Origin of the sequence: Streptomyces sp. NPDC048278, from assembly GCF_040652195.1 — a bacterium.
In the GTDB taxonomy this organism is placed as follows: Bacteria; Actinomycetota; Actinomycetes; order Streptomycetales; family Streptomycetaceae; genus Streptomyces.
The window spans coordinates 1-184,578 of record NZ_JBEZLP010000023.1 but is presented as its reverse complement, the minus strand read 5'-3'; the positions used below and the strand labels follow the sequence as shown (position 1 = coordinate 184,578).

The window sequence follows — 184,578 nt, the reverse complement described above, 5'->3', positions numbered from 1 at the left end:
GCTACGAGCGCAAGCCGGAACACTTCCTCGCCTTCACCGCCATCGCCGCGACCCTCATATGTCACCGCCGACTCACCAAATGAAATGGCGTCTTAGCGTCGATGACATCCTCGCAGCCGAGCAGGCGCGCAAGCGCCTCGATCATCTGCCAGTCATAGATCGCGTTCTCCACCACCAGCACGGCTGGCCGCTCCAGGTCACGGATGTCCGCCGTGAGCGTCTCGCTGGCCACCCTGACCACGCCCACCACCCCCTCGTGCGGCGCCCAGGCCTGCGCCATGCTCGCCTTCTGCGCGAGCAGCAGGTAGCTCTGTGCCAGGACCGGGAGGTGACGCTCCAGGAACGCATGGACGGCGTCCACATCACGCGGGGAGATCGCCCACTCGTGCCGCGCCTCCCTGAAGAACGCGATCAGCTTCAATATGAGCTCTGCGTTCTCGTCGCCCTCACGGCCCTTCAGCAGGTCGACGGGAATCTCAACGCGCATCGTCGATCCGATTCGCCTGCGCGTCCGCGAGGGCGCGCGCCTCCTCGAAGTCCTCCGCGAAAACCCCTCGCGGCCAGTAGTCGAGGTTGCCGAGGGCGTCCACCTCGATCTTCCGCAGGGTGGCGGCCCCCTCGGCCTGCTCAACGAAGTAGATCTTCACGTCCTCAGGCGCCAGCTTCCGCTCCGCGACCCGCCGGCGCAGCCTGAGGAGGAAGTTCTCGCTGTGCGTCTCCACCAAGAAGCGCACCTGCGACTCCCGCACGGCGTCGGCGTAGAGATCGGCGATCGCGGCGTGTGCCGAAGGGTGGAGATGGAGTTCGGGCTCCTCCACGATCTCGATCACCGGCCCGGCGGGCGGTTCCACGCGGTCCGCGGCCCGCTGGATCACTATCGGCAGGAACTGGACCACCCCGGTGCCGACGTCGTCGATGTGGACGACGAGATCGGGGTCGCGCAGGGAACGCAGCTTGGGGATGTACATCCCGGAGCCGACGTCGGTGACTTCGAGGCGCCATCCGGGCAGGAGGCTTTCCAACAGGGTGTTCACCTCACGGCCGATCAGACCGCGTCCGTACACCTCGTCCGCGGCGAGCATGCCGAGCGCCCTCTCGCCCCGATAGCCGACGCTGCCCAGGGTTCTGGCCGGAGACCGGAAGAAGCGCTCCGGGCTCTTCCTGAACGGACCCAGATACCGGATCTCGTCGAGGCCTTCTCGAATGAGCCCAGTGACGCCACTGACACCGCCGACGGAATCCGGCCAGTCGGCCGGATCGGGCAGCAGCCCGCGAAATCCGACTTTGGCCTCTTGGCCGTCGACAAGATACGCGCGCTTCTCCGGGGAGTAGGCGTCAATGCCGGGGATCCAGGAGAGGTTCGCGACCTCCGTCCCGCAGGAGATCTGCGCCGAGGAGACCAACTGCATTCCCTGGTTGGCGATGTTCTGGACCTCGGCAGTGGCGCTGACGGTCTCGCCGTCCTCGCGCCCGATCGACGCTCCCAGGCGAATGTGCCCATGGGGTGACGAGCCATGGACCAGATCGGCGAACGAAGGAGTGAAGCCCTGGATCAGGTCCAGCTCCAGAGGGTAAGGGGAGTCGCCGCGGATACCGAGGGAAAGGAGCGGGAGCGCTCGCACGACCGCACTCTTGCCAGAATTGTTCCGGCCCAGCACCACGGTGATCTTTCCAAGCTCCACCTCCTGTCTCTCCCTGAAGCAGCGATAGTTCTCCAGCGAGAACCGTTCCAAGGACACCTGGGCTCCCGTTCGGTCAAACATGTCTAGCGAGGCCGTGCCGACCTCAGCGAGCACCACTCCAGCGGCGCGCCAGCTTAGCCGCGGCAATAATCTCAGACGGTGGAACCTCGGCACCCGGGTTTTGCTCTTTGTGCTGCGGAAGAGCGCCCGACATCTGCCTCGGAGTTCCCGCTATCTGGCGAGGCCGTCAGCGTCCACACAACAGTCCTCCCCCTGGGCGGCAGAGGTGCTCCGCGCGGCTGTGGGCCTGAGCGCAAGGAAGGGCAGCTGGCCGATCAGCTTTCCCCAGGCCGCGGCCTGGCCCGACCTTTGGGCCTCCTGGAAAGGGTACAGTCGACATCGCCTGCGGCCAGCAACAGCTCCGCCCCCTTGAAACGGCTGGTGTCGGATCGCTTGCCGCATCCGTCAACTCGCGGTCCGCTTGGGCTCAGTATTGCCACCCCCTGGTACACCTCCTGACTGTGTCGCCCGCGGCTCAGACAGACGCGACGCGGACTACTGGGTTCGCGAGTTCACTGGCACCAGTGGCAGGAGCTGTACCCGACGCTCAGCAGGACGGGTCTGTTCGTGGTCCGCGCGGCCTCGAAGGCTTCGGCCGACCAGGGCCACCAGTCGACGGGGTTGTCGGCGTGCTGGAGGAGGTACGGGGACGTCTCATGGGCCAGTCGGTTCACCCTCCCACTCTCCCACGGGGTCGGGAGCCGCGTAGAAGCGCAGGTTGACCCGGCGTGCCCCGTCGGGAGCGGTTTCGCCGGGGTGGCCGTACCGGTCGAGGAGTTCCTGGTAGTCGCGGACGAAGGCGTGCAGGTCGTCCTTGGTCATCCAGGTGCCGGCGCGCCGGACCTGGGCCCAGCCGCCCGGCCCCCGGTACTCCCGGTGGGCGCGGTGGAAGAGGCGGGTGTCCAGCTCGATCTTCAGCAGGGCGAGTTGCTCGGCCGCCGCGTACTCCTCCGGGGCCATCGTCGCCGGGTCGGGTGTGGTGTGCCTGAACGGCAGGCTCCGCCACCAGCGTTCCCGGCCGCCGGACTTCTCCGGGATCTCCTCGATCAGCCTCTGCTCGGCGAGTTTGCGCAGGTGGTAGCTGGTGGTGCCGGAGCTCTCGCCGAGTTCGCGGGCGAGCACGGTGGAGTTCGCCTCGCCGTGCCGGCCGAGGTAGTCGAGGATCCGGCGACGCAGGGGGTTGCCGAGGGACTTGTAGAGGGCGGTGCGCTCCAGGCTGGTCAGCTCGGCGGGTGCGGCGGGCTCGGGTGCTCCGGCCCTGCGGGGCGTGCCGTCGGTCATGCGGCCACCGTAACCCCGGCGCCGAGAACCCCGAACCCTGAGACATCCCTGAGTCTCCCCGACCCTCCCCCCATGTCTGCCGAATTTTCTTTGCAGAACTTTCTCTGCGGTCTACCGTGAAGCGATGGCACGGCAAGGGCGGAGGAGCCGCACGGATTCACAGGTTCCACAGCCGCGGATCCGGAACAAGGCGAGGGGGATCAGATGTTGGACCGGTTGGTGGTGGCGCGGACCCGGCAGACCCGGAGGACGAAGCGGATGAGGCAGCTGAAGCGGTGGGCACTGATCCTTCTCGGATCGTCCTCCGTGCTGCTCGTGCCGTGGATGGTGGTGCTGGCGCTGACGCTGCCCACCAAGACCGAGGTGCACAACTGGTCGCTGGCCTGGATCGGGCTGGACGTCCTGATGGCGGCGGGCTGCGCGGCGACGGCGGTGCTGGGGTTGCGGGGCGATGTCCGGGCCCGGCTCACGGCGTCGGCGACGGCCTCGGTGGCCGTGCTGGACGCATGGTTCGACATAACGACGTCGCCGCTGGGCACGGCTTTGGTGGAGGCGCTGGCGAGCGCGGTGGCGGAGGCGGGGCTGGCGGCTGCCTGCGTGTACCTGGCCCTGTCCAAGGGGTGGGGCCGGATTCCCGCCCATGCGGGACCGGCCGCTCCGGCCGCCCGGTAGCCGCGACCACCACCGAACCCTCACCCACCCCCTGATCGTCACCCTCTCGCCATCGCGCCCCTTCGCAAGGACACTTGTAGACAAAGGAGTTGCCGCGGAGGGGGACGGAACATGCGGGACGCCCATCGGGCTGAAGCCGACCGGCTGCTGGTGCGGGCCGTGGAGGAGGAGGTCCGCCGTTCGGGCGGCCGTATCGACGGGCAGGTGCTGCTGTCCCGCGCCCGCGGCGGGCTGGCGGAGATGGAGCGGACGGCCGCCGAGGAGTACACGGCCTACACCCACGCCCTCGACGAGACGGAGGCGGACCGGCCGAGCTTCGGCCGTCGCTACGCGAAGGAGGGCTCCGGAACTCCCCTGCTGGTCGCGGCCGTAGCGGCGGTCGCCGCCACCGTCGCCGACCTCTCCCTGGGCACCGGGGCGGCCACGGCACTCGGCGCGGGCGTGGCCGTCGGGGTGGTCGGGGCCGCCGCCACGGTCGTCAAGGTCGCCGGCTCCCATCTGCCCGCCGCTCATCACCACGCCGGCGCGACGGGTCAGCCCGGCGGTCCCGAGCAGCTGCGGCTGCAGTGGCTGACCGCACTGGAGGTGCGGGGGATCCGGCCGTTCCTCGACCAGCAGCGGGTGCTCAGCGCCTCCACGGGACCGAAGAAGCAGGGTCCGGGGCTGCGCGGCGCGGACAAGAGCGCGGCGGCCCGCAGGCGCACGGTGCTGGAGCAGTCGTTCGGCCAGCTCCCCGACGTGGACCGCCCGTTCGCCGGCCGGCAGCAGGAGCTGGCGCGGATCCGGCAGTGGGCGCAGGCGGCCCGGGCGGCCACCGAGACCCGGCCGACCGTGGTGGTCCTGCACGGGGAGCCCGGCTCCGGCCGCACCGCCCTCGCGGTCCGGGCCACCCACGAGCTGAGGGACCTCTTCCGGGGTGCGGTCGTCGTGGACCTGCGCGGCGCCAGCCGGGAGGAGCCGCCGCTGTCCACCCGGGACGCCCTGCTGCATCTGCTCAACCGGCTGGGCGCGCCGCGCGAGCAGCTGCTGTTCCGTGAGCGTTCCTCCGCCGACCAGCAGGTCAAGCGGCTGAGCGAGCTGTACCACCAGCACCTCAGGGGCCTCCCGGTGACGATCGTGCTGGACGACGCGTCGGATCCGGAGCAGGTGCGCACGCTGGTGCCGGAGCGTTCCGACAGCCTGGTCCTGGTCACCGCCCTGGACCAGCTCGACCTGCCCGCCGACCTGCCGGCCTGGGTGCACCGGCTGCCGGTGACCGCGCTGGACGCGGCCGGCGCGGAGGAGCTGCTGGGCGCGGCGGCCGAGGACGTGTCGGGGCCGTACGACGCGCAGTCCGCGGACCGGATCCGGGAGTTGTGCGGCGGGCTGCCGCTGGCGCTGCGGGTGGCGGGTTCGTCGCTGGGTTCGCGCTCACCGCTCCAACTGGCGACGGACCTGGGCGCGTACGGTCCGGTCGGGCCGGTGGAGCGGGTGCTGTGGCTGCGGTACACCGACCAGCCGGAGACCGGGCGGCGGCTGCTGAGAAGGCTGGCGCTGGCGGGCCGGGCCTCGATGGGTGCGGCAGCCGCAGCCGCGCTGCTGGGCGCCGACGAGGCGGAGGCGACCCGGCACCTGGTCGCACTCACCCGGGCCGGTCTGATCGACCACGTCCGCGGCAGCCGCTACCGCCTGCACGACCTGGTCCGCTCGTTCGCCCAGGCCCGCCTCGTGGACGAGGAGACGCCCGCCGACCGCACGGCGGCGCAGGAGCGGCTGATCGTGAACTACGCGGAGCTGGCCGACTCGGTGCTGCGGCTGGTCGACGGCAACATGTCGACCCGCTCGGACCGGTTCAGCCCGCACGGCTTCACCTCGCTCGACGAGGCGCTGCGCTGGCTGGACGACGAGTCGAGCTTCATCACGGCGGCGCTGCGGCACGCGGAGGGCGTCGACCAGGCGGCGGTGCAGAACCTGCTGGGCGCACTGTGCGACTACTGCCTGCTGCGCGGGGACCTCTACCGGCTCGGTGAGATCAGCGAGCTGGCCCAGGCCGTCGACCAGGGTCTCCTGGTCCGCTCGGTGCAGTGGCGCACCGGTATCGCGGCCCGCCAGCTGGGAGAGCTGGACAAGGCCCGCACCACCCTGACCTCTGTCGTCGACCTGTACCTGGAGGCGCATCACGACGCCGGTGCGGCCCGCGCGCTGTGTTCGCTCGGGATCACCCTGCACCACCAGGGCAACCTGACCGAGGCGGCGGCCAAGCTGCAGGAGGCCCTGGACCTGCAGGCGGCCCCTGAGCTGGCGACCGACCGGGCGTGGACGATGCACGCGCTGGCGGCGGTGCAGCGCGACCGGGCGCGGCTGCCCGAGGCCCTCGACCTGCTCACCCGCTCGCTGGTCCTGCACCGGGAAGGCGGTTCGGTGCACGGCGAGGCCTGGGCGCACTTCCAGCTCGGCCAGCTGGCGTTGCGCATGGGCGAGGTACCGCGGGCGGAGCGGGAGCTCGGAGCGGCGCTGGACCGTTACCGCCGTACCCGGGACGCCCGGGGCGAGGCCTGGGCGCTGACCCAGCTGGCGCGGGCCCGGCTGGTGGCCGGCGACGCGTCCCCGGCGGCCGACGGACTGCGGGCGGCGGCGGCCCGGCACCGGGAGAACGAGGACGCGCGGGGTGAGGCATGGACGCTGTACTACCTGGGCCTGGCCCTGGAGGAGAACGGCACCCTGGACCGCGCGGTCCGTGAGCTGGAGCGGTCGCGAACGATGTTCTCCCGGATGCGGGACGTCTACGGCCTGGCCTGCGCCCGCCACCACTCGGCCCGGGTCACCCGCGACCAGCGGGCCGCCCAGACCGGCTCGCTGCGCAACTCGGGCTTCGCCCGTCAGCTCCTCGTGGACGCCCGCGCCGACTTCCAGCGCATCGGCGTGGTCCACGGTGAGGCGTGGACCTGCCTGGAGCTGGTCGTCGTCGACGCAGGCAACACCCGCACCCAGCAGGCCCTCGCCCTGTGCGAGGAGGCGGTCGCCCTGTTCACGTCGTACGGCGACCGGCGCGGCGAGGACTGGGCCCGCTTCCTGCGCTGCACCCTGCTGCCGTACGCGGCTCCCGGCGGGGTGGAGGTGGGCACCGCCGTCGCCCAGGAGGAGCTGGCCCAGCTCGCCCGGGACGGGCACCCGCTGCGGGACGGGAAGCTGGCCGAGTACGTCACGGCGTACGGGCTGCTCCTGGAACGCGGAGTGCAGCTGGAGTCGGGCTGGCAGGCCTGGCGTCTGGGCATGGTGCCCGGCCGGCACGCCCGCGAGGTGATGGGCGTGCCGGTGCCGGCCGGGACGTGACGCCGGTCGGGCGCCGGTCAGCTCTTGGGGTCGGCCGCCGGCGCCTTGGAGTCCGCACCGGCCCCGGCGGGCTGGGCGGGCTCCTTGAAGTCGACCTTCTGCATGTGCTTGTTCATGGACTTCATCAGGCCCCAGACCGCGAGGGCCATCACCGCGAAAACGATGAAGCCGAGGACTCCGGGGGTGACCTTGTTCTCGTCGACCTCCTTGGCGAGGGGGACGAGGTGCGTCAGTGCCAGGCTTGCGCTCATGTCAGGCATTGTCGCGGATGCCCGCAAAGAGGTCGTCCTCGGGGAGGGAGGTATCGACGAGAGTCTTCGCCAGCTCGTACTCCTCGGTCGGCCAGACCTCCCGCTGGAGGTCCATCGGGACCTTGAACCAGCCGCCGTCCGGGTCGATCTGCGTGGCGTGCGCGATCAGCGCCTTGTCACGGATCTCGAAGAAGTCCGCGCACGGGATGTGCGTGGTCAGGGTGCGCTCGGTGCGCTCGATCTCGCTCCACCGCTTCAGCCAGTCCCCGTACGGCGACTCCAGGCCGCGCTCCAGCATGGCGTTGTGCAGCGCCTCGGTGCGCGGGCGGTTGAAGCCCTGGTTGTAGTAGAGCTTCTGCGGCTGGAAGACCGGCCCGAACTCGGCCTCGGGGTACTTCTCGGCGTCCGCCGCGCCGTCGAAGGCCACCATCGAGATCTTGTGGGTCATGATGTGGTCGGGGTGCGGGTAGCCGCCGTTCTCGTCGTAGGTGGTGATCGCCTGCGGACGGAACCCGCGGATCTTGCGGACCAGCTCGCCGGCCGCCTTGTCGACGTCCTCCAGGGCGAAGCAGCCCTCGGGCAGCGGCGGCAGCGGGTCGCCCTCGGGCAGGCCGGAGTCGACGAAGCCGAGCCACTCCTGCTTGACGCCGAGGATCTCGCGGGCCTCGTCCATCTCCTTCTTGCGTACCTCGTGGATGTGCTCCTCGATGTACTTGTCGCCCTGCAGCTTGGGATTGAGGATGGAGCCGCGCTCCCCGCCCGTGCAGGTCACGACCAGCACGTCCACCCCCTCGGACACGTACTTCGCCATGGTGGCCGCGCCCTTGCTCGACTCGTCGTCGGGGTGGGCGTGGACGGCCATCAGTCGCAGCTGGTCAGTCAAGACTCAATCCTTGGTAACTCGGCGCCCCGGTAGCTCGGGGGCGATCGGCGGCTTCTATAGTGACCGAATCGGGGGGCGAATAATTCCGGGGTCCGGAGGACGATCATGAGTACCGCGAGCACGCGGCTGCCCGAGGGCCGGTACGGCACTTCCTCGGACGAGCGCGCCGACCGCAAGCTCAGGGTCGCCGGTGCGGTGCTGGGTGCCCTGCTGCTCGTCCTGGTCGGCTACTGGGCCTACCACTATGTCGTACAGAACAAGATCAGCGCGCAGGTCGTGACCTTCGCCGCCTCCGCCGACGCCGTCGAGGTGCACCTGGAGGTCCACAAGGACTCCGGCACCTCCGGCTACTGCACGCTGCGCTCCCAGGCGGCCGACGGCTCCGAGGTGGGCCGGGCGGACTTCCGCTTCACCGGGTCCGCGACCGAGATCGACCGGGTGGTCACGCTCCGCACCACGGCCCGGGGCACCACGGCGGAGCTGCTCGGCTGCCACGCCGACTGACATCAGTCCGAATACGTAGGCGCTGACCTGCGTTGACGTGATTCTGATGCCTTATGTCCTCCCCCTTCCGCCGTTGAATTGTTAGGCTCGTGGTTTCGCCCTTCCATGAAGGAACATGCTTCCGGGTAGGGCGATGCTTTGTATTCCCAGTACCGACGAGGAGCACCTGTGACCCAGACCAGCGAGAACGTCACCTGGCTGACCCAGGAGGCGTACAACCAGCTCAGGGCCGAGCTGGAGTACCTGTCTGGTCCTGCGCGCACGGACATCGCCGCCAAGATCGCGGCCGCGCGCGAGGAGGGCGACCTGCGCGAGAACGGCGGGTACCACGCGGCCAAGGAGGAGCAGGGCAAGCAGGAGCTCCGTGTGCGCCAGCTGACCCAGCTTCTGGAGAACGCCAAGGTCGGCGAGGCCCCGGCGTCCGCGGACGGCGCCGTCGCGCCGGGCATGGTGGTGACCATCGCCTTCGACGGCGACGAGGACGACACCATGACGTTCCTCCTGGCCTCCCGCGAATACGCCAGCGCCGACGTCGAGACCTACTCGCCGCAGTCCCCCCTGGGCACCGGCGTGATCGGCCACAAGGTGGGCGAGGACGCGGAGTACGAACTGCCGAACGGCAAGAAGGCCTCGGTGAAGATCCTGAAGGCCGAGCCCTACTCGGGCTGACCCGGACAGACCCCCGCCCCCGGTGTCCGCGTGACGCCGGGGGCGTCGGAGTTCCTGGCCGTCGTCAGCCGGCTGCCCGGCGGTACTTGCGGACCGCGAGCGTCCGGAAGGCCAGGATGATCGCGACCGACCAGATCAGCGAGGCCCAGACCGGGTGCTGCATGGGCCAGGCGTCGGACGCGTTGAAGCCCGGCGGAAGGTTGCCGAACAGCTCGCGGCAGGCCTGCACCGTGGCGCTGAACGGGTTCCACTCCGCGATGTGCCGCAGGAACGCCGGCAGGTGGTTCGCGTCGACGAACGCGTTCGAGATGAACGTCAGCGGGAACAGCCAGATCAGCCCGCCCGAGGTCGCCGCCTCCGGAGTGCGCACGCTCAGGCCGATCAGCGCACCGATCCACGAGAACGCGTACCCCAGCAGCAGGAGCAGACCGAAGCCGGCGAGCACCTTGCCGATGTTCTCGTGCGTACGCCAGCCGACGATCAGCGCGACGACCGCCAGGACGACGAGGGTGAGCGCCGTCTGCACCAGGTCGGCGAGGGTGCGCCCGGTCAGGACCGCACCACGTGCCATGGGAAGCGACCGGAACCGGTCGATGAGGCCCTTGTGCATGTCGTCCGCGATACCCGCACCGGCCCCCGCCGTGGCGAACGTGACCGTCTGCGCGAAGATGCCGGCCATCAGGAACTCACGGTAGGCCTGGGTCGAGGTGGACGAGCCGACCGTGATCGAGCCGCCGAACACGTAGGTGAACAGCACCACGAACATGATGGGCTGGATCAGCCCAAAAATGAGCATCTCGGGAATCCGGCCCATGCGAATCAAGTTCCTGCGGGCTACGACCATGGAGTCGTTCACGGCGCTCACTTCACGGCCTCCTTGCGGGTGTTCTTCTTGTTCGCCTGCTTGCCGTCCTGCTCGCCGGTGCCCTCGGGCTTCTCCTCGGCCACGTGTCCGGTCAGGGAGAGGAAGACGTCGTCGAGGGTGGGGCGGCGCAGGCCGATGTCGTCGATCTCGATGCCCCGGGAGTCCAGCTCGCGAATGACCTCGGCGAGCAGCTTGGCGCCGCCGGTGACGGGCACGGTGAGCTTGCGGGTGTGGTCCTCGACGGTGGTGTCGCCCTTGCCGAACCCCGTCAGCACCTCCGCGGCGGTCGCTATGTGGTCGCGCTCGTGCACCACGACCTCGACGCGCTCGCCGCCGGTGCGGGCCTTGAGCTCGTCGGAGGTGCCCTGGGCGATGACCTTGCCGTGGTCGACGACCGCGATGTCGTGGGCGAGGTGGTCGGCCTCCTCCAGGTACTGGGTGGTGAGCAGCAGGGTCGTGCCGCCGGAGACCAGCTGCTTGATGACCTCCCACAGCTGCTGGCGGTTGCGCGGGTCGAGGCCGGTGGTCGGCTCGTCCATGAACATCACCGGCGGGGAGACGACGAGGGCCGCGGCGAGGTCGAGGCGGCGGCGCATGCCGCCGGAGTAGGTCTTGGTGGGGCGGTCGGCGGCGTCGGTGAGGTGGAACTGCTCCAGCAGCTCGACCGCGCGGGCCTTGGCCTGCTTGGCCCGCATCTGGTACAGCTGGCCGACCATCTGCAGGTTCTCGCGGCCGGTGAGGTATTCGTCGACCGCGGCGAACTGTCCGGACAGGCCGATGGAGCGGCGTACCGCGTCCGGCTGTGCGAGCACGTCCACACCCGCGACGACGGCCTTGCCGCTGTCGGGACGGAGCAGGGTCGTCAGACAGCGGACGGCCGTGGTCTTGCCCGCGCCGTTCGGCCCGAGCAGTCCGAGGACCGTGCCTTCGGGGACATCGAGGTCGACGCCGTCCAATGCCCTTACGTCGCCGAAGGTCTTGACCAGACCTTCGGCATAGATGGCGCCTGGCATATGAGTCTCCACGTCATCGGGGAATCGGGGATTCTGGTCGGGGGATTCTGTGAGAAGGCTAGGTATGTCGCCCTCGGTCCGCCTATGGTTTTCCGCCGGCGCGACAGCGAGCGCGGGCAGCGTCCGACCACGCGACACACCATAACGCGATGTATCGCGTTCGTCGACGGATTTCCCCGAACGAGTGAATGAACAGGTACTGACCTGGACGTCTTCCGCTGGGAAAGCCGGGAAGAGCTCAGTCGATGACCGTGTAACCGGCCTCACGCAGGGACCGGCCGACCTCCGTGCAGTGGGCCGGGCCCTTGGTCTCCAGGTGGAGTTCGACCTCCGCCTCCGCGAGCCCGAGGCGGGGATCGGTGCGGACGTGGCTCACGTCGAGGACGTTCGCATCGACCCCCGACAGCACCCCGAGCAGGGTGGCGAGCGCACCCGGCCGGTCGGTCAGCCGCAGCCGTACGGCCAGGTAGCGGCCCTGCGCGGCCATGCCGTGCCGCAGCACCCGCTGCAACAGCACCGGGTCGACGTTGCCGCCGGACAGCACGGCGACGACCGGTCCGGCGAAGGCCCCGGGCTCGGCGAGCAGCGCCGCGACCGGGCTCGCGCCGGCCGGTTCCACGACCATCTTGGCCCGCTCCAGGCAGAGCAGCAGCGCGGCCGACAGCTGGTCCTCGCTGACCGTGCGGACCTCGTCGACCAGCTCCTCGACGAGGGCGAACGGCACGTCACCGGGCCGTCCCACCCTGATGCCGTCGGCCATCGTCGCCGGGTTCGCCACCGTGACCGGGTGCCCGGCCGCGAGCGAGGGCGGATACGCCGCCGCGCCCGCCGCCTGGACGCCGATGATCCGCACGTCCGGCCTGACCGCCTTCACCGCGACCGCGATCCCGGCCGCGAGCCCGCCGCCGCCGATCCCGACGACGATCGTGCCGACCTCCGGGCACTGGTCCAGGATCTCCAGTCCCACCGTGCCCTGACCGGCGATGATGTCCGGGTGGTCGAAGGGGTGGATGAACACCGCGCCGGTCTCGGCCGCGTACTCCTGGGCGGCGGCCAGCGTCTCGTCGACCACCTGGCCGTGCAGCCGCACCTCCGCGCCGTACTCCCGGGTGGCGCTGATCTTGGGCAGCGGGGCGCCGTCGGGCATGAACACCGTCGAGTGCACGCCGAGCAGCGACGAGGCCAGCGCCACGCCCTGCGCGTGGTTCCCGGCGCTCGCGGCGACGACACCGGCGGCGCGCTCCTCGGGCAGCAGCCCGGCGATCCGCACGTAGGCGCCGCGCAGCTTGAACGAACCGGTCCGCTGGAGGTTCTCGCACTTGAGGTGCACCGGAGAGCCGACCAGCTGGGACAGGTGCCTGCTGCCCTCCATCGCGGTCGCCCGCGCCACACCCGTGAGCATCTTCTGGGCGCCCCGTACATCGTCGAGAGTGACGGGGCGCAAGGAGTCAGCCGTGCTGTAGCTCATGACTCAAGTCTCGCAGTTCACAGGCCGCAGGCGCGGGTGTGACCAAGCTCCGAGACCGGTTTGCGCAGCGCCGGTACGGCTCGCCCCCTGTCCGCGTACTCTGTCCCCCACATCAGCACTCCTTATTCATGAAGCGAGCCCCCGGCCATGCCCACAACGCCTGAAATGTCGATGGACATGACGACCGTCGGTGACCCCGGTCTTCTCGACACGCTGCAGCACGAGGTGGCGGTGTTCGCCCGCCGTGCCGAACAGACCCGGCTCGGTGGTGTCGGGCAGGTGCGCAACTCCATGGACCGCGCCGCGTATCTGCTGCTCAACCGCCTCGACAAGGAAGGCCCCATGGGGGTCAAGGCGCTCGCCGCGAGCATGGGCATCGACTCGTCCACGGTCACCCGGCAGGTGGCCCCGCTGGTCGACACCGGGCTCGTCAAGCGCACCTCGCACCCCGAGGACGGCCGGGCCGTGGTGCTCCAGCTGTCGCCGCGTGGGCTGTCGCGGCTGGAGGAAGTGCGTTCGTCGCGGCGGCAGTTGATGGCGGAGCTGACGCAGGACTGGGAGCCGGCGGAGCGCGAGGCGTTCTGCGCGCTGCTCACCCGCTTCAACAGCGCGCTGTCCGCGCGCATGGCGATGCCGCCGGGCGCGGACACCCCGCCGGCCTCCTGACCACCCGCCCGGCCCGGTCGCGCCGGGACTTCCCCGGGCATGCGCCGTGCCCGCCACGCGTGCGTGCCGCGTGCATCCGTCACGCGCGCGTGCCGCGCGGCTCTTGACCGTGGGCCCGACCCTGGCCTCATATGAGACCGGGCCCCGGCGTACCCGTGTCCGGGCCCCCACAACCGGGGAGGGACGGTGCGCGATCGGCAGGCGCTGCAGGACGCCCGCCGGGCCCGGGAGTTCGAGGCGTTCGTCGCGGGCGCGGCGGGTCGGCTGCTGCATGCCGCCACCCTGATGACCGCCGAGGCACCGGACGCCAACCCCCGCGCGCGGCGCCTGCTGACCCGCGCGCTCGCGCACACGTACGCGTGCTGGGACCGGCTGCGCGGCGAGGACCCGTACGACCGGGCCCGTCAGTACCTCGCCCTGGGCTTCGCGAACTCCGCCTGGCACCAGTACGGCGGCCCGCTCAGCCGCACCCGCCCGGACCCCGGCAGCGTTCTCGCCGGGCTCACTCCCCGGGAGCGCCTGATCCTGGTGCTGCGGCTGTACGAGGGGGTCGCCGAGGAACAGACGGCGGCGCTGCTCGGCCTGCCCACGGAGCGCGTGCACACCCTCTGCGACCGGGCGATCGCCACCCTGCTGCATCCGCCGCGGAAGGCGGCGCCCGCGGTGCTGGAGGCGAAGGTGGCGCCGTCGTGAACCGTGTCGAACGGGAGGCCGCGGCCCGGCGCGTCATGGAACGGACACCGCCCCCGGTGCCGCCCGACCTCTACGGCGAGGTGGTGCGCCGGGGCGGCCGGATGCTGCGGCGCAGGCGCCGGGCCCGCCGCCTGCTGTGGCTGCTGCTGTGCGCGGCTGCCGTGGTGTTCGCGGTCTGGGCGGCGACGGTGCATCCGTGGGTGGAGCCGCCGTCCACGACGACTCCGCCCATCGTCGGCTGGTGAAACGATCAGCCGAGTGCCTGCTGGAGGTCTTCCAGCAGGTCGTCGACGTTCTCGATGCCCACGGACAGGCGCACCAGGTCGGCGGGCACCTCCAGGGCGGAGCCGGCCGCCGAGGCGTGCGTCATCCGCCCCGGGTGCTCGATCAGGGACTCGACGCCGCCCAGGGACTCGCCGAGCGTGAACACCTTGGCGCGGTTGCAGACCTCGACGGCCGCCTCCTCGCCGCCCGTGACCTGGAAGGACACCATGCCGCCGAACGCCTTCATCTGCTTGGCGGCGGTCTCGTGCCCCGGGTGCTCGGGCAGGCCCGGGTACAGGACCCGCGTCACGCGCGCGTGCCGGCTCAGCATGTCGGCGATCTTCGTGGCGTTCTCGCTGTGCCGGTCCATGCGCACCGCGAGCGTCTTGGTACCGCGCAGCACCAGCCACGAGTCGAACGGTCCGGCGACCGCGCCCATCGCGTTCTGGTGGTAGGCCAGCTCCTCGCCGAGCGTCTGGTCCGACACGATCAGCGCGCCGCCGACCACGTCCGAGTGACCGCCCATGTACTTCGTCAGCGAGTGCACGACGACGTCAGCGCCGAGCGCGAGCGGCTGCTGGAGGTAGGGGGTGGCGAAGGTGTTGTCGACGACCAGCCGGGCGCCCGCGTCGTGGGCGACCTGGGCGACGGCGGCGATGTCGGTGATGCCGAGCAGCGGGTTGGAGGGGGTCTCCACCCAGACCGCCTTGGTCTTCGGGGTGATCGCGGCCCGCACGGCGGACGGGTCGCTGGTGTCGGCGACGGACCACTCCACGCCCCAGCGGGAGACGACCTTCGCGAACAGCCGGAACGTGCCGCCGTAGGCGTCGTTCGGGATGACCACGTGGTCGCCGGGGCTGAGCAGCGTGCGCAGCAGGGCGTCCTCGGCCGCAAGGCCCGACGCGAACGCGAGGCCGCGCCGCCCGCCTTCCAGGGCCGCGAGGTTCTCCTCCAGGGCGGTCCTGGTCGGGTTGGCGCTACGGCTGTACTCGTAGCCGCCGCGCAGTCCGCCGACGCCGTCCTGCTTGTAGGTCGAGACCTGGTAGATCGGCGGTACGACCGCACCGGTGAGGGGGTCCGCCGTGTTGCCCGCGTGGATGGCGAGCGTCTCGAAGTGCTGACTGATGTGGTGCCTGTCGCTCATGGTGGACGAGCCTAGTGCTCCGACGGCCCCGACGCGTTGTCCACAGGCCGGACCCTCGGTTGTCCACAGGTCAGGGCACCGGTTGGCCAATTGTCGGCGTCGTCTGGTTCGCTTGACGCATGGCGATTCTCTGGGCCCTGATGGCGCTGCTCCTGCTCAGCTTCGTGCTGCTCCCCGTCCTGCGGCGGCGGCGCGGCATGATCGAGCAGGTCCACCCGAGCCACCCGGACGCCGCCGACCCGGCGGACTACGGCTTCGTGCGCGAGGAGGACCTGGACATCCGCATGCCGGGGCCCGACCAGGACCTGCTGGACGTCCTCGACGTCGTGCAGCGCACCCAGGACTACCGGGCGGCCTCGCAGCTGCTCGCGGGCACGGAGATCGCGGGCGAGCTGCGCTGGCAGCGCGTGCAGGCCTTCGCCGGTGCGGCGGCGCTGGAGCTCAAGGAGCGGCCGGGCGGGGTCAGCGAGACGCCGGGCGGGCAGTGGCTGCGGGTCTGGCGGGCCGAGCAGCCCAAGGACGCGGGCGGCGCGGCCGTCCACGCCGAGTTCCTGGTCCAGCAGGCGTGGCGGACGTCGACGCCCGGCACCGACGACTTCCGGATCATCATGGAGGAGGCCAGGGACGCCTGCGGGCAGGCGGCGCTGCTCTCCCCCGGCGACCCGGTGCCGTACATCGTCGAGCTGTCGGTGGCGCGCGGGCTGAACTACCCGCAGCCGGAGTTCGAGCAGCTGTGGCTGAAGATCCTGGACCGCGCGCCCACGCACATGGGGGCGCACCTCGCGGCGCTGCACTACTGGTGCGAGAAGTGGCACGGTTCGCGCGAGCTGGCGTACTCCTTCGCCGAGGCCGCCGCCGCCCGCGCCCCGCAGGGCTCGCTGCTGGCCGCGATGCCACTGTTCGCGGTCTTCGAGCACCTGCCCGAGGTGAACCTGGTGGCGAGCTTCTACCAGAGCGAGGTCGTCACCAAGGCCGTGCACGGCGCCCTGCACGCGGTGCACTCGGCCCGCCAGGACGACCCGATGCTCGCGCACGTCCGTCATCTGCTGGTCTTCTTCCTGGTCCGCTCGGAGCGCTGGGCGGAGGCCATGGGCGAGTTGATACACGTCGACGGGCATGTCGGGGCCCTGCCCTGGACGCTGTCCGCGAACCCGGCAGCCGAGTTCGCCCTCTTCCGCGCACTGGCGGTGGCGGGCTACGAGGCGAACGGCGGCAGCCCGGCGACACTGCACATCTGAGGGGGGCCGACCGAAGAGGGGCGCCCGCCAAAGAGGGGGTCGGCCGAAGAGGGGGGCCGCGTCGGGTTCCGGCCGAGTCCCGTTCGTCTTCCATTGGTGGTAGTCAGTCGACCCCGTTCCCCGGGGTCCTGTGGGGGGATCTGCCCGATGGGTGCAACTCTGCGGGCGCTGCGCGCCCTTGTTCTGCTGTGCGGTTTCTACCTGCTGGGCCTCGTGCTGCTGGCGGTGGTGGCCGTCGTCGACGTGGCGGCGGTGACATGGGCGCCGGACGCCGTCGCCGGGAAGATCGTGATCGTCTCCCTGCTGCCGGCGGTCCCGGTCGTCAGGGGCATGTTCATGCTGCGCACCCCCAAGGGCGAGGACCCGCCCGGCCTCCCGGTCACGGACGCCGACGAGCCCCGGCTGTGGGCACTGGTGCGGGAGCTCGCGGCGGCCACGGGCACCCGCGCACCGGACGCCGTCGTGCTCACCGGTGACGTCAACGCGGCGGTCGCCGAGGAGCCCCGGCTGCTCGGCCTGCGCCCCGGACCGCGCCGCCTCTACCTGGGCGTACCGCTGCTGACCGGGCTGACCGAGGCCCGGCTGACGGCCGTACTCGCCCATGAGTACGGCCACTTCACCGGCGGTGACACCCGGCTGTCGGCGCTCGCCGTGCGCGGCCGGGTGCAGATCGCGCGGACCGTCGGGCACTTCCACGCGCGGGCCGACGGCAAGGAGGCCGCCGAGCGCGCCCGGCAGGAGAAGGCCGCCGCCAGGCGCACCGCGAAGGGCAGACCGGCCAAGAAGATCGACACCGCCGGTGCCGGCCTCACCTACCGGCTGATGGCGGCGCTCTACACGGCGTACGCGAAGCTCTACATGCGGGCCACGCTGTCGACGGCCCGCGCGCAGGAGTACGCCGCCGACCTGGCCGCCGCGCGGATCGCCGGCCGGGACGCGACGGCGTCGGCGCTCCGTGAGATCCCGGTGCTGTCCGCCGCCCACGACTTCTACCTCGACGCGTACGCGACGCTCGGCCTGCCGGCCCGGCAGCTCCCGCCGCGCGGGCAGTTCTTCGGCGGCTTCGGCCGGATGCTGACCGCGCGCGAGACGGAACTGGCAAGGCTGCGGCAGGAGTTGCCGACGGAGCCCGGATCGCCGTACGACTCGCATCCGCCGATCGCCGACCGGGTGCGGCGGATCGAGGAGCTGCCCGCCGACGGCCGCGGCGAGCAGGACGGCGGCCCGGCCCTCGCCCTGCTCGCCGGCCCGGCCCGGACCCTGGCCGCGCTGGAGGACGCGGTGCTGACCGGCGAGGTGGGGCGGTTCGAGCGGGCCGGGGAGTGGGAGCAGCTGCTGAGCTCGTCGATGGCCGCGGGGCTGGCCGCGCTGGACACCCCGCTGCACCGGGCGCTCGCCTCCCACACCGAGGACCGGCCGACGCTGCCCGCGCTGCTCCGGCTGATCGACGACGGCGAGCTGTGGCAGCTGGCGCGGCGGCTGCCGCCGTCCGGGCAGCCGGCGACAGCGGGGGAACCGGCGTTCCGGGAATCCGCACGGCCGGTGCTGCGCGACTCGCTCCGGAGCATGGTGCTGGCCGAGTTCAGCGCGCGGTCGCTGCTGCACTGGGAGTTCTCCTGGTCGCGCCCGGCGGCGGTGCGGCTGCCCGGTTCCGCGTCCGACCTCGACGGCGAGGCGGGCACGGAGGCCGCGCTGCACGCAGCGGTGGCCGCCGCGCTGGCCGACCGCCCCGACACCGGCCCGCTACGGGCACTGCTGCCACCGACCCCACAGCCGGCCTGACCCGACCGCGGGCACGGGCACGGGCACGCACGCGCGCTGGCGGAATCCTGACGGCATCCACCACGTTGTCCTGGTCACCACCACAAACCACCGCACCGCTCCTCCCCGCTCACCCCCGCTCCTCCCCACCGCACCCCGCCCCGCTTCGCCCCGCTCTGCCAGGGAGACCCCATGTTCTTCGGCCGCACGCCCCAACTGCCCACCCCCGAACAGGCGCTCAAGGGCCGGCCCGCGCCGGTGTTCGAGGTCCCCGACCGCCACACCGTCCTCGGCAACCCCCTCCTCGGCCCCTACCCCGAAGGCCTGGAGGTCGCCGACTTCGGCCTCGGCTGCTTCTGGGGCGCCGAACGGAAGTTCTGGCAGCTCCCGGCGGGCGTGTGGACGACCCTCGTGGGCTACCAGGGCGGCCACACCGAGAACCCCCTCTACGAAGAGGTCTGCTCGGGCCTCACCGGCCACACCGAAGTCGTACGCGTGGTCTACGACCCGAAGCTGATCTCGTACGACCGCCTCCTGAAGACCTTCTGGGAGTCCCACAACCCCACACAGGGCTTCCGCCAGGGCAACGACGTCGGCACCCAGTACCGCTCGGCGATCTACCCCCACACCCCCGAGCAGACGGCAACCGCCGAGGCCAGCCGCGAGACCTACCAGAAAGTCCTCACCGGCTCCGGCTACCGCACCATCACCACCGAGATCCTCCCGGCCGACGGCCGCCCCTTCTATCCGGCCGAGGCATATCACCAGCAGTACCTCGACAAGAACCCGGCGGGCTACTGCGGGCTGGGCGGGACGGGCGTCTCCTGCCCGGTCGGGGTCGCGAAGGTCACCGAGGCGTGACAGCCCCGGAGTCGGGAGGCCCGGCCGTGGCGCTGGCCCTCCCGGCGCTGCTCGACGACATCCAGCGCCGTCCGGGCGCCTCCCGCCTGGACGGCGGTCAGGCTGAGTGACCTGCCCGGACGAACGGAGGCTCCTGCTGCCCGACTGGTGCCGCGCAGCAGGACCCGTCATTCCTCTGTGCGAAGGTGGCCTGCGGGGAACCGGACAAGGTGGGTGGGCGTCCTGAAGGCCATGATCAACGGTGTACGGATGGCGGCACACGGGTGGAGACGCGGGGTGGCGGCTTCGTCGGTCGTGGTGGCAGCAGCCGTGGTGCTGGCCGGGTGCGGGAGCAGTACGCCGGAACCGGTCGGGGATCCTGATCCGGGCGGACGGTTGCTCGCGGCGATCAAGCCGGTACTTGCCGTCGCTCCGGCGGGGGCGCATATCTCTTCGAAGGACGCGGTCAAGCCGAGGTGGGACTCCTGCGATGGGATCGAGTCCACTTACGGCTGGGACGAGCCGACGGTGGACCTGGACTTCACCGGCGGGGGCACGGACGCGCAGGTCGTGTCGCATCTGAAGTCAGCCCTGCGGAAGTTGGGCTGGACCTTCGATACCGCGAACTCCGCGCCTACCGGGCCTTGGTACTGGCACAAGACCGTGGCCGGGCACGTCCGGGGCACCGTGCAACTGCTGGGCGGTTCTGCCTTCACCCCCTCCGACTGGGACCTCCAGGCCACCACTCCCCCGGCCGCCCACCCGGTCACCGGCTGTTGAACCGCTTGCCGACGAGTGCTGCGCCGTACTGAGGTGTGCCGTCGGGCGTGTCGATGAGGTGGGACATGCCGCCGGTCAGGCGGGTGTTTCGGCTGTCGCGGTCAGTACCGCGCGGCCGAGGGTGTGGCTGGACATGGTGAAGCCGAGGACGGCCGGGGTCGCGTCGGCGGGGACGCCGATGGCGTCGACGTCGAGGGCATGCACCACGACGAAGTAGCGGTGCGGGCCGTGTCCGGCGGGAGGGGCGGCACCGATGAAACGGGCCGCGCGGGCGTCGTTGGGCAGTTGGAAGGCGCCCCCGGGCAGGCCGGATCCGGTGTCGTCGCCGGCGCCCTCGGGCAGCTCGGTGGCGGTGGCGGGGATGTCGGCGACCGCCCAGTGCCAGAACCCGGAGCCCGTCGGGGCGTCGGGGTCGTAGACGGTGACGGCATAGCTCTTGGTGCCCTCCGGGGCGCCGTCCCAGGACAGTTGCGGAGAGACGTCCTTGCCGCCGGGGACACCGAAGGCACCGGAGAACTGCTCGGGCGGCCAGGGGGCGCCGTCTTGGACGGTGGTGCTGGTCACGGTGAAGGATGCCGCCTCGGGGAGGCGGGCGAAGGGGTCGTTGGCGCGCATCGGGCCATTCCTTTCGGGGCGTACGGGGCATGGGGACAGGCAAGGCGGCGGACCCGCAGCGTCGCCCGGGGGCACCGCCGCCGTCCCCCGTCACTGAATCGACAGTATCAGAGATAATCGATTATCTGGGTCATCGTCTATGATGGAGGCATGACTCAGACGGCCCCCACCTCGGCCCCGGCGGGGAAGCAGATGCTCTCCGAGCAGGTCTACACGCACCTGCGGGACGCGATCATGCGTGGCGAACACGCCTCCGGCGACGCCCTCAAACCGCAGGACCTTGCCAAGCAGCAGGGCGTAAGCCTGGCCGTCGTGCGCGAGGCGCTCGTGCGGCTGGTCGGCGAGGGCCTCGCCGACCGACTGCCCAACCGCGGGTTCGCCGTGCCGGCCTTCTCCGACCGCCGGTGGCAGGAGATCGCGGAGGCCCGCCGGACCATCGAACCGATCATGCTGCGCATGTCCATCGAGCGCGGCGACGTCGACTGGGAAGCCCGGGTGCGAGCCGCCCACCACCGCCTGGTCCGCACCCCGGCGTATCTGCCGGACGAGGGCGAGCACTACACCGGCGCATGGGCCGAAGCCCACCGGCTCTTCCACCGCACCCTGCTGGAGGGGTGCGGCAACCGCGTTCTGCTGGAGACGTTCGACCGCATGTGGACCGCGAGCGAGTTGGCCCGCCGCTGGTCGGCGCACCGCAACCCCGACCGCGACGGCGCTGACGAACACCGCCGGCTGGAGGAGACGGCGCTGGCCCGCGACGCCGACACCGCGACCGGCGTACTGGTCCGACACCTCACCCAGACCGCCGCCGACCTCACCGGCTGAGCCCCCTCGGACCCGTCAGGGCCGTCTGAAGCAGCGGGCGGAGGTGTCTGCCTCCGCCCGCCGGGTGATCAGGGAGCGTCGATGAGGCCGTACTTCGGGACGGTCACCGTGCGGGCGCCCGGCGTGCCGCCGAGGACGACCTTGCGGTACGTGACGTTGTTGGCCGTGCTCTGCTCCTTGAGCCGGTGGTCGGGGTTGGCGATGACCTGGATGTAGTAGGTGCCGTTCGGCAGGTCCGTGACGTCGAAGGACTGACCGGGCCGGTACTGGCTGTAGGTGTCGCCGTTGCCGACGTCGAGCACCTCGCGCACCGAGACGGCGGTTTCCTCACCGCAGGCGGTGGCGAGGTCGGTGTTGTACGGGTGCCGGTTGGCGTTCTTCACCGTGTAGTCGATGGCATCGGTGTTGGCCAGGCAGAACGCCTCCTTGCCACTGCGGACGATCTCCCTCTTGTCCGCGCCGAGCAGCCGGTAGCTGGCGAAGTCGCTGAAGTGCCAGTGCTGGTGGCCCTCCCGCGGGTCCCACTCCATGGTGCCGGTGGGCGTGTACCCGACCTGCTTGCCCTTGGCGTCGTAGAAGTACTGGTACGCGTCCATCTTCTCCGCGCCGGGCTTGCGGAACCCGTCCACGACCAGCGGCGAGGGGCCACCGTTCCAGACGGTGGCGCTGAAGGCGAGGTAGTCCTTGCCGGCGACGGCACCCACTCCGCCCTCGCCCCCGTCGGTGATCGCGATGCCGTACGCGGGGAGGGCCCGCAGGTCGGGCTTGGGCATGTCGGCGGCGACGGCCGCCCTGCCGGCCGGGCGGCCGGCGGCCGGCCGCAGGCTCTTCGACGCGCTCTTCCGCCCGCGCTCGGCGCCGGCCAGACCCTGGCCCCCGCCGGAGTCCTGCTGGCGGACCGTCACCTTGATGGTCTGCGTCTTGTCCGGTATTCCGAACAGGTCGCGGTACTTCTTCGCCACCGACACCTTCGCGGTGTAGACGCCGGCCGGAAGGTCGATCGCGTCGTCCCCACGGAAGCCCTGGGACGTGGCAGCGGCCCAGCCCTTCTCCACACCCCACACCCCGCCGAGCGCGAACGGGTTGTCGGAGCAACCGTCGGGGTACGTCGAGGTGGCCGGGGCGTCCGGCCGGATCCGGCCCGCCCGGTTGTTCGGGCAGAACGACTGCGTGGTGTCGACCTTCTTCACGCCCGACTCGTCGCTGATGCTGACCTTGAGGAAGCCCGGCAGGCCCGAGAAGTCCTTCACCAGGCCCTTCGGCAGGGTCCTGGTCACCGTCCGGCCGCCGGAGCGGATCACCTGCGACGCGACGACAGGGTCGTTGTAGGACTTGCGCGTCACCCGGAGCTCGAACGGTCCCCGGTCGACCGTGAGGTAGGTGCCGAGGTCCAGGTAGAGCCCCGGCTCGCCTTCCCATCGGTCGACCGTCACCGCGTGGGTGGCGGCGATCAGTTCGAGCTTCGGTGTGCCCGCCGGTGTCGCCGCTCCCGCGCCGGGCGCGGCGAGGGTTCCGGCGGCGGCGACGGTGAGGGCGGCAGCGGCGATGACCGCCGAACGCCGTAAGGCATGGGGGTGGTGTCTGGTCATGGGTGCTCTCTCTGCGTCTGGTCGGGACGAGTCGTGCACGTCTTGCAGGCACGGAAGGAGGTGCTTGTGTGCCATCTGTGAAAAGGGTGAGAAGCCGACGCTGGTTGCCTCGCACCCGAAAGTCGCCTTGGCCGCGGGCTCGTTGCCGCCGGTGGACGAAGATCCGCCCAGCGGAGGAAGCCGAAAACCGGTGGCCCCCTGGTCGGGCCGACCTCACGCTGTACGTCATGGATGAACCGCTACGCGGGATTCGTGCGGCCTACGACGGGTCCACGATCACCGTCTACCAGGCGTACGCCCCGGAGATCGGCCTGCCCGCAGTCCGCGAGGGCCGTTTCCCCGCCGTGTGGAAGCGGGACAGGATGACATGGATCAAGCCGTCGTTCCGGTGGATGATGTACCGCTGCGGCTGGGGTGCCAAGGAGGGGCAGGAGACCGTCCTGGCCGTCGAGATCAGCCGGGACGGTTTCGAGTGGGCGCTGCGCAACGCGTGCCTGTCGAGCTACGCCCGCGGGGTGCATCCCGACCGAGCCGCCTGGCAGCGCCGGCTGAAGCGTTCACCCGCCCGTGTGCAGTGGGACCCCGAGCGGGACCTGCACCTGCGGCCCCTGCCGTACCGGTCCCTGCAACTGGGGCTCTCCGGAGAAGCCGTACGACGGTACGCGGACGAGTGGACGGTCGCCATCCGCGACGTGACCCCGCTCGCCCACGAGATCCATGCCCTCGTCCGCAGTGGTGACCTGGACTCCGCGACCCGGCTGCTGCCGTCGGAACGCCCATATCCCGCTGGAGGCGCGTCACTTGCCCACCTCATGGGGTGACGGGCACTTCCCGGACGAGGCTGGTGCCGCCGCCGGCAATGGTGGCGCCCGCCGGCTGCGATCTCAGGCTGACTCGCTGTGGGCGACCGGCTCGGTGGCGGCGTCGAGCGCATCGAGCACCGCGTCGCCGTTCGCCCTCGCCCATTCGGTCAGCGTGTGGATGGGGTCGATCAGCGTGGCCCCGAGCGGGGTGAGTTCGTACTCGACGCGGGGCGGCACCTCGGCGTAGGCGTGGCGGCGGATGAGTCCGTGCGCCTCAAGCCGGCGGAGCGTCTGGGTGAGCATCTTGCGGGAGATGCCGCCGATCAGCTCGATCAACTGGCCATGGCGCACGGGGCCCTTGCTGAGGCCGTAGAGCACGACCACCGTCCACTTGTCGGCGATCAGCTCGACCGCCAGACGTGCCGGACAGTCGGCGAGAAAGGGATCGCCGGGACCGAAACCGCTCATGGCACCCACGGTACCCGCGCCACAGGCACCTGCCGGTTCCTGTCGGAAACCTAGCCTGGGTTCTCGCCCCCTCCCTTCCAGAGCCAGGAGAGTCATGCGCGTCATCACCCAGCACTCACTCGGCGGTCCCGAGGTGCTCACCGTCGCGGACGCACCCGAACCCCGGCCGCTTCCGACCGAGGTCCTCGTCCGTGTCAGGGCGATCGGGCTGAACCCGCTGGAGGCGCGGCTGCGCGCCGGCGAGTTCCCGCTGATCGGCCTACCGCCGTTCGTCCTCGGCTGGGACATCAGCGGTGTCGTCGAGGAGACGTCGCAGTCGTGGCGGTTCAGGCCCGGCGACGAGGTGTTCGGGATGCCGCGGTTCCCGCAGGCGGCGAACGCGTACGCCGAGGTCGTGTCGGCGCCGGCGCTGCACCTGGTGCGGAAGCCGGCGTCGCTCTCGCACGTCGAGGCGGCGGCGCTGCCGGTCGTCGGGCTGACGGCGTGGCAGGGCCTCGTCGACCTCGCCGGCGTGGCCGAGGGCGACCGCGTCCTGGTCCACGGCGGCGGTGGCGGGGTCGGCCACGTCGCGATCCAGATCGCGAAGGCGCTCGGTGCGCACGTGATCGCGACCGCCAGTGCGAGCAAGCGGAAGTTCGTCGAGGGGCTCGGCGCCGACGAGGTGATCGACTACACGGCGGTCGACTTCACCGAGGCGGTCCGCGACGTCGACGTCGTACTCGACACGATCGGCGGCGACACCGTCGAGCGGTCGCTCGGAGTGCTCCGCCCGGGCGGTCACCTGGTGACGGCGGTCGCCGAGGAGGATACGGCGCTCATCGCCGGGTACGAGGCGGCCGGCATGCGCTTCAGCGGCATCGGGGTCGACCCCGATCCGGTCGCCCTGCGCGGTCTCGTCGCACTCGTCGAGCAGGGCAGGCTCCGGGTCCACGTGCAGGAGACGTTCCCGTTCGAGCGCGTCGCCGACGCGCACCGGCTGCTCGACGGCGGTCACCTCCAGGGCAAGCTCGTCCTCACCGTCTGATCCCGTCGTGGGGCCTCGCCGTCGGCGATGCGACGAGGCCGGTGACGGGATCGTGCGGAGGCGAACCGGCTGGGAACTCCGGCGGGTGAGAGCTACGCCTGTCCCGGCGAACCGGCTCGCCTGCCGTTCGAGGGGATGTGCGAGGGGATGTGCGAGGGGATGTGCGAGGGGATGTGGGGGACGGCGGAGGCAGGGTCGATGCCCGCGAAGGCCAGGCCGATGACGAAACCGGCCACCTCCTCCAGCTGGCGGACACGATCCAGCGTCCCGAGCGTCGCCGGCACTCCGCCGACGTCCCGGACCAGTCGGCCGACGACGTGCAATGCCGCCGCGTCGTCCCCGCACAGCGCCACCGTCACAGGGGTTCGCCCATCGTCGGACGGGCTCGTCCAGTGGTCCGCGGGAAAGAGATGGAAGGCCTTCACGACCCGGGCCCCCGGGGCGAGTCCCGCGATCCACCGGGCCGCCGACTCGCCGTGCTCGACGAGCAGAGCACCGACGCCGTGGGTGACGGCGTTCGTGGGATCGATCAACGGGGTCCCTGCGAACACCCCGTCGGACGCGCCCGCCGATTGCAGCATGCTCTCGACGCCGTCCCAGGCCACGGCGAGCAGCACCGCGTCCCGCCCGGTGGCCGCCTCACGCGGCGGGACGGCGTACGCCCCCCGCCCCAGCCGCCCGGCGAGCATCGCCGCCTTCCGCGGTGACCGTCCGCCGATCGCCACCTCGTGTCCCGTGCGTGCCCAGGCCTCGCCCAGGGCCGCCGCCAGTGTCCCTGTTCCCAGGATTCCGATGCGCATCCGTCTGCACCTCTCCGCCGTGATCGGTCGGTGGCCACGGTAGGGAAGGCGTCACACACCGTTCGGTGCGTGCCGGACGCGCGACGATGGACGGCGAGATGACCGATCACGACACCCACCGCCACGAGTTGGTCGCGGACTGCCGTCTGCGAGCGGCCACCGATCTGCTCACCCATACCTGGGATCCCGTCGTCCTGGCGGCGCTGCGCGCGGGACCGCGCCGACGCCGTGAGCTGCGGGCCGCGATCGGCGGCATCAGCGACAAGGTCCTGGGCGACTCCCTGCAACGGCTCCTTGCGGGCGCGCTGGTCGAGCGCCACGCACATGCCGAGGCGCCGCCACGTGTCGACTACGCCCTGACCGCCTTGGGACGGAGCCTGGTCGAGGGCCCGCTGCTGGCGCTCGGACGCTGGGCTGTCGAGCACGGCGCGGAACTCCTCGAAGCCCAGGAGGACGGAGTCGGGAGAGGGGCTGTGCGCGAGGTCTGACACGGATCGTCGAGCCGCGTTCGCAGTCGTGGACCCCGACGGTGGTGCGGCTCCCCCGGTCGAGGGCCACGACCAGGCGGACGCCGACGGCGCCGGAGCGGTCGGCGAGGGCCTTCATGGCGGCGAGGACAGGCCGGCCGGCCCGGTTCGTCACGTGGCGTCGCGGAGGGAAGAAGCGGAGGGAAGAATGGGAGGCCCGCGCCGTGTGAGGTGGTGGCGATGCCTGCTTGGCACCTGCGCGAATATCACGAAGACGATCTCGACCAGGCGATCGACATCTGGGATCAGAGCCGCCGGGCCGACGAGGACCAGGTGTTCGCGGTCTCCGAGGTCATGTCGGCGGCCAAGGCCGGACAGCCGGCGGTCGTGGCCGTCGTCGGCGACGAGCTGGTGGGCATGGCGGTGGCGCAGGCGTACGGCAAGCGGGGGTGGATCCTCCTGGTGGCGCTCGCCTCCCGCTGGCGCGAGCGCGGGATCGGGAGCGCCCTGCTCTTCGATCTCGAACGGCGCCTGCGGGCGCTGGGCGTACGCCACATCAGCGCGCTGCTGCCCGCCGACGCGGCGGGGACGAAGGCCCTGGAGAACTCCGGCTACCGCTTCCGCGACGGGCTCACCTACTACGAGAAACTCGAACCCGTCGAGACCGCCAACGCCGAGGTCCTCGCGGCGCTGGGCGGGCGCATGCTGCCCGAGGGCCTCTGGAACGCCATGGCCGGCATGGAGGAGGAGAAGCAGGTCGTCGAACGCCGTGTCGTGCTTCCGCTGACCGAACCGGCGCTGGCGGACCGCTATGGGGTGGCCCCGCCCAAGGCGATCATTCTCTTCGGTCCGCCGGGCACCGGGAAGACGAGCTTCGCCAAAGCGGTGGCCTCGCGGCTGGGCTGGCCGTTCGTGGAACTCTTTCCGTCCCGGCTCGCCGCCGACACCAGCGAGGGGCTGGCCGTGGCGCTGCGCGAGGCCTTCGCGGACCTGGCGGAGCTGGACTCGGTCCTGCTCTTCATCGACGAGGTCGAGGAGATCGCCGGCGCGCGCTCCGGGAAGGCCGTCGATCCCGGGCACGGCGTGACCAACGAGCTGCTCAAGCTCATCCCCATCTTCCGCGAGCACGACGCGCGGCTGCTGACCTGCGCCACCAACTCGGTCCGCTCGCTCGACGCGGCGTTCCTGCGGCCGGGCCGGTTCGACTACGTCATCCCCATCGGCCCGCCGGACGCGACCGCCCGCGCGGCGATCTGGCAGCGTTACCTCAGAGCCTCCGCCGAGTCCGTGGACATCGCCCGGCTCGTCCGCGCGAGCGAGCTGTTCACCCCGGCCGACATCGAGTTCGCCGCCCGCAAGGGCGCACAGGCGGCATTCGAGCGCGAGGTCACCCGTCGGCAGGGCCGGCCGGCCACCACCGAGGACTACATGAGCGCCATCGCCGACACCCGGCCGACGCTCACCGCACAGGCCATCCAGGAGTTCGCGGAGGACATCGACAAGTACCGGCGGCTCTGACCCCGCGGCTCTGACCCGGCGGCTGCGGGCGCGGACGCCGTAATTCGCTTGCCCCGGTCACGGAGCGCCGCTGGACTGTGGCCAGCGTCCGGACGCCGTGAATCGTGGTGCCGGCATACCGGGGAGGCAGCGTCGCCTATGGAGATCCGTCCCACGACCGACAAGGATCTCGACGTCTTCGTCGACACCGTCCACGCCGCGTTCGCGCTCTTCCCTGAACCCCCGGTCGAGGGCGGCGGGCTCTGGTGGTCGGCGCTGGAGACGGAGCGCTGTCTGCTCGCCCTGACGGCGGAGGGGCGGCCGGTCGGCACCGCCGCCGCGTACACCTTCGAGCTGACCCTGCCCGGTGCGGCCGTCGTCCCCGCCGCCGGGGTGACCGCGGTCGGCGTCCTGCCCTCGCACCGGCGTCAGGGCGTGCTCAGCGCGATGATGCGGCACCAGCTCGCCGACCTGCGGGCCCGCGGCGAGTTCCTCTCCGTGCTGCTGGCCTCGCAGGCCCCGATCTACGGCAGGTTCGGCTACGGACCGGCGACCTACACGTCACGGCTGACGGTGCCGCGCCACCGGGCCGACCTCACGGTTCCCCGCGCGCACACGGCGACCGACGCACCGGCGACCGGCTCCGGCAACGGCAACGGCAACGGCAACGGCAACGGCAACGGCAACGGCTCGAGCAACGGCGCAGGCGGCGGCTCGGTCGAGGTGCTGCGTCGTGCCGAATGCGGCGAGATCCTGGAAGAGGTCTACGACCGGTACCGCCGCGCCCAGCCCGGCGCGCTCTCCCGGCCGCACCGCTGGTGGGCCCTGCGCGCGGGGCAGCCCCCCATCTCGCCGGCGTCGCGTTACATCGCCGTCCACCGGGACCGCGACGGGGTCCCGGACGGGTACGCCAGCTACGCGGTCGACTCCGGCACCCTGACGGTCGACGAGACCATCGGCACCGACGACGCCGTCCGCACGGCCCTGGCCCGGTTCGTACTCGGGCACGACCTGGTCTCCCAGGTCGTGTTCAAGCACGTCCCGCCCGGGAACCCGCTGCGCTGGCAGTTGACGGACTTCCGCGCCGGTGAGGTGAGCGGCGACTCCGACTGGCTCTGGGTACGGCTGCTGGACGTCCCGCGGGCCCTGACCGAGCGCGGCTGGTTCACGGACGGCGAGCTCGTCCTCGACGTCGACGACCCGTTCCTCGGCGAACACGACCGCTACCTGCTGACCGTCCGGGACGGCAGGGCCGACTGCGTCCCCACGGACCGGCGGCCCGACCTGTCCCTGGACGTGCGCGACCTGGGCTCCGTCTACCTCGGCGGCACCGCCCCGAGCACGCTCGTACGTGCCGGACACGTCCGGGTCCACCACCCGGGCGCGACCGCACTCGCCGACGCCCTCTTCCGCACCGACCGACCGCCGCACTGCCTGCACTGGTTCTGACCCGGCCCCGGCCAGGCCCCGGTGGGAGAGTCGCGGACGGAGACGTCGGGGAGGACCATCGGAGTGACGGAGGCAAGGTGGTGTGGCTATGGGGACGCCGTCGATGCATTTCAACGAGAGTCCCGAGGATCCGTTCGCCCTCGGCCGTGGGGCCTCGGCCGTGCTCGACGAACAGGGCACCGTGGTCGGCTGGAGTGTACGCGCGGAGGAGTTGCTGGGCTATCCGGCCGGGAAGGTGCTCGGACGGGGGTGGCGGGACCTCCTGGTCGACGCCCGTGACCTGGCCGTCGTACGGTCCGTGGTCGTGGAGGCCGTGAAGGAGGGAGGCTGGTTCGGGGTCCTGCCCGTCCTGCACCGGGACGGGCACCGTGCCGAGATGGCGTTCCGGGCCCGGGCGATCACCCGGGAGGGCGGCGGTCAGGAGTGGCTGCTGGTCGGGGCCCCCGCCGCGGAGGTCATCGCCTGGCAGCGGGACCGGGCGCTGCTGGACGGCCTGTACCGGCGGTCCCCGATCGGTCTGGTCACGTACGACCCGGACCGGAGGGTCATCCGGGTCAACCGTGCGGTCGAGAAGGCGAGCGGCGTCCCGGCCGAGGCGCCGGTGGGCCACCGCCCCCGCGAGTTCATGGTCGACGAGGACGCGGGTCCCACGGACGAACGGGTCCGGCACGTCCTGGAGACCGGCGAGCCGCTGATCTTCACCGAGCAGTCCGCCCGGGCCCGCCACGAGCCGGGCCGGGAGCGGATCGTGTCCGTCTCCGCGTTCCGGATGGAAGACCCCTCGGGCCGGGTGCTCGGCGTGGCGGAGACGATCGAGGACGTGACCGAACGGCACCGGGCACAGCGCAGGCTCGCCCTGCTGAACAAGGCGAGCGCCCGGATCGGAACCTCGCTCGACGTGACACAGACCGCTCGGGAACTGGCCGGGGTGGTCGTCCACGGCATGGCCGACCACTGCTCGGTGGACCTCCTGGAACCCGTGACACTCGGTGACGAACCCGTTCCCGGTGCGCCGGGTCCGCTGCTCCGGGCCGCCCTCGCGCCGCCGGAACGCCGCGTCCCGTACCAGGAGGGCGAGGTGGTCCCGCTGCTTCCGGAGTCCCCGCAGGCACGGTGCCTGGCCGAGCGCCGCCCGATCCTCGAGGGGCTGCTGTCCCTGCGCCCCGAGTGGTACGCCATGGACCGGCGGCGGATCGAGATCGCCTCGGGTCTCGGCGTCCATTCGCTGATCGCGGTGCCCCTGGTCGCACGGGGCCTCGTGCTGGGCGTGGTGAGCCTGTGGCGGTCGCGCAACACCGAGCCGTTCGAGGACGACGACGCCGCCGTGGCCGAGGAGCTCTCCTCGCGCGCGGCCGTCTGCATCGACAACGCGCGCCGCTTCACCCAGCAGCAGAGCGCCGCCCTGACCCTGCGACGCAGTCTGCTGCCGAGCGTGACGTCCGACCTGCCGGCCGTGGAGGTGGCCTGCCGGTACCTCCCCGCGAGCGGCGAGCCGGGCATCGGCGGCGACTGGTTCGACGTGATCCCGTTGTCCGGTGCCCGGGTCGCCCTCGTGGTGGGGGACGTGGTCGGCCACGGGATCCACGCCGCGGCGTCGATGGGCCGGCTGCGTGCCTCCGCGCGCACCCTGGCCAGCCTCGACCTGGAGCCGGACGAGGTGGTGGCACGGCTGGACGACCTGGTCAGCCTGCTCGCCACCGAGCAGGAGGCGAACGCCGACGGCAACCCGTCGGCGATCGAGCAGGTGCTCGGGGCCACCTGCCTGTACGCGGTCTACGACCCGGTCTCCCGGCACTGCTCCCTGGCTCGCGCCGGCCACCCGGCGCCGGTGGTGTCCACCCCGGACGGCGCGGTGACCGTCCTCGATCTGCCCGCCGGTCCGCCACTGGGCCTGGGCGGGCTGCCGTTCGAGACGTACGAGCTCGATCTCCCCGAGGGCACGCTGCTCACGCTCTACACCAACGGCCTTCTGGAGGCGCGCAACGGCGACGTGGACGCCGCGCTCCTGAAACTGCACGCGTGTCTCGCCCACACCACCGAGCCCCTGGAGCAGATCTGCCACTCCGTCGTCGAAGCGCTGCTGCCCAAGGGCCATCTCCCCAGCGACGACGTCGCGTTGCTCATCGCCCGTACCCGGGTGCTGCGGTCGCAGGACGTCGCCTCCTGGCAGTTGCCCCTGGAGGCGACCTCCGCCGCCCGGGCCAGGGAGCTGACCACGGCGACACTGACCGCATGGGGGCTGCCCGAACTGGCCTTCACCACCGAGCTGGTCGCCAGCGAGCTGGTCACCAACGCCTACCGGTACGCGGCCGGCCCCGTCGTCCTGCGCCTCGTCCGTACGCACTCCCTGATCTGCGAGGTGTCCGACACCAGCCACACCGCTCCGCATCTCCGGCGGGCCCGCAGCACGGACGAGGGCGGACGGGGGCTCTTCCTGGTCGCGCAGCTCACCGAGCGGTGGGGCACGCGTTACGCCCACGACGGCAAGACCGTCTGGACGGAGCAGCCGCTGCCACCCGCCTGAACGGCAGCCGCCACCCCCCGTTCGGTTCGGCCGGTGGGCGCACCGCACTTCGGCCCGGCCGGCGGGTCCTGCCGAACCGTCAGCCCTCGCGGCCACAGCCTTCAGCTCCCTGAGGTCCTCGGCACAGGCGGCCGAGGAGAGGGCGGGCCGGCCACCGGGCCCGCGGAGAGTGACGCCGTGGGTGCCGCCATGGGTGCCGTCGGGAGTTCCTCCGGAAGTGCCTTCGGGAGTGCCGGCGAGGGCCTCGCCGTCCGCTGTGCGGGGATCACCGGCGGACGGCTGCCTTAGGCCGGATGCCGTCGCCGGGGTGCGGGCCGGTGCGGGCCGCCACAGGATCCTGCTCATGCTGACATCTGCTGAGATACGGCCCTGTTCCCCTCCGGCGCGGCGCGGCGGTGCGCGTCATGCCATACCCGCGGCTCTTGCCTGCGGTGTGCTGCTGGCCGGCACCGCGGCGTGCGGCGGAGCCGACGGTCACCGGAGCCACGTCGGTGCCCCGGGTGTCAACAACCCGGCCGGGCCCGGCTCCCCCGGCCCGGAGAAGGGCCCGCGCCTTCCGGGCGTCGGAAGCCGCATGGGCAGCCACGTACCGGCCGACGCCCAGCAGGCCGTGGTCGTCTACGGCGACGGCACGGACGCAGCCGAGAGCACCGTCGTGCTCTACGAGAAGCAGGGCACCACCTGGAAGCGCGCCGGCAGCTGGCCCGCGCACAACGGCAGGCTGGGCTGGACGACCGACCACCGCATGGACGACGAGCGCAGTCCCGTCGGCGTGTTCTCCCTGACGGACGCGGGAGGGTCGCTCAAGGATCCGGGCAGCCGCCTGCACTACTGGTACGACGACAACGCCTTCGCCTCGATGATCGAGGACGGTGACGACCACGTCCACGACTTCGACTACGTCATCGCCATCGACTACAACCGGCTCACGGGTGTCCCGCCGTTCGACTGGAGCCGTCCCGACGGGGTGGAGAAGGGCGGCGGCATATGGCTGCACCTGGACCACGGTGACGGCACGTCCGCGTGTGTCACCGTTCCCGAGTCCGGCATGAAGACCCTGCTGCACACCCTCGATCCCCGACGCCACCCGGTGGTGGTGATGGGGGACCGGAAGCGGCTGAGCGCCTGACGGCCGGCTACGGGGAGACGACAACGGAGCGACAACGACCGTGCGTCGGGTGGGCGGCGACGCCGCCGCCCGACGGCACGCGCCCCCTACCATCCGGAGCAGGGGCCCGCAGGCGACCTCCGGACAGGGGGAGCCATGCAACCGACCGCTTCACGGCCGGTGTTCCGGCGCTTGCTCGGCACAGCCGTGGCCGCCGTCGCCCTGGCCGCGACCTCCGGGTGCACGGTTCCCGTCGACGCCGTCGCCGGTGTCTCCGTGACCGCCGACGGGCAGCTGCTCGGCGTCATGATGATCTGCGGGCACCACATCGACGGCGCGACCCTCTACGTGGACAGCGCCGACACCGACAAGGCGGTGACGGTCGGTTCGTGGAGGTCCGACCGCCCCCGCAAGGCCGGTCTCGTCCGCTGGCCCCTCGAATCCCCGGCCGCGGGCTGGACCACGACCAGGGCTCCCGCCCCGCTCGCCGCCGGGACCGCCTACGCCCTCTACGGCTGGACCGAGGACAACTCCTGGTCGGCGGCGAACGTCTCCTTCACCCGTGCCGACCTGGACCGGCTGGCGCCGGGAGAAGTTCTGTACGACGACGTCTCGGACGACGGCGACGGGTCCGCGGTCACCGTCCCCCTGGCACAGTTCAAGGCAAAGGTCTGCGGGGACATGTGACGCACCGGCGCTACGCTGCCGTGCATGCAGGGGACGCGTCTCGACACCGGCCGGATCCGGGCGGCCCGCCGGGTGATCGACCCGGTCTTCCTGGACACTCCGCTGTACCGCTGCGAGGCGCTGGAGCCCGGCCTCGGATGCGCGGTGAGCATCAAGCTCGAAACGGCGAACCCGGTCCGCAGCTTCAAGGCCCGCGGCACCGAGCTGGTCGCGAGCCTGCTCGCCGGGCAGGGGGCACCGGCCGTGGTGTGTGCGAGCGCGGGCAACCTCGGGCAGGCCCTCGCCTGGTCCGGCCGCGGCCGGGGACTCGACGTGACCGTGGTGGCCTCGCGGTTCGCGACCGCGGCCAAGCTCGACCGCATCCGCGCACTGGGCGCCAGGCTCGAACTGGTGGACGGCGACCACGAGACGGCCCGTGAGCGGGCGGCGGCCGTCGCGCGCCGCGACGGCATCCGGCTGGTCGAGGACAGCCTGGACATCGAGACCTGCGAGGGCGCGGCGACCATCGGCCTGGAACTGGTCGGCACCGCGCCGTCGTTCGACACCGTCCTGGTCGCTCTCGGCGGCGGGGCGCTGGCCACCGGCGTGGGGCATGTGGTGAAGGCCGCGGCGCCCGAGGTCGAGGTAATCTGCGTCCAGCCGCTGGGCGCACCGGCGATGACGCACTCGTGGCACCGGCGGCGCGTCGTCAGCACCGACTCGGCGAACACCATCGCCGACGGCGTCGCCGGCCGGCACCCCGTCCCGGCCGTCCTGGACGACCTTCTCCTGGTCGCCGACGACGCCGTCCTGGTCCGGGAGGAGTCGATCGTCGCCGGAATGCGGCTGCTCCTCCACCACGCCGGCCTCGTCGTGGAACCGTCGGCCGCGCTCGGCATCGCGGCGATCCTCGAGGACCGCGACCGCTTCGCCGGCCGGCACGTGGTCACCGTGGTGTGCGGCAGCAACGTCGACGTGGACGCCTACCACCGCTGGGTGGGCGCCGCCCCCGTCCACGGGTCCTGACGGCCGCTCCGGACCCGTCAGCCCTCGGTGCGGACCGGGAGCTTCCAGCCCGGACGCGGGAAGTGGCAGGTGTACCCCTCCGGGTAGCGCTCCAGGTAGTCCTGGTGCTCGGGCTCCGCCTCCCAGAAGGGGCCGACCGGCTCCACCTCGGTGACGACCTTGCCCGGCCACAGACCGGAGGCGTCCACGTCCGCGATCGTGTCCTCGGCGATCCGCTTCTGCTCGTCGTCGACGTAGTAGATCGCCGAGCGGTAGCTGAGGCCGATGTCGTTGCCCTGGCGGTTCCTGGTGCTCGGGTCGTGGATCTGGAAGAAGAACTCCAGGAGAGCGCGGTAGTCGGTCTTCTCCGGGTCGAAGAGGATCTCTATGGCCTCCGCGTGCGTGCCGTGGTTGCGGTAGGTCGCGTTCGCCACGTCACCCCCGGTGTAGCCGACCCGGGTCGCCGTCACTCCCGGCTGCTTGCGGATCAGGTCCTGCATCCCCCAGAAACAGCCGCCCGCCAGCACGGCCCTCTGCGTCTGCACGGTCATCGCGACCCCTCCAATACTCGTCGGCCCGCTCGTTCGGGCTCCTCCGCTCGCACACCGGCGGCCTCCGATGTCCACCCCCCTCAACGCACGAGGGTTCCCGACGATTCCGCGCCCCCGTGAGGGGCGCGGGGAACTGCGCGACCAGCCACGGCGGCGCCGCAGAGGGCAGACGACAGACGACGGACGACGGATCGCGGCCCCGATATTCAGTTGCCGGGGAGCGCGCCTGCGGGCTCAATGGCGTGCATGGCCGACATCCAGGGCTCGTACGACGAGCTGTTCACCGCCGTGCCCTCCACCCTCGCCGGATTCGTCGCCGACGGCGACGTCGGCGGTGCCGTGGCCGTCTTCGTGGACGGGAAGCCGGTGGTGGACGTGTGGGCCGGGTCCGCCGACGCCGGCCGGACCCGGGCGTGGGAGCGGGACACGATCGTCAACGTGTACTCCGTGACCAAGACGATGACCGCGCTGTGCGCGCTCGTCCTGATCGACCGGGGGAGGCTGGACCCGGACGCGCCGGTCGCCCGCTACTGGCCCGAGTTCGCCGCGGCCGGCAAGCGGCACGTGCTGGTACGGCACCTGCTGTCGCACACCGCCGGGCTGCCCGACTGGGAGGGCCCGGTCGAGGAGCTGTACGACTGGCCGGCCGCCACGGCGCGGCTCGCCGGGCAGGCCCCGCAGTGGGAGCCGGGGACCGCGGCCGGCTACCACTCGCTCACCCAGGGTTTCCTGGTGGGCGAGGTGCTGCGCCGGATCACCGGGCGGACCGTGGGCGAGTTCTTCGCCGCGGAGGTGGCCGGGCCGCTGGGCGCGGACTTCCACCTCGGCCTCGGCCCCGAACACGACGGGCGGGTCGCCCTGACCGTGCCGCCGCCGGGCCGGGACGAGGACTACACGGCGGGTGCGGCGAACCGCGACGCGGCCCCCGCCGCGCCCACCACCGCCACCGCCCTGCGCGTCCGGGACGGCAACGGCCTCGCCTGGCGCCGCGCGCAGATCCCCGCGGCCAGCGGCTACGGCAACGCCCGTTCGGTCGCCCTCGTCCAGTCCCTGCTCGCCTGCGGCGGAACCGTCGGCGGCGTCCGGGTGCTGTCCCCCGAGGGGTGCGAGCGGGCCCGGGAGCTCCAGTTCGAGGGCGAGGACCGCGTCCTCGGCATGCCGGCCCGGTACGGCCTCGGCTACGGCCTCTTCGGCGACGCCCTCGGCTGGGGCGGCTGGGGCGGCGCGCTGGTCTGGATCGACCCCGCCGAGCGGCTGGCGCTGGCGTACGTGACGAACCAGATGCGCGATCCCGCCACCGACAACCGGGGCATCGAGCTGGTCATGGCCGCACAGGACGGCCTCACGGGCCTGCGGGCGACATGAGCGGCGGCCTGTCCCACGGGGGCGGTCGTGCGGTCGTACGCGTCCGGTGAGTCCGTGCCGCTGGGTCAGCCGCCGCTGCCGTAGGGGCGGGTGAGGATCTCCAGGCGGTGGCCGTTGGGGTCGTCGAAGTAGGTGCCACGGCCGCCGTCGTTGGTGTTGACCTCGCCGGGACGGCTGTGGGACGGGTCGGCCCAGTAGGAGAGGCCGGCCGCCCGGACCCGGGTGAAGATCTCGTCGAAGTCCTCCTCGGAGACCAGGAACGCGTAGTGCTGCGACGGGATGTTCCCGGGTGTCTCCATGAAGTCGAGGGTGACGCCGTTGGGTACCGCGACCGGGACGAACGGGCCGTAGTCCGGGCTGACTTCGAGGCCGAGGATGTCGGCGAGGAACCTCGCCGAGGCGTGCTTGTCGTGTGCGGCGACGATGGTGTGGTTCAGGTTCACGGTCATCGTGGGACCTCCTCCCGTCCAACGTACTCCCGACACCAGTTAAGGTAAGGCTCACCTTAGTCATTGATCGGGAGAGTCAGTCGTGCGTACGTTGAGGTCGAGGGCCGTCCTGGCCGTGTCCGCCGTCTCCGTGGTGGGCGGCCTGCTGGCCGGCTGCTCGTCGTCCGGCGGTGACAACGATGCCGGTACCGCCGCCCACGGCGACGGAACGGTGAACGAGGTCGCCGGCGCCTCCGAAGGGCCCTCCGCCGCGCCCAGCGCGCTCGCCGACGGAATGGGCTCCGACACCGACGCCGACGGCGTCTTCCCGCGCACGGTCACCCACTTCGAGGGCAGCACCACCGTCAAGGCACAGCCGAAGCGGATCGCGGTGCTCAGCACCGGGCAGCTGGACGACCTCCTGACCCTCGGCATCGTGCCGACCGCCGGCACCCGCGCCGAGAACGCCGGGCTGGTCCCCGACTACCTCGCCGACGCCTTCCCGCAGTACAAGAAGAAGCTCGCCGCGATGACCGACGCGGGCACCCGCACCGCGCCCAACCTGGAGTCCCTGGCCGCCGCCAGGCCCGACCTGATCCTGGTCAACGACTCGCTCGGCGACCTCTACCCCCAGCTGTCGAAGATCGCGCCCACCGTGGTCACCGCCGGCCAGGGCATCAACTGGAAGCGGGACCTGCTGCTCGTCGGGGACGCGGTCGGCGAGGGGCAGAAGGCGCAGGACCTCCTCGACGACATCGTCGGCAACGCGAAGGAGAGCGGCTCCGCCCTCGACGGCTCGGCCACCGTCTCCATGGTCCGCTTCACACCGGACCGCACCCGGATGTTCGGCGTCTCCTCCTTCACCGGCTCGATAGCCGTCGACATGGGCCTGTCCCGCCCGAAGTCCCAGCAGTTCAACGCGATCTCGCAGGACATCAGCGCGGAGAAGGTCGACATCGCCGACGGCGACTGGATCTTCTACTCGGTGCAGGGCGACGCGCAGAAGACGGACGCGGCGACCGTGCTCGCCGGACCGCTGTGGAAGTCCCTGAAGGCGGTGCGCGCCGGGCACGCCGTGCAGGTGGACGACGACCCCTGGTACCTCAACGCCGGTCCCACGGCCGCGCGTCTGGTCGTACGGCAGCTCGCCGAGCACCTCCGGTAAGTGCGCCGCGCCCTGCTCTGGCCGACGGCCGCCCTCGCGGTGGCCGTCGTCGCCGTGCTCAGCCTCGCCGTCGGCACCCGCGGGGTACCGCCGGCCGCCGTCCTCGACGCCCTGCTGCACGGCGGGGCCTCCCCCGACGCGCTCGTCGTCCGCTCCCTGCGCCTGCCCCGCACCGAGGTCGGCCTCACCGCGGGCGCCGCGCTCGGCCTGGCCGGCGCCACGCTCCAGGCCGTCACCCGCAACCCGCTCGCCGACCCCGGCATCCTCGGCCTGAGCCAGGGGGCGGCGGCCGGGGTCGTGCTCGCCATCGTCCTCGGCGGCTCCGGGTACGGCTTCGGGGCCTACGTCTGGTACGCCTTCACCGGCGCCGTCGTCGCCGCGTGCCTGGTGTACGGGGTCGCGGCGCGCGGGCGGGGCGGGGCGTCCCCGGTGAAGCTGGCGCTGGCCGGTACCGCCCTGTCCGCGATGACCGCGGGCGCCACGACCGTCGTCCTCACCTCCAGCTCCGCCACCCTCGACCAGTTCCGGTTCTGGCAGGTGGGGGCGCTCAGCGGGCGGGACGCGGGGACGGTCGTACGGATGCTGCCGTTCCTGGCGGTGGGCGCCGTGCTGGTGCTGTGCTGCGCCCGGGGTCTTGACGCGCTCGCGCTCGGCGACGAGACGGCGCGGGCGCTGGGGCACCGGGTCCATCTGGTCCGGGGGTGCGCGGCGCTGGGCGCGACCCTGCTGACCGCTGCCGCGGTGGCGGCGGCCGGGCCGATCGCGTTCGTCGGGCTGGTGGTGCCGCATCTGGCACGACGGCTGGTCAGGGGTGGCGGGTACGGGCGGGTACTGCCGCTGTCCGCGCTGCTGGGAGCGGGGCTGCTGGTGGCCGCGGATGTCGTGGGCCGGGTGGTGCGGGCTCCTGCGGAGGTGCCGGCGGGTGTGATGACGGCGTTGGTGGGGGTGCCGGTGCTGGTGGCATTGGTACGGCGGAAAGGAGCCGCGACGTGAACCGCACCCGGGGCTGGGGCCGGGGGGTGGGGACGCTTACCGGCGCTTGCAGGGTGCCGCCGCGCCCACCCGTGCCGCCCCAGCGGCACGACTGCCCGCAGCTGAGTGGCTACTGCCGCGGCAGGGCAGCTGCGGCAGTACAGCGCCCCGTGAGGGGCGCGGGGAACTGCGCGAGCGGCCCCCACCGGCCCGCAGGTGCATGGGTGCTGCGGCCCCACCCCCGTTTCTCCCTCGTCCTCCACAAACGTTCGATCCTCGTCGCCCTCGCGCTGCTCGCCCTGCTCGCCGCCGCCATGGTCACCTCGGCCTGCGTCGGCCAGACCTACATCTCTCCCCCGGACGTCTGGCGGACCCTGCGCGGCGCGCACACCCCCTACGGACTCGTCGTCAACGAGCTGCGGGTCCCCCGGATCGTGCTCGGTGCTCTCGTCGGCGCGTCCCTCGGTGTCGCCGGGGCCCTCGTGCAGACCGTCACCCGGAACCCGCTGGCCAGCCCCGACGTCATCGGCGTCGGGCACGGCGCCGCCGCCGCGACCGTGCTCGCGCTGGCCACCGGAGCCGTCGCGGCGCCCGGTGCGATGCCCGTCGTCGCCGTCGCCGGCGGGCTGACCGCCGCCGCTCTCGTCTACGTGCTCGCCTGGCGTCACGGCATGCAGCCCAGCCGCTTCGTGCTCACCGGCGTCGGAATCGGCGTCGCCCTGTCCGCCGTCGTCCAGCTCTATCTCACCGACAGCGAGCTGGACGCGGCCGAGCAGGTCAAGCTGTGGCTGACCGGCAGCCTGAACGGGCGGGGCTGGGAGCAGGCCGGGCCGCTCGCCGTGGTCCTGGCCCTCGCCGTGCCGGGGCTGGTGTGGGCCGGCCGGGCGGCCCGGCCGCTCGGGCTCGACCCCGACACCGCCGCCGCCCTCGGCCTCCGCGTCGACCGGGCCCGGCTCGGCCTCACCGCGCTCGGCGTCGTGCTCGCCGCCGCCGCGACCGGTGCCGCCGGGCCGATCGGGTTCGTCGCGCTGACCGCGCCCCAGCTGGCCCGGCGGCTCACCCGCACCCCGCAGCTGCCGCTGGTCTGCTCGGCGCTGACGGGCGCGGTCGTCCTGGTGGCCGCCGACCTGGTGGCCCGCACCCTGGTCCCTCCGCTGGAGATCCCGGTGGGTGCGCTGACCTCCCTGGTCGGCGGTCCCTATCTGCTCTACCTGCTGGGACGCAGGCGGGAGCGGTGACTCAGATCGTCGCCGTGTCGATCACGAAGCGGTAGCGGACGTCGCTGTTGACGACCCGCTCGTACGCCTCGTTGATCTGGTCGGCGCTGATGAGTTCGATCTCGGCACCCAGGTTGTGCTCGGCGCAGAAGTCGAGCATCTCCTGGGTCTCCGGGATACCGCCGATGCCGGAGCTGCTCAGGCTGCGCCGGTTGCCGAAGACGGAGGAGAGCAGGATGTGCACCGGCTCCTCGGGGATGCCGACGTTCACCATCGCGCCGTCGGTCTTCAGCAGCGACAGGTAGGCGTCGAAGTCGAGCGGCGCCGACACGGTGTTGAGGATGATGTCGAAGGTGCCCTTGAGGTTCTCGAAGGTCTTCGGGTCGCTGGTCGCGTAGTAGTGCGTGGCGCCCAGCTTCAGGCCGTCGTCCTTCTTGCGCAGGGACTGGGACAGGACGGTGACCTCCGCGCCCAGGGCGGCGGCGATCTTCACGCCCATGTGGCCCAGGCCGCCGAGGCCGACGACCGCGACCTTCTTGCCGGGACCGGCGTTCCAGTGCTTGAGCGGGGAGTACGTGGTGATGCCGGCGCACAGGAGGGGGGCCGCCACGTCGAGGGGGAGGCCGTCGGGGATGCGGACGACGTAGTTCTCGTCGACGACGACCTTCTGCGCGTAGCCGCCGTAGGTGGGCTGCCCGTCCTTGCCGACGGCGTTGTACGTCCAGGTCGGGCCGCCGCCGGTGCAGTACTGCTGGAGACCGGCCTTGCAGTTGTCGCACTCGCGGCAGGAGTCGACCATGCAGCCGACGCCCACCCGGTCCCCCACCGCGTACTTCGTGACACCCGGGCCGACCTCGGAGACGACGCCCGCGATCTCGTGACCGGGCACCATCGGGAAGATCGCCGTACCCCAGCCCTCGCGGGCCTGGTGGATGTCGGAGTGGCAGATACCGGCGAACTCGATGTCGATGAGGACGTCGAACTCGCCGACCGCGCGCCGCTCGATCGTGGTCCGCTCCAGCGGGGCCTTCGCGGCGGGCGCGGCGTAAGCAGCAACAGTGGTCATGAGGGGGGTTCTCCTAATGGTGTCTTCGCGCCCGGTCGTCTTCTGCCTCCCGGGCACGGCTCCAGCCTCCTCCACGCTACGTCCGCCACCCAGCCCCCGCCTCTGCGTACGTCTGCCGTGCCTACCACTGGCGGGGTCAGGTTCCGGTGCGTACGACCATGAATACTGGAGGTATGGAAGACCTCCCCCTGCCCTCCTCCGAACCGGCGTCCCTGGACCGGCGTGCCGAGCTCAGCGAGTTCCTGCGCACCCGGCGGGCCCGGCTGCACCCCTCCGACGTGGGGCTGCCGGACTTCGGGCGGCACCGCAGGGTGCCGGGGCTGCGGCGCGAGGAGCTTGCGCAGCTGGCCGGGGTGTCCGTCGCGTACTACACGCGCCTGGAACAGGGCAACGGACGGAACGTGTCGGCGGAGGTGCTGGACTCGATCGCCCGCGCGCTGCGGCTCACCGACGCCGAGCACGCGCATCTCATGCACCTCGCCAAGGGCAAGCAGCACAAGAAGAAGGCGTCGGCACGGCCGCAGCAGGTGCGGGCCTCGCTGGGGCAGCTGCTGGAGTCGCTGGACGGCGTGCCCGCGTACATCGTGGGGCGGCGCTCGGAGATCCTCGCGTGGAACCGGATGACGGCGGCCGTCTTCGGTGACTGGGCGGAGCTGCCGGTGACGGAGCGCAACTGGGCCCGGCTGACGTTCCTGCGGCCCGACTACCGCGAGCTCTTCGTCGACTGGGAGCAGAAGGCCATCGACATCGTGTGCCAGCTGCGGATGGACGCGGGCTGCTACCCGGACGACCCCCGGCTCTCCGCGCTGGTGGGCGAGCTGTCGGTGAAGAGCGAGGAGTTCCGCCGACTGTGGGCGACCCACGACGTCAAGGAGAAGTCGTACGGGGTGAAGCGGATGCGCCATCCGCTGGTGGGTGAGCTGTCCCTGAACTACGAGTCGTTCCGGATGGCGGGTGACCAGGACCAGGCCCTGGTCACCTACCACGCGGAACCGGGTTCGCCGTCGGCCGAGGCGCTGCGCCTGCTGGCCAGCTGGGGCACGGACGCCACCCGGGTCGCCCCGAGGGGCTGAGGGGCTGAGGCCCTGAGAGGCCGCGGTCCGCATGGAGAACGGCCCGTCGGAAGCCGCGCTTCCGACGGGCCGCTCGCTGGGGTGCTACTCAGCGGCCACGGCTCACTTGCCGTGGTACGCGTCGTAGATCGAGACCGTCGACCTGTTGCCCTTCTTGTCGACGATCGTGGCCCGGAACGAGATCGCCTTGCCCTTGGCCGGGTTCTTGACGGTGATCTTGCCGTGGCCGACCGTCACCTTCCGCCAGTTCCGGCCGTGGTCGTAGGACACGTAGACCGTGAGGGACTTCAGGTTGCGGCCGGCTGCCGCACCCTCGACGGTGACCGGGAAGGTGGCCTTCCGGCCCGCCGTGACGCGGCTGTCCAGGCCGGTGCCGGCGCCGAAGTGGGCGGTGGAGGCCGGCAGCAGGGCCAGCGGGGCGCTGCTGCCCGGCTTCTTCGAGCGGAAGGTCCAGCTCGCGTCGATCCGGGTGGAGGCGGCGGCGACCCTGGCCGAGCGGACCACCGAGGTGGTCAGCTTGTACGCGGCGTCGCCGGACGGCACCGTGAACACGCCGTCGCCGAAGAGCGGGTCCTTGTTGGAGCCGACCTTGGTGCCGTTGCGGTAGAGGGTGGTGTTCACCGACAGGAAGTCGGAGGACCCGGCGTGCCGGGCGCCGTCCGCGAAGAGCGGGACGATGCCGTAGATCTGGTTGCCGTCCCGGTACAGGCCGTACCCGCTCCCGCTGCTCAGCTCCGGTCCGAAGACGGCCGTGTTGAAGGTGTTCCGGTAGCTCTTGCCGGCCTTGTACGTCTTCGGGTCGCCGAGTGTGTAGAAGGCGTCGGCGACCGGCATGCCCTGGGCGTCGTGGCCGGAGTACTGCGTGGCGTCGAAGGCCCACTGGGCGCCGTCCACGGTGGAGACGTGGAAGGTGCGGGTGCCGGGCAGCTTCTGCTCGACCGCGTCGCCCATGACGAAGTCCTCACCGACGACACCCCACGGAGCGACCGTGCCGGTCTTGCCCGGGGCCGAGGCTCCGACGGCGTTCCTGACCGTGGCGAGCTCACCGGCCCTGAAGTGCCGGACCTTGCCGCCCTGCACCTTCTTGACCTGGGCGCTGGTGGCGACGTCGTACTCCTCGGCGCTCCCCTTGGTGAACTGGCCGCTCCAGGTCTGGGTCAGACCGCTCGCGACCTCGCCGCCCAGCGGTGCCACCCGGACCTTGTCGAAGCTGTCCAGGGCGACCCCGAACCCGATGCCCGCCGGGTCGTACATGTAGTCGACCGTCGCCATGTGCGGCTTGGCCCCGGCGTCCGGCACCGTGATGTCGGCGGCCTTGGTGGTGCGGGCGTCGATGGTGAGCGTGAGGTCCTTGGTGACGTCGAGCTTCGGGTTGACGAGCCAGTCGACACCGCCGTCGAAGGTGGTGAGGTTCTTGGCGATCCACGCGTCGAGCAGGTAGGTGCCCTTCGGCACCCGGAACGTGGCGGTCCCGGTGTCCGAGGCCGGCACGACGAAGTCGCGGCCGTCGCCGAGGCCCTTGTAGTTCACGAGGTCGGTGCTGTAGACACCGGTCGGGTTGCCGTCGCGCCCGATGTGCTTGACGGTGACGCTGTACGACTGCACCTCACGCTGGACCGCCGCCGCCGTGCGGATGCTCTGGCCGCCGCCGGTCGCCGTGACGTACGCCGAGTAGGCGCCGTCGAGGGTGCCGCCCAGCTTGGTGTCGACGGTCAGGCCGACGGAGGCCGTGCCGCCCGCCGGGACGGTCACCTGGGCCGCGTCGAGCTTGAAGAAGCCGGCCGGGGCCGCCGCGCCCTTGGGGTCGGTGGCGGACGACGTCAGCGTGAGCGTCACGTCGGAGGTGCCGGTGTTGCGGTAGGTCAGCTGCTTGGTGACCGGGGTGTCGTCGGTGTGCGGCCACTGCTGCACACCGAAGTTCACCGACACCGGGTCGGCGAGCACGGTCTGCCCGATGGCCTTGTCGACGGCGATCCGGCCCGAACCCTGCTCGAACGGCGTGTAGTTGCCGCCCTTCGCGGAACCGGTCAGGGCCGCCTTCAGCTCCTGGAAGCCCCAGTCGGGGTGCTCCTGCTTGAGGATGGCGGCGGCGCCCGCGACGTGCGGGGTGGCCATCGACGTACCGGAGATGGTCAGGTAGCCGGGCGGGTTCTCGCCGACCTCCTGGTCGATGACGCTGCCCTTCGCCGCCGCCGCGGTGATGTCGACGCCGGGCGCGGTGACGTCCGGCTTGATGGAGCCGTCGGCGGCGGGTCCGGTGGAGGAGAAGTCGGCGAGCTTGTCGTTGCCGTCGACGGCGCCGACGGTGAGCGCGTCGGCGGCGCTGCCCGGCGAACCGATCGACTCGGGGCCCTCGTTGCCCGCGGCGATCGCGAACAGGATGCCCTTCTGCTCGGAGAGCTTGTTGACCTCGGCTTCGAGCGGGTCGATCTCCGGGGTGTCGAAGCCGCCGAGGCTGAGGTTGACGATGTCGGCGCCCTCGGCCGCCGCCCACTCCATGCCGGCGAGGATGCCGGAGTCGTCACCGGAGCCGGTGTCGTCCAGGACCTTGCCGTTGAGGATCTTCGCGCCGGGCGCGACGCCCGTGTACTTGCCGTGCGACTTGGCGCCGGTGCCCGCCGCGATGGACGCGACGTGCGTGCCGTGGCCGAAGTGGTCGGTGGCGTCGGCGGCCGTGCTGAAGTTCTTGGACTCGATCACCTGGTCCTTGAGGTCCGGGTGGGTCGTGTCGACACCGGTGTCCAGGACGGCGATCTTGACGCCCTTGCCGTTGTAGCCGGCCGCCCATGCGGTGGGCGCGCCGATCTGCGGCACGGACTTGTCCAGGCTGGCCTTGCGGACGCCGTCCAGCCAGACGTGCGCGATGCCGGACGCGGCCTGGTCGCCGTTGGTGACCGCGTCCCACAGCTCGGGCGTTTCCCTGACCGGGGTCTGCACGGCGTCCGCGTTCAGCGTCCTGAGGCTGTGCCGCAGAGTGCCGGCGTCCCGGACCTCGGCCTTGGCGGTCGCGGCGGCGCCCTGGTAGCCGACGATGACCTTCAGGCCGTTCTTCTGCGCCTTGCGGGTCGCGGCCTTGTTCAACTCGGTGACGTCGAAGAGCCGTCGGTCCAGCTTGCCGGAGGCCACCAGCCGGACGGCGTCACCGGGGACGACGAGGGTGTGCCCGTCGACCTTGCTGATCCGGAAGGGTATGTGCCGGCGTCCCTCGGCCCGCTCCAGGCCGACGACGCGCCCCTTGGCGTCGAGGGCGACCCGGTCGCCGGTGATCAGGGTGACGTGGTGCTTGGCGGTGAGCGAAGAGGCGGTCGCGGCGGTCGCGGCGACGCGCTGCTCCGGCTTGGCGGCTGCCGGGCTGGTCATGCCCGCGGCCAGCGCGACGGCCGCTGCCGTGGCCACCGAGGCCACGGCAGCTCTTTTCACTTGTCTGCGCAAGACTCCCCCAGGAGACGGTGTGCCGGGCGAATTCCCCGTTCACCCGGCCGGGGGCAGTCCCGTACACACATACGTCAACCCCCCGGAATACGGAGTATGCCGGGGGGTGATCAGCGGGCTCAATAGATGAGAGGCCGGTAAGAAGAGTGCGGGAGAACTGTTACGCGCCGGGGTGAACACCGTTACACAACCGCGCGGTCGCGGTCGGCGCGCCGGTGTTACGCGCCGGCGTTCTCCTTGACGGTGATCTTGCCCTTGCGGATGGTCGCGAGGCGCGGGGCCTTCTTCGCGATCGCGGAGTCGTGGGTGACCATGATGAAGGTCAGCCCGTGCTCCTTCCACATGCGCTCCAGTACGTCCATGATCTCGTCGCGCATGCCCTCGTCGAGGTTGCCGGTGGGCTCGTCGGCGAGCAGCACCTTGGGCTGCTTGACCAGGGCCCGGGCGATGGCGACGCGCTGCTGCTGGCCGCCGGACATCTCGCCGGGCAGGTGGGCGAGGCGCTCGCCGAGACCGACGGACGTCAGCGCCTCGGCGGCACGTTCGCGCCGTTCCTTGGTCTTGACGCCGAGCGGGACGAGGGCGGTCTCGACGTTCTCCTGCGCGGTGAGCGTCGGGATCAGGTTGAACGACTGGAAGACGAAGCCGATGTTCTCGCTGCGGACCCGGGTGAGCTTGGCCTCGGAGAGCCTGGCCAGGTCGGTGCCGTCGAGCACGACCTCGCCGGAGGTCGGCCGGTCCAGTCCGCCCAGCATCTGCAGGAGGGTGGACTTGCCGCCGCCGGTGGGGCCCTGGATGACCAGGCGGTCGCCGTCGGCGATGGTGAGGTCGATGCCGTCGAGGGCGCGGACGGTGTCCTTGCCGCGCGAGTAGAGCTTGGTGACGTTTCTGAGTTCGTACATGGTGGCTCCTGGGAGGGTTCGGGGTGGGGCGGTGCGTTGTCGGCCGCGGGCGGGTGGGGGCTGGTCGCGCAGTTCCCCGCGCCCCTGAAGGGCGTCCTGGCTGCGGGCAGGCGTGCCGCAGGGCGGCACGGGTGGGCGCGGCGGCACCCCGCGAGCGCGGGCGAGCGATACCCCCACCCCGCCCCCGGCCGACGTCGGCTACTCGACGCGCCGAAGTGCATCCGCAGGACGGAGCCGCGACGCGCGCCAGCCGCCGAACGCGCCCGCGATCAGGCCGCCGGCCACCGCGAGGCCCACCGCCATGGTGATCGTGGTGACGCTCACCGGGGCCGTCAGGGCGACCTCCAGGGTCTTCGCGGTCTGCCGGCCGGGACCGCCGAAGCCGCCGCCCCCACCGCCGCCGAAGCCGCCCCCACCACCGGTGCCACCGCCGCCACCGCCCAGCGAGGCCTGGAGCGTGGGGCTGATCTCGGTGACGACGTACGCGCCGGCCAGACCGAGCGCGATCCCGAGTGCGCCGCCGACCAGGCCGTTGACCATGGCCTCGCCGACGACCTGCCCGGTGACCCGGCCGGACTTCCAGCCCAGCGCCTTCAGCGTGCCGAACTCACGGACCCGGCGGGAGACCGCCGACGAGGTGAGCAGGCCGGCGACCAGGAACGCGGCCACGAGCACCGCGATGGAGAGCCACTTGCCGACGTTGGTGGCGAGCGAGGACGCCGTGGACAGCGAGCCGGAGACCGTGTCCGCGAGGTCGGCGGAGGTGGTGACCGTCGTACCCGAGACGTTGCTCTGGATGGTCTTCTTGACCGCGGAGATCTGCTTGGAGTCGGTCGCCTTGACGTAGATCGTGGTGACCTTGTTCTTCTCGTCGGCGAGCGTCTGCGCCTGCTTCAGCGGCATGTACAGGTTGGCCGCCGCGTCACCGCTGTCGGCCGTCGCGATCCCGATGATCGTGTACTTGACCTTGTTGATGGTGACGGTCGAACCGACCTTGTACTTCTTCTCCTTGGCGAACGCCGAGTCGGCGACCAGCACCTTGGCGTCCGTCTCGGTCGTCTTGAAGGTACGGCCGCTGGTGATCTTCGACGAGGTCAGCGGGCCGATGCCGGTCTGGCTGACGTCGGTGCCGTAGACCGTGTACGAGTTGACGTCGAAGTTGGCGCCACCGCCGCGGACTTCACCCTGCGGCTGGCCGTTGCCACCGCCGCCGCGTTCGCCCTGCCCGCCGCCGGAGTTCCCGTTCTGCTGGAACTGGCCCCGGGTGAACTGGCCGCTGATCTTGACCACGTTGAGGTTCAGCCCGCCGACCGCGGTCGCGACGCCCTTCTGGTCGCCGACCTTGGTGACGGTGGAGGAGGCGAGGGTGGTGAAGCCCTGCACCATGACCCGGTCACTGCTCTGCGTGCTCGACGAACCGTTGTTCTGCGCGTCGAAGTTGAAGCGGGGCCGCTGGGACGCGCTCGTGGACGCCGACGCGGCCTTGGTGACCGTCATGTCCGTACCCAGGCCGTACAGCGACTGGAGGACCTTGTCCTGTGCCTTCCCCATGCCGTTGGACACGGAGTTGACCACGATGACCAGTGCGATACCCAGCGCAAGGCCGGAGGCGACGACGAGAGCCGCCTTTCTGCGGCGGCGCAGTTCGCGCCTCAGGTAGGTGAAGAACATGACCGCAAGGTAGGGACGCACCGTGATGGCTCGATAAGGCCCAAATAAGAGATGCATGAGAAGGCTGTACGGAGCCCAGGAACAGCCCCGCACCGGGCTGTCAGCGCCGGGGGCGGACACCCTCCGCGCGGGCGCGCGGAAACCCCGGCCGGGCGGGGGAATCACCGGCCGGGGTCGCTGGGGCCGTTTCCTCAGCGTTCGCCCAGGATGACGTCCGCGGCGCGTTCGGCGAGCATCGTCACGGGGGCGTGGGTGTGCGCCCGTACCAGGCTCGGCATCGCGGCGGCGTCCACCACCCGCAGGCCGTGCACGCCCCGGACGGCGAACGACGGGTCGACGACGGCGTGTTCGTCCGTGCCCATCCGGCAGGTGCTCACCAGGTGGTGGATGCTGCCGCCGGTGGCGCGGATGTACGCGGTGATGTCGTCGAGGTCCTCGGAGAGCGCGCCGTCCGTGAGCGGCTTGCCCAGCCACTGCGCCAGGTCGGGCTGGCGCAGGATCCGCTGGGCCGCGCGCACGCCCGCGACCAGGGTGCCCAGGTCCTCCCCCGCCGCGTCGGTCAGGTAGCCGGGGTCGATCAGCGGGGCGTCGTACGGGTCGGCGCTGCGCAGGGTGACGCTGCCCCGGCTGTGCGGGCGCATGAGGATGACGCCCAGGGCCATGCCGTGCGCGGCCGGCCGCTGGTGCTCGCCGAGCGGCACCACCAGGTGGACGATCTCGATGTCGGGGGCGTCCACCTCCTCGCGGGTGCGCAGGAAGAGCAGCGCCTCGGAGATGATCGAGTCCAGGGAGCCGTGGCGGTCGGTCAGGTACTGGGCGATCTGCTCGGGCGAGGTGCCGGAGCCGGGCGACCAGAAGCCCTGGGCCTCGAAGGCCAGCGGGACCAGCAGATGGTCCGTCAGGTCGCGGCCCACCCCCGGCAGGTCCCGCACCGACGGGATGCCGTGCGGGGCCAGTTCGGCGGCCGGGCCCACGCCGGACCGCAGCAGCAGGTGGGGGCTGCCGACGGCGCCGGCCGACAGGACGACCTCCCGGTCGGCGCGCAGGGTCTCGGTGCCGGACTCCCCCTCGACCTCGATGCCGACGGCCCGGGTGCCCTCGAACAGCACCCGGTGCACCAGCGTGTCCGCGAGCACGGTCAGGTTGGGCCGCTCCCGGGCGGGTTCGAGGTAGGCGTCGGCGGAGCTGTGCCGCAGGCCGTCGCGGTGGGTCGCGCGGGCCAGGGCGTAGCCCTCCTGGACCTCGGCGGCCGGGGTGTGCCCGAGGCGGGCGCAGGCGTCGACGAACGCCGGGGTCACGGGCAGCGGGTAGCGCAGTCCGGCGAGGCTGATCCGCTGCTCGGCACGGTCGAAGTAGGGCCGCAGGTCGTCGTGGCCGAAGCCGTCGAGGCCCGCCTGTGCCCAGCCGTCGTAGTCCGCGCGGTGGCCGCGGGTCCACAGCTGGGCGTTGATCACCGAGGAGCCACCGACCGCCTTCCCGCGCGGGATCGGTATCGCGCGGTCGCCGAGGCCGGGCTGGGGCACCGTGCTGAAGTTCCAGTCCAGGTCGCCGCCGAACAGCCGCGGGAAGAGGATCGGCACCTGCACCTCGGGGCGGCTGCCGGCGGTCCCGGTGCCGGCCTCGACGAGGAGCACCCGGGCGGTGCCGTCCGCGCTGAGCCGGTCGGCGAGCACGCAGCCGGCCGAGCCGGCCCCGACGACGACGTAGTCCCACCCGCTCACCGGGCGACCGCCTCTCGGCCCTGGGCGGTGCCGGCCGGGGGCGTGGTCAGGCCCCAGGTGGTGCTTTTCCGGCGGAGGGTATCGGGCATGACAGCTCCTTGTGTGTGCGGTGACTGGATGGCTGCGGGGCGACCGGGCGGACGGTGCGTCAGCGGGCCGCCGGGGCGGAGGTGGAGTCCGAGGCGGAGTCGGCGTCGGAGGCGGCGGTGACCTGCTCGGTCGCCGGGGCCGCGGCCGGGCGGGCGCGCAGCACGTGCCGGAGGAGGGCGAGGCCGGCCAGGAGCATGACGAGGCCGCAGACGCCGTTCCAGCCGAAGGCGGAGTACGCCCGCACGCCCAGCCAGGAACCGGCGCTGCCGCCGAGGAACGCGCAGGTCATGTAGGCGGTGTTGAGGCGGGCGCGGGCCTCGGGGCGGAGCGCGAAGATGCGCGCCTGGTTGGCGACCTGGCCGGACTGCATGGCCACGTCGAGCAGGAGCATCCCGGCGCCGAGCCCGACCAGGCCGACGGCACCGCCGAGGTGACCGGTCAGCAGCAGGGCGCCGGCGGCGATGGCGCCCACCATGCACACCAGGTTGACGGCGTCGGGGCCCTGGCGGTCGGTGCGGCGCCCGGCGACCGGGGTGGCGAACATGCTGGCCGCGCCCACCAGGGCGAGCACGCCGACGGCCGGGGTGCCCAGGTGGTAGGCGGGACCGGTGATGTACAGCGCGAGGGCGGTCCACGCGGCGCTGAACGCGGCGAAGACCAGCACCTGGTTGAGGGCGGAGCGGCGCAGTTGCGGCTCGGTGCGCAGCAGGTGCAGGGAGGCCGCGAGCAGGGCCGGGTAGCGCTGGTCGGTGCTCGGGGTGGTGGCGGGGAGCGCGGCGGCCAGGGCCAGGGTGAGGACGAGCACCAGGCCGGCGGCGACCAGGTAGGGGGCGCGCCAGCCGAGCCACTCGCCGAGGGTGCCGGAGAAGGTGCGGGCCAGCAGGATGCCGCCGATCAGGCCCGACAGCAGGGTGCCGGTGACCGCGCCGCGACGCTCCGGTGCGGTCAGGCCGGCCGCCATGGGGATGAGGATCTGCGGGACCACGGTGGTCAGGCCGACCAGCGCGCTGGCGACGGCGAGCACGGGCAGTGAGGTGGCGGTGCCCGCGAGCACCAGTCCGGCGCAGGTCACCAGCAGCAGGGTGGTGACCAGGCCGCGGTGGCGCAGCCGGTCGCCCAGCGGGACCAGCAGGAAGATGCCGGCCGCGTAGCCGAGCTGGGCGCAGGTGACCACGACGGCCGCGGACTCCGGGGAGACGTGCAGGTCGGAGGCGATCAGCGGGCTGATCGCCTGCGGGAAGTAGATGTTGGCCACCGCGACGCCACAGGCGACCGAGAGCAGCAGGATCAGGCGCCGGCTCAGCGTCGGCGACGAGGGGGAGGGAGGCCCAGCGGACACGACACACCTCTGGCGAAGAAGAAGGGGGAAGGAGAAAGGAGAAAAGGAGAAAGGGGGAGAAGAGCGGGGAGCGAAGGAGAACCGCTTTAACCGGTTCCTCGACGGTACCAGTAAAACCGGTTCCGAAGTAGGGTGGTTCTCATGCCCGACACACCCGCGCCCACCGCCCCCCGCTTCCGCAGCGGCGCGGGCCGGATCTCTCTGGACTTCATGCGCACACTCCGGCTGCGCGGCATGGACGGCGCCACCGAGGAACTGGACACCCCCGAAGCGCTGACCGCCTGGGTCGCCCAGCTGGGCCCCTACCCCGACGGCACGGCGATCCCGGCCCCGGCGGCGGACGTGCTCCGGGAGGCGCGGGCGGTACGCGAGGCCGTGCACGCGCTGCTGACCTCGGCCCGCTCCCCGGCCGGCCCGGCCGGCTGCCCGCCCGAGGAGCGGGAGCTGCTGAACCGGGCCGCCGCCGCGGCACCCCCGGTCCCGGTGCTCGCCGCGGACGGCACGGTGGCCTGGAGCGCCCCGGACCCGGTGGGCGCGGTCCTCGCCGACATCGCGCGCGACGCGCTCGCGCTGGCGACCTCCCCCGCCCTCGACCGGGTGCGGGCCTGCTCCGGACCGCACTGCGCCGCCTGGTTCCTCGACACGTCCCGTCCGGGGAACCGCCGCTGGTGCTCGATGGAGACCTGCGGCAACCAGGCCAAGAAGCAGACCTGGCGCAGCAGGCACACGGCGGCGCCCACGGCCTGACGAGCCGTCGCCCGCCTCAGCCGCGGGCGGCGGGGCGTACGAAGCCCCGGTCGACGTAGACCAGGGCCTCCCGCTCGTGGGAGGTGACACAGTCCAGGACCCGGCCGACCAGCATGCTGTGGTCGCCGCCGTCCACCACCTCGTGCATCCGGCAGGCCAGCCGGACCACCGCCCGGGGGATCCCGGGCAGCCCGCGTTCCAGGAGTTCGGTGTCGCCCGCGGCGAACCGGTCCACGCCCGAGGTCGCGAACCGCCGGGCGATCTCGGACTGGTCGTGCGCCAGGACGTTGACCATGAAGTGGCCGGCGACCGCGAACGCGGCGTGCGTACTGGCCTTCTTGTCCAGGCTCACCGTCACCAGGGGCGGGTCGAGGGAGAGGGAGACGAAGGAGCTCGCGGTGAAGCCCCAGCGGCGTCCGCTGTCGTCGACCGTGGTGGTGACGACCACCGGGCCGGGGACCCGGGCCATGGCATGAGTGAAGTCGATCTCTCCGGCGGTTTCTCCGGCGGTTTCTTCGGCGGTTTCTCCGGCGGCTACGGACATGGATGCGACGCCTCCTCGGGCGTGGTCGGGAACAGTGCGTTGGCAGGGGGCGGTCGGTCGGTCAGCCGGCGAGTTCCGCCGCCGCGAAGTGCCGCAGCCAGGCGCGGAACTCCGGGCCGATGTCCTCGCGGCGGCAGGCCAGCCGGACGGTGGCGCGCAGGTACTCGCCGCGGTCGCCGGTGTCGTAGCGGCGGCCGGTGAAGACCACCGCGTGCACCGGTCCGCCGATCCGCGGGTCGCGCGCCATGGTGCGCAGGGCGTCGGTGAGCTGGATCTCGCCGCCGCGCCCGGGGCCGGTCTTGGCCAGCACCTCGAAGACGGCCGGGTCGAGCACGTAACGGCCGATGACCGCGAGGGTGCTGGGCGCCCGGCCGGGCTCCGGCTTCTCGACCAGGTCGGTCACCCGTACGACGCCGTCCCGGTCGCCGGGCTCGACGGCGGCGCAGCCGTAGCGGTGGATGTGTTCGGCGCCGACGTCCAGCAGGGCGATGACACTGCCGCCCAGTTCGTCGCGGAGCCCGGTCATGAACGGCAGCAGGGGGTCGGCGGGGTCGATCAGGTCGTCGCCGAGGAGCACCGCGAACGGCTCGTCGCCGACGTGCGGGGCCGCGCAGAGCACGGCGTGCCCGAGGCCCCTGGGGTCGCCCTGGCGCACGTAGTGGACGGTGGCGAGGTCGGTCGCGGCGCGCACCAGGTCCAGCCGGGCCGTGTCGCCCTTGCCGGACAGCACCGCCTCCAGCTCGGCGTTGCGGTCGAAGTGGTCCTCCAGGGCCCGCTTGCCACGTCCGGTGACCATGAGGACGTCGTCGAGACCGGCGGCGACGGCCTCCTCCACGACGTACTGGATGGCGGGCTTGTCGACGAGCGGCAGCATCTCCTTCGGGGTGGCCTTGGTGGCGGGCAGGAAGCGGGTGCCGAGCCCGGCGGCGGGGACAACGGCCTTGCGGACGCGTGGCGTCGGTCGGGTCATGGTGGATACGTCCTCTCCATGAAGGGGCCCGAAAGGGCGTCAGAGAGCGTCAAGGGGCATCAGGGTCGGTCAGGCGACGCTGGTCGCGCGGGGGGCCGGGTCGCCGGTGTCCGGGAGGAGCGCGCCGTGCCCGGTGCCGCCGAGGGCGGTGAGGAAGGAGCGGGCCCAGTGGTGGACGTCCCGCTCGCGCAGGTGCCGGCGCATCTCCTGCATACGGCGCCGGCCGTCCGCCGGGTCCAGGGTGAGGGCGGTGGCCATGACGTCCTGGAGTTCGTGCCGGTGGTGCGGGTTGACCAGCAGGGCCCGGGTGAGCTCCTGCGCGGCGCCCGCGAACTCGCTGAGCACCAGCGCGCCGCCCAGGTCGGGGCGGGCGGCGACGAACTCCTTCGCGACCAGGTTCATGCCGTCGCGCAGCGGGGTCACCAGCATGACGTCGGCGGCCCGGTAGAGGGCGGCGAGTTCGGTGCGGTCGACGGTGGTGTGCAGGTAGTGCACCGGGACCCGGCCGACCTGCCCGAAGGCGCCGTTGACGTGTCCGACCCGGGCCTCGATGCGGGCACGCTGGCGCCGGTAGTGCTCGACGCGCTCCCGGCTCGGGGTGGCGATCTGGACGAGGACGGTGTCCCCGGCGGTGGCCCGGCCGTCGGCGAGGAGCCCTTCGAAGGCGCGCAGCCGCTGGTCGATGCCCTTGGTGTAGTCGAGGCGGTCGACGCCGAGCATGATCCTGCGGTGCTCGCCCAGCTGCCGGCGGATCTGCCCGGCCCGCTCCCGTACGGTCTCGCCCGCGGCCAGCTCCTCCAGGCCGGCCGCGTCGACCGAGATCGGGAAGGCGCCGACACGGACCTCGCGGTCGCCCACGAGGACGGTGCCGAGGACGGACGAGCGCGGTGCGTGGCCGACGCTCTCCGCCCGCCGCAGCCGCCGCACCAGGTGCAGGAAGTTCTGTGCGCCGCCCGGGAGTTGGAAGCCGATCAGGTCGGCGCCGAGCAGGCCGTCGACGATCTGGCCGCGCCAGGGCAGCTGGAGGAAGAGTTCGGGCGGCGGGAAGGGGATGTGCAGGAAGAAGCCGATGCGCACGTCGGGCCGCAGGGCACGCAGCAGTTCGGGGACGAGCATCAGCTGGTAGTCCTGGATCCAGACGGTCGCCCCGGGGGCGGCGAGGGCCGCCGCGTGCCGGGCGAAGCGCTGGTTGACCCGCTGGTAGCTCTGCCACCAGCCGCGGTCGAAGTCGGGCGGCACCACCACGTCGTGGAAGAGCGGCCACAGCGTGGTGTTCGAGAAGCCCTCGTAGTACTCCCGGTACTCGGTCTCGTCCAGCGGAACCGCGTGCAGCCGGACGTCCTCACCGGGCAGGTCCGCCGGTGCCCCGCCGGCGGCGGTCCCGGCCCACCCCGCCCAGACGCCCCGCCGGGCACGCAGGATGGGCTCCAGGGCACTGACGAGCCCGCCCGGACTGCGCCGCCAGCGCGGCCCGTCCGGGCCGTTGGCGTCCAGGTGGACCGGCAGTCGGTTGGCGACGACGACGAAGTCCGCGTCGGAGGCAACGGAGGCGAGGATCTGGCTGGTCCTGGGCATGTCCACGTCCTTGCTTTCCCTTCTGGGGGCGGGGTGCCCGCGCCCCGAAGGGGCGCGGGGAACTGCGCGACCAGCCACGACGGACCCGCGGCCGACGTACCGGCCTTCCAGCGGAGCGCTCAGGCGGCTCGGAAGTCGACGATCGTCTTGAGGTCGGTGGTGCTCCGGTAGTTCTTGAAGATCTCCACGAGCCCGTCGTAGTCCCGGAAGCTGTGCACGGTGGAGAGCAGGCGCCTGCCGTCGACGATGCCGGACAGCAGCATCTGCATGGCCGCCTGGATCACGTTCGCGGAGTGGTGCATCGGGAACGCGGTGACGTCGAAGGGCGAGGCGCTGATGTTGATGCCCTTGGCGAGCATCAGCCAGGTGTCGAACTTCTGCATCTCCTGGGAGGCGCCGTACAGCACGTACCGGCCCTTGGGCTTCAGCCGGCGCATCGCCACCCGGCGGGGATCCTTCTCCTCGTCCTCGACGCGCACGGTGGGCAGCGCGTCGAAGACGTAGTCGAAGGTGTTCTCGGCGACCTCCGCGATGAGTTCCTCGGGCAGGTAGGCGCGCTCGGAGAAGTGTTCCGCGGCGTGCTGGTTGCGCATCGGGTTGGCGTCGACGGACACCACCTGGTTCGGGGCGAACAGGCGCCTGATGACGCTGCCGGCGATGATGCCGATCGGGCCGGTGCCCATGATCAGGACCCGGTCGCCGATCTTCGGCGGGTTGCCGAGCAGGGAGCGGAGCGCCCCGGTGGTCGGCTCGATGAAGGAGGCCTGGAGGTCGTCGAGGGCGTCGGGGATCTTCACGGCGGCGGCCCGCAGGTCGTCGTTGAAGTTGCGGTCGGCCCAGAACACGTCCTCCTTGACCTCGCCCGAGAAGACCGGGCGCAGCGACCGGTACTCGGCGAAGCCGCCGAAGTCGGTCTGCCCCCAGTAGACGATCCGGTCGCCGATCGCGATGTCGGAGCGGGTGAACTCCGGCCCCTTCTCGACGACTTCGCCGAGGTATTCGTGGCCCAGGATCACCGGGTACTCGGAGGGGAAGAGGTGCCCTTCGAAGAAGGAGATGTCGGTCGAGCAGATCGAGACGCAGCGGGTGCGCAGCAGCAGGCCGTCGGCGGGCGCCGCCGGGCGCGGCACGTCGGCGAGCACGGTCTGGCGCGGGGCGAGGAGCTGAAAGGCCTTCATGGTCTGCATGGTTGTCCTTCCGGGGCAGGTCGCGGTCGGGGAGGTGGGGCCGGTTCCGGGGCGGTTCCGGGGCGGTTCAGCGGCGCATGGCGAGGCCGCCGCCGAGCAGGTACTGACCCGCCATCTCGACGTTGGTGGGCGAGAGGGTGATGTGCTTCGCGGCCGAGTGCGCGTCGCGGAAGTAGCGTTCGAGCAGGCTGCTCGCGTACAGCGAGGAGGTGCCCGCCACGGTGAACAGCGAGGTGATCGCCGCGCAGCTCAGCTCGGCGACGGTCGCCGCGGTCAGCCGGACCGTGGCGCTCAGCGCGTCGCCGCCGGTCTCGCCGTACCGCTCGGCGTGCCAGCCCGCGTCCGTGAGCAGCAGCCGGGCGGCCCGTACCTTCGCCTCGGCGCGGGCGTACCGGTCCTGGACGGTGTGGCCGGCGGCCAGCGTGCTCGTGCCGGCGGCCGGCCGCTTGGTGAGGGCGAGCCGCTGGAACTCGCGCAGCGCACCGCGGGCCGCGCCCAGCACCGTCGACGACGAGCCGAACAGCCCGAAGTCGTAGTAGCTGATGCCGTAGCCGCGGGAGGGGCGGGCGGGCGGTGCGGCGAACATGTCCCGCTGGTCGACGGTGTACTGCTCGGCGACGAACACGTCGTCGACCTCGTAGTCCTCGCTGCCGGTGCCGCGCAGGCCGAGGGTGTGCCAGTTGTCCAGCATCCGTACGGCGGACTTCGGGACGAACAGCATCCGGATCTCCGGGCCGCCCGCTTCGGTCGTGCGGGGTGTGCCGCCGGCGGTGACGCGGGCCGCGCAGACCAGCCAGGCGGCGTGCGCCGAGCCGCTGGCGAAGCCCCAGCGGCCGGCGAGACGGTAGCCGCCGTCGACCGCCTCGGCGGTGCCCGTCGGGTTGACCGAGCCGACCACCAAGGCGTCCTGGTCCAGGAACAGTTCGCGGGCCTGCGGCTCGGGCAGGTAGTCCGAGAGCCGTCCGATGGCCGCCTGCACCCCCATCTGCCAGCCGATCGCCGGGTCGAGCCGGGCCAGTGCCTGGAGCGCCTGCGAGCCGGTCTCCAACGGCACCTGCGCGCCGCCCAGTTCACGGGAGACCAGCATCCGGGGGAACCCGGCGTCCCGCAGCGCCTCGAACACCGGGAGCGGCGAGAACCGCTGCCGTTCGCCCTCCTCGCGCCACTTCTCGATGACGGGGGCGATCGCGTCGACCCGGCCGAGCCAGTCGGCCGTCTCCGCCGACACGGGTTTCCCGTCGAGCAGGGCGAAGGACTGCCCGCCCTCGTGGTTGTGGTCCATACCCACCTCCTTCAAGTCGCTGGGAGCGTAGGCAGCGCGAACACGTGTGCAATACGGGAAACCGGGCGGTACGAGCACGCGCCGAACGGCGATTCCGGCGGCCGTCCGCACCCGGCAAAGAGCGGCACGCGGGGACGGCAAGGGGCGGGAAAGGGACGGCAAAAGGGGAGCGGGCCGGCGACGATCGGAGGCAGCCGCGGCGGGGCCCTGCGGCGCAGCACGCGTGACGGCAGGGCGGACGGCCCGCGCCACGGTCCCGACGGCGGAGACGGCCGCCCGGTCCACGCCGGCCTCCGCGAGGCGGCGAGCACACGAGCGGGCACCGCCGCCTCTCCGTGCACCGCAGCCTCACGTGCGCCGCAGCCCCCGTGCGCCGCAGCTTCCCGTGTGACGGCGAAGGGCGGCCCGCAGGAGTCTGCGGGCCGCCCTGAGGGGTGGTCGGGGTGGGGAGGGTCAGCCGGTCTGTTCGAGGAGGCCGGCGAAGGCCAGCCACAGGTCGATGTGCTGGTGGACGGCGGCGATCAGCGCGGCTCGGCAGTGGCCGGGCAGGGCGTCCGCCAGTACCGCGCCCTCGGCGCCGAGGAGCGCGCGGTTGTCGAGCATCCGCAGCAGTTGCCGCCCGGGGTCCGAGAAGCGGACCGAGGGGTCGCGGGCGAGCGCGGCGAGGGGGTCCGTGGCCGGGGCGCGGCGCCGCGCCGGGCGGGCCGGGGCGGCGGGGGGAGCGACCGCGGCCGGCGGCGCGGGCTCCCCGGACGCGGCGGTCCACCGCACCGGGACGGGGTCCTCGCCCCGCTCCACCCGCGCCCGCACGTCCCGGGCGGTGCCCACCGAGACCCCGGCGGCGGAGGCGATCCGGCGCAGTGACGCGTCCGGATGCGCGCGCAGATACGCGGCGGCGCGTTCCCGGCCCGCGGAGGGGTCCACGGGCCGGGTCCGGCCGTCCCGGCCCACCCGGGTGTTCAACTGGGGTCCGTCCCCGGATGAACGCGTCCGCAGCGTCGCGACGGTCTTCGTGGACAACCCGGTGGCCTGGGCGATCGCCCGGTTCGACCACTCCGGGTACGCGGTCAGGACACGGCGGGCGGCGGCCGAGCGCTCCTGCTGGCTGAGCCGCCGCCCGTGGTGCAGGTTGGCGCGCACGGAGGCCACGAACGTCTCGCGCTCGTCGCCGTCGAAGAACCGCACGTCGATCTCGGGGCGGCCGGCCAGCAGCGCCGCGGTGAGCCGGTGCATGCCGTCGACGACCCGCAGGGTGCGGCGGTTCACCAGGATCGGGGGGAGTTCGCCGATCTCCATGAGGGTTCTGGCGTAGGCCAGGTCCACGTCCTCGGCCCGGGGCGAGTCGGCGGGCACCAGTGCGGTGACCGGCACGCTCTGCACCTGGGACAGGACCGGGTCCGGCCGGGTGGGGGGTGGGGAGGTGGTCATGGGCGGCGGTCCACGAGCCCGCGGCCGAGGACGGCGAGCAGCGCGGCCACCCCGGCGGGGCCGGGCACCCGCAGGTCGCAGTGGTCCCGCAGCTCCAAGACGGCCTCGGCGGGCAGGGCGGGCGCGCTGTAGACGGTGACGGCGGGCAGCCCCTGGGCCCGGCGTCCGGTGAGCAGCCGCAGGACGGGGAGGTCGGCGAGGTCGTCACCGGCGTACAGCACGGCGTGCGCGGGCCGTTCGGCGAGGAACCCGGCGAGGGCCGTGGCCTTGTCGACGCCGTGCGGCCGTACCTCCAGGACCAGGCGGCCCGCCTCGACCCGCAGCCCGAGGCCGTCGGCGAGCGCCCGCACCGGGGGTGCCAGGAGCCGCAGGGCGGCGCCGGGGTCGGGACAGCCGCGGGTGTGCACGCCGATGCTGTGCGCCTTGTCCTCGATCCGGGCGCCGGCGGCGTGCCGGGCCACCAGCGGGCGCAGCTTCCGGCGCAGTTCGTCGATCGCCGGGTGCGGTGCGGGGGTGCGCAGCCGGCCCGTCGCCGAGTCCCAGCGCTGGAGGCCGTAGTGGCCGAGCACCGTGATCCGGGGCGCTCCGGTACCGGTGCGCAGGGCTGCGGCGGAGACGACGTAACCCGCCGGGCGGCCGGTCGCGATCACCACGCGCATCCCGTGCCGGGCGAGGGTGACGAGGGCCGCGAGGGCCTGCGGCAGCGGGCGGGCGGTGGCGGGGTCGGTGACGATCGGGGCGAGGGTGCCGTCGAAGTCGACGGCCACGACCGCCCGTGCGGGCCGGTCGAGGAGAGCCCTGAGGCCCTCCGAGCCCGCGGGCGAGATCCCCGCGGAACCGGCCTTGCGCAAGGCCGGCCACAGCTCTTCGTCCGCCGTGCGGACAGGGCGAAGCGATGACGTGCTGGTCATGGTCGGTGTCTCCGTTGGCGTCCACATGTGGAAAGACGGGCGCTGAGGCGGCCGGGAACATCGGCGGTCCACGGCCGGTGGCCCTCGTCCGGACGGCCGGCCGCCTGACGGCGGGGCATCGGTCACCGGTGCGGAGGGAGGCGCGGCGGTTCACATTCGCGAGGAGTTCACATACGCGAGGAACGAGGCCTCGGGTGAGAAGACGTCACATGGGCGGGCAGGACCGAAGACACCGGAGATCAGTGCCGGGCGACCGCGGCGGCGCCGCCTTCGACGCGCTTTCGGCCACGATCGTGCTGTTGCTGTACATGCTCGGACATCCCCCGTCGTGTGTTCACACGCGTTCACACGTACTTCTGCGCAGTGGCGAGTCCACAGCGCGGCGGCCTTCGAAGGCCAGGGGAAGTTGTGGCCGATCGGACAGAAGCGGCCAACTCCCGGTCCGCCGGGCCCGGTCCACCCGCGCGGGCGCCGGCCGGACACCGGGCCTCCGGTCCGGTCCCGCGACCGCCGGTCCTTCGCCCGCACCGCACCGACCTGCGAGGACGGCACCTGTCCGGTAGTTCGCACTAACATCCGGCAGATTCGGGGGGTCGGTGCGGACCCTACCGGGATGTACAGAATTCAATGAAGCAAACGGGGAGGAAGATTGTGGACAGCAGGCCACCCGGAGACGCGCGGCTCATTGACAGATCCGAAGGATTCTCCACCACGGCCGCGGAACTCCTCGACCAGACCGTCGGCACCCTGACGGCGCTCACGGGTCCGGACACCGCCGCGAGCTACCGGACCCTGGCCGAAACGGATGGTCCGGTTCCACTGGCCGACGCCGACCGGCGGCTCGGCGGCCCGGGACACGCCGGCCGGCTGCTGGACCTGGGACTCGCGCACGTCCTGCCGCACGACCCCCCGGTCCTCGCGGCGGCGGCCCCGTTACCGGCCCTGGAAGCGGCGTTGGCCCACAAGCAGCACGAACTCAACGCCCAGTACGACGTCGTCGCCCGCTCCCAGCGTGAGGCCGCGCACATCCGCCGGCTCGCGCACCGGCAGGCCCAGGAGGCCACCTCGCACCGGCTCGCCCGGGTGCTCACCGACTCCGACGACATCGCGGCCCTGTCCAACACGATCGGCACGGCGGCCACGGCGGAGCACCTGACGCTGGAGACGTTCCGCTACGACCTGCCCCTGTCGGAGGGCTCCGCGCAGCCGCCCACGGCCGCCTCGATCGCCCGGGGCGTCCGGCACCGCAGCATCTACGAGGCGGCCTTCCTGAGCGATCCCGTGGGCGCCGGGATCATCGAGCGCTGCGCCGCGGCCGGCGAGGAGATACGGCTGCTGCCGCGGCTCCAGATGAAGCTGAAGGTCACCGACGGCGCCCAGGCCCTGCTGGCGCTCACCCCGACCGGTTCCAGCGCGGCCCTCCACCTGACCTCGCCGGTCGCCGTGGACGCGCTGCGCCACTACTTCGAGCTGCTGTGGCGCGAGGCCCGGCCGCTGACGCTCTCCGGCTCCTCCGGCTACGGGGACCGGGAGGGGCAGCGCCACGAGATCGCCGCGCTGATGCGGCAGGGCCTCAAGGACGAGGCGATCGCCCGGCGCCTCGGACTGACCCCGCGCACCGTGCGCCGCCGGATCAGCGAGTTCATGGAGGAGCTCGCCGCCGAGACCCGCTTCGCCGCGGGCGCCGAGGCCCAGCGCCGCGGCTGGTTCGACGCACCGGCCGAGTAGTTCCCGTGAACGCCGAAGGCGGCCGTCCCCCGGAGGGACGGCCGCCTTCCTGTGGCGCGCGGCCGGCTCAGACGGCCGAACCGGCCTTCCAGTCGGCCCAGTTCATGTTCCAGCCGTTGAGGCCGTTGTCGGGGGCCACGGTCTTGTCGCCGGTGTGGGAGATGACCACCACGTCACCGACGATCGAGTGGCTGTACATCCAGTAGGCGGGCGTGCTGGTGTCGTTGGCGCCCTTGGTGTCGGACAGGCCCACGCAGCCGTGGCTGGTGTTCACCGCGCCGAAGACGGACTTGGCGCCCCAGTAGTTGCCGTGCAGGAAGGTGCCGGAGCTGGTGAGGCGGATGGCGTGCGGCACGTCCTTGATGTCGTACTCGCCCTTGCCGTCGCTGTCGGTGAAGCCCACGGTCGCGCCGTTCATGCGCGTCTCCTTGAACTTCTCGGACATCACCATGGTGCCGTTGTACGTCTTGTTCTCGGGCGAACCGGCGGAGATCGGGATGGTCTTGACGGTCTTGCCGTCCTGGGTGACCTTCATCTCCTTGGTCTGGGCGTCGACGTAGGAGACCTGGTTGCGGCCGATGTGGAAGGTGACCGTCTTCTGCTGGACGCCGTAGACACCGGAGGCGCCCTGCACACCGTCGAGCGCCAGCTTCAGCGTGACGGTGGAGTTCTCCTTCCAGTAGTCCTCGGGGCGGCAGTCCATGCGCTGGGTGGAGAACCAGTGGCAGGCGACCTCCTGGCCGCTGCTGGAGGTGACCGTGACGCCCTTCTGGACGGCGGCCTTGTCCGTGATCTGCTTGTCGAAGTTGATCGACACGGGCATGCCGACGCCGACGGTCGAACCGTCCTCGGGGGTGAAGGTGCCTATGAAGCTGTTGGCCGGGGAGACCGTGGTGAAGGACGCGTTCTCGTGCGCGACCAGACCGGCGGAGTCCTTGGCCTCGGCGGCGACCTTGTAGGTGGTGGACCGCTCCAGCTGGGCGGAGGGCTTCCAGCTGGTCTTGTCGGCGGACAGCGCGCCGGCGACCGCGGTGCCGTCGGCGGTGGTCATGGTGACGCCGGTGAGCGTGCCCTTGCTGACCGTGACGGCCGCGGAGTTGTTGATCGACGCGTTGGCCGAGCCGTCCTTGGGCGTGATGGTGATGTCGGCCTTCGACGACTTCTTCGCCGCGGCCTCGTCCGCCTGGGCCTGCGAGCTCTGGCCGCTACCGGACGCCTTGTCGTCGCTCCCGGAACACGCCGTGAGCACCAGTACACCGCCGAGCAGTGCGGACGCGGCCACCAGGCCCTTGCGCCGCTTACTGTCCGTCATCACACGCTTCTCCATCGTTGCCGAGTCCACGAACACACCGAGAGTCCCCGTCAGGAAGTCCCAACGCTGCGGATGCGTCGTCCCGTTCCACATTCTTCGGATCTGTGGGACACGCCACGCCCACAGGGGCGGCCGGTGCGGGAGGGACCGGTCCGCGCGCCTCCTGAGACGACGAAACCCCGGACGGCGGTTGCCGCCCGGGGTCACCGGTTCCCCGGATCGCTCAGTCGATGCCGCCCTCTTCGTCGTCCTCGCCATCATCCTCGTCGAGATCCCAGTCCGGCGAATCGGGATCGTAGGAAATCCGCTCGCTGGACCACGAGGCCTGCTGGAGCTCGACCCCGGGCACCTCGCTGACCAGGTCGAACGGATCGACGAGATAGGCGAGCGCCTCGGCGGTGTCTTCCGTCACAGCGGCCTCGGCCTGGGTCCGCTCCTCGCCGGGCAGGTCGGGATCCCCGGCGATCCGGCGCAACGCGGCCTTGGTGAGTTCACCGGCGTCCTCCACTTCGAGGACCAGCTCCACCCGAAGCCGCACAAAACGTGATGTCTCTGGAGTGCTCATGGCGGGAGCGTACGACCGAAACCTCCCGTGACTTTCCCGTGACCCGCGATTTTCACTAACATCGGCCCACACGGCCAATTCGCCAGCGTCACAAGGGGGATCGATATTCCGTGTCATCCGCTCGCCGCCCGTTGCTGACCGCCACCGCCGCAGGCACGCTCCTGTGCGCACTGTGGTTCGTCCCGTCCGCCCACGCGTCGCAGGACGCCCCGGCGAGAACCGGCACGTCGGAGAGTACGGCGACCCGGGTCACCCAGCAGGCGAGGGCGCTGTCCGAGGCCACCTCCGAGGCGACCGGGGACGCCACCCACCTCGCCGACACCGGCAGCCCGGACACCACGCCGTACGTCGTCGGCGGCACCCTCTTCCTCGCCGTCGGCGCGGGCTTCGTGGTGTATTCGGTCCGCCGGGAACGCCTGGAGTTCTAAACAACTTGACCGGTCCTTGACCGAAGACTCACAGTCCTCTCATGAAGAGATCATCGGGCGTGCGGACCTGCGCCCTCACCGTCGGCGGCGCGCTGTCCCTCGCCCTCATCACGGGCTGCTCCGACGGGAGTTCCACGGACCCCAAGGGCACCGCGCGGGAGGCGTCCGCCGTCAGGGCGCTGAGCACCGGGGAGTTGAAGCAGCGGATCCTCGCGCAGGGCGAGGTGGACGGCTACAAGGTCAACGCGATCGGCGAGGCCGCGCACCGCACCACCGTCAAGTCGAGCGACGACAAGTGCCGTCCGCTGGCCTACGTCCTCACCGGCCTCGCCCCGGCCGACCCGGCGACCGAGATCGGCCGCACGGTACGCGAGGACAAGAAGGACCCGACCGACGACGCGACCTCCCTCGACGACATGGCCGACGGCAAGTTCGAGAGCGCGCTCAAGGACTCCCTGAACCTGGACATCACCTCGCTCGACCTGTCGTCGTACGACGGCGACGGCGCCCAGCAGGCCCTGCGGGCCGTCTCGACCGCCCTCGAGAGCTGCGCGGCAGGCTTCACGGGCGGCGCCTCCGGCGACGAGCAGAAGGTCACGAAGGTGACACCGACCAAGGCGTCCGGCTCGGGCGACGAGTCGGTCGCCTTCACCGCCACCACCGACATGGACGGCGACAAGGGCCCCCTGCACGCCGAGGTCGTCCGCCACGGCAACACGGTCGCCACGTACTTCACGATGAACATCGGCGCGATGATGACCGGCAAGACCTACACGGTCCCACCGGCCGTGATCAAGGCCCAGTCGGCGAAGCTGAACTGACCGGTTTTCCGAAGGGGCGCTCACCGGAGCGCCCCTTAGGGGCGCGGGGCTGTACCTATACGCGGCTGCCGCCGCGTGGGCGCGACCGGCCCCCACGCGCCCGCAGCCGACGAACTACCGCAGCGGCCCGGTCACCGTCTCCGCCGCAGCCACAACTCCCCCGCCCCGCACGAACTCCTCTGCCGCGGCGAGGTCGGGCGCCAGGAACCGGTCCGGCCCGGGCCCCCGCACCCCCGCCGAGCGCACCGCGTCGATCACCGCCCGGGACGCCGGCGCCGGCTCCAGCCCCTCCCGCAACTCGACGGCCCGGCCGGCCGCATACAGCTCGACGGCGATGATCCGCGTCAGATTCCCCACGGCCGTCCGCAGCTTGCGCGCCGCCGACCACCCCATCGACACGTGGTCCTCCTGCATCGCCGAGGACGGGATCGAGTCGGCCGACGCCGGAACGGCGAGCCGCTTCAACTCGCTGACCAGCGCCGCCTGCGTGTACTGGGCGATCATCAGCCCCGAGTCGACGCCCGCGTCGTCCGCGAGGAACGGCGGCAGCCCGTGGCTGCGGTTCTTGTCCAGCAGCCGGTCCGTGCGCCGCTCGGCGATCGACCCGAGGTCGGCCACCGCGATCGCGAGGAAGTCGAGGACGTAGGCGACCGGCGCGCCATGGAAGTTGCCGTTGGACTCGACACGGCCTCCCCCAGAGCCGAAAGCCTGGGAGGTGCCCCCAGGCAGCACGACCGGGTTGTCGACGGCCGACGCCAGCTCCCGCTCGGCGACCAGCCGCGCGTGCGCGAGCGTGTCCCGCCCGGCCCCGGCGACCTGCGGAGCACACCGCACCGAGTACGCGTCCTGGACGCGCGGCGCGTCGTCCTGGTGGTGCCCGGTCAGCTGGGAGCCCTGGAGAACGGCGAGCATGTTGGCGGCGCTGTCGCCCTGCCCCGGGTGCGGCCGGATGGCGTGCAGCTCGGGCGCGAGCACCCTGTCCGTGCCGAGCAGCGCCTCCAGGCTCAACGCGGCGGTGACGTCGGCCGACTTGTAGAGCATGTCGAGGTCGGCGAGGGCCATGACCAGCATGCCGAGCATGCCGTCGGTGCCGTTGAGAAGGGCAAGACCCTCCTTCTCGCGCAGTTCGACGGGGGCGATCCCGTGCTCGGCGAGCAGCTCACCGGCGGGCCGTACGACCCCGTCGGGGCCCTCGGCGTCGCCCTCGCCCATCAGGGTGAGGGCGCAGTGGGAGAGCGGGGCCAGGTCCCCGGAGCAGCCCAGGGAGCCGTACTCGTGCACGACCGGGGTGATGCCGGCGTTCAGCACATCGGCCATGGTCTGCGCGACCTCGGGACGCACACCGGTGTGCCCGGAGCAGACGGTCTTCAGCCGCAGGAACATCAGGGCCCGTACGACCTCGCGCTCCACCCGGGGCCCCATGCCGGCCGCGTGCGAGCGGACGATGTTGCGCTGCAGCTGGGCCCGCAGCTCCGGGCTGATGTGCCGGGTCGCCAGGGCGCCGAAGCCGGTGCTGACGCCGTAGACCGGGTCCGGCTTGGCCGCCAGCGCGTCCACGATCTCGCGGGCCGCCGCGAGGGCCGCGACCGCTTCCGCGGACAGTTCGATCCGGGCGCCGCCGCGCGCCACGGCAAGAACGTCGGACGCGGTGACACCGGACGTCCCCACCACCACAGTGTGCATATCCATATTCAGGAGCGTACGCAGTGAATGCAGCCGCTGTCACTAGTGGGGCATGGGGTTGCCCCTTACTTGTACGTCACAGCCCCCGGCGTCCGCGGAAGCTCCGCCGCTCCGCCCGCTCCGGCGGCGGCGCGTCGGCCAGCCGCACCACGGGGTCGTCCGGCCCCTCCCGCCCGGCCACCACCGGCCGCTCGGCGCGCAGCGCCTTGGCCCGGTACTGGGCCGCGTCGGCGAGCCGGAACAGCCGACGGCCGGAGCGCACGGGACCGATCGGGTCCGCGGTCGAGGCGACCCCGCACGCGACCCCCTCGCCCAGCTCCAACTCACCTGCCCTGCGGCAGAGTTCACCGGCCGCCTTGACCACGTCGTCGGCGGGCGGGCCCACCGCCAGCAGACAGAACTCGTCCCCGCCGAGCCGCGCGGCCAGCGCGCCCGGAAGCATCGCCCCGCACAGCGACAGCACCGAGCCGAAGCGCTCCAGGAGGCGGTCGCCGACGGCGTGCCCGCAGGTGTCGTTGACCTTCTTCAGCCCGTTGAGGTCGCAGACGACCAGGCTGACCACGACCCCTTCCGCGCGGTGCTGCTCGACCGCCTCGTCGAGCCGTACGTCGACGGCACGGCGGTTGGCGAGCCCGGTGAGGGCGTCGGTGTACGCGAGCCGGCGGGCCTCCTCCAGCCGCTCGGTCTGCGCGATCCCGGCGGCGACGACGGAGGCGAGGACGGTGGCGAAGTCGGCGTCGGCGCGGCCGAAGACGGGCGCGCGGACGGCGCGGGCCACGTACAGCTCACCCCAGGCCCTGCCGTGCAGCACGACCGGGGCGACCAGGCAGCAGCCGCGGCCCCGGCGGCGCAGGGCGTCGACACGGCGGTGGGAGTAACCGGGGCGGCCGGCGGCGGGACCCTCGGCCGTCTCGACCCAGGCGTTGGGGCCGCCGCCGCCCGCCCAGCGTTCGTGCAGGAACTCGGTGATCTCCGGGAACTGGTGCACCGGATAGGCCTCGGCCTCCGGGAACTCCTCCTCGTCGGGGGCGCGCTCCCCGACGTTCACGAGGACCCGGAGCCGGCCGAGCTCGCGCTCCCAGACGGAGAGCGCGGCGAAGCTGCCGTCCAGCGCACGGCAGGCGCCGGTCGCGGCGGCGTGCCAGCACTCACGCGGGGTGTGAGCCGCGGCCATGCCCTGCGCTAGCGCCACGACGGCGGCGAGCCGGTTGTCCTCACCCATTACTCCAGGTTAGGGAGTATTTGATGCATTCGGGACGTTGGTGCGGCGAACAGGTGTTGCGACGACCGGTCTCGTCGCGGACCGCGAGCCGGTGGGGGTTGCTCGCGCAGTTCCCCGCGCCCCTTACGGGGCACGACTCAGCCGCGGCACCCGGCCGGCGCCGGTGAGCGTCCCCACCTCCCGGCCCCACCCACCCGCACGTCACTCCCCCGGCCACTCCGGCGGACGCTTCTCGTTGAACGCGGCGACCCCCTCCGCCCGGTCCCCCGAGAACGCCACCGTCCGCCATGCCGCGTCCTCCACCTCCAGCCCCGTCCGCAGATCCAGCCCGTGCCCGAGCCGCAACGCCCGCTTCGCCGCCCGCAGCCCCACCGGCGAGTTCGCCGCCATCCGCGCCGCCAGCTCCAGCGCCGCCTCCCGGTCCTGCCCCGCCTCCACCAGCTCGTCGACCAGACCCAGCGCACGCGCCTCCGGCGCCGCCACCCGCCGCGCCGAGAAGATCAGCTCGGCCGCGCGGGCCGCCCCCACCCGGCGCGGCAGCAGCTGCGTACCGCCGCCGCCCGGGATCACGCCCACCGACACCTCGGGCAGGCCCACCACGGCCGTGCCGTCGGCCACGATCACGTCGCAGGACAGGGCCAGTTCGAAGCCCCCGCCGAGCGCGTAACCGTGCACGGCGGCGATCGTCGGCATCGGCAGCTCCAGCACACCGGTGTACGCCCCGCGCGACAGCGGCCGTGACCTGAGCAGCTCCGCGTCGGTCATCGCGTTGCGCTCCTTCAGGTCGGCGCCGACGCAGAACGCCCGCTCGTGCGAGGAGGTCAGCACGACCACCCGGACATCCCGGTCGGCGCCCAGCGCGGCGCACGCGGCCACGATCGAACGCGCCATCTCCGCCGACACCGCGTTCATGGCCTTGGGCCGGTCCAGCACCAGCTCCGTGACGTGGCCGTGCCGTCGTACCAGCACGAACTCCCCGAACCGCTCCTCGCTCACGACACACCCTCCGGTTAACGCGAGTTAACAGCCTGACCCCGATCATCCCAGCCGAGTTGCGAACGGGAAAGGCCGGCCGCCCGGTTCCCGCACCCACCCCCGGCAACCCGTTCGAGTGACATCCCGCCCAAGTCACGCCTCACCGCCCAGGGGAGCGCATAACGTGCGCTCGCCATGCGCACCGGGGGCGCGAGGGCATCGGGAGGGATCGTGATGACCCAGTCGTCGACACAGCCGACGCGAGAAACCGACCTCACGGCCGCAGAGCCGACGCCGGACGCGGACACCACGCCGCCGTCCGCCGCCCACCCCACCCCGACGCCTACCGCGCGCACCGCCCCGACACCCGCCACCCACCCCGCCCCGACGCCTACCGCGCGCATCGCCCCCGCCGGCCCGCGCCTGTTCGTCCCCCACCCCCGAGGCCGGCACCGCCGCCCCCGGCCGCGCAGGGTCCTGCTCGTCGTGGGCGGGATCGCGCTGGCCGCCGGGGCCCTGAGCCTCGTCCGGGTGAGCGTGGGTCCCGGCGCCGGCGCACCCGGCGCCGCGGAGGCGGAACCGGGGCCCGGTCCGGACGCCGGGGCGGGCCGGTCGACCCCCGCCGCCGCCACGGTCGCCACCGCCACCACCATCCCCCGGCCGAGCCTCTCGCCGGCCTCGGCGACGGACGGGGCGAGCCCGGCACCGACGACGACCTCCACCGTCGTACCCCTCCCGGCCACGACTCCCCCGGGCCCGCCCGCCGCGCCGGGCACGACCACCATCCCCGAGTCCCCCGCCCCCCGGGCTCCCTCGGCCACCCCACGCCCCGCCTCTACCCCGCCCCGGAACACACCCGCCCCCACCCCCACACCGCAGCCCTCCGCCCCCGGCCTGCCGGGCCTCTGCGTCCCGATCATCGGCCTGTGCGTCGACGCGGCGGGAACACCAGGCGGCTGACGTCGACTTCACCGCGGACACAGCAGACACAGCGGGAACAGTGCGAACAGTGCGAACAGCGGAAGCCTCCGCCACAGCAGGTCGGACGGCAGACCGGCAGCAGGGGCAGTAGCGGCCTACGCGGGCGGGACCGCCCCGTCCCGGCGGGTGAGCAGCCAGGGTTCCACGACCCCCAGGCCACGCACCGGGCGCTGCCACATCGGCTGGAGGGCGAAGCGGTACACGGGGGGCTCCTCGCCCTCCTTCTCGGCGGTCGCCGCCTCCTCCGCCGCGGCGGCCTCCGAGGCCGGCGCCTCCCCGACCCGGATCAGCTCCTCCGCGAACGCGCTGTCGACGAGCACGGCGTCGCGCGGGGCTATCGAGGTGAGGCGGGAGGCGAGGTTCACGGTCGTACCGAAGACATCGCCCATTCGGGTGGTGACCGTGCCGAAGGCCATGCCGACGCGGAGCTCCGGCATCGTCTCGTCGTTCGCCATGGTCTCGACGAGGCGCAGCGCGATGTCGGCGGCGACCCCGGCGTCGTCGGCCGCGTACAGGACCTCGTCGCCGAGGGTCTTGATGAGCCGGCCGCCGCGGGCCGCCACCAGGTCGGCGGCGGTGGTCTCGAAGGCCTCGACCAGCTCGCCGAGTTCCTCCTCCTCCATGCGCCGGGTCAGCCGGGTGAACCCGACGAGGTCGGCGAAGCCGACGGCGAGGCGGCGGTCGACCATCTCCTCGTCGTCGGTGGCCTGCACGACCCGGCCGGCCGAGGCGGCGAGCTGGCGGCGCCAGACGTAGACGAGGAACTCCTCCAGCTCGGGCAGGAGCAGTTCGACGATCGGGTACGTGACCTCGGTGCGGGTCATGCCCGGCTCGGGCGGCTCGGTCAGGCCCTCCAGGAAGGAATCCATCTGCCACTCGGCCAGACGGGCGGTGGTCTGCCCCGTGGACCGCGCCACCTGCACGGCCATGGCCTCGCTGAGCAGCCCCGCCTCGACGAGGCCGGCGAGCCGGCGCAGGGCCAGTACGTCGGCCTCCGTCAGCGCCTTGGCCTGGCCGATGTCGGCGAAGCCCATCGCCCGCCAGAACCGCGACGCCAGCTCCATGGAGACACCGGCGCTGCGGGCCGCCTGGAAGGGCGTGTAGCGGCGCTCGGCCCCGAGGATCAGGCCTTCGAGACGCAGCGCGAGGGGGTCCTCGCCGGAGTCGGCGGCGTCCGCGCCCGCGCCGGAGCCCGTGTCGTCGACGGTCACGCCTGCTGCCCTTCCGATCTACCGCGGTCGCATACCGACCAGGCTCAACTCTACGGCAGCTGTGCGGTAGCTCACTTCGTGAGGAAAGCCGACATCGAGGTGGTGAGGGGTCCAGTTTCGAGTGCGGGCCACTGGGGGTTTCTCGCGCAGTTCCCCGCGCCCCTCACGGGGCCACCCAGCCGCCGGCAGGCACTCCACCGCAGGCCGGTGGGGGTTGCCCGCACAGTTCCCCGCGCCCCCTGCGGGGCGCTTCACAGCTGCCCGCAGGCGCTCTGCCGCGGGACGGTGGGGGCTGAGCGCGCAGTTCCCCGCGCCCCTTGCGGGGCTTCTTGGCTGCGGGCAGGCGTGCCGCAGGGCGGCACGGGTGGGCGCGGCGGCACCCTGCAAGCGCCGGTAAGCGAACCCGGCCCCCGGGCTCACGCCGGGCGCAGGTGCACGATGTCGCCTGCGCCCACCGGCTCCTGGACCCCCTCCTTCGTGGCGATCACCAGCCGTCCGTCGCCGTCGATCGCCACCGCCTCCCCGACCAGCTCCCGGTCCCCGGGCAGCTCCGCCCGTACCGTCCGCCCCAGCGTCGCGCAGCCCGCCGCGTACGCCTCCTGGAGCCCGCTCGCGCCCGGATCGCCGCCTGCCTCGCGCCAGCGCCCGTACCAGTCCTCCAGGGACCGCAGAACGGCCCTCAGCAGCGTCTCCCGGTCGGTGCTCACCGCTCCGGCCAGCGCCAGCGAAGCGGCCTGCGGCACCGGCAGTTCCGCCGCGCGGAGCGTGACGTTGATGCCGACGCCGACCACCACCCCGTCCTCGCCGGCCCGCTCCGCGAGGATGCCCCCGGCCTTGCGCTCCTCGTGACCGACGGTGACGAGGAGGTCGTTCGGCCACTTCAGCGCCGTGTCGACGCCCGCGCCCCGCGCCAGCCCCGTCGCCACCGCCACCCCCGTGAGCAGCGGCAGCCAGCCCCAGCGGGCCACCGGCACCTCGGCCGGCTTCAGCAGCACCGAGAAGAACAGGCCCGAGCGGGCCGGCGCCGTCCACTGCCGGTCCAGCCGGCCCCGCCCCGCCGTCTGCTCCTCGGCGACCAGCACCGCGCCCTCGTCGGCGTCCCCCGCGACGGCCCGGGCCACGAGGTCGGAGTTGGTGGAGCCGGTGCGGTCCACGACCTCGATGCCGGTGTAGAGGCCCTGGCCGCCGTCCCGCACCAGGGCCCTGCGCAGCCCGGCCCCGTTCAGCGGTGGACGGTCCAGGTCGGACCAACGATTGTTGTTCGCGTCTGCTGCGTCTCGCGGCGTCATGCAAGCCACCCTAGGTGTGTTGTACGCCGCACTGCCGTTTGGTAGGCGCCCCACTACGCTACGGATGAGTAACCGTCCCCCCTTTTGAGCAGGCAGGGAGCCGCATCCCGATGTCCGAGCCGGAAGAGATCGACATTCACACGACCGCGGGGAAGCTCGCGGATCTCCAGCGCCGTGTCCACGAAGCGACACACGCCGGTTCGGAGCGCGCCGTAGAAAAGCAGCACGCCAAGGGCAAGCTGACGGCCCGTGAGCGGATCGAGCTGCTCCTCGACGAGGGCTCCTTCATCGAGCTGGACGAGTTCGCCCGGCACCGCTCCACCAACTTCGGCCTGGAGAACAACCGCCCCTACGGCGACGGCGTCGTCACCGGCTACGGCACGGTCGACGGCCGTCCTGTCGCCGTCTTCTCCCAGGACTTCACCGTCTTCGGCGGCGCCCTCGGCGAGGTCTACGGCCAGAAGATCGTCAAGGTCATGGACTTCGCCCTGAAGACCGGCTGCCCGGTCATCGGCATCAACGACTCCGGCGGCGCCCGCATCCAGGAAGGCGTCGCCTCCCTCGGTGCCTACGGTGAGATCTTCCGCCGCAACACCCACGCGAGCGGCGTGATCCCGCAGATCAGCCTTGTCGTCGGCCCCTGCGCCGGCGGCGCCGTGTACTCGCCGGCCATCACCGACTTCACGGTCATGGTCGACCAGACGTCCCACATGTTCATCACGGGCCCTGACGTCATCAAGACGGTCACCGGCGAGGACGTCGGCTTCGAGGAGCTGGGCGGCGCCCGGACCCACAACTCCGTGTCCGGCGTGGCCCACCACATGGCCGGCGACGAGAAGGACGCCGTCGAGTACGTCAAGCAGCTGCTGTCGTACCTGCCGTCGAACAACCTCTCCGAGCCCCCGGTCTTCCCCGAGGAGGCCGACCTCGCCGTCACCGACGAGGACCGCGAGCTGGACACCCTGGTCCCGGACAGCGCCAACCAGCCGTACGACATCCACACGGTGATCGAACACGTCGTCGACGACGGCGAGTTCTTCGAGACGCAGGCCCTGTTCGCCCCGAACATCGTCACCGGCTTCGGCCGCGTGGAAGGCCACCCGGTCGGCGTCGTCGCCAACCAGCCGATGCAGTTCGCCGGCTGCCTGGACATCAAGGCGAGCGAGAAGGCCTCCCGCTTCGTCCGCACCTGCGACGCCTTCAACGTCCCGGTCATCACCTTCGTCGACGTCCCCGGCTTCCTGCCCGGCGTCGACCAGGAGCACGACGGCATCATCCGCCGCGGCGCCAAGCTGATCTACGCCTACGCCGAGGCCACCGTCCCCCTCATCACCGTCATCACCCGCAAGGCCTTCGGCGGCGCCTACGACGTCATGGGCTCCAAGCACCTGGGCGCCGACCTCAACCTCGCCTGGCCCACCGCCCAGATCGCCGTCATGGGCGCCCAGGGCGCCGTCAACATCCTGCACCGCCGCACCATCGCGGAGGCGGAGGCCTCAGGAGAGGGCGAGGCCACCCGGGCCCGGCTGATCCGGGAGTACGAGGACACCCTCCTCAACCCCTACACGGCGGCCGAACGCGGCTACATCGACGCCGTCATCATGCCCTCGGACACCCGCCGCCACGTCGTACGGGGCCTGCGTCAGCTCCGTACCAAGCGCGAGTCCCTGCCCCCGAAGAAGCACGGCAACATCCCCCTCTAAGGAGCCGCTGTGACGATCAAGGTCATACGGGGCAACCCGACCCCGGAGGAACTGGCCGCCGCCCTGGCGGTCGTCAGGGCACGCGCGGCGGCAATGGCGGCAGCCGTCCCCGACCACGCCCCGGGCACGAAGGACGCCTGGTCCGACCCGTCCCGCATCGCCCGCCAACGCCTCCCCCAGCCGAGCGACAACGCCTGGACCCGCACCTACTGGCCGAGCTGAGTCCACCCACCCTCCTGGGGGCGCGGGGCTGTATCCGTTTGCGGCTCCGCCGCGCGGGCGCACGTAAGCGGAACCCCGAGCACCAATCTGAGTACCCCTACTCAGGCGCCCGAGGTCGGCCAAGCCCCACGCTGGTGACATGCTGTGGTCGGACCCCGAAGACGAGCCGCCGAAGGACCTGCAGGACATGCAGAACACCCTCCGGCGGCTCGGCGTCTTCCTGGCCCTGGTCATGATCGTCCTGATGATCGTGCTCGGCGTGAGGTGAGCAACCCCCTGTCGGCCCACCCCGATACGCTGCCCCCATGCGCAGACTCGTCCTCGCCTCCCAGTCCCCCGCCCGGCTGAACCTCCTGCGCCAGGCAGGCCTCGCCCCCGAGGTGATCGTCAGCGGCGTCGACGAGGACGCCGTCACCGCCCCCACCCCGGCCGACCTGGCCCTCGCCCTCGCCGAGGCCAAGGCCTCCGTCGTCGCCGCCCGCCCCGACGTCCAGGGCGCGATCGTCATCGGCTGCGACTCCGTGCTGGACCTCGACGGCCAGGCCCTCGGCAAGCCGGGCGACGCCGAGGAGGCCACCGCCCGCTGGAAGTCGATGCGCGGCCGGGCCGGCACCCTCCAGACCGGGCACTGCGTCTGGGACACGGCGAGCAAGCGCTGGGTGTCGGCGACCGCGTCCACGGTCGTACGGTTCGGCGAGCCCACCGACGAGGAGATCGCCGCGTACGTCGCCACGGGCGAACCGCTCTACGTGGCGGGAGCGTTCACCCTGGACGGCCGCAGCGCGCCGTTCATCGAGGGCATCGACGGCGACCACGGCAACGTGATCGGCATCAGCCTGCCCCTGGTCCGCCGGCTGCTCGCGGAGCTCGGCGTCGGCATCACGGAGTTGTGGGCGCCGGCGGAGTGAACGGCCCCGCGGGCGGCGTGTCGTTCCTGGCCTCCGCCCCCGGTCCCGCCGCCGGCTCCGGCTCCTCGGCGCTCGCTGGTCCGGAACCGCCCTCGCCGCCGCCGTCGGCCTCCGTACCCGCCCCGCCGGCCCCGTCCACCCGGTCGTACGTCATGAGGAGCAGGACGACGAGGGCGAGGACGATCACCATGTACAGGAACGCCCGCCAGCCGATCAGCCCCCAGGACACGGCACCCAGGAGGGCGTGCACGACCGCCACGCTGATCAGCAGCACCCGGCCGAGGCCGGCGGGCGGCCGGTTGCGGACGGCGACCAGGAGGGCCACCAGGCCGCACAGGGCGAAGTACAGGCCGAAGACCACGGCACCGGCCTTCGCGGACATCGACATCCGGTCCGGGTCGAGGCCGGCCAGGGACATGTCCTGGCGGTCGACGACCACCCCCATGAACCAGTTGAGCGCGGCGATGCCGAATGCCTCGGCGAAGAGTATGACCGCCACGACCCACGCCACCGGTCTGCGCACCACCGGTCCCCACCCACTTTCGTTCACGGCTCGACCGCTCGGCCCAGCCGGTGTTACTTGAAGTTCGTTCAAGACATCGCGAACGCTACTAACGGGTAAACCGCGGGACAAGGGGCCGGTCGGCAGCAAAGAAACGTTGGGCCATTCGTAGGGACTCAACAAAGAAACGGAGTGGGGCGCGGCACGCTCTCACAGAGACCTTGACCACATGACGGGGCTAGGGTTTCCCGAAGGAGTCCTGCGTACCGAGGTGCGACAAGGGATTTCCCGGGTCGGGTGACTCTCGCATCACGCTCCGTGTGGGCAAGGTCACCACTGGGGACGGGTCGAAGTGCCGTGTCGGCAGTCCCTAAACTCGGCTTGTTTCAAGGAGGGAGCCTCAATCGTGCGCAAGGTGCTCATCGCCAACCGTGGCGAAATCGCTGTCCGCGTGGCCCGGGCCTGCCGGGACGCCGGGATCGCGAGCGTGGCCGTCTACGCGGATCCGGACCGGGACGCTCTGCACGTCCGCGCCGCGGATGAGGCGTTCGCCCTGGGCGGTGACACCCCCGCCACCAGCTACCTGGACATCTCCAAGGTCCTCAACGCCGCCCGCGAAGCAGGCGCGGACGCCGTCCACCCGGGCTACGGCTTCCTCTCCGAGAACGCGGAGTTCGCGCAGGCGGTCCTGGACGCGGGCCTGACCTGGATCGGTCCGCCCCCGCAGGCCATCCGCGACCTCGGCGACAAGGTGGCCGCCCGGCACATCGCCCAGCGCGCCGGTGCCCCGCTGGTGGCCGGCACCCCGGACCCGGTGAACGGCGCCGACGAGGTCGTGGCCTTCGCCGAGGAGCACGGCCTGCCGATCGCCATCAAGGCGGCCTTCGGCGGCGGCGGGCGCGGGCTGAAGGTCGCCCGGACCCTCGAAGAGGTCCCGGAGCTGTACGACTCGGCCGTCCGTGAGGCCGTCGCCGCCTTCGGACGCGGCGAGTGCTTCGTGGAGCGCTACCTGGACCGCCCCCGGCACGTGGAGACCCAGTGCCTGGCCGACACCCACGGCAACGTGGTGGTCGTCTCCACCCGTGACTGCTCGCTCCAGCGCCGCCACCAGAAGCTGGTCGAGGAGGCCCCCGCGCCGTTCCTCTCCGAGGCCCAGGTCGCCGAGCTGTACCGCGCCTCCAAGGCCATCCTCAAGGAGGCCGGCTACGTCGGCGCGGGCACCTGCGAGTTCCTCGTCGGGCAGGACGGCACGATCTCCTTCCTGGAGGTCAACACCCGTCTCCAGGTCGAGCACCCGGTGACCGAGGAGGTCGCCGGCATCGACCTGGTCCGCGAGATGTTCCGCATCGCCGACGGCGAGGCGCTCGGCTACGACGACCCGGAGCTGCGCGGTCATTCGTTCGAGTTCCGCATCAACGGCGAGGACCCGGGCCGCAACTTCCTGCCAGCGCCCGGCACGGTCACCCGCTTCGACGCCCCCTCGGGCCCCGGCGTCCGCCTCGACGCGGGCGTGGAGGCCGGCTCGGTCATCGGCCCCGCCTGGGACTCGCTGCTGGCCAAGCTGGTCGTCACCGGCCGCACCCGCGCGGAGGCCCTGCAGCGGGCCGCCCGTGCCCTGGACGAGTTCCAGGTCGAGGGCATGGCCACGGCGATCCCGTTCCACCGCGTCGTCGTCCGCGACCCGGCGTTCGCCCCCGAGCTGACCGGCTCCGAGGACCCCTTCACGGTCCACACCCGCTGGATCGAGACCGAGTTCGTCAACGAGATCAAGCCCTTCACCGCCCCGGCCGACGCCGAGGCCGAGGAGGAGACCGGCCGTGAGACGGTCGTCGTCGAGGTCGGCGGCAAGCGCCTGGAGGTCTCCCTCCCGGCGTCCCTGGGCATGACCCTGGCCCGCACCGGCCTCGCCGCCGGCGCCAAGCCGAAGCGCCGCGCCGCCAAGAAGTCCGGCCCGGCCGCCTCCGGCGACACCCTCGCCTCGCCCATGCAGGGCACGATCGTCAAGGTCGCGGTCGAGGAGGGCCAGGAGGTCAAGGAGGGCGACCTGATCGTCGTGCTCGAAGCGATGAAGATGGAGCAGCCGCTCAACGCGCACAAGGCCGGCACCGTCAAGGGCCTTGCCGCCGAGGTCGGTGCGTCCCTCACCTCGGGCGCCGTGATCTGCGAGATCAAGGACTGACGCCACCCCGCACCGCACCGCCCGGCGAACATCACCCGTTCGCCGGGCACCCGGCTCTCCGGACGGTTTTCCGCACCGGAGGCCGTGCCGCGCCAGGGGATTCAGGCGTCAGCAACCCAGGAGTGCCGGGGGACGGCCTGCGCGCCCCGCCACGACGGCCCCGCACACGACCCTGCCTCCCGTGCGGCGGCCGGGCACACTCACCGCCGCCGCATGTCGGCGACCCGCCCCCGCTCGCCCCCCGTCGGCTGCTCTCCCCCCAGCATCGACGTCGACCGCAGCCCCGGCCCCTGACTCCGGCGCGGCCCCGGCAGGGCGACGTCCCGACGCTGTTGATGCTGCTGCTGCCGGGCCGGGGCCTGATCACCCCCCGGGTTTCCCGACGCCCCCGCCACGGCGATCTGCACCCCCTGGTCGGCAAGGGCCTGCAACTCGGTGACGGCACGGTCGTCATGGGGCGGCGGCTCGTCCGTGACCAGCCGGGTGATGAGGTCGGTCGGCACGGTCTGGAACATGGTGTCCGTGCCGAGCTTGGTGTGGTCGGCGAGGATGACGACCTCCGCGGCGGCCTGCACCAGCGCCCGGTCGACGGACGCCGACAGCATGTTGGACGTGGACAGCCCCCGCTCTGCCGTCAGGCCGCTCCCGGACAGGAAGGCCTTCGACACGCGCAGCCCTTGCAGGGACTGCTCCGCACCGGAGCCGACGAGCGCGTAGTTGGAGCCCCGCAGGGTGCCGCCGGTCATCACGACCTCGACCCGGTTGGCATGGGCCAACGCCTGCGCCACCAGCAGTGAGTTGGTGACGACGGTCAGGCCGGGCACTCTCGCCAGCCGGCGCGCGAGTTCCTGGGTCGTGGTCCCCGCCCCGACCACGATGGCCTCGCCCTCTTCGACGAGGCCCGCGGCGAGATCGGCGATGGCCGTCTTCTCGGCGGTCGCGAGATGGGATTTCTGCGGAAAGCCGGACTCCCGCGTGAATCCGCCCGGCAGTACCGCACCGCCATGCCGGCGGTCGAGGAGTCCTTCTGCCTCCAGTGCGCGCACGTCCCGCCGTACGGTCACTTCGGAGGTCTGGACGACGCGGGCGAGCTCACGGAGCGACACGGCCCCGTTCGCTCGCACCATTTCGAGGATCAATTGGCGACGTTCTGCAGCGAACACGAAACTGACAGTAACCCCAACGACCGTCTGCTTTCAGCAGTTTGCGCCGAATAGCAGAAGTTGTTCGCACAGCAGGGTCAGGAGTGGTATAGGGCCTACCCAGCCCGACTATGCCGTACGCATGCCCGACAACTCCCCGTGACCAGCGGGGAGTCGGTTCCGGCCGTCAGGCTTCGCCGTTCACCTTCCGGGTGTGCAGCTGCCGCGCCACCTCCGCGATCGACCCCGAAAGGGAGGGGTACACGGTGAACGCGTTCGCGATCTGTTCGACCGTCAGATTGTTGTCGACGGCGATCGAGATCGGATGGATCAGCTCCGAGGCCCGCGGCGAGACGACCACGCCGCCCACCACGATCCCGGTCCCCGGCCGGCAGAACAGCTTCACGAAGCCGTCCCGGATGCCCTGCATCTTCGCGCGCGGGTTGCGCAGCAGCGGCAGCTTCACGACGCGGGCGTCGATCTTCCCGGCATCCACGTCCGCCTGCGTGTACCCCACCGTCGCGATCTCGGGATCGGTGAACACGTTCGACGACACGGTCTTCAGGTTCAGCGGGGCCACCGCGTCGCCCAGGAAGTGGTACATGGCGATCCGCCCCTGCATGGCGGCCACCGACGCGAGCGCGAAGACACCGGTCACGTCACCCGCGGCATAGACGCCCGGGGCGCTCGTCCGGCTCACCTTGTCGGTCCAGATGTGCCCGGAGTCGCGCAGCTTGACGCCGGCCTCCTCCAGCCCCAGCCCGGCGCTGTTCGGAATGGCACCGACGGCCATCAGACAGTGCGTCCCGCTGATGACCCGCCCGTCCGCGAGCGTGACCTCGACCCGGTCCCCCACCCGCTTGGCAGCAGCCGCACGCGACCGGGCCATCACGTTCATCCCGCGCCGCCGGAAGACGTCCTCCAGCACGGCGGCGGCGTCCGGGTCCTCACCGGGCAGCACGCGGTCCCGCGACGACACCAGCGTGACCTTCGAACCGAGCGCCTGGTAGGCGCCCGCGAACTCGGCGCCGGTCACGCCGGACCCGACCACGATGAGCTCCTCGGGCAGCTCGGTCAGGTCGTACACCTGCGTCCAGTTCAGGATCCGCTCGCCGTCGGGCAGGGCGTCGGGCACCTCCCGCGGATGCCCGCCGGTGGCGATGAGCACCGCGTCCGCGACCAGGGTCTCCTCGCTCCCGTCCGCGGCGCTGACGACGACCTTCCGCGACCCGTCCAGGGCCTGCATGCCCTCCAGCCGTCCCCGCCCGCGCATGACCCGCGCACCCGCACGCGTCACGGACGCGGTGATGTCATGCGACTGCGCCAGCGCCAGCCGCTTCACACGCCGGTTGACCTTCCCCAGGTCGACCCCCACCACCCGAGCGGCCTGCTCCAGCGGCGGAGTGTCGTCGGCGACGATGATCCCCAGCTCTTCGTACGACGAATCGAAGGTCGTCATGACCTCGGCCGTAGCGATAAGGGTCTTCGACGGCACGCAGTCGGTCAGCACCGACGCTCCGCCCAGACCGTCGCAGTCGACGACGGTCACCTCCGCGCCGAGCTGCGCTGCCACCAGCGCCGCTTCATAGCCGCCGGGTCCGCCACCGATGATCACGATCCGAGTCACGTACTCCATTGTCCCGCACGCCTCAAGGTGCCACTGCCCGGGGGCGCCACCCGCCGCCGCCTGGGGCAGGAGTGACACCCGGGACGGCTGCCGTACCCTCTCCCCATGTCGTCGCTCTACGCCGGGTACGCCGGCAATCTCGACGCGCGGCTGATGTCCCGCCGCGCCCCGCACTCGCCCCTGCGCGCCACCGGCTGGCTGAACGGATGGCGGCTGACCTTCGGCGGCGAGCACATGGGCTGGGAAGGCGCGCTGGCCACGATCGTCGAGGACCCGATGTCCCAGGTCTTCGTCGGCCTGTACGACATCGCCCCGATGGACGAGGAGTCCATGGACCGCTGGGAGGGCGTCGGCCTGGGCATCTACCGTCGCGCCCGGGTCCGCGTGCACACCCTGGAGGGCGAGGAGACCGCCTGGCTCTACGTCCTGGACGGCTACGAGGGCGGCCTGCCCTCGGCCCGTTACCTGGGCGAGATCGCCGACGCGGCGGAATCCGCGGGCGCCCCACACGATTACGTGATGGAACTGCGCAAGCGGCCCTGCTGAGGACGCCCGCCCGTAGAATTGACCGGACCCGACAGAGGAACCGGAGGCCGCCATGACCGGCAGGAATGCCTACACCGTGTACTACACCGAGCAGGCGGCGGCGGCCAGGGACCGGCTCGAAGAACCGCAGCGTGCCGCGTTCGACAAGGGCATCATGATGCTCGCCCAGGACCCGTTCCCCGAACTGTCCCGGCCCATAAGCTCCACGGGAGACGACCGGACCATCCGGCTGACGCAGACCATCCTCATCGAGTACACCGTGAGCGTGGGCCGTCTGCTGATCTTCATCATCGAGGTCTTCAACGACAAGGACATCTTCGTCCCGGGCGACTGAGCCACCCCCGCACGCCGCACAGACCCCCCACAGCCGCCCCAAAGGTTCCTCCGGTCACCCCCTTCGTCGGAAACGACAAGACAACGATCGCAATCCCATGAGCTCCGTCATCTACGCGCGTAGGCCCAGACCAGCTACTCTCATCCGCGTGAACGCATCTCTTCTTCCGGACGACATCCAGGGCGACCCCCACGCCGCCGCCGACGCAGCCGCCGCCCGCCTGCGCGAACTCACCGGCGCCGACACCCACGACGTCGCCCTCGTGATGGGCTCCGGCTGGGCGCCGGCCGTCGACGCCCTGGGCGCTCCCGACGCCGAGTTCCAGGTCACCGAGCTGCCCGGCTTCCCGCCGCCGGCCGTGGCGGGACACGGCGGCAAGATCCGCTCGTACGCCTCCGGCGACAAGCGCGCGCTGGTCTTCCTGGGCCGGACGCACTACTACGAGGGCCGGGGCGTCGCCGCCGTCGCCCACGGCGTCCGTACCGCCGTGGCCGCCGGCTGCAAGACGATCATCCTGACCAACGGCTGCGGCGGCCTGCGCGAGGGCATGCGTCCCGGCCAGCCGGTGCTCATCAGCGACCACATCAACCTGACGGCGACCTCTCCCATCATCGGCGCCAACTTCGTCGACCTCACCGACCTCTACTCCCCCCGTCTGCGCGCCCTGTGCAAGGAGATCGACCCCAGCCTCGAAGAGGGCGTCTACGCGCAGTTCCCCGGCCCGCACTACGAGACGCCGGCCGAGATCCGGATGGCCCGGGTGATCGGGGCGGACCTGGTGGGCATGTCGACGGTGCTGGAGGCGATCGCTGCGCGCGAGGCGGGCGCGGAGGTGCTGGGCATCTCGCTGGTGACCAACCTCGCCGCGGGCATGACGGGCGAGCCCCTCAACCACGAGGAGGTCCTCCAGGCGGGCCGCGACTCGGCGGCACGCATGGGCGAGCTGCTGGCGCAGGTGCTCCGCAGGATCTGAGGACGCCGTCCGGGCTGCCCCGCGGGGTCCGTCGGCGTCCGCGGGCCCACCGTGGCCACTCGCGCAGTTCCCCGCGCCCCTTACGGGGCGCTCCAGCACCCACCGACACCCAGAAAAGCCCCGGCCCGCCACAGCCACCCCCACCGAACGAGACGTTGCAGTCACCCCAGCCGAACGGGATATTGCAGCCACCCCCACCGAATGGGACGTTGCAGTCACCCCAGCCGAACGGGATATTGCAGCCACCCCCACCGAATGGGGCGGTGCAGGCGCCCCCGCCGAACGGGACGTTGCAGGCGCCCGCGGCGGGAAGGGGACGGGGTGGGGAGTTCCCGCCCGCAGTGGCCGGCGTTGGTCGGCCCGTACCGCACGAGAGACAGCACCGCCGGTCCGAGGACGGGGACTTCCCGCCCCGGCACCGACCCAGAACCACCCGTAGGCGCTACGCGCACCCCCGCCGAAGCAGCACAGGCGCCGCAGGCACACCACGAGAGGTTGGACGACGACCGTGCACGACGATCTCATCGCCCGGGCCCGAGCCTGGCAGACCGAGGACCCCGACCCGGAGACCCGCGACGAGCTCGCCAAGCTCATCGAGGCCGGCGACCTCACCGAACTGTCGGCCCGCTTCAGCGGCACCCTCCAGTTCGGCACCGCAGGCCTCCGCGGCGAACTCGGCGCCGGCCCCATGCGCATGAACCGCTCCGTCGTCATCCGCGCCGCCGCCGGCCTCGCCGCCTACCTGAAGGCCCACGGCCAGGGCACCGGCACCGTCGTCGTCGGCTACGACGCCCGCCACAAGTCCGCCGACTTCGCCCGCGACACCGCCGCGGTCATGACCGGCGCCGGCCTGAAGGCCGTCGTACTCCCCCGCCCCCTCCCCACCCCCGTCCTCGCCTTCGCCATACGGCACCTCGGCGCGGTCGCCGGCGTGGAGGTCACCGCCAGCCACAACCCGCCCCGCGACAACGGCTACAAGGTCTACCTGGGCGACGGCTCCCAGATCGTCCCGCCCGCCGACGCGGAGATCGCCGCCGAGATCGAGGCCGTCACCACCCTCCACGACGTCCCCCGCCCCGACACCGGCTGGGAAACCCTCGACGACACCGTCCTGGAGGCCTACCTGGCCCGCACGGACGCCGTCCTGTCCCCCGCCTCCCCCCGCACCGCCCGCACCGTCTACACGGCCATGCACGGCGTCGGCAAGGACACCCTCCTCGCCGCCTTCGCCCGCGCCGGCTTCCCCGCCCCCGCCCTCGTCGCCGAACAGGCCGACCCGGACCCCGACTTCCCGACCGTCGCCTTCCCCAACCCGGAAGAGCCCGGCGCGATGGACCTCGCCTTCGCGAAGGCCCGCGAGACCGACCCCGACCTGGTCATCGCCAACGACCCGGACGCCGACCGCTGCGCCGCCGCCGTCAAGCAGGACGGCGAGTGGCGCATGCTCCGCGGCGACGAGGTCGGCTCCCTGCTCGCCGCCCACCTGGTCCGCCGCGGCGCGCGAGGCGTCTTCGCCGAGTCGATCGTCTCCTCCTCGCTCCTCGGCCGCATCGCCGAGAAGGCGGGCCTCCCCTACGAGGAGACCCTCACCGGCTTCAAGTGGATCGCCCGCGTCGACGGCCTGCGCTACGGCTACGAGGAGGCCCTCGGCTACTGCGTCGACCCCGACGGCGTCCGCGACAAGGACGGCATCACCGCGGCCCTCCTGATCACCGAACTGGCCTCGGTCCTCAAGGAGGAGGGCCGCACCCTCCTCGACCTCCTCGACGACCTCGCCGTGGAACACGGCCTGCACGCCACCGACCAGCTCTCGGTCCGCGTCGAGGACCTCTCCGTCATCGCCGACGCGATGCGCCGCCTCCGCGAGCACCCCCCGGCGGAACTCGCCGGCCTCCCCGTCACCCAGGCCGAGGACCTCACCCGGGGCACGGACCGGCTGCCCCCCACCGACGGCCTGCGCTACACCCTCACCGGCGCCCGGGTCGTCGTCCGCCCGAGCGGCACCGAGCCGAAGCTGAAGTGCTACCTGGAGGTGGTGGTCCCGGTGGCCGCGCACACCGGCCTCCCGTCGGCCCGCGCCACCGCGACCGCCCTGCTCGCGGCGATCAAGCACGACCTGTCGGCCGCGGCCGGCATCTGACGCACCGAGGGGGTGCCCCCGGACCCGGGGCACCCCACCCGATGCTCAACCCGCCCTACGCGCGACGCGCGACCGTGAACCGGTCCACCTCCGCGCCCGTCGCGGCCAGCGCCCGCACGGTCAGCGTGGCCGTCCCGCCCCGGTGCGCGGGCTTCACGTCGACGCGGATGAACGAGTACCCGGTGTACCGCACCCGCGACCAGTCCACGTTCTCGGTGACCTTGCCGGCGGAGCCGGTGTAGTAGGTCGGCACGTCCCCGACCTCGTCCTCGTTCCCCTCGTAGCTGTCGGCCACCGGGAAGCTGTAGACGCTCTCCCCGCCCGCGCCGGCCGTCACGTACACGACACCGCCGCGCACCGGCTCGTGCGTCCCGCCGATCGGCAGCGCACGCACGGCCTGGTCCCGCACCACCGGGTCGGTCCGCTCGTAGACGTGGTTGTGCCCGTTGACGACGAGGTCCACCTGGTGCTTCTCGTACAACGGCACCCACTGCTCCCGCACCCCGCCCTCGGAGGCGTGCGAGCTGGTCGTCGAGTAGGCGCAGTGGTGGTGGAAGACCACGATGAAGTCGACACCGGGATCCCGGCGCAGCTCCCCGAGCCGCTTGTCGAGCCAGGCGGCCTGCCTGCCGCCGCTGTAGCCGAGGTTGGCGGGGATCTCGTACGACACGTCGTTGGCGTCGACCGAGACGACGCCGACGTTGCCGTGCACGAACGAGTAGACGCCCGGCGCGTTGGCCGGGTCGAACCCGTTGCCGGGCAGGGTGAACCGGGCCTCGTTGCCGCCGTATCCGTTGGGCGAGTACCAGGCTTCCATGTCGTGGTTGCCGAACGCGACCATCCACGGCACCCGGCTGGAGAGGGGTTCGATCTGGGCGAGGAACTGGTCCCACTGCCGGGCGTCGTAGCTGCTGCTGTCCGCGGGCAGGCCGTGGCCGGTCTCCTCGGCGTAGCAGATGTCGCCGGCGTGCAGGTGGAAGGCCGGGTTCTGGGCCTGGACCAGGGCGTTGAGGCCGATGGAGGTGTAGCTCGGGTTCTGGTCGCCGAACGCGGTGAAGGTGAACGGCCGGACGGCACGGTCGGCGGGAGCGGTGGTGAAGGAGTACACGCTGTGCGCGGCCCCCGGACCGGCGGGGTCGAACCCGTCGTGCCCGACGCCGTAGTAGTACGTCGTCCCCGCCCGCAGCCCGTCCAGCGCCGCGTGCACGTAGTACTGGTCGATGTCGGCGCTCTTGCCGACCCCGGCCGGCGTGAACAGGTCGCGGACCTCGGCGCGCACCCGGTGGCCGAGGTCGAGCGGGCTGAGTCCGACCCGCAGGTAGGGGTTGCGGACGGGGAGCGGAACCTGCCAGGAGACCCGCATCTGGGTGCGCGGGTCGGCGCCGTAGGTCAGGTGTCTGCCGAACGGGGCGACGAACGCGCCGTCGACGGTCTCGGTGGCCGAACGGGTGATCAGGTCGGGTGTGGCGGCACCGGCGGAGCCGGCCGCACCGGCGGTACCCGCGGCGGCGGCGAGCCCGGCGCTCGCGACCGTGGCGACCGCGCCGGACCGCAGCAGGCCGCGCCGGGACAGCGCGCGGCGCAGGTACTCGTGGCGCTCGGGCATGGTGAGCCGGTCGGCGAGTTCGGCGGGGATGCCCATGCGGGGCGTGTTCAGGGGAGGCGTCATGGCCCGGAGGCTGGCAGCGGCCGGTGAATACCGACTGGACTAAACCTTTTCGTTGACCCATGTACGAGTCCGTAGCACCCCATCGGGTGATTTCCCGGCGGCAGTTGACGCGGGCTCCACGCACCGCCCCGGCGGCCGGGAAACGGTGAACGGGTAACCCCCGCCGAAACAGCCGTCGTACTGGAGCCGCCGCCGTGTCCCCGACCGCCCCCGACACCGCCCCCCACGGGCACATCCCGGGCACCCGACGACCCCACCTCCCCGCCGTGACCGTCCCCCGCCACGCCCTGCGCCGGGCCGCTCCGGCGCTCGCCGCGTATCTGGCCGTACGCCTCACGGGGCTGCTGGTCCTCACCGTCTGGGCGCACCGGCGGCACCACGGGGTGTGGCCGATGCTGGCGACCCAGTGGGACTCCCGCTGGTACCTCGGCATCGCCGACCACGGGTACGTCCACGTACTCGGTACCGCGTACGACCACAACAACCTGGCGTTCTTCCCGCTGTACCCGCTCCTGGTCAAGGCCGTCGCGGTGCTGACCCCGGGCACCCGGGCCAGTACCGGGCTGGTCCTGTCGTGGCTGGCCTCGCTCTTCGCGGCCTGGGGCGTGTTCGCGGTGGGCGACCGGCTGGCCGGCCGCCGGGTCGGCGTCCTGCTCACCGTGCTGTGGGCGGCGTACCCGGTCGGACTGGTCCAGTGGATGGGCTACACCGAGTCCCTGTTCACGGCGTTCGCCGCGTGGACGCTGTACGCGGTGCTGACCGAGCGCTGGCTGTACGCGGCGGCCGGCTCGGTCCTGGCCGGCCTGACCCGGCCGACCGGCATCGCCGTGGCCGCTGCGGTCACCGTCGCCGCCCTGCTCTCGCTCCGCACCCACCGCTCGCCCCGCGCCCTGACGGCGGCCCTGGTCGCCCCCCTCGGCTGGTGCGCGTACGTGGGCTGGGTGGGCGTCAGACTCCACCGCTGGGACGGCTACTTCGCCGTGCAGCGGATGTGGCACAACGAGCTGGACGGCGGCGCGGAGACGCTGCGCTGGCTGCGGCACCTGTTCGGGCAGGTCTCGCGCCCGGAGCTGTTCCTGGTCGTGGTGAGCCTGACCATGCTGGCCTCCGTCGTCCTGTTCGGACTGGCCGCGGCGGACCGGCAGCCGCTCCCGCTGCTCGTCTTCAGCGCGGTCCTGCTGGTCATCGTGGCGGCCAGCGGCGGCGTCTACTTCCCCCGCGCCCGCTTCCTCCTCCCCGGCTTCCCCCTCCTGCTGCCGCTCGCCGGGTATCTGGCCCGCGCCTCGACGCGGGTACGCGTACTCGCCCTGACGGCGGCGATCGCGGGCTCGGCGTACTGCGGGGCGTACATGCTCCTGGTGTGGCCGAGCGCGCCGTGAGCGGTCAGTCCCGTACGAGGTAGCTGAACCCGGTGTCGGGACCCACGCACGACTGGAGGGTGAGGTCGCCCCAGTAGAGCCCGGCGGCCGGGGCGCCGCGGCCCGGGGTGACGTAGTGGGCGTAGACGGTGTAGCTCCAGGTGCCGCGCGGGGTGCCGATGGTGACCCGGGTGCCGACGCGCAACGTGGCGAACAGGTCGAACCCGCAGTAGTCGTGGCCGACGATCACGACGGTCCGCATCGCGTAGCCGTCCTCGGTGCCGATGTTGGGGCCCGCCCACTGCACGGCGTCCTGGCAGGCGTCCACCTCGTCCTGCCCGCCGCGGATCACGCCCGCGGACCAGGTGCCGATCCGGATGGTGGTGCCGGTCGCGGCCTGCGGGGTCTTCGGCACCTCCGGCACCTTCGAGGCCGGCGCACTGGCGGCAGGACGGCTTGACGACGTGACGGGCACCCTGCTGGACAGGTCCGGGCCGGGCACCCGGCCCCCCGCGCTCGCCGACGGACGAGGCGTACCGGACCGCGGGGCACGGCGCACCGGCGGCGCGAGGGAGGCGGAGACGGACGGAGCCGACCGCGACGGCGTCGTCGACGCCGAGGGCGTCGCCACCCGGTCAGCGGTGTCCGGGACCCGCGCCCCACCCCCACCCCCGTTCCTCTCCCCTGCCCCTGCCCCCGTACCCGTCCCGGCCCCGCACCCGGCGAGAAGCAGCACCGCCGCCAGCGCCCCGGTGACCCGTCCGCCTCCCGCCCCCGTCACCCGAAACGTCCGTTCACGTAGTCCGAGGTCCTCTCGTCCTGGGGCGAGTTGAACATCGCGTGGGTGTCGCCGTGCTCGACGATCACGCCGGGCGTGCCGTGCGAGGCGAGGAAGAAGGCGCAGGTGTCGGAGACGCGGGCGGCCTGCTGCATGTTGTGGGTGACGATGACGATCGTCACCTCGTCCTTGAGGTCGTGGATGGTCTCCTCGATCCGGCGGGTGGACGTCGGGTCGAGCGCCGAGCACGGCTCGTCCATCAGCAGCACGCGGGGCCGTACGGCGAGCGAGCGGGCGATGCACAGCCGCTGCTGCTGGCCGCCGGAGAGCGCGCCGCCGGGCTGCCGGAGCCGGTCCCGGACCTCCTTCCACAGGCCCGCCTTGGTGAGGCACTCCTCGACCAGATCGTCCCTGCCGTCGCGGCCGACCTTGATGGCGTTGAGCCTGAGGCCGGCGACGACGTTGTCGTAGATCGACATCGCCGGGAACGGGTTCGGCTTCTGGAAGACCATGCCGATCTCGCGGCGGGCGTGGGTGATGCGCCGCCCGCGGTCGTAGATGTCGACCTCGTCGAGGAGGACCCGCCCGGCCAGCGAGGCCGAGCCGATCAGCTCGTGCATCCGGTTGAGGATGCGCAGGAAGGTCGACTTGCCGCAGCCGGAGGGGCCGATGAGCGCGGTGACCTGGCGTGCGGGCATGGTGAGCGAGACCCGGTCGAGGACCTTGTGGTCGCCGAACCAGGCGGAGACGGCGTCGGCGCGCAGGGAGGCGGGGCCGTCCCCGAAGCGGGGTCCGCCGCCGCCGACGCTCTCGACGGGCGGCTGGACGACGGTGTCGACAAGATCGGTGTTCTCGGACATGCGGTGGGTCAACTTCCGTGCGGAGGCCGGTGGTTCGGAGCGGTGTCAGAGCAGGTTGGGCAGCAGTGCCGTGAGGGACTGGGAGTCGGCGAGGCCCAGCGCGAGCAGCAGCGGGCCCGCGCAGATCCAGGTCTGCCAGCGGCCCCAGACGCGGAAGGCGACCACCGCGAGCAGCGAGGCGAGCAGCAGGCCCTGGGTCCACAGGAAGACGCCGAGCCAGGCACCGGAGTCGGTGCCGAGGGCCTGTTCGGAGTCGGCGATCCAGCCCGCCCGCAGGTCCCGCGGCGGGTTGGGCTGCACGGCCGTGACCAGTCTGGCGTCGACCCGGAGCACCCCGCTCGGGGTGTACGGCGCCCCGGTCGCGGTGATGAGGGTGAGCCGTCCCTGCCCCTCGGCGACCGGGGCGGGCAGTTCGTCGCCGGCCCGGCGGACGCCGGTGACCTCGTAGACCGACTTGTCCTGGCCGGTGGTGATCTCGATACGGCTGCCGACGGGCAGCTGGTGCAGGTCGTGGAAGGGGCTGCCGTATCCCCACTGGCGGCCCATGATCACCGCGGTGCCGGCCTGGCCGGGCAGCGGGGTGTCCCTGCGGTGCCCGGGCCCCGCCATCAGCACCTCGGAGGTGGTGCCCTCGGCGACGACCTCCTTGAGACCGAGGGCGGGGATGCGCAGCAGGGCGACGGGCGCGCCCGGCTTCAGCAGCTTGCCCTCGTAGTCCCGCTGGCCGACGGGGGCGGTGCCCAGGGCGAGTTCCTTGCGGAGTTCGTCGTAGGCGGTCTGCTGGTCGCGGGCGTGCTGGAGGTGGCCGACGATCGTGAGGTTCGCGGCGAAGCCGAGGAGCACGGCGGCGAGAACGCACAGGGCCGCCCCGGCGAGTGCGAGCCCGGGGCGGGCGGGGGGCCGCGGGGTCTCGCGGCGCGGCTCGGTGGTCGGCGGGGGCGGCGGCGGGTCGGGCGGTCCGTCGGCGGGCGCCGACGCGCCGGCCGAGGGTGGGGCGAGGGTGGTCACGGGGTGCGCTCCTCGAAGCGGAGGGTTCTCTGGCGGGTCCTGGGTGAACGGGCGGGCCCGGGGACACGTCGGCGTGTGCCCCCGGGCCGATCCGTCGGACGGTCGGACGGTCGGTCGGTCAGCGGTGCTGCGGGGTGTCGCCGCCGAAGGTCAGCAGGCCCTTGCGGCGCATGTGGAGCACGAGGGCGCCACCGGCGGACAGGAACGCGAGAGAGGCCAGGCCGATCGCGCCGACCTGGGCACCGGTGGCGGCCATGGAGCCGCCGCCGCTGCCGGAGCCGCCGGTGTCACCGCCGGTGGAACCGCCGGTGTCCGAACCGCCGCTGCCGGTACCGCCCGTGTCCGTGCCGCTGCTGTCCGAGGCGGAGGCGCTGGGCTCGGGGGACCCGGTGGAGTCGTCCGAGCCGGTGGTGAACGCGAAGTCGACGCTGTGCCCGTCGGTCCTGTCCTCGGCGAGGGTCAGGGTGTGGTCGCCGTCGGCGATGTCCTTGGGGACCGTGAACGCGTAGTCCTTCACGGTGCCGTCGGAGTCCGCCTTCGCGTCGTCGAACGTCGCGTCGCTGTCGGCGAGGGCGACCTTGACCGCGGCGCTCGCGGTGTAGCCGCGGGCGGTGATCTTCACCTTCTGGCCGGCTTCGAGGCTCGGGTTCGTGTCGAGGGTGTTGCCGTCCTCGTCGGTGACGGTGAGGTCGGGGTTCTCGGTGGGGCTGGGGCTGGAGGTGTCCGCGTCGGTGCTGACGAAGTTGAACGCGGCGTAGATGCCCGACTTCTCGGAGAACTGCAGGGCGTGGTCGCCGTTGGTCAGGGCGTTGGGCACGGTGAACGCGTAGTCGGCCACGGTGCCGTCGGCGTTCGCGGTCGCACTGCCCAGGTCGGAGTTGGTGGCCAGGCTGAGGGTCACCGCCACGGCGGACCCCGGCGTGAAGCCCTTGGCAGTGACTTTCACCTTCTGCCCGATGGACAGGGTCGGCTTGTCGCCGAGGGCGGTGCCGTCGGCGTCCTTGGCGGAGACGACGTAGTCGATGTTCGCGGTGCCACCGGCCTCGGCGCTGGAGTAGGAGTCTGCGTCGGTGGGCGTGAACGAGGCGGTGAAGGGCATCGGGCCGCCGATCGCCGGCGCCTTGACCGTGAGTTCCGCCGTGCCGTCCGTGACCTGCGCCGTGCCGAGCGAGGTGTCACCGTTCTTGAACTCCACGGAGCCGGCCGCCGCGGCGGGCAGCACCGTGGCGGTGAGCTTGAGGTCGCCGCCCACGGCGACGCCGGTGGTCGCGCTCACCGCGAGCGTCGTGGCCTGCTGTTCGAGCAGGGTCCAGGTGTCGCCGGAGATCCGGACCTTGGCGAGGAAGACCGGGACGTCGGTGCCGCCGCCGCAGCCCAGCCCCAGGGTGTAGGTGCCGTCGAGGGATCCGTCGGGGATCCAGGTGCGCAGCCGCGTCTCCAGGCTCTTCGCGGCGGCCAGGGTCGTGATGTCCGTCGTGAAGGGACCCGAGCCGGCCACGATCTTGGTGACGCCCTGGCCGAGGGTGGCCTGCGTGGTGTCGCTCGTGGGGTTGAACACCTTGAGGATGGCCGCCTTGCCCGCGGTGTCGTCCGGGCAGCCGGCGGTCGTCGTCACCGACGTGATCATGGGGTAGGTCGAGATGCTGCCCGTGGTGGGCGTGATCGTGAACTTGCCGAGCTGGGTGGCGGCATGGGCCCGGCCCGAGAAGGCGAGGACCCCGGCCAGGGCGGCGCACAGCAGGGCGATGCCGGTGAGCAGCGCCACCGGTGATCTGAGTTGTGCGAGACGGTGATTCATGTGGTGGTCCCCCCGCGGGGTCTGGGTCCGGGTTGTGGATGAATACGCCGACAGGGCCGGACACCCATGGGGTGCCCGGCCGTTGTGCGGCTATGGGACGGTGATCAGCTCTCGCCCTTGAGGGTCGTGCTGCCGCAGTCGCTGCCGAGGGTGCCGAAGCCGTAGTCGGTGATGGTGCTGGTGTTCGCGCAGACCTTGGAGCCGGTGCCCACGAAGGTGTCCGCGATCAGCGCGTCCGACAGCTTGGCGGTCGGGACGACGTTGTAGACGTTCCGGAGGTAGGGGAAGGAGAGGTTCAGCGAGAGGTCGTCCTCGTTCCGCGGACCCACACCGTTCACCGAGCCGAGCACGGCGTCACCACGACGGTCGTCGACGGTAGCGGTCTCCTGGGCGGTGTACTGGGCCACGGAGTACGGGAAGATGTCGCCCGCGCTGTCGATGACCGAGCCGTCGTTCTCCTGGATGGAGGAGTTCGTGGTGACGCAGGAACCGGGGGTCGTCACGCCGATGGAGCTGAGGAAGAAGGCGCGGGTGCCCGAGGCCGACTGCGGCAGGATCGGGGTGAGGGTGACACCGTTGAGCGAGGTCAGGCTACAGGTGTAGATCGCCTGGAGCTGCGCGGTCGTCAGGTTGTCGGGAAGCGCGCTGCCGGACTGCTTCACCCAGGACACGGCGTCCTTGGCGTACGGGATGAAGGTCAGGTCCGTGGTGGTGGTGTTGTTCGGGCCACGCGAGGAACGGGCGAAGTCCACACAGCCGGTGCCGCCGTCCACAGCGGTGTTCAGCGCGGTGATGCCCGCGCCGGAGCCGTCGGGGCGGTTGATCGTGCAGCTGCCGGTGGCCTTGGTCGTGATCGTGGAGGTGCCGGTGGCGTTCCACGAGGCGATGACCTTGCCGTTGCTGTTCGTGATCGCGTTGCCCAGAGCGTTCATCACGTCCTGGGTCGTGTCGGAACCGACACCGGCCAGCTGACGGTAGTCGGTGGCCGAGCTCGGGTCGGCGTAGGCGGCGGGAGCGGCCAGGGCACCGAGGCCCAGGGCGACCGTACCGACGGCGGCACCGATACGCACGCGGGACTTGACGTTCACTTGATTTCTCCTCCGTTGAAACGGATCGAGCAATGGACGTGCAAGCAAATCCGGATTCTGTTTTCGCCACCGACCCGTCGGCCGGCCACGCAGAACAATTCCGCAGACTCGAACCGGCGACCACAAAATCCAGCCGGTCATCAGGTTACGAATCTCTTACCTAGGTGAAACCAAGGGAACTCACCAGGCGGTGTGCGGATTCCCGTTCCCTGGGCCCGGATACGCCCCGGAAACGGGAATCCGACGATTACTCGGGTTTTCCTCCAGGGATATTCGTCGAGGCCGCCCCGCGCACCGACAGCCGCAGCATCACCGGCCCGGAAAGGGCCGCCGCTCCGCCCGCGACGAGGACCCCGAGCAGTACCCAGCGGATCAGCCCGAGCACCTCCGACGGGGTGTAGCCGCCGGACTGGGCCACGTTCTGCTTGGCCGGGTCGGTCTCGCTCGGGGCGGTGGAGGGCCGGGCGGTGTCCGTCGCACCCGTGCCACCGGCCGCGGCGCCCGACGTCCCGGCGGAACCGCCGCCGGTGCCGCCGGTCACACCTCCGCCGGCCGCGCCGCCACCGCCGGTACCGCTCAGGTCGCCGCCGCCCGAGGACGTGCCGCCGGAGGACCCGTCGGCGTCGGTCACGCCCTTCTCCAGCCGGTCGGCCGCCTGCTTCGCCTGCGTGCGCATGGCGGCGGGCAACGGGGCGTATCCGTAGGGCAGTTCACCCTTCGCGGTGCCCTGGGTCTGTCCCGCGCCGGCCGCGTACCGCATCACCTTGGCGTAGTCCTGCCGGGCGCCCTCGGCCTGGTCGAGCGAGGCCGCCGCGTAGACCACGGCGGTCAGCGGGTAGGCCCCGTCCTTCATCTTCGCGGGGTCGGACGCCTTGACGCCGGCCACGTCCGAGTCGGGCATCTCGGCGACCGCCTTGAGCAGGGACGCGTCGGTCGGCGTGACGTAGTCCCCGTCGGCGTTCGGCAGGGCGGCGGCGCCCAGCTGGTAGCGCACCGCGGAGGCGTTGTCGACGATGCCGTACTGACGCTGGTTCGTGGGGATCGGACGGGGTTCGGCCGACAGTCTCGGCAGCGGATCGCCCGACGCGCACGTGTACGCCGTGCCGATGGAACCGCGGCGTACCTTCAGCGCCCCGTCGTGCATGTCGTTGACATAGGGGACCACGTCCTGCGCGGTGCGCGTCACGTTGCCGGTGAGGCAGACGACCTGTGTGGGCGTGAGATCCGTCTTGGGGAAGAAATCCAGGGAATCCGATATGACCCCGTCCTTGTAGGCAGGGTTCACCTTCATTCCCCAGGGGTCTTTCTTCCCCTCGATGAACTCCTTCGCTTCGGAGTCCGCCAGAATGTATTTCCACACCAGTCGGGCGGAATCGGTGTTGTCCGCGGTGACGGCCAGACCCAGCGGGGCGTTGACGGCCGCCTGGCCCTCAAGACCCGGATTCAGCTTGAGGAATTCAGGGTCCTTGACGATGGACTCCGGGTTGCCGGCGAGGTAGTCGGGAACGCCGTCGCTCGGCTGGGTCACGCTGAAGGGATAGGACTGGGTGAGCACCTTGGCCAGCAGTCTCTGATTGAGCTTGAGCTCCGTCAGCGGCAGCTGCTCGTTGTGCAGGTCGTCGCCCTCTCCGGTCGTGTGCGTGTACATCCAGACGAAGCCGATCGTCAGGCCGCTCACCGCGACCGGCGCGTGCACCACCTGGGCCTGCCCGTCGACCGGCTCGACGGGATCCACCGTCAGGGCGAGCCCGGCCTCCGAGTCGCCCGAGGTCACGGCGGTCCTGGCCTGCCCCTCGCCGGACTGGGTGAAGTTGAACCGGTAGGTCCCGGTCTTGCACAGCGCGGTCTGCCAGGACGTGATGGCGTCGGTGGCCAGTTCGGACCCCATGATCCCGCGCTCGGGCTTGTCCGGGTCGCAGTTGTCCGCGATCGGCGCGAAGCCGAGCCGGAACACGATGCGCTGGTCCCAGTTCGACCGGCTGAGCGAGGAGGTGACCTGGGCACCCCCGGTGTGCGTCCGCCCGTTGGGGTCGTGGGTGCCGCGGGGCACGACCACCAGCCAGCACGGCTGGATGGCGCCGGCCGACGTGGTGCGGGCGCCGCAGCCCAGGGCGGGTTGTTCCACAGCCGACTTCAGCTCGAACGAGATGTCGCCGCCGCCGTCCCCGTCGTTCGGCATGAACGGGTCGGCGTTGGTGTCCCCGTCGGTGAAGTACGTGGTGTCGGTGGGGCCCGCGGTGGGGTCCCCCTGTCCCTCGACCGGCTGGAACGGCACATAGTGGGTGCCGTTCTTGTCGACCGGGGTGGAGGAGTCGGACTCCAGCGGGTCATGGCCCGAGGTGTCGCCCTGGGCCACGGCCCGGCCGTCCCCGTTCTGCCCGCCCGCCGCCAGTCCGAACTCGCACTGCGTACGGTCCGGCCCGGAGTCCGCGTCCCCCCAGCACTGCATGACCGACAGGAAGTTGGTCTCGGAGTTGGTGGACGGCTCCCCGCCCGTCCACGTCACCCGCACGCCCTGCCCGGTCAGGTCCTTCGTCTGGTGCACGGTGACCTTGAGATCCGAGAAGTCGTCCCCGTACACCCCCTTCGCCCCGCTCTTGGTCACGGCCGAGCTCTCCGCCGTGGCCGCCCGCGCCTGGTCCGCCCCTCTGGGCAGCGGCAGCACCGCCAGCACCAGCGCGGAGAGGAGGCACCCCACCCCCGCGGTCACCCGGCGCCGACCGGGCGACATCCGTGTCGTCGTCGACGGTCTCATCACAGCTCCCCCTTACGGCGGCGCGAACGTCCCGCGAGCAGCCGCGCGGTGAGCGGTGGCCCCACGACCACCGCGACGAGCAGGACCGCGGACAGCGCCATCAGGGCGCCGCGCATCCCGAGGCTGTTGTCGGCGGCGAGGGCGACGGGGTTGGCGGCCACGTTCGTGTCGCCGGTGCTCGCTCCGTCGCCGCTGACCACCTCGCCGGTGTCGGGGTCGACGCTCGCCCCCGAGGTGCCGCCGGCCGCGGCGCCGGCAGTGGAGTCGGACTTCCCGTCACCGTTGGTGTCCGTACCGCCCGTGCCGCTGCCGCCGGTGGCGGCGGAACCGCCGGACGACGAACCGCCGGACGCGGACCCGGACCCGGAGCCGCCCGAGGAACTACCGCCCGTGGCGCCCGGCTTCACCGGGGTGTCGGTGCCCGCGGCGCCGGCCGTGCCGGTGGTGCACTGCGTCGACCCCTTCTTGTCGCAGGACTTGGGGTACGGGGCGTTCTTGATCAGGGTGTTGACCCCGCCGGAGAAGGTGGGGTTGCGGCAGGTGTTGATGTTGATGGAGTCGGTGGGCGCGCCGGGGACCTTGCGAAGCTGGTCGAAGCCGGCCTGGACGAGGTTCTTCGGCAGCGGCGAGTAGCCGAGGTCGTCCGCCTGCTGCTGTCCGTCGCAGAGGAAGTAACGGCCGAACGTGCCCAGCGAGTTGCCCTTGGCCGCGGTGAAGCCGGACTCCACCTTCGTCGGAAGGATCATGTAGCTGTAGCTGGACAGCGGGTAGGTGCGGGCGTCGGCGTTGGTGTAGACGCCGTCGAGGATCTGGGTCAGGTAGTTGGCCGACGACTTGTTCTCGTTGATCTCGGCCTTGGTCAGCGCGACCGCGACGCTCGCGGCGGTCGGCTCCACGTAGTAGCCGTCCTTGTTGAGCACCTTGGCCACGGGGAAGCCGGTGTTCTTGGCGTAGGAGTACTCGACGTAGGTGATGGCGCCCTCGCCGGAGGGCTGGCGGACATGGCCGGAGACGCCGAGCGAGCCGGACTTGGCGATCATCGCGGAGCCGCTGAGCAGCGGGTAGTTGGAGGTCATGCCGCAGTTGCCGCTGCCGCGGCCGGTGCGCGAGCAGTAGTCGGCCCACAGGGAGCCGTACTGCTTCGACATCCACATGGTGAACTGGGCGCTGGTGCCGGAGCCGTCGGAGCGGACGACCGGGACGATCGCGCGGGCCGGCATGGTCAGGCCCGGGTTGTCGGCGGCGATCGCGGGGTCGTTCCAGCGGGTGATCTTCCCGGTGAAGATCTTGGTGACGACGTCCCCGGACAGCCGGAGGTTGGTCACCATCTTGCCGTTGATCTTGAGGTTGTACATGAACGCCGTACCGCCGGCCACGATCGGCATGTAGGCGTAGCCGCGGCTCGGCGGGGTGTCGGTGACGCCCTGTTCCTTGAGGCCGTAGGGGATCTCGGAGACCGCGAAGTCGACGGTGTTGTTCTTGAACTGCTCACGGCCCTGGGAGGAGCCGTTGGCCGTGAAGTTGACCGTCATGCCGTAGTTGGCCTTGACGTTGCGGACCCACTGCTGGACGGCGTTGGAGCTCCAGGTGGAACCGGAGCCGGTGATCTTGGCGTAGGAGGCCGCGGCGGCGGGCTGCGGCTGGAAAGCGAGCAGGGCACACAGCAGGGACACCAGTGACAGCGCGGTGGCCGCCAGACGGAAACGAGTGGCGGGTTTCACGACGAACTCCCGGAATCGGATGCGACAGGGGTGGTGACGAGGTCGGCCTTCGGGCGGCGCTCGGCGAATCGACGCGCGTCACGCCGGGACGCGAGGACGCGCCGGTGTTCCTGACGGCGGGTGAGATGGCCGGGGCCCCGGCCGCCGACGATGCGGGCGGCGACGAACAGCAGCAGCACCAGCGCCATGAGCAGGGCCGCCGTACCGAAGCCGCGCGAGATCATGTTCGGCTCGGGCGACTTGACGAACTCGAAGGTGACCAGCGGCAGGGAGACCATCGGGTCGTGGAAGGGGTTGAGGTTGAGCTCGTTGGTGAAGCCCGCGGTCAGCAGGACCGGGGAGGTCTCGCCGATGCCGCGCGCGGTGCCGAGGATGACGGCGGTCGTCAGACCTGAGCGGCAGGTCGGCAGCACCACGTGCCAGACGGTGCGCCAGCGGCTCGTGCCCATCGCGTAGCTGGCCTCGCGCAGGGTGCCGGGGACCAGCCGGATGACGACGTCGGCGGCCCTGATGATGATCGGCAGCATCATCACCGAGAGGGCGAGGCCGGCGGCGAGTCCCGACTGGTCGAGGCCGAGGCCGAGGATCACGGTGGCGTAGATGAACAGACCGGCGACGACCGACGGCAACGCCGTCATCGCCTCGACGATGGTCCGCACGAACCGGGCGTAGGCGCCGGGCACTTCGTTGAGGAACACCGCACAGACCAGCCCGACCGGCACGGTGATCAGCAGCGCGATCGTGATCATGATCAGGGTGCCGGCCGCCGCGTGCAGGGCGCCGCCCACGCTGAGCGGCTCCAGCGGGCCGGCCAGCTCCATGCTCTGGGTGAAGAAGTTCAGGTGCACCAGCGCCTTGCGGCCCTGGACGAGCGCGTAGAACACGACGAACGCGAGGATCACGACGAGCAGCAGACCCATCGACCGTACGATCGCCGCCGCGATCCGGTCGACGATCGCGGGCCCGTCCTCGTCGAAGGAGACCAGCAGGGCGTACACCAGCAGGAAGAGGACGTACGCGACGACGACGAAGCCGACGGCGCCGTTGAACGGCAGCAGCCAGTGGAACAGCAGCCAGGTGATCGACAGCGCGGCGGTGGCGGCTCCGACCATGGCGTACACGTCGGTGGCGTGCAGCTGCGTCAGGGCGCGGCGGCGCTCACCGGCCGGATCGGCGCCGCGGGCCGGGCCCGGCAGCGTGGTGCCCGGACGTCCGGTCGCCCGACGCGCGCCGGGCGCTTCAGGGGCAACGGTCATGGTCGCTCATTCCTGTGTGGCGTACCTGTGTGGCGTGGGGGACTTGCGGGCGCCGTGGGGGGTGGCGATACCGGGGAGGCGGGGCTCGTCACGCGTCGCTCGCCGCGCCCGAGCGGGAGCGGGCGACGATGGAGGAGGCCGCGAAGTTGACGATCAGCGTCATGACGAACAGCGAGAATCCGGCCGCCATCAGCGCGGACATGCTGAACTCGCTGGCCTCGCCGTAGCGCAGGGCGATCAGCGAGGAGACCGAGCTGGTACCGGACTGGAGGATGTGCCACTGGACCGAGAAGGTCACCGAGATGATCATGAAGACGGCGATCGTCTCGCCCAGCGCGCGGCCGAGCCCGAGCATCGTGCCGCCGATCATCCCGCCGCGCCCGAAGGGCAGCACCACGCTGCGGATCATGCCCCAGCGGGTGGCCCCGAGCGCGTAGGCGCCCTCGCGCTCGCCCGCGGGCGCCTGCGAGAAGACCTCGCGCATGATCGAGCAGATGATGGGCGCGATCATCATGCCGACGACGAGTCCCGCGATGAACGTCGAGGAGGTGTAGATGCTCTCGGGCGCCAGCGGGTCGTTCGGGTCGGCGCCCTGCACGTCGAAGACGGGGATCCAGCCGAAGTAGGTGGAGATCCAGCGGGCGATCGGCAGGACCTTGTCCTGGAGGAAGAACACGCCCCACAGGCCGTAGACCACCGACGGCACGGCGGCCATCAGGTCGACGACGCTGATCAGTGTCCGGCGCAGCCGGGGCGAGGCGTACTCGGCGATGTACAGCGCGGCGCCGGTGGCGAGCGGCACGGCCACGAGCACCGCGACGGTCGCGATCAGGATGGTCCCGACGATGACGGCGGCGATGCCGAACTTCCCGCTGCCGGGCTCCCATTCGGCGGTGGTCAGGAACGACCAGCCGGCCTTGTCCAGCGCCAGCCAGGCCCGGTAGAGCAGGAAGCCGCCGACGAGCAGCATCACGGCCAGCACGAGACCGCCGCCCGAGCGCAGCACCGCGCGGAACACCCGGTCGGGCAGCCCGGGGTCGGCGTACAGGCGTCGGCGTACGTCGGGTTCGCCGACGTCGGCTTCGGCGTCGATGGAGCCGACGCCCGCGATCACGGGCTGCGGCTGTCTGGTTCGTCTCAGCGAGGGCACGGTCCCGACACTCCGTGTCATCGGTTGACATGCACATCCTGAGGTGTGAACTACGGGTTCCCTAAGGGCAACATCGGTCCCCGCCGCGCAGGCATGCCTCACCCCCAACCAGGGCCGCTACGGCCCCGGTTGACCTGTGTCTCAGCCCTCGCTCACTCGCCCCATAACTCGGGCCCGGCATATACCAGTTCGGCGATCATCGTGCGGAACCGGTCGTAGGACGCACGGCAGGTCGCGTGCCGCTCGTACGTCCGTGCCGAACCGGCCAGATGACGGCCGGAGTCGTCCCAGACCACCCACACCCAGCCGCCGCCGTCGGAACCGTGCTGCACTCCGCCCCCCGTACGGGAGTGCAACGCGCACATGCGATGGAACGCGGCGCGACATCGGGCGTGGGTGTCGTGCGAGGTGAGCGACACCGCGACCGATCTCCCGTTCGGCGCCACCAGACGCCAGCCGAACCTGCCCTGCCCGTCGATGTCCACCTGGCATCTCATGCCCGCTGCCCCGGCGGCAGGTCTTGCCGCCCTCTCGGACCGCTCCATGTCCCCACCCCCGCCGCCCAATAGGTAAGTAAAATCCGCTGGTACGGCGCTCTGGGGCGGCAGCAGCAATCTACTGAGACGTAGGTGACGGCGCCCGGACAAAACTGACTGCCGAAGCCACGCTTCATCTAGAGGTATCCCCTAGGTAACCCCTAGGCAAGACACAGAGAAAGCGCTCCCACCCGGACCGGGACAACGTTGCCAATTGGGGCGCGGGCACCGACGGCTCCGCTCCGCCCCCGGTCCTCAGGGCTGGGCGTCGTCGCCGCCGCCGAAGTCGGGCACGTCCGCGGACAGCAGGTGTTCGGCGCCGCCTTCGAGGGCCCTGGCCGTCTCGGTGGAGCGGGGGAGCATGGTCTTCTCGTAGGCGCGGATCGCGTCGTCGACGGTGGCGGCGTCCGCGAGGGCGAGGGCGAGTTCGCAGGCGTCGAGCATGGCGAGGTTGACGCCGACGCCGAGCGGGGGCATGAGGTGGGCGGCGTCACCGAGCAGGGTCACCGTCGGGTTGTGCTCCCAGACGTGCGGCACCGGGAGGGCGAAGATCGGGCGGTCGACGTAGGGGCCGTCGTTCTCGGCGATCATCCGGCGCATGCGGGGCGACCAGGAGGCGTACTCGCCCAGGAGCAGGGCGCGGATGCCGTCGGTGTCCTCGACGGTCAGGCCGCTCGCGCCGATCCAGTCGACGGGGACGCGTCGGATGACGTAGACGCGGATGTGGTTTCCGCTGTTGCGCTGGGCGAACAGGCCGCGCTCGCCGTCGGCTGCGTGCGCGCCGCCCTGGCCGACCAGCTCGGCGATGTCCGGGTGCCGGTTCTCGACGTCGGTGAACCATGCCTCCAGAAAGCTCACCCCGGTGTACCCGGGGACGGCGGGAGACACGGCCGGGCGCACCCGGGAGGAGGCACCGTCGGCGCCGATGACCAGATCGGTCTCGATGCTCGTGCCGTCGGTGAAGTGCAACCGCCGCGGCCCGTCGGCGGGTCCGCTGATCGTGTCGAGGGCGCGGCCCCAGTGCACGGTTCCCGGCTGCACGGAGTCGAGCAGCAGGTCGCGCAGCTGGCCGCGGTCGATCTCCGGCTTGAACAGCTCGTCGGCCTCGGGGACCTGATGGGCCGTGATCGTGCCGCTCGGGTCCATCTGGCGCATTTCCTGGCCTTCGGGGCGGGCCAGTGCGAAGAACTCGTCGAGCAGGCCGGCTTCGCGCAGCGCGAGCTGGCCGTTGTCGGCGTGCAGGTCGAGGGTGCCGCCCTGGTTGCGTGCGTCGGGGCCAGGGTCGCGGTCGTAGACGGTGACCGCTATACCGCGCCGCTGGAGGATGCGGGCGCAGGTCAGTCCGCCGGGTCCGGCACCGACGATGCTGATGCGGGCTCGGGTGGGCGCTGGGGAGTTCATGGCTGTTCCTTTCGGTCGCGAAGAGAAGCGCGAAGAGAAGGGGCGAAGAGGGGGCGAGGGGGGCCAGGCATCGGCGCCCCTGAAGACCGGACGCGCCGGCTCACGTACTCGCACACCCATAAAATCAGAGCGAGTCGAAAAGTGCAACGACTCTACTTAGCGAGAGATTCGACTATCAGGTAGGCTCCAGTCATGACCGTGCCCCCTGTGAGCCGCCGCGACCGCAAGAAGGCGGCCACCCGGCAGGCGATCGCCGACGCCGCACTGCACCTCTTCCTCGAGCGCGGCTACGAACGGGTGAGCATCCGTGACATCGCGGACGCCGCCGACGTGTCGACCGCCACCGTGTTCAAGCACTTCAGCGGCAAGGAGGCGCTGGTCTTCGACCAGGACGAGGACCGGGAGTCGGAACTGATCGCCGTGGTACGGCAGAGGCCCTCCGGCCAGAGCATCCCCGACGCCCTCCGGCAGCACGTCCTCGACACCTGGCCCTCGATCGACGCGCATCCCCAGGCGGCCGAGTTCACCAACCTGGTGAACTCCACGCCGGCGCTGCACGCCTACTCCGAACGCATGTGGACCCGGTACACCGACAGCCTCGGCGCAGCCATCGCCGACGAGTTCGGCGTGGACCACGACAACCTCGCGTGCATGGCTCTCGCCCGATTCGTACTCGACATCCCGGCCATCGCTCGCGGCAGACAGGACCGCCGGGCCGCCGTCGAGGCGATCTTCGACATCCTCACCCACGGCTGGAAACCACCGAACAAGCAGCTCGCGCCGTAACTCCTGCACGCGCCCCCGAACCCGCTCTCGGCATCCGCCGGCGCGGACGGCACCCCCGCGAACCTGAAAACCCGGGCCACAGTGCCGGCGGAGTCAGCCTGTGCAAAATGTCGAGCATTCAGGGGCATTGGTGGGGCAGGGTGGATGGATGCAGGAGTCGTCCTTGCCCGGAGGTTTCGTCAATGCGGTCGTTCGTGTCGGGGACACCGTGCGCCGTCCGGCCTCGGCTCGCACGAAGTTCGTCGGTGAGCTGCTGAGGTTGCTCGAAGCCGGTGGCTGGCGGGGTGCTCCTCGGTATCTCGGCATGGACGACGAGGGCCGTGACGTGCTCGGTTACCTCCACGGCCATGTGGCGTGGGAGGCGCGGCAACCCGCTTCCGTGTCGTCCGACGAGAGTCTGGTGACGGTCGCCCGGCTGGTGCGTGAGTTCCACGACCTCACGGCCGGCACTCCCCTCGCCGGGGATGAAGAGGTCGTGTGTCACAACGACCTGGCGCCCAGGAACACCGTCTACCAGTTGTCCGGTGGCGAGCTTCGGCCGACGGCGTTCATCGACTGGGACCTTGCCGCGCCGGGCGCGCGCATCCACGACGTCGCTCACGTCTGCTGGCAGTACCTCGATCTGGGTCCTTCGGTCACCGACGTCGAGGAGGCGGCCCGGCGCATGAGACTGATCGCCGACAGCTACGGGTTGCCGGACCGGCAACCTCTCGTGTCCACGATCCTGTGGTGGCAGGACCGTTGTCGGCGGGGCATCGAGGCCCAGGCCGATGCGGGGGACGTGGCCATGGCCCGGCTCCGTGACGCGGGTGCGGTGCGGCAGGTCCGGGCGGCGCACCGGTGGGTTTCCGATCACCGGGAGGCATGGGAATGCTCGATGCGGTGAGGGCTCACCGCGTGGCCAGTCCCGCCAGCCAGGGATGTCCGGGGTGCATGCGTGTCAGCCATGCGCTGAGAACGTCCCGCCGCGCGGGGCCCAGCAGCGGCAGCACCCCGTCGAAGTCCTGCTGGTCCTTGGGCCGTGGCTCCTTCGCCTTGAACAGCAGGACCAACTCCGGGACCAGGTAGGGGATGCCGTCCGCCGTGCGCTCGACGACCGTGTCGTACGGCAGCCGCAGGGTCTCGTCCCGTCGGCAGATCCAGGTCCCGCCCTCGTGCGGCTCACGGAAGACGTCGAAGAGGAACCGGCCGCTCGCCGGATCCCGTACCCAGGTCTGGTGGGTCGCCGCGAGCGCCTCGTCTCCCGCCGCCGCCCAGACGCGCCCTGAACCCACCGCGTCGAACGCGTACTCGGGAAAGCGGTCGCGGACCTGCGCGAATCCCGCCACGGGTACGGCGATCTCCAGGTCGCCGTGAGGGCGGGACTGCCCACCACGGAACAGGTCGAGCGCCCAGCCCGCCACGACACACCAGGGCACACCGACCCCGCCCAACCGCTCCGCGACCTGTGCGGGCCGCCAGGCGTCGGCCCAGCGGGCGTCCAGTTCGGCCGCGCCGAGAACCGCACCGCCGGGTGGCAGGGAACCAGTCATCGGCACAACGTACCGCCGCGTGATCACCCGTATGTGTGATGGCACCTGGTCCTCACCACCGCCGCGCGGGCCGAGCAGGACCGGACCGTGGTGTCCGCGGCCACCCGGATGCTGGTCGCGATGGCCCGCAGGGAACCCGGCAGCATGGAGTTGCTCCTCGACATACTGCCGGACGCCTTCCCCTGGGTCCGCTTCCTGCCCGAGCCGGATCTCCACGGCTTCGCCGTCGAACTGGTCGACACCATGCGCGCCGCCGACGCGGTCGGCAACAGCGCCTCCGTCGCGCAGCTGCTCATCGCCTGGCAGCACACCGCCGAGGTCTACTCCGACCCTGACCTGCTGGCCGCACTGACCAGGGACCACGGCGAGGACTACGGCCCCGTACCGGACCCTCGGGACGTCGAGTGACCGCGGGCCGCGGTGACCGCGCCGCACCACCGGCACCAGACGGCCACGGGGAAGTCCGCTTCGCCGACGGCGCCTCGGCCAAGGGCTGGGAGAACCTCGCCCAGCAAGCGCGAGAGAACACCTACCGCGCCTGGACCACGCTGCGCACCGACCCCGGACCGACCATCGAGACACCTCGGCACCACCGCCTCAAGGGCGGTCTGGCGCATGGCACCCACCGCGGGCAATCCTGCGAGCAGTGGCAGATCGAGGTGACCGGCGGTGGCCGCATCCGGTATCTCCTCGACACCGGCCGGGGAACCTGCTGGATCACCTTCGCAGGCACCGGGCACCCGCGGGCCACGGACCGACACCGACAGCCGGAAGGACGGCGAAGCGACAAGCCGCCCCTTCCGGCCTGCCCGTCGCTAATTTTCTGGACTTGCCGGTCCATTTTCCTCGGCGCACAGTGGGTCGCGTCCCACGGGGAAGCGAGTGACACGGAGGGTTGGTCATGGGTGTGCGGCTGGCAGGCAGGACCGCGTTGGTGACCGGTGCGACCAGCAATATCGGGCGGGCGATCGCGGAGGCGTTCGCGGCCGAGGGGGCGCATGTGGTCGTCTCGGGGCGGAGTGCGGGGCGTGGGGCGGAGGTGGTGGACGGGATCCGCGCCCTCGGCGGACGTGCCGACTTCGTGCGGGCCGACCTGGACGGCAGCGCCGCCGCCTCGCGGGCGCTCGCCGAGGAGGCGACCCGGGTGCTGGGCGGTCGTATCGACGTGCTCGTCAACAACGCGGGCGTCTACCCGGGCGACGCGACCGCCGCCACCGACGAGAAGACCTTCGACGAGGTCTACGCGGTCAACGTCAAGGCCCCGTTCTTCCTGACGGCCGCCGTCGCGCCCGCCATGGCGGAGGCCGGGGGCGGGGCGATCGTGAACCTGGGGTCCTGGATCGCGCGGCTCGGCATCCCCGTCGGCGCGCTGTACAGCTCCACCAAGGGGGCGATGGAGACGCTGACCCGCGCCTGGGCGGCGGAGTTCGGGCCGCGGGGAGTCCGGGTGAACGCCATCTCGCCGGGCGTGGTGCTGGCGGCCGGCGACGAGAACGCCGGGGTCGCCGCGGCCATGATGAAGGGGACGCCGGCGGGCCGGATGGGCACGCCGGAGGAGATCGCGAGCGCGGCGGTGTACCTGGCGGCCGAGGAGTCGTCGTTCGTGCACGGGATCGTGCTCGACGTGGACGGCGGCCGTACGACCGCCGCGGTCATCGCGGCGTAGCCGCCCCCGCCGGCTCCAGGTCGCGGCGCAGGTCCGCGATCCCCTGGTCGAGGGCGGCGCGGAGGTGGTCGGAGCGCCCCGTCGACAGGAGGATGGACACGCCTCCCTGGATCGCGGCGAGCAGGGCGGCGGCCCGTGCGTCGACGTCCACGTCGGTCCCGTGGCCGGTGGTCGCGCGCACCGCGCGGATACCCGCCGCCAGGCTCTCCTGCCACTGCCGCATCAGCTCGACGACGATCGCCCGCGCGCCCGGCGTCGACCGCCCGACCTGGAGGAAGAGCGAGCCGAGCGGGCAGGTGTCGCCCTGGGCCTCGTAGCGGGCGATGACCACGTCCCGCCACCGGTCCCAGTCCTCCCAGGAGTCGAGGCGGCCGAGATACGGCTGCTGGTCCGCCAGCACCTGCTCCGCCTCGAACCGCGCGACGGCGAGGAGCAGTTCGTCCTTGCCGTCCGGGAAGTAGTGGAAGAGCTGGCTCTTGCTGGTGCCGGTCCGCGCCATGACGTCCTCCAGGGTCACGGAGCCGACCCCCTGTTCGCGCAGCACCTCGGCGGCCCCCTCGACGATCCGGCGCCGGGTCGCCTTCCCCTTGGCCGTCAGTTCCTTGGCCGTCGGTTCCTTGGCCGTCGGTTCCTTGGCCGTCGGTTCCTTGCCCATGAGCCGCCCTCCGCAGAGTGGACTGTACGGTCCACTGTAGGGCTCAGCCGGCGAAGACGGTGCTGGCCAGGGCCACGCTGACGACGGTGCCGCCGATGATGCTCAGCAACGCGTTGCGGCGCCACAGGTGCAGTCCGACGGTGACGGCCAGGGCGGCCAGGGGCGCCAGGGCGCGGGACTGGGTCAGCGGCAGGTCGCGCAGGCAGTAGACGAACAGGATCACCATCACGCCGGCGGGCATCCGGGCGCCCAGGTACTGCACGGTCCTGCTGGCCCGCAGCGAGGCCAGGACGGTGAAGGGCAGCGCGCGCAGCGCCCAGGTGACGGCGGCCGAGACGGCGACGGCCAGCAGCAGGTAGCGGGTGTCAGGCACGGGACTCACCGGACTCCTCCTTGCGGCTGCGGCTCCGGATCAGCAGCGCGGCGGTGAACAGGGTGAACGCGGTCAGCAGCAGCTGTCCCGGCAGCACCAGCCGCGCCACCAGGGCGCTGAGGAGCGCGAGGACGGGGGTGGGCAGGTCGCCGCGGCGCTCCCGGACGGCGTCCAGGGCGAGTACGGCGAACAGGGCGGTCATCGCGAAGTCCAGGCCGCCGACGCTGTCGGGCACGGCCGAGCCGAGCAGGGCGCCGACGGTGGCGCCGCCGACCCAGTACGACTGCATGAACAACTGCAACCACAGGATGCGGGCGCCGGACCAGGACCGGGCCCGGTCACCGGTGGTCAGCGCGTAGGCCTCGTCGGTCAGCGCGAAGGTGCCGTAGGCCTTGCCGAGCGGTCCGGGTATGCGGTCGAGGGGGAAGGACAGCGCGTAGAACACATGCCGGACGTTGACCAGGAACGCGGTCAGCGCGACGGTCGCCAGCGGGGTGACCGCGACGGCCAGGCCCACCAGCAGGAACTCGAACGAGCCCGCGTAGACGACGGCGGTGAACAGGCTCGCGCACCACCAGGGCAGTCCTGCGTGGACGATCAGCACCCCGAAGGCGAGGCCGAGCGGGAGCAGGCCGAGCCCCACGGAGGTGGAGTCCTTCAGGGCGGCGAGGGCCTCCGCCCGGGACCCCGGCGAGGAGGCGGGAGCCGGAGGGGGAGCCGGAGCGGGACGAGGGGGATCGCCCGCGGCGACCGAAACCGTACGCATGCTGAAATTTTAGGCGGATTGTCGCCACATATGGTTTCCAATAATTCTCGTACGATGCCAACGTGAGCAATGAAATAAAGCTCGACGCCGTCGATCGAGACATTTTGTTTCACCTGCGCCGGGACGGTCGCCTGAGCAACGTCGAGCTGGCCAAGCGGGTCGGCCTCACCCCGCCGCCGTGCCTGCGCCGCCTGAAGCGGCTGGAGGACGCCGGGGTCATCGCCGGCTACCGCGCCGTCATCAATCCGGAGGCCCTGGGCCGGGGCCTGGAGGTCATGATCGACATCGAGGTCTCCGCCAACGACCTGAAGACCATCGAGACCCTGGAGGAGACCCTCTCCTCGTACGAGGAGGTCGTCGAGTTCCGCCGGATGTACGGCCGCCCCGACTACTTCCTCCGCGTCGCCGTCGCCGACGACGCCGCGTACAACACCTTCATCACCGGCAAACTCACCGGCCTCCCCGGCATCCTGCGCGTCGAGTCCCACCTGACCATGAAGAAGATCAAGACCGAGGACTGACACGGGGTCACCACACAGCCAGCAGGATCCCCAGCAGCACCGCTCCCGCCACCGCCGGCGCGGCCACCTCGTACGCCCACCGCACCGTGATCTCGCCCTGTGCCGACTCGGCCGGTCCCCTGCTCTCCAGCAGCTCGCGCAGGTCGTCCATGACCTTGTCGGTGTCCGCACGCGTCGGCTCGTTCGTGTGTTCGGACCCGCCCAGCCCCCCGGAGCTCCCGAAGCCGCCGAACCCGCCGAAGCCACCGAGCCCGCGCCGGGCGGTTCCGGCCCCCGTCCCTCCGCGCCGCACGTCAGCCTCCGCCTTCGCCCGCTGCCGTGCCGCCTTCTTGCGGCCTCGCAGGGACACCGGGATCGCCCACAGCTGGTACTTCGCGCCGGACTTGACGACCACCTCGTTCGAGTAGCCGGACCGCAGGGCGGCGATCTCCCCCCACGGCAGCGTGATCACCCGGAACGGGTTCCGTACGCGCAGCCGGTCCTCGCCCGCGAACACCGCGGGACGCAGGGTGAAGGCCACGATCAGCGGCACGACGAGGATGAGCGCGGCGAGCGCGAGCCAGGGGGTGTGGCCGTGCCCCCGGAGCAGCGCGTCGATGCCGAGCCAGCCGACGATGACGAGGAGGAGTACGCCGCCGATCAGCGCCTGGGGCGATCGGTAGATGCGGTCCTTGACGAGGGGCGTGGTCATGTCGCCGATTGTGCCTCAGGCGTGCGCCCGGGTGCCGTGGGGTGTGCGTCCGGGTGCCGTGGGGTGTGCGTCCGGGCGCCGTGGGGTGTGCGCCCGGTGCGCGGGTGCGACTCGCGGGTGGTTGCTCGCGCAGTTCCCCGCACCCCTTCCAGGGGCGTAGTCTCACCGCCTCCGAAGAAGAACCGTTCCCTCGGGGTGTACAGCCGCTACGCGCGTAGATATGCTCGGCTGGTGACCATGCCCACCACCGCACCCCACGCACTTGCTGACGTCACCGCGTCCGACAGCACGCTGCGCCGCTTCCTTCACGGGCTGCCCGGCGTCGACGCGGTCGGCCTGGAGGCGCGCGCCGCCTCGCTCGGCACCCGTTCCATCAAGACCACCGCGAAGGCGTACGCCATCGACCTCGCCATCTCGATGGTCGACCTGACGACGCTGGAAGGCGCGGACACCCCGGGCAAGGTCCGGGCGCTCGGCGCCAAGGCGGTCCACCCGGACCCGACGGACCGTACGACCCCCGCCACGGCGGCCGTCTGCGTCTACCCCGACATGGTGGCCACCGCGAAGGAGGCCGTCGCCGGCTCGTCCGTCAAGGTCGCCTCCGTCGCCACCGCCTTCCCGGCCGGCCGCGCCGCGCTCGGCGTGAAGCTCGCCGACGTGCGCGACGCCGTGAGCGCCGGTGCCGACGAGATCGACATGGTCATCGACCGCGGGGCCTTCCTCGCGGGGAACTACCGCAAGGTGTACGACGAGATCACCGCCGTACGCGAAGCCTGCGGGACGGCGGCCCGGCTGAAGGTCATCTTCGAGACCGGCGAGCTGTCGACGTACGACAACATCCGCCGGGCCTCCTGGCTGGGCATGCTCGCGGGCGCCGACTTCATCAAGACGTCGACCGGCAAGGTCGCGGTGAACGCCACCCCGGCAAACACCCTGCTCATGCTGGAGGCCGTGCGCGACTTCCGGGCGCAGACCGGTGTCCAGGTGGGCGTGAAACCCGCCGGCGGGATCCGGACCAGCAAGGACGCGATCAAGTTCCTCGTTCTCGTCAACGAGACGGCCGGTGCGGACTGGCTGGACAACCACTGGTTCCGGTTCGGCGCCTCCTCGCTCCTGAACGACCTGCTGATGCAGCGTCAGAAGCTGGCCACCGGCCGCTACTCCGGCCCCGACTACGTGACGGTGGACTGAACACCATGGCCAAGGAAAAGATGACCACCGCATTCGAGTACGCGCCGGCGCCCGAGTCCCGCTCCGTCGTCGACATCGCGCCCTCCTACGGCCTCTTCATCGACGGCGAGTTCACCGACGCCGCCGACGGCAAGGTCTTCAAGACGGTCAGCCCGTCGACCGAGGAGGTCCTCTCCGAGGTCGCCCAGGCCGGCGAGGCGGACGTCGACCGTGCCGTCAAGGCCGCCCGCAAGGCCTTCGAGAAGTGGTCGGCGCTGCCGGGCTCCGAGCGGGCGAAGTACCTGTTCCGCATCGCCCGGATCATCCAGGAGCGCAGCCGTGAGCTCGCCGTCCTGGAGACCCTGGACAACGGCAAGCCGATCAAGGAGACCCGCGACGCGGACCTCCCCCTGGTCGCCGCGCACTTCTTCTACTACGCGGGCTGGGCCGACAAGCTCGACCACGCCGGCTACGGCGCGGACCCGCGCCCCCTCGGGGTCGCCGGCCAGGTCATCCCCTGGAACTTCCCCCTCCTGATGCTGGCCTGGAAGATCGCCCCGGCGCTGGCGACGGGCAACACCGTCGTACTCAAGCCGGCGGAGACCACCCCCCTGTCGGCGTTGTTCTTCGCAGACATCTGCCGCCAGGCGGGCCTGCCCAAGGGCGTCGTCAACATCCTCCCCGGCTACGGCGACGCGGGCGCCGCGCTCGTCGCCCACCCGGACGTGAACAAGGTCGCCTTCACCGGCTCGACGGCCGTCGGCAAGGAGATCGCGCGCACGGTCGCCGGCACCCGCAAGAAGGTCACCCTGGAGCTGGGCGGCAAGGGCGCCAACATCGTCTTCGACGACGCCCCCATCGACCAGGCCGTCGAGGGCATCGTCACCGGCATCTTCTTCAACCAGGGCCAGGTCTGCTGCGCGGGCTCCCGGCTCCTCGTCCAGGAGTCGATCCACGACGAGCTGCTGGAATCGTTGAAGCGCCGTCTGTCGACGCTGCGTCTCGGCGACCCGCTGGACAAGAACACCGACATCGGCGCGATCAACTCCGCCGAGCAGCTGGCCCGGATCACCGCGCTCGCCGACCAGGGCGCCGCGGAGGGCGCCGAGCGCTGGTCCCCGGCCTGCGAACTCCCCTCCGCCGGCTACTGGTTCGCCCCGACGCTCTTCACGAACGTCACCCAGGCGCACACGATCGCGCGGGACGAGATCTTCGGTCCGGTCCTGTCCGTCCTCACCTTCCGCACCCCGGACGAGGCCGTCGCCAAGGCCAACAACACCCAGTACGGCCTCTCGGCCGGCATCTGGACCGAGAAGGGGTCGCGGATCCTGGCCGTCGCGAACAAGCTGCGTGCCGGCGTCGTCTGGTCCAACACCTTCAACAAGTTCGACCCGACCTCGCCGTTCGGCGGTTACAAGGAGTCGGGCTTCGGCCGCGAGGGCGGTCGCCACGGCCTGGAGGCATACCTCGATGTCTGATCGCCTGTCTGTCTTCAAGACCTACAAGCTGTACGTCGGCGGGAAGTTCCCGCGTTCCGAGAGCGGCCGGGTGTACGAGGTGACCGACTCCAAGGGCAACTGGCTGGCCAACGCACCGCAGTCCAGCCGCAAGGACGCCCGGGACGCGGTCGTCGCCGCCCGCAAGGCGTTCGGCGGCTGGGCGGGCGCCACCGCCTACAACCGGGGCCAGGTCCTCTACCGCGTCGCGGAGATGCTGGAGGGCCGCCGGGACCAGTTCGTGCGCGAGGTCGCCGACGCGGAGGGCCTCGGCAAGTCCAAGGCCGCCGCGGTGGTGGACGCGACGATCGACCGCTGGGTCTGGTACGCCGGCTGGACCGACAAGATCGCCCAGGTGGTGGGCGGCGGCAACCCGGTCGCGGGCCCCTTCTTCAACCTCTCGACGCCCGAGCCGACGGGCGTGGTGGCGGTCGTCGCCCCCCAGGAGTCGTCGTTCCTGGGCCTGGTGTCGGTGCTCGCCCCGGTGATCGCGACCGGCAACACGGCGGTCGTCGTAGCGAGCGAGAAGTCCCCGCTCCCCGCCCTCTCCCTCGCCGAGGTCCTCGCCACCTCCGACGTCCCGGGCGGAGTCGTCAACGTCCTCTCCGGCCGTACCGCGGAGATCGCCGCCCCCCTCGCCGCCCACCAGGACGTCAACGCGATCGACCTCGCGGGCGCGGACGAGGTGCTGGCGAAGGAGCTGGAGATCGCGGCGGCCGACAACCTCAAGCGCGTGCTGCGTCCACAGGCTGTGGACGACTGGACGGCCGCACCGGGGACGGACCGCCTGACGGCCTTCCTGGAGACGAAGACGGTGTGGCACCCGACGGGGTCGCTGGGAGCGTCCGGCTCTTCGTACTGAGGTGCGTCGAAGCGCCCCGTCAGGGGCGCTGGGGGTACCCCCGGCCGAAGGCTGGGGGAGGAACTGCGCGACCAGCCACAACCGGACCCGCAGTTCCCCACCGCGCTCAGCCCCCCAGGAGCTTCCCCACCACCGGAAGCGACCCGATCGACGGGGCCTGCGCCACCGGTCCCGTCACCATCTTCGACGTCAGCGGCTTGAAGTCGGCGAGCTGGGTCCCCACCCCGTTGTCCAGCGGGTCGACGCTCGTGCCCGCGAGGGGGTTGGGCTTCAGGGCCGCCACCGACCCCGTGACGTACGGCAGCATGGCGCCCAGCGCCCGCACGCCCGACTGCGGGTCGACGTGGCCGAGCGAGGTGGGGCTGGTCCGGACCGCGTCCACGGCGGGCCGGGCGTCGGCGGCGGCCGTCGCGGCGCCCGCGCCGAGCGCCACGCCTGCCGTGGCAAGGGCGGTCAGGGCGCGCCGGGCGGTCGGGGTCGGGGAGGACGCGTGTCGGGACATCGCTGGTGCCGCCTTCTGGTACGCAGGGTAATCGTGACGGAGCACAGGGTAGTTGAGGTGTGACTCACGCTCCAAAGCCGACCCGCGGGGTCGGCAGGAGGCCCCCCATGCGTCAAACTGGTGTTCCGTGAGCATTCATCCTCCGTCCCCCGCCCGCGTCGTGCTGCTGTGCGGCCCCTCCGGCTCGGGCAAGTCACTGGTCGCCGCCCGTTCCGGGCTCCCCGTCCTGCGCCTCGACGACTTCTACAAAGAGGGCGACGACCCGACTCTGCCGCTGGTGGCGGGGAGTTCGGACATCGACTGGGACCACCCGGAGTCCTGGGACGCGGAGGTCGCGGTCGAGGCGATCGGCCGGCTGTGCGCCACGGGCGCCGCGCCGATACCGGTATATGACATAGCGCTGAGCGCCCGCACCGGCGCCGAGACGCTGGACATCGGCCGTACCCCGCTGTTCATCGCCGAGGGCATCTTCGCCGCCGAGATCGTGGAACGCTGCCGCGAACTAGGCCTGCTGGCCGACGCGCTCTGCCTGAGCCGGGGCCCGGTGAAGACGTTCCGGCGCCGGTTCCTGCGCGATCTCAAGGAGGGCCGCAAGTCGGTGCCGTTCCTGCTGCGGCGCGGCTGGCGGCTGATGCGGGCGGAGCGCACGATCGTGAGCCGTCAGGTGGCGCTGGGCGCGTATCCGTGCGACCGGGACGAGGCTCTGGGCCGCATGGCCGCGGCAGCGGTGGGCCGGCAGAACCGGGACCGGACGCAGGCCACGGCGTAAGGCAGGGAGAGCGCAGAAAAAGCGGGACTGGATGGACCCCCCGGCCCTCCAGTCCCGCTTTCCCCCGTTGCTCCGCCGAACACCCCCGTGTCCCCCGTGGCGGAGCTTCCCCCGTGCTTCCCCCCGGATCCCCCCGGATCCGTTTTCCCCCGTGCCCCCGTGTTCCCCGTGGGTCCCCCCGGACCCTCCCCCGGTTCTCCCCCGTCAGGATCCCCCCGGATCCCGTTACCTTCAGGCGACGAGCTCCCCGAAGGCGTCTTCCTCGTCACGGCCGAAGCTGAGGACCTCGTCCTCGCGCAGCCGGCGGAGCGACCGCCAGATGCTGGACTTCACCGTGCCGACACTGATGTCGAGGATCTCCGCGATCTCCGGGTCCGTGCGGCCCTCGTAGTAGCGCAGGACCAGCATGGTGCGCTGGAGCTCGGGGAGCCGGGCGAGCGCCTGCCACAGGACGGCGCGCAGCTCGGTGCCGCTCATCGCGTCCGTGTCACCGGGCGTCTCCGGCAGTTCCTCGGTCGGGTACTCGTTGAGCTTGCGGCGCCGCCAGGCGCTGATGTGCAGGTTGGTCATGGTGCGGCGCAGGTAGCCGCCCACGGCCGCCTTGTCGCTGATCCGGTCCCACGCCTTGTACGTCGAGAACAGCGCGCTCTGCAGCAGGTCCTCGGCCTCGTAGCGGTCGCCGGTCAGGTGGTAGGCGGTCGCGTACAGGGAGGCGCGGCGCTCCTGGACGTAGGCGGTGAACTCCGCCTCGGTCAGCGAGCGACGCTCCCCCGTGTCCTCCCTGTAGGCGGATCCCCCGTGCGTTTCCCCCGTGCGACTGTCAACCACCGACATGTAGCCGGTGTGCTGACGCCCGGTGCCGCGAGCGCACCCCCGCCCGCTCACGGCACCGGACTTCTCGGAACCCCGGTTCACGTCGTGCAGACGCGTGATCACTGCGCTGGTGCTGTGACCGATCAGCGTGTTCATCTCGCGCCCCCCGTCGTGGACTTCCGGTAGTTCGGCTTGCCCAGGCCGCTCGCCGCGTTCACTCGCTTGCCTGTGCCGAAAAGACTGCCGGGCCACCTTCACGGCCGTATCCGCCGACTGTCACAGACCTGTCACAGGGGTCCGGCACACAGCGTCCACAGGAGGTGCACAGGTTGTGGCGCTACGGAGGTTTGCGGGGTGCTACAAGCCGCACAGGTCGTACGACGGGCCCTGCATGGGCCAGAATGAGCCCGTGCCTTCCCTGTTGCTGATCGAGGACGACGACGCCATCCGTACGGCCCTGGAGCTCTCTCTGACGCGCCAGGGGCACCGGGTGGCCACCGCTGCGACCGGTGAGGACGGTCTGAAGCTGTTGCGTGAGCAGCGGCCCGATCTGATCGTCCTCGATGTCATGCTGCCCGGCATCGACGGTTTCGAGGTGTGCCGGCGGATCCGGCGCACGGACCAGCTGCCGATCATTCTGCTGACCGCGCGCAGCGATGACATCGATGTGGTGGTCGGGCTGGAGTCCGGGGCCGACGACTATGTCGTCAAGCCGGTCCAGGGGCGGGTGCTCGACGCCCGGATCCGGGCCGTGCTGCGGCGCGGGGAGCGGGAGTCCACCGACTCGGCGACCTTCGGCAACGTCGTCATCGACCGCAGCGCGATGACCGTGACGAAGAACGGCGAGGATCTGCAGCTGACACCGACCGAGCTGCGGCTGCTGCTCGAACTGAGCCGGCGGCCTGGGCAGGCGCTGTCCCGGCAGCAACTGCTGCGGCTGGTCTGGGAACACGACTACCTCGGTGACTCCCGGCTGGTGGACGCCTGTGTGCAGCGGCTGCGCGCCAAGGTCGAGGACGTGCCCTCGTCCCCGACCCTGATCCGTACCGTGCGTGGTGTCGGCTACCGCCTGGACGCCCCTCAGTGACGGACCGGCAAGAGGGTTTCCGCGGCTGGGCCTCGGATCGCAAGGGAGCGGTGTCCCGGCTGCGTTTCACCAGTCTGCGGCTGCGGCTCGTCGTCGTCTTCGGGCTGGTCGCGCTGACCGCCGCCGTGTCCGCGTCCGGCATCGCGTACTGGCTCAACCGCGAGGCCGTGCTCACCCGTACCCAGGACGCGGTGCTGCGCGACTTCCAGCAGGAGATGCAGAACCGGGCCGGAGCGCTGCCCGTGCATCCGTCGCAGGACGAACTGCAGCGCACGGCCGGGCAGATGGCGAGCAGCAGCCAGCGGTTCAGCGTGCTGCTGGTCGGCCAGGACGGCAACGGCAAGACGGTGTACGGCAGTTCGGACGGGCTCAGCGCGTTCGCGCTGGACGACGTGCCGACCTCGCTGCGCAAGGCCGTGGACAAGCAGCAGAAGGTGAGCGAGTCCAACAAGTCGGCGTACCACCTGTACTGGCAGCGGGTCGTCGACCACGGCACGCCGTATCTCGTCGCCGGGACGCGGCTGATCGGCGGCGGGCCGACCGGCTACATGATGAAGTCCCTGGAGCCGGAGGCGAAGGACCTCAACTCGCTGGCCTGGTCGCTGGGGATCGCGACCGGGCTCGCTCTGATCGGTTCGGCGCTGCTGGCGCAGGCCGCCGCCACGACCGTGCTGAAGCCGGTGCACCGGCTCGGGGTCGCCGCGCGGCGGCTCGGCGAGGGCAAGCTGGACACCCGGCTGCGGGTGTCGGGCACGGACGAACTCGCCGATCTCTCCCGGACGTTCAACGACGCGGCCGAGGCGCTGGAGAAGCGGGTCGACGACATGGCCGCGCGGGACGACGCGTCCCGGCGGTTCGTCGCCGACATGAGCCACGAGCTGCGCACCCCGCTCACCGCGATCACCGCCGTGACGGAGATCCTGGAGGAGGAGCTGGAGGCCGAGTCCGGGTCGATGGACCCGATGATCGAGCCCGCCGTCCGGCTGGTCGTCAGCGAGACGCGCCGCCTCAACGACCTCGTCGAGAACCTGATGGAGGTCACCCGCTTCGACGCCGGTACGGCCCGTCTCGTCCTCGACGACGTCGACATCGCCGACCAGATCACCGCCTGCATCGACGCCCGCGCCTGGCTGGACGCGGTGGACCTGGACGCCGAGCGCGGCATCCACGCCCGCCTCGACCCGCGCCGCCTCGACGTCATCCTCGCCAACCTGATCGGCAACGCGCTCAAGCACGGCGGGTCGCCGGTGCGGGTGTCGGTGCGCATCGAGGGCGACGACCTGGTCGTCGCCGTACGGGACCACGGTCCGGGCATCCCGGAGGACGTGCTGCCGCACGTCTTCGACCGGTTCTACAAGGCCAGCGCGTCCCGGCCGCGCTCCGAGGGCAGCGGCCTGGGCCTGTCCATCGCGACGGAGAACGCCCGCATCCACGGCGGCTCGATCACCGCCGCGAACTCCCCCGAGGGCGGTGCGGTGTTCACGCTCCGGCTGCCCCGGGACGCCTCGCGGCTGACGGAGGACGGCAAGGACGCGGAGGGTGCCGGGGGCACCGGCGGCACCGGGGCCGCAGCGGAAGCCGGGGATGCCGGAGACGCCGGGGAGAGGGGCGCCTGATGCACGTACGAAGACTCCTGGCCGTTGCCGGTCTGGCGCTGGCGCTCTCCGGGTGCGGGATCCGGGCCACCGAGGTGCCGACCGATTTCGGCGGGGCGCCCTCGCGGGTGCCGTGCTCGATGACCCAGCCGGACCTGTCCACGCAGGACGAGCACGGGGTGCCGGTGCAGGTGTTCCTGCTGTGCGGTTCGTCGCTGGTGACCGTGGACCGCCAGGTGCGGGTCCCGGACGGTTCGGTGGACGCCAGACGGCGGGTGATCGTCGCCCAGGGGCTGCTCGACCAGCTCGCCGAGACGCCGTCGGCCGCCGAGAAGGAGGCCGGCTACACGACGTACGTGCGGGGCGGGATGAGCGTCGGGGGGCCGCGGGCCGGGGATCCCGACGACACGCTGCGGCTGAGCACGTCGCCGCCGCAGCTGACGTCGTACGCGCTCGCCCAGATCGTGTGCACGCTGTCCGACTCGGCCGCCGCGGAGGGGGACGGGTCGGTGATCCTGGGCGGTCCGGGGACGGAGCCGTTGCGGCGGTACGAGTGCACGGACGCCGTGCGGAATGCGCCGAGTGGGAATCGGCCGCCGTCCACCGAGGTGGCCTCCCAGTGAGGGGCGTTTGGGCGCCTCCTGGGGTGCCGGGACAGGTCGCACTGCGGGTGCGGGCCGGTGGGACCTTGTCGCGCAGTTCCCCGCGCCCCTGACGGGGCGCCCCCTGACAGGGCGCCTCCCTGACGGGGCGTCCCCCGGAAGGGGCGCGTCCTCGGGGGCGTGTGGTCGAGGCCTCACTCCCCTATCCGGAACCGATCGTGTGCGCGGGCGCGTCTACGGGGGCGTGCAGCGTCAAGGCTCCATCGGCGGCAGCGCCGCGATCCGCGTCCGTGTGGCAGGGGGTGTCCTCCTTGTCGCACATCTCGTGTTCGTCGCCTGGCTGATGCTTCGGCCGCTGGACGTGCCCTGGGTGATGCCGGCCAACCTGCACCCCCTCGCGGGCATCCGCGCCGACCTGGCGCTCGGCGGGCGCGAGGCCGCGCACCGGATCGGTGAGGGGCTCGCGCTGCTCGCGCCGCTGGGCGTGCTGCTGCCGATGACGCACGGGAAGCTGCGGGTCTCCCCGCTCGCCTCGCTGACCAGTTCGGCCGCCGCGGGCGCGCTGATCTCGACGGGCATAGCCCTGCTGCAGACCGGGGTGCCCGGCCGGGTGGTGGACGTCGACTCGATACTCCTCAACACGGCCGGCGTCGTGATCGCGCATCTCGCGGTGGTGCCCGCGGCACGCGCCCGGCTCCGCCGGCGGGGTGAGCGGCGGCGGCCCGCGGCCCTCCCCCAGGAGGAAGCGGCTCAGGGTCGTACCCCGACGATTCCCAGGGTCGGGATCGCCCCGTAGAGCGACGCTTCGACCCGGTTCGTCTCCGTACCGTTGAGGGCAGACGGGGGGCCGGAAGGGCCGCCCCGCACCGGACGCTCACGAAGGAGCCGCAGATGTCCAGCCTCGCCCGCCCCACCCACGGCCGCATGATCGGCGGAGTGTGCGCCGCGCTGGCCCGGCGCTTCGGCACCTCCGCGACCACGATGCGGGTGATCTTCCTGCTCTCCTGCCTGCTGCCGGGTCCGCAGTTCCTGCTCTACATAGCGCTGTGGATCCTCCTCCCCTCGGAGGAGAAGGCCTCCACCGCCTGGTGACCATGCGGTACGACCATGCCGTTGGGGCGCCCCGGAGGTTCCGGGGCGCCCCAACGGCATCGCCGATCGGCCGGGGAGAGGTCAGCCGAGCGGAATCCCGTTCACCGGCAGGCCGTGCGTGGGCAGGCCCTGGACCGGCAGGCCGCCGAGGAGGCCGGCGACGGGCTTGGTCGGGCCGCCGGCGAGGACCTGCTTGACGGCCGGCTGGACCGCGGTCAGTCCGGCACCGAGGGCGCTCTGCCCCTGCGCCACGGCCTCACCGGCACCCGGCAGCGCCTTGGAGACGTTCTCGGCCGGCAGCGTCTTGGTGACGGTGTCCAGGGCCTGGGGGGAGTCCGGGACGGCCGGGGCCGCGTTGGCCGCGCCCGCGCCGACGGCGGCGAAGGCGGCACCGAGGGCGGCGACACCGAGGGTCTTGGCAGCAGACTGCTTCATCGTCAATGCGTCCTTGCAATGCGGAGACGGGGATAAACAACACGCTGAGCGGTCCACGACCGTAAACATGCCGGGCCGTCCGCCGCAAACACCGAAATACGGACGGCCGGTGAAGACGCGTCCGCATTCCGTGCCCCGCCGAGGCGTCGAATCAGCCCTCCGGATCAGCAGAACCGCTGGTGGAGGCGGTCTGTCGGAACATCCATTCGGATTTCAGCTCTGCATAACCGGGCTTGACGACGTCATTGATCATGGCGAGTCGTTCATCGAAAGGAATGAACGCTGATTTCATCGCATTGACGGAGAACCACTGCATGTCGTCGAGCGTGTAACCGAACGCCTCGACGAGATGCTCGAATTCCCGGCTCATGCTGGTCCCGGACATCAGCCGGTTGTCGGTGTTCACGGTGGCCCGGAAGTGGAGCCGGCGCAGCAGCCCGATCGGGTGCCCGGTGTAGGAGTCGGCGGCGCCGGTCTGGAGGTTGGAGCTGGGGCACAGCTCCAGCGGGATCCGCTTGTCGCGGACGTAGGAGGCGAGCCGGCCGAGCTTGACCGTGCCGTCCTCGTGGACCTGGATGTCGTCGATGATCCGCACCCCGTGCCCGAGCCGGTCGGCGCCGCACCATTGCAACGCCTGCCAGATGGACGGCAGCCCGAAGGCCTCGCCGGCATGGATGGTGAAGTGGTTGTTCTCGCGCTTGAGGTACTCGAAGGCGTCCAGGTGCCGGGTGGGCGGGTAGCCGGCCTCGGCGCCCGCGATGTCGAAGCCGACGACGCCCAGGTCCCGGTAGCGGTTGGCGAGCTCGGCGATCTCCAGGGAGCGGGCCGCGTGCCGCATGGCGGTGAGCAGGGCGCCGACCCGGATCCGCCGGCCGTCCTCCCGGGCGAGCGCCTCACCCTGCCGGAACCCCTCGTTGACCGCCTCGACGACCTCCTCCAGGGTCAGCCCCTGCTCCAGGTGCTGCTCGGGGGCGTACCGCACCTCGGCGTAGACGACGCCGTCCTCGGCGAGGTCCTCGGCGCACTCGCGGGCGACCCGGACGAGGGCGTCCCGGGTCTGCATGACGCCGACGGTGTGCGAGAACGTCTCCAGGTACCGCTCCAGCGAACCGGAGTCGGCGGCCTCGCGGAACCAGATGCCGAGCTTGTCCGGGTCGGTCTCGGGGAGGCCGGCGTACCCGGTCTCCCGGGCGAGGTCGGCGACGGTGCCCGGACGCAGGCCGCCGTCGAGGTGGTCGTGCAGCAGAACCTTCGGCGCCCGGCGGATCTGCTCCGGCGTCGGGGTGTTCGCGGTGCTCTGGCTCGTCATTTCCGCACTGTAACTCCTACGCGCGTAGATCGCTCGGTACTCGAAGATTTCCGTTTCCGTCGATACGCAATGGTGACCGCACGGACGGGTCGGGTACACCACCTCTTCTGACACTGTTCTGTCATGGCACAGCAAGCGACGCCGGTCCGAACGGCCAGCCTGAGCAGGGCAGTCGGCCAGGAGCCGACGACGGTGAGCGGCGCGGTCCTGCTCCTCCCCGGTGGGGAGGAGGTCTCCGCGCGACGGCCGTCCCTCGTATGGGCGACGGCCTTCGTCCGCGCGCTCGGCCGCCGGCTCGCCCGGGACGGCCGGGACGAGGGACTGGCCGCGCACGTCGTCCACTACCGCTATCGCGGCTGGAACGGCAGCGAGGCGCATCTCGCCGGGGACGCCGACTGGGCGGCCGACGAGGTCGTACGGCGGTACGGCGACGTCCCCGTCTGTCTGCTCGGCGTGGGGATGGGCGGCCGGGCCGCGCTGCACGCGGGCGGGCACGAGGCGGTCAACTCCGTGGTCTCCATCGCCCCCTGGCTGCCCGAGGACGATGTGGCGGCGCCCGAGGAACCGGTCCGGCAGCTGGTGGGCCGCCGGGTGCTGGTCGTGCACGGCACGAACGACGAACGGACCGATCCGGAGCTGTCGTTCCGGCTGGCGGCGCGGGCGAAGAAGGCGAACCGGGAGGTGTGCCGGTTCGAGGTGCACTCGGACGGCCACGGGTTGCATCAGCACCGGGACGAAGTCCTCGCTCTCGCTTCGGACTTCGTCATGGGGGCGCTGTACGGGCATGCGGTGTCGCGGCCGGTGGAGGATGCGTTGGCTGCGCCGCCGCCGATCGGGTTGCGGATGCCGTTGGCTGCGGGGTTCGGCAAGTCGCTGCGGAAGGGCTGAGCTCCGTTCCAAAGTGCGGGCGCTTTGTGGCTGGTCGCGCAGTTCCCCGCGCCCCTGACGGGGGCGCTGTCGCTAGGCGGGGAGCAGGTTGCCGCGCCTGGACAGCAGGAACTTCTTGAAGGCGGCCACCGGCGGGGTGTCCGGGTGGCCGTTCAGCCATGCCACGCCGATCTCCCTGACCGCTCTCGGGGCCGTGACCGTCAGTTCCGCGACTCCCGGGCGGGGAAAGGCGGGTGGCGGGAGCAGCGCGACCCCCAGCCCGGCCGCCACCAGGCCCCGCAGCGTCTCCGCCTCCTCTCCCTCGAAGGCGATGCGCGGCCGGAAGCCGGCCTCCGTGCAGAGGTCGTCGGTGATGCGGCGCAGGCCGTAGCCCGGTTCCAGGGTCACGAAGGTCTCGTCGGCCGCTTCGGCGAGGCGGATGCGCTTGCGGCCGGCCAGCGGGTGGTCGGCGGGGACCACCAGGCGCAGCTTCTGCTCGTCGAGGCGGCGGGCCACCAGGTCGGGCGCGTCCGGCACCGGGGAGGTGAGACACAGGTCCAACTCCCCCGCCCGGAGCTTCTCGATCATCGCCTCGCCGTAGTTCTGGACGAGGCCGAAGCGGATGCGGGGATGGTCGACGCGGAAGGCCTGGAGGAGACCGGGTACGGTCTCCGCGCCCATGGTGTGCAGGAATCCGAAGGCGACCTTCCCCGCCGTGGGGTCGGCGTCGGCGCGTACCTCGTCGGCGGCGCGCCGGACCTCGGCGAGGGCGCGCTCGACCGAGGTGAGGAAGGTGCGGCCGGCGGGGGTGAGGGAGACGGTGCGGCCGTGCCGGGTGAAGAGGTCGACGCCCAGGTCCTGTTCCAGGCGGACCATCGCACGGGAGAGCGTGGACTGGGGGACGTTCAGCTCCTGGGCGGCCCTGGTGACATGCTCCGTGCGGGCCACGCCGGCGAAGTACGCGAGGCGTGGGGCCAGCAACATCGTCATGTCTTCTGTGTCACTGTCCGGTGACAGACGCTCCGCTGACCTCTGCTGATGCTCCATGGGAACGATTATGGCGATTCCATGCATTGGACGGATCAACACCGGGGTCCGTACGTTCGAGGCATGTCTCCCGCCAGTACCGGGGCGTCCACCACCGTGGGCGCCGTCCCGTCCGTCCCCGCCGCCGTCCCCGCCGTCGACTCCCGGCTGACCCCGGGCGGTCCCGGCTACCGCCGGATGAGCTTCGCGCTCTTCCTCGCCGGTGTCGCGACCTTCGCCCTCCTCTACTCCACGCAGGCCCTGCTCCCGCTGATCTCGGACGGCTACGACGTCTCCGCGAGCGACGCGAGCTGGACGGTGGCGGCGGCGACCGGCGGTCTGGCGCTGTTCGTCATCCCGATGAGCGCGCTGTCCGAGCGGTTCGGACGCCGTACGGTCATGACGGCCTCGCTGGCGGTCGCGGTGACCGTAGGACTGCTGGTGCCCTTCGCGCCCTCCCTCGGCGCGCTGATCGTGCTCCGCGGCGTCCAGGGCGCGGCGCTGGCCGGTCTGCCGGCGTCCGCGCAGGCCTATCTGGCCGAGGAGGTCCGGCCGAAGGCGCTGGTCACGGCGATCGGCCTGTTCGTCGCGGGCAACAGCGTGGGCGGGATGAGCGGCCGGGTCATCACCGGCTGGGTCGCGCAGGAGTGGGGCTGGCGGGTGGCCGTCGGCACGATCGGTGTGATCGCGGTCGGCTGCGCCGTCGCCTTCCGGCTGCTCCTCCCCGCGCCGCGGCACTTCAAGGCGGGCTCGCTGCACCCGCGCCGGCTGCTCGGCACGGTCCGCGACCACCTGGCCGACCCGCTGCTGCGCCGCCTGTACGCGATCGGCGCGCTCTTCATGACCGTCTTCGGCGGTGTCTACACGGTGATCGGCTACCGCCTGACCCAGGAGCCCTTCTCGCTCCCGCAGGGCGTCATCGGCTCGATCTTCCTGGTGTACCTGGTCGGTACGGTGTCCGCGTCGACGGCGGGCCGCCTGGTCGGCCGCCTGGGCCGCCGCGGTGCCCTCTACCTGGCCGGCGGCACCACGGCCGGCGGCCTCCTGCTCTCCCTGGCCGACTCGCTCCCCCTGGTCCTGCTCGGCCTCGTCCTGATCACCGCGGGCTTCTTCGCGGGCCACGCGGTCGCCTCCTCCGCGGTCAGCAAGACGGCCACCCACGGCAGGGCCCAGGCCTCGGCCCTCTACCAGTCCGCCTACTACGTCGGCTCCAGCGCGGGCAGCACGGTCGGCGCGCTCGCCTTCCACGCCCAGGGCTGGTCCGGCACGGTCGGTGTAGGCCTCCTCGCGATCCTGGGCGTCGTGACCATCACGGTCCTGGGCTCGATGGCAGCCCGCCGCACCCTCCTGGCCAACGCCCACTGACCGACGCCCACTGACCGACGCCCCGCACTGCAACGCCCCGAAAGGGGCGCGGGGAACTGCGCGACCAGCCACGACGACGCCGCACCCGCCCACGGACCGCACCCCCAGATCCGTGGGCGCCCCCATCTCACCTGCACGTTTCCCCACTCCGGGGGCCATTGTCAGTCCCCTGCGATACCTTCCGAAGTGCTGGAGCGCAACGGCGCGCGCACAGGAACGGCCACAGGGGTGGGTGGACGGAACATGACCGACAGCACGGCGACGGCGGACCTCGACGTCGCACTGGAGAAGTACCGGACCGAGCTGACCGGGTACTGCTACCGCATGCTCGGCTCGTCGTTCGAGGCCGAGGACGCGGTGCAGGACACCCTGGTGCGGGCCTGGCGGAGCTACGAGAAGTTCGAGGGCCGCTCCAGCCTCCGGTCGTGGCTGTACCGGATCGCGACGAACGTGTGCCTGGACATGCTCACCGCGGGGAACAAGCGGGCCCGGCCGATGGACCTCAGCGAGTCGACGCCGCTGGCCCAGGCGGCGCTCTCCCCCCGGCCCGACAACACCTGGCTGGAGCCGGTGCCCGACGCGCGCGTGCTGCCGACCGTGGACGACCCGGCGGAGGCCGCCGTGGCCAAGGAGTCGATCCGGCTGGCCTTCATGGCCGCGTTGCAGCAGCTGCCGCCCAAGCAGCGGGCGGTGCTGATCCTGCGCGAGGTGCTGGCCTGGAAGGCCACCGAGGTGGCCGAGCTGCTCGGCACCACCGTCGCGTCGGTCAACAGCGCGTTGCAGCGGGCCCGGGCCACGCTGGCCGAGCAGCAGCAGTCGGGCGCCGCCGCGGAGGTCTCCGACCCGCTCGACGAGGAGCAGCAGAAGCTCCTGGAGCGCTATGTCGCCGCCTTCGAGGGCTACGACATGACCGCCCTGACGGCGCTGCTCCACGAGGACGCCATCATGACGATGCCGCCGTTCGACCTGTGGCTCACCGGCCACGACGACATCGCCGGGTTCATGACGACGATCGGCTCGGCCTGCGAGGGCTCGCGGCTGTTCCCGGTCCGGGTCAACGGCCTGCCCGGGTTCGCCCAGTACAAGCCCGACCCGGACACCGGCGGCTGGAGCCCCTGGTCGATCCAGGTACTGGAGATCTCAGACGGCCGGCTGACCGGGTTCCACTTCTTCCTCGACACCAAGCGCTGGTTCCCGCTCTTCGACCTCCCCCTCCATCTGGAGGCGAAGGCCGACGAAGCGGAGGAGGGAGCGTAGGGCGGGGTCGGGGTCGCGGAGCCGGATCCGCCCTCCGGCCCGCCGGGCCGCCAGTTCAAGCCGGGCCAGCAGGTCGACGGCCGCCAGACCCGGCGGCCCGAGCCCGCCCACATCGCAGACGACGACCCGGCGGCGCGGCCCGCCGGCCCCGCCCGCCCCGAGCAGCTCACGCACGTCGTCGCAGAGCCCCGGCACCTCGTCCCTGACGACGGGGCCCGACAGCATGAGCACGGCGGGGGTCACGGCATCCACGGGCGGTAGACCGCCGCGGGTCTGACAACTCATCGGGCAGGGCGCCCCGCCTTCCGGACGGTCGCGAAGATCACAAGGGTCACAACGTTGACCTGCACCTGACCGACCCAGAGGGTTGGCTGTATGCCCCACGGATCAGCAGCGCCCGCCCCGCCCCACGGTCTCCTCCGCCGCGAGGGGGTCCCGTGCAGGGGGTGCTGAGCGGGTTCGCGGTGATCGCGATCGTCATCGCCGTCGGCTATGTCCTCGGCCGTGGCGGGCACCTGGGGGCGAACGGCCGCGAGGTCCTCACCAAGCTCGCCTTCCACGTCGCCTCGCCCGCCCTCCTCTTCACCACCCTCGCCAGGGCCGACCTGGCGGTGATCTTCTCCAGCCGCCTGCTGGTGACGGCCCTGAGCACGGCCGCGGCGGCGGGCGCGTTCGTGGCGGTGGGTGTCGTACGGGGCTGGGGCGTGGGCCGTACGACGATCGGCGCGCTGTGCTCCAGCTACGTCAACTCGGGCAACCTCGGCATCCCGATCGCGGTGTACGTGCTGGGCGACGCGTCCCTGGTGGCACCGGTGCTGCTCTTCCAGGTGGTGGTCCTCACCCCGGTCGCCCTGACGATCCTGGACGTGTCCGGGATGGGTGAGAAGGGCCCCTGGTGGCGGCGCCTGCTCGCCCCGCTCCGCAACCCGATAGCCGTGGGCTCGCTGTCCGGCGTGGCGGTCTCGGGGCTCGGCATCCACGTCCCCGGACCGGTGATGGACCCGCTCACCCTGATCGGCAACATGTCCGTGCCGGCCGTCCTGCTCGCCTTCGGCATCTCCCTGCGCGGCAGCACGCTCCCGGGCCGGGGCCGCGACCGCCACCCGGTGCTGCTGTCCGTCGCCCTGAAGGCGGTGGGCCAGCCGCTGGTCGCCTGGGCGCTGGCGTCGACCGTCTTCGACCTGCACGGCGCGCCCCTGCTCGACGTGACGGTGACCTCGGCACTGCCCGCCGCCCAGAACCTCTACACCTACGCCAGCACCTACCGCGTCGGCGAGGAACTGGCCCGCGACTCGATCCTGCTGTCCACGGTACTGGCGGTACCGGTCCTGGTGGTCGTGGCGGCGCTGCTGGGGTGACGGACGGTCAGTCGACGGGGAACTCCCCGGTGTCGATCGTGAGGCCGAACGGCTCCGGCAGGTCGATGGGATCACCGAACTTGACGGCGCGGAGGACCCGGTAGACATCGCGCTTCGGCTCGCCGTAGAGCGTTGCCGTGGGCCCGCCGGGGGCCCAGCGGTCGATGAGCAGGTACAGCGGGATGCCTGCGGTGGCATAAGCCGCAGGCTTGCTGACGCGGTCGTGCCGGGCGTTGGACTTGGAGGTCACCTCGACGACGAGTTCCACGAGTCCGGCGGGGATATGGCTCTCCACATAGGAATCGGTCTGCCGAGGAGCCACCACAATGTCCGGGATGAACATTCCGAGACGCGAGGGCACAGCGATCGACAGCGTCTGGTAGACCCCCCAATCCTCCGGAATCACGGAGTAGAGGCGACGCTGGATACGCTCCGCGATCACGTTGTGCCGGTAGGCGGGAGCAGGTGACACGGTGATGATCGCCTCGATGATCTCCACCTTGCTGCCCTCGGGCCATTCCATCTCCTCCCAGTACCGGACGAGTTCGTCCCAGTTCTGGTCGGGGTCCTGGCCCACGGTGAGTGCGCTCATGGCGGTCTCCTTCGGTTGCGTCACCGATCCCAGCATGCCGAACGGGACCGGCGGAGGTCCACCGATCCCGTTCACCCGAAAGAAGAAACACCTGGTCAGGCGATACGTTCCAGCACGACGGGCGACGCTGTGAAGGCCGTACCGGCCGCCCCGATGTCGTACGACCCCTCGACCGCCTGGAGCGCGTACTCGAAGCGCTCCGGGGTGTCGGTGTGGAGGGTGAGGAGGGGCTGGCCGGCGGTGACGGTGTCGCCGGGCTTGGCGTGGAGTTCGACGCCGGCGCCCGCCTGGACCGGGTCCTCCTTGCGGGCGCGGCCGGCGCCGAGGCGCCAGGCGGCGACGCCGATGTCGTAGGCGTCGAGGCGGGTCAGGACGCCGGTCGACGGCGCCTTGATCACGTGCTGTTCCTTCGCGACGGGGAGGACCGCGTCCGGGTCGCCGCCCTGGGCCGCGATCATCCGGCGCCAGACGTCCATCGCCGAGCCGTCGGCGAGTGCCTTCGCCGGGTCGGCGTCGCGGATGCCGGCCGCGTCGAGCATCTCGCGGGCGAGGGCGATGGTCAGCTCCACCACGTCGGCGGGGCCGCCGCCGGCCAGGACCTCCACCGACTCGCGGACCTCCAGGGCGTTGCCGGCCGTGAGGCCGAGCGGGGTGGACATGTCCGTGAGGAGGGCGACCGTCTTCACGCCGTGGTCGGTGCCGAGGCCCACCATGGTCGAGGCGAGCTCGCGGGCGTCCTCGATGGTCTTCATGAAGGCGCCGGTGCCGACCTTCACGTCCAGGACCAGGGAGCCGGTGCCCTCGGCGATCTTCTTCGACATGATCGAGGAGGCGATCAGGGGGATGGCCTCGACCGTGCCGGTGACGTCGCGCAGCGCGTACAGCTTCTTGTCGGCGGGGGCCAGGCCGTCGCCCGCCGCGCAGATCACCGCGCCGGTGGTGTCGAGGACGTTCAGCATCTCCTCGTTGGAGAGCAGGGCGCGCCAGCCGGGGATGGACTCCAGCTTGTCCAGGGTGCCGCCGGTGTGGCCGAGGCCGCGGCCGGAGAGCTGGGGGACGGCCGCGCCGCAGGCGGCCACGAGGGGTGCCAGCGGGAGGGTGATCTTGTCGCCGACGCCGCCCGTGGAGTGCTTGTCGGCGGTCGGACGGGACAGCGAGGAGAAGTCCATGCGCTCGCCGGAGGCGATCATCGCGGCGGTCCAGCGGGCGATCTCGCGGCGGTTCATGCCGTTGAGGAGGATGGCCATCGCGAGCGACGACATCTGCTCGTCGGCGACCTCGCCGCGCGTGTACGCGTCGATGACCCAGTCGATCTGGTGGTCGCTGAGCTCACCGCGGTCCCGCTTGGTGCGGATGACGGAGACGGCGTCCATGGTGGCCATGGCGTTCCCTTCGGAGATGTGCGATGCGTACGGCCCCTCCCAACCGGAAGGGGCCGTACGGGATTACTTGGTGAGATGGGCCGGGCCGAAGGCCTGGGGCAGCATCTCGGAGAGGGCGAGGACGCCCTCCGGGGTGTCCAGGAGGAGGTCCGGGCCGCCGAACTCGTAGAGGAGCTGGCGGCAGCGACCGCACGGGACGAGGAGGGCGCCCGTGCCGTCCACGCAGGTGAAGTGCGTGAGCCGGCCGCCGCCCGTGCGCCGGAGCGCGGAGACCAGGCCGCACTCGGCGCACAGGCCGAGGCCGTACGACGCGTTCTCCACGTTGCAGCCGGAGACCGTACGGCCGTCGTCCACGAGGGCGGCGGCGCCGACCGGGTAGCCGGAGTACGGGGCGTAGGCGTGGGACATGGCCTCCCGGGCCTCGGCCCGCAGGGTCTCCCAGTCGAAACCGGCGGCCGGGGCGGTCACTTGCCCTGTCCCTTCCGGTACGGCAGGCCGTCCGCCTTCGGCATCCGCAGGGACTGCGCGGACAGCGAGAGCACCAGCAGGGTGACGAGGTACGGGGTCGCGGTCACGAGCTGGCGCGGGACGTCGTCGGTGGTGGCGTACCAGACGAACATCAGGACCGAGATGACGATCGTGATGACGGCCGGGACGTACTTCTTCTTCCAGGCCAGGTACGCGGCGCCGAACACCAGGAGGATCGCGAGCAGCAGGATCAGCGCGTGGACGTTCACCGTGCCGCCGCGCAGGTTGAGGCTGTCGGTGTAGCCGAACAGGCCCGCGCCGAGGGCGAGGCCGCCCGGCATCCAGTTGCCGAAGATCATCGCGGCGAGGCCGATGTAGCCGCGGCCGGCGGTCTGGCCGTCCAGGTAGACGTTCGAGGCGACGATGGACAGGAACGCGCCGCCGAGGCCCGCGAAGCCGCCGCTGATGAGCACGGCGATGTACTTGTACTTGTAGACGTTGACGCCGAGGGACTCGGCCGCGACCGGGTTCTCGCCGCAGGAGCGCAGGCGCAGGCCGAAGGCGGTGCGCCACAGGACCCACCACGTGATCGGTACGAGGGCCACCGCGATCACCGTCAGCGGCGAGAGGTCGGTGAGCAGACCGCCGACCAGGCCCGCGACGTCGGAGATGAAGAACCAGTGCTTCTGGTTGAGCGTGTCCAGCCAGTCGGACAGGCCCGGGACGCTGAACGTGCCGAGTGAGTCGATCGGCGGGGACTGCTTGGAGGAGCCGCCCTCCGCGTTCTCGAAGGTGAACTTCGAGAGGTAGCGGGTGGCGCCCAGGGCGAGGATGTTCAGGGCCACACCGGAGACGATGTGGTTGACGTTGAAGGTGACGGTGGCGACGGCGTGCAGCAGGGCGCCGAGGGCGCCGCCGAGGATGCCGAAGACGATGCCGACCCAGGGGCCCCACTGGTAGCCGGCCCAGGCGCCGAACCAGGTGCCGAGGATCATCATGCCTTCGAGGCCGATGTTGACGACGCCCGCGCGCTCGGCCCACAGACCGCCGAGGCCGGCGAGGCCGATCGGGACGGCGAGGCGCAGCGCGGTGGACATCTGGCCGGTCGAGGTGATGCCCTCGGCGCCGGTGATGATGCGCACCAGGGAGGTCAGGACCAGTACGCCGGCGATGACCAGCAGGAGTACCGGGAGCGACATCCGGCGGCTGCCCCTGCCGGGCTGCTTCGCCTGCGGCTTGGCGATGGTCGCGGTGGACATCAGGCAGCCACCTCCTTCTTGGTGTTCTTGGCGGCGGCTGCGGCGAGCTCGGCGCCGACCTGGCGCTGCTGGCGGCGCAGACCCCACTGCCGTACGGCTTCGTAGGAGATGACGACGGAGAAGACGATCAGGCCCTGCATGATCGTGGCGATCTCCTTCTCGTACGCCACCGGGGTCGCGTAGTCGAGGGCGGGCGAGGCCTTGTCGAGGAAGGCCCACAGCAGGGCGGCGAAGGCGATGCCGCCCGGGTTGTTGCGGCCGAGCAGGGCGATGCCGATGGCGGTGAAGCCGAGGCCGGCCGGGAAGTCGAGGCTGTAGGTGTGGGAGTCGCCGAGCAGCAGCGGGAGGCCCGCGAGGCCGGAGACGGCGCCGGAGATCAGCATGGAGATCAGGACCATGCGCTTGGCGTCGACGCCGGAGGCCGCCGCGGCGGACTCGGAGGCGCCGGTGGCGCGCAGGTCGAAGCCGAAGCGGGTGCGGTTGAGGACCAGCCAGTAGCCGATGCCGAGGGCGATGGCGACGAAGACCATGCCGTAGATGTCGCCGACGTCGGAGCCCAGGTTGATGCCGGGGAACCAGCCGGACTTCTTCATCACGCCGGTCGTCATGTTGTTGCCGACCTGGACGCCCCACACGTCGGAGAGGGTGACGTAGCCGATGACGCTGGTGGCGATGGCGTTCAGCATGATCGTGGCGACGACCTCGCTGACCCCCCGGGTGACCTTGAGGACGCCCGCGATGCCGGCCCAGAAGGCGCCGGTGAGCATGGCGACCAGGAGCAGCATCGGGATCTGGAGGGCGGCGGGCAGGCCCACGTTGGCGCCGACCACGGCGGTCATCACGGCGGCGAGGCGGTACTGGCCGTCGACGCCGATGTTGAAGAGGTTCATGCGGAAGCCGAGGGCGACCGCGATGGCCGCGATGTAGTACATCGCCGCCTGGTTGATGATCAGGACCTGGATGTCGGAGTACGGCAGCTGCTGGAGCATCAGCACGTACGGCTCGAACGGGTTGCGGTTCGAGGCCAGCAGGACGATCGAGGTCAGGGCGATCGCGAGGACGAGCGCGATGGCCGGGCCGGCCACCGCGAGGAGCACCCGCTCCTTGTCGAACTTCTTCATCGGGCCTCGTCCTCCGGACCGTCGGCGCCTTCGTGTCCCTCTGGGGCGGTGTCTACGTGTTCCAGGTGGCCGGACGCGGCACCCGTCATGGCGGAGCCCAGCTCCTCCGGGGTGATGGTGGCCGGGTCGGCGTCCGCGACCAGCTTTCCGTCGAAGATCACCCGCAGGGTGTCCGACAGACCGATCAGCTCGTCCAGGTCGGCGGAGATCAGCAGCACCGCGAGGCCCTCGCGGCGGGCGTCCCGGATGCGGTCCCAGATCTGCGCCTGGGCGCCGACGTCCACACCGCGGGTGGGGTGGGCGGCGATCAGGAACTTCGGGTGGTGGCTCATCTCGCGGCCGACGATCAGCTTCTGCTGGTTGCCGCCGGAGAGCGAGGCGGCGGTGACGTCGATGCCGGGGGTGCGGACGTCGTACTCCTCGACGATCCGGCGGGTGTCGGCCTGGGCGCCCTTGATGTCCAGCCAGAAGCCCTTCGCGTTGGGCTTCTCGGTGACGTGGCCGAGGATGCGGTTCTCCCAGAGCGGGGACTCCAGGAGCAGGCCCTGGCGGTGGCGGTCCTCGGGGATGTAGCCGACGCCGGACTCGCGGCGCTTGCGGGTGCCCCAGCCGGTGACGTCCTCGCCGAGGAACTCGATCGTGCCCGAGTCGGCGTGGCGGGTGCCGATGAGCGCGTCGATCAGCTCGGTCTGGCCGTTGCCCTCGACGCCGGCGATGCCCATGACCTCGCCGGCGTGGATGGTGAAGGTGACGTCGTCGAGGACGCGCTTGGCGGCGCCGGGGGCGGTGGCCTCGTCGAGGACGTCGCCGCGGGCGGTGGCGCCGGACGAGCCGACCGTGGCGGTCTCGGGCTGTGCGCCGACCTCGCCGAGGGAGGGGCCGCTCGCGTAGACGGTGAGGTTCCTGACCGTGACGACGGCCTGGTCGGTGACCGTGGACTCGGCGGTCTCCGGGGTGGGCAGCTCGCTGCCGACCATCAGCTCGGCGAGCTGGCGCGGGGTGGTCTCGGAGGGGATCGCGGTGCCGACGGTGGTGCCGCGCCGGATGACGGTGATGTCGTCGGCGACGGAGAGCACCTCGCCGAGCTTGTGGGAGATGAAGATGACCGAGAGGCCCTCGGACTTCAGCTCGCGCAGGTTGTCGAAGAGCGCGTCGACCTCCTGCGGGACGAGGACCGCGGTGGGCTCGTCGAGGATCAGGGTCTTGGCGCCGCGGAAGAGGACCTTGAGGATCTCCACGCGCTGGCGGTCGGCGACCCCGAGGTCCTCGACCAGGGCGTCCGGGCGGATGCCGAGGCCGTACCGGTCGGAGATCTCCTTGATCTTCTTCCGGGCGTTGCCGCCGATGCCGTACAGCTTCTCGCTGCCGAGCACCACGTTCTCAAGGACCGTCAGGTTGTCCGCCAGCATGAAGTGCTGGTGGACCATGCCGATGCCGCGCGCGATGGCGTCGGCCGGGGACGAGAAGGTGACCTGTTCGCCGTCGATCGCGATGGTGCCCTCGTCCGGCTTCTGCATGCCGTAGAGGATCTTCATCAGGGTCGACTTGCCGGCACCGTTCTCGCCGACCAGGGCATGCACGGTGCCCCTGCGGACGGACAGGTGGATGTCGTGGTTGGCTACGACACCCGGGAATCGTTTGGTGATCCCCGCCAGCTCGACCGCGGCTGTCGTCTCTGCGGTGAGCGGAGGGCTGCTGGACGCGTCGATGGCGCACTCTCCTCGGAAAAGGGGTCGCTCTACGCGCGTAGCGCCCCTGCTTTAAATAGTGCCCGGACCTGACCGAGCTTTTTCGACTCTCGATCCGTTCCGAGCATTCTGCCGCGCGAACGGGGGGTGCCCCTGCCGTCGGTCCCCGGGATCTCCGTCGATCTCCCGGACACCCGCCCGGGCTCACCGACCGATCACCGGACCCGCACCCGAGATTCCTGACCGAACTCTCGGATCCGCGCCCGGGACCCTGTCGAGGTCCCCGGATCCATGGCAGGGGGCGCGGGAAGAACATCCTTCCCGCACCCCGTTCCGTGGCCGTAACGCTGCCATTACAGCGTTCTTTTGACCATGCCTACGACAAGGTCATGACCGGTGGGTCAGGACGTCTTGACCTTGATCGAACCGTCCTTGATGCCGGCCTCGGCCTTCTTGATCGCGGCCTGCAGGGTGGCGTTGTTCTTGAAGACCGGGTTGGAGTCGGCCAGGCCGACGCCGCCGTTGTTCAGGGAGCCGCGGATCTCACCGGACAGCGGCTTCTTGTCCTTGATGACGGACTTGGCGAGGTCGTAGACCGCACCCTCGACGTTCTTCAGGGCCGAGGTCAGGATGTAGTTCTTGTACTTCGACAGCGCGGCCTGGTTGTACTGGTCGGAGTCGACACCGATCGCCCACACCTTGTGCGCGGCGGCGGCCTTGATGACGCCCTGGCCGGAGAGGCCGGCGGCGGCGTAGACCACGTCGGCGCCCGCGCCGATCTGGCCCTCGGCGGCGGCCTCGCCCTTGTCGGGGCTGGAGAAGCCGCCCTCCTGGGCGGTCTGGGTCAGGTACTGGGCCTTGACCGTGACGTTCTTCTTGGTGTCCTTGACGCCCTGCTCGAAGCCCGCCTCGAACTTGTGGATCAGCGGGACGTCCACGCCGCCGATGAAGCCGACGGTGTTCGACTTGGTGGTCAGCGCGGCGGTGACACCGGCCAGGTACGAGGACTGCTCCTCGTGGAAGACCATGTCGGCGACGTTGCTCGCCTGGTCCGTGTTGTCGTCGATGATGCCGAAGGTGACCTTCGGGAACTTCGCGGCGGCTTCCTTGACGGCGGGCGCGTAGGCGAAGCCGACGCCGATCACCGGGTTGTAGCCGGACTTGGCCAGGGTCTCAAGACGCTGGACCTTGTCCGCGTCCGACTCGCCGTCCTGCGGCTCGATGTCCCGGCCGGTGACGCCGAACTCCTTGTCGGCCTTCTCGAAGCCGGCGTACGCGGCGTCGTTGAACGACTGGTCGCCCTTGCCGCCGACGTCGTACGCGAGACCGACACCCTTGGACGCGCCGGCCTTGCCGGTGGACGAGCTGGACGAGCTGCCGCACGCTGAAACGGTGACGGCAAGAGCTGCGGTTGCAACGCCCGCAACGGCGATTCGGGACACCCGGCGCATGGAACGAGACTCCTTCGTGCAAGCGCCCAAACCAGGCGCTGGTTCCGCGGCAGCGTAACGCGCGTAGACCAGACGGAAAACCCCCAATGTCCGGTCCGTTATCTAGCTGTGGCCACAGTCACGACCAAGGCTACGGACAGCAATACGCCCCTTGCAGGAGGCAAGGGGCGCGGGGGCTGCAAGGACGCGCGGGCGGCCGTACCCGTGGGTACGGCCGCTCACCCGGCGACTTATATATGTCGCATTACTTCGTGTTGACGGTGACCTTGCCGTCGATGATGTCCTGCTTGGCCTTGTCGACCGCCGCGACGACCTTGGTCATCGCCTTGTACTTCGGGTTGGTGTCCGCGAAGCCGACGCCGCCGGTCTTCAGGGTGCCGTTGACGGTGCCGCTCTCCGGCTTGCCCTCGTAGACGGACTTCACCAGGTCGTACACGGCGCCGCCGACGTTCTTCAGGGCCGAGCCGAGGATGTAGTCCTTGTACTTGGCGAGGGCGTCCTGCGCGTACTGGTCGGAGTCGACGCCGATCGCCCAGACCTTGTCGGAGGCGGCGGCCTCGATCACGCCCTGACCGGACAGGCCGGCCGCGTGGTAGATGACGTCCGCACCGGCGTCGATCTGGCCCTGGGCGGCGGTCTTGCCCTTGTCCGGGCTGGAGAAGCCGCCCTCGGCCGCGGTCTGCGTCAGGTACTGCGACTCGATCTTGATCTTCGGGTTGACGGACTTGGCGCCCTGGTCGAACCCGGCCTCGAAGGTGTGGATCAGCGGGATGTCCACGCCGCCGATGAACCCGATGTGGTCCTTCTTGGTCGCCGACGCAGCGGCGACACCGGCGAGGTAGGAGGACTGCTCGGCGGCGAACACCATGTCGACGACGTTCTTCGCCTGGATCGTCGAGTCGTCGATCATGCCGAAGGTGATGTTCGGGTACTTGGCGGCGACCTCCTTGACGGCGGGCGCGTAGGAGTAGCCGACCCCGATGATCGGGTTGTAGCCGGCCTTGGCGAGCGTGTCGAGGCGCTGCACCTTGTCGGCGTCGGACTCGCCGTCCTGCGGCTCGATGTCACGGCCGCCGATGCCGAACTCCTTCTCGGCCTTCTCGAAGCCGGCGAAGGCGGCGTCGTTGAACGACTGGTCGCCCTTGCCGCCGATGTCGTAGGCGAGGCCTATGCCCTTGCCGTTGTACTTGCCGGACGAGTTGGTGCTGGTCGCACCGCTGTCCGAGCTGGACTTGCCGCATCCGGCGGCCGCGAGGGCGATGACGGCAACGGTCACCGCAGCTTGGGAGAACCGAGTCCTCCGACCCGAGATATAACGCACAGCAAGCACCCCTTCGTCCCCACGGCACCGTCCCCGGCCCGCTTCCCCAACCGTCCACCCTCGGTGGCGATTTCGGCGCACAGTAACGCGCGTAGAAGGTGAGGGGAACGGGGTTTCTCCGGGCCGTTATCGAACCGTGCCGACTCCGGGTTACAAGCGGCGGCCGCCGGTTACGACGGGGTGACACAAGGGGGCGAAGGGGCACCGACCGGGCACCCCGTCGCCCCCTGCGGGACTTACGCGACGTGGAGGACATGCGGGACTCGCGGGGAAGCTGACCGTTTCTCCCGCCGTCTCGTACGACAGCCGTCGTGACGACTACGCCGACTACGCCGACTACGCCGACTACATGGTCGCGTCGATGAGGGCTGCGGCCGTGAACAGCTCCACCCCGACGGTGATGGCCCGTTCGTCGGCGTCGAAGTCACCCTGGTGCAGGTCGCGCACGGTCCGCTCGCCCGGCGTGCGCACCCCGAGCCGCGCCAGGGCGCCCGGCACGTGCTCCAGGTACCAGGAGAAGTCCTCGCCGCCGAGGCTCTGCTCGGTGGTCTCGATGGAGTCGGTGCCGCGCCGGGCGGCCATCGCGTCCCGCAGCAGTTCGGTGATCACCGGGTCGTTGACGACCGGCGGCACCCCGCGCACGTAGTTGATCTCGGACTTGGCGCGGTGCATGGTCGCGACCTCGTCGATGGCCGCGTGCACGACGTCCGGCGCGGTCCGCCAGGCCTCCAGGTCCAGGCAGCGCACGGTCCCGGACAGCTCGGCGTGCTGCGGGATCACGTTGGGCGCGTGCCCGCACTCGATCCGGCCCCAGGTCACCGCGAGCCCGCTCCGGCTGTCCACGCGCCGCCCGATGAGCGCCGGCACGTCGACGGCCACCCGGGCGGCGGCGGTGACCAGGTCGGTGGTCAGGTGCGGCCGGGCGGTGTGCCCGCCGGGGCCGTCCAGCGCCACCTCGACCCGGTCGCAGGCGCTGGTGATGGCGCCGGTCCTGAGCCCGATCCGGCCCACGTCCACCCGGGGGTCGCAGTGCACGGCGATGATCCGCCCCACCCCGTCCAGCACGCCGGCCTCGATGGCGTCGGCGGCCCCGCCGGGCAGCACCTCCTCGGCCGGCTGGAAGAGCAGCCGCACGGGCCGGGGCAGCTGCCCCTTCGCGTGCAGCTCGGCGAGAACCAGTCCGGCGCCCAGCACCACTGTCGTATGCACGTCATGCCCACAGGCGTGCGCCCGGTCCGGCACGGTGGACCGGTACGCGCACTCGGCCTTCATGTCCGGGATGGGCAGCGCGTCGATGTCGGCCCGCAGGGCGAGCACCGGCAGCCCGTCCCCGACCGGCCCGATGTCACAGATGAGGCCGGTCCCCGCCGGGAGGACGCGCGGCCGGAGACCGGCCTTCTCCAGCCGCTCCTTGATGGCGGCCGTGGTGCGGAACTCCTGGTTGCCTAGCTCGGGATGCATGTGCAGGTCGCGGCGGAAGGCGACGAGTTCGGCGTGCAGTTCCTCGCTGAGCACGCCGGGGAGCACATCCCCGGGAAGGTCGGCCTCGGTCTCTAGGGACATCAATTGGTTCACCCTCTGAAGGGTAGGACGCCCGAAGGGTCAACTGACCCGAGATCAACAAAAGTTCAGCCCGTTAGGGGAAGAAAATCTGACCGCGGACGCATGACCTCGGACGTGGCTGGGTAACACGTATGTTTCCTCTTCCACGCATACCACGCCCGGCGACGATCACGCCCGTCGTGTCCACCCACCGAAACGGGACCGAGCCGCAACCGCGACTTCGCCACGCGTGCCGCGCCCGCCCGGTAGCGTGCGCGACCGTGACGGACTCGGACACGACCGACTTCATAGAGACCACCCGTACGTCCTACGACACGATCGCGAGGGACTACTCCGCCGCCTTCCCCGGCATCCCGGACCTCCCCGTGGACATGTCCATGATCGCCGCCTTCGCCGCGCTGGTGAAGGCGAACGGCACCGCCCCCGTGGCCGACCTGGGCAGCGGCCCCGGCGACATCACGGCCCACCTGAACGGCCTGGGTGTCCAGGCCTTCGGCATCGACCTCTCGCCCGCCATGGTCACCCTGGCCCGCGAGGCCCACCCCGCCGTCCGCTACCACCGGGGCTCCATGACGTCCCTGGACCTCCCCGACGAGACCCTCGGCGGCATCCTCGCCCTCTACTCGATCATCCACATCCCCGACGACCACCTCCCGGCGACCTTCGCGGGCTTCCACCGCGTCCTGGTCCCCGGCGGGCACGTCCTCGTGGGCTTCCAGAAGGGCGACACGCCCGGCCTCCACCTCACCGAGCGCTTCGGCCACGAGATCGACCTGCACTACTACTGGCGCCCCGCGTACGCGGTCGGCGACATGCTCGCCAAGGCGGGCCTGGAGGTGGCGGCGACGCTCATCCGGGAGCCCCTGGGAGCGGAGAAGATGCCCCGAGCGTTCATCCTCGCCCGCAAGCCGGGCTGAGCGGGGCCCCTCCCGCGACGCGCGTCACTCCTGGATGCGCGTCACTCCTGGGTGCGCTGCACACACGCCGTGACGACGTCCCGCAGGCTCCCGGTGCCCGCCAGCAGCCCCCGCTGCTCGTCGGCGCCGTTGCCGCGCCGCAGCAGCCTTCTCACACCCTCCTCGACCCCCGCCAGGTCACCGCTGGCGGCGAGGGTGTCGCGGGTGTGCGCGAGCAGTGCGTCCAGTACGGCGGGGGCCGGCTCGGGCCGCATGGTGCCGGGATCGAGCAGTTCGCCGCCGAGCCCCGACCGTGCGGCCCGCCAGCCGGCCAGCCGCTGCAGCCCCACCCCGTGGTCGACGGGCTCCCGCCCGGCCCGCCACTCCCGTGCGGCCGTCTCCACCAGCGCACGGGCGAGGGTGGCCACGAGCACGGCGGTCCCGGCGCGCAGGCAGACGTCCGCGACCCGGATCTCCACGGTCGGGTAGCGCCGGGCCAGCCGGGCGTCGAAGTAGACCATGCCCTCGTCCAGGATGACGCCGGTGGCCACCATGTCCGCCACCAGCCGGTGGTAGCGCTCGGCGGAGCGGAACAGCCCGGTGGGACCGGACGACGGCCAGCGCGCCCACACCCGGCTGCGGTAACTGGCATAGCCGGTGTCGGCGCCCTGCCAGAAGGGCGAGTTCCCGCTGACCGCGACGAGCACCGGCAGCCACGGCCGTATCCGGTCGAGAACCCCCACCCCCTCCTCGTCGGACTCCACCGCGACGTGTACGTGGCAGCCGCACACCAGTTGCTCGCGGGTGGCGATGCCGTACTGCTCGGCCAGCCACTGGTAGCGCGGGTTCACGCTGATGGAGGGGCTGACGGGCAGCGGCGAGGAGGCGAGCGCGACGACGGCACACCCGAGCTCCCCGGCGAGCCGTCCGGCCTCCTTGCGACACCGGACGATCTCCTCCCCCAGCTCCCCCATGTCCCTCTGCGGATGGGTGGCGAACTCCAGCATCTGCCCGTAGAGCTCCTTCTCGAACACGTCCTGCCGCGGGTCCACCAGCGAGGCCCGCGCCAGCACGGCCGGGGCCGACGCCGTGGGCTCACCCGTCTCCGGGTCGACGAGAAGAAGCTCTTCCTCCACTCCGACGGTACGCACGCGAAGCCGCCCTCCGTCCGCGCCGCGACCGTACGCGGCAGGCTGCACCCCCCGACTTCCCAGCCGGGCCCACCGGACACCTACGGCTGCGCCGGCGCCGACGCTCACTCCTCGGCGAACAGCTCCCCGGCGTCCGTGACGTGCACCGCCAGCCGGGCCCAGACTTCGAGCTGCTCCAGATCGGTGCAGGCTTCTACTCGCTCACGGACCGCATCACTCACCGGGATACCGCGCCACTCCAGAACACGCAGCACCATCTCGGCACGCTCCTGAACGCGTCCCTGCTCGCGACCTTCCTCCCGCCCCTCCTCGCGCACCTGTTCCGCCAGTGGGTGCCGCCAGAAGTACTGGATCGCCGTCATCAGGTCCCTCCACATCTGCTTCGCCTGGGGATCGACCAGGCACGAGTCGACGAACTGCACGAACACCGCGGCGCTGTCACGGTCGATGGTCTTCAGGGCGGCTGCAAGCGACTCCAGTATGGCCGGGGCCTGCCGCCCCCGCCCATGCGTCATGGCCGACAGCACCGCAAGAGGTACGTCCCGCACCGCCTCCCGCTCATCCGCGATCACCGGCACGTTCTCCGGCCCCAGCACCAACGGACGCACGATCATCGACTCCCACCCCCGCAGGCCGAGCCTGATCGGCTGCGCGGCCCACCGCGCGGTCGCGGCGCTCTGCGTGATCACGATCAGCACCGGCTCCCACCGGTACTTCTTCCTCCCCCTGCGACTCGACCACCAGGAGATACGTCCCCTCGTCCGTCTCCGCCCGCAGCAACGCGTCCACCCGACGCTCCACCGGCTCGATCTCCGTCAGATCCACGTTCATCGCGGCGAACTCCCGCGTCTCCGGAAACGGAACACCCAGCACCCGCTGCAACGCCTCATGCGACGACCCCACCATCACGCCACCCCCAACTCACACCACACGAACTTGCCCCGCTCCCCGAACCGCGACGACGGCTGCCAGCCCCAGCCATCCGCACACGCCACCACCAGGCCCAACCCCCGCCCCGCCTCCCGGAGCTCCGGAACCGCCCCCGGCGGCTCCGGAGGCACGGGATCCGCGTCCCACGCCCCGATCCACACCACCCCCTCCGGGAAACGCCGGACCCTCAACGCGGCCGGACCCTTCGTATGCCGCACCGCGTTCGACACCAGCTCCGCGGCGAGCAGCTCCGCCGTGTCGGCGAGACCGATCAACCCGTGCATGGTCAGGATCAGGCGCAGGGTGCGACGGCAGACGGTGACCGCTCTCAGGTCGTTGGGGACGTAGAGCGTGTAGTCCCAGGTCTCGGGCATGCGTCATCAACTCCGGTCGGATGAAGGGGATTTCACGCACGGTGGCATCGCCGCACGGCAGAGGCGCAGTGCACTTCCTCAGCGTGTTCGTTATGTCACCGAAGGTAGGGGGCAACATTTCGATCCTGCAAGTCGGTCGCGTAATCTGGCCCCGAAAGAGTCGCGCTCGACGGCGTGTTGGGAGGCCCGGTCGGTGGCGAAGAGGATCGAGCCAACGGCACGTCAGCTGCGCTTGGCGGTCGAACTGCGCAGGTTGCGGGACGCAGCAGGCCTCACCTCGCGGGAGGCCGCCGCGCTGCTCGGGGTGAACGCACCGCAGATCAGCCAGATCGAGGCCGGCCTCGCCGGGGTGAGCGAGAAACGGCTGCGGCTTCTCGCTGCCAACTACTCATGCTCCGACAGTGGATTGATCGATGCACTGGCGGCCATGACGAAGGACCGCACGCAGGGCTGGTGGGAGGAGTACCGGGATCTGCTGCCAGCACCCTTCCTCGATCTCGCCGAGTTGGAACACCACGCCACGTTCCTTCGGGAGGCACAGTTTCTGTACGTCCCCGGCCTGCTCCAGACGGAGGACTACGCCCGGGCCGTCTATGCCTACCGCATCCCGGAACTGCCGTCGGCAAAACTGGAGTTGCGCGTCCAGCACCGGCTGCGCCGCAAGGCGGTCCTCGGCGGCACGCCGTTCGACGCCATCATCCACGAGGCGGCACTGCGCATCATGGTCTGCGACCGCGCGGCCTCGCGCGCCCAGCTGAACGAAGTGCTCGAAGTGTCCGAGGCGGACAACGTCACCGTGCGGGTCATCCCCTTCGCCGAGGAAGGGTTCGCCGGCGCGGCGAGCGCCATGCTGTACGCGGGCGGCATCGTATCCAAGCTGGACACCGTTGTGCGGGACGGGCCGAACGGCGCCGCCTACATCGACTCCGTCGGCCAGCTCACCGCCCTTCGAACACTTCTCCGTAAACTGGAAGACGCGTCCCTCAACCCCGACAAGTCACGAGACTTGATCAACCGCGTGGCGAAGGAACTGTGATGTCCGTTCCCGACAGTTGGCAGAAGTCGTCCTACTCAAGCTTCGGCGACGGCGACTCCTGCGTAGAGATAGCGAACTCCCCCACCCGCATAGCCGTCCGCGACTCCAAGGACCCCGCCGCCGGGACCCTCACCTTCCCGCGCGCGGTCTTCGCCCCCTTCGTCGAAGCGCTCAAGGACGTACCGCACGCCTAGTTGCGCAGCGTCACCACGAGCAGGACCGCCAGGGCGATCAGGAGGGCGGCGGCGACCGACGCCAGGGTGATCTTCAGGGCGCTGTACGGCCGTTCGCCGATGACTTCGCCGATGCGGGCGTTGACCATCACCGGCCATGTTCTTCCGGCGTGGAGGTAGGTCAGGAACCAGACCGGCGGGATCGACGCGGCCGGGGAGGCGGTGGCGGTCAGGGGCCGGTGGGTGCCGGGCGGGTGAGGCGGGCGCGGAGGCGGGCGGCGTCCTGGACGGGTGGGAGGCCGTAGGCGGCGCGGTACTCGCGGTTGAACTGGGTGGGGCTGACATAGCCGACGGCCTGGGCGATCCGGGCCGCCGAGGCGTCGCCGGCGAGCAGCAGGCGCCGGGCCTCCTGGAGGCGCAGGTGCTTCTGGTACCGGAGCGGGCTCATGCCGGTGGCCGCCTTGAAGTGCCGGTGCAGGCCGGCCGGGCTCATGTGCGCCACCGCCGCGATCTCGTCGATGCCGAGCGGCTCGGCGTACCGCGCGCGGATCCAGCGGGCCACCTCGCGCACCCGGGTCGCGGTCGAGTCGGCCAGCGACCACTGGCGGAGGACGGGGCCGAGGGAGCTGCGCAGCAGCCGGTAGAGAATCTCGGTCTCGATGCGCGCGGCGAGCGGGCGGATGTCCTCGGGGGTGTCGAGGAGTTCGACCCAGCGGGTGACCGCGTCGGCGAGTTCGGGCGGCATCGGCGCGGCGATGTGCGCGGCCGGGGTCGAGGGGACGCTCTGGCCGGTCTCGTCCAGCTCCAGCAGCAGTTCCGTGAGCGGCTCGCCGTCGAGGTGCAGGGAGGCGGACCGGTACGGCACCTGCTCCAGGTCGGCGGTGACCGGCAGGTCGATGGTGGTGAGGAGCATCTCGCCGGGGCGGGCGACCCGGATCAGCTCGCCCGCGGTGGTGCGTTTCGTGCCGCTGCCGACGAAACAGATCATCGGTTCGTACAGCAGGTGGGCGGGGTCGACCGGCTCGTCCACCGAGGCCAGGGAGAGCCGGGGGACCGCGGTGTCCGTGCCCGGTGCCAGGCAGTGCCGGTCGACGGCCGCGACGAGTCGGTCCAGCACAGCACGCTCCGTCCCTGAAGGGTCCCTGAGAGGATCAGGCAATTCTATGCGGGCGGCGGCCCATGCCTCCGGGGCGTCGTCTCCCTAGCGTTGACGGCATGGCAGAGCACACCGCACACCTCCCGCAGCGCACCCTCGGCACCCAGGGCCTCACGGCCGGTGCGATCGGCCTGGGCACCATGGGCATGACGATGGCCTACGGCACCCCGGACGAGCGGAGCAGCATCGACACCCTCCACCGGGCCCACGAGCTCGGGGTCACCCTCTTCGACACGGCCGAGCTGTACGGCCTGGGCACCGGCAGCAACGAGCAGCTTCTCGGGCGGGCCGTGAAGGGCTTCCGGGACGAGATCCTGATCGCGACCAAGTTCGGCTTCGACCTGTCCGACCCGACGCGGATCGGGCACGGTCTGGACAGCCGCCCCGAGCACATCCGCGAGGTCGCCGAGAACAGCCTGCGGTACCTGGGCACGGACCGCATCGACGTGCTGTACCAGCACCGCGTGGACCCCGACGTGCCCATCGAGGAGGTGGCGGGTACGGTCGGCGAGCTGATCGCCGAAGGCAAGGTCCGCTTCCTCGGGCTGAGCGAGGCCGGGCCGGAGACGATCCGCCGCGCGCACGCCGTGCACCCGGTGTCGGTGCTCCAGACCGAGTACTCGGTGTTCGAGCGGGCGGTGGAGGCCGAGATCCTGCCCGTGCTGCGGGAGCTGGGCATCGGCTTCGTGCCGTACTCCCCGCTGGGGCGCGGCTTCCTCACCGGAGCGGTCAAGCCCGCCGCCGAGTACGAGGCGGGCGACATGCGGCACAGCATGGACGAGCGCTGGAAGCCCGGCAACTACGAGCAGAACGTCGCTGCGGTGCGCGAGCTGACCGACCTCGCGGAGAGCAGGGACTGCACGGTCACCCAGCTCGCGCTGGCGTGGCTGCTCGCGCAGGGCGACGACATCGTGCCGATCCCGGGCACCCGCAGCCCGCGCCGGGTCGAGGAGAACGTGGCGGCGGCGCACGTCGAGCTGACACCCGGCGACCTCGCCCGGATCCAGGAGATCCTGCCGCGGGGAGCGGCCGGTTCCCGCTACCCGGCCGCGGTCATGCCGACCTGGCGGTAGCGCCCCGAAAGGGGCGCCGGGGGTCAGGCCGGGGTCGTCACCGCCGCCAGCCGGTGGACGTCCTTGGCCGTGCCCGTGACCCCGGACAGGAAGCCCTGGGCGCGCGGGGACGCGTTCTCGGTGAGCCAGGCCGGGTCGATGTCGCAGACGGCGACGCGGACGCCCGTGCCCACCAGGGCCAGCGGGAGGGTGTGCACGACCGTCGAGGGGAAGCTGAGGATCGTACGGCCGATGGGGCCGCGGCGGGCGATCAGTTCCAGGGGGAGGTCCGGGCGGACTATCTCCAGGCCCGTCTCGGCGGCCAGGCGGTGGAGTTTCTCGGTGCTCTCGCGGCGGTGCGCGAAGTAGCGGGTCGCGCCGTGCGCCTTGGCGAGGGTCTGGACGGCTTCGAGGTAGCGGTCGCCGTCGACGACGCCGGTCTCGACCAGGGAGGTGCCGACCATGTCGGCGCCCTTGGTGATGCGCGGCGGGCCGAAGCGGGCGCGGGTCCAGCCGAAGTCGTTCGCGGTGACCGTCACCCCGGCAGGGGTCTCCGTCATCGGCATGGAGGAGAAGACCTCGACGCGCCGGTGGTCGTTCGGGGTGAGGCGGCGGCGGGCGGAGGAGGAGACCGGCGCGAAGAGCAGGTCCCGGGCGCCGGGCCGGCCGCCCTTGCGGTGCCAGCGGACCAGGCGTTCGCCGCGGGCCAGCTGGGCGACGAACTCCATCGTCGCGGTGCCGTCGTCGACCACGACGAGGTCGCGGGCGCGGGTGATGGTCAGCAGCAGTTGTACGTAGCGGGAGAACGGGTCTCCCATCACGATGCGGTCGGCCCGGCGGAGGGAACCCGCCAGGCCGCCGATCGTCTGGAAGGGGGCGGTGGTGCCACCCCGTGCTTCCTCCCAGCGGACCCGGTAGCCCTCGTCCCGGGCCAGGTCCGCCATACGGCGCAGCTGGCCCCGGGTCATGGGGTCCGTCGGGGACAGGACGACGATCGTGAGTTCCGCGCCGGGTGCAGATATGCCGGATGCCGGGCGCCGTACCTGTCCGGGTACGGTCGGCACGGGGTCCGCCGCCCCGCGCAGGGCGTGGGCATGCGCCCACTCCAGCACGTTCAGCAGCTGCACCGGACTCTCGACGAACGCGAGTGTGTGGGGGCCGGTGTTCCCGGCGCGGGGGCTCATCGACGTACGACCGTCCCGTCGTCGTAACACATCAATCAGATTCGGGCTCAGACCTGGACCGGCTCGCCGGCCGCCGCGGCGATCTCCGCCTCGGCGACGACGCCGGTGACGCGGCGCAGCTTCTTCATCGGGCCGAGCTCGGAGTCGTAGACCTTCTTGACGCCGTCGCCGAGGGACTCGGAGATGATGCGGATGTCGCGGACCAGGCGGGTCAGGCCCTGCGGCTCGACCGAGGCGGCCTGGTCGGAGCCCCACATGGCGCGGTCGAGGGTGATGTGACGCTCGACGAAGGTGGCGCCGAGCGCGACCGCGGCGAGGGTGGTCTGCAGACCCGTCTCGTGGCCGGAGTAGCCGATCGGCACGTTCGGGTACTCCTTCTCCAGCGTGTTGATCACGCGGAGGTTGAGCTCGTCGGCCTTCGCCGGGTAGGTGGAGGTGGCGTGGCACATGAGGATGTTGTCGCTGCCCAGGACCTCGACCGCGTGGCGGATCTGCTTCGGGGTCGACATGCCGGTGGAGAGGATGACCGCACGGCCGGTGGCGCGCAGCGCCTTGAGCAGCTCGTCGTCCGTGAGGGAGGCGGAGGCGACCTTGTGGGCGGGGACGTCGAACTTCTCCAGGAAGGCGACGGCCTCGGTGTCCCACGGGGAGGCGAACCAGGCGATGTTCTTGCTCTTGCAGTACTCGTCGATCTGGCGGTACTCGTCCTCACCGAACTCCACGCGGTGGCGGTAGTCGATGTAGGTCATGCGGCCCCAGGGGGTGTCGCGCTCGATGTCCCACTGGTCGCGCGGGGTGCAGATCTCCGGGGTGCGCTTCTGGAACTTGACGGCGTCGCAGCCGGCCTCGGCGGCCACGTCGATCAGCTTGAAGGCGTTCTCCAGCTCACCGTTGTGGTTGATGCCGATCTCGCCGCAGATGTAGACGGGCTTGCCGGGGCCGACCTCACGGGAACCGAACTGGCGCAGACGGGAGTTGCTCATGACTGTGGGGTGTCCTTACTTCGGGAGGGAATCGAGAGAGGGGCCGAGGATCCAGCTGGCGATCTCTCGGATCGCGCCGTCACCGCCGGGGAGGGTGGTGACCGCGCGTGCGGCGCCGCGTACGACGTCGTGGGCGCTCGCGACCGCCACGGGCCAGCCGGCTACGGCGAAGCACGGGAGGTCATTGACGTCGTTTCCGACGTAGAGCACGCGCTCGGGAGCGATGCCCTGCTCCTCGCACCACTGCTTGAGTGCGAGGTCCTTGCGGTCGATGCCGTGCAGGACCGGAATCTGTAGCTTCCGGGCCCGGGCGGCGACGACCGGGTTCTGCTCCGTGGAGAGGATCAGCATCTTCAGCCCGCTCTTGCGCAGGGCGGCGATGCCGAGTCCGTCGCCGCGGTGCACGGAGACGAACTCCTTTCCATCGGCATCGATCAGCACCCGGTCGTCGGTCTGGGTGCCGTCGAAGTCCAGTACGACCGCGTCGACGTCGTCGGCGGTCGGGAGGGCGCCGGGGCGGTCCGCGTCGAAGAGCGGGGCCAGGGCGCGGGCGCGCGCGAGCTCGTGGTGGTCGTCGATCTCCAGGACGCGCGCGGGGTCGGTCCGCACCAGTTCGGTGTGGCCGAAGAAGCGGTGCTGGTGCTCGCGGAAGCCGTCGGCGCGCATCGCGTAGGCGGCGCCGGTCTCCAGGAAGTCCTGGGGGCGGTCCTGCCGGCGCGGCCGGAACGACTTGTCGTGGTTGACGCCGAAGCCGCCGCTCGCGGACGCCTCGTCGGCGCCGACCGGCACCGGGGCGTGCACCTCGTCGCGCCAGACGAAGCCGTGGAAGGGGGCGACGGTCAGGGCCGTGTCGGCGCCGTTCTCGACGATCGCGCCGACCACCCCGTCGATGTCCTCGCGGACGATGAACGGGCTGGTGCACTGCACGAGCAGGACGACGTCGACCGTGGCGCCGTGCAGCGCCTCGTGGGCGTCCATGGCGTGCAGGACGGCGGCCTCGGAGGTGGCGGTGTCACCGGCGATGGCGGCGGGGCGCAGCACGACCTCGGCGCCGGCCGAGCGGGCGGCGGCGGCGATCGCCTGGTCGTCGGTGGAGACGACCACGTCGGTGACCAGGCGGGAGGCGACGCACTCGCGGACCGCGCGGGCGACCAGCGGGACGCCGCCGACCGGGGCGAGGTTCTTGGCGGGCACGCCCTTGGAGCCGCCCCGGGCGGGGATCACGGCGAGGACGCGGGGCACTACGGCCCCTTCGGGGTGGGACATCGGCTCTGTTCCTTCGGCAACTGAAGCTTGACGCGGGATCCGGTCGCTCACAGCTCTCCCATTCGTCGGATCACGGGGGCCACCCGCTGGACGCCGTGGCGGTAGGCGCCGCGTGCGGCCCGGCGCACGATCTGGCGGACGGGGCCCGGGGCCTTGTCGGCGGCGGGCGCGCCCGGGAGCGGGACGCCGTCGGGGCCGAGGTGGTGGCGGGCCAGGATGCCGGGCAGGTAACCGGAGGCGGTCTCGGGTGTGTAGTACGGGTTCAGCGGCGGCAGCCCGCCGGGCCGGGCGAGCAGCTTCGCGATGCGTTCGCGGCCCGCGTCGAAGGCGGTGGCGTAGCTGCCGTCGGCGGCGACGCCCTGCCGTGAGACCCACTCGGCGTCGGGCACCGGGCGGTGTCCGGCGTCGAGCTGGTCCCAGGAGGCGAGGCAGCCGGAGCCGACGAAGTGGTGGTTGCCGAGCGCCTCGCGGATGCCGAGGTCGGTGAGGACCACGGTGGGGATCCGGCGGTGCAGGGACTCCAGGGCGGCCGTCGAGCTCATCGTGACGAGCAGGTCGGTGCGGTCGAGGACCTCGCCCATGTGGCCGTAGACCAGCTTGAAGTTGGCGGGCACGTCCTTGCCCTGGACCAGCTTCTGGTACGGCAGTTCCTCGATGTGGGTGGTGTGCTCGCCGGGCTTGGAGCGCAGCTTGAGCAGCACCTCCCGCTCGGGGTGCTTGCGGGCGTGCTGGATCAGCCGGTTGAGCAGGTAGGTGCGGTCCTTGCGGCTCTCCGGGACGGAGGGCTGGGCGGCGAACACCACCGTGTACGGGTCGTGTTCACCTTCGTAGGGCGCCCCGCCGAGGAACGGCAGCGCGACCTCGGTCACCGACGAGGAGTCGGCGCCGACCCCGTCGTACACCGCCCGGAAACGGTCGGCGTCCTGGCGGGAGTTGGCGAGGACGAGGTCCGCGCCGTGCCGCAGCAGCAGGCCGTCGGCGAGCTTCTCGTAGACGACGCCGACGTAGCCGGTGACGACGACGGGCCGCTTCTCCCGGCCGGCCCAGGCGCTGCGCAGCCCGTGCAGCATCGCCTGCGTGCCGCCGCCGACGAGGGAGAGGACGAGGATGTCGTACGACTCCTGGTCCATCTCTCTCAGGAACTCGACGGCCGTGACCTCGCGGAGCGAGTCCGCGTGGACGCCGACCTCCTGGAGCTGGCGGGCGGTGGGGGTGGCACGGCCGCGCAGGAGGTAGCCGTCGAGCCGGACGTCCGGGTTGTCGGTTTCGTTGGGAATCAGGCGCTTCGCGGTGAGCGCCCCCCACTTCCACCGAGTGTCGGAATCCGCCAGGACGGCCACCCGCAGGGACTTCGTTGCACTTGCTGGCACACCGAAGACGCTAGGAAGCCATTCCGAGGAACTCCCGAACCCGAATCCAACAAAAGGTTAACAACACATCGCCGGATGGCGAATCAGCTCGGGATAAGCCCTGAAAATTGCCTGGTTCACAGCTTCGCCACGCGTCGTTCACCTGGATTCAAGACGACAGTCAAGACGGATGACGGGCGTCCCCCTAACGTCCTTCACGTGGTCAAGCTCTCCGTCATCGTGCCGTTCTACAACGTGCAGCAATACGCGCCCGACACCCTGAGGAGCCTGCGCGCGAACGCGCGTGAGGACTTCGAATTCATTCTCGTCGACGACTGCTCGACCGACGGGACACCAGAGATTCTCACGCGGGCCGAGCGCGAGCTCCCCGGCGCGGTCCATGTCAGACACGAGCTGAACGGAGGGCTGGCCACCGCGCGCAACACCGGGATCGACAAGGCACGCGGCGAGTACGTCACCTTCCTGGACGGCGACGACTGGCTGGCGCCCGGCTACTACCCGCAGCTGGTCGACGCCATCGAGTCGCTGGGCTGCGACTTCGTCCGCACCGACCATGTGCAGTGCACCGCGCGTGCCCGGGTCGTCACCCGCGTACCCGTCGGCCGCCGCAACGTCGTGATGAACCCGCGGGACGCCATCCTGCCCGCCGACCGGTCCACCTCCGTCGACTACGCCTACGCGTGGGCGGGCGTCTACCACCGCCGTCTGGTGGACCAGGGCCTCGTGCATTTCACGGACGGCCTGCGCACGGCCGAGGACCGGCCGTGGATCTGGAAGCTGCACCGGGAGGCCGGGTCCTTCGCCGCGGTGAACCTGCTCGGCGTCTTCTACCGGCGTGGCGTAGCCTCGTCACTCACGCAGATCGGCGACGTCCGTCAGCTCGATTTCATTCGCGCGTTCGACCAGGTGATCGAGGAAACGGCACAGGACGCCGACGCGAAGGAACTCCTGCCGAAGGCCGTCCGCACGTATTGCGCCATCATTTCCCATCACCTGGGATCCATCGAAAGGTTCGAGCCCGCGGTGGCGAAGAAGCTGAAATCCATGAGCGCGGCAGCACTGCGGCGCATGCCGCAGGACGTGCTGGACGAGGCCCTGGACTCCATGGACCTCCAGCGCGCCACCAAGCTGCGCCGGCTGCGCCGCCGTCCCGCCCCCGCGGGAGCCGCCGCGTGACCACCCAGATCTTCCAGGCGTCCACCCTCTACGGCACGGCCACCCTCGCCGCCGCCCTGGACTCCGGCGCCTTCCGCCCTGCCGACCGGCGCATCCTGCTGGTCTGCAACAACGCGGCGACCCCCGAGACCACCCCGGGCCTGGACGAGGCGCCCGGCTTCGAGCGGCTGCGCGACCGCTTCGACGACGTGATCTCGTACAACGAGACGATCTTCCCGTTCCACCCCGGCGGCTGGGCCCCCCGGCCGGACGACTTCCCGCTGTGGGAACGCTTCCTGCGCCACGAGTGGCAGCTGGGCGACGACGAGGTCGAGTTCGCCGTCGAGTCGATCCAGGTCAACCCCTCGCAGAGCCTCACCCAGATCTTCACCGGCGCCCCGGTCACGGTCTACGCCGACGGCCTGATGAGCTACGGCCCGACCCGCAACAAGATCGACCCGCTGGTCGGCACCCGCGTGGACCGCGTGCTCCACCTGGACCTGGTGCCGGGTCTCAAGCCGCTGCTGCTCACCGAGTTCGGAGTCGAGGGCGAGGTCGTGCCGACCGCCGCGTTCACCAAGGTGCTCGCCGAACTCGCGCCCAGCGGCGACGAGTTGCCCGAGATCGACGAACCGGCCCTGCTGCTCGGCCAGTACCTCTCCGCGCTCGACATCCTCTCCCCCGAGCAGGAGGAGCACCTGCACGTCCGGATGCTCAAGGGTGCCGTCGAACTCGGCCACACCAAGGTCGTGTTCAAGCCGCACCCCTCCGCCCCGGCCCGGTTCGCCCGCACCCTGGAGCAGGAGGCCGAGAAGCTCAAGGTCGACCTCACCGTCCTGGACACCACCGTCCTGGCCGAGGTGCTCTACCAGCGGATGCGTCCCGCCCTGGTCGTCGGCTGCTTCTCCACCGCACTGCTCACCGCGTCCGCGCTGTACGGCCTGCCGACCGCCTGCGTCGGCACCGACACGCTGCTCGACAAGCTCACGCCGTACGAGAACAGCAACCGGGTCCCGGTCACCGTCGTCGACGCGCTGGTCCCGGAGCTCACCGACCGCAAGGCGGTCGAGGAGCAGCGGCCGAGGCTGAGCGTCGAGGCGCTCGGTGAGCTGATCCGTGCGGTGGGCTTCGCCATGCAGCCGAAGATCTACCCGCAGCTGCGCGGGGAGACCGAGCGGTACCTGACGAAGCATCTGAACGACACCACCATTCGCTACTTCAAGCGCAAGCGGCTGACCTCGCTCGGGCTGCCCGGCGGGGTGCCGTCGCAGCTGACGTTTCCGCTGCGGAACGCCACGGTGCGGCGGATGGCACGTAAGGCGCGCAATCTGCGGCGGGTTGTACGGAAGTAGGTTCCGCGCTTCGTTTCGTCTGCGGCGCCGTTGGGGCTGGTCGCGCCCACGCGGCGGTAGCCGCATATCCAATACAGCCCCGCGCCCCCAGACGGCGGCTGCGCCGCCGATCAGGGCGGGTCCGGATCTCCGGGCCCGCCCCTTCGGGGTTACCGGCCCAGGATCTTCTTGATCGTGGCGCGGTTCTCCTCGGTGACCTTCCAGAGCTGTTCCTGGCGGTCGTGCACGTCGGCGACCGTACGGCTGTGGTTGTCGAGGATGCCGATCGCGCGCTCGGTGAGGATGTCGCCGAGTTCCCGCTCGTGCACCGAGACGCCCCACTCGGGCCGCTCGATGTCGTTGAGGAAGTACGCCATCTTCGGGTGCGAGATCAGCGAGATGATCGGCGTGCCGACCCCGAACGGGATCATGCCGGCGTGCCCGCGCATGCCGATGACCAGGCGGGTCTTGGCGTACGTCTCGCGGATCTCGTCGTTGGAGAAGTCGTACATCGGGATGACCGGCAGCGAGATGCCGTGCTCGCGGCGCAGGTCGAAGGCGATCTTCTCGTCGTCGAGGGAGTGCGCGACGCACTTGACCTCGGTGTGCTCGCCGATCTTGCGGACGGCCTTGGCCATCTCGGCGAGGAAGTGCGCGTAGTCGTGGCCGAAGCGGAGCCCCGCGCGGTCGTAGGCCGCGTTGAGCATGACCGTGTCCTCGCGGTACGCCGGGTCGGTCCAGCCGGCCACCAGCTGACGCATGACCGTGGTGGGACAGGGCTGGAAGACGACCTTGTCCTGGAGCTCCGGCGGGAGCATGCCGCGGACCTTGGCGATCGAGCCGTGGTTGCGCAGGCCGAAGAACGAGGACTTCTCGACCAGCAGGCGCAGGCTCTCGTTGAAGCGCTGGGCCCGGTAGGACTGCCCGTCGAAGGCGTTGAAGCCGACCGCGTAGATCATGATCGGGACGTCGATGGCGCGCAGGTGCTCGTCCGGGACGTTCCACTGCCAGGCGCTGTTGCCGTTGGGCATGGTGTCCGGGATGAACAGGCCGCCGCCGCCGATGACCAGACCGCGGCGGGAGTTGACCCGCTCCAGGGCGGCCTTGTCGAAGTAGCGGTGGGCGTGCACGGAGTGCCAGCGCCGGGAGGTGGTGTCCGGGCCGAAGCCGAGCCGGACGGTCTCCGGGAGCAGCTTGTCGCCCGCGTTGCCCTGCCGGTCCATGTAGAACGCGACGTGCGCCAGCTGGTCCTCGGCGCTGCCCTGCTCCTGGGAGGGGACGGCCGCGGCGCGCTGGGCCCACAGGCGGCTGGAGCGGTGCGTGGGGTCGACGGTGAGGCCGGCGGTGGCGTACCGGAGGGCCTCGGTGTTGTCGCCGTGCACCCAGGCCATCTGGGCGAGCCGCGCGAAGGCGGTCGCGGCCCGGTTGGGGGCGGCGCTGGCGAGCAGCAGCTGGGTCTTGGCCTCCTCGTAGCGGGAGACGCTCATCAGGGCGTGCCCGAGGACCTCGTGCGGCCAGGCCTCGTCCAGCGGGATGTGGACGCTGCTCATGACGTCGACGGCGTCCTGGTAGTCGCCGGCCGAGATGTGCGCGGCGGCGACCTTGCGGGCGATCTCGACGTCACCGGTGCGCTTGACGTGCGGGGTGCCGAAGTGGACGACCAGGTCGTGGTGGAGGCCGCCGGAGGAGGCGAAGTACGCCGCGTGGAACTCGGCGTCCGTCATCTCGAACTCGCGCCAGCGGTCCTCGGCCTGCGCGTAGCCGGACTCGCCGCCCTGCCAGGGCTTGTGGCGCCCGGTGAAGTGCAGGATCTTGGTCTCCTCCGGGACCGGGAGGTCGCCGGAGAGCCGCCGCTTGACGAAGTTGTACTTGGCGTCGAGGCGGACGAAGTCGCCGTCCAGGACGGCGTTCAGGATGCCCTGGTCGTGCTTGTCCAGCTCGTAGTCGCCGCTGCGGCCGGTCTTGTCGATCTTCGCGCAGAACTCGTCGGACAGGTACTCCTTCTGGATCACCAGAAGACCCGAGTTCAGCTTGTGCTGCCCGTAGAAGAACTGCGGGACGGCCGCGAGGCCCTCGCGCAGCTCCAGGAGCTCGCCGAGACCGCCGAGGACGACCATGTCGGTGTCCAGGGTGATGACCGTGTCGTAGTCCCGCAGCCGGAAGATGTCGAGGATGAAGTACGCCTTGCGGACCAGGTAGTTGTCCTGGTCGCCCTTGACGTACGAGTCGTAGTGCGTGTCGTTGACCCGCTGGAGCACGATCCGCGGGTGCAGGGCGCGGATCTTGGCGATGGACGCCGGGCGCAGGTCGTCGTAGAGCACGACGAAGTCCTCGCAGACGCCCGGGTTGGACAGGGCGAGGCTGCGCAGCAGGACCAGGAAGCCGGGGAGGTAGTTCTCGTCCACGTAGGACGCGAAGGCTATCCGGCGCTTCTTGGTGAGGGCGCTCGCGTCGGTGTTCGGAGCCGCCGAGGTGAAGGTGGTCGTCATCGCAGGGAGATCCTCATGTCCGTCACGCTCTGGGCCCGCTGCATGACCCAGTCCTTCTCGCTGGTGTATTCGTGCACGGAGGTGATGGCCAGCTTCATGGCCTCCTGCACGCGGTAGGCGCCGCTCTCGTAGAAGTCGAAGCCGATCAGGTCCAGGGTCGGGCTGACGTCCAGGAAGTCCAGCAGCCACAGCATGTTGAACCCGGAGGTCGGGATGCCCGACCAGGTGTCGGTGCTGATCTGCCCGATGTTCCGCATCGGCCAGCGCAGCGACTCGTCGCCGAGGTACTTCTGCGCGCCGGGCACCAGCTTGTTGCGCAGCGAGTGCTTCCAGTCGCCCGAGACGCCACCGAAGATCAGCCGGGTGGTCACCGGCTTCTCCCAGTTGAAGGCGTGCTTGTGGATGCTGACGTGGATGTCGGTGCGCTCGCCGGTGTGCTTCGGGTCGATCTTGTACGAGTTGAAGCGCACGACCAGGTCGTAGTTGTCGATCTCCTTGCCCATGCCGCTCGCGCCCACCCGGCCCGAGTTGGCGATCAGGCAGACCGACTTGCCGGCGATCTGGTTGCGGAACTCGCCGAGGCTGATCCACTGCACGCCGTCGACGGTCGGGTTGGCGACCGGGCCGCGCATCCGGATCCGGCGCTGCTCGGCGTAGAGCGCGACGGCCTCGGCGATGCCGGCGTCGTTGCCCTCGGCCAGGCGCAGGTCCAGGTACTGGCTGAGCAGCTCCTGGCGGTCGTTGACCGGTGCCTCGTCCTCGGAGAGGGCGAGCAGCGCGCCGACCAGGCGGGGCTCGGCGGCCTGCCAGTCGCCCACGGCGTGCAGGGCGAGGCCCTCGGCCCAGGTGGCGGTGGCGGGGCCGCGGACGTGGTCAGTGGAGGCGGGGACCTGGCGCTTGAGGAGGCCGAGCAGTTCGCTTTCGCGTTCGGCGGCGCGGCGCATGCCGGATATCCGGTTGGCGACGCCGAAGCCGTCGTCCGTGGTGAGTTCCAGGTAGCGCTCGTAGGCCTCGACGGCCTCGCGCTCCTCGCCGAGACCCTCCAGGATGCGGGCGCGCAGCCGCCAGCCGGCGCGGGAGTTCTTGCGCTGGGCGAGGACGGTGTCGCTGATCACCAGGGCGAGGTTCAACTCGTCGTTGTAACCGCACTCCAGGGCCTTGTTGGCGACCGCGAGCAGAGCGTCCAGCAGGTCGTTGTTGATCCCGCCCGAGGGGCTCGCGGCGCCCTTGACGGCGCGCTTGAGAAGCGCCGTCGCACCGCCGGCCTGGGCGGGCGCCGGCGTGGTGGTGCCTTCCGTGGCAACGACCACCAGCAGCTTGCGCAGCTGCTCCGCCAGCTCCGCGCGACGGCGGTCGAGGCTGCCGACCACTTTGCCGCTGTGCACAGCGCAGGCGTGCAGGCAGTCGTCCAGCTCCCCTCCGCGCGCAGGTGCCCGCCTGTTCTGGACCCTCGTCATAGCTCTCCTGATTTTGCCAAGCAAAGCTTGTGTAACGGCTGTGTGTGGTGGGATGACCCGCACCGGGGGGATGGATGGAGAAACTAAGAAACCAAAACGACTATATGGTTAACGAACCCCTACGGGTAAGAGAATGGTTAGCAGGTTCACCGCACACTTTCTATGATTCCCCCAGGTGACGGTAAGGGGCTTCGCACATCCAGGGGACTCGGCGAACAGATCGGATGATTAGCGGTCCGGACTCGGGTAGGCGTCTCGGACCATGTCACTCGCTCCCCCCACACTGGCGCCCTCGCCTGCGAAGACCCCGGTCGTCCCGGCCCCACCCGGGCACCCCCGCACCCGACTCCTCGCCCTCGACGGACTGCGGCTCGCCGCCGCCCTGATGGTCTGCCTCTACCACTACGCGGGACGCGGCGGAGTCGTGTCCGCGTCCTGGCACCAGAACCCCGCCCACGTCTTCCCGACCCTGTCCCGGGCGGCCGTCTACGGCTGCCTCGGCGTCGAGTTCTTCTTCGTCATCAGCGGCTTCGTGATCTGCATGAGCAGCTGGGGCCGCTCGCTGGGCGACTTCTTCCGCTCGCGGGTCGCCCGCCTCTACCCCGCCTACTGGGTCGCCGTGGCGCTGGTCACCGGCGCGTCCCTGATCCTGCCCGCCGTCGTCCACGCGGTCCGCCCCGACGAGTTCCTGGTCAACCTGACGATGCTCCAACAGCCCCTGGGCGTACCGCGGGTGCTCGGCGTCTGCTGGACGCTCTGGGTCGAGGTCCGCTTCTACGCCCTGTTCGCGCTGGCCGTCGTCCTGCCGGGGGTCACCTACCGCAGGGTGGTGCTGTTCTGCTCGGTGTGGACGCTGGCCGCCGTCCTGTCCACCGCGGCCGGCGACGGGACATGGGCCCAGCTGGTCGTGATGCCGCAGTACGCCCCCTACTTCACCGGCGGCCTGGCCCTCTACCTCGTGCACCGCTTCGGCAACCGGCTGCTGCCCTGGGGCATCGTGGCGCTCTCCTGGATTCTCGGGCTGCGCACGGCCACCGAGGGGCTCTGGCACGCGGGCACACCACGCGACCCGTACGTCGTGATGCTCGTCGTCACCCTGGCGTTCGCCGCGGTCGCGGCGGTGGCGGCCGGCTGGACGCGGTGGGCCGCCTGGCCCTGGCTGACCACGGCCGGGGCGCTGACCTACCCGTTCTATCTGGTCCACGAACACATCGGATGGTTCGTGATCCGGGTGCTGCACCGAGGGTGGGGAATCCCGCCATGGCCGACGCTTCTGATCACGCTGTCCGGAATGCTCGGACTTGCCTGGCTGATCCACCGATTCGTGGAGACACCATGCGGGCCACGACTGAAAAGGGCCCTGAAGGCGCCCTGATTCGCTTTTGGTTCACCTTCCGTTCACTTTGGAAAATTGACCCGCCCTTCACCTCTCGGCCGCTTTCGGAGGCGGGGGGCGGGCAGGCACCGTTAAGCCCGTCCATGCACAGCCGGTCCGCAGGTTTCCCACAGGCTTCCGCACTGCGTACCGCGTACCGCGCACCGCGTATCGAGGGAGTGCTCCTTCCGTATGGCCACCACCCAGGAAACGACCCGCCCGCCCCACCGTCTCGACGACGTGCCCGGCTGGTTCCCCGTGCTCGACCAGGTGCTCTTCGACTGGTTCCTGAGCCGCCAGGAGGCCTCCTCCGTGCGGGGCGACCTCCTCGAAGTCGGGGTCTACATGGGCAAGAGCGCGATCTTCACCGGCCGGCACCTGCGGCCCGGCGAGTCGTTCACGGTCTGCGACCTCTTCGAGGGCGAGGCACCCGACGACGCGAACCGTGCGGAGTCGACGAAGTCGTACGCCAAGCTGACCCGGCAGCGCTTCGAGGAGAACTACCTCGCCTTCCACGACGAGCTGCCCCGGGTGCTCCAGGGACCCAGCTCGGTGGTGCCGGACGAGGTCGCGCCGCGCTCCTGCCGGTTCGTGCACGTCGACGCGTCACACCTGTACGAGCATGTGCACGGCGACATAGCGGCGGCGCGCGAGCTGCTCCTGCCCGACGGGATCGTGGTCCTCGACGACTTCCGCTCCGAGCACACGCCCGGGGTCTCCGTCGCCACGTGGGAGGCGGTGCTCAACGGGGACCTGCATCCGATATGCATCAGCACCCAGAAGCTGTACGGGACGTGGGGCGATCCGCGGGCGGTGCAGGACGAGCTGATCGCGATGGCGCGGGGGCGGACCGACTGCCACCTGAGCATGCAGGAGGCGGCGGGGCACCGGATCATCCGGCTGAAGTCGAAGGGGATGCGGGAGCCGGAGTTTCCGCTGTCGCGGTATGCGGAGGCGCCGGAGGCGCCCGAGCCGACTCCCGCGGTTCCCGCGGCTGCGGCGCCGGCGGCCTCGGGGGCGCGGCGGCGGAGCCGGGTGCGCAGGGTTGCGGTGGATCTGCTGCCGCCGGTGCTGACGCGGGCGCTGCGGCGGGCCATGCGGTAGCCGCGTCGCGGGGGGCGCGGGGGGAGGGTTGTCGGGCGGGTGCGGGTGCGTGGGGGCTGGTCGCGCCCACGCGGCGGAGCCGCATATCGAATACAGCCCCGCGCCCCTTTGGGGCGCCTTGCCTCAGGTGATTTTGTAGCGGGTGCCGATTCCCGTGATGACCAGTTCCAGGCCCTCCTCGAACTGGTGGTCGTAGTCGGTGAAGAGGTCGCGGCCCGCTGCTGCCGACAGGGGGAAGTCGGCGAGTACGCGGGCTCGTTCGTCGACGTCGTAGCCCTCGCGGCGGTGGCCCGGGAGGGGTTCCACGCCCTGTTCCTCGATGACGAGGCCGATGGTGAAGGCGTTCGTCGTCATGCCCGCCTGGGCCGCCTGGGCGAGGGTGAAGCCGGCCGTCGTCATGATGTGCAGGTAGGTCTCCTGCTGCGGGGCGTGGTCGGTACCCGTGAAGCGTGAGCCGCTGTAGACCTTCGCGCCGTCGCGGTAGCCGAGCAGGGCCGTGCGCAGCCCTCCGTTCGCCCTGCGCAGCGCGTCCTGCCAGGTGCCCGCGGGATCGAGCCGGGTGACCGCGGCCATCCGCCGGTACATCTCCGTCGCCATCTCGTCGAGCAGCGCCTGCTTGTCCTTGAAGTGCCAGTACAGCGCCGGGGCCTTGACGTCCAGCTCCTTGGCGATGGCCCGCAGGGTCAGCCCCTCCAGACCGGCCTCGTTCAGCAGGCGCAGCGCCGTGTCGGCGACCCGGCGGCGGTCGAGGGGGGCGCGTCGTTCCGTACTCACGCTTGACAGCTTAACAGCGTTAAGGGCAGCCTTGTCGTCGACGGCACTTAACAGCGTTAAGGGGAAATGTGATGGATATGCGGGATGTGTTGATCGTGGGCGCCGGACCCACCGGGCTCGCCCTCGGGATCGACCTCGCCCGGCGCGGGGTGGACGCGCTGGTCGTGGAGGCGGGCGACAAGCTGTCCCCCGGCTCACGCGGCAAGGGGATCCAGCCCCGGACCCAGGAGGTGTACGACGACCTCGGCGTGCTCGACGCGATGCGCGCGGCCGGCGGCCCCTACCCGCCCCGGCTGCTCTGGAAGAACGGCGAGCCCAGCGAGACGAAGCCGATGTTCGACGCGGTGACGGCGGACGCGGGGACGCCGTACACCGAACCGCTGATGGTCGCGCAGTGGCGCACCCAGGAGGTGCTGTACGCACGGCTGCGGGAGCTGGGCGGCGCGGTCGCGTTCGGGCGTGCGCTGACCGGCCTGGAGCAGGACACGGAGGGGGTGACCGCCCGCTTCGCCGACGGTACGGCGGCTCGCGCGCGGTATGCCGTGGCGGCGGACGGCGGGCGTTCCGCCGTACGGCGTGCGGTGGGCGTCGGGATGACCGGCGAGTCGGTCGACCCGAGCCCGTTCCTGGTGGCCGACCTGCGGGTGCGGGGCCTGGACCGCGAGCACTGGCACACGTTCCTCGCCGACGACGGCTGCGGTGTGGCGCTGTGCCCGCTGGCCGGCACCGAGGACTTCCAGCTGGGCGCGCGGCTGCCCGAGGGCACGGAGATCGACCTGTCCCTGGACGGTCTGCGCCGGCTGGTGACGACGTACAGCCACCTCGACGCGGCGGACGTCACCGAGGTGCGCTGGGCCTCCGACTTCCGCCCGCGCGCCGCGCTGGCCGACCGGTTCCGGGTGGGCCGGGTCTTCCTGGCCGGTGACGCCGCCCACGTCCACTCCCCGGCCGGCGGGCAGGGCCTGAACACCAGCGTCCAGGACGCCTACAACCTGGGCTGGAAACTGGCCGCGGTGCTCGCCGGGCGGGCCCCGGACGCGCTCCTCGACACCTACGAGGAGGAGCGGCGGGCGAACGCCGCGGCCATGCTGGGCCTCTCGACGAGCGTCCACCACGGCGAGGTCCGGCGGGGCGAGGCCACGGTCCAACTGGGCATCGGCTACCGGGAGTCCTCACTGACCGAGGAGACCCGGGCGAACCCGGGACCCGTGCGGGCGGGCGACCGCGCGCCCGACGGGCGGAACGCGGACGGGGTGCGGATGTTCGACGCGTTCCGGGGGCCGCACTGGACGCTGCTGGCTCCGGAGCCGGTGGCCGGGTTCGGCGGCGGCCTGCCGGCCCCGGAGTCGTACGGTCCGGGGATGTTCCTGGTCCGCCCGGACGGTTATGTGGGGTGGGCGGGGGAGACGGCGGAGGGGGTGCGGGAGTACGCGGTGCGCGTCGGCGTTCCGTTGGAAGCGCCGCAGTCTGCCGTCTGACGGCCGCGGCGCCGTCGTGGCTGGTCGCGCAGTTCCCCGCGCCCCTTAAGGGGCGCTGTAGGGCCGCCGACGGACGCGCAGGGCCGCCCGTATCGCCGGGAGCAGGGCCCAGCATGCCGAGGCCCAGTGGGTGACCAGGGCGACCGGTATGGAGATGAGGAAGGCCAGCAGCAGTGCGGTGAGCCAGGTCATCGTGCTCGACACCGCCTCCGCCGAGTCGGCGGTGTCCAGCAGCCCCGACCTGCGCAGGTCCGTGACGGCCAGCCGGAAGAACAGGCAGGTCAGGACCTGGACGGCGGCGTACACGATGAACTGCACCTCGTACGCGTCGGCCTCGCTGGTCAGCAGCTTCGTGGTGAACGGCGTGACGACGATCGCGAGCAGCCACAGCAGGTTCCACCGGATGGCACCGCCGGAGAGTCCGGTCGCGTACCGGAACAGCCGCTGGTGGATCATCCAGTGGATGGCGATGGCCCAGAAGCTGACCAGGAACGCGGTGTACTCCGCGAGGTGGTCGCGCAGGAAGTGCAGGACACCGGAGTTGCCGTGCACCTCTCCGGTGGGGACGGGCAGTTCCAGGGCGAGCAGGGTGATGGCGATGGCCACCACCGCGTCCGAGAAGTAGATCAGCCGCTCCGGGCTCACCGGCCGGTCTCCGGAACCGGCTCCGGGGCCGGTTCCGGGGCCGGGGTCCTCCTCGGTGGTCTCGGTCAGGTCATCGGGCCCGGCGGTGTGCCGCGCGCGTGTGTCGGGCATGTTCTGTTGCTTCCTCGTGTAGAGCCGTGCGGAGCGGTGTCGTGCGGTGGACGGTCACGCCAGGGCGTGTGCGGCGCGGGCCTTGGCCCGTGCCGCGTACCGGCCGCCGACGGTGAAGGGGAGGACGAACGCCAGGACCTGGGCGGTGACGAGCGGCGCGGTCGCGGAGTGGTCGTAGTCGACGACGGCGGCGCAGGCGAGCGCGCCGAGGGTGAACCCGCCCGCCCAGATGGCGGTCAGCACCATGTTGAACCTGATGAACCGGGGGGAGTCCCAGAACTCCCGGGGCACCTCGGCCCGCGCGAAGGCCAGGGTGAACGGGCGGCGGGCGGCGATGGACGCCAGGGCCGTGGCCGCCAGGGTGGCATTGGCCAGGGCGCAGATCCAGTGCTGGAGCGCGGACCCCGGGTCGGCCAGCGCGACGGCGGCCATGACCACGAAGAACCCACAGGTGGCGGCCCCCAGAAGGTCGACCGTGCGGGCACGGAGCTGGTGCGCGAGCAGATAGAGCGCGACCAGGGCGGCGGCGCTCGTGCCCAGTCGCCAGTCGACCGGGCTCAGGGCCGCGTAGCACAGCCAGGGCGCGAAACCGCGGACATAGTTCACCGGTTGTCTCCTTCGGGACAGGGTGAGAGAGTCCAATCTTGGACGGTCCAAGAATGACCGGTCGATCTTGCTCTGTCCAGCCGTGACGGGTGAATTCCGGAAAGGTAGGGTGAGGTCATGAGCTTGCCCCACGCACTTCTCGGCCTCCTGGCCGAGCAGCCCGCCAGTGGATACGACCTGCTCAAGCGGTTCGACGCGGGTCTGTCCGCGGTGTGGCCGGCCCAGAAGAGCCAGGTCTACGGCGAGTTGGCGAAGCTCAGCGAGAAGGGTCTGATCGAGGTCACCGGGACCGGCGCGCGCCAGCGCCGCGAGTACGGCATCACCGACGCCGGGCGCGCGGAACTGCGCGGCTGGCTGACCGAGCCCGGCACCGACTTCGCCTTCCGCAGCGCCGCCCTGCTGCGGGTCTTCTTCCTGTGGACGCTCACCCGCGAGGAGGGCGTCGACTACCTGGAGAACTTCGCCCGGGTCAACCGCGACCGCCTCGCCGCGCTGGAATCGGTGCGGGACAACGTCGAATGGGTCGGCGACCCGGTGCAGATCTGCGGCTGGCTGATCCTCGAATACGGCCTGCGCGGCTCGACGACCTCCGCGGAATGGGCCGACTGGGCCGCAGAACGGCTCACCGAGCACCTGTGAACCCGGCGGCCGGGCCCGAGGCGCGGACCCGGGCCCGGGCTCAGGCGCTGGCGAGCGTCAGCTTCACCGCGAAGCCGAGGAACAGCACCCCCGCCGCCGAAGTGGCCGTCGCCGACATCCGCTTGCGGCGGCGGAACGCGTCGGCCAGCCTGGTGCCGCTGAAGATCAGGGCGCTGAGGTAGAGGAAGCTGGCCAGCTGGGCGAAGGCGCCGAGGACGACGAAGGACACCGCCGGGTAGGCGTACCCCGGGTCGACGAACTGCACGAAGAAGGCGATGAAGAACAGGATCGCCTTCGGGTTGAAGAGGCTGATCACCAGGGCCCGGCGGTACGGCCGCTCCTGTGCCGCGGCGACCGGTGCAGGAGCCTGCTCCGCCGCCTCCTGCTTCCGCGACCGCCACATCGTCCAGGCCGCGCGCAGCATCCCTATCGCCAGCCAGGTGAGATAGCCGGCGCCCGCGTACTTCACGATCCCGAACAGCACGGCGTTGGCCTTGAGCAGCGAGGCCACCCCGGCCGCCGACAGCGTCATCAGCACGGTGTCCCCGCACCACACGCCCGCGGCGGCGGTGTAACCGGCCCGGATCCCCTGCCGGGCGGCGACGGACAGCACGTAGAGGGAGTTGGGGCCGGGCAGCAGGACGATCAGGACGAGTCCTGCCAGATAGGTGGGGAGATCGATGACGCCGAACATGAGAAGTAGTCTCGCACGCGGGTCCGACAACGCCGTCGGCCGTGGCCATAGCCATAGCCATAGCCATGGCCATAGCCGTCGCCGTCGCCGTCGCCGTCAGAAGGCGTCCGTCGGGACGTACACCCCCCACACCTCGCGCAGCGCGTTGCTCACCTCCCCCACCGTGGCCCGTGCCCGCAGCGCCTCCTTCATCGGGGGAAGGACGTTGTCGTCGCCCTCGGCGGCCTTCTTCAGGGCGGTGAGGGCCGCGGTCACGGCCGCCCGGTCGCGGTCGGCGCGCAACCGGGCGAGGCGCTCCGTCTGCCGGGCCTCGATGGCCGGGTCGACACGCAGCGGCTCGTACGGTTCCTCCTCGTCCAGCCGGAAGCGGTTGACGCCGACCACCACCCGCTCCCCCGCGTCGGTCTCCTGCGCGATGCGGTAGGCGTTCCGTTCGATCTCGCCCTTCTGGAAGCCGTGCTCGATCGCCGCGACCGCGCCGCCGAGATCCTCGACCCGCCGCATCAGACCGAGCGCCGCCGCCTCCACGTCGTCCGTCATCCGCTCCACCGCGTACGAACCCGCGAAGGGGTCCACCGTCGCCGGCACGTCGGTCTCGTACGCCAGCACCTGCTGGGTGCGCAGGGCCAGGCGCGCGCTCCTGTCGGTCGGGAGCGCGATCGCCTCGTCGAAGGAGTTGGTGTGCAGCGACTGGGTGCCGCCGAGGACCGCGCCCAGGGCCTGGACCGCCACCCGCACCAGGTTCACCTCCGGCTGATGGGCCGTCAGCTGGACGCCGGCCGTCTGGGTGTGGAAGCGGAGCATCAGCGACCTGGGATCCCGCGCGCCGAACTCCTCCCGCATCACCCGCGCCCAGATCCGGCGCGCCGCACGGAACTTGGCGACCTCCTCAAGGAGCGTCGTACGCGCCACGAAGAAGAAGGACAGGCGCGGCGCGAAGTCGTCGACGTCCATGCCGGCCGCGACCGCCGTCCGCACGTACTCGATGCCGTCCGCGAGCGTGAAGGCGATCTCCTGCGCGGGGGACGCCCCGGCCTCGGCCATGTGGTAGCCGGAGATCGAGATGGTGTTCCAGCGCGGCAGCACGGTCCGGCAGTAGCCGAAGATGTCCGCGGTGAGCCGCAGGGACGGCTTGGGCGGGAAGATGTAGGTGCCCCGCGCGATGTACTCCTTGAGGACGTCGTTCTGGATCGTGCCGGTCAGGGCCGCCGCCGGTACGCCCTGTTCCTCCGCCACCAGCTGGTACAGCAGCAACAGCACGGCCGCCGGGGCGTTGATCGTCATCGACGTCGACACCTCGTCCAGGGGGATCCCGGCGAAGAGCACCCGCATGTCGTCGACCGAGTCGATCGCCACGCCGACCTTGCCGACCTCGCCGTGCGCGAGGGGCGCGTCGGAGTCGTGGCCCATCTGGGTGGGCAGGTCGAAGGCGACGGAGAGGCCGGTGGTGCCGTGCGCGATGAGCTGCCGGTAGCGGGCGTTTGACTCCGCGGCCGTACCGAACCCGGCGTACTGGCGCATGGTCCAGGGCCGGCCGGTGTACATCGTGGGGTAGACGCCCCGGGTGTAGGGGTACGAACCCGGGTCGCCGAGTTTCCCGGCCGGGTCCCAGCCCGCCAGGTCCGCCGGGCCGTAGACCGGCTCGATGGGCAGTCCCGACTCCGACTCACGGGCCATGACGGGCGACCTCCGCAGTACGCCGATATACCTATATGCCGGTACGACTGTTGGTTCCTACGATGCCCTCTTGTTCGGCGGCGGTCACGCGGGGAAACATCCTCGGCATGAAGGTCTCGGGGTACTCGGGAGTCCTGGCCGCCGCACTGGCCGTGCTGTGCGGGTGCACGGTGCAGCCGGCCGGCGGCGGGGACGCGAAGGGGCACTCGCCCGTCCACATCGACCTGCCGCACAGCCCGACACCCGTCGGCACCGGTCCCACCACTCCCGCGGCATCTTCCGCTCCCACCGCCTCCGGTCCCGCCGCGCCCGCCGCGCCCGTCCCCTCGCCGTCCGCCGTCGAGACGGTCCCGCCGCACATCGTGTACACCCGCGGCGACACCGGCACCGGCGTCCGGGAGCTCCAGGCCCGGCTGCGTCAGGTCGCCTGGCTGTTCGACGGGCCGACGGGGACCTACGACGACCTCACCGCCCAGGCCGTCGAGGGCTTCCAGGGCAAGCGCGGGCTGCCGCAGACGGGTGAGACCGACGCGGTGACCTGGCGGCGGCTGGTCCGGATGACCCATCGGCCGGGGAAGTGGGAGCTGTACCTGATGGGCGGTCAGCCGGCCGCCGCGCCCGATCCGCGGTGCCTGACCGGGCGGGTGCTGTGCATCAGCAAGACCAGCCGGACGCTGCGCTGGATGATCGACGGGCGCACGGTGTCGACGATGTCGGTGCGGTTCGGGGCGCAGTACACCCCGACCCGTGAGGGTGTGTTCCACGTCTACTGGAAGTCCCGCCACCACGTGTCGACGCTCTACCACTCGTCGATGCCGTACGCGATGTTCTTCAGCGGCGGCCAGGCGGTGCACTACTCCTACGACTTCGCGGCCCGGGGCTACGCGGGCGGCTCGCACGGGTGCGTCAACGTGCGGGACGAGGCGGCGGTCGCGGATCTCTTCGCGCAGGTGCGGAACGGCGACAAGGTCGTCGTGTCCTGGTGAACGGTTGAGGGGTGACGTTCGGGGCGCGGGCGGGACCGGGGGAACGTGTCCCGCCCGCGCCGATGCACGAGCCACGGGTACGGGGGGAACCCCGGCTCTGTGCGACGGCCGATGACCAGTCGGCTCACTCTGTACTGCGCCGCCGCCGTCGAAAACGTCACACCCTGCGGGAAAAAAGTTCAGGGACTTTCAAAACCGCAGGTCACAGCGGTGTGTAAAGGTCAAAGTGCGCTGTAGGTGGGGTTGGGCGAGGCAGCGGGCTGGTTGGGCCGCAGGGGGGTGAAGGCGGTCGGGGCGGGGGTGGCCACGCCGTCCTGGTGGTGGTCGTTGCCGTCGCCGCCGTTCTTGCCGCCGCCCTTGCCGCCGGTGGCCCCGCCCGGCCAGCCGTCGTCCTCGCCGCCCGGGCCGTTGTTGTCGCCCTGGCCGTCGTTCTTGCCGCCCTGGCCGTTGTCGCCGCTGTTGCCGCCGTCCCTGCCGTCGCGGGAGGTGCCGTTCTTGCCGTCCAGCCCGGCGCCGAGGACGGCCTTGCAGAACTTGTCCACCCGGCCGGCGCCGCCCGCCAGGCCCTCCAGGGCGCGCCTGCGCTCGGCGCCCAGGGGCTTGCCGTTGCGGATCGCGCGGCAGGAGGTCAGCGCACCGCTCCACCCGCCGACCGCGATGCCGGGCGAGCGGGTGTCCGGGTTCTTCGCCTTGCCGGACGGGGCGGGCGTGGGCTGCACGGATGCGCCGGGCGCGGCACCGGAGGAGGGCGTGCCGGTCTCGCCGCCGAGCAGGGACTCGGGCGAGGAGGAGCCGTCGGGGCGGGCCGGGGTGCCGGCGGCCGAGACGGAGACGGCCGGTCCCGGGTGGTTGTGGTCGAACGGCGTCGGCAGCACCCCGGTGCCGGCGGCCACCGCGACCCCGCCGAGCATGCCGGCGGTCAGCGCGGCGGCGAGGCCGAGCCGTGCGGGGCGGGCCCAGCCCGGGAGCCGGGACGGCCGGGCGCCGGCGCCGATCCGGAAGAGGCCCGCGTCGGCGGCCCGCCTGCCCGGCCGGGCGGCGGCACCGGTGCGTGCGCCCTCGGCGGTCCGAGCGTCCTCCGCCGATTCGCGCGCTTTGCGGAAGGCAGCCAGTGCGGCTTCCTCACCGGGGAGTTCGGCGGCGCCCTGCGTGGTCCGCGCGGAGAGCGCGCCGAGCGTGTCGGCGAGGCGTTCTGCCTGGTCACGGGCGGAGGCGTCGACAGCTTCGAGCGGCTCACCGCGCAGCAGACGTTCCGCCGTCACCCGGTTCAGCCACTTGTACCGCTCGTCGGCCATCACATGTCCTTCTGCGTCCGCGAACGCGTATGCGTCACACTCGCGGACGTCACCGCACGAGCATTCGGTTCTCGTTGGGGCGGCAGCGCGTCGAGGATCCCTGCCGCGTCGGGGTCGGCGCCGAGGAGTTCCGCGAGTTTCTTCAGCCCCCGGTGGGCCGCCGTCCGTACCGCGCCGGCGCGCTTGCCGAGGGTCTCGGCGGCGGTCTTGGCGTCGAGGCCCATGACGACCCTGAGGACGACCGCCTCGGCCTGGTCCTGCGGCAGCCGGGCGATGAGGGCGAGGGTGTGGTCGGTGGTCAGCGCCTCGATGGCCTCGCCTGCCGTGTCCGACTCGGCGGCCCGGCCGGTCAGTTCCGTCTCGTCGCCGCCGATCGCGGGGCGACGGCCGCGCATCCGTATGTGGTCGAGGGCGCGGTTGCGGGCGATCCGGGCGGCCCAGCCGCGGAACCGGTCCGCGTCGCCGCTGAACCGGTCGAGGTCACGGGCGATCTGCAGCCAGGCCTCGGAGGCGACGTCCTCGGCGTCCGGATCGCCGACCAGCGTGCGGACGTATCCGAGCAGGCGGGGCTGGACCGCGCGATAGACGATGCGGAACGCGGTCTCGTCCCCGTCCTGTGCAGCACGTACCGCGGCGGTCAACTCCGCGTCGTCCCCCAGCACCCCTGTGTTCCCTACTTTGGGCCCGGCCCGGCGCCGTTCGCGCGGTCCTGGTCCTCGCCGTCGTGGTTCCTCGATTGATGGTTTCGGTGTTCGGGTCCGCAGATCGTTGCAGTGGTCATGCGTCCTCCGCGGCCCGGCGCGAACTGCACGTTACGACCTGAAACCGCTCGCCGTCCACGTCCGTACAAAGTGCAACTAACTCGTGACGCCGTGGGGTGTGACAGAAAACGCAGTCATGGCGCTGAACAGAGTACGGGCCGCCGCGCGGCCCGTGCCGCGCGACGGCCGGGGCCTCTCCTGTGGGGGGTGGCGGCCCCGGCCGTTGCTTCGGTTTCACTGCTCTTAGCTGTGATGATGCACGGAATCCGCGATCAACGTAGCCAACGCGTGACCAACCGGCCGGACGCCTCGTGTGATCCTCGTCCGCCCGGTGGGCCGAAGCCGCAACCGCGCGACCGGGGCGCCCGCCTACCACCGCTTCCGGAGTGAGACCGGGATGGCAGCCTTGATGAACATCGCAGGTCTGCCGCTGCCCCTCCTGGAGCCGCCGGGTCACTCCCGCGATGTTCATCCACGCTTCCCCAACCGTGGTCCGCTCCGACGAACAGGCACGCCATCTGACACCCGGCGGGGCGTGAGGCCACTGTCCGGCGACCAGATCCAGCGCCTGTCCGACTGGTGCCGCCACCAGGAGCGCTCACTCACCAGCCACTACCGGCGACAAGCCACCTCCGGACATGAAGATCACAATCTGCAGCTGAATTGCCAGTGTCGCACCTTCCGCCTTGCAGCCTGTGTCATCGAGTTCCGGGTACGGGTCGGCCGTCTGGCCTGGTGGGGTCGAGAAAGACCGCATCGCCCCCGGCGGTCAACAACGCCAAACCCGAGTGAGGTTGACGATATGCTCATCCGCGCCGGTAGCTTTCTGGGGGTGCTGTGGCCGACACGGACTTGATGACCGTCACGTTGGAGGGAGCACGTGACAGCGACCAGGTGGAAATCGACGAACTGACACTCCAGTTACGGGCGGGTCTGCTCGAACTTGACGTTCATCGCGTGGAGCCGGTCCAAGTCGGGGAAACTCCCGCAGGCTCCAAGTCAGGCGGCGCGGTCGCCCTTGGGGTGCTCGCCGTAACCCTGTCGCCCGTCGCCTTGCGGGGGGTGTTCCGGCTGCTGGAAACATGGGTGACCAACCGTCCCATTCGAAAGGTACGGGTTGTGTTCGGCGACGACAGCATCGAACTGGAACACGCTTCGGCAGAGGACCAACGCCGACTCGTCGACGCCTTCATCGCGGTCCATGGACCTGCCTCACCTGCGGAACCGGTCAACGAATCAGGACTGTCCGGTGCCTGACACGGCCTACCCCGTCCAGAAGAGAGGCATGGCCAACGGCAGTGTCCGGTAGCCGCAGCGCACTACTCATCGCCACGGGCGAGTACGAGAATCCCGCGCTGAAACGGCTCCGTTCGCCCGCGCGCGATGCCGCGGAGCTTTCAGAAGTGCTTCAGGATCCGGACATTGGCGCATTCGACGTCGCGCAGGTGATCGACCGGCCGCATCATGAAGTCAGTCGCTGCCTGGAGACCTTCTTCTTGGACCGAAGCCGGGAGGATCTGCTACTCCTCCACTTTTCCTGCCACGGCATAAAGGACGACAGCGGGAGTCTCCACTTCGCCGCCGCAGACACGGACCGAAGGCTCCTGGCCTCCACCGCGATATCTGCGGCGTTCGTACATGAGCAGATGCGCCGCTGCCGGGCGAAGTCGATCGTCGTACTTCTCGACTGCTGCTACAGCGGTGCATTTCTGCCCGGCACCAAGGGCGATACCGCTGTACATGTGAACGAGGAGCTGGCAGGTCACGGCCGGGCCGTCCTCACGGCGACGAACCGCACCGAGTACGCGTGGGAAGGCGACCACCTCACGACGTTGCTGCCCGAACCTTCTCGATTCACAGGGGCCGTCATCGACGGTCTTCGGACCGGCGAGGCGGACCGGGACCAGGACGGAATCGTCAGCGCCCATGATCTTTACGAGTACGTCTACGAGCGGATCCTTGCCGCCGGCGTACAACAGCGACCGCAGATGTGGGCCGAGCTCGAATACCGGGTGGCCATCGCCTACGCCTTCGGCAGGTCAAAGCGGACAGCCGAACGCTGCGTCCCCGCCGCCGTTCAGATCTCCCCGCCCGCCGTCGACAATCGCCTCAGTGCCGCTCAGGGGACGAGATCCGTGCGGCTGCCGGCAGTTGACGAGCCGACACCGGACGCAGCACCACCCCTTCGAGTACGACAGCCCGTCACAAAACGGGGCTCAGGTGTCGGGGACGCCTTCCCAGTCAGCGATACCGCCCCTGGTGACACGGCGCTGCGCGGCACGGCCTCCCCTCCGGTCATCTCAGGCCCGGCCCGGTCGTCACCGGCTGCGTCCGGGGGCTTTCCGCTGCATACCGGGCAGGTTGGGCCTACCGCTGCCTTCACGTACCCGCTGCCTTCGCTGGACCTGCTCGCACGTGGTGGCCCAGTCACGGCACGCAGTGCGGCCAACGACGCGGCGATTACCGCGCTCCAGAATGTCTTCGTCGAGTTCAAGGTCGACGCTGCCGTCACCGGCTTCTGGCTCGGGCCGACAGTGACACGTTACGAGGTTGCGCTCGGCCCTGCGGTACAGGTTCAGCGGATCATCGCGTTGACGAAGAACATCGCGTACGCGGTCGCCGACCCGGATGTACGGATCACGTTCCCGGTACCGGGCAAGCCCGGGGTCGGCATCGAGATCCCCAACAGAAAGCGCGAGGTGGTCGCCCTCGGCGAAGTACTGCGTACGGCTGCCAAGGTCGAGGACGACCACCCGATGCTGGTCGCGCTCGGCAAGGACGTCGAAGGCGGCTACGTGATGGCCGATCTCGCGAAGATGCCTCACGTACTCGTCGGCGGTGCCATGGGTTCGGGTACATCGGCGTTCATCGACTGTCTGATCACATCGATCATGATGCGGGCGACACCCGAGAACATCCGCATGGTGCTCATCGACCCCAAGCGCGTCGAACTCATGGCGTTCAAGGACATCCCGCACCTGATCATGCCGATCATCACCGACTCGAACCGGGCGGTCGAGGCACTCCAGTGGATCGCGCGAGAGATGGATCTCCGTTACGACGATCTGGCGGCGTACGGCTATCGGCACATCGACGCCTTCAACCAAGCCGTACGCGAAGGAACCATCACTTCGCTCAAGGGCGGTGAGCGCGACATACGGCCACGCCCGTACCTGGTGGTCATCGTCGACGAACTGGCCGATCTGATGACGGCCACACCTGGTGGTGTCGAGGACGTGATCCAGCGCATCACTCGGCTTGGGCACACGGTCGGCATCCACCTGGTGCTCACCACGCAGCGGCCGTCCAGCGATGTCATCACCAGTCTGAAGGCGAACGTTCCCTCACGGCTCGCGTTCACCACCTCATCACTCGCCGACTCCCGAGTCGTTCTCGGCCGACCCGGTGCGGAGAAGCTGATCGGTCGGGGCGACGGGCTTTACCTGCCGAGGGGCGCGGACCAGCCGACTCGTCTACAGGGTGCCTTCGTCACTCAAGCGGAAATCGCTGCGGTAGTGGCACATTGCATCACCGCCGAGACAGATCCCTCTGTGCACCAGCCCGCGCCGCAGGTGTACAAGGGCTACACCGCGACCGTGACGCTCTACACAGATCGAGCCGAGATCAAGCGCAAGGTCATGGGGAAGGCTGGCGGCGCCAAGGACTGTGTGATCCCTCTCGGCGATGTCATCAAGGTTCAGTCCAAGGACCCCACCCGCCTCGTCAACGGGTACGTACAACTCGCCACCGCACAGGACCGGACACAGCTCCGTCACATCACCGGTGAGCTGCAAAGAACTCCCGCGGGTAACTCTCATACCGTTCTGTTTTCGTGGAATCAGCGGGAGACATACGCCGCCTACCTGGCGGCAGTCACCACCCGGGTTCAAGTGCAAGGTCGCGACCGGCCGACTCACCCAGTCGAGTGAATCCAGCCCGTTCAGTTGCCCCGGGAACGCGCTGGGTATCAGCTGCCGTAAAGGGTGGGCAGATCGACCAGAAGGAGGTCGTCCCGACGACTGGCCAGGTCGACCAGGTCGGGGTAGAAGCCGTACAGGGAGTACAAGGCCAGGGTGGCGGTGTCGGTGCCGTACCCCTGGTCGGCAAGCAGATCGCGGATGCGCTCCAGGCGTTCCAGGTCACCGGTCCCCCGGCGAGCGGCGGTCGCCTTGGCCTCGCCCAGCAACGCGATCCTCGCACGGGGAGCCTGCGGGCGCTCGCCGGCGGCCAGGGCGATGACATCGACCTCGTGCTTGGTCCGGGCGGCCTGGTCGGCGACCTCGGTGGTGCCGACCGGCCCGGGCAGTCCGCCGGGGAGCCGGGTGTGGGCGTAGCGGCGGGTGAAGTCTCGGGCCAGGTCCTCGAAGTGCGGTCCGAGGATCTTGGAGTTGAAGGTCGGGGCTGCCTGCTGCCAGACCTGCTCGGCGAAGCCCTGCTCCACGGCGGCTGCCTGAGGGAGGGTGATGAGCTGGTTGAAGCGGATGACGGGATCGGCGAGGGTGATGACAGGGTGCTTGGAGCGAAGGATGTCCTGCTCCCGGCGGATGTAGCCGGTGGACTCCAGCACACCCAGGGGGTGGGCGACGGCATTGCGCGGCCGTTCCAGGGCGGCGCCGATCTTGCTGGGCGTGGTGGCGCCGTTCGCGATCGCGGTGAGGATGTCGTAGTACAGGGTGTGCTGGGTGATCCTGGGATCCTCGCGCAGCAGGTACTCGGTTTCGGTCCGCGAGTACACCGCCCGGCCCGGATCGAGCAGTGTCCGGGTGAGCCACGTGTCGAAGCCGTTGTCCGGATGCGGACGGCCGGCCACCGGTCGGTAGCCGGGTGCCCCGCCGAGGACCGCGTGCACCTTCAGCGCGGTCAGCGGGTCGGTGATCTGCCAGAAGTCCCGGCTGTCCCGGTAGTCGAAGGCACCCAGCCGTAGATCGACCACGGCCCGGCCCCGCAGCGGCTTGGTTCCCGAGAGCAGTTCGTGCATGACGCTCATCGCGGAGCCGCACAGGATCAGCCGCGGCCCCGGCCCGGCATTGTGCCGGGCGCCGCGCTGGCGTTCGTCGTAAAGCTGCTGAAGCAGTCCCGGGATCTCGGGCGAGTGCTGGAGCAGGTAGGGCAACTCGTCGATCACCAGGAGTGGATGCGCAGAGCGGGCCGTCACATCAAGGGCATTGGACAGCACGTCACGCCAGTCGGTCAGGCGCAGGCTGCCCGGCCTCAGACCGGCATGCGCGGCGACCGCGTCGCTGAACCGGTGGATCGCGGGCAGCCGCCCCTCTTCCCGGACCGCTGTGACGTACAGACCGCCGACCTGCTCGGACAGGGCTTGCAGAAGGTACGACTTCCCGTGCCGCCGACGCCCCGACACGATGCCGAGCCGCATCGCCGGGTCCGGATCGGCGAGGAACTCCGCGAGCAGACCCCACTCCCGGTCCCGGTCGACCACATCGTCCGGCTTGGCCGACAGCCTCTCCTCCACTCACTCTCCCACATCTTGACTGCGACGGATCTCGTCGAAGTCTACTTCGACGTATTGCGTCGTACTGGAAATAATCCCGGCGATTCGGCGACGGACCCACGGAAGGCAGGTCGAGCCAGCGTCGGTCCGCATGGCCAACGCGTGACCAACAGCGCTCGGGAACAGGCAGAAACAACCTAATCAGAGCCCTGCCACGGCTCCATGGGGCCAGGGGTGGCGGCCCCGGCCGTTGCTTCGGTCCAGGACCGGACATCCCCCATGGTCCCCGCCAGACCGACGAGCCAACCCGTCACGGACGCCGGCTCGTCGACGCTCACGGCAGTGTCCGTTCCGAGTGGTCGGCGTGCAGAGGGTTCGGGGGTGGCAGCGGGTCGGCCCCCGAGGGGTGGGGTCAGTCGGCCGGGCCCGGCTTGACGACGGTGTCGACGAAGTCGCCGATGGCCGCGAGGGTCGCCTTGAGCTGTTCGATCTGCGGGAAGTGAGCGGCTTCCGGGATGGGCACGAAGCGGCTGTTGGGGAAGGAGTCGGCGTAGCCGCGGCCGTAGACGGGGTTGGCGATGCCGTCCTCCTCGCCCCAGGCCACCAGGACCGGGAGGGTGATGCGGTGCAGCCGGCCGCGGAGCTTGGGGTCGTAGGTGAAGCCGGGGCCGCCGTAGACGGCGAGGGTCTGCTGGTTGGCCGCCGCAGCGGCGCGCTGCTGGTCGGTGAAGGTGGAGAAGTCAGGGCGGAAGGCCGCGTTGGCGAAGGAGAGCTTGGTGACCGCCTGGGGCGGCAGGGTGCGCGGGTCGACGACCTGGTTGGCCGGCATGTGGGCGTGGATGCCGACGGCGTTGAGGAGGGTGAGGGCGCCGATGCGGCCCTTGGTGTCGCGCAGGGCCATCTCGGCGGCGATCCAGCCGCCGATCGAGTTGCCGATCACCATCACGTCGGTCAGGTCCAGGCTGTCCAGCAGATCGAGGTAGGCCACCGCCAGGTCCGCGACGGAGTCGCACCACTCAGGACGCGGCGTGCCGTCGAAGCCGGGGTGGGTCGGGGTGACGGTGTGGACGTGCTCGGAGAGGGCGGTGGCCAGGCCGGTCATCGTGCGGGGGCCGGCGCCGCCGTGCAGGAGCAGGACACCGGTTCCCTCGGTGTCGGCGCCGTATGCGTCGATGGTGACGGACAGGCCGTCGGCGAGGTCGACGGTGCGTGTGGTGGAGGGAGCGGTCGGAGCGTTCACAGCGGTGGTCCCCATTCGTGAGAGCTAACTCTCACGAAACTAGATGAGCCCGGGACGTTATGCAAGTCCACTCTCATAAAGAGAGTCACCACTCACCTCTGCCGACGGCATCACGTCTCGTGAGAGCATGCTCTCGTGAGGGTGAAGCGCTCGCTTCATGGGAGGGGAGTTCTCATCACGGGGTTCAACCCGCCCGAGCCGCGGACGACGAGAGGTGGACCGATGGGAACACAGAGCACGGCGGGCCGTGCCAACCAGAAACTGCGCACCCGCACCGCGATCGTGCAGGCAGCGACCGAGCTCAGCCGCACCGGCCGCGAAGTGACCATGCCCGAGGTGGCCAAGGCGGCCCTGGTCTCCGAGGCCACCGCCTACCGCCACTTCCCCGACCTGCTCAGCCTGTTGCGCGAGGCCGTCACCGGGCAGCTGCCCACAGTCGCCGAGGCGCTGCGGCCGGTCGCCGGCTCCACCGACCCGGTGGAGCGCGTGGCCGCCGCGACCGAGTCCCTGCTGCGCCACATACTGAGCCGCCAGGGCGTGGTCCGCGCGATGATCGCGGCCACCATCGTGCGGCCCGCGGAAGCCTCCGCCCGCCCGGGACTGCGCTTCGGACTGATCGACCACGCGCTGGCCCCCGCCGCCGAAAGCGGTGCCGTCGAGCCCGCGGCGCTGGACCAGCTCAAGCGTGACCTCTCGGTCGTCGTCAGCGCCGAGGCGCTCTTCAGCCTGACCGACCTGAACGGGCTGGCCCCCGAGCAGGCCATCACCAGCCTCGTCCGGACCGCGACGACCCTCACCCGGGCCGCGCTGCGGGACAGCGAGCGCTCCGACGGCCGTACCGGGCCGGACGCCACGCCCCGTCCCGGAACGGAGGCCTGAGGCGCTCGGCGCGATCGCGCCCCGACCGCCACGGGCCGCACCGCCGCAGCTTCCGGAGGCTCGCCCTCCAGGGCCGGAAGCGCGTACAGCCCGTACCTTCAGCTTCGCCCGTGGCGTCGTGGGCGGGTGAGGGCCAGCGGCCCGAGCACCGGTATCAGGATCCAGCACAGGTACGCGTACGTGGTGAGGAACGAGACCGGGACGGATACCAGGAAGGCCACCGCGGCTGCGCCGACCCCCCTGGTCGCCCGGGAGAACACCTCCGGCGCGGTGCCCGCCCGGCTCAGGTCGGCGCGACGGATCTCCCGGACCATCAGCAGGAACAGCGCACAGGCGGAGAACTGCACCGTGGCGTAGAAGCCGAACCGGACCTGGAACGCACCGTCGCCGCCGATCACGTCGGTCGCGAACGGGGTCACCACCAGCAGGAGCAGCCAGTACACGGTCAGGTTGGTCAACCGGCCGCTCACGGCCGCGACATGCCGGAACACCCGGTGGTGGGCCCGCCAGTGCGCGGCGATCACCACGAAACTGATCAGGAACGCCATGTAGCCGGCGCGGTGGTCCGCCGCCGAGTGCAGCAGCGCGCTGTTCGTCGAGCCCTCCGGAACCGGCAGTTCGAGTGCCAGCAGGGTCAGTGCGATAGCGATCACCGCGTCGCCGAAGAACGTGAGCCGCTCGGCCGCGGCCGTCCGGATCTCCACTTCTTCGGACGGTTCACGCTCGGTCGGTTCACGCTCGGACGGTTCACGCTCGGTCGGGACAGTCGTCATGGCAGAAGGACTCCACGGTAGGACGGGATGGACAGTCCGTGCCCGCACCCGCCGAGGCAGTCAGGACTGTATGCACGAAATGCTTTCTCCAACTGGGCCAGGCCCCAGGTCACGTTCGCCCCGGCGGAGACGGCGGGCCCGCCGTGCACGTCGCATCCGTATGTCTACCGGCCGAGTTCGACCACAGCTTCGTGGATCGCGGTCAGCGCGTCATGCCGGGCGTACTCCGCCGCCAGCTGCGCGGCGCGCTCCCGATAGGCCGCCTCGGTCAGCACCCGCTCCACCGCCGCACGCACATCCTGTGCCTTCGGGCGCTGCGTGGCCAGGTTGATCGCCGCACCCGCCCACGCGGCACGCGCCGTCACCTCGGTCTTGTCCTCCGTCTGGCCGGCCAGCACCATCGGAACACCGTGGCCGAGTGCCTGCTGCACCCCGCCGTAGCCGCCGTTGCTCACCAGGACGTGGGTATGCGGGAGCAGGTCGTCGAACGGGATGAACTCGGCCACCCGGGCGTTCGCCGGCACCCGCTCCAGCTCGGCGGCACGCCCCAGCGTCGCGACCACCAGCACGTCCAGGTCGGCCAGGGCATCGAGCGTCGGCTGGACCAGCTCGGTGAAATCGACGTTCGACGCGGTCCCCTGGGACACCACGACCACGCGGGGCGCCGACGCGACCTCGTCCCACCACGCCGGAAGCCGCGACGTCCGGCCCGGTCCGAGAGGCAATGCGCCGACATAGCGGATCGAGTCCGGCAGGTCGCCGCGCGGATAGTCCAGCTGTGCGATCGACAGTTGCAGGAACCGGTCCGGCACCCGCGACATCCCGTCCATGACGAACGGCGCCTGCTCCGTCACCCCGCAGGAGGCGAGCACCTTCACCAGGTGCTCCTGCGTCGAGCCGAACAGCCCTTCCTGCACCATGGTGTTCGCCGCCCGATTGCGTTCCCTGCCTTCCGGCGAGCTGTCCGGGGCGAGACCGAGTCCGAACGGTGCGGTGTCCTCACTGCTGATCGTCAACGGCACCACCCCGAGCCCGACCACCGCGGCCGGTCGTACTCCCGCCGCCCCGAGCAGCACCGGCCACGCTCCGAGGAAACCCGTCTCGTGCAACAGCACCACCGGCTCGCCCTCGGCCGCCGCGAGCAGTTCCTGGACCGTGCGGTGCTGATCCGGCACCGGATCGATGAACAGGTGCCGCAGTCCGAAACCCAACTGCTCCGGACCCGGTGCCATGGAGAGGATCTCCGGGAACAGCGCCGGCACGTTGTCGCCGTCGAAGTCGGCCGCACCCAGCAACGGCGCGAACCGAGCGCCGACCGCTTCCACCGCACCGCGGTAGTGCGAACCAGTGGTCACGGTGACCTGATGACCACGCCGCACCAGGTCGGCGGCGATCGCACGCATCGGCGTGAAGTGCCCGTAGACGGGTGACGCAGCGACGACAACTCGCGTCATGCAAAGAGCCTCTTCCTGTGAAAGACCACGGCCATTCCGTCAGGCCGGGCCCCATTACGCTTCTCCCGCGCCATGATCAGGCAGTTCGGCCGGTATCGGTAGCGAATACAATTGCTTTTGCTTATCGCACATTGCGATGAAAGGCGGACGGTGGAGCTACGGCAGATCAGAGCGTTCGTCGTCGTCGCGGACGAGGCCAGCTTCACGCGCGCGGCGGCCAGGCTGAGCCTGGTGCAGTCGGCTGTCTCGGCCGCGGTACGGAACCTGGAACGGCACCTGGGAGTGGAGCTGTTCGAACGCACGACCCACCACGTGCATCTGACCCAGGCGGGCCGGCTGTTCCTGCCCGAGGCCCGGCGGACGCTCGCCGCCGCGCAAGAGGCCCAGCACGTGATCGAGCAGATGCGGGGCGGGCTGCGCGGAGAGGTCCGGCTCGGCGTCATACAGACGCCCCGGCACATCGTCGCCCAACCAGCCCTGCTCATCTCGACGTTCCGCGCCACACACCCCGGCGTGACCGTTTCCGTACAAGCCGCCGGCAGCGTCGAACACGCCGAAGACCTCCGCAGGAAGCGCCTCGACATCGCCTTTGTGATCCTCCCGCCCGAGGCCACGACCGGCCTCGACATGTACGTCCTGACGTCGGAGAAACTGCAGCTGCTGTGCCACGCCGGCCACCCGCTGGCCGGACGCGACCAGGTGGGGCTGGGGGAACTGGTGGACCAGCCGTTCGTCGACACCCCGGCCACCTGGGGCAACCGGCTCGCGACCGACGCGGCCTTCGCCCGCGCCGGACTCACCCGCAAGATCGCCTACGAGATCGGCGACGCCGCCGGCCTGGCCTCCCTCGTCAGACACGGCCTCGGAGTGGCCATCGGCCCGATGTCGTTCATGCGTCCCGAGGACGAGATCCGGGCGGTCCCCCTCGGTTCCGACGCACCCAGCCTCACGCTCTCACTGGCCGTGCCCGCGGGACAGGCCGTGAGCGCCCCCGCGAGGGCTCTGCTCCGAACCGCCCGGGAGCTGTCCGAGCCCGCGCGGTAGACGGACCTTCGCCTGTTCGCCGGTTGCGTCACTCCCTGGAGGAACGGGTTCCCCCTGTTCGTCTCCCGGTTCAGCCGACGGGGTTGGTTCCGGCGATGACGTTGGTCAGGGGGCCGTAGCCCTCGCCCTGGACGTCGACGTAGTCGACGGCGTCTCCCAGGTCGGCCGTGGGCACGGTCCAGCTGTAGGTGTAGCCGTTGACGGTGGGCGGGATGTAGGCGACGGCGTTCCATGTCCAGTCACCGACGGAGGTTCCGGCGTAGACCAGGAGCGTGGAGTTCTCGATGAGCCAGTGGGCGCAGAAGTTCCCGTGGTCTTCGAGCTGTTGTGCGGTGAGGCCGGGGAACCAGCAGGATTCGGTGTTGCCGTTGGGCCACCAGTAGAGCTGGTCGTCACCGGGCCCGGGGGGTGAGATCTCGACGCGGTGGAAGGAGTAGGGGACGAGGAAGTCGGCGGAGTAGGTGATGGTCCCGGCTCCGCGGGTGATCCTGACGTTGGTGATGGTCTGGCCGCCGGGCAGTGTCAGGGTGGTGACGCCGACGCTGTTGCTGGGGCCGGAGATGTCGCCGCCGGCGCCCTGTGCGACGACGTAGAGGGTGTAGGACGATCCGCCGGGGGTCAGGCCGCCGATGGTGACCTGGGTCATCGAGGCGGGGAGGCTGGCCGCCAACTGGCCGTTCACGTAGACGAGATGGGCGGTGGCGTTCGCGCCCGCCGTCCAGCTGAGGCTCGCCGAGGAGTAGTCGGAGCGGGTGACGGTCAGTCCGGAGGGAGCCGAGGGAAGGGCGGCTCCGGCCACGTCGGGTTCCCGCGCGGCGACGGCGGAGGTACCGCCGGGCACCGCGGCCTCCTCCGCCGACCAGTAACTCGGCAGGGTGTCATAGGGGTTGGTGAGGACGTCGTCGGTGATGTAGACGTAGCCGGCGCCGCGGGTCCGGGAGGTCGCATCGACGAGGGAGACCTTGTCGGCGGGGACGCCGAAGATGATGTGCCAGATCTTCCTGGGGTCCGCCGGGGTCCAGTCGAGCGCCTGGTAGCCGCCGTTCTCGTAGGTGTCGTAGCTCCCCTCGAAGGTGAGCAGGATGTCGGCGCTGTCCTCGTAGCACCGGGGTACGACGGTGCCGGGGTTGAGGACGGTCATGGCGCCGGGGTGGTGGACCTTCTCGTACTGGTTGACCGCTTCGTACACGGCCGGGAACTCGTTGCCGGCGCCGCAGGCGTTGAAGCCGTCGTCGAAGAAGATGCCGTCGACGGAGGAGCCGTACATGGCGTACCAGGCGTTGATGTCCTCCTCGATCTGGGCGACCCAGTCGGCCACGGCCGTCGAGCCGAGCCGGGTCGTCAGGCCGGTCTGGCCGAGGTAGCCGGTGTCGACGTAGCCCAGGACGCGTTTGCCCGAGGCGTGGGTGCGGTCGATCACGTCGGTCCAGGCGGCGACGGGTTCGGAGCCGGGCCCGTTCAGGACGTTCGCGACGGCGATTCCGACCTTGTCCGACGGGGACCCGATCAGGGTGTTCCAGGTCGACGGGTCACCGGCGGGGTTGATGTACGAGGGGTCCGCGATGATCTGGCCACCGCTCGCGCCCGCCTGGAGGCCCCTGAGCCGTGCCAGCATGGCCGCGAGCGCGTCACCGTTCAGCACACTGGCGACATAGTTGAGCGGGGTCGCCCAGTTCACGAACCTTATCGCCAGACGCTTCAGGGTCTCCTGGGCGCCCGTCATCAGGGCGGCACCGGTTTCCGTGGCGTAGGTGACCAGCGTTCCACCGGCGGCTCCCAGGGCGGCGCCCCAGATCGCGGTGCCCAGGGCTGCTCCCCAGACCTCCGCATCGATCGGCTTCTTGTCCAGGGCGGCGCTGATGATCTCGCTGACTCCCCCTGCCAGACCCCCGACCAGAGCCGCGCATATCGGCGTGACGATGGGTGCCGTTGGCAGGAGGGTCAGGCATGCCGCCGTTCCGAGGACCGTGATGGCGGCGACGGCGAGGCCGGTCACCAGTTTCTTCCAGAAGCCGGACCAGAAGCCCGTGGCACCGAGTTCCGCCGCCGGTACCACGATCACGAGGCTGTCGCCCACGACCTGGATGGTGCCGTCGTACGTGGTGCCATCGGCGGCCGGCGTGTAGTAGCCCACCGTCACCGCGTGCGCCTGCTGATCGAAGAACTCGCTGAGCGCGTACCCCTTGGCCTGGTCGGCGTGTGCGTCGGTCACCTCCTGAGCCATCTTCTCGTGCACCGCGTCGGGGTACTGCGAGACGTCGAAGTCGATCGCGGCCACGACGTCGTCGTCGCTGTTCGCGAGGGACCGGTAGTTCCCGGAGTCACTCGCGCAGCCCGCACGTACATCCGCGCCGCCGTCGGCGAGCGACTGGGTGGTGAAGGACGTGGCGTACAGGGAGCATCCGGCGGCGTCCGCAGCAGCGGCCGACTGGCTGAGATCGGGCAGGGCGACCCCGGCCACCACCATCGACAGGGAGGCGACGAGGGTGACCAGAACACCCCCCACGAAGCGTCTCGTTCGGGTGGGTCTTCTTCTGGCCGGTCTCGTTGTGCGCATGCGGTCGGGCCTCCTGCTTTCCTGCGGTTGAGAGAGAGGCAACGCCGCGGGCACCGGCGGCATCCGAGCCGAACGGCTTCGCGCCGCCGGCAGCGGAGGGCAGCGAGGGACCTGCCCGCTCCCGCGACTCGGTCGAACAGCCGGACACCGGGTACGCCGTGATCAGCGGGGCAGGCCGCGGTTGATCCGACCTGCGGATCGGCCCGGGCCGGGGTCCGAAGGTCGGGTCCGGCGTACTGAACATGCCCGCAGTGCCGACCAGGGTGGAGGTCAGCAGAGGGTCGACACTATCGACAGTCACCTCTCCTTATGAGAGTCAACTCGCGTGAATATAGTCGGCTGTCGGCTTTTCACGCAAGCGCCCACCCCTCGCGGGCCGCACTGTCCGCAACGGTGGCGACCGCACCCATCGACCGTGCGCCCCCGAACCGGTCGCAGTCGGTTCAGGAGGCCGGGTCCAGGGCGTCCTCGGGCAAGGGCTCTCCGGGCAGGCGCCCAGCGGGCAGGTGTGCTCCGGCGGGGGCGGTGCCGCGGGCCCGGCGGGCGTCGAGGTGGCGGGAGAACAGGGCGACCAGGACCGCGGCGAGCGCCATGGCCGCGCCCACGGCGCTCGCGGAGGCGTAGCCGTATCCGGCGTCGATGGTGAGGCCGCCGAGCCAGGCGGCGATGGCGTTGCCGAGGTTGAAGGCGCCGATGTTCAGGGAGGACGCCAGGGTGGGCGCCCCGGCGGCGTTGTCCAGCACCCGCTTCTGCAGGGGCGGCACGGTGGCGAAGCCGAAGAACCCGATCAGGAAGATCAGGACCACCGCGGCGGCCTGGTGGGCGGCGGCGAGGGAGAAGGCCAGCAGGGTCGCCCCGAGCAGGGACAGCGCGGTGGCGAGCATCGGCATCAGCCGGCGGTCGGCGAGCCGGCCGCCGACGATGTTGCCCAGCACCAGTCCGCAGCCGAAGACCACCAGGAGCCAGGAGACCGAGGACGCGGAGAACGAGGCGACCTCGGTCAGGATCGGCGCGATGTAGGTGACGGCGGCGAAGACTCCGCCGAACCCGAGGACCGTCATCAGCATCGCGAGGATCACCTGCGGGTCGCGGAGCGCGGCGGCCTCCCCGGCGACGCCGGACACCTCGGGGCGCCGGTCCCTGGGGACGAAGCAGAGCACCCCCGCGACACCCAGGACACCGAGCGCGGCGATCAGGACGAAGGTGACCCGCCACCCGGCCGTCTGGCCGACCAGCGTCCCCAGCGGGACCCCGGCGACATTGGCGATGGTCAGTCCGCTGAACATCAGGGAGATCGCCGAGGCCCTGCGGTGCGGTGCCACCAGACCGGCCGCCACGACCGAGCCGATGCCGAAGAAGGCGCCGTGCGCGAAGGAGGCCAGCACCCGGCCGGCGAGCAGCAGCGCGAAGTCCGGTGCGACCGCGCAGAGCAGGTTGCCGGCCGTGAAGACGCCCATCAGCAGGGCGAGCATGGTCTTCCTCGGCATCCGGGTGCCCAGCAACGTCGTCACCGGGGCGCCGACGACCACGCCGACCGCGTAACAGGTGACCAGATATCCGGCCGACGGGATCGACACCCCGAAGGTGTCGGCCACCTGCGGCAGGATGCCGGTCGCCACGAACTCCGTGGTGCCGATCCCGAACGCGCCGATGGCCAGGGCCAGCAGTGCCAGTGGCATATGTCCTCCTCGGCCACGGCGCACCGGGGCGATGCGCGGGGGCTCACGACGGAGGGCGGCCGTACCGCGCGGACAGGCGCGAGGACGTGCTTGTGCGGGACCGCCCGCGGTGACCGATGGGTCCCCGGCCGACCGGGCGGGGTGTCACCGCGCGGCGACGTTAGCCCGGCCCGTCGCCGTGGCCCGAGGGATGCGGGCGTACGACCGGCGGCTTCGGCAACTTGCCGGGGTCGCGAGGGAGAAGACGGGAGGAGGGGACGGGAGGGGACGGGAGGGGACGGGAGGGGACGGGAGGGGACGGGTCAGCGGACGGGGGTGCCGATGCCCGCCTCCGGTACCTGGAGGGTGGAGGAGAGCAGGCGCAGGGCCGCCTCCGACTCGGTGCCGACGCGGGCCGTGTAGGCGATCATGCGCTGGCCCGCCGCGCCCGGCACCAGCAGGCTCTGGAACGACAACTCCATGGCGCCCGCCAGCGGATGGACCATCTCCTTGGTGCCGGCGACGCAGGTGCGCACCGGATGCCGGGCCCAGCGCTGCGCGAACTCCTCGCTGTTCAGGATGAGTTCGCCGACCAGCTCGGCGAGCTGCTTGTCCTGGGGATAGCGGCCGGCCACCAGCCGCAGGGAGGCCACCGCGAGCTGCGCCTCCTCGTGCCACTGCGGATACAGGTCCCGGGTGCGTTCGTCGAGGAAGAGCATCCGGGTCAGGTTCGGCCGCCGGGAGGGGTGTTCGGGCGCGTCGAAGTCCAGGTGCATGGCGAGCAGCAGGTGCCCCATGGCGTTCCAGGCGAGGATGTCGTTGTGCCGGTCCAGGACCAGGGCGGGGGTGTCGGCGAAGGTGTCGATGAGCTGGCGGACCCCGTGGTCGGCGCAGGCGGCGCGCGGCGGCTGGGCGCGCCGGGAGGTCGCCGTCTCCGGCCGGGCCAGGTCCATCAGATGGCTGTACTCGTCCGGCGTCAGCCGCAGGGTGCGGGCGATGGCGTCCAGGACCGCGTCGGACACCTGGACCGTGCGGCCCTGTTCCAGCCGGGTGTAGTGGGTGACGCTCAGGCCGGCCGCCAGCGCCACCTCCTCCCGGCGCAGACCGGGCACCCGGCGGCGCTCCGCGAACTGCGGCAGCCCGATCTCCTCGGGGGTGAGAGCGGCTCGGCGGCTGCGCAGGAAGTCGCTCAGCTCGGAGAAGTCAGGCATGGGGTGTCCCTCCCGTGAGTCCGGTGCGATGGACCGTGCTCCTGGTTCAACGGGTGCGGGGCCCGTCTCCTTCCCGCCCTGGGTGGTCAGGATCTGACCACCCAGGGCCCGGCCCGTCAGCGCCAGGCGAGTCGGTTCTGGGGTCTGGGTAGCTCCCGGCCCCGGCCGCAGGATTCCTTCCGTCGGCGTCTCCCGGCGTTCGGCATCCCGGAATCTCAGCGTCTCGAAGGGGATCTCATGTCTGTGGTGGATGGTGTGGTGGATGGGCCGGTGGGGTCGGTGGGGTCTGGTGTGGGTGGGGGTGGTTCGGGTGGGTTGTCGTCGCGGATGC

168 protein-coding genes and 2 pseudogenes are annotated in these 184,578 nt (G+C 71.3%); 74 read left to right on the top strand and 96 right to left on the bottom strand.

Going from position 1 to position 184,578, the window contains the following annotated elements; translation table 11 throughout:
• Window positions 1-61: 61 nt before the first annotated feature.
• From AB0D74_RS33105 to AB0D74_RS33090, 4 genes and pseudogenes are all read right to left on the bottom strand, one after another.
• A complete protein-coding gene (locus AB0D74_RS33105) occupies window positions 62-487 on the bottom strand; it encodes a hypothetical protein (RefSeq protein WP_362595163.1) in 426 nt (141 codons plus the stop codon).
• Window positions 477-1,739: a DUF3696 domain-containing protein gene (locus AB0D74_RS33100; RefSeq protein ID WP_362595161.1), complete on the bottom strand. Its 1,263-nt coding sequence runs from the start codon at window positions 1,737-1,739 to the stop codon at window positions 477-479. Before AB0D74_RS33100 ends, AB0D74_RS33105 begins: the two co-directional genes overlap by 11 nt.
• Window positions 1,740-2,260: 521 nt before the next feature.
• Window positions 2,261-2,416 (bottom strand): annotated as a pseudogene (locus AB0D74_RS33095) (DUF255 domain-containing protein); the annotation flags it as partial.
• Complete coding sequence (locus AB0D74_RS33090) at window positions 2,397-3,023, bottom strand: helix-turn-helix domain-containing protein (protein ID WP_362595159.1); 627 nt, start codon at window positions 3,021-3,023, stop codon at window positions 2,397-2,399. The gene AB0D74_RS33090 and the pseudogene AB0D74_RS33095, both read right to left, overlap by 20 nt.
• A gap of 258 nt (window positions 3,024-3,281) precedes the next feature.
• On the opposite strand from AB0D74_RS33090, the gene AB0D74_RS33085 reads away from it, so the two are divergent.
• Together AB0D74_RS33085 and AB0D74_RS33080 are read left to right on the top strand one after the other, a co-directional pair.
• Complete coding sequence (locus tag AB0D74_RS33085) at window positions 3,282-3,695, top strand: hypothetical protein (protein ID WP_362595157.1); 414 nt, start codon at window positions 3,282-3,284, stop codon at window positions 3,693-3,695.
• 111 nt (window positions 3,696-3,806) lie between these two features.
• Window positions 3,807-7,007, top strand: a complete 3,201-nt coding sequence (locus AB0D74_RS33080; RefSeq protein ID WP_362595155.1) for a tetratricopeptide repeat protein — start codon at window positions 3,807-3,809, stop codon at window positions 7,005-7,007.
• A gap of 17 nt (window positions 7,008-7,024) precedes the next feature.
• Here AB0D74_RS33080 and AB0D74_RS33075 read toward each other — a convergent pair whose 3' ends face one another.
• Both AB0D74_RS33075 and mca read right to left on the bottom strand, forming a co-directional pair.
• Window positions 7,025-7,267, bottom strand: a complete 243-nt coding sequence (locus AB0D74_RS33075; RefSeq protein WP_362595153.1) for a hypothetical protein — start codon at window positions 7,265-7,267, stop codon at window positions 7,025-7,027.
• Window positions 7,260-8,141, bottom strand: coding sequence for a mycothiol conjugate amidase Mca (gene mca / locus AB0D74_RS33070; RefSeq protein ID WP_362595150.1), 882 nt, complete (start codon window positions 8,139-8,141; stop codon window positions 7,260-7,262). The genes AB0D74_RS33075 and mca overlap by 8 nt, the downstream gene beginning before the upstream one ends.
• 105 nt (window positions 8,142-8,246) lie before the next feature.
• Between mca and AB0D74_RS33065 the strand changes: the two genes are divergently transcribed.
• On the top strand, window positions 8,247-8,645 hold the full coding sequence (locus AB0D74_RS33065; protein WP_362595148.1) for a DUF4307 domain-containing protein: 399 nt from the start codon (window positions 8,247-8,249) through the stop codon (window positions 8,643-8,645).
• Window positions 8,646-8,813: 168 nt separating this feature from the next.
• A complete protein-coding gene (gene greA, locus AB0D74_RS33060) occupies window positions 8,814-9,314 on the top strand; it encodes a transcription elongation factor GreA (RefSeq protein WP_362312720.1) in 501 nt (166 codons plus the stop codon).
• A gap of 64 nt (window positions 9,315-9,378) precedes the next feature.
• On the opposite strand, the gene AB0D74_RS33055 is transcribed toward greA, so the two are convergent.
• The 3 genes from AB0D74_RS33055 to ilvA form a co-directional block, all read right to left on the bottom strand.
• Window positions 9,379-10,158 carry an ABC transporter permease gene (locus AB0D74_RS33055; protein ID WP_362595185.1) on the bottom strand — a complete coding sequence of 260 codons (780 nt, stop codon included), beginning with the start codon at window positions 10,156-10,158 and terminating at the stop codon, window positions 9,379-9,381.
• A 17-nt stretch (window positions 10,159-10,175) separates the two neighbouring features.
• The gene (locus tag AB0D74_RS33050; protein WP_362595146.1) at window positions 10,176-11,192 is read right to left on the bottom strand and encodes an ATP-binding cassette domain-containing protein; all 1,017 of its coding nucleotides are present in this window, start codon (window positions 11,190-11,192) and stop codon (window positions 10,176-10,178) included.
• A 238-nt stretch (window positions 11,193-11,430) separates the two neighbouring features.
• Window positions 11,431-12,660, bottom strand: a complete 1,230-nt coding sequence (gene ilvA, locus AB0D74_RS33045; protein WP_362595144.1) for a threonine ammonia-lyase — start codon at window positions 12,658-12,660, stop codon at window positions 11,431-11,433.
• A gap of 171 nt (window positions 12,661-12,831) precedes the next feature.
• Between ilvA and AB0D74_RS33040 the strand changes: the two genes are divergently transcribed.
• The 3 genes from AB0D74_RS33040 to AB0D74_RS33030 all read left to right on the top strand — a co-directional run bounded on the left by AB0D74_RS33040 (window position 12,832) and on the right by AB0D74_RS33030 (window position 14,264).
• Window positions 12,832-13,326, top strand: a complete 495-nt coding sequence (locus AB0D74_RS33040) for a MarR family transcriptional regulator (RefSeq protein ID WP_362595183.1) — start codon at window positions 12,832-12,834, stop codon at window positions 13,324-13,326.
• A 186-nt stretch (window positions 13,327-13,512) separates the two neighbouring features.
• Window positions 13,513-14,019 carry a sigma factor-like helix-turn-helix DNA-binding protein gene (locus AB0D74_RS33035; RefSeq protein ID WP_362595142.1) on the top strand — a complete coding sequence of 169 codons (507 nt, stop codon included), beginning with the start codon at window positions 13,513-13,515 and terminating at the stop codon, window positions 14,017-14,019.
• On the top strand, window positions 14,016-14,264 hold the full coding sequence (locus AB0D74_RS33030; RefSeq protein WP_362595140.1) for a hypothetical protein: 249 nt from the start codon (window positions 14,016-14,018) through the stop codon (window positions 14,262-14,264). Before AB0D74_RS33035 ends, AB0D74_RS33030 begins: the two co-directional genes overlap by 4 nt.
• A gap of 5 nt (window positions 14,265-14,269) precedes the next feature.
• Here AB0D74_RS33030 and AB0D74_RS33025 read toward each other — a convergent pair whose 3' ends face one another.
• The gene (locus AB0D74_RS33025; RefSeq protein WP_362595138.1) at window positions 14,270-15,427 is read right to left on the bottom strand and encodes a cystathionine gamma-synthase; all 1,158 of its coding nucleotides are present in this window, start codon (window positions 15,425-15,427) and stop codon (window positions 14,270-14,272) included.
• A 119-nt stretch (window positions 15,428-15,546) separates the two neighbouring features.
• Here AB0D74_RS33025 and AB0D74_RS33020 point away from each other — a divergent pair, with 119 nt between their 5' ends.
• The 4 genes from AB0D74_RS33020 (at window position 15,547) to AB0D74_RS33005 (ending at window position 20,046) form a co-directional block, all read left to right on the top strand.
• The gene (locus tag AB0D74_RS33020) at window positions 15,547-16,665 is read left to right on the top strand and encodes a hypothetical protein (protein ID WP_362595136.1); all 1,119 of its coding nucleotides are present in this window, start codon (window positions 15,547-15,549) and stop codon (window positions 16,663-16,665) included.
• Between the two features lie 147 nt (window positions 16,666-16,812).
• The gene (locus tag AB0D74_RS33015; protein ID WP_362595134.1) at window positions 16,813-18,447 is read left to right on the top strand and encodes a M48 family metallopeptidase; all 1,635 of its coding nucleotides are present in this window, start codon (window positions 16,813-16,815) and stop codon (window positions 18,445-18,447) included.
• A gap of 171 nt (window positions 18,448-18,618) precedes the next feature.
• Window positions 18,619-19,287 carry a peptide-methionine (S)-S-oxide reductase MsrA gene (gene msrA / locus AB0D74_RS33010; RefSeq protein ID WP_362595132.1) on the top strand — a complete coding sequence of 223 codons (669 nt, stop codon included), beginning with the start codon at window positions 18,619-18,621 and terminating at the stop codon, window positions 19,285-19,287.
• Window positions 19,288-19,563: 276 nt separating this feature from the next.
• A complete protein-coding gene (locus AB0D74_RS33005; RefSeq protein ID WP_362595130.1) occupies window positions 19,564-20,046 on the top strand; it encodes a hypothetical protein in 483 nt (160 codons plus the stop codon).
• A gap of 75 nt (window positions 20,047-20,121) precedes the next feature.
• Here AB0D74_RS33005 and AB0D74_RS33000 read toward each other — a convergent pair whose 3' ends face one another.
• Window positions 20,122-20,661, bottom strand: a complete 540-nt coding sequence (locus AB0D74_RS33000; RefSeq protein WP_362595128.1) for a YbhB/YbcL family Raf kinase inhibitor-like protein — start codon at window positions 20,659-20,661, stop codon at window positions 20,122-20,124.
• 150 nt (window positions 20,662-20,811) lie between these two features.
• Here AB0D74_RS33000 and AB0D74_RS32995 point away from each other — a divergent pair, with 150 nt between their 5' ends.
• Entirely contained in the window at window positions 20,812-21,486 is a 675-nt protein-coding gene (locus AB0D74_RS32995) for a GntR family transcriptional regulator (RefSeq protein ID WP_362595126.1), read from the top strand.
• Between the two features lie 68 nt (window positions 21,487-21,554).
• Here AB0D74_RS32995 and AB0D74_RS32990 read toward each other — a convergent pair whose 3' ends face one another.
• A complete protein-coding gene (locus AB0D74_RS32990; protein ID WP_362595124.1) occupies window positions 21,555-23,075 on the bottom strand; it encodes a lysyl oxidase family protein in 1,521 nt (506 codons plus the stop codon).
• Window positions 23,076-23,302: 227 nt separating this feature from the next.
• On the opposite strand from AB0D74_RS32990, the gene AB0D74_RS32985 reads away from it, so the two are divergent.
• Window positions 23,303-23,896 (top strand): DUF4291 domain-containing protein, encoded by a 594-nt coding sequence (locus tag AB0D74_RS32985; RefSeq protein ID WP_362595122.1) that lies wholly within the window; start codon window positions 23,303-23,305, stop codon window positions 23,894-23,896.
• A gap of 63 nt (window positions 23,897-23,959) precedes the next feature.
• On the opposite strand, the gene AB0D74_RS32980 is transcribed toward AB0D74_RS32985, so the two are convergent.
• Window positions 23,960-24,346 (bottom strand): helix-turn-helix domain-containing protein, encoded by a 387-nt coding sequence (locus AB0D74_RS32980; protein ID WP_362595120.1) that lies wholly within the window; start codon window positions 24,344-24,346, stop codon window positions 23,960-23,962.
• A gap of 94 nt (window positions 24,347-24,440) precedes the next feature.
• On the opposite strand from AB0D74_RS32980, the gene AB0D74_RS32975 reads away from it, so the two are divergent.
• On the top strand, window positions 24,441-25,370 hold the full coding sequence (locus AB0D74_RS32975; protein ID WP_362595118.1) for an NADP-dependent oxidoreductase: 930 nt from the start codon (window positions 24,441-24,443) through the stop codon (window positions 25,368-25,370).
• A 92-nt stretch (window positions 25,371-25,462) separates the two neighbouring features.
• On the opposite strand, the gene AB0D74_RS32970 is transcribed toward AB0D74_RS32975, so the two are convergent.
• Entirely contained in the window at window positions 25,463-26,170 is a 708-nt protein-coding gene (locus tag AB0D74_RS32970) for an NAD(P)-binding domain-containing protein (protein ID WP_362595115.1), read from the bottom strand.
• Window positions 26,171-26,268: 98 nt separating this feature from the next.
• Between AB0D74_RS32970 and AB0D74_RS32965 the strand changes: the two genes are divergently transcribed.
• From AB0D74_RS32965 to AB0D74_RS32935, 7 genes are all read left to right on the top strand, one after another.
• Window positions 26,269-26,658, top strand: coding sequence for a helix-turn-helix domain-containing protein (locus tag AB0D74_RS32965; protein WP_362595113.1), 390 nt, complete (start codon window positions 26,269-26,271; stop codon window positions 26,656-26,658).
• Between the two features lie 210 nt (window positions 26,659-26,868).
• Window positions 26,869-28,155 carry a GNAT family N-acetyltransferase gene (locus AB0D74_RS32960; protein WP_362595111.1) on the top strand — a complete coding sequence of 429 codons (1,287 nt, stop codon included), beginning with the start codon at window positions 26,869-26,871 and terminating at the stop codon, window positions 28,153-28,155.
• Window positions 28,156-28,293: 138 nt separating this feature from the next.
• Window positions 28,294-29,583, top strand: coding sequence for a GNAT family N-acetyltransferase (locus AB0D74_RS32955; RefSeq protein ID WP_362595109.1), 1,290 nt, complete (start codon window positions 28,294-28,296; stop codon window positions 29,581-29,583).
• 103 nt (window positions 29,584-29,686) lie between these two features.
• Window positions 29,687-32,107, top strand: a complete 2,421-nt coding sequence (locus tag AB0D74_RS32950) for a SpoIIE family protein phosphatase (RefSeq protein ID WP_362595107.1) — start codon at window positions 29,687-29,689, stop codon at window positions 32,105-32,107.
• A gap of 574 nt (window positions 32,108-32,681) precedes the next feature.
• Entirely contained in the window at window positions 32,682-33,236 is a 555-nt protein-coding gene (locus tag AB0D74_RS32945; protein WP_362595105.1) for a hypothetical protein, read from the top strand.
• 171 nt (window positions 33,237-33,407) lie between these two features.
• Window positions 33,408-33,902, top strand: a complete 495-nt coding sequence (locus AB0D74_RS32940; RefSeq protein WP_362595103.1) for a hypothetical protein — start codon at window positions 33,408-33,410, stop codon at window positions 33,900-33,902.
• 24 nt (window positions 33,903-33,926) lie between these two features.
• Window positions 33,927-34,907, top strand: a complete 981-nt coding sequence (locus AB0D74_RS32935) for a pyridoxal-phosphate dependent enzyme (protein ID WP_362595101.1) — start codon at window positions 33,927-33,929, stop codon at window positions 34,905-34,907.
• A 17-nt stretch (window positions 34,908-34,924) separates the two neighbouring features.
• Here AB0D74_RS32935 and msrA (AB0D74_RS32930) read toward each other — a convergent pair whose 3' ends face one another.
• On the bottom strand, window positions 34,925-35,437 hold the full coding sequence (gene msrA, locus AB0D74_RS32930; RefSeq protein WP_362595099.1) for a peptide-methionine (S)-S-oxide reductase MsrA: 513 nt from the start codon (window positions 35,435-35,437) through the stop codon (window positions 34,925-34,927).
• 246 nt (window positions 35,438-35,683) lie between these two features.
• On the opposite strand from msrA (AB0D74_RS32930), the gene AB0D74_RS32925 reads away from it, so the two are divergent.
• Complete coding sequence (locus tag AB0D74_RS32925; protein ID WP_362595096.1) at window positions 35,684-36,802, top strand: serine hydrolase domain-containing protein; 1,119 nt, start codon at window positions 35,684-35,686, stop codon at window positions 36,800-36,802.
• Window positions 36,803-36,867: 65 nt separating this feature from the next.
• On the opposite strand, the gene AB0D74_RS32920 is transcribed toward AB0D74_RS32925, so the two are convergent.
• Window positions 36,868-37,251, bottom strand: a complete 384-nt coding sequence (locus AB0D74_RS32920) for a VOC family protein (RefSeq protein ID WP_362595094.1) — start codon at window positions 37,249-37,251, stop codon at window positions 36,868-36,870.
• A gap of 82 nt (window positions 37,252-37,333) precedes the next feature.
• Between AB0D74_RS32920 and AB0D74_RS32915 the strand changes: the two genes are divergently transcribed.
• From AB0D74_RS32915 to AB0D74_RS32905, 3 genes are all read left to right on the top strand, one after another.
• Window positions 37,334-38,395: an iron-siderophore ABC transporter substrate-binding protein gene (locus AB0D74_RS32915; protein ID WP_362595092.1), complete on the top strand. Its 1,062-nt coding sequence runs from the start codon at window positions 37,334-37,336 to the stop codon at window positions 38,393-38,395.
• The gene (locus tag AB0D74_RS32910) at window positions 38,396-39,388 is read left to right on the top strand and encodes an iron ABC transporter permease (protein ID WP_362595090.1); all 993 of its coding nucleotides are present in this window, start codon (window positions 38,396-38,398) and stop codon (window positions 39,386-39,388) included.
• A gap of 203 nt (window positions 39,389-39,591) precedes the next feature.
• Window positions 39,592-40,605, top strand: a complete 1,014-nt coding sequence (locus AB0D74_RS32905; RefSeq protein ID WP_362595088.1) for an iron ABC transporter permease — start codon at window positions 39,592-39,594, stop codon at window positions 40,603-40,605.
• 1 nt (window position 40,606) lies between these two features.
• Here the strand turns inward: AB0D74_RS32905 and AB0D74_RS32900 are convergent, their stop codons facing one another.
• On the bottom strand, window positions 40,607-41,650 hold the full coding sequence (locus tag AB0D74_RS32900) for an NAD(P)-dependent alcohol dehydrogenase (RefSeq protein WP_362595085.1): 1,044 nt from the start codon (window positions 41,648-41,650) through the stop codon (window positions 40,607-40,609).
• A 173-nt stretch (window positions 41,651-41,823) separates the two neighbouring features.
• Here AB0D74_RS32900 and AB0D74_RS32895 point away from each other — a divergent pair, with 173 nt between their 5' ends.
• Window positions 41,824-42,723, top strand: a complete 900-nt coding sequence (locus tag AB0D74_RS32895) for a helix-turn-helix transcriptional regulator (protein WP_362595083.1) — start codon at window positions 41,824-41,826, stop codon at window positions 42,721-42,723.
• A gap of 102 nt (window positions 42,724-42,825) precedes the next feature.
• Here the strand turns inward: AB0D74_RS32895 and AB0D74_RS32890 are convergent, their stop codons facing one another.
• The 5 genes from AB0D74_RS32890 to AB0D74_RS32870 all read right to left on the bottom strand — a co-directional run bounded on the left by AB0D74_RS32890 (window position 42,826) and on the right by AB0D74_RS32870 (window position 51,878).
• Entirely contained in the window at window positions 42,826-46,083 is a 3,258-nt protein-coding gene (locus AB0D74_RS32890; protein WP_362595181.1) for a S8 family peptidase, read from the bottom strand.
• 290 nt (window positions 46,084-46,373) lie between these two features.
• Window positions 46,374-47,057 (bottom strand): ABC transporter ATP-binding protein, encoded by a 684-nt coding sequence (locus tag AB0D74_RS32885; protein WP_362595081.1) that lies wholly within the window; start codon window positions 47,055-47,057, stop codon window positions 46,374-46,376.
• Between the two features lie 198 nt (window positions 47,058-47,255).
• Window positions 47,256-48,728 (bottom strand): ABC transporter permease, encoded by a 1,473-nt coding sequence (locus AB0D74_RS32880; protein WP_362595079.1) that lies wholly within the window; start codon window positions 48,726-48,728, stop codon window positions 47,256-47,258.
• 191 nt (window positions 48,729-48,919) lie between these two features.
• On the bottom strand, window positions 48,920-50,449 hold the full coding sequence (locus tag AB0D74_RS32875; RefSeq protein ID WP_362595077.1) for a GMC family oxidoreductase N-terminal domain-containing protein: 1,530 nt from the start codon (window positions 50,447-50,449) through the stop codon (window positions 48,920-48,922).
• A 148-nt stretch (window positions 50,450-50,597) separates the two neighbouring features.
• On the bottom strand, window positions 50,598-51,878 hold the full coding sequence (locus AB0D74_RS32870) for an MFS transporter (RefSeq protein WP_362595074.1): 1,281 nt from the start codon (window positions 51,876-51,878) through the stop codon (window positions 50,598-50,600).
• A gap of 141 nt (window positions 51,879-52,019) precedes the next feature.
• On the opposite strand from AB0D74_RS32870, the gene AB0D74_RS32865 reads away from it, so the two are divergent.
• Window positions 52,020-52,625, top strand: coding sequence for an ABATE domain-containing protein (locus AB0D74_RS32865; protein ID WP_362595072.1), 606 nt, complete (start codon window positions 52,020-52,022; stop codon window positions 52,623-52,625).
• Between the two features lie 16 nt (window positions 52,626-52,641).
• Here the strand turns inward: AB0D74_RS32865 and AB0D74_RS32860 are convergent, their stop codons facing one another.
• The 7 genes from AB0D74_RS32860 to otsB all read right to left on the bottom strand — a co-directional run bounded on the left by AB0D74_RS32860 (window position 52,642) and on the right by otsB (window position 60,522).
• Complete coding sequence (locus tag AB0D74_RS32860; RefSeq protein WP_362595070.1) at window positions 52,642-53,169, bottom strand: flavin reductase family protein; 528 nt, start codon at window positions 53,167-53,169, stop codon at window positions 52,642-52,644.
• Between the two features lie 61 nt (window positions 53,170-53,230).
• Window positions 53,231-54,139 (bottom strand): UTP--glucose-1-phosphate uridylyltransferase, encoded by a 909-nt coding sequence (locus AB0D74_RS32855; protein WP_362595068.1) that lies wholly within the window; start codon window positions 54,137-54,139, stop codon window positions 53,231-53,233.
• Between the two features lie 69 nt (window positions 54,140-54,208).
• Window positions 54,209-55,714 (bottom strand): trehalose-6-phosphate synthase, encoded by a 1,506-nt coding sequence (locus AB0D74_RS32850; RefSeq protein WP_362595066.1) that lies wholly within the window; start codon window positions 55,712-55,714, stop codon window positions 54,209-54,211.
• Window positions 55,715-55,833: 119 nt separating this feature from the next.
• Entirely contained in the window at window positions 55,834-56,892 is a 1,059-nt protein-coding gene (locus AB0D74_RS32845; protein WP_362595064.1) for an alcohol dehydrogenase catalytic domain-containing protein, read from the bottom strand.
• A 76-nt stretch (window positions 56,893-56,968) separates the two neighbouring features.
• Window positions 56,969-58,183 (bottom strand): acyl-CoA dehydrogenase family protein, encoded by a 1,215-nt coding sequence (locus AB0D74_RS32840; protein WP_362595062.1) that lies wholly within the window; start codon window positions 58,181-58,183, stop codon window positions 56,969-56,971.
• Between the two features lie 453 nt (window positions 58,184-58,636).
• Window positions 58,637-59,611, bottom strand: a complete 975-nt coding sequence (locus AB0D74_RS32835) for a ParB/RepB/Spo0J family partition protein (RefSeq protein ID WP_362595060.1) — start codon at window positions 59,609-59,611, stop codon at window positions 58,637-58,639.
• Complete coding sequence (gene otsB, locus AB0D74_RS32830; RefSeq protein WP_362595058.1) at window positions 59,608-60,522, bottom strand: trehalose-phosphatase; 915 nt, start codon at window positions 60,520-60,522, stop codon at window positions 59,608-59,610. The genes AB0D74_RS32835 and otsB overlap by 4 nt, the downstream gene beginning before the upstream one ends.
• Window positions 60,523-61,173: 651 nt before the next feature.
• Here otsB and AB0D74_RS32825 point away from each other — a divergent pair.
• Window positions 61,174-62,250: a helix-turn-helix domain-containing protein gene (locus AB0D74_RS32825; protein WP_362595056.1), complete on the top strand. Its 1,077-nt coding sequence runs from the start codon at window positions 61,174-61,176 to the stop codon at window positions 62,248-62,250.
• Between the two features lie 67 nt (window positions 62,251-62,317).
• On the opposite strand, the gene AB0D74_RS32820 is transcribed toward AB0D74_RS32825, so the two are convergent.
• Both AB0D74_RS32820 and AB0D74_RS32815 read right to left on the bottom strand, forming a co-directional pair.
• Window positions 62,318-63,562 (bottom strand): Ig-like domain-containing protein, encoded by a 1,245-nt coding sequence (locus tag AB0D74_RS32820; RefSeq protein ID WP_362595054.1) that lies wholly within the window; start codon window positions 63,560-63,562, stop codon window positions 62,318-62,320.
• Between the two features lie 223 nt (window positions 63,563-63,785).
• Complete coding sequence (locus AB0D74_RS32815) at window positions 63,786-64,127, bottom strand: hypothetical protein (RefSeq protein ID WP_362595052.1); 342 nt, start codon at window positions 64,125-64,127, stop codon at window positions 63,786-63,788.
• Window positions 64,128-64,237: 110 nt separating this feature from the next.
• On the opposite strand from AB0D74_RS32815, the gene AB0D74_RS32810 reads away from it, so the two are divergent.
• Both AB0D74_RS32810 and AB0D74_RS32805 read left to right on the top strand, forming a co-directional pair.
• Entirely contained in the window at window positions 64,238-64,555 is a 318-nt protein-coding gene (locus tag AB0D74_RS32810) for an LAETG motif-containing sortase-dependent surface protein (protein WP_093499425.1), read from the top strand.
• Between the two features lie 41 nt (window positions 64,556-64,596).
• Entirely contained in the window at window positions 64,597-65,376 is a 780-nt protein-coding gene (locus AB0D74_RS32805; protein ID WP_362595050.1) for a hypothetical protein, read from the top strand.
• 114 nt (window positions 65,377-65,490) lie between these two features.
• On the opposite strand, the gene hutH is transcribed toward AB0D74_RS32805, so the two are convergent.
• The 3 genes from hutH to AB0D74_RS32790 form a co-directional block, all read right to left on the bottom strand.
• Window positions 65,491-67,059, bottom strand: a complete 1,569-nt coding sequence (hutH, locus tag AB0D74_RS32800; protein WP_362595179.1) for a histidine ammonia-lyase — start codon at window positions 67,057-67,059, stop codon at window positions 65,491-65,493.
• 76 nt (window positions 67,060-67,135) lie between these two features.
• The gene (locus AB0D74_RS32795) at window positions 67,136-68,281 is read right to left on the bottom strand and encodes a sensor domain-containing diguanylate cyclase (RefSeq protein ID WP_362595048.1); all 1,146 of its coding nucleotides are present in this window, start codon (window positions 68,279-68,281) and stop codon (window positions 67,136-67,138) included.
• Between the two features lie 201 nt (window positions 68,282-68,482).
• Window positions 68,483-69,277, bottom strand: a complete 795-nt coding sequence (locus AB0D74_RS32790; RefSeq protein WP_362595046.1) for an enoyl-CoA hydratase-related protein — start codon at window positions 69,275-69,277, stop codon at window positions 68,483-68,485.
• A gap of 213 nt (window positions 69,278-69,490) precedes the next feature.
• Between AB0D74_RS32790 and AB0D74_RS32785 the strand changes: the two genes are divergently transcribed.
• A complete protein-coding gene (locus AB0D74_RS32785) occupies window positions 69,491-70,216 on the top strand; it encodes a hypothetical protein (RefSeq protein ID WP_362595044.1) in 726 nt (241 codons plus the stop codon).
• Window positions 70,217-70,332: 116 nt separating this feature from the next.
• On the opposite strand, the gene AB0D74_RS32780 is transcribed toward AB0D74_RS32785, so the two are convergent.
• Window positions 70,333-71,448: an adenylate/guanylate cyclase domain-containing protein gene (locus AB0D74_RS32780; protein ID WP_362595042.1), complete on the bottom strand. Its 1,116-nt coding sequence runs from the start codon at window positions 71,446-71,448 to the stop codon at window positions 70,333-70,335.
• Window positions 71,449-71,864: 416 nt separating this feature from the next.
• Window positions 71,865-72,737, bottom strand: coding sequence for a biotin--[acetyl-CoA-carboxylase] ligase (locus tag AB0D74_RS32775; protein WP_362595040.1), 873 nt, complete (start codon window positions 72,735-72,737; stop codon window positions 71,865-71,867).
• Between the two features lie 110 nt (window positions 72,738-72,847).
• Here AB0D74_RS32775 and AB0D74_RS32770 point away from each other — a divergent pair, with 110 nt between their 5' ends.
• From AB0D74_RS32770 to AB0D74_RS32755, 4 genes are all read left to right on the top strand, one after another.
• On the top strand, window positions 72,848-74,440 hold the full coding sequence (locus tag AB0D74_RS32770) for an acyl-CoA carboxylase subunit beta (protein WP_362595038.1): 1,593 nt from the start codon (window positions 72,848-72,850) through the stop codon (window positions 74,438-74,440).
• Between the two features lie 9 nt (window positions 74,441-74,449).
• Window positions 74,450-74,662 carry an acyl-CoA carboxylase epsilon subunit gene (locus AB0D74_RS32765; RefSeq protein ID WP_362595036.1) on the top strand — a complete coding sequence of 71 codons (213 nt, stop codon included), beginning with the start codon at window positions 74,450-74,452 and terminating at the stop codon, window positions 74,660-74,662.
• Between the two features lie 139 nt (window positions 74,663-74,801).
• A complete protein-coding gene (locus AB0D74_RS32760; RefSeq protein WP_362595034.1) occupies window positions 74,802-74,930 on the top strand; it encodes a hypothetical protein in 129 nt (42 codons plus the stop codon).
• A 37-nt stretch (window positions 74,931-74,967) separates the two neighbouring features.
• Window positions 74,968-75,570, top strand: a complete 603-nt coding sequence (locus AB0D74_RS32755; protein WP_362595032.1) for a nucleoside triphosphate pyrophosphatase — start codon at window positions 74,968-74,970, stop codon at window positions 75,568-75,570.
• On the opposite strand, the gene AB0D74_RS32750 is transcribed toward AB0D74_RS32755, so the two are convergent.
• A complete protein-coding gene (locus tag AB0D74_RS32750) occupies window positions 75,542-76,096 on the bottom strand; it encodes a hypothetical protein (RefSeq protein ID WP_362595030.1) in 555 nt (184 codons plus the stop codon). The genes AB0D74_RS32755 and AB0D74_RS32750 overlap by 29 nt on opposite strands.
• A gap of 382 nt (window positions 76,097-76,478) precedes the next feature.
• On the opposite strand from AB0D74_RS32750, the gene AB0D74_RS32745 reads away from it, so the two are divergent.
• The gene (locus AB0D74_RS32745) at window positions 76,479-78,251 is read left to right on the top strand and encodes a biotin carboxylase N-terminal domain-containing protein (protein WP_362595028.1); all 1,773 of its coding nucleotides are present in this window, start codon (window positions 76,479-76,481) and stop codon (window positions 78,249-78,251) included.
• A 200-nt stretch (window positions 78,252-78,451) separates the two neighbouring features.
• On the opposite strand, the gene AB0D74_RS32740 is transcribed toward AB0D74_RS32745, so the two are convergent.
• Both AB0D74_RS32740 and AB0D74_RS32735 read right to left on the bottom strand, forming a co-directional pair.
• Complete coding sequence (locus AB0D74_RS32740; protein WP_362595026.1) at window positions 78,452-79,414, bottom strand: DeoR/GlpR family DNA-binding transcription regulator; 963 nt, start codon at window positions 79,412-79,414, stop codon at window positions 78,452-78,454.
• 166 nt (window positions 79,415-79,580) lie between these two features.
• Window positions 79,581-81,029: an NAD(P)H-quinone dehydrogenase gene (locus AB0D74_RS32735; RefSeq protein WP_362595024.1), complete on the bottom strand. Its 1,449-nt coding sequence runs from the start codon at window positions 81,027-81,029 to the stop codon at window positions 79,581-79,583.
• Between the two features lie 96 nt (window positions 81,030-81,125).
• Here AB0D74_RS32735 and AB0D74_RS32730 point away from each other — a divergent pair, with 96 nt between their 5' ends.
• From AB0D74_RS32730 to AB0D74_RS32715, 4 genes are all read left to right on the top strand, one after another.
• Window positions 81,126-81,566, top strand: a complete 441-nt coding sequence (locus AB0D74_RS32730) for a gamma-glutamylcyclotransferase (protein WP_362595022.1) — start codon at window positions 81,126-81,128, stop codon at window positions 81,564-81,566.
• A gap of 52 nt (window positions 81,567-81,618) precedes the next feature.
• Complete coding sequence (locus AB0D74_RS32725; RefSeq protein WP_362595020.1) at window positions 81,619-81,900, top strand: hypothetical protein; 282 nt, start codon at window positions 81,619-81,621, stop codon at window positions 81,898-81,900.
• 148 nt (window positions 81,901-82,048) lie between these two features.
• Window positions 82,049-82,873, top strand: coding sequence for a purine-nucleoside phosphorylase (locus tag AB0D74_RS32720; protein ID WP_362595018.1), 825 nt, complete (start codon window positions 82,049-82,051; stop codon window positions 82,871-82,873).
• A gap of 508 nt (window positions 82,874-83,381) precedes the next feature.
• On the top strand, window positions 83,382-85,013 hold the full coding sequence (locus AB0D74_RS32715) for a phospho-sugar mutase (protein ID WP_362595016.1): 1,632 nt from the start codon (window positions 83,382-83,384) through the stop codon (window positions 85,011-85,013).
• Between the two features lie 55 nt (window positions 85,014-85,068).
• Here AB0D74_RS32715 and AB0D74_RS32710 read toward each other — a convergent pair whose 3' ends face one another.
• Entirely contained in the window at window positions 85,069-86,655 is a 1,587-nt protein-coding gene (locus tag AB0D74_RS32710; protein ID WP_362595177.1) for a metallophosphoesterase family protein, read from the bottom strand.
• Window positions 86,656-86,876: 221 nt separating this feature from the next.
• On the opposite strand from AB0D74_RS32710, the gene AB0D74_RS32705 reads away from it, so the two are divergent.
• A complete protein-coding gene (locus AB0D74_RS32705; protein ID WP_362595014.1) occupies window positions 86,877-88,061 on the top strand; it encodes a hypothetical protein in 1,185 nt (394 codons plus the stop codon).
• A 4-nt stretch (window positions 88,062-88,065) separates the two neighbouring features.
• Here AB0D74_RS32705 and AB0D74_RS32700 read toward each other — a convergent pair whose 3' ends face one another.
• The 11 genes from AB0D74_RS32700 to AB0D74_RS32650 form a co-directional block, all read right to left on the bottom strand.
• A complete protein-coding gene (locus AB0D74_RS32700; RefSeq protein WP_362595012.1) occupies window positions 88,066-88,455 on the bottom strand; it encodes a hypothetical protein in 390 nt (129 codons plus the stop codon).
• Between the two features lie 362 nt (window positions 88,456-88,817).
• Complete coding sequence (locus AB0D74_RS32695; RefSeq protein WP_362595010.1) at window positions 88,818-89,678, bottom strand: phosphate ABC transporter ATP-binding protein; 861 nt, start codon at window positions 89,676-89,678, stop codon at window positions 88,818-88,820.
• A gap of 45 nt (window positions 89,679-89,723) precedes the next feature.
• Window positions 89,724-90,686, bottom strand: coding sequence for a class E sortase (locus AB0D74_RS32690; protein WP_362595008.1), 963 nt, complete (start codon window positions 90,684-90,686; stop codon window positions 89,724-89,726).
• Window positions 90,687-90,804: 118 nt separating this feature from the next.
• Complete coding sequence (locus AB0D74_RS32685; protein ID WP_362595006.1) at window positions 90,805-92,484, bottom strand: hypothetical protein; 1,680 nt, start codon at window positions 92,482-92,484, stop codon at window positions 90,805-90,807.
• Window positions 92,485-92,588: 104 nt separating this feature from the next.
• Window positions 92,589-93,572, bottom strand: a complete 984-nt coding sequence (locus tag AB0D74_RS32680) for a substrate-binding domain-containing protein (protein ID WP_362595004.1) — start codon at window positions 93,570-93,572, stop codon at window positions 92,589-92,591.
• Between the two features lie 247 nt (window positions 93,573-93,819).
• Complete coding sequence (locus AB0D74_RS32675; protein ID WP_362595002.1) at window positions 93,820-96,327, bottom strand: hypothetical protein; 2,508 nt, start codon at window positions 96,325-96,327, stop codon at window positions 93,820-93,822.
• The gene (gene pstS, locus AB0D74_RS32670; RefSeq protein ID WP_362595000.1) at window positions 96,327-98,048 is read right to left on the bottom strand and encodes a phosphate ABC transporter substrate-binding protein PstS; all 1,722 of its coding nucleotides are present in this window, start codon (window positions 98,046-98,048) and stop codon (window positions 96,327-96,329) included. Before pstS ends, AB0D74_RS32675 begins: the two co-directional genes overlap by 1 nt.
• Window positions 98,045-99,304, bottom strand: a complete 1,260-nt coding sequence (gene pstA / locus AB0D74_RS32665; protein WP_362594998.1) for a phosphate ABC transporter permease PstA — start codon at window positions 99,302-99,304, stop codon at window positions 98,045-98,047. Before pstA ends, pstS begins: the two co-directional genes overlap by 4 nt.
• An 88-nt stretch (window positions 99,305-99,392) precedes the next feature.
• Complete coding sequence (gene pstC, locus AB0D74_RS32660) at window positions 99,393-100,454, bottom strand: phosphate ABC transporter permease subunit PstC (RefSeq protein WP_362594996.1); 1,062 nt, start codon at window positions 100,452-100,454, stop codon at window positions 99,393-99,395.
• 152 nt (window positions 100,455-100,606) lie between these two features.
• Window positions 100,607-100,951, bottom strand: coding sequence for a hypothetical protein (locus AB0D74_RS32655; RefSeq protein WP_362594994.1), 345 nt, complete (start codon window positions 100,949-100,951; stop codon window positions 100,607-100,609).
• Between the two features lie 294 nt (window positions 100,952-101,245).
• A complete protein-coding gene (locus AB0D74_RS32650) occupies window positions 101,246-102,391 on the bottom strand; it encodes an NAD(P)/FAD-dependent oxidoreductase (RefSeq protein ID WP_362594992.1) in 1,146 nt (381 codons plus the stop codon).
• 192 nt (window positions 102,392-102,583) lie between these two features.
• Between AB0D74_RS32650 and AB0D74_RS32645 the strand changes: the two genes are divergently transcribed.
• Window positions 102,584-103,177: a TetR/AcrR family transcriptional regulator gene (locus AB0D74_RS32645; RefSeq protein ID WP_362594990.1), complete on the top strand. Its 594-nt coding sequence runs from the start codon at window positions 102,584-102,586 to the stop codon at window positions 103,175-103,177.
• Between the two features lie 148 nt (window positions 103,178-103,325).
• Window positions 103,326-104,063 (top strand): phosphotransferase, encoded by a 738-nt coding sequence (locus AB0D74_RS32640; protein WP_362594988.1) that lies wholly within the window; start codon window positions 103,326-103,328, stop codon window positions 104,061-104,063.
• A gap of 4 nt (window positions 104,064-104,067) precedes the next feature.
• Here AB0D74_RS32640 and AB0D74_RS32635 read toward each other — a convergent pair whose 3' ends face one another.
• Window positions 104,068-104,709, bottom strand: coding sequence for a hypothetical protein (locus tag AB0D74_RS32635; RefSeq protein WP_362594986.1), 642 nt, complete (start codon window positions 104,707-104,709; stop codon window positions 104,068-104,070).
• A 90-nt stretch (window positions 104,710-104,799) separates the two neighbouring features.
• Here AB0D74_RS32635 and AB0D74_RS32630 point away from each other — a divergent pair, with 90 nt between their 5' ends.
• On the top strand, window positions 104,800-105,117 hold the full coding sequence (locus tag AB0D74_RS32630; RefSeq protein ID WP_362594984.1) for a hypothetical protein: 318 nt from the start codon (window positions 104,800-104,802) through the stop codon (window positions 105,115-105,117).
• 493 nt (window positions 105,118-105,610) lie between these two features.
• Window positions 105,611-106,375 (top strand): SDR family oxidoreductase, encoded by a 765-nt coding sequence (locus AB0D74_RS32625; RefSeq protein WP_362594982.1) that lies wholly within the window; start codon window positions 105,611-105,613, stop codon window positions 106,373-106,375.
• Here the strand turns inward: AB0D74_RS32625 and AB0D74_RS32620 are convergent.
• Genes AB0D74_RS32620 through AB0D74_RS32610 form a run of 3 tightly spaced genes read right to left on the bottom strand, consistent with a single transcriptional unit; the run spans window position 106,362 to window position 108,046 of the window.
• Entirely contained in the window at window positions 106,362-107,030 is a 669-nt protein-coding gene (locus AB0D74_RS32620) for a TetR/AcrR family transcriptional regulator (RefSeq protein ID WP_362594980.1), read from the bottom strand. The two genes, AB0D74_RS32625 and AB0D74_RS32620, sit on opposite strands and share 14 nt — an antisense overlap.
• Window positions 107,031-107,073: 43 nt before the next feature.
• Window positions 107,074-107,403, bottom strand: coding sequence for an AzlD domain-containing protein (locus tag AB0D74_RS32615; protein WP_362595175.1), 330 nt, complete (start codon window positions 107,401-107,403; stop codon window positions 107,074-107,076).
• The gene (locus AB0D74_RS32610) at window positions 107,396-108,046 is read right to left on the bottom strand and encodes an AzlC family ABC transporter permease (protein ID WP_362595173.1); all 651 of its coding nucleotides are present in this window, start codon (window positions 108,044-108,046) and stop codon (window positions 107,396-107,398) included. The genes AB0D74_RS32615 and AB0D74_RS32610 overlap by 8 nt, the downstream gene beginning before the upstream one ends.
• Before the next feature lie 185 nt (window positions 108,047-108,231).
• On the opposite strand from AB0D74_RS32610, the gene AB0D74_RS32605 reads away from it, so the two are divergent.
• The gene (locus AB0D74_RS32605; protein WP_362594978.1) at window positions 108,232-108,690 is read left to right on the top strand and encodes an Lrp/AsnC family transcriptional regulator; all 459 of its coding nucleotides are present in this window, start codon (window positions 108,232-108,234) and stop codon (window positions 108,688-108,690) included.
• Between the two features lie 7 nt (window positions 108,691-108,697).
• Here AB0D74_RS32605 and AB0D74_RS32600 read toward each other — a convergent pair whose 3' ends face one another.
• On the bottom strand, window positions 108,698-109,381 hold the full coding sequence (locus AB0D74_RS32600) for a PH domain-containing protein (protein WP_362594975.1): 684 nt from the start codon (window positions 109,379-109,381) through the stop codon (window positions 108,698-108,700).
• Between the two features lie 237 nt (window positions 109,382-109,618).
• Between AB0D74_RS32600 and deoC the strand changes: the two genes are divergently transcribed.
• Genes deoC through AB0D74_RS32585 form a run of 3 tightly spaced genes read left to right on the top strand, consistent with a single transcriptional unit; the run spans window position 109,619 to window position 112,909 of the window.
• Window positions 109,619-110,572 carry a deoxyribose-phosphate aldolase gene (gene deoC / locus AB0D74_RS32595; protein WP_362595171.1) on the top strand — a complete coding sequence of 318 codons (954 nt, stop codon included), beginning with the start codon at window positions 109,619-109,621 and terminating at the stop codon, window positions 110,570-110,572.
• 20 nt (window positions 110,573-110,592) lie between these two features.
• The gene (locus AB0D74_RS32590; RefSeq protein ID WP_362594973.1) at window positions 110,593-112,029 is read left to right on the top strand and encodes an aldehyde dehydrogenase family protein; all 1,437 of its coding nucleotides are present in this window, start codon (window positions 110,593-110,595) and stop codon (window positions 112,027-112,029) included.
• Complete coding sequence (locus AB0D74_RS32585; protein WP_362594971.1) at window positions 112,022-112,909, top strand: aldehyde dehydrogenase family protein; 888 nt, start codon at window positions 112,022-112,024, stop codon at window positions 112,907-112,909. Before AB0D74_RS32590 ends, AB0D74_RS32585 begins: the two co-directional genes overlap by 8 nt.
• A 106-nt stretch (window positions 112,910-113,015) precedes the next feature.
• Here the strand turns inward: AB0D74_RS32585 and AB0D74_RS32580 are convergent, their stop codons facing one another.
• Complete coding sequence (locus AB0D74_RS32580) at window positions 113,016-113,411, bottom strand: hypothetical protein (protein ID WP_362594969.1); 396 nt, start codon at window positions 113,409-113,411, stop codon at window positions 113,016-113,018.
• 127 nt (window positions 113,412-113,538) lie between these two features.
• Between AB0D74_RS32580 and AB0D74_RS32575 the strand changes: the two genes are divergently transcribed.
• Window positions 113,539-114,180: a uridine kinase gene (locus AB0D74_RS32575; protein ID WP_362594967.1), complete on the top strand. Its 642-nt coding sequence runs from the start codon at window positions 113,539-113,541 to the stop codon at window positions 114,178-114,180.
• A 231-nt stretch (window positions 114,181-114,411) separates the two neighbouring features.
• On the opposite strand, the gene AB0D74_RS32570 is transcribed toward AB0D74_RS32575, so the two are convergent.
• Complete coding sequence (locus AB0D74_RS32570; RefSeq protein ID WP_362594965.1) at window positions 114,412-115,149, bottom strand: SigE family RNA polymerase sigma factor; 738 nt, start codon at window positions 115,147-115,149, stop codon at window positions 114,412-114,414.
• A gap of 253 nt (window positions 115,150-115,402) precedes the next feature.
• Here AB0D74_RS32570 and afsQ1 point away from each other — a divergent pair, with 253 nt between their 5' ends.
• The 5 genes from afsQ1 (at window position 115,403) to AB0D74_RS32545 (ending at window position 119,369) form a co-directional block, all read left to right on the top strand.
• Window positions 115,403-116,080 carry a two-component system response regulator AfsQ1 gene (gene afsQ1, locus AB0D74_RS32565; protein WP_177232965.1) on the top strand — a complete coding sequence of 226 codons (678 nt, stop codon included), beginning with the start codon at window positions 115,403-115,405 and terminating at the stop codon, window positions 116,078-116,080.
• Window positions 116,077-117,696, top strand: a complete 1,620-nt coding sequence (locus AB0D74_RS32560; RefSeq protein ID WP_362594963.1) for a HAMP domain-containing sensor histidine kinase — start codon at window positions 116,077-116,079, stop codon at window positions 117,694-117,696. Before afsQ1 ends, AB0D74_RS32560 begins: the two co-directional genes overlap by 4 nt.
• Window positions 117,696-118,298 (top strand): hypothetical protein, encoded by a 603-nt coding sequence (locus tag AB0D74_RS32555; protein WP_362594961.1) that lies wholly within the window; start codon window positions 117,696-117,698, stop codon window positions 118,296-118,298. The genes AB0D74_RS32560 and AB0D74_RS32555 overlap by 1 nt, the downstream gene beginning before the upstream one ends.
• Before the next feature lie 223 nt (window positions 118,299-118,521).
• Complete coding sequence (locus AB0D74_RS32550) at window positions 118,522-119,073, top strand: VanZ family protein (RefSeq protein ID WP_362594959.1); 552 nt, start codon at window positions 118,522-118,524, stop codon at window positions 119,071-119,073.
• Between the two features lie 95 nt (window positions 119,074-119,168).
• On the top strand, window positions 119,169-119,369 hold the full coding sequence (locus AB0D74_RS32545; protein WP_181805292.1) for a PspC domain-containing protein: 201 nt from the start codon (window positions 119,169-119,171) through the stop codon (window positions 119,367-119,369).
• Window positions 119,370-119,450: 81 nt separating this feature from the next.
• Here AB0D74_RS32545 and AB0D74_RS32540 read toward each other — a convergent pair whose 3' ends face one another.
• Complete coding sequence (locus tag AB0D74_RS32540; protein ID WP_362594956.1) at window positions 119,451-119,804, bottom strand: ATP-binding protein; 354 nt, start codon at window positions 119,802-119,804, stop codon at window positions 119,451-119,453.
• Window positions 119,805-119,955: 151 nt separating this feature from the next.
• Complete coding sequence (locus AB0D74_RS32535) at window positions 119,956-121,113, bottom strand: adenosine deaminase (protein WP_362594954.1); 1,158 nt, start codon at window positions 121,111-121,113, stop codon at window positions 119,956-119,958.
• 123 nt (window positions 121,114-121,236) lie between these two features.
• Between AB0D74_RS32535 and AB0D74_RS32530 the strand changes: the two genes are divergently transcribed.
• On the top strand, window positions 121,237-122,001 hold the full coding sequence (locus AB0D74_RS32530) for a prolyl oligopeptidase family serine peptidase (RefSeq protein ID WP_362594952.1): 765 nt from the start codon (window positions 121,237-121,239) through the stop codon (window positions 121,999-122,001).
• A gap of 72 nt (window positions 122,002-122,073) precedes the next feature.
• On the opposite strand, the gene AB0D74_RS32525 is transcribed toward AB0D74_RS32530, so the two are convergent.
• Window positions 122,074-123,027, bottom strand: a complete 954-nt coding sequence (locus AB0D74_RS32525) for a LysR family transcriptional regulator (protein ID WP_362594950.1) — start codon at window positions 123,025-123,027, stop codon at window positions 122,074-122,076.
• A 63-nt stretch (window positions 123,028-123,090) separates the two neighbouring features.
• On the opposite strand from AB0D74_RS32525, the gene AB0D74_RS32520 reads away from it, so the two are divergent.
• Window positions 123,091-124,371: an MFS transporter gene (locus AB0D74_RS32520; protein ID WP_362594948.1), complete on the top strand. Its 1,281-nt coding sequence runs from the start codon at window positions 123,091-123,093 to the stop codon at window positions 124,369-124,371.
• Between the two features lie 243 nt (window positions 124,372-124,614).
• Window positions 124,615-125,628 carry a sigma-70 family RNA polymerase sigma factor gene (locus tag AB0D74_RS32515; RefSeq protein WP_362594946.1) on the top strand — a complete coding sequence of 338 codons (1,014 nt, stop codon included), beginning with the start codon at window positions 124,615-124,617 and terminating at the stop codon, window positions 125,626-125,628.
• Here AB0D74_RS32515 and AB0D74_RS32510 read toward each other — a convergent pair.
• Window positions 125,512-125,913 (bottom strand): STAS domain-containing protein, encoded by a 402-nt coding sequence (locus tag AB0D74_RS32510; protein WP_362594944.1) that lies wholly within the window; start codon window positions 125,911-125,913, stop codon window positions 125,512-125,514. The genes AB0D74_RS32515 and AB0D74_RS32510 overlap by 117 nt on opposite strands.
• A 152-nt stretch (window positions 125,914-126,065) precedes the next feature.
• Here AB0D74_RS32510 and AB0D74_RS32505 point away from each other — a divergent pair, with 152 nt between their 5' ends.
• Window positions 126,066-126,986: an AEC family transporter gene (locus AB0D74_RS32505; protein ID WP_362594942.1), complete on the top strand. Its 921-nt coding sequence runs from the start codon at window positions 126,066-126,068 to the stop codon at window positions 126,984-126,986.
• 7 nt (window positions 126,987-126,993) lie between these two features.
• Here AB0D74_RS32505 and AB0D74_RS32500 read toward each other — a convergent pair whose 3' ends face one another.
• The 9 genes from AB0D74_RS32500 to AB0D74_RS32460 form a co-directional block, all read right to left on the bottom strand.
• Entirely contained in the window at window positions 126,994-127,578 is a 585-nt protein-coding gene (locus AB0D74_RS32500) for a Uma2 family endonuclease (RefSeq protein WP_362594940.1), read from the bottom strand.
• A 95-nt stretch (window positions 127,579-127,673) separates the two neighbouring features.
• Entirely contained in the window at window positions 127,674-128,951 is a 1,278-nt protein-coding gene (locus tag AB0D74_RS32495; RefSeq protein WP_362595169.1) for a thymidine phosphorylase, read from the bottom strand.
• A 72-nt stretch (window positions 128,952-129,023) separates the two neighbouring features.
• Window positions 129,024-129,428, bottom strand: a complete 405-nt coding sequence (locus AB0D74_RS32490; protein ID WP_362594938.1) for a cytidine deaminase — start codon at window positions 129,426-129,428, stop codon at window positions 129,024-129,026.
• Window positions 129,425-130,687, bottom strand: coding sequence for an ABC transporter permease (locus AB0D74_RS32485; RefSeq protein WP_362594936.1), 1,263 nt, complete (start codon window positions 130,685-130,687; stop codon window positions 129,425-129,427). The genes AB0D74_RS32490 and AB0D74_RS32485 overlap by 4 nt, the downstream gene beginning before the upstream one ends.
• Window positions 130,687-131,808: an ABC transporter permease gene (locus AB0D74_RS32480; protein ID WP_362594934.1), complete on the bottom strand. Its 1,122-nt coding sequence runs from the start codon at window positions 131,806-131,808 to the stop codon at window positions 130,687-130,689. Before AB0D74_RS32480 ends, AB0D74_RS32485 begins: the two co-directional genes overlap by 1 nt.
• A complete protein-coding gene (locus tag AB0D74_RS32475) occupies window positions 131,805-133,517 on the bottom strand; it encodes an ABC transporter ATP-binding protein (RefSeq protein WP_362595167.1) in 1,713 nt (570 codons plus the stop codon). The genes AB0D74_RS32480 and AB0D74_RS32475 overlap by 4 nt, the downstream gene beginning before the upstream one ends.
• A 380-nt stretch (window positions 133,518-133,897) precedes the next feature.
• Window positions 133,898-134,947: a BMP family ABC transporter substrate-binding protein gene (locus AB0D74_RS32470; RefSeq protein ID WP_362594932.1), complete on the bottom strand. Its 1,050-nt coding sequence runs from the start codon at window positions 134,945-134,947 to the stop codon at window positions 133,898-133,900.
• A 244-nt stretch (window positions 134,948-135,191) separates the two neighbouring features.
• Window positions 135,192-136,223 carry a BMP family ABC transporter substrate-binding protein gene (locus AB0D74_RS32465; RefSeq protein ID WP_362594930.1) on the bottom strand — a complete coding sequence of 344 codons (1,032 nt, stop codon included), beginning with the start codon at window positions 136,221-136,223 and terminating at the stop codon, window positions 135,192-135,194.
• 390 nt (window positions 136,224-136,613) lie between these two features.
• A complete protein-coding gene (locus AB0D74_RS32460; RefSeq protein ID WP_362594926.1) occupies window positions 136,614-137,831 on the bottom strand; it encodes a M20 family metallopeptidase in 1,218 nt (405 codons plus the stop codon).
• Window positions 137,832-138,091: 260 nt separating this feature from the next.
• Here AB0D74_RS32460 and AB0D74_RS32455 point away from each other — a divergent pair, with 260 nt between their 5' ends.
• Complete coding sequence (locus AB0D74_RS32455) at window positions 138,092-138,748, top strand: class I SAM-dependent methyltransferase (protein ID WP_362594924.1); 657 nt, start codon at window positions 138,092-138,094, stop codon at window positions 138,746-138,748.
• 41 nt (window positions 138,749-138,789) lie between these two features.
• Here the strand turns inward: AB0D74_RS32455 and AB0D74_RS32450 are convergent, their stop codons facing one another.
• From AB0D74_RS32450 to AB0D74_RS32440, 3 genes and pseudogenes are all read right to left on the bottom strand, one after another.
• A complete protein-coding gene (locus AB0D74_RS32450) occupies window positions 138,790-139,878 on the bottom strand; it encodes a glutamate--cysteine ligase (protein ID WP_362594922.1) in 1,089 nt (362 codons plus the stop codon).
• Between the two features lie 104 nt (window positions 139,879-139,982).
• Window positions 139,983-140,784, bottom strand: a pseudogene (locus AB0D74_RS32445) (hypothetical protein).
• Window positions 140,784-141,182, bottom strand: coding sequence for an ATP-binding protein (locus tag AB0D74_RS32440; RefSeq protein ID WP_362594920.1), 399 nt, complete (start codon window positions 141,180-141,182; stop codon window positions 140,784-140,786). The pseudogene AB0D74_RS32445 and the gene AB0D74_RS32440 overlap by 1 nt, the downstream one beginning before the upstream one ends.
• Before the next feature lie 193 nt (window positions 141,183-141,375).
• Between AB0D74_RS32440 and AB0D74_RS32435 the strand changes: the two genes are divergently transcribed.
• Both AB0D74_RS32435 and AB0D74_RS32430 read left to right on the top strand, forming a co-directional pair.
• Entirely contained in the window at window positions 141,376-142,218 is an 843-nt protein-coding gene (locus AB0D74_RS32435; RefSeq protein WP_362594918.1) for a helix-turn-helix transcriptional regulator, read from the top strand.
• Window positions 142,218-142,412: a DUF397 domain-containing protein gene (locus AB0D74_RS32430; RefSeq protein WP_362594916.1), complete on the top strand. Its 195-nt coding sequence runs from the start codon at window positions 142,218-142,220 to the stop codon at window positions 142,410-142,412. Before AB0D74_RS32435 ends, AB0D74_RS32430 begins: the two co-directional genes overlap by 1 nt.
• Here the strand turns inward: AB0D74_RS32430 and AB0D74_RS32425 are convergent.
• Together AB0D74_RS32425 and AB0D74_RS32420 are read right to left on the bottom strand one after the other, a co-directional pair.
• Window positions 142,409-142,540 (bottom strand): hypothetical protein, encoded by a 132-nt coding sequence (locus AB0D74_RS32425; protein ID WP_362594914.1) that lies wholly within the window; start codon window positions 142,538-142,540, stop codon window positions 142,409-142,411. The two genes, AB0D74_RS32430 and AB0D74_RS32425, sit on opposite strands and share 4 nt — an antisense overlap.
• 80 nt (window positions 142,541-142,620) lie before the next feature.
• Window positions 142,621-143,508, bottom strand: coding sequence for an AraC family transcriptional regulator (locus tag AB0D74_RS32420; RefSeq protein WP_362594912.1), 888 nt, complete (start codon window positions 143,506-143,508; stop codon window positions 142,621-142,623).
• Between the two features lie 98 nt (window positions 143,509-143,606).
• Between AB0D74_RS32420 and AB0D74_RS32415 the strand changes: the two genes are divergently transcribed.
• Window positions 143,607-144,620, top strand: coding sequence for an aldo/keto reductase (locus tag AB0D74_RS32415; RefSeq protein WP_362594910.1), 1,014 nt, complete (start codon window positions 143,607-143,609; stop codon window positions 144,618-144,620).
• A 23-nt stretch (window positions 144,621-144,643) separates the two neighbouring features.
• On the opposite strand, the gene AB0D74_RS32410 is transcribed toward AB0D74_RS32415, so the two are convergent.
• The 4 genes from AB0D74_RS32410 to AB0D74_RS32395 are packed head-to-tail and all read right to left on the bottom strand — an operon-like array spanning window position 144,644 to window position 149,402.
• On the bottom strand, window positions 144,644-145,783 hold the full coding sequence (locus AB0D74_RS32410; protein WP_362594908.1) for a hypothetical protein: 1,140 nt from the start codon (window positions 145,781-145,783) through the stop codon (window positions 144,644-144,646).
• A 47-nt stretch (window positions 145,784-145,830) separates the two neighbouring features.
• Window positions 145,831-146,766 carry an N-acetylneuraminate synthase family protein gene (locus tag AB0D74_RS32405; RefSeq protein ID WP_355715680.1) on the bottom strand — a complete coding sequence of 312 codons (936 nt, stop codon included), beginning with the start codon at window positions 146,764-146,766 and terminating at the stop codon, window positions 145,831-145,833.
• Window positions 146,767-146,781: 15 nt separating this feature from the next.
• Entirely contained in the window at window positions 146,782-148,032 is a 1,251-nt protein-coding gene (locus AB0D74_RS32400) for an acylneuraminate cytidylyltransferase (protein ID WP_362594905.1), read from the bottom strand.
• A gap of 47 nt (window positions 148,033-148,079) precedes the next feature.
• The gene (locus AB0D74_RS32395) at window positions 148,080-149,402 is read right to left on the bottom strand and encodes a DUF6716 putative glycosyltransferase (RefSeq protein WP_362594903.1); all 1,323 of its coding nucleotides are present in this window, start codon (window positions 149,400-149,402) and stop codon (window positions 148,080-148,082) included.
• Window positions 149,403-149,600: 198 nt separating this feature from the next.
• Between AB0D74_RS32395 and AB0D74_RS32390 the strand changes: the two genes are divergently transcribed.
• Together AB0D74_RS32390 and AB0D74_RS32385 are read left to right on the top strand one after the other, a co-directional pair.
• Window positions 149,601-150,578, top strand: a complete 978-nt coding sequence (locus tag AB0D74_RS32390) for a glycosyltransferase family 2 protein (RefSeq protein ID WP_362595165.1) — start codon at window positions 149,601-149,603, stop codon at window positions 150,576-150,578.
• Window positions 150,575-151,909: an alpha-2,8-polysialyltransferase family protein gene (locus AB0D74_RS32385; protein WP_362594901.1), complete on the top strand. Its 1,335-nt coding sequence runs from the start codon at window positions 150,575-150,577 to the stop codon at window positions 151,907-151,909. The genes AB0D74_RS32390 and AB0D74_RS32385 overlap by 4 nt, the downstream gene beginning before the upstream one ends.
• A 149-nt stretch (window positions 151,910-152,058) precedes the next feature.
• Here the strand turns inward: AB0D74_RS32385 and AB0D74_RS32380 are convergent, their stop codons facing one another.
• Both AB0D74_RS32380 and AB0D74_RS32375 read right to left on the bottom strand, forming a co-directional pair.
• On the bottom strand, window positions 152,059-154,377 hold the full coding sequence (locus AB0D74_RS32380; RefSeq protein ID WP_362594899.1) for a glycosyltransferase: 2,319 nt from the start codon (window positions 154,375-154,377) through the stop codon (window positions 152,059-152,061).
• Window positions 154,374-155,834, bottom strand: a complete 1,461-nt coding sequence (locus AB0D74_RS32375; RefSeq protein ID WP_362594897.1) for a glycosyltransferase family 29 protein — start codon at window positions 155,832-155,834, stop codon at window positions 154,374-154,376. Before AB0D74_RS32375 ends, AB0D74_RS32380 begins: the two co-directional genes overlap by 4 nt.
• Window positions 155,835-156,096: 262 nt before the next feature.
• Here AB0D74_RS32375 and AB0D74_RS32370 point away from each other — a divergent pair, with 262 nt between their 5' ends.
• Together AB0D74_RS32370 and AB0D74_RS32365 are read left to right on the top strand one after the other, a co-directional pair.
• Entirely contained in the window at window positions 156,097-157,209 is a 1,113-nt protein-coding gene (locus tag AB0D74_RS32370) for an acyltransferase (RefSeq protein WP_362594895.1), read from the top strand.
• A 192-nt stretch (window positions 157,210-157,401) separates the two neighbouring features.
• Window positions 157,402-158,313, top strand: a complete 912-nt coding sequence (locus AB0D74_RS32365; protein WP_362594893.1) for a class I SAM-dependent methyltransferase — start codon at window positions 157,402-157,404, stop codon at window positions 158,311-158,313.
• 123 nt (window positions 158,314-158,436) lie between these two features.
• On the opposite strand, the gene AB0D74_RS32360 is transcribed toward AB0D74_RS32365, so the two are convergent.
• Window positions 158,437-159,087, bottom strand: a complete 651-nt coding sequence (locus AB0D74_RS32360; RefSeq protein ID WP_362594891.1) for a TetR/AcrR family transcriptional regulator C-terminal domain-containing protein — start codon at window positions 159,085-159,087, stop codon at window positions 158,437-158,439.
• Window positions 159,088-159,158: 71 nt separating this feature from the next.
• Here AB0D74_RS32360 and AB0D74_RS32355 point away from each other — a divergent pair, with 71 nt between their 5' ends.
• Window positions 159,159-160,565 carry an FAD-dependent monooxygenase gene (locus tag AB0D74_RS32355; RefSeq protein ID WP_362594889.1) on the top strand — a complete coding sequence of 469 codons (1,407 nt, stop codon included), beginning with the start codon at window positions 159,159-159,161 and terminating at the stop codon, window positions 160,563-160,565.
• 45 nt (window positions 160,566-160,610) lie between these two features.
• Here the strand turns inward: AB0D74_RS32355 and AB0D74_RS32350 are convergent, their stop codons facing one another.
• Window positions 160,611-161,321: a TMEM175 family protein gene (locus AB0D74_RS32350; protein WP_362594887.1), complete on the bottom strand. Its 711-nt coding sequence runs from the start codon at window positions 161,319-161,321 to the stop codon at window positions 160,611-160,613.
• 54 nt (window positions 161,322-161,375) lie between these two features.
• The gene (locus tag AB0D74_RS32345) at window positions 161,376-161,927 is read right to left on the bottom strand and encodes a hypothetical protein (protein WP_362594885.1); all 552 of its coding nucleotides are present in this window, start codon (window positions 161,925-161,927) and stop codon (window positions 161,376-161,378) included.
• A 117-nt stretch (window positions 161,928-162,044) separates the two neighbouring features.
• Here AB0D74_RS32345 and AB0D74_RS32340 point away from each other — a divergent pair, with 117 nt between their 5' ends.
• Window positions 162,045-162,566, top strand: a complete 522-nt coding sequence (locus tag AB0D74_RS32340) for a PadR family transcriptional regulator (protein ID WP_362594883.1) — start codon at window positions 162,045-162,047, stop codon at window positions 162,564-162,566.
• Window positions 162,567-162,606: 40 nt separating this feature from the next.
• Here AB0D74_RS32340 and leuE read toward each other — a convergent pair whose 3' ends face one another.
• Together leuE and AB0D74_RS32330 are read right to left on the bottom strand one after the other, a co-directional pair.
• Window positions 162,607-163,260, bottom strand: coding sequence for a leucine efflux protein LeuE (gene leuE, locus AB0D74_RS32335; RefSeq protein ID WP_362594881.1), 654 nt, complete (start codon window positions 163,258-163,260; stop codon window positions 162,607-162,609).
• Window positions 163,261-163,356: 96 nt separating this feature from the next.
• Entirely contained in the window at window positions 163,357-164,937 is a 1,581-nt protein-coding gene (locus AB0D74_RS32330; RefSeq protein WP_362594879.1) for a methylmalonyl-CoA mutase family protein, read from the bottom strand.
• Between the two features lie 107 nt (window positions 164,938-165,044).
• On the opposite strand from AB0D74_RS32330, the gene AB0D74_RS32325 reads away from it, so the two are divergent.
• A complete protein-coding gene (locus AB0D74_RS32325) occupies window positions 165,045-165,923 on the top strand; it encodes a L,D-transpeptidase family protein (protein ID WP_362594877.1) in 879 nt (292 codons plus the stop codon).
• 221 nt (window positions 165,924-166,144) lie between these two features.
• On the opposite strand, the gene AB0D74_RS32320 is transcribed toward AB0D74_RS32325, so the two are convergent.
• Window positions 166,145-167,218, bottom strand: a complete 1,074-nt coding sequence (locus AB0D74_RS32320; protein ID WP_362594875.1) for a hypothetical protein — start codon at window positions 167,216-167,218, stop codon at window positions 166,145-166,147.
• Complete coding sequence (locus AB0D74_RS32315) at window positions 167,218-167,880, bottom strand: RNA polymerase sigma factor (protein ID WP_362594873.1); 663 nt, start codon at window positions 167,878-167,880, stop codon at window positions 167,218-167,220. Before AB0D74_RS32315 ends, AB0D74_RS32320 begins: the two co-directional genes overlap by 1 nt.
• Window positions 167,881-168,816: 936 nt before the next feature.
• Here AB0D74_RS32315 and AB0D74_RS32310 point away from each other — a divergent pair.
• Window positions 168,817-169,236 carry a hypothetical protein gene (locus tag AB0D74_RS32310; RefSeq protein WP_362594871.1) on the top strand — a complete coding sequence of 140 codons (420 nt, stop codon included), beginning with the start codon at window positions 168,817-168,819 and terminating at the stop codon, window positions 169,234-169,236.
• Between the two features lie 41 nt (window positions 169,237-169,277).
• The gene (locus AB0D74_RS32305; protein WP_362594869.1) at window positions 169,278-171,908 is read left to right on the top strand and encodes a DNA translocase FtsK; all 2,631 of its coding nucleotides are present in this window, start codon (window positions 169,278-169,280) and stop codon (window positions 171,906-171,908) included.
• A 38-nt stretch (window positions 171,909-171,946) separates the two neighbouring features.
• On the opposite strand, the gene AB0D74_RS32300 is transcribed toward AB0D74_RS32305, so the two are convergent.
• Together AB0D74_RS32300 and AB0D74_RS32295 are read right to left on the bottom strand one after the other, a co-directional pair.
• A complete protein-coding gene (locus AB0D74_RS32300) occupies window positions 171,947-173,452 on the bottom strand; it encodes an ATP-binding protein (protein ID WP_362594867.1) in 1,506 nt (501 codons plus the stop codon).
• A 391-nt stretch (window positions 173,453-173,843) separates the two neighbouring features.
• The gene (locus AB0D74_RS32295) at window positions 173,844-174,671 is read right to left on the bottom strand and encodes an alpha/beta hydrolase (protein WP_362594865.1); all 828 of its coding nucleotides are present in this window, start codon (window positions 174,669-174,671) and stop codon (window positions 173,844-173,846) included.
• A gap of 222 nt (window positions 174,672-174,893) precedes the next feature.
• Here AB0D74_RS32295 and AB0D74_RS32290 point away from each other — a divergent pair, with 222 nt between their 5' ends.
• Window positions 174,894-175,550, top strand: coding sequence for a TetR/AcrR family transcriptional regulator (locus tag AB0D74_RS32290; protein ID WP_362594863.1), 657 nt, complete (start codon window positions 174,894-174,896; stop codon window positions 175,548-175,550).
• A 98-nt stretch (window positions 175,551-175,648) separates the two neighbouring features.
• On the opposite strand, the gene AB0D74_RS32285 is transcribed toward AB0D74_RS32290, so the two are convergent.
• Together AB0D74_RS32285 and AB0D74_RS32280 are read right to left on the bottom strand one after the other, a co-directional pair.
• Complete coding sequence (locus AB0D74_RS32285; protein WP_362594861.1) at window positions 175,649-176,323, bottom strand: TMEM175 family protein; 675 nt, start codon at window positions 176,321-176,323, stop codon at window positions 175,649-175,651.
• Between the two features lie 164 nt (window positions 176,324-176,487).
• A complete protein-coding gene (locus AB0D74_RS32280; RefSeq protein WP_362594859.1) occupies window positions 176,488-177,777 on the bottom strand; it encodes a nucleotide disphospho-sugar-binding domain-containing protein in 1,290 nt (429 codons plus the stop codon).
• 150 nt (window positions 177,778-177,927) lie between these two features.
• Between AB0D74_RS32280 and AB0D74_RS32275 the strand changes: the two genes are divergently transcribed.
• Complete coding sequence (locus tag AB0D74_RS32275; RefSeq protein ID WP_362594857.1) at window positions 177,928-178,821, top strand: LysR family transcriptional regulator; 894 nt, start codon at window positions 177,928-177,930, stop codon at window positions 178,819-178,821.
• A 70-nt stretch (window positions 178,822-178,891) separates the two neighbouring features.
• Here AB0D74_RS32275 and AB0D74_RS32270 read toward each other — a convergent pair whose 3' ends face one another.
• The 3 genes from AB0D74_RS32270 to AB0D74_RS32260 form a co-directional block, all read right to left on the bottom strand.
• Complete coding sequence (locus AB0D74_RS32270; RefSeq protein WP_362594855.1) at window positions 178,892-181,327, bottom strand: spherulation-specific family 4 protein; 2,436 nt, start codon at window positions 181,325-181,327, stop codon at window positions 178,892-178,894.
• A 494-nt stretch (window positions 181,328-181,821) separates the two neighbouring features.
• Window positions 181,822-183,057, bottom strand: a complete 1,236-nt coding sequence (locus AB0D74_RS32265) for an MFS transporter (protein ID WP_362594853.1) — start codon at window positions 183,055-183,057, stop codon at window positions 181,822-181,824.
• A gap of 302 nt (window positions 183,058-183,359) precedes the next feature.
• Complete coding sequence (locus AB0D74_RS32260) at window positions 183,360-184,247, bottom strand: helix-turn-helix transcriptional regulator (RefSeq protein ID WP_362594851.1); 888 nt, start codon at window positions 184,245-184,247, stop codon at window positions 183,360-183,362.
• Window positions 184,248-184,578 lie beyond the last annotated feature (331 nt).

Bases quoted from the DNA above. Each gene is read 5' to 3' on its own strand.
- leuE (WP_362594881.1), bottom strand. From the start codon at position 163,260: ATGTTCGGCGTCATCGATCTCCCCACCTATCTGGCAGGACTCGTCCTG.
- AB0D74_RS32375 (WP_362594897.1), bottom strand. From the start codon at position 155,834: ATGACGAGGGTCCAGAACAGGCGGGCACCTGCGCGCGGAGGGGAGCTG.
- AB0D74_RS32370 (WP_362594895.1), top strand. From the start codon at position 156,097: ATGTCACTCGCTCCCCCCACACTGGCGCCCTCGCCTGCGAAGACCCCG.
- AB0D74_RS32515 (WP_362594946.1), top strand. From the start codon at position 124,615: ATGACCGACAGCACGGCGACGGCGGACCTCGACGTCGCACTGGAGAAG.
- AB0D74_RS33050 (WP_362595146.1), bottom strand. From the start codon at position 11,192: ATGCCAGGCGCCATCTATGCCGAAGGTCTGGTCAAGACCTTCGGCGAC.
- AB0D74_RS32995 (WP_362595126.1), top strand. From the start codon at position 20,812: ATGACTCAGACGGCCCCCACCTCGGCCCCGGCGGGGAAGCAGATGCTC.
- AB0D74_RS32850 (WP_362595066.1), bottom strand. From the start codon at position 55,714: ATGCCCAGGACCAGCCAGATCCTCGCCTCCGTTGCCTCCGACGCGGAC.
- AB0D74_RS32365 (WP_362594893.1), top strand. From the start codon at position 157,402: ATGGCCACCACCCAGGAAACGACCCGCCCGCCCCACCGTCTCGACGAC.
- AB0D74_RS32865 (WP_362595072.1), top strand. From the start codon at position 52,020: ATGCCCGACACACCCGCGCCCACCGCCCCCCGCTTCCGCAGCGGCGCG.
- AB0D74_RS32535 (WP_362594954.1), bottom strand. From the start codon at position 121,113: ATGACGAGCCAGAGCACCGCGAACACCCCGACGCCGGAGCAGATCCGC.
- AB0D74_RS32350 (WP_362594887.1), bottom strand. From the start codon at position 161,321: ATGCCCGACACACGCGCGCGGCACACCGCCGGGCCCGATGACCTGACC.
- AB0D74_RS32635 (WP_362594986.1), bottom strand. From the start codon at position 104,709: ATGACTGGTTCCCTGCCACCCGGCGGTGCGGTTCTCGGCGCGGCCGAA.
- AB0D74_RS32925 (WP_362595096.1), top strand. From the start codon at position 35,684: ATGGCCGACATCCAGGGCTCGTACGACGAGCTGTTCACCGCCGTGCCC.
- AB0D74_RS32815 (WP_362595052.1), bottom strand. From the start codon at position 64,127: ATGAGCACTCCAGAGACATCACGTTTTGTGCGGCTTCGGGTGGAGCTG.
- AB0D74_RS33090 (WP_362595159.1), bottom strand. From the start codon at position 3,023: ATGACCGACGGCACGCCCCGCAGGGCCGGAGCACCCGAGCCCGCCGCA.
- AB0D74_RS32805 (WP_362595050.1), top strand. From the start codon at position 64,597: ATGAAGAGATCATCGGGCGTGCGGACCTGCGCCCTCACCGTCGGCGGC.
- msrA (WP_362595132.1), top strand. From the start codon at position 18,619: ATGTTCTTCGGCCGCACGCCCCAACTGCCCACCCCCGAACAGGCGCTC.
- AB0D74_RS32320 (WP_362594875.1), bottom strand. From the start codon at position 167,218: ATGGCCGACGAGCGGTACAAGTGGCTGAACCGGGTGACGGCGGAACGT.
- AB0D74_RS33025 (WP_362595138.1), bottom strand. From the start codon at position 15,427: ATGAGCGACAGGCACCACATCAGTCAGCACTTCGAGACGCTCGCCATC.
- AB0D74_RS33040 (WP_362595183.1), top strand. From the start codon at position 12,832: ATGGACATGACGACCGTCGGTGACCCCGGTCTTCTCGACACGCTGCAG.
- AB0D74_RS32685 (WP_362595006.1), bottom strand. From the start codon at position 92,484: ATGAATCACCGTCTCGCACAACTCAGATCACCGGTGGCGCTGCTCACC.
- AB0D74_RS32570 (WP_362594965.1), bottom strand. From the start codon at position 115,149: ATGAACACGCTGATCGGTCACAGCACCAGCGCAGTGATCACGCGTCTG.
- AB0D74_RS32845 (WP_362595064.1), bottom strand. From the start codon at position 56,892: ATGAAGGCCTTTCAGCTCCTCGCCCCGCGCCAGACCGTGCTCGCCGAC.
- AB0D74_RS32590 (WP_362594973.1), top strand. From the start codon at position 110,593: ATGACCACCGCATTCGAGTACGCGCCGGCGCCCGAGTCCCGCTCCGTC.
- AB0D74_RS32895 (WP_362595083.1), top strand. From the start codon at position 41,824: ATGGAAGACCTCCCCCTGCCCTCCTCCGAACCGGCGTCCCTGGACCGG.
- AB0D74_RS32290 (WP_362594863.1), top strand. From the start codon at position 174,894: ATGGGAACACAGAGCACGGCGGGCCGTGCCAACCAGAAACTGCGCACC.
- AB0D74_RS32260 (WP_362594851.1), bottom strand. From the start codon at position 184,247: ATGCCTGACTTCTCCGAGCTGAGCGACTTCCTGCGCAGCCGCCGAGCC.
- AB0D74_RS32640 (WP_362594988.1), top strand. From the start codon at position 103,326: ATGCAGGAGTCGTCCTTGCCCGGAGGTTTCGTCAATGCGGTCGTTCGT.
- AB0D74_RS32775 (WP_362595040.1), bottom strand. From the start codon at position 72,737: ATGACGCCGCGAGACGCAGCAGACGCGAACAACAATCGTTGGTCCGAC.
- AB0D74_RS32600 (WP_362594975.1), bottom strand. From the start codon at position 109,381: ATGACCACGCCCCTCGTCAAGGACCGCATCTACCGATCGCCCCAGGCG.
- AB0D74_RS32440 (WP_362594920.1), bottom strand. From the start codon at position 141,182: ATGCCCGAGACCTGGGACTACACGCTCTACGTCCCCAACGACCTGAGA.
- AB0D74_RS32625 (WP_362594982.1), top strand. From the start codon at position 105,611: ATGGGTGTGCGGCTGGCAGGCAGGACCGCGTTGGTGACCGGTGCGACC.
- AB0D74_RS32580 (WP_362594969.1), bottom strand. From the start codon at position 113,411: ATGTCCCGACACGCGTCCTCCCCGACCCCGACCGCCCGGCGCGCCCTG.
- AB0D74_RS32325 (WP_362594877.1), top strand. From the start codon at position 165,045: ATGAAGGTCTCGGGGTACTCGGGAGTCCTGGCCGCCGCACTGGCCGTG.
- AB0D74_RS32920 (WP_362595094.1), bottom strand. From the start codon at position 37,251: ATGACCGTGAACCTGAACCACACCATCGTCGCCGCACACGACAAGCAC.
- AB0D74_RS32835 (WP_362595060.1), bottom strand. From the start codon at position 59,611: ATGACCACCTCCCCACCCCCCACCCGGCCGGACCCGGTCCTGTCCCAG.
- AB0D74_RS32485 (WP_362594936.1), bottom strand. From the start codon at position 130,687: ATGTCCACCGCGACCATCGCCAAGCCGCAGGCGAAGCAGCCCGGCAGG.
- AB0D74_RS32540 (WP_362594956.1), bottom strand. From the start codon at position 119,804: ATGAAGCAGTCTGCTGCCAAGACCCTCGGTGTCGCCGCCCTCGGTGCC.
- AB0D74_RS32785 (WP_362595044.1), top strand. From the start codon at position 69,491: ATGACCCAGTCGTCGACACAGCCGACGCGAGAAACCGACCTCACGGCC.
- AB0D74_RS33075 (WP_362595153.1), bottom strand. From the start codon at position 7,267: ATGCCTGACATGAGCGCAAGCCTGGCACTGACGCACCTCGTCCCCCTC.
- AB0D74_RS32470 (WP_362594932.1), bottom strand. From the start codon at position 134,947: ATGCGCCGGGTGTCCCGAATCGCCGTTGCGGGCGTTGCAACCGCAGCT.
- AB0D74_RS33080 (WP_362595155.1), top strand. From the start codon at position 3,807: ATGCGGGACGCCCATCGGGCTGAAGCCGACCGGCTGCTGGTGCGGGCC.
- AB0D74_RS32425 (WP_362594914.1), bottom strand. From the start codon at position 142,540: ATGGTCAACGCCCGCATCGGCGAAGTCATCGGCGAACGGCCGTACAGC.
- AB0D74_RS32655 (WP_362594994.1), bottom strand. From the start codon at position 100,951: ATGAGATGCCAGGTGGACATCGACGGGCAGGGCAGGTTCGGCTGGCGT.
- AB0D74_RS32495 (WP_362595169.1), bottom strand. From the start codon at position 128,951: ATGGACGCCGTCTCCGTCATCCGCACCAAGCGGGACCGCGGTGAGCTC.
- AB0D74_RS32770 (WP_362595038.1), top strand. From the start codon at position 72,848: ATGTCCGAGCCGGAAGAGATCGACATTCACACGACCGCGGGGAAGCTC.
- AB0D74_RS32545 (WP_181805292.1), top strand. From the start codon at position 119,169: ATGTCCAGCCTCGCCCGCCCCACCCACGGCCGCATGATCGGCGGAGTG.
- AB0D74_RS32945 (WP_362595105.1), top strand. From the start codon at position 32,682: ATGGGCAGCCACGTACCGGCCGACGCCCAGCAGGCCGTGGTCGTCTAC.
- AB0D74_RS32985 (WP_362595122.1), top strand. From the start codon at position 23,303: ATGGATGAACCGCTACGCGGGATTCGTGCGGCCTACGACGGGTCCACG.
- AB0D74_RS32525 (WP_362594950.1), bottom strand. From the start codon at position 123,027: ATGGAGCATCAGCAGAGGTCAGCGGAGCGTCTGTCACCGGACAGTGAC.
- AB0D74_RS32585 (WP_362594971.1), top strand. From the start codon at position 112,022: ATGTCTGATCGCCTGTCTGTCTTCAAGACCTACAAGCTGTACGTCGGC.
- AB0D74_RS33000 (WP_362595128.1), bottom strand. From the start codon at position 20,661: ATGCGCGCCAACGACCCCTTCGCCCGCCTCCCCGAGGCGGCATCCTTC.
- AB0D74_RS32340 (WP_362594883.1), top strand. From the start codon at position 162,045: ATGAGCTTGCCCCACGCACTTCTCGGCCTCCTGGCCGAGCAGCCCGCC.
- AB0D74_RS32330 (WP_362594879.1), bottom strand. From the start codon at position 164,937: ATGGCCCGTGAGTCGGAGTCGGGACTGCCCATCGAGCCGGTCTACGGC.
- ilvA (WP_362595144.1), bottom strand. From the start codon at position 12,660: ATGAGCTACAGCACGGCTGACTCCTTGCGCCCCGTCACTCTCGACGAT.
- AB0D74_RS32500 (WP_362594940.1), bottom strand. From the start codon at position 127,578: ATGAGCGCACTCACCGTGGGCCAGGACCCCGACCAGAACTGGGACGAA.
- AB0D74_RS32840 (WP_362595062.1), bottom strand. From the start codon at position 58,183: ATGGACCACAACCACGAGGGCGGGCAGTCCTTCGCCCTGCTCGACGGG.
- AB0D74_RS32410 (WP_362594908.1), bottom strand. From the start codon at position 145,783: ATGAGCCCCCGCGCCGGGAACACCGGCCCCCACACACTCGCGTTCGTC.
- AB0D74_RS32965 (WP_362595113.1), top strand. From the start codon at position 26,269: ATGACCGATCACGACACCCACCGCCACGAGTTGGTCGCGGACTGCCGT.
- AB0D74_RS32935 (WP_362595101.1), top strand. From the start codon at position 33,927: ATGCAGGGGACGCGTCTCGACACCGGCCGGATCCGGGCGGCCCGCCGG.
- AB0D74_RS32795 (WP_362595048.1), bottom strand. From the start codon at position 68,281: ATGGGTGAGGACAACCGGCTCGCCGCCGTCGTGGCGCTAGCGCAGGGC.
- AB0D74_RS33105 (WP_362595163.1), bottom strand. From the start codon at position 487: ATGCGCGTTGAGATTCCCGTCGACCTGCTGAAGGGCCGTGAGGGCGAC.
- hutH (WP_362595179.1), bottom strand. From the start codon at position 67,059: ATGCACACTGTGGTGGTGGGGACGTCCGGTGTCACCGCGTCCGACGTT.
- AB0D74_RS32280 (WP_362594859.1), bottom strand. From the start codon at position 177,777: ATGACGCGAGTTGTCGTCGCTGCGTCACCCGTCTACGGGCACTTCACG.
- AB0D74_RS32820 (WP_362595054.1), bottom strand. From the start codon at position 63,562: ATGACGGACAGTAAGCGGCGCAAGGGCCTGGTGGCCGCGTCCGCACTG.
- AB0D74_RS32890 (WP_362595181.1), bottom strand. From the start codon at position 46,083: ATGACCAGCCCGGCAGCCGCCAAGCCGGAGCAGCGCGTCGCCGCGACC.
- otsB (WP_362595058.1), bottom strand. From the start codon at position 60,522: ATGACCAGCACGTCATCGCTTCGCCCTGTCCGCACGGCGGACGAAGAG.
- AB0D74_RS32975 (WP_362595118.1), top strand. From the start codon at position 24,441: ATGCGCGTCATCACCCAGCACTCACTCGGCGGTCCCGAGGTGCTCACC.
- msrA (WP_362595099.1), bottom strand. From the start codon at position 35,437: ATGACCGTGCAGACGCAGAGGGCCGTGCTGGCGGGCGGCTGTTTCTGG.
- AB0D74_RS32530 (WP_362594952.1), top strand. From the start codon at position 121,237: ATGGCACAGCAAGCGACGCCGGTCCGAACGGCCAGCCTGAGCAGGGCA.
- AB0D74_RS32885 (WP_362595081.1), bottom strand. From the start codon at position 47,057: ATGTACGAACTCAGAAACGTCACCAAGCTCTACTCGCGCGGCAAGGAC.
- AB0D74_RS32480 (WP_362594934.1), bottom strand. From the start codon at position 131,808: ATGAAGAAGTTCGACAAGGAGCGGGTGCTCCTCGCGGTGGCCGGCCCG.
- AB0D74_RS32755 (WP_362595032.1), top strand. From the start codon at position 74,968: ATGCGCAGACTCGTCCTCGCCTCCCAGTCCCCCGCCCGGCTGAACCTC.
- AB0D74_RS32725 (WP_362595020.1), top strand. From the start codon at position 81,619: ATGACCGGCAGGAATGCCTACACCGTGTACTACACCGAGCAGGCGGCG.
- AB0D74_RS33085 (WP_362595157.1), top strand. From the start codon at position 3,282: ATGAGGCAGCTGAAGCGGTGGGCACTGATCCTTCTCGGATCGTCCTCC.
- AB0D74_RS32460 (WP_362594926.1), bottom strand. From the start codon at position 137,831: ATGTCCCTAGAGACCGAGGCCGACCTTCCCGGGGATGTGCTCCCCGGC.
- AB0D74_RS32355 (WP_362594889.1), top strand. From the start codon at position 159,159: ATGGATATGCGGGATGTGTTGATCGTGGGCGCCGGACCCACCGGGCTC.
- AB0D74_RS33015 (WP_362595134.1), top strand. From the start codon at position 16,813: ATGGGTGCAACTCTGCGGGCGCTGCGCGCCCTTGTTCTGCTGTGCGGT.
- AB0D74_RS32760 (WP_362595034.1), top strand. From the start codon at position 74,802: ATGCTGTGGTCGGACCCCGAAGACGAGCCGCCGAAGGACCTGCAGGAC.
- AB0D74_RS32735 (WP_362595024.1), bottom strand. From the start codon at position 81,029: ATGGAGTACGTGACTCGGATCGTGATCATCGGTGGCGGACCCGGCGGC.
- AB0D74_RS33055 (WP_362595185.1), bottom strand. From the start codon at position 10,158: ATGGTCGTAGCCCGCAGGAACTTGATTCGCATGGGCCGGATTCCCGAG.
- AB0D74_RS32380 (WP_362594899.1), bottom strand. From the start codon at position 154,377: ATGACGACCACCTTCACCTCGGCGGCTCCGAACACCGACGCGAGCGCC.
- pstA (WP_362594998.1), bottom strand. From the start codon at position 99,304: ATGACCGTTGCCCCTGAAGCGCCCGGCGCGCGTCGGGCGACCGGACGT.
- AB0D74_RS32880 (WP_362595079.1), bottom strand. From the start codon at position 48,728: ATGTTCTTCACCTACCTGAGGCGCGAACTGCGCCGCCGCAGAAAGGCG.
- AB0D74_RS32555 (WP_362594961.1), top strand. From the start codon at position 117,696: ATGCACGTACGAAGACTCCTGGCCGTTGCCGGTCTGGCGCTGGCGCTC.
- AB0D74_RS32860 (WP_362595070.1), bottom strand. From the start codon at position 53,169: ATGTCCGTAGCCGCCGGAGAAACCGCCGAAGAAACCGCCGGAGAAACC.
- AB0D74_RS32675 (WP_362595002.1), bottom strand. From the start codon at position 96,327: ATGAGACCGTCGACGACGACACGGATGTCGCCCGGTCGGCGCCGGGTG.
- AB0D74_RS32730 (WP_362595022.1), top strand. From the start codon at position 81,126: ATGTCGTCGCTCTACGCCGGGTACGCCGGCAATCTCGACGCGCGGCTG.
- AB0D74_RS32990 (WP_362595124.1), bottom strand. From the start codon at position 23,075: ATGACCAGACACCACCCCCATGCCTTACGGCGTTCGGCGGTCATCGCC.
- AB0D74_RS33020 (WP_362595136.1), top strand. From the start codon at position 15,547: ATGGCGATTCTCTGGGCCCTGATGGCGCTGCTCCTGCTCAGCTTCGTG.
- AB0D74_RS32415 (WP_362594910.1), top strand. From the start codon at position 143,607: ATGGCAGAGCACACCGCACACCTCCCGCAGCGCACCCTCGGCACCCAG.
- AB0D74_RS32520 (WP_362594948.1), top strand. From the start codon at position 123,091: ATGTCTCCCGCCAGTACCGGGGCGTCCACCACCGTGGGCGCCGTCCCG.
- AB0D74_RS32510 (WP_362594944.1), bottom strand. From the start codon at position 125,913: ATGAGTTGTCAGACCCGCGGCGGTCTACCGCCCGTGGATGCCGTGACC.
- deoC (WP_362595171.1), top strand. From the start codon at position 109,619: ATGCCCACCACCGCACCCCACGCACTTGCTGACGTCACCGCGTCCGAC.
- AB0D74_RS32650 (WP_362594992.1), bottom strand. From the start codon at position 102,391: ATGAACTCCCCAGCGCCCACCCGAGCCCGCATCAGCATCGTCGGTGCC.
- AB0D74_RS32855 (WP_362595068.1), bottom strand. From the start codon at position 54,139: ATGACCCGACCGACGCCACGCGTCCGCAAGGCCGTTGTCCCCGCCGCC.
- AB0D74_RS32980 (WP_362595120.1), bottom strand. From the start codon at position 24,346: ATGAGCGGTTTCGGTCCCGGCGATCCCTTTCTCGCCGACTGTCCGGCA.
- AB0D74_RS32695 (WP_362595010.1), bottom strand. From the start codon at position 89,678: ATGTCCGAGAACACCGATCTTGTCGACACCGTCGTCCAGCCGCCCGTC.
- AB0D74_RS32620 (WP_362594980.1), bottom strand. From the start codon at position 107,030: ATGGGCAAGGAACCGACGGCCAAGGAACCGACGGCCAAGGAACCGACG.
- AB0D74_RS32265 (WP_362594853.1), bottom strand. From the start codon at position 183,057: ATGCCACTGGCACTGCTGGCCCTGGCCATCGGCGCGTTCGGGATCGGC.
- AB0D74_RS32400 (WP_362594905.1), bottom strand. From the start codon at position 148,032: ATGTCCCACCCCGAAGGGGCCGTAGTGCCCCGCGTCCTCGCCGTGATC.
- AB0D74_RS32710 (WP_362595177.1), bottom strand. From the start codon at position 86,655: ATGGGCATCCCCGCCGAACTCGCCGACCGGCTCACCATGCCCGAGCGC.
- AB0D74_RS32950 (WP_362595107.1), top strand. From the start codon at position 29,687: ATGCATTTCAACGAGAGTCCCGAGGATCCGTTCGCCCTCGGCCGTGGG.
- AB0D74_RS33065 (WP_362595148.1), top strand. From the start codon at position 8,247: ATGAGTACCGCGAGCACGCGGCTGCCCGAGGGCCGGTACGGCACTTCC.
- AB0D74_RS32970 (WP_362595115.1), bottom strand. From the start codon at position 26,170: ATGCGCATCGGAATCCTGGGAACAGGGACACTGGCGGCGGCCCTGGGC.
- AB0D74_RS32645 (WP_362594990.1), top strand. From the start codon at position 102,584: ATGACCGTGCCCCCTGTGAGCCGCCGCGACCGCAAGAAGGCGGCCACC.
- AB0D74_RS32955 (WP_362595109.1), top strand. From the start codon at position 28,294: ATGGAGATCCGTCCCACGACCGACAAGGATCTCGACGTCTTCGTCGAC.
- AB0D74_RS32285 (WP_362594861.1), bottom strand. From the start codon at position 176,323: ATGACGACTGTCCCGACCGAGCGTGAACCGTCCGAGCGTGAACCGACC.
- AB0D74_RS32900 (WP_362595085.1), bottom strand. From the start codon at position 41,650: ATGACCACTGTTGCTGCTTACGCCGCGCCCGCCGCGAAGGCCCCGCTG.
- AB0D74_RS32430 (WP_362594916.1), top strand. From the start codon at position 142,218: ATGTCCGTTCCCGACAGTTGGCAGAAGTCGTCCTACTCAAGCTTCGGC.
- AB0D74_RS32405 (WP_355715680.1), bottom strand. From the start codon at position 146,766: ATGAGCAACTCCCGTCTGCGCCAGTTCGGTTCCCGTGAGGTCGGCCCC.